Source organism: Moryella indoligenes (genome assembly GCF_030812885.1).
In the GTDB taxonomy this organism is placed as follows: Bacteria; Bacillota; Clostridia; order Lachnospirales; family Lachnospiraceae; genus Moryella; species Moryella indoligenes.
The window spans coordinates 1-227,425 of record NZ_JAUSTO010000002.1 but is presented as its reverse complement, the minus strand read 5'-3'; the positions used below and the strand labels follow the sequence as shown (position 1 = coordinate 227,425).

Genomic DNA, 227,425 nt, shown 5'->3' with positions numbered 1-227,425 from the left:
ATAGAATACCGCCGCCGACAGGCTGAGGCTCCAGATCGCCCCGTTTCGGTTCCTCTTGCGGAATATCCCATTGTCCGACAGGAACACATCCAGGCTTGCCGCGTCCCTGGCGGTGTTGTTGTCGGAGGCAAGGGGTGTGGGAAACATCAGCCGCGACGATAAAAGTTCGCTGGCGCTCATGCCATGCGCCGACGCCGCAAGCCGGAAATACGAATGGGAGAACAGCGTATCCCGCTTTTGCCAGGTCAAAGATCGTTTTGTCGAGCCCCATATTGATGAAGCCAGCAACATTTTCCCCAAGCACCCAACGGGGCCGCAGCTCGGTAATAACGCGGCACATTTCCGGCCACAGGTAGCGTTCATCCGCAAAGCCCTTCCGTTTTCCGGCGGTGGAGAAGGGCTGACAGGGAAAGCCGCCTGAGATAACGGTAACTGTTTCAAGTCCTGTTTTTTCAAAAAACGCCTCCTTCGTAAAAGTAGTAATATCCCGGAACCTGGGAACATCCGGCCATCGTGCGGAGAGGACGGAGTGCGGAAAATCCGCCCACTCACACTGGCAGACGGTTTCAAACCCGGCAGCCTCCGCCGCCAGGTCCAGACCGCCAATGCCGGAAAACAGGCTCACATGGGTCAGTTTATTCATGGCCCTTCGGTGCACGGAACGGTTCGATCTCACTTTCCAGCTCCGCAAGGACCGCCTCCATATCCGCCGTGACCGCCTTGTTTCTGGCGATCAGCCGGTTCATCACATCAAAGAAGGTTTCACCTTCCTGTTTTTCTTCTGTGTGCAAATAGTGGGAATCATTCATGTTCGTTTTCTCCTTTCCCGGTTTCACCAAGTTTTGTCGTCATAATGCTGTAAAGTTCATTGTCCTTCGGGAAGTCATCCACAAAAGGCAGAATCACATTGCCGAAGAAAATCAGCCCCTCGCCGGGGCCTGCGTTGCTGATATGTGCCGCCTGCTGGTTAGAGATATTCAGACGCTCACAGAGGATTTTTCTGTCTCCGCTGGCCTGGTTCAGAAGGTACACAAAATCGCTGTTTTCAAAGATATTCTCAATCTCCGGGGAGGAAAGCAGATCCTTGATGTTCTGCGTGATCCCCGTGGGGATACCGCCCCATTTGCGAAAGCGTTTCCAAATCTCCACGCTCCAGGAACCAACCTCGCCGCGCAGCAGAAGGTGGAACTCGTCCACGAAGTACCAGGTGGATTTGCCCTGATCCCGGTTTTGGGAAACACGGTTCCACACCTGATCCTGGATCACCAACATACCCAGGCTTTTGAGCTGCTTTCCCAGCTCCTTGATATCGAAGCAGACAATGCGGTTGTTGATATCCACGTTGGTACGGTGGTTAAAAACATTCAGACTGCCATGCACATACAGTTCCAGCGCTGCCGCGATCCGCTGCGCCTCCGGCTCCGGCTGCCGCTTGATCTCGTCATACAAATCTTCCAGCAGTGGCATATTCTCCGGGCGAGGGTCTGCGATATAGGGGCGGTACACGATCCGCACAGCACGGTCAATGACCGTCTTTTCCACCGGCTCCAGACCGTTCCGTCCACCTGCCGCCAGTTCACAGAACGACAAGATAAAGTCAGATTTCAACGCCAGCGGGTTATCATCCTCGCTGTAATTGAGGTTGATATCCATAGGGTTCACATACTGCGTGCTGGTAGGCGAGATTTTGATGACCTGTCCTTCCAGACGGTTCACCAGCGGAAAATATTCTGCCTCCGGGTCGCAGATCAAGATATCGTCCTTTGTGTTCAGGAACACACCCACGATGGAACGCTTTGCGGAAAAACTCTTGCCGCTGCCGGGCGTACCTAAGATCATGCCGTTGGGCGTTTTCAGCTTTTTGCGGTCGGCAAGGATCATGTTGCCGGAAGTGGCATTGAGCCCGTAGTAGAGGGCTTCACCGCCGTGGAAAATCTCCTGCGTGGTGAAGGGAACGAACACCGCCACCGCCGAAGTGGTAAGCCCGCGCTGTATCTTAATGCGGTTGACACCCAGGGGCAGAGCCGACACGAAGCCGTCCTCCTGCTGAAAGTCCAGCCGCACCAGGGAACAGTTATATTTCTGCGCCACGCTTGCCGCACGGAGAAGGTCATTCTCCAGCTTTTGCTTGCTGTCTGCAAAATTTACCACCAGGAAGGTCATCAGGAACATTCGCTCATTTCTGCTTTGCAGGTCACGGAGGATGTTCTTTGCCTCGCCTGCGTAGGTGGCAAGGTCAGTTGGGATGATATCCATATCGAAACCTTCCCGCACCGCCTTTTTCTGCGCGTCGATCTTCATACTGTCAATGTCAGTGATCTTCCGCTTGACCGTTTTGATTGCCTCGTTCTGATCCATGCTGCGGATATGGAGGCTGACAAGCAGCCCGCTGTCCGTATCCAGCAGCTCAGTGAGCATACGGTCATCCATTTCCGGTGCGCTGATCTGCAGAAAGGACACGGCACAGAATTTATCCGCCATCGTGAACTTCCTTGCTTCACCGAAGCGGAAAGAAGAAGGTGCGATAAAATCCTGGACCGACAGGCCGGAAGGGGCAAGCCAGCTCCATTCAAAGGCAAACCGTTCCCCGTCCGGGTGCAGGATGCCGTGGAGCATTTCCAGCCACTCCTTGCCGCCAAGCTCTTTTGCCAGAGCACCCATGACCTTGAAATGGTTGAGGGCATCCATGACGATTCGGGAAAATCGTGCCCGTGCGGTTTTGCTGTCCCGTGCCTCGATGGTGAGGGTCAGGTACTTTGTTTTGATAAGACCGTTGTTGCCCCGTTCAAGCTGCTTGCGGAGCATTTGTGTGTAAAGCTCACGGATATGATCGAAGTGATCTCCCTGCGCCGCGATCTCGATACGCTTCACAAAATCCTCCCGGTTCATGCGGCGGCTCACAAGGGAGAGCTGCATCCCGATAGAAGCATCATGGGCGTTATACATATCGCAGAGGGCTTCAAAGATCGCCGTCTGATCGTCAGGCTTTGCAAGCTGATAATTCACATCCTCGAACTCGATACACTTCGACCAGGTGTGGTCGTCCAATTTGCACAGGCCGTCCGGGTACATCTGGCGGAACAGTAAAGTGTCCTGTGCGGAATGAACCTTGCCGTCGCCTCTGGCAGTTTCCAGGATACGGCTGATCTCACGCTTTTCTGCGGCGGTGAGCTTTACCGCTGGTTTTGCCGCCTGCCGTGCCTGCGGCTCTGGCTTTCGCTTTCTGAACAATGGCTTTCACCTCCTTTTCCGCCTGGGTCTGCCGCTCCAGGGCTGCGTAGAAATTGTTTGTCTGATAAGGCCGCTCCTTCGTCCGCAGGAACATACAGCGGATGACCTGTCCGGCCACCACCTCCAGGGGTTGGCCGTGTCGCTCATACATGGCGAGCAGAAAGAACGGGAGCATGACGATAATCATGCAGAACGCGGCAGCGCTGTTGCTGGCCGTGCGTCTGAGTAAAAAGAAAAGCGGTACTCCGATGAGTGCCGCCGCTCCGAAACATATAAGCTGCCGTTTGGTAAGCCCAAACAGCACTTTGGATTTTACTTTTGTCAAATCCTTTGGAATGGTAACATACGCCAATTTATCAAGCCTCCTTAATGCGCTCCGAACAGGCTCTTAGAGAGGCTGCCGGTCTTGAACAGGGCGAAGCACAGCAGGACCGTGTAGCCCATGCAGGCCCATATCGCGCCTGAGATATTTCCGTCCGTGGCGATACTCTGTACCAAAACAGAGTAGATTCCCACGCACACCATGATTAGAAATGCCTGGAACGCCAATGCAAACAGGGATTTCAAGTAGTTCTGCCCCGTATGGCTCCAATCCCGGTTCGTCATAGTGGCAAGTGGGATTGGCCCAACGGAAGTCGTCAAATACACCTCGATCATGCGGCCGTAGATGACAAGCATGATACAGATGGAAAGGGCGTTCATGGTAAGCCCCACAAAAAGGGACTGAAACCACAGCCCGAACAGTTCTCCCGTGCCCAGGGCGTCAAGCTGCGCCTCCATATCTGTGATGACGCTGCTGATATCAATGGAGGTATTCCCGATGATGACGCCTGCGCTACTGTTTACAACGCTTTGCCCCACATCGAAGATACCCATGACGATGTTCCATGTGTTCGTCACAATGAGAACGGCACAGAAGGTTTTGAAAATCCACTTGAAGAACATCCAGGTATCTACATCATGCAGATTGTTTTTCTCTGTCACAAGCTGGATCAGCTCATAACACATTACGAATGTCAGGATAACCCCGGCGATTGGAACGATCACCGTTTCAGAGAGGTTTCGGATCATAGAAAAGACGCCGCTGTTCCATGCCAGCGGCGTCTGTCCCACTTCACCGGCGATCTCGCCTACTTTGGTATTGACCGTATCGAACATGCCCGACAGGCTTCCCGTGATCCCCTCGATGAGCAGCCCTCGGAGCCATTCATCGAGTTTGTCGAGTATGCCGCCCATAAGCGATCACCGCCGGACGATCAACCGAACAGGCCGGAGAGCAGAGGTACAAGGGTGATGCCGATGAGGGCGACACCGCCGCCGGCCATCAACTGTTTCATACCCTGGCTTTTTGCTGATGTGTGATAAAGAAGTAGTAGAAGTGTAAAAAATTTTGCCGTTCCTATCCGGCGTTTGCGCATTGCGCCGGATAGGTCGGGCGGTCATTCGGGCAGGTCTACCTTGCCAACGAAAGAGTAATAAATATCAATGTCCTGTCTGCGTGTGCCGTTCTCGTCATAGCTGCACTCATGCACAACGATTTTCTCCACAAACTCACGCAAAAGGGTAGGGGTAAGTTCTTCAAAGCTGGTGTACTTGCGGACAACATTCATAAACTTTTCTGCGTTTACCGTGGCTTCCTGCGCTTTGGAAAGCTCTGCCCGGATAGCGGCGGCTCTCTCTTTCAGTTCTTTCTGCTCGGCTTCATAGTCTGCCGACAGCTCCGTGAAACGCTCGTCTGAAATGCGCCCGGTCACGCTGTCCTCATACAGCCGCTTGAAGATAGCGGATAACTCGCTGATACGCTTCTCGGCGGCTTCCAGCTCCTTTTTCCTTGCGGCGTTCCTGCGCTTGCCCCCGTCCTCGTTCTGCTCGATCAGCAGCTTCATAAACCGGGCTTCGTGCTTCGCTGCATAGCTGGTGACTTTCCGCAGATTGTCGGTCACTCCGGCGGTCAACAGGTCGGTGCGGATAAAGTGCGCCGTACAGTCACGGGTACGCTTCTTGTAGCTCCCGCAGATATAACAATCCTGCTTGCGGGTGGCGTTCTGGTAACGCTGCTGGTAAAGGACGCTGCCGCAGTCGGCACAAAAGAGTATGCCGGAGAATAAGCCCACTTCATCATAGCGGTTCGGGCGTTTGCGCTGCTTGCGTAACTCCTGCACACGCTCCCACATCTGGGTGTCAATGATAGGCTCATGGTGGTTCTCGAAAATCGCCTGTTTCTCAATGGGGTTCTCTACGCTGTGCTTGGTCTTGTAGGACGGCTTCTCCGTCTTGAAGTTTACCAGACAGCCCGTGTACTCCCTGTTTTCAAGGATATGTACCACGGTATTGGTCGCCCACTTGCACTCATAGCCGGGGTGGTAGCGGCGGGTGCTTCCCGTCCGACGGTATTCCAGCGTTCCCGGCGTGGGGATCTCCTGCTCTGTGAGCATACGGGCTATCTTGGTCGGCCCGTTCCCGGCAAGGCACAAGCTGTAAATCTGCCGCACAACAGGGGCGGCTTCCCCGTCAATGATAAAATTTTCGTCCTCGTCCATAAAGTAGCCGTATACGGGTTTGCTCGTGACGGGCTTCCCGCTCATACCCTTAGACCGTTTTACTGCTTTGATTTTCTTGCTCGTATCTCTCACCAGCCATTCGTTAAAAATGTTCCGCAGAGGGGCAAAATCATTGTCGCCCTGTGCGCTGTCCACTCCGTCATTGATAGCGATAAAGCGGACGCCTTTCTGTGGGAAAATCATTTCCGTATACATTCCCACTTGCAGATAGTTTCGCCCTAACCGTGACATATCCTTGACGATAACGGTGCCGACTTTTCCGGCTTCAATGTCCGCAAGCATGGCTTGAAAACCGGGTCTTTGGAACTGTGTCCCGCTTATTCCGTCATCTGTAAAATGGATGATGTTGGTTAAATTATTCTTACTTGCATATTCTTCAAGGATTTTCTTTTGATTAACGATTGAGTTACTTTCTCCTTCAAGTTCATCATCTCGACTTAATCTCTCATAGAGTGCTGTTATCTTTTCAAAATTCCTCACTTTTTCCTCCTTCCTCTTAATTTCTTAAATAAAAAAGAATTAAGAAGTACATATTTCACTAAAACAGTGATTAAGTGTTCTCCTTAATTCTATTACTCCCGCCGCAAGTTTGTATTTTTTGTACTGCTTGACTGCAAAATGCTCCGGGTCTTTTTCTTCCAGACGTTCAAACATGAGGTCAACCGGGTTCTGGAAGTCCTCGTCGTCCTCGCGGGCTTCCGACGCATTTATCATTTCAAGCAGCGTCGTGAAGTTCTTCTCGTCCTCCGGGGCTTCATACCAGATATAGCCGATTAGCGCGGTGTAGTAGAGCTTTTCCGCTTTCACCCAGAAATCCTCGCCGGATTTTTCCCCGTCGCCTTTGGTGTTGGCGATAATGGTATTGACTAACTTCAAAATGTCCTTTTCGCTCCGCAGATAGGCAAAGGGATTGTATTTCATGGATTTTTTGAAGTTAATCGTATTTAGCACTTTGATACGGTATTTGTACCGCTGTAACATTTTCCCGGTTTCCAAAATCAGTGTTCCTTTCGGGTCAGTGACGATATACGACGTTGGAAAATCCTTTGACGTACATTGCATGAGCGACGGTTTCACAAAGAACCGGGTCTTGCCGCTGCCGGAACCGCCGATTACAAGGATATTTTTGTTTCTTGCGTATTTCGGCTGCTTCGGGCGGCTGTTCATGGTAAGCCGTTCCGTCTGCGTTAGGGGGATATTGTTCTCAAATACCGGGTCGGTGTACGGCTTTATGTCGTCAGCCCCGCCCCAACGCGCCGAACCGTATTCTGTCCCGCGGCGGTATTTCTTCGCGTTCTTGCCTTTGGTGTAGATAATCAGCCGGACAATGACCGCCCCCGCAATGCCTAAAGCTAAGTCTGCCGGGTGGAAGCTCGGCGCGATACTGGAAAAGGCGGCGGTAAAACCGTCCCCAAGATGTAGCAGCTTTGCGCTCGCGTCCGCGCCGGGGGAGAGCCGGACAGCCGCGCCCACTTTATCAAAGAGCCAGACAAAGAGCAGATACGGGAGATTTAAGATAAGCAGCTTCTTGATTTCCGGCTTCATAGCGATACCTCCCTGTCTTTGTTCTTGACCTTTGCCCGTTCCGCGTTCTTGCCCTGTGCAGCTTCTTTGAGGGTAGAGAGCAGCTTTCGGATTGAGGGCTTTTTCTCCTGTGTCAGCTTTTTTGCGGAAAATTCCTTAAAGGCGGCGGTCAGCACGTCCGCGTCCCGCCCCTTGAAGAAAACCAGATAGCGGGGCGGGCTTTCCGTCGCGTCCTTTTTCAGCGCAAAGTCGATACCGTACTTTTTCGCCGTACTCTCAAAGGCTTTGATATTGCCCTCGGTAATCTCAATGTTGGAAACGCCCGCGTTCTGCTTCATAAGCTGCTTTAAGCTCTGCTTGCCCTGTGGCGGTTTTGCAAGCTGCTTTTTGCCCTTTGACAGTATGGCTTTCATTGCCTTTTGGAGCGTCTGCGCGGTCAGCTTCCCGGTCTTGATGTAAAGGGCTATGGTCTTTTCGTTTACTTCGTCCTGCAATTTGTCGCGTCCTCCTTTCGCGTTTCTTTATGGGGCGGCGGTCAGATACGCACCCGCAGCCCGTTCAAGTCCTCGGCTCTGATACCCACAAGATACCAGTTGTCGCCGTACTCAATCCGGGTCGGCTTCCACTTGCCCCGCACGAATACGTCAAAGCACTCGCCGCAATGCAAGCCCCCGTAGTAGCTGTTTAAGTCAAAGCGGATGTCGTAACGGTCGGTGCGCTCGTCAAATACCAATGCTCCTGTCATTTTCTGTGCCATAATAAAATCCTCCTTTTGTGGTTGTGGGTGGTTACAGGCTTTCGCCCTCGTTGCATGAATAATAGTCCGGGTCGCCGTACTGCGGCTTTTTCGGTGACAGTGCGCCGCTTGCCATGTCATGGGCGACAAGGGAAGTGTAATAATTGCCGATAGTGGACGGGGCGTTGAAAAGGGCTGCTTTCAGATATTGCTTGATGTTGCGGATTTTCGTTGTGTTCTCCCGCATACAGTCAAGCACAAAGCGGATATGCTCGCCGTCCAGTTTCATAAACTTAGATTTCACAAGCTCTGCCGGGTAGTCGTCCCCCGCAATCCGTACCCGCTTTCTGGCGGTGCATACGGTTTCAAGCATGAGGTCTACAATCTCGTCAAGCCTGTCACTGTCAAACTTCATGTCCTGTTTGAGAATGTCGTAGTCGATATTGTCCTTGATGATTTCCCGGTATATATCAACTGCGCTCTGTGCTGTCGCTTCCGTTCCTTTCCGTTCCGGCGGCGTAGCCGCTTCTCTGCAAGGAGAGGGGTTAGGGGAAAGGATAGGAATGGAATGGGTACTTTGTTCATCAGTAATTATTTTTTCTTTTTTTGGTAAGTCAGTTCTTTGTATATCTTTATTTAATTGCGTTGGATTTTCCAACGTAGGTTTTTCCAATGTTGGTTTTTCCTGTGTTGGATTATCCAATGTTGGATTTTCCAATGTTGGTAAATCCGGCGTAGGCGGCTGCGGCTGCTCGAATATCACATAGTCCGCGCCCCGCAAGCGTCCTTTCTCGTCGCGCTCCCTTGAACGGACGATATACCCGGCGCGTTCAAGCTCCTTAATGGCTTCGCGGATAGCGTCTATCTTCTCCCGGTTGATAAGGGATAAGCCTTTCAAGGTGTAGTCCCAATCTTCGGGGAGTGACAGCATTTGCGACAACAGCCCCTTTGCCTTTAGGGAAAGCTCCTTGTTGCGTAGGTGGTGGTTGCTCATTACGGTGTAGCCCTTGTTCCGTTCCACTCTGAAAACTGCCATAGTTCATAGCTCCTTTGCTTTGGATTTGTTACGCAGTAGAAGCGCGGTTTCGGGGAATAAGGTATAAATCCCTTGCCGCGCCAGATACACACCCGCAAAACCGCTTGTAGCAAGGCTTTTTCTGCCCCTACTGCGTAACAAAGGGCATGAAAAAAGCGGCGTTCCTGTTCTCCCATGTAGAGAGTAAGAAACGCCGCTTCTGCGTCGTATTCAGTTTTTAGTACAATACCCTGCTTGTCCGTCGCTCGAAAAACCTTGATTTTCCAGTGTTTTCAAAAGTATCGTTATCTAACGTCAGCTTTTGATAGACCAGGCTTTATGGAAATGATGAATGGAGTAAATACTGGAAATATCGGTTGTATCATCGTAAAGGATATGAGTAGACTCGGCAGAGATTATCTCAAAGTCGGTCAATGTATGGAGATATTAAGACAAAAGGGCGTAAGACTGATTGCTATCAATGACAATGTAGACAGCTTTTACAGAGAAGATGATTTTACCCCTTTTAGAAATATTATGAATGAATGGTATGCAAGAGATACTTCAAGAAAAATACAATCTACATTTAGATCAAAAGGAGAAAGCGGAAAGCATACGGCAAGCACTCCACCTTATGGCTACATCAAAGATGAAAAAGACAAAGATAAGTGGATTGTAGATGAAAAGGCAGCCGAGATAGTAAGACGAATATTTAATCTTACAATGGACGGAGCAGGACCATACAAAATAGCAAAGATACTGGAAGCAGATAAGATAGATATACCCGCTTATCATCAGCAAAAAATGGGATATGGATTACATCAAAGCAAAAACTTTGAATATCCTTATCGTTGGTGTAGTTCCACAATTGCCAGTATCTTAAAGAAAAAAGAATACTTAGGGCATACAGTTAACTTTAAAACAAGAAAACATTTCAAGGATAAGAAAAGTAAATATGTATCCGAAGATAAATGGCTCATCTTTGAAAATACTCACGAAGCAATCATAGACCAAGAAACCTTTGATAATGTGCAAAGGATAAGAGGAAATGTAAAAAGGTATCCTGATGGTTGGGGCGAATATCACCCACTAACAGGATTGATGTATTGTGCAGATTGCGGGAGCAAGATGTATGTTCATAGGACAAATAACTATAAGAATATTCCTTATTATGTTTGTAGTAATTATAAGAAAGTACCTTGCGGGACACTTTGTCCATCAGCTCATAGGATAAAAGCAGAAGTAGTCTTAAATCTTATCCAAGAAACATTAAAAGATATAAAAAATTATCTTGATGAAGATAATGAAGCATTTATTCATTCCATTCAAAATGAAATGGAAGAAAAGGAAAAGGCACATATAGAAAAGAAAAAGATAAGATTAACAGAAAGCCAAAACAGGCTTCAAGAGCTGGAACGATTGATGTGCAGAATTTATGAAGATATGATTTTAAATAAGATACCGAATAATCGCTATGAAATTTTAAATAACCAATATGAAACTGAGCAACTCGCGTTAAGTAAAGAGATTAAAGACTTAGAGCTTGTAATATCAAGATATGAAAAGGAAACAGATAAGGCAAGAAAATTCATATCCCTTATTAGTCGTTATGAAAACTTTGATAATCTCACAAACACAATGATAAATGAGTTTGTAAAGAAGATAATCATTCATGAAAGAGATAGGAAAGGCAGTCAAACATCAAAGCAAAAGATAGAAATATATTTTAACTTCATAGGAAATTATGAAGTGCCAAAAGAAGAGTTAAGCGAAGAAGAACGATCAAAACTTGAGGAAGAAGAACGAAAAATTAATGAGAGAAGAGACAGACTTCATCAAAATTATCTAAAGCGTAAAGCAAATGGAAAACAACAGGAGTATGAGGAAAGGTATAAGGAAAGGAGAGAACAGAAAAAACAGGAGAAGTTAAAGGTTTTGAAAAGGGCAGGTATACTGATGAAGGATTATAAAAACAAGGAATCATTTAAAGAGAGCGTGTAAAAATTACACGCTCTAAATTTATGTTTTATAATATTGGGATAAATTTCTTTAGTTAAGCATACTTCTATATTTACTTGGTGTGATACCATAAGTTGATTTGAATATTTTAGCAAAATGTCCTGTGTGTGTATAGCCAACTTTTTCTGCTATCGTAGATATTTTATACTCAGGATTTTTCAGCAATAATAATGCCTTATTAAGCCTTAGTTCTTTTAAGTACTCGTAGGGAGGAACACCGTAGTATTTGCGAAAAGCTAATTGAAATCGTGCAGGACTCATTAAAGCAATTTTAGAGAGTTCAAGTCCGTCAATATGAACCGATAAATCTTTTTTCATAGCTGATACAGCCCTTTTCAGATTTTGCTTATCTTTTTTAGTTAAGACAACGGATATATTTTTTTCCTTTTCTTCTAACTCTGTAATTATGATAGATAATAGTTCCATAACTTTGCTTTCCAAATATAAAGGCAAAATCTTTCCTTCAGCTTGGGATTCTCTTATCTGTTGAAATATAAAATTCAACTGCGGAGAATTTTGAGTTTTTAACAAATAAGAATTAAGAATCTTTGCTTTTTCATATTCAAAATCATCATATTTTAATTTTAAGAAAGTATCAAAGTATTCTTTGGTTATGATTATTTTCGTAAACTTTACAGGCTTATTTGCCTCACAATAGGTATAAGTTTTCTTTTCTGTATTTAAGTAACAATATATACCTTTTTCTACATTATTTAACTTTCTGCCACCGACTTTAAATGAACTGCTTTCTGTTTCAAATTGGCTAATCTCTAAATACTTTTCAGATACTTCGGTTATTTTCTCCATTGTTTCATTTGGAGTAAAGTTAGCAATTAAAATTAGAATTAAACGGCTGTCAAATTTTAGTATGCGAAAAGTACCTTTGCCAAAATGGGGATCTATTTTAAAGATTTGTTTGTTTTCAGTTGATAAAGTTGGAACAGGAATAAAAGGAGCGTCATGTACTAAGTTTGTTAAATAATCAATAACTGTTCTATCCATCAATTCTACTCACCTCTTTTAATATCACAAATTTATTTTATTATATCACAAATTTATAAAAATGTAAATAGAAATACTGATAAAAAGCTTATAAATAAAGGGATTACAAGGAATATCAAAATTCATAGTTAGATTTTGAGTTATAAAAAATTAGCTTTATAATGAATGTAGTTAGTTAGATACGGCTAACAATTATGAAAGGAGATGGAATAACTAATGGAAAAAAAGAAGACAGGAATATCTTATGTGTTTCAATTAGCAAAAGATGAGAGAAAAAAGCTACATTTAGGAATGTTTTTATCTGTCATTTCTGCGACTTTATCATTAGTTCCTTATTTTGTAGTTTACAAGATATTACTAATGATATTTCAGAAAAATATTTTGTATACAGAAATTTTAATGTGGGCAGGTATAGGAATTATAAGTGCTGTTTTGCAAGCAATACTAATGTCCTTTGCGGGCATTTTATCTCATACAGCAGCTTTTAACACAATACACAGAATTAAGCTGAAAGTTGTAAATCATATTTCAAAATTTAATTTGGGATTCTTCCAAGAGCATGCCCCCGGAGAAATTAAAACATTGTTGTTTGATGATGTAGATAGAGTTGAAAATTTTTTGGCTCATAGCACTTTGGAATTAGCTCAGGCAGCAGTTGTTCCGGTTATTATGTTCATTTTCATGTTGAAATTAAATTGGATGATGGCACTTGTTATGCTTATTCCTATGATTTTGGGATTAGGAATTCCTATGATGCTAATGAAAAATTATCCGGATATGTCAACGGAGCTATCCGAAGATATTGCTGATTTAAATGCTTCGGCAAACGAATTTATAAAGGCTATGCCTGTAATAAAAATGTATCATTTAACAGCAGAAAAATTTGAACAATATAGAAGCTCATTGAATGCGTATATTACTTGTTGGAAAAAGATGTGTATGAGCTCTTGCTATCCTTTATCAATAACTTTAGTGGTTTTGGATTCAGCAATCTTATTTACATTGCCGTTCGGAGGATATTTCTTTTTGAGAAATTCTTTATCAGCAACATCCTATTTGCTATTTATTATGCTTACAATGTGCTTTTTTGTTTCGTTCTTAAATATGGTAACAATCTTTATGCAATCTATGGAGCTTGGAAGCGGATTGGATAACATAAAAAAAATAATGGATATGGATGAATTGAAAGACGGAACAAAAATCATAAACAAGAATGAGTGTATGAAAATAGATTTTAAAGACGTTACTTTCAGTTATGACGATGAAGAAACAAAAAATAAAGCATTACAACATATAAATTTATCCTTAAAACCGAATACAATAAATGCTTTTGTGGGACCTTCCGGTGCAGGCAAGACAACTGCTGCACAATTGATTGGGAGGTACTGGGATGTAACAAGTGGAGCAATTAAAATTAACGACATACCGATCAATGAATTAAAAATAGATAATTTGATGGACATTACATCATTTGTTTTTCAAGATGTATTTCTTTTGGAGGACACTCTCTATGAGAATATTCGTATGGGAACAGATGCAGATGAAAATAAGATTATTGAGGCTGCAAAAGCAGCACAAATTCATGACTTTATTATGAGTTTACCGAATGGATATCAGACAAGAATCGGGGATCAAGGGGTGAAATTGTCAGGTGGACAGCAACAAAGAATCTCAATCGCTAGGGCAATACTCAAAGATTCTCCAATTATTATTTTTGATGAAGCAACTTCCTATTCAGATATAGAAAATGAGTACCAGATACAGTTAGCACTTCAAAACTTGTTGAAAAATAAAACAATCATTATGATTGCTCATCGTTTGCATACTATTAAGAATGCAGATCAAATTGTTGTATTTGATGAAGGGGAAGTCGTAGAGGTTGGAACACATAAAACTCTTTTAGAAAGAAAAGGGGTCTATGAAAGTATGTGGAACACATACATAAAAGATTACTTTGGAGAGGGGGTAAGTGCAAATGCTTAAGATTATTAGAACACTTCTGAAAGATAAAAAAGAAAAATTGTATTTACCGATTTTTCTAATGGTTATTGATTCGATAGGAAGCATTGTTTTGTATTTAATGCTCTATTTTACCGTTGTTAATATATTGCAAAATACATTAACTAAAACCTTAATCATAGAATATACGGTAATATGTTTCATCAGTATGATTGCAAGGATACTGATTTATAGGCATGCATACTATTTGAGCTTTTCAAGAGGAGCTGAAATGTGTGGAGATATGCGTTTGGATTTAGCAAATCATTATAGGAGTTTGAGCCTTGGTCATTTCCAAAAAAATAGTAGTGGTTATCTATTATCAACTCTTACAAAGGATTTGAGTAGTTTTGAACTGATCATAACGCACACTTTACCATCGGTTATTAAAACGGCAGTTACAGCAATATTGATTTTATTAGGCACATTTTTTATCGATTGGAAGCTCGCATTATTAGAGTGTTTAGTATTGCTTATCGCATATCCTATGTTGATATGGGGCAACAAATTGATAGAAAAATACGGGGCAAGAAAAAGAAATTTAAATTCTAAGATGATTTCTATTATTTTAGAGTACATTCAAGGTATGAAAGCGTTTAAGTCAGCTAATATGACAAGTGAACATTTTGAAAGAATGATAAATACACTTGAAAATGTTAGAAAGACAAGCGTAAACGCAGAAAAGAAAATGGCGTTACCTACAAGTATGTACTTTATCACAGTTAACTTTTTGCTTCCGATAGTTCTTCTTATAGGAGGATATTTGCTTATAAATGGTAGTGTTAGAACTGAACAGTTTGTGGCTTTTATGCTTATGAGTTTAGCATTATCTGCACTTCTTATTGCCTTTCAACATTCCTATGGACTATTGAAAGATTTGAAATTAGCTGCAAGTAATCTTGAGAAAGCTTATGAAACGAAGCCATTGCCTTATTCTGAAAATGAAGTTGAATTAGAAAATTTTGATATTCAATTTAAGAATGTAAATTTTTCTTATGATAGAAATAAAACGATTCTGAACAATATTTCTTTTGAAGCAAAAGAAGGAACTTCTACAGCTTTAATTGGTCCTTCCGGTGGAGGAAAAACTACAATCGCTAATTTGATTGCAAGATTTTGGGATGTAAATAGTGGAGAAATTATAATTGGTGGAAAAAATATAAAATCCATAAAACCTGATGTGTTGCTTAAATATGTTAGTCAGGTTTTTCAAGATAATGTACTGTTAACCGATACTGTTTATAACAATATCAGGGTTGGAAAACCTAATGCAACAAAGGAAGAAGTTTATCAAGCTGCAAAATTAGCTTGTTGCCATGAATTTATTTTGAAAATGAAGGATGGATATGAAACGGAAATAAAAGATGGAGGAAGTACATTATCCGGCGGTGAACGACAAAGGATTGCTATTGCAAGAGCGATTCTGAAGGATGCACCAATTCTTTTGTTGGATGAATCTACAGCTTCTCTTGATCCTGATAATGAAGCTAAAATCAATAATGCTTTGGAGCATTTAATGCAAGGAAAGACAGTTTTTGTTATTGCCCACAGATTGAATACCATTAAAAACGCTAATCAAATTATTTTGATAAATAACGGAAGAATTGAAGAACAAGGAAATCATAATGAACTCTATGGAAAAAAAGGACATTACTATGAAATGGTAAATACACAGGAAAGAGCGAAAAAGTGGATGATAAAGGAGAATAGTTATGGAGAGGCTTAGTACTTTGAGAGAAAAGACAAAAGGTAAAGTTGTTGAAATTATTGGTGATACACATTTTCAAAGCAGAATAATATCTATCGGAATAACTGTCGGAAGCGATGTTGAAGTTATCCAGAATTATAAAAAGCAACCTATTCTCATTTATTGCAGAGATACGATGATAGCTGTCAATAAGATAGAGGCAGAGAAAATAATGATGGAGGTACTTTGAGATATGAAGAAAATAACGATTGCTTTGCTGGGGCAGCCTAATTCTGGAAAATCGACTTTGTTTAATGGGTTGACAGGCTCAAATCAACATGTTGGAAATTGGCCGGGTAAAACCGTTGAGAAAAAAGAAGGCGAATTTTCGTATAAAGATACCAATTATACGATTGTGGATTTACCAGGAACCTACGGATTATCAGCAAATTCAGAGGAAGAAGTTATAACAAGAGAATATATAGAAACCGGGAACGCAGACCTAATTGCTATTATGGCAGATGCTTCACAATTAAATCGAAGTCTATTTATGCTCTCTGACTACATTGGAATAAATATTCCGGTTGTCTTAATCATGAACATGATGGATGTTGCTACAAGTCAAGGGAAAAATATAAATATAAAGGGGTTACAAAAATCCTTGAATATACCTGTCATTCCTATCGTTGCGGCAGATAAAAAGGAATACAAAGAGTTTTATGCTTTTCTGGAGCATTCAGATAGAGGAAAAATTTTATCTGACGAAAATTTAGAAAGGGCATATGAAAATATTGTTGGAGATAACTATAAGCTATTAAAAAAACATATCCCTGATAAAGGTATAGGTGTATTTTCAAAGTCGTGGATTATCGGAAAATTATTAGATCAGGATGCAAAAGTAATTGCGTTAGTAAAAGATAATGTTGAAAAAGTCGAATTTGAAGAAATAGAGAACGTATTAAAAAGCATAAAAAATGGCAATTTAATAACCGGTAATTGTAAATTTGAATGGATAGATAAACTTATCAATGCAAATGTTATTCAGAAAAAGAGAGTATTTAAGAGAAGCAAATTTGATCGTATAGCCACAAGTAAAGCTTTCGGAAAACCTATGGCTATCGGAGTTATCATTTTAGGATTAGTTGCTTCTATGCTCATCGGATTTCCGCTAATGGGGTTATTTGGGTTTGTTATACCTAAAATATCAACATTGTTGGCAAAGGGGCTTGTCGCCATTGGAGTATCAAATTGGCTGATTTCACTTTTGTGTGGAGCCGTAATGACTGCAATTACTTTTGCATTGCAAATGGCAAGTTATGTATTGGGAATTAGCTTAGTATTTGGATTCTTGGAAGATGTAGGATATATGGCAAGAGTTTCCTATGTCTTTGACAACACTATGTCGAAATTAGGATTGCAAGGAAAAGCAATTATGCCGTTCTTGTTAAGTTTCGGCTGTAATATAGGTGGAATCACAGGAACGAGAGTAATTGATTCATGGGGACAGAGGGTTATGACGATTGCATTATCTTGGGTAGTCCCTTGCGGGTCAACATGGGGAGTAGTCGGGCTTGTTACAGGAACATTCTTCGGAAAACAGGCAGTATTTGTGATATTAAGCCTATTTGCAGTTGCTTTTCTACATTTACTAATCACATATAGGATTTTCAGAAAATCGCTTTATGAGGGAAGTGAACATTTTGGAATGATTATGGAACTTCCACCATATCACAAGCCACATTGGAAAAATTTACTTTCTTCTGTAATGAATAGGATGGGAAATGTACTGAAAAGGGCATTGAGTATCATTATCCTTATTTCTGTTATATTTTGGATTCTTGCCTATACGCCTGATGGAAATATAGCTAACAGCCTTATTTATAAAGCAGGAACATTTATAGAGCCTGTAACAAAATTGTTTGGGTTACCATGGCAATTATTTATGGCTTTTGTTGCTTCTGCAATGGGAAAAGAATCGGCATTAGGAGTAATGGCATCATTATTTACTTCTTCAGGAATATGGCATGCAGTTGAGGTTAAAGGGACAGTAGATACCGCTATTCTAAGCAATAATATGTTGACAATGATTTCAAAGCCGGAAGCCTTAGCATTTACTTTTGCCTTTTTCTTCAATATGCCTTGTTTGATGGCTCTTGCAGCTACCGCACAAGAAACACATTCAAAAAAATGGACGATAAAAATAGCACTGTATTATATATTATCGGCTCTAATTATATCTTGTGTTGCATATCATATTGGACTACTGATTTTTTAAGGTGTGATAAGTATGCTTATACAACTATTAGAAGTATTGAAAAAGAAAAAGACTTGCACTTTGCAAGAATTTGCTGAACTGACAGGTGAGGATTTAGATAGTGTAAAAATGAAAATTGAATATCTCGAAAATAATGGATATTTGGTAAAAACTAAAAGGTCTGCAACAAGTAAATGCCAAAGTCAATGTTCGGGATGCTCGAATTGTGTTGTTAATCAAGATGATATTTGGATTGTAAAAGAGTAGTTTGGTTAAGTACAGAATCAAAGAATGGAGGTTAAAATGTAGCTAAGCAATGGAGGGATAAATAATGAAAACACTAAATTTTGTTATTCACATAAGATATATTTATCATTTTTTATGCTTGGAATTGCTTACACGTAGCAATAACACTTTACCAGAAACAACAAAATAGAAAATCATATAAAATATTAGTTTTTAAGCCGAGAGGACTTTTTACGTCAAAGTGTAGAAGTCCTCCTTTTTTATTCTCAAAAAGCAAAACAGAGAACTTAAAAAGGAGGATAACACAATGTCTAATAAGGAATATTACCTTTATGTCAAAGGGGAAGCTATACCCATAAGTGAAGAAGTCTACAAAGCCTATTGGAAGATAACAGAGCATGAAAAATATCTTCAGAAAAAGGATTGTAAGTATGGAGTTATTCCATTTTCATCATTAGATCATGATGGACACTTTGTAGATAACATCATAGATGAAAAAATAGACTTAGAAAAAATTGTAGAAGTCAAAATGCAAATTGAAGAACTGCATAAGGCATTAGCTACACTGACAAAAGAAGAAAGAGAGTTAATGGAAGCCATCTTTTACAGAGAAGAAAGTTTAAGGTCGATTGGCAAAAAAGAAAAAGTAAGCTATCAAGCAATCGGAAAAAGGAGGGATAAGATTTTAGAAAAGCTAAGAAAACTTTTAGAAGATAAATTCTAAAAAATGCTGAAAGGTTAAGTATCAAAGAAAGGTGCTTAGCCTTTCTTCATTTGGAACACAACAATATTGAAATGGAGGAATGAAAAATGAAAGAGTTAGAAAATGTAATGATCCAGTTGGAAAAAGAAACTAAGAAAAAAGAACAGGCGGAAAACAAAATTAAGCAACTAAGACAAAAGAAATCACAGCTAAAAAGAAAGGCGGACACGAAACGAAAAGTAGAAAAAGGAGGCGTGTTTGAGAAATTTGAAAAACAGATAACCGGAGCAGAAGAAAGTACCGACAATGATTTAATCTATGCCTTTTTAGATTATGTACTTTCCGATAATCGATATAGAGAAAAGCTAAAAGAACTTACAGAAATTCATTTAAAAGAAAAAGAAATCTCTTTAGAAGAAAATCCAAATCTTAAAGAGGAAAATGCAAATGATGATTTTGAAGAACTGGCAGAGGAAGAACAAGAAAAACAGAAAATGTATTAGAAACTGAGATGGAGTAAAGTGAGAAACATTTTAACACTTTGCTTTTTTGTGGATTTGAAAAATCTACAAAAAACAAAGTTCACAGGGGTCTAAGGGGGAGTAGCCCCCTTGAACAAATAAAAATGCTTTAGCGTTTTTGTTTCCTTAGCGGAGCTATAAGCTTTCCGCAGGAACGCAAAGCACCGTAGTCAAACGGTGTATCTTTGCGCCCTTTGAAAAAGGGAGCGAAGATACGACCTGAACATTAGGATAGTAAAATCCCAAAATTGAAAACAGATAAAGGAAGAAAAGACAATGGAAATCAAAAGTTTGCATACCCATGTAGATATTGTGGCAAGGTCAAAAGGGCATAGCGTGATTGCAAAAGCTGCATACAATGCAAGAGATAAATTACAAGATGAATACTATGGAAAAACACATGATTATTCTAAAAAAGAAGACCTTGTATTCTCAAAAATATTTCTGCCGGAACATATCCCGAAAGAGTTTTCAAACAGAGAATACCTATGGAATGAAGTTGAGAAAATCGAAAAAAGTAAAAATTCACAACTTGCAAGAAATCTGCTCTTTACACTTCCAAGAGAATTAAATGAACAGGACAGAATAAAATTAATCAGCGAATTTATAGAAGAAAACTTTACTTCTAAAGGTATGATAGCAGACTGTAATATTCATAATCCTATGGCAAGCGATAATGAAGAACAACCACACGCCCATATCTTACTTACCCTTAGAGAAATAGACGAAAAAGGGAATTGGAAACCGAAATGCAGAAAAGAATATATCCTTGATGAAAACGGAGAAAAGATAAAACTGAAAAGTGGAAACTATAAATCAAGAAAAGTAAATTTGAACGATTGGAATGAACCTGACAAAGCAAAAGAGTGGAGAGAAAACTTTTCAAAGAAAGCAAACGAATACTTGGCAAGAAACAACATAAATAAAAGGATAGATCCACGCACCTTTAAAGAACAAGGCAGAGAAGAACTCCCGCAAATTCATTTAGGCACAAGCAGTTATCAGATGGAGAAAAAAGGCATACAGACAGAGAGAGGAAACCAAAACAGAAAAATCATCGCCTTGAATTTAGAATTTAGAAAATTAAAAGAGGAGCTATCCAAACTTACGTCTTGGATAGGCTCGTTACTTGGAAGTCTGCAAGTAAAATATGATGAATACAAACAGGAGAAAAAAGAAGAATATGAGAACAAGGCGGAACTCTTTAATCTCTATGAGTACATCAGTATTTATTATGACTTACAGGGAGAAAAAGCAAGAAAGTTAAATCCCTATGCAAGCAACAAAAAGATAGGTGCAGACCTAAGACGATTTTCCAAAGCAAGAATATATCTGAAAGACAACAATCTTAAAACCATAGCCGACCTACAAGAAAAGATAAGCACATTACAATCCCAAAATAAGAAGATTAGTCAAGACATTAAGGCGAAAACCACAAGAATAGAAAACTTAAATAAATGCTTTGCCTATGCGGACATCATCAAGGATAACAAAAAAGTCTTTGAGGAATGGAACAGTAAATCCCTATTCAAAGACAGCTTTTACAATTCCCATAAAGATGAGATAGATAAATATAAAAGAGCAAGGGCAATTCTTGAAAAGATAACAGGCTCATCGGCGATTAAGTCTAAAGACTGGAAAAAAGAAATCCAAAGCCTTGAAGATGAAATATCGAAACTCAACAGACAATCACAATCAATCAAAGAAGAGTACGAAAGTATCAACCATATCAAGTATGCAGTCAAGACAGTCAATGACGATTATGGCATAGACCTAAGTATTGAGATTGACAAGGCGATTAAGAGAGGAGAGAAAGAAAGTATCATAGAAAAGATAAAAGAGTATAAGCAAGATAGTGATAACTTTAATAAAAAAAGACAAATGACTAAAGACTATTACAAAAACCAAGAAAGATAAGACCTGGTAAAAATATCTTATCCAAGCTATAATATGACCAAGAAAATAAAGGCAGATCTAGGAGGTAATAGAGATGAATAAAAGGCAAGAGCTAATAAATGAACTTATAAAAGCAGATCAAGATGGAACATACAAAACATATAAAAGCACAGAAGAAATAAAAGCAATGAACAATGAAGAAGTGCAGATATTATATTCCAACATGAAAAACTATCTATCAGACAAAAGAACACACATAAACTACTAAAGGTGGAAAGGTATTGTAAGCTATTTAAAAGTATAAAAGGTACAAAGACCTAAGTAAGCTATAAAAACATCAAAATAAAGCATTCCACCACCAAGAACAATAAAATAAAAACAAGCAAAGGGAAGTATAGAAAAATTAAAGCCTATACTTCCCTTTTTTTTAACTCAAACAAAGGAGATAAAACATGATAAACGAAGAAATAAGCAAAGAAGCGGGTCAAGCAGCACAAACCATAATATCATACACAATAAAAGCAGCAAAAGAATCAATCAACTTAGACAAAGAAATAAGAAAAAAGATGAATGATACTTTAGAAAAAGCAAATGGAAACCTAAAAAGCCTTATGGGCGATGAAATGAAAATAAAAGACCTCTACAAGAAAGGACAACTAGAAAATATAAGCATAGATCAAAGCGACCTCAAAGACTTAAAAAAAGAACTAAACAAACTTGGAGTAAGTTTCTCAGTAATGAAAAACAAAGAAAACCAAAACTATGAAATATTTTTCCAAGCCAAAGACATAAAAGTAATGGAATATGCCTTTAAGCAAGTCATAGCCAAGGAAAATAAAAAAGAAAAGGAAAGTATCCTAAAGCAAATAAAGAAATACAAAGACCTATCCAAGAACAAGGATAAGACAAAAGAGAAAGTCAAAAGAAAAGTAAAAGAAAAAGTAAAACCAAGTAAAAAAGATATGACCAGAGAAATCTAAGGGAGTAACGAAAAGTTACATCCTTAAATAACCACAATAACAAGACTTCCGAAAAGCAGGAGTCCAGAATTCCGAAAATCGGAAATCAAGAATTTCGATTATCGAAAATCAAGAAAGGAGCAGATATGGCAACAAACAAAAGATATTATTGGATAAAATTAAAAGAAGAATTTTTCACAGACAAGAGGATAAAAAGATTAAGGAGAATATCGGGAGGAGATACCTACACGATAATATACCTAAAACTTCTACTACTAAGCCTAAAAGATGAGGGCAAACTCTATTATGACGGAGTAGAAAGTGATTTTATAAAAGAGTTAGCACTAACCATAGATGAAACAGACGATGATGTAATGGTTACAGTTAATTATTTAATCAATCAAGGCTTATTAGAAGTTGTAACAGAAAATGATGAATATTATTTAACTGAAATACCAAACCTAATCGGATCAGAAACAGCCTGGGCAGAGAAAAAAAGAAGATACAGACAAAATAAACAGAGGACATTGTCCTTAATGAGTCCAACCCATGTCCGACAAGAGATAGAGATAGAGAAAGATATAGAGATAGATAAAGATAAAGAGAGAGAGGGAGAGATAGATAAAAAGTCCACCCCCATCTTTTATGGAGAATTCAAAAATGTAAGGCTAAGCAAAGAAGAATATAAAAATCTAAAAGAAAAATTAAACTCACACACAGAAATAATGATAAACAAACTATCAAGATACATGGAAAGCAGTGGTAAGACCTATCAAAACCACTATGTGACAATCTTAAAATGGTATGAAGAAGATAAAGAAAAACTAAGACATCAAGGAGGAAATAAAAAAAATGAACTATGATGTAGGAGAATCTTTATAGATAAAAAGAGGTGGAAAGGCACTATTAAAGACTTTAAGTCTAAAAAGGTATAAAAGTATGCCAGAGATAATAAAAATATAAATATGACACTTTAAAGGCGATTAGAAAATTAAAAATCTAATCGTCTTTTTTATCGAAACAAACAGGAGGAAAAATATATGCACGAAAATAAAAATGAACAGAATACGGGAACAAAAACCATAAAGAAAATTGGTAAAGCAACCTATGAGGTTGTTGTTCACTTTAATGAAAATGCAACGGAAACAATGCAAGACAAATTAAAACGCATAATGATTAGAGAAATGGAGAGAGAAAAACATCAAAAAGTCGATAAAAATGATTAGAAAGTCCTTGACAAGTTGTTACAGGCAAGACCGCAAAAAGCATACTTATCTCATGCGGCGCGAGGTTAGCCCCATTCGACATTAAGGAGCTGCGGGAGCTTATGGAAACCGACGAAATGGAGCTTGACACCATAGGCGACAGAAAGACAGCCCTTTTCGTGATTATCAGCGACACCGACGACACCTTTAACTTTGTCGTGAGTATTCTCTACACACAGTTATTCAACCTTTTATGCGACAAAGCAGATGATGAATATGGCGGGCGGCTTCCCGTCCATGTTAGGTGCTTACTTGATGAATTTGCGAATATCGGGCAGATACCAAAGTTTGAAAAGCTCATTGCAACGATACGGAGCCGGGAAATCTCCGCGTCAATCATCTTGCAGAGCCAGTCACAGCTAAAGGCAATCTACAAGGACAACGCCGATACCATAGTCGGCAACTGCGACACCACGCTTTTCTTGGGCGGCAAGGAGAAAACCACCCTCAAAGAAATATCGGAGATTTTAGGCAAGGAAACGATAGACAGCTTCAACACTTCCGAAACCAGAGGGCGGGAGCTTTCGCATGGGCTGAACTATCAGAAATTGGGAAAGCAGCTTATGACGGAAGATGAAATCGCAGTCATGGACGGAGGGAAATGTATCTTGCAGCTACGCGGGGTGCGCCCGTTCTTTTCGGACAAATTCGACATAACGAAACACCCGAAATACAAGTACCTATCCGACGCAGACCCGAAGAACGCCTTTGACATGGAAAAGCACCTTAAACGCCGCCCCGCCATTGTCAAGCCCGACGAGGTTTTTGACTATTACGAGATTGACGCAGCAGACTTACAGGAGGACGCAGACCATGAGGAAACGTAGCGCAGAGGAAAAACAAAAGCAGCTTGAACGGTTTTTAATGAATGTTGCGGAAGCCGCCGACGCTGCATTATGGGAGTATTGGCGGGAAAAGGAAGCGGAACACCGCCGTTTTGCAACGGAGTATGTCACGCGCCGGGGGCTTATCCCGCAACAGTGACAGCATGGCAGACCGCCGGGGGACAGGGGAAGCTACACTTCCCCTACGCTGCCTTGCGGCAGCTACCCCTTTGTGAACTTGCGGGAAGCGAACACCTTGCTACGCAAGCTATTCACTTCCCGCAAGTCTGAAAAAAACGTCCGGCAGCACAGCGGGACACAGAAAGGAGCGATTGAAGCAATCACATCTATCCATACCGGCTACATGATACGCGCCCCCACTTTCCGGCGCAGTACACAGCGGCAGGAGCCGCACCCCTTACAACTGAATACCGCCGCGCCGCAGGACTTACGCAGCGCGGGGACAGCCGCCTTTACCAGAGGGCGGTTTTTTTATGCGGCGGCGACCATACGCTGACCGCCTTTTGTCCGCTTGCCGGACAGCCGCAGACGCGGCAGAAAGGATATATTTATGGCATTTTTCAATAGCGCAGTAGACGTTTTGCAGACCCTTGTTGTAGCACTTGGAGCCGGGCTTGGTATCTGGGGCGTGATTAACCTCATGGAAGGCTACGGCAACGACAATCCGGGCGCGAATGCTCATGTGCGGTAAAGTAATAAAAAGATTTAGGTAGCCGCCTTAACTATTCCTAAATAAGATAATATGCACAGTATTTTCTCGTAAATAGAAAATAAATTATTGCATTTTACCAATTATTATGTTAAAATGACAATGTAACAAAGAGCTATGTATTTTTAAGGAAAGGGAGGAACTTATGAATTTAAGAAAATCTATTTTAGCACTTTCAGTAGTAGCTGGAATTGTAGCTGCTCCAATGACTGTATTTGCCGCTCATACTCATAGTTGGGGTTCTCCCCAGTACTATGGATATGAAGATGAAATGCCTGGTATATATGATGACTGGGATAAATGTGCGACACGTCATGTATATAATTACAAACAATGTTTAATTTGTGGAGAAGTAAGCATTTATGAAGTTGAGACGATTGAAATGTCTCACAAATGGGTGAATGGTGCATGTGTATATTGCAACAAAGGTTACGCGAAAGAGATAAATTAACATAGTATCATTACCGGCAAGTTTATAATCAAAAAATAGAAAGCATTGAGAATATTTCAAAATTTCTTGAAAGTACTCTCAGTGCTTTCTTTGATAATATGAAAGGAGAAATAAATGCAAAAAAAACAACTTTCTGTATTAGTACTAATTATTTTATGCTTTTTATTAGGATGTAACAGAGAAACACCAAAAGATGAATCTCAACAAAATTATGAAGATGAATCTAATATTTCTAAAACAAATGGAGAAGAACTTGTAAATATAAACAGTGAATTGTTAGGTTCGACTCCTTTTGATATCCAAATCGATAAAACAGCATTGCAGACTAGAAAAGAAACAGAAACAGAAGTTACAATAAAGACAAATTTAACAGACTGGGGTTATACTGTTTCTTCTGAAAAAGGGAAAATATCTGATATAAATAAAAATTCATTCATATATATAGCACCTAAAGATGAGAGGGATGATACTATAAAAATACAATTATCGGACTATGAAAATGGCATATCATATGAATATACAATTCCACTTATTTTTGCGGGAAACAATGAACATTCTTTAGATAAATTCAAGGAAAATCTTTCAAGATTACCTAATAGTTAGTAAAGAGTCGATAGACTAAAGTACCACCATCCTCTTTTATTTCAACTGAATATCCATCCCGCCGCACCGCAGCGGCACATGAAGCAGTAAATCCGAAAAAGATTTGCTGCTTTTTTTGCGTCCATTTTTGGCAAATTTCCAAAAGTTCCGTATTAGACAGTGAAACCAAAAAAGGCTGCCATTTTTTTCAGACAGCGGGCAAAACGCAGCTTCCGAAACGCCTTATTGTCGGGAAAGACCGAGCCGCCGGAAAAGTTCTTGCCGGAAAGTCCGTCCATTCTGCTCTTTTGTGGTTTGTAGGGAGTAAGGGAAAAACGCCAGCCCGCAGCCTTTTATAAAAAAAGCTGGTTATAGATTTTCTGAAAAAGTGGCAGTAGCAAGTGAACGGCAGGCCGGCAGTTTCTTAGAGCAAGATTCTACCGAGGTGCCAAAATTCGCTTATCGCTCATTTTGCCCCTGCGGGAATCTTGTTGGGGAGTGCCTTCCCCAAACCCTGCTTATGCGGCTTGCGCCGCTGAAAAACCCCTCAAAATATTTTTCGGATTTTTCAAAAACAGTTCCGCTTCACACCCTGTTTTTCTCCTATTAGTGAGAGGACACCACGCACAGAAAGGAGGTCAACCACCTATGAAACGATACAACACGCCGCACCGCAGCCGGGTAGTCAAAACACGCATGACCGAGGAAGAATACGCCGAGTTTGCCCAGCGGCTTTCTGCTTACCACATGAGCCAAGCCGAGTTTATCCGGCAAGCCATAACCGGGGCAGCCATACGCCCCATCATAACCGTTTCCCCCATCAATGACGAGCTGCTTGCCGCTGTCGGGAAGCTGACCGCCGAATACGGGAGGATCGGCGGCAACTTAAACCAGATAGCCCGGACGCTGAACGAGTGGCACAGTCCCTATCCGCAGCTTGCCGGGGAGGTACGGGCGGCGGTTTCCGACCTTGCTGCCCTAAAGTTTGAAGTCTTGCAGAAAGTGGGTGACGCTGTTGGCAACATTCAAACATATCAGCTCTAAAAACGCCGACTATGGCGCAGCGGAAGCCTATCTCACATTTGAGCATGACGAGTTTACCATGAAAGCCACCCTTGATGAAAACGGGCGGCTGATACCGAGGGAGGATTACCGCATTTCTTCCCTCAACTGCGGGGGCGAGGATTTCGCTGTTGCCTGTATGCGAGCCAATCTCCGCTATGAGAAAAACCAAAAACGGGAAGATGTGAAAAGCCACCACTATATCATCAGCTTTGACCCACGGGACGGGACAGACAACGGCTTGACCGTAGACCGGGCGCAGGAGCTGGGCGAGCAGTTCTGCAAGGAGCATTTCCCCGGACACCAAGCCCTAATCTGCACCCACCCGGACGGGCATAACCACAGCGGGAATATCCATGTGCATATCGTCATCAACTCCCTGCGGATTTACGAAGTCCCGCTTCTGCCCTACATGGACAGACCAGCCGACACGCTGGAGGGCTGCAAGCACCGCTGCACCAACGCCGCTATGGAATATTTCAAGAGCGAAGTCATGGAAATGTGCCACCGGGAGGGGCTTTACCAAATCGACCTCTTGAACGGCAGCAAGGAACGGATAACCGAACGGGAATACTGGGCGGCAAAGAAAGGGCAGCTTGCCCTTGACAAAGAGAACGCCGCCAGAGAAGCCGCCGGACAGCCGACCAAGCCCACCAAGTTTGAAACGGACAAGGCGAAGCTGCGCCAGACGATACGGCAGGCACTTTCCCAAGCTGGCAGCTTTGACGAGTTTTCTTCCCTTTTGCTGCGGGAGGGTGTGACCGTCAAGGAGAGCCGGGGGCGGCTTTCCTACCTCACGCCGGACAGGACAAAGCCTATCACAGCCCGAAAGCTGGGGGACGATTTTGACAAGGCTGCTGTCCTTGCCCTGCTCACGCAGAACGCCCACAGAGCTGCCGAACAGACCAAAGCCATACCCGAATACCCTGCCGCAGTTAAAAAGCCGTTACAAGGGGAAAAAGCTGCAAAAACCACCCCGGCAGACAACACCTTGCAGCGCATGGTTGACCGGGAAGCCAAGCGAGCCGAGGGCAAGGGCGTGGGCTATGACCGCTGGGCGGCAAAGCACAACCTAAAGCAAATGGCAGCTACCGTTACCGCCTATCAGCAGTACGGCTTTTCCTCCCCGGAGGAACTGGACGAAGCCTGTTCTGCCGCCTATGCCGCCATGCAGGAAAGCCTTGCGTGGTTGAAGCAGGTGGAAAAGACGCTGAACGGGAAAAAGGAGCTGCAACGGCAGGTGCTTGCCTATTCCAAGACCCGCCCTGTCCGGGACGGGCTGAAACAGCAGAAAAACGCCAAAGCAAAAGCAGCCTACCGTCAGAAGCATGAAAGTGACTTTATCATAGCAGACGCAGCCGCCCGCTATTTCAGGGAGAACGGCATTTCCAAGCTGCCGAGCTATAAATCCCTGCAAGCAGAGATTGAAAGCCTTATCAAAGAGAAAAACAGCGGCTACAACGATTACCGGGCAAAACGGGAGGAGTACCGCCGCTTGCAGACTGTCAAGGGCAATATCGACCAGATTTTACGCCGGAGCGAGCCGCAGCGCAGAAAGGAGCAGAGCCATGAACGGTAATATCCCCCGCATGGACTACCGCCAGTACCGGGCAGCCCGCCGCCTTGTGCATGAGTGCTGCAACTATGACAGCGGGAACTGCCTGCTGTTGGAGGACGGCGAGCCTTGCGTGTGTGTACAGAGTATCAGCTATTCGCTGCTCTGCCGCTGGTTTACCGCCGCTGTCCTGCCCCTTGATGAAGCACTGGAAGCCGCCCTCTTGCGCCGGGGAAGCCGGAAACGCTGCGCTGTCTGCGGGGCGTTCTTCTTCCCAAAATCCAACCGGGGGAAATACTGCCCGGACTGCGCCGGACGCATGAAGCGGATAAACGCCGCCAAACGGAAGCGGAAACAAAGGGAGAAATGTCACGCTTTAGGGCATTTCAAACCCGCATAAATCAAGGCTTTTTTGGAGGGTGTCAAAGGGTGCGTGATACATTTATCCTTTTCCCTTAAAAACGCCCCCTAAAAGCGTAACAGAACCCACAGACAGACACCACAAGGAGGTGAACCCTATCGCTGATTATATGACCGCAGGAACGGAGCTGCCCGCTTACCTGCCTTACCCCCGTTTCCTGCTGGAAACAGACCTATCCCACACCGCAAGAGAGTTATATGCGCTGCTGTTAGACCGTTCCACCCTTTCGCAGAAGAACGGCTGGCAGGACAGCGAGGGACGGACATACATTGTCTACCCCATAGCAGAGATAGCGGAAATGCTGGATAAAGGCTGCACCACCATAAAGGGCGCACTGAACGAACTGGACGCTGCCGGGCTGCTGGAACGCAGACGGACGGGCTTTTCTGCCGCCAACCGTCTGTATGTGAAAGTGCCGCCTATCCCAGTGGTACAGTTTTCCGACCAACTGACGGACGGAAAACCGCCCCTCATAAGGGCGGGAAACCGACCAACTGACAGCCGGAAAACTGACCTTATGACGGTCGGAAAACCGTCCCCTAACCAAACTAATATAAACAACCTAATAGAGAGCCAAACAAAAGGAGCGAGTGAGGGGCAGCCCCCCGCCGCTTATGGCAGATATAAAAATGTATTTCTTTCTGACACAGAACTTTTGGAGCTGGAACAGGACTTCCCCGGCAAGTGGGAGTATTACCTTGACCGCCTTTCCTGCCACATCGCTTCCACCGGGAAGCAGTACCAGAGCCATGCAGCCACCATTTACAAGTGGGCGCAGGAGGACGCTGCCAAAGAGAAGCCAAAGAAAGGCATACCGGACTATTCATTCAAGGAGGGAGAAAGCCTATGACCGATACAATCCACAACACCATACTGCCTATGACCGACACCACAGCCGAGCCGGAGGATTACACCGGGGAGGACGGGCTTTTATACTGCGGCAAATGCCGGAAACCCAAAGAAGCCTATTTCCCGGAGGGCAAGACCTTTTTCGGGCGTGACCGCCACCCGTCAGAGTGCGACTGCCAGCGGGCAGCCCGTAAGGAACGGGAAGCCGCCGAGAAGCGGCGCAGCCACCTTGAAACGGTGGAACGGCTGAAACGGCAGGGCTTTACAGACAAGACCATGCAGGACTGGACATTTGCCAACGATAACGGCAGCTGCCCGCAGATGAAGAACGCCGCCGGATATGTGGCACGCTGGGAACAGATAAAGGACGGGAACTACGGGCTGCTCTTGTGGGGCAGGGTAGGCACTGGGAAAAGCTATTTTGCCGGGTGTATTGCAAACGCCCTCATGGAGCAGGAAGTCCCGGTGTGCATGACAAACTTTGCAGCAATATTAAACGACCTTGCCGCCAGCTTTGCGGGCAGGAACGAATATATTTCCCGCCTTTGCAGCTTCCCCCTGCTCATCATTGACGATTTTGGAATGGAGCGTGGCACAGAATACGGTCTGGAACAGGTCTACAATGTGATTGACAGCCGCTACCGGAGCAGGAAGCCGCTGATTGTGACGACCAACCTCACGCTGGAGGAATTGCAGCACCCGGAGGACACCGCCCACGCCCGGATTTATGACCGCCTGCTTGAAATGTGTTCCCCTCTCTGCTTTACCGGGGAGAATTTGAGGAAAGCCGCCGCACAGGGAAAAATGGAACAGCTGAAACGGCTGCTTGCCGGAAAGGAGATTTGCCTATGACCGACACCCAGAGAAACAAACGCCCTGCCCGCCGCCCGGACTGCGTGACCGAAACGAGGATAGGCAACACAATCCTTGTGGTGTCTGGCTTTTTCAAGGAGGGGGCGACCGACACCGCCGCTGACAAGATGATGAAAGTGCTGGAAGCAGAAGCCGCCGCCGGATATTTGACCTGTGATAAGCCTGATTGAAAAACCGTCATTTTTACCGACCGTAAAGAAGCAGATTTGACGCTTTTGCCGCTATACAGACAGCCGCCCCATGTGGTACAATCAAGGTACGGAATAGTGGGGCTGGCTGTCGGAAACGGAGGAATTTATGTTAAGACAGACCACCCAGCAACTCATTACCGCCCTTTACCCAAGACTGTCCCATGAGGACGAGCTGCAAGGCGAGAGCAATTCCATTTCCAACCAAAAGAGGATTTTGGAAACCTATGCCAAACAGAATGGATTTTCTAATCTGCGCTGGTACACCGACGACGGTTATTCCGGTGCGAACTTTCAAAGACCCGGATTTCAAGCCATGCTTGCAGACATTGAAGCAGGGAAAGTCGGGACAGTTATCGTCAAGGATATGTCGAGGTTAGGGCGAAACTACTTACAGGTGGGAATGTACACAGAAATGATTTTCCCACAGAAAGGTGTCCGCTTCATCGCTATCAATGACGGAGTGGACAGCGCACAGGGGGAAAATGATTTTGCCCCGCTGCGGAACATTTTTAACGAATGGCTGGTGAGAGATACGAGCAAGAAAATCAAGGCAGTAAAACGCTCTAAGGGCATGAGCGGAAAGCCCATCACAAGCAAGCCCGTCTATGGCTACCTCATGGACGAGGACGAAAACTTTATCATTGACGAGGAAGCCGCCCCGGTGGTACGGCAGATTTACAGCCTTTGCCTTGCCGGGAACGGTCCGACCAAGATAGCCCGTATGCTGACCGAGCAGCAAATCCCCACGCCGGGGACGCTGGAATACCGCAGGACGGGCAGCACCCGCCGCTACCACCCCGGCTATGAGTGCAAGTGGGCGACCAATACCGTGGTTCATCTGCTGGAAAACCGGGAATATACGGGCTGTCTGGTAAACTTTAAGACCGAGAAGCCGTCCTACAAGCTGAAACACAGCATAGAAAATCCCCCGGAAAAGCAGGCGGTTTTTGAGAACCACCATGAGCCTATCATTGACCGGGAAACGTGGGAACGGGTGCAGGAGTTACGCAAGCAGCGCAAACGCCCCAACCGTTATGACGAAGTGGGCTTGTTCTCCGGCATACTCTTTTGTGCCGACTGCGGCAGCGTCATGTACCAGCAGCGATACCAGACGGACAAGCGCAAGCAGGACTGTTATATCTGCGGAAGCTACAAGAAACGCACCGCCGACTGCACAGCGCACTTTATCCGCACTGACCTCTTGACCGCTGGCGTACTCTCCAATCTGCGGAAAGTTACCAGCTATGCGGCAAAGCATGAAGCCCGGTTTATGAAGCTTTTAATCGAGCAGAATGAGGACGGGGACAGACGCAGGAACGCCGCCAAGAAAAAGGAGCTGGAAGCCGCCGAGAAACGCATAGCCGAGTTATCTGCTATCTTCAAGCGGCTGTATGAGGACAGCGTAACCGGGCGCATATCGGACGAGCGTTTCACAGAGCTGTCGGCAGACTATGAAGCCGAGCAGAAAGAACTGAAAGAACGTGCCGCCAGACTGCGGGAAGAACTTTCCAAAGCGCAGGAAGCCACCGCAAACGCTGAAAAGTTTATGAATGTGGTACGCAGGCACACTACCATTGAAGAACTTACCCCTACTCTGCTGCGGGAGTTTGTGGAGAAAATCGTTGTCCATGAAAGCGTTGCCCTTGACGGGAAACGCCGGGGCAAGTTACGCAGACAGGAAATCGAAATCTATTATTCTTTTGTCGGCAAGGTAGAACTGCCCGACACCTAACCGCCCGACCTATCCGACATACCTCATGTGCCGGATAGGAACGGCAAAATTTTTTACACTTCTATTACTTCTTTATCACACATAAGCAAAAAGCCAGGGCATGAAGCAGCTTATGGCGGGCGGCGGCGTTGCCCTTATCGGCATGACCCTTGTACCGCTGCTTTCCGGCTTGTTCGGTTAAGAAGCGCGGGTAAAGGCTTATGCAGAGCATACTTGACGCGATTAACGAATGGATAAAGGAAATCCTCATAGGAGCCATAAACGGTAATCTGTCAACTATGTTCGGGGACGTAAACGAGAAAGTCGGCACTATCGCCGCAGAGGTAGGGCAGACCCCGCAAGGGTGGAACGCAAATATATTCTCCATGATACAGACGCTTAGTGAGAATGTAATCGTACCCATTGCGGGGCTTGTCATTACCTACGTCCTATGCTATGAGCTTATCAGCATGGTAACGGAAAAGAACAATATGCACGACGTTGACACTTCCATGTTCTTCAAGTGGGTGTTCAAGGCGTTTGTGGCAGTCTACCTTGTGACGCACACCTTTGACATCACTATGGCGGTGTTCGATATGGCGCAGCACGTTGTTTCCGGCGCGGCGGGGGTAATCGGCGGCAGCACAGAGATTGATGTTGCCGCCGCCCTTGCTTCCATGCAAAGCGGGCTTGACGCTATGGAAATCCCCGAACTGCTCTTACTTGTCATGGAAACAAGCCTTGTGAGCTTGTGCATGAAAATCATGTCCGTACTGATAACCGTTATCCTCTACGGCAGAATGATAGAAATTTACCTTTACTGTTCGGTATCGCCTATCCCGTTCGCAACAATGACTAATCGGGAATGGGGACAGATAGGGAACAACTACCTAAAATCCCTGTTCGCGCTTGGCTTTCAAGGCTTCCTCATAATGATATGCGTCGGCATTTACGCGGTTTTGGTGAACAACATGATAATAGCGGACAACCTGCACAGCGCGATTTTTTCCCTTGCAGCCTATACCGTTATCCTCTGTTTCTCCCTGTTCAAATCCGGCGCACTGGCGAAGTCGATTTTCTCCGCGCATTAGCGGCGTGTCAAGGGTAGGGTGGAGATTTTCAGAGCAAAGCGGCGAAAATACTACCCGACCTTGACGCGGGAAAACCCCATAGAATAGGGACGGGCAAAGGGCAGAAATTGACCTTTGCCTTGATTACCCCTATGGGAACTTACAGCAGCAAAAAACCCAGAGAAAGGAGGTTTCCACTTGGCGTATGTACCCGTACCCAAAGACTTATCCAAAGTCAAGACAAAAGTAGCTTTCAACCTTACCAAACGGCAGATTGTATGTTTTGCGGTAGCTCTCCTGTTAGGGCTTCCGCTTTTCTTTCTGCTCAAAGACAGCACAGGCACAAGCCTTGCGTCTATGGCTATGATTGCCGTCATGCTGCCCTGTTTCCTGTTCGCCATGTATGAAAAGCATGGACAGCCCCTTGAAGTGGTGGTGAAGAACATCATACGGACGAAATTCATAGCCCCCAAAGAACGACCATACAGGACAGACAACTTTTATTCCGTCTTAGAACGGCAGAGAAAACTTGAAAAGGAGGTATCAGCGATTGCAAAAGGAAACACGAAGAAACAGCGCGGCGGGAAGCGCAAAGCCTAACCCGCCCCGCAAGCTCACCCGCGCCGAGAAAAAGCAGATTGCGGAAATCATCAGACAGGCAAAGGGCGACGGGAAAGCCCACACCGCACAGCAGACAATCCCCTATATCCAGATGTACCCGGACGGTATCTGCAAGGTTACGGGACGGAAATACTCAAAGACCGTCGCCTTTGAAGATATTAACTATCAGCTTGCACAGGCAGACGACAAGACCGCCATTTTTGAGAACTGGTGCGACTTCCTCAACTACTTTGACGCTTCCGTTTCGGTGCAGCTCTCTTTCATCAATCAGGGGACGCAGCGGGGCGAAGCGGAAAAGGCGGTCAATATCCCGGCACAGGAGGACGCTTTCAACTCTATCCGCACAGAATACCGGAATATGCTGAAAAACCAGCTTGCAAAGGGAAACAACGGGCTTGTCAAAGCAAAATATATCACCTTTGCCATTGAAGCCGACAGTCTGGGCGCGGCGAAATCCCGCCTTGCCCGTATCGAAACGGACGTACTCAACAACTTTAAGCTCTTGGGCGTGTCTGCCCGCCCCATGACAGGCTATGAACGCCTTAAAATGCTGCATGGCATTTTCCACCCGGAGGGCGGGCAGTTTGCCTTTGATTTTTCATGGCTTGCCCCGTCCGGGCTTTCCACAAAGGACTTTATCGCCCCATCCTCTTTCCGTTTTGGCGAGGGGCGTTATTTCCGCATGGGGCGCAAAATCGGCGCGGTTTCATTCCTTGAAATCCTTGCGCCGGAATTAAACGACCGTATCTTATCGGATATTCTGGACTTGGAAACGGGCGTTATCGTCAATCTGCATATCCACAGTATCGACCAGACCGAAGCCATAAAGACAATCAAGCGGAAAATCACCGACCTTGACAAAATGAAAATCGAGGAACAGAAAAAAGCGGTACGCAGCGGCTACGACATGGATATAATCCCGTCCGACCTTGCCACGTTCGGCAGCGAAGCGAAGAACCTCTTACAGGACTTGCAGAGCCGGAATGAAAGAATGTTCCTCTTGACGTTCCTTGTGGTGAACATGGCGGACACGAAGCGGAAACTGGAAAATGACGTATTCGCGGCGGCGGGCATTGCACAGAAGAACAACTGCGCCTTGACCCGCCTTGACTACCAACAGGAAGCGGGGCTTATGTCCTCTGTACCGCTTGGGGAGAACCTTATCCCCATTCAAAGAGGGCTTACCACGTCAAGCACCGCTATCTTTATCCCCTTTATCACACAGGAGCTTTTCCAGACGGGCGCGGCTTTGTACTACGGCTTAAACGCCCTGTCTAACAACATGATACTCTGCGACCGCAAGCAGCTAAAGAACCCCAACGGCTTAATCTTGGGTACGCCGGGAAGCGGGAAATCCTTTGCCGCCAAACGGGAAATGACAAACGCTTTCCTCATTACCGACGACGACATAATTATCTGCGACCCGGAAGCAGAGTATTTTTCCCTTGTGCAGCGGCTTGACGGGCAAGTGATACGGTTATCGCCTACGGGCAAGGGCATTGACGGGAAGCCCCAGTATGTGAACCCTATGGATATTAACCTCAACTATTCCGAGGACGACAGCCCCCTTGCGCTGAAATCCGACTTTATCCTCTCCCTCTGCGAGCTTGTAATCGGCGGCAAGGAGGGCTTGCAGCCCGTCGATAAGACCGTCATTGACCGCGCCGTTAGGAACGTGTACCGCCCTTTCCTTGCAGACCCCGACCCGGAGAAAATGCCTATCTTGGGCGACCTCTACGACGAGCTTTTGAAGCAGCCGGAGCCGGAAGCGGCGCGTATCGCGGCGGCATTGGAGCTTTACGTTTCCGGCAGCTTGAACGTCTTTAACCACCGTACCAACGTGGAACTTTCTAACCGCCTTGTCTGCTTTGACATCAAGCAGCTTGGGAAGCAGCTCAAAAAGTTAGGTATGCTCATTGTGCAGGACCAGGTATGGAACCGCGTCACCGTCAACCGGGCAGAAAGGAAATCCACCCGGTATTTTATGGACGAATTTCATCTTCTCTTGAAAGAGGAACAGACCGCCGCCTATTCCGTTGAAATCTGGAAGCGTTTCAGAAAATGGGGCGGCATACCCACAGCCATTACGCAGAACGTCAAGGATTTGCTTGCTTCCCGCGAAGTGGAGAATATCTTTGAAAACTCTGATTTTGTCCTCATGCTCAATCAGGCGGCGGGCGACCGGGCTATCCTTGCAAAGCAGCTCAACATCTCCCCGCAGCAGATGAAGTATGTCACCCACACCGAAGCGGGCGAGGGGCTTATCTTCTACGGGAACGTGGTGCTGCCCTTTGTAGACCGCTTCCCGAAAGACACCGAGCTTTACCGGGTAATGACGACGAAGCCGGAGGAAGTGGGCGAAGCATGACAAAATTAAGGACAGACACCATTATCAACCGGGACGCGCTCTATGCCTTGCGGGAGCTTCCAGAGGAAAGCGTACACTGTTGCGTCACAAGCCCGCCCTACTATGCGCTTAGGGATTACGGGCTTGATATGCAGATTGGGCGGGAGGACACGCCGGAGCAGTACATTGACAGGCTGACCGAGGTTTTCCGCGAACTGCGCCGGGTACTGCGTTCTGACGGTACGCTCTGGCTGAATATCGCGGACACCTACTGCGGCACAGGAAATAAAGGCTACCATGCAGACCCGAAGAACCCGAAAGGGAGAAACGGACAGCAGATTGCAAGAAACAACCGCGTTTCCGGCTGCAAACAAAAGGACTTAATCGGTATTCCCTGGCTTTTAGCTTTTGCCCTACGCGCTGACGGGTGGTATTTAAGGAGCGACATTATCTGGCAGAAAGAAAACCCCATGCCGGAGAGCGTGAAAGACCGCCCTACCCGCTGCTATGAACATATCTTTCTGCTTACGAAGTCAAAGAAGTATTTTTATGACGCAGCCGCCATAGCCGAGCCGTTAGCCCCCACAACGGCGGCGCGGTACCGCACCGGGCGCAGCGCGGGACAGAAATATGCGGACGAAGTACCCGGACAGGGGAACGTACAGGGGCTTAACCGGGCGCGAAGCGGCAGCTACTACGACGAAGCCCTCATGCCGACCATGCGGAACAGGCGGGACGTGTGGCTTATCAATATCGTTCCCTACAAGGGCGGGCATTTCGCCGCGTTCCCGCCAAAACTTGCCGAAACCTGTATCAAGGCGGGCTGTCCGAAAGGCGGCGTTGTGCTTGACCCCTTTTTCGGCAGCGGCACGACGGGGGCAGCCGCAAAGCAGCTTGACAGGCATTATATAGGCATTGAGATAAACGCCGAGTATTGCGCCCTTGCAAGGGCGCGGATTGGAGGGACAGACACATAAAACAATATAAGGCGCGTGAAAAAGTCACGCAGAAAATGACCCGCGAGGGGGCTGTCGAGGTAAACGCCGCTACCGGGAAAAAGAAACGTATCAGCAAGCGGATAAGGGACGCGGACTTTGCAAAGACCGAAGCCCCACCGCAGCCGGAACAGGCAGCGCAGCCCCTACCGGGCGGCGCAACTTCCCCGCCCTTAACCGACACGCCGCCGCTTCCCCATGCGCCGGGGGCAGAACGGGAACAGGACACCGCAGCAGCCGAGCGCGTCTTGGAACGTATCGACGGGGCGCGTACCAGAAAGGCGAGCAAAAAGGCGGCGAGGAAAGCACAGGCAGAAGCCACAGCAAAAGAAAAATCTTCCCGCTTGCAGTTTACCGACGAGGAACGGGCAACGCCGGAGCTTGAAAGGTATATCCGAAAATCGGACAAAGCAGCCGACCGTCTGGACGCGGCAAAGGCGGCTATCCCCAAAGAAAAGAAACTTGTACGGGAGCGCACCTTTGATGAAGCCACCGGGAAAGGCAAGACCCGCCTACATTTTGAGGAACAGGAAAAGCCCATAGGAAAGAATAAGCCCCACAATAACCCGCTATCCCGCCCCGCACAGGAAGCGGGTATTTTCGTCCACAACAAGATACATTCCGTTGAAAAGGACAATTCCGGCGTTGAGGGGGCGCACAAATCCGAAGAACTGGCAGAGCGCGGCGCAAAGTACGGGGCGCGGAAAGTCAAGGAGGGCTACCACAGCCACAAGCTCAAACCCTACCGGGCGGCGGCAAAGGCAGAGAAAGCGGCGTTCAAGGCGAATGTGGATTTCCAGTACCATAAAGCCCTGCATGACAATCCGCAGATTGCGGGCAATCCCCTTTCCCGCTTCATGCAGAAGCAGCAAATCAAGCGGCAGTATGCAAAGTCGGCAAGGAAAGGCGGCGCAAAAACGGCGCAGAAAGCCGCAGAGAACACCCGCAAGGCGGCAAAAAAGACCGCCGAGGAAACAAAAAAGGCAATCGCTTTTGTAGGGCGGCACCCGGCGGGCGTATGTATCGCCGTTGCCGCGCTGCTCTTATTCATCATGGTATCGGCGGGGCTTTCCTCTTGCGGTTCCATGTTCTCCGGCTTGATGAACGGCATACTTGGGACTTCCTACACGTCGGAGGACAGCGACCTTGTGGCGACGGAGAACAATTACGCCGCAAAGGAAAACGAGCTTCAGCAGCAGATTGACAATATCGAAAGCACCCACCCCGGCTATGACGAATACCGCTATGACCTTGACAGTATCGGGCATAACCCCCATGAGTTAGCGTCCTACCTCACCGCCCTTTTGCAGACCTACACCCCGCAGAGCGCACAGGCAGAGCTAAATCGCGTCTTTGCCATGCAGTACACTTTGACGCTGACAGAAGAAACGGAAATCCGCTACCGCACAGAAACAAGCACAGACCCGGAAACAGGGGAAACGACCACCGAGGAAGTACCCTACGAGTACCATATCCTCAACGTGAAGCTGACGAACAAGCCCATTTCCGAGATTGCGGAGGAACTTCTAACGCCACAGCAGCTTGAAATGTACCGCGTCTATCTGGAAACAAGCGGAAACAAACCGCTGATTTTCGGCGGCGGCTCCCCCGATATGGGCGCGTCCGAGGATTTAAGCGGCGTACAGCTTGTAAACGGCACACGCCCCGGCAACACCGCCGTTGTAGACCTTGCGAAGCGGCAAGTCGGCAACGTGGGCGGGCGACCCTTTTGGAGCTGGTACGGATTTAACAGCCGCGTGGAATGGTGCGCCTGTTTCGTTTCATGGTGCTACAATCAAGCCGGAAAGAGCGAGCCGCGCTTTGCCGGGTGCCAGTCACAGGGCGTACCCTGGTTCCAGTCACGCGGGCAATGGGGCGCGAGGGGCTATGAGAATATCGCCCCCGGCGACGCTATCTTTTTCGACTGGGACGGGGACGGGAGCGCAGACCATGTGGGGCTTGTTATCGGAACGGACGGGGAGCGCGTCTATACCGTCGAGGGCAATTCCGGCGACGCCTGCAAGATAAAGAGCTACCCCGTCAATTACTCCTGTATCAAGGGCTACGGCTTAATGAATTGGAACTGACAACAAAAAAATGAAAATCTGAAAGGAGAAATTTATTGATGGCTATGAACAAAATTGAACGTATCGACAAAGAGATTGCAAAGACCCGCGAGAAAATCACCGAGTACCAGAACAGATTAAGGGGGCTTGAAGCGCAGAAAACCGAAGCGGAAAACCTGCAAATCGTACAGCTTGTGCGCTCCATGCGCCTTTCCCCGCATGAGCTTTCCGCTATGCTTTCCGGGGGCGGTATTCCGGGTATGGAAGCCGCGCCGGGCTACCCCGCAGAACCCGCAGACCATGACACCGAAGAAATGGAGGACACCGAGAATGAATAAGAAAATCCTTAGAACCTTGACCGCACTTTGCGCCGCCCTTGTACTTATGGGCGGCTTTTCCGTCACCGCTTTTGCACAGACCCCGGAGGGAGAGGACGACACCAACGACAGCGGCGTTGTCTACGAGGAACCCCAAAAGGAAGAACCCCTTACCCCGGACGGGAACGCGACCCTTGTAGACGATTTCGGCGGCAACAAGCAGCTTATCACCGTAACGACCAAAAACGGCAATTACTTTTATATCCTCATTGACCGGGACGACGAGGGCGAGGACACCGTACATTTCCTTAATCAAGTGGACGAAGCCGACCTCTTAGCACTTATGGAGGACGGAAGCACCGAAGCAGCCCCGCCCGCCGTTTGCAGTTGCACCGATAAATGCGAAGCCGGAAAGGTAAATGTGAGCTGCCCTGTCTGCAAGGACAACATGACCGCTTGCAGCGGCAAGGAAGCGGAGCCGGAAACCGAGAAACCAACAGAGCAGCCCAAAGAGAAAGGCAATACAGGCGGGCTTGTGCTTTTCCTTGTCGTGGCACTTCTTGGCGGCGGGGGCGCGTTCTATTATTTTAAGTTTATGAAGCCAAAGCAGAACGTCAAGGGCGACACCGACCTTGAAGATTTCGATTTTGACGATTACGACGAGGACGAGGGGGACGGGCTTTCTGATGAAGAACAGGAGGACGAGGAAGCATGACGCTTTTCACCGAAAACCCTTTAGAAAAAATGATGGTACAAAGACCCACCGGGCGGCGTGACAGTGCGCCGCCCGTTCCAAAATCCCCGGCGTGTATGCGTTGCCCTTATAAGGCGCAATCCCCCTGTATCGGCTATTGTCTGAAACAGGCACAGGAGAAGAAGCACACCGCGCCGGAACGCTGAAAGGAGGATTTTTTCATGGCATTTAGACTTGTGATTGCAGAAAAGCCGAGCATGGCGCAGACTATCGCCGCCGCGCTTGGCATTAAGGGGAAACAGGACGGGTATATCGAGGGCGGCGGCTACCTCATTTCATGGTGCGTCGGGCATTTGGTACAGCTTGCGGAAGCTGCCGCCTACGGGGAGCAATATAAAAAATGGAGTTTTGACAGCTTACCCATTCTGCCGGAGGAATGGCAGTACGCCGTTGACCCGGACAAGGGGAAGCAATTCAAAACCATTAAAGAGCTTATGCACCGCGCCGACGTTTCCGAAGTGGTAAATGCGTGTGACGCGGGGCGCGAGGGTGAATTGATTTTCCGCTTTGTCTACGAAGTGGCGGGCTGCAAGAAGCCCATGCGCCGCTTGTGGATTTCTTCAATGGAGGACGGGGCGATTAAGGCGGGCTTTGCTTCCCTCAAAGACGGGCGGGACTATGGCGCGCTCTTTGCGTCCGCCCTCTGCCGCGCAAAGGCTGACTGGCTTATCGGCATTAACGCCACCCGGCTTTTCTCCTGCCTGTATGGAAAGACCTTGAACGTGGGGCGCGTCCAGACCCCGACCTTAAAAATGCTCACCGACCGGGACGCGGCTATCTCCCATTTCCAGAAAGAAAAATATTATCATGTTCGCCTTGATTTATCCGGCGCGGACGCGGCAAGCGAAAGGATTTCGGACAAGGCAGAAGCCGACGCGCTGAAAGGGGCTTGCGAAGCGGGAAAGGCGGTATGCGTTTCCCTTACCAGAGAGAAGAAAACCGCAGCCCCGCCAAAGCTCTTTGACCTTACCTCTTTGCAGCGGGAAACGAACCGCATTTTCGGTTACACCGCAAAGCAGACCCTTGACCTTGCACAATCCCTTTATGAAAAGCGGCTCCTTACTTATCCGAGGACGGACAGCAGCTTTCTTACTGACGACATGGGCGGCACCGCAGCGGACATTATCGCGCTGCTTTGCGAAAAGCTCCCCTTTATGGCGGGCGCGGACTTCACGCCGGAGATTGCAAAGGTATTAGACAGCAAGAAAGTATCAGACCACCACGCAATCATTCCCACTATGGAGCTTGCAAAGGCTGACCCGGACGCGCTGCCGGAAAGCGAGAAGAATATCCTTACCCTTGCGGGGGCGCGTCTGCTTTTTGCCACCGCCGAGCCGCATATTTATGAAGCGGTTACGGCGGTTTTCTCATGCGCCGGGACAGACTTCACCGCAAGGGGAAAGACCGTACTTGCGGAGGGTTGGAAAGAGCTTGAACGCAGATACCGGGCGACGCTGAAAGATAAGCCCGAAGCAGAGGACGGGGAAAATGAGGGCGTGACGCTGCCGGAGCTTTCCGAGGGACAGAACTTTCCTAACCCCGCCGCAAAAGTAACGGAGCATACCACAACGCCGCCGAAGCCCCACAGCGAAGCGTCGCTTCTCTCTGCTATGGAGCGAGCCGGGAACGGGGACACCGACCCGGACGCGGAACGCCGGGGGCTTGGCACTCCCGCCACCCGCGCCGCCGTCATTGAAAAACTGGTAAAGGGCGGCTTTGCAGAGCGCAAGGGGAAGCAGCTTATCCCCACGCAGAACGGAGCCGCCCTTATATCAGTCTTGCCGGATATGCTCACTTCCCCGCAGCTTACCGCAGAATGGGAAAACAATCTGACGCAGATAGCAAAGGGAGCCGCAGACCCCGGCGAATTTCTGTCCGGCATTGAAGCTATGGCGCGGGAGCTTGTGCAGACACACGCCGCAGCACTGGACGGGAAAAAGGATTTGTTCCGGGAGGAAAAGCCCTCTGTCGGCAAATGCCCCCGTTGCGGTTCCCCCGTCCATGAGGGGAAGAAAAACTATTATTGCAGCAACAAAGAATGTGCCTTTGTCATGTGGAAGAATGACCGCTTTTTCGAGGAACGCAAGACCGCTTTTTCCGCGAAGATTGCCGCCGCGCTCCTTAAATCCGGCAAAGTGAATGTGAAGAAGCTCTATTCCCCGAAAACAGGCAAGACCTATGACGGAACTATCGTTCTGGCTGACACTGGCGGGAAATACGTCAACTACCGTATCGAAGTACAGAAGAACTAAAAACTTGAATAGCAAGCATAGGAAGCGGGTACCCACTTCCGTAAATCCCCGTTGCGACGCTGACGCGCCGGACGGGGATTTTGCTTGTTGGGAAGTTTCCCAAACCCTCTTTTGCGGAGGGCTTCACCCTCTAAAAATTTTTGAGAAATCTTTGGCAGAAATGCGGGCGTACCCGTAGTAGACCATGCAGCCCAAAAATGCAGCTTGTGACGCTGCCCCAAAGAAAGGAGGTTTTTCACTATGGCAAGTTTACGGGACACCGTAAAGGACTATCAAGACGAGCTTAGGGACGGTATCGCATGGGTGGCGTTCTGGAAACAGGGGCGTTCATGGAACGCGGAATATTTTCATCTTGATATGGACGACACCCTCTACCCGGAGGACAGGAGCCGGTTAGAGGAAATCAAAAGCACCGACCCCGCCGCCGTTATCCTAAACGGCTATTACTGCGGGCATTTAGGCGAGGACATGAGCCTTGACGAGCTGACCGCCGGAGTGCGCTACCACTACGAAAACAGCATGAACGACATTGACGGTTTTATCGGGGCGCATGACGACAGGCTTCCCCCGGAGGTTATCGAGGAAGCGAGGGCAGCCGCCCATGAAGCGGGGCTTCCCTTTTCCGAAAAGCCCTACCGGGACGGAGAGGATTTTAACCCCTATGTATTTGACGGGAGCATGAGCATTGAGGATTTTGAGCTTATGCACCGCATGATTGAAAAAGAAAGGAGCGAACAAATGGCAGAACCGATTTTAAGCGGCTATCTTTCCAATCTTGGGAAGTACACCGAGGGCAGACCCGCGGGCGAATGGGTGACGTTCCCCACGACTGCCGAACATCTGAAAGAAGTCTTTGACCGTATCGGGATTGACTTCAAGCATTACGAGGAATGGCATTTCACAGAATTTCAATCCCCTATCCCCGGCTTGGCGGAACATTTAAGCGAGTATTCCCACCCCGACGAGCTGAACTATTTAGGGAAGCTCTTGGAAATGCAGTTTGACGACGACCGGGAGAAATTCATTGCAGCCATTGAATACGGCGACCATGCCGACAGCTTACAGGACATCATCAACCTTGCACAAAACCTTGACTGCTACTGGATTTATCCGTCCGTCCACAATGAAGAAGAATACGGGCGTTATCTGGTTGATGAACTGGAAGAACCCGAACTGCCCGAAGAAGCGAAAAAGTATTTCATGTATGAGGAATACGGGCGCGACGCTTCCATTAACGACGACGGTATGTTTACCGAAAAGGGCTATATCTACAACAACCGCAACACCTTTACAGAATGGTACGACGGGCGCGACGTTCCACAGGAATACCGGGTAACGCCGCAGCCCCCGCAGCGGTCACGCCCCGACCCGGAAAAAGCAGATTTTGACGCAGCCGCGCCGGGGCAGAGAACCGCGCAGACCGCAGAGCAGCCACAGGAGCCGCGCCCGGTTATCCCTATCGTGCTGACGAGCGAGAAGCCCGCCGAGAAATTAAAAGAGATTACCGACCGTCTGGAACAGGGTATTGCGGAACTCTTTGACAGCGAGCGTTACAAGGAATATCTGAAAGTCATGTCAAAATTCCATAATTACAGCTTCCGAAACACCGTCCTTATCGCCATGCAGAAGCCGGACGCTTCCCTTGTGGCGGGCTTTTCCGCTTGGAAGAATAACTTTGAGCGAAACGTGATGAAAGGGCAAAAGGGAATTAAAATCATTGCCCCGTCGCCCTATAAAATCAAACAGGAAATGCAGAAAATCGACCCGCACACACAGAAGCCCATAATCGGCAAGGATGGAAAGCCCGTCACCGAGGAAAAGGAAGTCACCATACCCGCCTACAAGGTGGTATCCGTCTTTGACGTTTCCCAGACCGAGGGAAAGGAGCTGCCGGATATTGCCGTTGACGAGCTGACGGGCGACGTTGACCGCTACAAGGATTTTTTCGCAGCCCTTGAAAAGACTTCCCCCGTTCCTATCGCCTTTGAGAATATCGAGGGCGGCTCTCATGGCTACTACCACTTGGAGGACAAGCGCATTGCTATCAACGAGGGCATGAGCGAATTACAGACCTTAAAGACCGCCATTCACGAAATCGCCCATGCGAAGCTGCACGACATTGACCTCAACGCGCCAAAGGACGAGCAGCAGCCCCACGTTGACCGCCGCACCCGCGAAGTCGAAGCGGAAAGCGTCGCCTATACTGTCTGCCAACATTACGGGCTTGACACGTCGGACTACTCTTTCGGCTATGTCGCCGGGTGGAGCAGCGGGCGGGAGCTGTCCGAGCTGAAAAGCTCCCTTGAAACGATACGCAGCGCAGCCGCCGAGATTATCAATTCCATAGACGAAAATCTTGCGGAGCTGCAAAAGGCACAGGACAAGGAGCAGACCGCCGGACAGGAGCAGCCCACCAGAGAGGAAAAGGCAGCCCCGAAAGAACAGCCGCAGCCGGAAGCCCCGGCAAAGGCAGATACAGCCGGGAAAGAGAAGCCGGAAGCAGCCGCACCGGGAAAATCCGGCGCACAGGAAAAGGCGGGCGCAGCCCCGAAAGAAGCCTTTACCCCGGAAACGATTTACAAGATGCGCCGGAACCCTTACGGCGACAGCCCGGAAAACAGCCACCTCTTGCAAGCCTATGTGACACAGGAGAACGGGCGGGCGAAAATGGGCGACGTGCTTTATACGGGAACGCCGGAGAAATGCCGCGAGCTTATGGGGCAGCTCAAAAGCGGCGGGCTGACCGAGGGCGACGTAAAGCAGCTTTACGCAAAGGCACAGGAAACGGCGCAGACCGCCGGACAGGACAAAGACACCTTTTCCATTTACCAGATAAAAGGCGGGGACGAAACAAGGGATTTCCGCTTTGAGCCATACGACCGCCTGCAGGCGGCGGGAAATGTGGTTGACAGGGCGAACTATGAGCTTGTCTATTCCGCGCCCCTTGCGCCGGAAACTTCCCTTGAAGATATTTACACCCGTTTCAATATCGACCACCCCAAAGATTTTAAGGGACACAGCCTTTCCGTTTCGGACGTGGTAGTGCTTCATCAGGACGGACAGGACGCGGCGCATTTCGTTGACAGTGTAGGTTTCCGGGAAGTGCCGGAGTTTTTACAGGAGCAGAAGCAGCTTACCCCGGACGACTTGGAAACGGGCGAAACTGTCAAAACACCGAGAGGGACTTTCCATGTAACCGCTATGAGCCGGGAGCAGATAGAAGCCGCCGGATATGGCTTTCACCACCAGTCGGACGACGGAAAGTATCTGATTATGGGGAATGGGACGCGGGCGTTTGCCGTTGCCGCAGAACAGGCGCAGCGGGACAATCCCTTGAAAACCGCCGAGCAGACCATAGAGCAGAACGGAAACATGATTGACGGTATCATCAACAACACCCCCACCGTTGACGAACTGGAAGCAAAGGTAAAGGCGGGCGAGCAGATTTCCCTTGTTGACCTGGCTAACGCTGTCAAAGCCGACAAGGAGCGCGGCAAGGGAGCGAAGCCGGAAAAAAAGCCCTCTATCCGGGCGCAGCTTAGAGCCGACAAGGAAAAGGCGCAGAAGAAAAACGCAAAGCAGAAGTCACAGGACTTGGAAAGGAGCTGACCCATGCCGGAACAGAGTAAATTTGAAAACGTGGATTTGTTCGCTTCCCTTGAAGCGATTATGAAGCAGAACACAGGCTTTTACCAGAGCGACTTAGACATTGACAAAGAGATTATCGCAAAGGCGGCGGCAAGCCCCAACAGGGAGGACAAGACCCTTTTGTGGTTCTGCCGCCCGTCCGGGACGCACTGTTTCCGGGAGCGCGACGTTTTCCTCAAAGACACCGCGCCCCACAACACATGGCGTTTCTACATGGAGCAGACAAGCGACCGCGTCCTTGCCTATGCAATCGAGCTGACGGGAAAGGAGCGCGGGAAAATTAAGGGCAATCTGTACGAACTGGACTACGCTAAACATTATGAGCGCGTCAAGGAAAAGGAACTGCCCGCCGATACGGTGAAGCTGATTTATGAGCGAGGGGAAAGGGAGATACCCGCCGGACGGTTCTTCAACGGCAACCCAGACCCGCAGCTTGGGAAGTTTGAACGCTTTGAAGCCCTACCCGACGACCCGGACGCGCTGCAATCACTCTTACAGGAAGAACGGCGCAGCCGGGAGCAGCTTCCACCGGGGGACTTCAAGGCGCATATCACAGCCTTGCGGGACGGGCTGATTGAAACGGAAGCGCGGCGCATTGTGCGGGAAATGAAGCGGCACTATGAGCCGAATAGCCCGAACAAGACCCATTTCATGGCAGAGCTTTCCCCGGCGTTCATGCGGCTTGCAGCCACAAAGGACACTGACCGCCTTTTCTCCATGCTGCCCTATAAGACTCTTTCCTTTTCCAAAATCGAGGGCAGACATGGGACGTATGCGCTGATTGACAAGGGGGAGAACCGGGACAGGGAGATAAGGAAGCCCCGCCCCTCTATCCGGGCGCAGCTTAAAGCAGACAAGGCAAAGACCGCCCCGAAAAAGGCGGCGGCAAAAACAAAAAATCACGATATGGAGGTATGAGCATGATTAGACTGACTGTTGAAGAAACAAACCTTTTGAGCATTTACAACGAGGGCGGCAAGCGGGCTTTGATTGAGAATGTCAACGCCGCGCTGCCCTACATGGACGCGGATATGCGGGAGCTTGCAAAGCGCACCCTTTCCAAAGTGGACGCTTTGACCGAAGCGGAATTTGCAGAGCTTCCCATTTACGCCGCTGATGAAGTATGAACGGGGTTAAGCGGCTGACGCCGCCCCAGAGCCGGAAAGTCAACGCCCTTGTGCGCCGGACGTGCTGCAACTATGATAACGGGAACTGTATCTTACTGGACGACGGAGACGAATGCGTATGTCCGCAGCTCATTTCCTATTCGCTTCTCTGCAAGTGGTTCCGGGTTGCGGTGCTTCCCGCCGACAGGCTGCTCTATGCGGAGCTTTACCAGACAGGGGATAAGAAGAAATGTACCGAGTGCGGCGCGTTCTTTGCGTCAACCTCTAACAGTGTCAAATACTGCCCCGTCTGCCGGAAGCGTATCACCCGCAGACAAGCCGCCGAGCGCATGAGGAAAAGACGCACCCCTGTTACGCAGTAGGCGCGGAAAATCCCTTGATTTACAGGGCTTTCCGGGCGTGAAAATCGGATAGGCGATACTTTATACCTTTATCCCCGAAAATGGCGTTCTACTGCGTAACATTCACGAAAACAGCACCCATAAAAAGACAGGGCGCGGAAGTCATATACCGGCTTCCGCGTCCTGTTCTTTTTTTGCCTATCTGACATTTCCCTTTTCCATTTCTTCAAGTGGGAACTGCGGGAGGGCTTCTATCAGCTTCTTTGTGATAGACTGGCGCATATCTTCGTTGATTTCCTGTTTCGTGCTTCCGTCCGGCTGTCTGACCGCTACCGTCGATAGCCTGTCGATTTCGTCCTTGTAGCACTCCACGACTTTCTCCACCGCCCATTTTTCCCCGGCAACGGCGGCGCGTATGGTTTCATATTCCGGCATTTTCTGGTTTTCCATGCTTCAACGCTCCTGTCTGTATTTGATAGCCTTATCATAGCACAGCGGCGGGGATTTTGCTATCCTTATCCGCGCTCTGTTCCCTTTTCACGTTCCGGCTGCCTGTCTGCCTGTAAAATGCTGTCAATGTTCTGCTTGATAATATCATATTCCCGGACTTTCTTTTTCAGCTTCCCATAGTCGGCGTAAAGGGCTTCTTTCTGCGCTTGGAGGGCTTCATACTCCGATTGCAGCGCGGCAAGGTTCGGGAGCTTTGCAATGCCCGCCGCTTTCAACGACCTTGCGGCGGCTTCATGTAGGATAATCGCCTGTTCCTGTCCGGCGCGGTACTTCTCCCTGTTCCTTGCCTTGCGGTATGCGTCATAGACGGGCTTTGTCTTTTGGTAGGTGGAAACATTCTTGATAAGCACCGCCATGTCCGCAAGCCGCTTTTCCGCGTTCTTCAATGCGTCTGCCGCCTGTCCGCTTTCCGCTGACATTTCCTCAATCCGGCTGACTAAATCCGCGTACTGTTCAATCTTGTGTTCCGTCAAGAAATTCATGGTTTTAGCTGCCTGTTTCAGATTGTGGATTTTCGCCCACTGTTCATAGCCCTTACTCTGCGCCGCCTTGATACTGTTCTCAATGTCGATAAGCAGCGAAACGTCGCGCTGCTCTCTGGGGGCTTTCGCCGCCTTTGCCCGTCTGCCCGCTATCCGTTCCCTTATGGCTTCCTCTGTATAGTCTGCGCCGAGGGTTTTTAGGCGGGTGAAGCGTTCCTGTCCGGGGGCGCGGCATGAAACATATTTCCCCGGCTTTATCTCATAGCCCGCCGCCTGTAACCGCGTTAGCAATTCCTCAAAACTGGAAACTTGGGGGATAAGCGCGTCAACGGCAATCTTTAGCTTGCCTTTCCAACTTGTACCCGTCTTTTCTGCCTGGTACTCCGCATAGCTCTTTCCCTTGCTGCCCTTGCCGGGGACGACGACGGACAAGCCATTTTCCCGGCACAGCTTGTCGCTCATGTTCCGTATGCCGTAATAGCTCCTTTTGTTGGAATTGTATTTGTGATGGTCTACAAAATTCACCGCGCAAAAAATGACGTGGTTATGGATATGCCCCTTGTCAATGTGCGTCGTCACAACATATTCATGCTGCCCCTTTGTCACCGCGTCGGCAAGCTGCTTCCCGATTTCGTGGGCTTTCTCATAGTCCACTTCCCCCGGCGCAAAGGACTGTATCAAGTGAAAGGCTAAATTGCTGCCCTTATCCAGTGCTTGCGAGAGGGTATAGCCGAACTCAATGTCTGCCGTTTCATAGGAGCAGCCGAAAGAGGATATGAGCATTTTCCCGTCCGTCTTGTCCGGGTTTTCGATATAGTCAAGGGCTTTGCTTAGGGTGCTTTTAACAGGCTTAATCTTTGTAACCGCCATATCTCCGCAAGCACCCCCTTTATTTCCTCTATGTCCTCTTGGTATGCGTTCCCCGCCGCGTTCACGCGGCGGGCTATCTGGTTGACGTTGACACCGATTTTCTGTATCTCTGCGGTCATTGCCTTTATATCGGCGTGGTCTATCTGAATGATATACCCGTCAATGGCAATCTTCCGCAGATACGCCGCCATGTTCCGGGTGGGTACGAGCTTCATTTTTTCCAGTATTAAATCCCGTTCCGCTTCCGTCACTCTGAATTTGATTTGCACCGTCCTTTTCCGTCCGTCCATTGCTTCGCTCCTTTCCTTTCCGTTCCGAGGGTTTGGGACACTTCCCAACAAGCCATTTTCAACCGACGCGCCGCAGCGCGGGAGGGCGAAAATACGGAAGTGGGTACCCGCTTCCTATGCTTGCTACGAATGTTTTTATCCCTTATGCCCTTATCCCTTACTACGGAGAAAAAGCTATTTTGCCAAACTTCCGCAAAAGAAAAACGCTGCAATTCAAAAAAGATTGCAACGCTTTCTAAATCCTGTTCAGTTTTAAGCCGGACATTCCTATTCGCCCTCTTTTTCGACTTCGGAAATCTCTTTTGCCGTTGCGGTCACAATCCGTATGCCTGTATCGCTCATACCGTCAAGAAGCGCGTCGAGCTGCCGCCGCTGCGTGTTCTTCTCCGGCGGCGTTTCCAAAAGGAACTGGTCTACGGATATATTGTAGCGGAGCATAAGCTCAAAGAAAATCTGTAAACTTGGGTGCTGCCCCTTGTTCTCAATGTTCGCAAGGTAACGCGGCGAGATAAACATTTCGTCGCTTACTTTCTTGCGGCTCTCCTTGCGCCCTGTCCGCGCCGCCTTTATCGCTGCCCCAAAAGCCTTGAAGTCGTATTTCGGTACTGGTCTTTTTGCCATAATTATTCATCCTATTACATTTTACTGTTCACCTTTCCTCTTGGATATGTCTACACTGTTCTATCAGTTGACTAAAATAATTCATATGTATATGTTGACAACTAGCCGCTTTTTTTGTATAGTATTATTAAAAGGGGGGAAATGTTTATGTTACATAGCATGCGTATTCGATAAGCATTGAAATTAAAAAAGATTTTTCCCATTTTCAATATGGGCTTTTTTGTCATGCTTATTTTGCGTATGCTATACAACAAAACTAACGATGTATAGACATAGTATAAAAACTATGCCTTAATTTTGTTGTAGTGTTATATGTATAAATGCAGGTCAATGCTCATGTTGAGAATTGACCTGTATTTTTTTGCGCAAAAGGAGAAATATTATGCTTGAAAAATATTGGATAAAATGTCCAATTTGTAACGGAAAGACGAGGGTTCAAGTATTTTATAATACGGTATTAAGAAATTTTCCTCTTTTCTGCCCTAAATGTAAATTAACACATATCGTTGATGTTGAAAAATTAGAAATCATAATCAAAAACTCTGAAAAACAAACTTTTTAATTTTGAAAAGGAAGGATATTAAATGAAACACTTACCTAAAAGTACACCTACGGAAATATTGAATGACCCATACGGATTTACTTACAAAGAAATGTCGGAAGTAATTGGAGAGGATAAAGCAAGAGCCTTATATGCGAAATTGTATAAACAGCCATTTCACAAAAAAAATCTATCAATATCAACAAAAAAAGTCTATAAAAGTAGCGATACTGAAAAGTATGTTTATGAATTGAAAGACAACAGGTATATCGAAACGGTTTTTATTAAACGGCGAGATGGTGGGACTGTTTGCGTAAGTACGCAAGTTGGTTGTTCTGTTGGCTGTATTTTTTGTGAGTCCGGACGCAATGGTTTCGTTCGTAATCTAACACCGTCTGAAATTGTGCAGCAGGTCATATTGATACGTCAAAAAGTAAATCGTATCGTTTTTATGGGAATGGGAGAACCTTTATTCAATTACGACAACTTGATTGCAGCAATCCATATTCTTCGAGATAGAAATGGACTTAACTTTCCAACCGACGGCATTACCATATCAACAGTTGGTCCAGTTAATCAATTAAAAAAATTGCGCGAAGAACATCTAAAAATTCAGTTGACAATATCTTTACATGCAGCAACACAGGCTGTGAGAAACTGTATCATTCCTCATATGCACATGTACGCTATTGAAGATGTTGTTAAGCAAGCATTGTCCTATTCACAAAGGCATAATCGAAAAGTGGTATTTGCGTATTTGCTTTTACCAGGTATAAATGACCGTTCCTCAGATATAAGGCAACTTGCAAAATGGTTTAAGGGCAAAAATGTTATGATTAACGTGCTGCAATACAACCCGACGAGTAATTCAAAAATTAGAGCACCACAAAAACAAGAAATGGTTGCGTTCAAACATCAATTAGAGCAAACAGGACTTGAAGTTACCATGAGAGTTTCTCATGGTAGAGAGATTAAAGCAGCTTGTGGACAGTTAGCTAATACATATAATAAAGCCAAAAAACAACAAAAATAATTTAATTAAAAGAGCCAGACGCACAGACGCAGAGCCGATAATATGCAGTTTGAAATACTGCTGTTATCGGCTCTTTTTTGATTTAATTTGTGCCCCCAATAACCATATTGGAGCAAAATCAGAACTGTTGCTTGTCGTTCTTTGATTTCCGCAGCAGCTTTGAAAAATCAAAGCCGCCGTTTCTTTTTATCTTCTCAAGAAATGACGCGGTATCACTGTTAAAAGCGGCGGCTAAAGGAGGTAGCCGCCATGAAGCACATACCATATCGACAAAATCCGACGGTCATTGACACATCAAAAAAAGCCCGACCACCACCGGGGGAAATTACGCTTGTATATATGAACTGTCTAATCATCTAAATACTACTCACAATACCAATGCGCCTGTCCGGGCTTTTCGGACAGGCGCATTTTGCTGCTCAAAAAATTTTTTGAAGAAATTTCAAAAAATCTTCGGCGTTTTTGAAAACCGCCGTATTGCCCCGCGAAAAGGGGGAAGCACCACCAACTTTCCAACGAGAAAGGAGGTGAGAATGTGGAACCTAACAGCAGGGAGTTTTACAAACAGTGTGCTTTTCAGAAGTTTTGTAATACGGTACTTCACAATGAAGCGTGCGACACTCATAGAGAGCTTCGCAGACACAGGGCAAAGGAAGTGACCTTTTCCGACATGACCTTAGACGAAGCGCGACAGCTTCATACGTTTGATGAATATTTCAAACGGGAAACTGTTGAAACCGTCTTTGAGAAAGCCGGGAAGAAAATCACGCCAAAGCTGCTTCTTGAAGCAATCCGTACTTTGCCGGAAGAAAAGCGCAAAGCCATACTGCTGTATTACTTCGAGGGAATGAACGATACCGAGATTGCGGAACTGTTCAATACGTCGAGAAGCACGATACAGTACAGGCGGACAAGCTCTTTTGAGAGATTAAGAAAATATCTGGAGGAAAATGCTGATGAATGGGACGAATGGTAACGAACCCGGCTACCCGGAAAATGCCCTTGTTCCCTATCCTGTCATTGTGGTAGCGACAAAGGGCGACCCGGACGCTATGAAGATTGTCTTGCAGCATTTCAGCGGCTACATAGCCCGCCTCTCCATGCGGAAGCTGTACGACGAGCGCGGGAATGTCTATTTCGGCGTAGACCACGACATTCGGGAACGGCTGCAAGCAAAACTGATGATGGCTGTCCTCACCTTTAAGGCAGAGGAATAAACCGCAGCGGCGGCGGGACGCTTTCTCTCTCCCCCTTTTCCGTTCCGCTGCTGACGCGGCAGCAAAGCCATTCTGAACCTTGACAAAGAAAGCGGCGCAAGATAACGGCGGCGCAGCATAGGGCAAATCGGATACGTTCCTTTTGCGCCGAGCCATACGGCGGGTGCGCCATGACGCTATCCGGGTGAGGTTATCCCCGCCCGGACAGCCGAGCGACCAACACCGCGCCGGAAAGCAAGTGTAGCGGCTTGCGGGCGACGACACGCAGAATATACAATGATACTTCCTTACAGCCACAGTCCGAGCGTTAAGAGCGTCGCAGGCAATGGGTAGGGCTGCATGAGAACCATGCCGGGGTGAAATTCCCATGAGGTTATGCTAATAACCGTCCGATTAAAGCCTTTGTTTTATTGAATAGTGGACTTGCTGCTATTCATAGACTGTATTATATGTTTGCGAAAGAAAGGGGGATTTTCTTTGACGCAAAACCAAACGCCCGTTACCACAACGGAGCATAAAATAGGAAAAGTTACTTACCTTGTATGTTCGTCCGCAAGTGAACGCGCAACGGACACACTGGATAAAAAGATAAAAAAACTCATTCGCAAAGACATGGAACTGAACCCCGCAAACGCCCGGAAATAGGGCGTTTCTTCACATTTTATACATGACACAGGCAGCGGTATGTGGTATAATATAGACAGTACAAATGCCATGCTTGTCTGTCGTCGGAAAGGAGGACAAAATGTTACAGACAGACAAGATTACCGCTTTATATTGCAGATTGAGCCAGGAAGATATGCAGGCCGGGGAAAGCGAGAGCATACAGAACCAAAAGATGATTTTACAAAAGTATGCTGACGAACACCACTTTTTCAACACGCGCTTTTTCGTAGACGACGGATTTTCCGGCGTGAGCTTTGAGCGTGAGGGGCTTCAAGCCATGCTGCACGAAGTTGAAGCCGGGAACGTGGCGACCGTCATAACAAAAGACCTCTCCCGTCTGGGACGTAATTATCTGAAAACCGGGGAGCTGATAGAGATTGTTTTTCCCGAATATGAAGTGCGCTACATTGCCATTAACGACGGTGTAGACACAGCAAGGGAAGATAACGAGTTTACCCCTCTGCGGAACTGGTTCAACGAGTTTTACGCCCGCGACACTTCAAAGAAAATCCGGGCTGTCAAACAGGCAAAGGCGCAGAAAGGCGAGCGCGTCAACGGGCAAGTGCCTTATGGGTACATAGCTGACCCCAACGACCGCAATCATCTATTGCCCGACCCGGAAACGGCGCACATTGTAAAACAGATTTTCGCTATGTATGTGCGCGGCGACCGTATCTGCGAAATCCAGAACTGGCTACGGGAACATGAGGTATTGACTGTTGCAGAATTGCAGTACAGGCGCACAGGAAGCCACAGGCACCCCCGCCCACACCCGAATTGTATTTACAACTGGCCGGATAAGACGCTCTATGACATTCTGGCGCGTAAAGAGTATTTGGGGCATACCATTACAGGCAAGAGCTATAAGGTATCTTACAAATCGAAAAAGACGAAGAAGAACCCGGAGGAAAAGCGTTACTTCTTCCCCAACACACACGAACCCTTGATTGATGAAGAAACCTTTGAGCTTGCACAGAAACGGATTGCCACCAAACACCGCCCTACAAAGGTTGATGAAATTGACATTTTTTCGGGGCTTCTCTTTTGCGGGGACTGCGGCTATAAAATGTATCTGCAACAGGGAGCCGGGACACTGGAACGCAAACACGCCTACACTTGCGGCAAGTATCGAAACAGGATAAGGACTGGCGAGCTTTGCACTACCCATTATATCCGAAAGAGCGTCCTTAAAGAACTTGTCCTTGCCGATTTACAAAGGGTATTGTCCTATGTGAAAGAGCATGAACAGGAGTTTATCGAAACCGCCAACGAGTGCAGCGCAAAGGCAGTACAAAAGACGCTGACGCAGCAACGGAAAGAGCTTGACAAGGCGCAGAGCCGGATTAGCGAGCTGAATATCTTGTTCCGCAAGCTCTATGAGGACAACGCTTTAGGGAAACTTTCAGATGAACAATTTGCTTTTCTGACTTCCGGCTATGACGAAGAAAAAAAGACGCTGACCCGGAGGATTGCGGAACTGTCACAGGAAATTGACAACGCCACCGAGCGCAGCGCGGACGTGAAAAGGTTTGTCGCACTGGTACGCAAATACACCGCCATTACCGAACTGACCTACGAAAACGTCCATGAATTTATTGACCGCATTCTTATTCACGAACTGGATAAGGAAACGAACACCCGCAAAATCGAAATCTTTTATAGCTTTGTCGGCAGAGTTGATACAGGCGACAAGCCTACTGAAAGTATCTCCTATTTCAGACAGATTGGAGCCGACGTAAAGAGTTATGCTATCTAACATACATCAAAAAGAGGTAAGATAACACCCTCTGCAAAAAAGGTTACGTTATCTTACCTCAACAAAGTTCGCCCCAGAATAACCGTCATCTGTGTACCATTGCAGATTGGAAAAGCCGTTCTGCTTCGCATAGGTTTCAAGAATACGCTTCTGGTTTGAAATAGAATTGCTCTCACCTTGCAGCTCGTCCTCGTGGGATAATCTCGGATAAAGGGCGGTAATAAGGTTTCGGGTGGTCTGTCTTAACATAGTGTCCTCCATTTCCGACAGCCAGCCCCACTATTCCGTATGACTATCATACCACACGCCGGGGCTGGCTGTACAGTCCTTTCTGCTTCTTTACGTCCCGTCAAATTGCCGATTTTTGTGTAGCAGCTTCCGCTTCCAGCACTTTCAGCATTTTATCGGCGGCGGTGGCGGTGGTGTCCTGCTTGAAATAGCCGGAAACGACAAGGACAGAATTACCTATGCGGATTTCCGTCACGCAATCCGGGCGGCGGGTGCTGCGGTCATTCTTTGGGGTGTTGGTCATAGGCGGCTCTCCTTTCTGTTCATCAGCTTTTTCAGTTGTCCCATTTTCTCCTGCGCCGTGGCTTTTCGGAAGTTGCTCCCGGTAAAGCGGACAGGAGAACACATTTCAATCAGACGGTCATAAATGCGGGCGTGGGCGGTGTCCTCCGGGTGCTGCAAGTCCTCCAGCGTGAGATTAGTCGTGACGATCAGCGGCCTGCCGCTGCGGTAACGGCTGTCAATCACGTTGTAGACCTGCTCTAAGCCGTATTCCGTTCCCCGTTCCATTCCAAAATCGTCAAGGATAAGCAGCGGGAAGCTGCAAAGTCGGGAGATATATTCATTCCTGCCCTCAAAGCTGGTGCATTGGAAGCGAAATCCGACAACGTGCCGTCTTTATTTAGGCGGTACGTTTTTGTCGGTAAAGAGGTTAGATTATAAGCCACTGTGACCTTATAGGTATCGTCATCTTCATCCCATACAGTGACGGAGTTTACGAAAAGGTCAATGAGCATACGGCAAAACTCTTCATCTTCAATACTGCCGCCCCGAAACTGTTCTAACCAATAAATAACCTGGGCTTTGTCCAGTTCAACAATATCCTCAGATTCTTTCTTAGCCTGTGCTTGCAGGTCTTTCTTTTCTTTCTCTAATTCACCCATACGCTTTACAAGCATATCTGGGGCTGATCCCGACTCAATAGCTTTCAGAAGGTTGTTGAGGGATACGTCTACCTGGTGGATACGGTCACGAATAGTTGGAAGGGCTGAATCCAGTTCAATCTCATTTTGATTCTTTTCACAGGCAATAGAAGCAATCTGTTCTATATATTCATCTGTAAGGAGCGATAGTGCGTCTTGGGCAACCAGTCTTTCTATGAACTCCTTACGGATATTCTTTTTATTGCAATCAACATTGCCGTTCTTCTTTCCGTAACACTGATAGTAATAGTAATTTCCCGCATTGCAATTTCCGTTCATTTTACTACCACAATGTCCGCAGAAGATTTTACCACTAAGTAAGTAGACCACTTTTGCTTTGTTCCGGGCAGGTGCATTTTTAATCTTACCGACTCTAAGTTGCACCCTATCCCAGAGTTCTTTGTCGATAATAGCAGGTATGGCGTTCTCTGCTCGGTAGTCATGGAAGGTGTAGACTCCGATGTATCTCTCATTACGAAATATTTTGGTGAAAGAACTCTTTCCGAAAGCTGTACCCTTTGAGGTCTTGTACCCACGGGCATTAAATTGACGGCAGATTTCAGCAACCGTTTCTCCGCCCGCATATTTCTCAAAGGCTTCTTTCACAAGGGGAGCCGTTTTAGGGTCTATCACCAGTTTTTTATCTTCAATCTTGTATCCCAGAGGGACTGCCCCTCCTATAGAGTTATGCTTATAGGCTGACTCTCTCATACCACGGTTAATTTTCTGGGAGAGTTCGGCACTGTAGAACTCAGCCATACCTTCAAGCACTGATTCCAGAATGATACCTTCTGGGTCATTGCTGATATTTTCTGTGGCTGAAATAAGCTGTACCCCGTTACGCTTCAAGCGATATTTGTAGGTGGCTGAGTCATACCGGGAACGGGCGAAGCGGTCAAGTTTGTATACGATTACAGCGTCAAACAAGCCCTTCTCAGAGTATTTTATCATCTTGAGGAACTGGACTCTCTTCTCAATGTCTTTACTGGCAGACGTGGCTCTGTCAGCATATATCTCTACAATTCTAATATTATGCCGCTTGCAGAAATCACGGCAAACACGGGTCTGCCCTTCAATAGATTGCTCAGTCTGATTATGGCTTGAGAATCTAACGTATAGGCAGGCTGTTTTTATATCCTCATACATGGTTCTTCCTCCATTCTATAAAATCAATTACCCGGCACTTTCGTTGCCCCCTTTTCGCTTCTCGCACATACAGGTGGTAATAATATTGAATCTGCCTTGCGTGGAAGCGGAACGAAATGCGTCAAGCAGTAATTGCTCTTCTTCGGTTAGGGAAATCTCTACTTTCGGATAAGGTGAATCGGATAAACAGAATAGATAGTCAGTAGAAACGTGAAAATATTTAGCCAGTCTTAGTACAGCTTCGGCACTGGGCGCATATGTTCCCTTTTTCCATTTGCTAAAACTGCCATTAGATATACCTGTAGCAGCTTCAAGGGCTTTTACTGTTAATCCCGACTGTTTTTGTAACTCCAAAATGCGTTCTAAGGTATCCATAAGAACCCTCCTAAAAATAAATTTGGGAAAACTCTAAAATACCTGTTGACAATTTGGGAAATCTCTACTATATTGAATATGTCAACAAAAGTTGTTTACAGGGTATAAGAAATAGCCCCTCCGGGCTGTAAATTTTACCCCGCAGAGTTTTCAATGGTATATGGGTGTGGTAGCTTCATTATAACCTTTGGAGATTCTGTTGTCAACTTTAGTTTACAAGATTCTAATATGAAAGGAGGAAGCGAAAACGTGGAGGAACGTGAAAACATTCGTGAGCGGCTTAAAAAGCACAAGCTGTCTTACGTCTGGTTGATTGGTCAGCTTGCCTTGCGGGGTATTGTGACTGATAAGACAGAGATGAGTTCAGTAATTTCGGGAACCAGAAACGGTACTAAAGCGGACGCAATCATTGAATTGTCCATAGATATTCTGGACAAGTATGAAAATGGTTCCGTCCTCGTTGATGGGGCTTAATGCTTCGCACATTAGAAGGAAGCGCACTTTGTTCTGTCCTTGCTGACAGGGTAAAGGAATACTTCAAAGATGAGGAAAACCGCAAGAAGTTTGAAATCTGGTATCAAGAAAAATACGGTAAGCCGTACAAGTGGAGGAAAACACAATGAAAGTAAAAAGAATGATTAAGTCTGACGTTGATACTTTTAAGGTTGGAGATATTATCGAGGTCAAACTCACGGACGGTGTGAAGGCGCAGGCTATGGCTATGCAGCAGGAAGAGGACGGCATGATTTTCTGCCTGGTTGATTGCCTGCCTGGTGAGTGCCCAATGAACAGCACCCGTACCAACGAAGGAGGTTACGAAGAGAGTGACCTGCATAAGAAGCTGAATGGTGAGATTCTGAATCTCTTCCCGGCAGAACTCAAGGCTATGATGGCTCCGTTTGACAACGGTGATCTGCTCCGTCTGCCGACTGAGAAAGAGATTTTCGGAGAGAACTACTATGGTGAGTACGAAAGCCCGTATGTGAAGCAGTGGGAGCCTATGAAGAAGCGCAGAAACCGTATGGCGTTCGATGGCAGCAAGTATGAGAACTTACAGTGGTACTGGCTGATGAACAAGGTCAGAGAATCCGCTACTTACTTCTCCTTTGTCAACGGCAGCGGTTATGCGGACAACGACGGCGCTTCGTACTCTTTTGGCGTTCGCCCCGCTTTCAAAATCAAGAATCGTTAATCTGCACCTCCTTGTGAGGTGCAATGGGAGCAGAAGCCTATGAAGCAAGTGAACAAAACAATGGGAAACCACTTTGAAGAGGAACTGTGTGAACTTCTGGCAGAGCAAGGTTTCTGGGCGCACAATCTGGCACAAAACCAGGTAGGACAACCCGCAGACGTGCTTGCGGTTCGGGATAACATAGCAGTCTTGATTGACTGCAAGGTATGTTCTAACAACCGCTTTCCGTTATCCCGGATTGAGCCGAACCAGGAAGCGGCTATGACCATGTGGGAAGCCCAGGGCAATGAGCATTGTTACTTTGCTATGAAGCTGAATGACGGACAGATTTATATGATTCACTTCGATGAGTTATGTCTGCGGCAGCTTTACGGACAGGGTAGCATTACAGAGTCAGAGTTTCCAGAGTACAAGACCTTTCAAGAGTGGTTGGAGGAAATGGATGTTTATAGAAATCGGGAGCCGATTGAAAATCCTTGACCCCTCACCCGAACTGATTAAGTGGTGCAAAGAGAATCTGGAAATGACAAACCCAGAGTATCAGCAAAAAGCACGAATGCACCTGTGGCTTGGGAATACCCCACGAACGCTTTATCTCTATGAGGTGAACGGTAATAGCTTGATTCTCCCATTCGGGTGTCTGAGAGCAATTCTGCCGCTTCTGGAAGGAGATGTGAAGAAGCTGTTCAAAGAGCCGAAGAAGGTTGACTACGGCGGTAAGGTTCCGCTGTATGACTACCAGGAAGAAGCAGTTGCGGCAATGCTGATAAACCACTACGGCATTCTACAATCCCCTGCCGGGTCTGGTAAGACTCAGATGGGAATTGCCCTGGCGTGTGCGTTAGGGGTAAAAACCCTCTGGCTGACACATACCAAAGACCTGCTGACGCAGAGCAAGAGCCGTGCAGAACAGTACGTTGATTCGAAACTACTGGGAACGATAACCGAAGGAAAGGTCAATATCGGCGAGGCTATGACCTTCGCCACAATCCAGACCATGTGCAAATTGGACTTAGACCAATATAGAGATGAGTGGGACTGCGTGATTGTGGATGAGTGTCACAGAGTAAGCGGTACACCTACAGCGGTAACCCAGTTCTCAAAGGTGCTGAATACGCTGTGTGCCAGACATAAGTTCGGGCTGTCAGCAACCGTCCATCGTTCGGACGGCATGATAAAAGCAACCTACGCAATGTTAGGTCAAGTAGTATGGACTGTTCCAGATGAAGCAGTGAAGTCCAGGGTTATGACAGTAAGTGTTCTGCCGAAAGGTACGGACGTGAAACTGAGTCCTGCTTATCTGAACAGTGACGGCACAATTAACTACTGCAAAATGATTACCTACCTCACAGAATGTGAGAGCCGAAACAAGATTATTCTTGATGACTTAATTGAGAACCGTGAGCATTTCAATCTGATTCTATCAGAAAGAGTTGACCATCTCAAATACCTATATGAGCAGTTACCTTTGAAGTTAAGGGCGCAGGCAGCGGTGATAGATGGAAAGATGACCAGTAAGAAGCGGAAAGCTGAACGGGAACAGGCTATTGAGGATATGAGGATTGGCAAGAAACGGTATCTGTTTGCAACATATTCCCTGGCAAAAGAAGGTCTGGACATTCCCAGACTGGACAGATTGTACTTAACAACCCCCCAGAAAGACTACGCAGTAATAGTTCAGAGTGTAGGACGTATTGCCCGAACCTTTGACGGTAAGGAGCAGCCAATAGCTTATGACTATGTGGACTGCATACGGTCATTGCAAAAATCTTTCAAACAACGATGTACCAGTTACAGGAAGTGCGGGTGCGAATTTATAGGAGATTGACATGAAGAATAAAGTTCTGAAAACAGTCGGATATATCGTAGGCATAACGTGGCTGTTCACTGCCTGCGCTCTGGATGATGAAGTCTACGGGATGACAATGCTCTTCATCAATGTTCTGTGTATGGCATACCTGGCACTGTTCTCCTGGGCAAATAACTGGTGGTATGACTTGGAGGACTACGAAGATGAAGATGACGAAGAATGTGAAGAACCACTTCACTACGGCTCAAATTCTTCTGGCAGGCGTAGAAGAGAGTATGGGAGTCGAACCCGGCAAGTGGGGCGTAATTCCTCCCGAACACTCCAAAGCGTCAATAATTCGCCGTTGCGTACAGGCAAGGCAAGAACTCTTGCAGGTACAAAAGGCTCTGGAAGAAGGGCGGTATAACGATGGTTGAGGGAACCTACATATTCGACTGTGAGGTATTTGCCCATGACTGGCTGTTTGTGTTCAAAGAAGTAGCCACGGGAGAGTACACGGTTATCTGGAATGACAATGATGAAGTTCTGGCTTTCATGGAGCGTAACCCGTATCTGGGTGGCTTCAATAACAAGCACTACGATAACCACATACTCAAGGCAGTTATGTGTGGGTTCACCCCGGAACAGGTGAAGGAGATAAATGACCTCATCATTGTTCACGAATTAAACGGGTGGGACATTCCCGCTCTGAGAGAGTACCGGGTCTATTTTGACAGTTTCGACCTCAAGGATGATTGCCAGGACGGGGTATCCCTTAAAGGGATTGAAGCCCACCTGGGTATCCCGATTGAGGAAACAGAGGTTGATTTCAATGTTGACCATGTTCTCTCTGAATCAGAAAAGGCACAGACTACTTACTACTGTAAGTACGATGTGGACGCAACAGAGATTCTTTTCAAGTTGCGGCAAGGTTATCTGGATAACAAAGTGGCTGTAGGCAGGAAGCGTGGTTTGACAGACAGGCAGGCTATGTATATGACCAATGCCAAACTGACAAGCGTGTACCTGCAAGCCCAGAAACCAGAGAAGCCATGGACAGACGAAAGAGATTATCAGTATCCAGATAAGCTGCTTCGGCAGTATATTCCGCAGGAAGTATTTGACTTCTTTGACAAGCTGCATGACCCGAACATTCCGAACTACCTTCTGTTTGGTGGCTACGATGAACAGGGTGTAAAGCACAAGGGAGCCGCCCTGGATTTTTCCATTGGTGAGTGCAAATGTACGATAGCCTACGGAGGTATCCACGGTGCAATTCCTACTTATGTGGAAGAAGCTACTGAGGGTAGGTCAATCCGAAACAAGGACGTGGCAAGTTATTACCCGCACTTGATGACCATTCCTCTCTCAAAGGGACAGAAATACGGCTTCTGTAGTCGCAATATCCCGTCCCCGCAGGTGTATGTAGATACCTTGGAAGAGAGAGTACAGGCGAAGAAAGCCGGGGATAAGGTCACAGCAAACGCTCTGAAACTGGTACTGAACACCACCTACGGAACCATGCTTAACGGTAAAGATGGCGTGGCTTTCAATGACCTGTATGACCCTCTGATGGGACGTTCAGTTTGTATCACAGGACAGCTTCTCCTACTGGAACTGTCAATGCACTTGGTCAGTGAGTGTCCGACTTTGAAAATCATTCAGCTTAACACGGATGGTATCATGGTAAGTTTCGACAACTCCGATGAAGCAAAATGGCAGGAAATTACCCAGGAATGGCAGGACAGAACCGGGTTTGAACTGGAAGAGGATTTCATTCAGAAAATTGTGCAGAGAGATGTAAACAACTACGTTGAGGTTCCTGTGGGTGACGGTAAGCCGAAGGTCAAGGGTGGCGCACTGGTGAGAGGTATTCTGACCAATGCAAACATTGACTTTACCAAAATGGGACTCCCTGCCTGGGAGAACATGAGTGGTGGCGCATGGAATATCAACAACAACGCTGTGATAGTGGCAAAAGCCATACAGGATTACTTTGTAAAGGGTGTAGACCCAGAAGAAACGATAATGGCAAGTAAGAATATCCTGGACTTTCAGATTATCGCAAAGGTTGGAGGTAAGTATTCCGGGTGCTATCAGATGGTAGGTGATGAACAGGTTCCTGTCCAAAAGGTCAACCGGGTCTATGCAACGGCAGACAGACGGTATGGAACTATCTACAAGACCCACGCTGTAACAGGCAAGGCTGCAAAAGTTCCCAGTCTGCCAGTTCACTGCATGGTAGACAACAATAATGAGTTGTCTATTGATGTGGTAGACCGTAACTGGTATCTGAAACTGGCACAGAAGAATATCCGTGAGTTCCTGGGTGTGAAACCGCCTCGGAGGAATACAAGGAGAATCAATTCCTTGAAAAAGAAATCTTTAGCATTATTCGATTAAGGAGGACATTAGCAATGGCTAATATTTATGAAGCAATGAACGTGCGCCAGAAGTTGGCGAAAGCAAGACTGTACTTTCTGAACCAGAAGGTACAGAAGTCGGGTAAGAATATGCACCTTGAGTTCAAGTATTTTGAGTTAGAGGATATTGTTCCCCCGGCAATCCGTATCTTCGCCCGTGTCGGTCTGACCACCAATATTGAGTTCACCGATGACAAGGCTGTTATGAGCGTGTTCAACGCTGACAACATTGAGGAAGCCCCGATGACCTTCACCGTTCCCTATCGTGAGGTCAAGCCCATTATCAGTAACCAGGGCAAGGAAGTCACCAACCCTATGCAAGCTCTTGGCTCTTCCATTACCTACCTGCGCCGTTACCTCTGGATGGCAGTTCTGGATATTACTGAACCCGATGACATTGACGCAAACCTTGGTTCTGATGACCAGGTAGAGGAAGAAGAGATTCCTGCTCCGAACCCGGAAACGGCTAAGAAGGAGAAGAAAAAGAAGTCTGCTGCACCTGCTACTCCGAAGGAGCGTGAGGAAGCTAAGAAGGAAATGACGGGTACTGATGGACAGGCTGATGAGTTGCAGATTAAGGCACTCAAAGAAGCCTGCAAGACTCTGATGGACAAGGATTCCGACCAGGAAGAGTTTGTTCAGCAGATTGCCATGAAAACCAATGGCTTCACCCATGTCACCCGTGCAGCGTGTGAGCAGCTTATTCAGAACCTTGGTGAGATGATTGCCGCCTACGGTGAGTAAGGAGGGCTGAGTCATGGCTGACAATGTAAACCATCCCGCTCATTACGAAACCGGGAAGTTTGAGTGCATTGACGTTATGGTGGAAACCCAGGGAGTAGAAGCCACGCAGAACTTTTGCGTGTGCAACGCTCTCAAGTACGTGTATAGGCACAAGAAGAAAAACGGTATGGAAGATTTGCAGAAAGCAATCTGGTATCTGAACAAAGCCGTTGAGTTGGAGGAAGCAAAGAATGACAAAACGACAAATCATTAAGTGGTTGGAGTCGCAGAGCGAAAAGGCATTAGCCGAAGTAGAAACCCAGAGTGAAAAGGCTCTCAACACTTACTATGCAGAGAGAAATGGGAGAATCGGTCTGGAAGATACGGCAACCAGTATTGCTGCTCTTATGCAGCAGGCTTACAGTCTGACTGAATCCTTCAAAGAGAAGGTGAAAGCGGAATATCCGGGGGTTGATACCCTCTGTGGTTACTACGGTTCTATCTCTTATAAACTGGCAAATATGAGTTCTCAAGCTGAAATCCGTTCCTGTTTGCTTAAAGAGTTTGAGGACGGAAGAACGGAAATCAGAAAGGGTATCAAAGCCCGAAAGAATGAAATGATTAAGGGTATTACCGATAACTACAGGAATGTGATTGCCAATGTAAGCAATATGAAGAATGCAAAACTGGCAATGGAATATCTCAAGAGCCTTGGGTTTGACTTGAGTGACCTGGTAAAAGCCGATGAAAACCCTGTGACCACGGCGTTGTCCGTGAAAGTGGATACACGATTTCTGTTCATAGGAGGTAAGAAAAATGAAGTGGAATGATGATAAGACCATTACTATCACCCCGCCGAAGCGTCCTAAGAAAATTACGGGTACACGCTTTGCGGCGATTATGGGGCTGAACAAGTGGACAACCCCGTTCAATGCCTGGTGTGCAATCACCAGAACCTACGAAGAGCCGTTTGAGGACACAATCTATACCGTTGCAGGTAAGACGATTGAGCCGAAGCAGGCTGAGTTTATGAAGAAGTCTTATTTCATGACCAACCTCATCACACCTACGGATGTGTACGGGGCTGACTACTTCCAGAAAACCTGGGGTGACTTCTTCAAAGAGAGTCCTATCTTCGGTGGTATGTGGGACTATCTTCTGGTTGACAAGGACGGCAAGCCTACTACGGTTCTTGAGATGAAAACCACGAAGAGGTCTGAGGATTGGGTTGAGGATATTCCGGAGTACTACGCTTTGCAGGCTGCGCTCTATGCGTACCTTCTGGGTGTAGATGACGTGATTATGGTGTGTAGCTTCCTGGGTGACAAGGACTATGAGAACCCGGACGCATATCAGTGTAGCACTGAAAACACCATCGTTCGTCCTTTCAAGCTGTCTGAGCGTTATCCCGAACTGAAAAAGACCGTCAAGAAGGTTGAGAAGTGGTGGAAAACTCATGTTGAGAGCGGTGTTTCTCCGAAGTTCGATGAGAAAGCGGACGCAGACATTCTGAAAGTCCTGCGTGATAACAACCTGTCCCCGGACACTGACATTGCTGCTCTGGTTGCCGAAGCAGAGCAGTTGAAGAAACACATTGATGAGGTCAAGGGTACTGTAGCTGACGATGAGAAGAGGTATAAGACGATTACCGATATACTCAAGAAGGAAGCTATCAGCCAGTTCAAGGAGGGCGATAAGACCGTTACTATCAGCGGTGCTTCCTTCGACTGGGTTACCTCTAAGACCATGAAAGACCCTGGCTACGATATGGTGAAAATGCAGGAGGACGGCATTGATATTGAGAAGTATCATGGCACACCCGAACCGCAGTACCGCTTTACTCCGAAAGCCAGAAAGGAGTCCGCATGATAAGATACCTCAGTCTTTTTAGCGGAATTGGAGCGTTTGAGAAAGCACTGGATAATCTGGGTATTCCCTATGAACTGCTTGCAATGAATGGTATCTCCAAAACACAGATTTACAAGATGGCAGGAAACTCCATCGTGGTTACAGTTCTGGAACACCTGTTCAAGCAGATTTATACACCTGGTACTCAGAGTATTGATTCTCTCAAGAAGAAATCTCTGGATATATTAAACACCTTATAAGGAGGATACTTAAAATGGCAAAGATTGGACTGAGTGAGGGGTTCACGCTTATTCCGAAGGGAACCCACGTTTTTAAGATTGTTGAGGTCAAGTACAAAGAGGACTTCGGCAAGATGGAGATTGTTATGCAGCTTGTTTCGGGTCAGAAGCACACAGAACGCTTCTCTCTGCTGAATGCAGACGGTGAGCCGAACCAGGGAGGTCTGAACGCTTTCAGTTACTTCGCAAAGACTGCATTGAATGACTACACTCTGACGGAAATTGACCATGAGGAACTTGTCGGTCACTATATCCGCTGTGAGGTAGACCACGAAGAGGTTGAGTCTAACAAGACTCCGGGTAAAATGCTCAAGTTCGTTCGTCTGGGCGATAAGGAGCCTGCGGATGGTTTTGACGAAGCGGAAGCCCCTGCATCGAAGAAGGAAAGCAAGCCTGCGGCTACTGCCCCGGCTGCTGCACCTGCTGAAAAGGCAAGCGGTAAGAAGTTCGACCTGGATAGGATTCTGGGTTAATCAAATGACCTGCGGAGAGGGAGAAGTGTAGCTTTGAACTCTCCAATGGTTTATATTTAATAAAGTTAAACGAAAGGATTGAAGAATATGAGTGAACGAGATAAGCGTGTCAAGGCTTTTGAGAAGCTGATGAGCGGTGGAATGTCCAGTACGGATGTTTTCTTTCTGAAAAATCAGTTGATGGCTGCGGGGTTCTTTACGGCTCCTGCTTCTACGAAGTACCACGGGAACTATGAGGGCGGGCTGTTTGACCATAGCTTTACAGTAACCTCTTCTCTGCTTTCTCTGACAAAGCGAATGGGGCTGAACTGGAAGCGCAAGGCAAGCCCCTACATTGTGGGTATGCTCCATGACCTCTGTAAGTGTGATTCGTACATTCACAACCCGGATGGAACATACAGCTACAACCCCAACATTCTTTTGCCAGGACACGGTGACAAGTCCGTGATTCTGGCACAGAAGATTGTTGATCTCACAGATGAGGAAATGGCTTGTATCCGTTGGCACATGGGAGCCTTTGATGACAAAGAGAATTGGGATAAGTACGGAAAGTCCATTGAGAAATACCCGAACGTCCTGTGGACTCATACCGCTGACATGATGGCGGCACGAATTTTCAAAATTTAAGGAGGAAGAAAACGGCGTGGACTTGGAAGTACAGAAACTTTTAGAAAAGGCAGATGGCAATTTTGCAATCTTTGATTCTGTAGCAAAAGCACATTCCGTTCTTTCCCGTTATGACAGCATAGCTTGCTCTATATCGGGGGGGGGAAGGATAGTGATATAATGCTTGATTTGATTTCAAAGATTGATAAAGACCGAAAGGTTAGATATATCTGGTTCGACACTGGGTTAGAGTACCAGGCAACCAAAGACCATCTGAAATACCTTGAAGAGAAATATCATATTGAAATCGAAAGAATCAAAGCAATCAAGCCTATCCCTCTTTCGTGTAGTGAATACGGGCAACCTTTCTTATCAAAGTTTGTATCAGATATGATTTCCCGGCTACAACGCCATGGCTTCACATGGGAGGATAAACCCGTAGAGCAGCTATTGGCTGAATACCCAAAAGCACAGGGAGCAATAAATTGGTGGTGTAATGGCAGAAACAAACCGGGTTTCAAAACCTCAATGTTCAACATTAACTATCATAAGTATCTGAAAGAATTTATGATTGAGAATCCCCCGTGGTTCAAAATTTCAAGTAAGTGCTGCACTTATGCTAAGAAAGAAGTTTCTGCTCAATTTATAAAGGACAACTACATAGACCTTATGATTATTGGAGTCAGAAAAGCTGAAAAAGGTATAAGGTCTGCAAGCTACAAAACCTGCTTTACAGCAAGAGAAGATGAATGCGACCAGTACAGACCGTTATTTTGGTATAGCGATAAAGACGAAGTTTACTATGATGAACTTTTCGGCATTCAGCACAGCGATTGCTATACAAAGTACGGTATGACCCGAACGGGGTGTGTAGGTTGTCCGTTCAATCGAAAATTACTGGATGAATTGAGCATAATCGAAGAGCATGAACCTAAAATGCTCAAAGCCGTTTCTCATGTATTCAAAGACAGTTACGAATATACCAGAATGTTCAGAGAATACGTTCAGAAACGGAAGAACGAAGAGAAAGAGAGGACAAAATAATGGGATTTACTGAGATTCTGACGATTATTTTCATCGTCTTAAAGTTACTGGGAGTTATCACCTGGGCATGGTGGGTATGCCTGCTCCCGGAGATTCTGGCAGGTGTTCTCTACGTTGTTATCGTAGTGGCACAGTTGGTGGTAATTCATAAGACCCACAAGAGTATCAAGAAACATTTCGATGAGTTCTAAGGAGGATTCCAGTCATGGTAACAGTATTGATTGCAATTCTGGCTTTCATCATTGGAGTCATTGGTGGTGCAGTACTGCTTGCGGCGATAGCAATTCTTGCAGCACATGACTCAATGAGCGATACCCCTAAAAGTAAGGAAGAATAGAAAGAGGTAGATTGATATGACAGGCAAGGAATACCAGGCATTAGCCATTAGAACTTGCAGCATTCCATACGATTGTAAGGCTGACCGTCTGTATCATGCAGTGTTCGGTCTGAACAGCGAAGCAGGAGAAGTTGCAGGTATCTTACAGAAGAAGTACCAGGGGCATGAAGTGAACCTTGAACACATGGAAAAGGAACTGGGAGATTGTCTCTGGATGATTGCGGAAGCGTGTGACGCACTGGGTACGGACATTGATACGGTCATGCAGATGAACATTGACAAACTGAAAGTCCGTTACCCAGAGGGCTTTACGGTGGAGAACTCTCTTCATCGTAAGGTAGGCGATATTTAATGAACTTCCACAATATCACACACGATGATATGAACAACGGTGACGGGTTACGGGTAGTTCTCTGGGTTGCAGGGTGCGAACACCACTGTAAGAACTGTCAGAACCCTATCACCTGGGATTTCACAGACGGGGTTGAGTTTGACAAAGCAGCTTTCCACGAAATCTGCACGGAATTGAGCAAGCCTTATATCAGCGGTCTTACCCTCTCTGGGGGTGACCCGCTGCACCCCGTCAATCGTTGTCAGATTTTATGGCTTGTAAAAAAGATCAAACAGTTCTTCCCGCACAAAACTATCTGGCTCTATACAGGGTACACCTGGGAAGAGGTAACGGCTGAGAACTTTTACGGCAGAGAGATTCTGAATTACATTGACGTTCTGGTAGATGGACGTTTTGAAGAAGCATTAAAGGACGTGGGTTATCACTGGGCAGGTTCTACCAACCAGAGAGTTATCAATGTTTCGAAGTCCTTAAAGGAAGGGAGGGTTATACTCCATGAAAGTAATTAAGAAGGACGGTACGATTGAGCAGTTTGACGGTCAGAAGATCGTCAATGCAGTCAGTAAGTCTGCCGCCCGTGCAATGATTGAATTGGACGATACACAGTACCATGAAATTGTATCTAAGGTTATGGCTATTGTTACTGAGCGTTTCCCGGAACAGGTTCACGTTGCGGATATGCACAACATTGTGGAGCAGGTTCTTGATGAGGTCAACCCGAAGATTGCAAAATCTTACAGGGATTACCGAAACTTCAAGAAAGATTTCGTTCACATTATGGATGAGGTCTATCAGAAATCTCAGTCCATTCGTTTTCTGGGTGATAAGGAAAATGCAAACACGGACTCCACCTTAGTTGCTACGAAGAGATGTCTGATTTTCAACGAACTGAATAAGCGACTGTACCGCAAGTTCTTTATGACCAATGATGAGTTGCAGGCTTGCAAGGACGGATACATTTATATCCATGACCAGTCAGCCCGCCTTGATACTATGAACTGCTGCCTGTGTGACATTTCCTCTATTATGAGCGGCGGCTTTGAGATGGGCAATGTCTGGTACAATGAGCCGAAAACCCTTGATACCGCTTTTGACGTTCTGGGAGATATTATCCTGGCTACAGCGTCACAGCAGTACGGTGGCTTCACAGTCCCAGAGGTGGACAAGATTCTGGCTCCATATGCAGAGAAGTCCTACAAGAAGTACTGTGCTGAATACATGGAAATCCGCAATCAACAGACCTTCTCCCAGGACGTAAAGGACTGGGCTATGAGCAAAGTGCAGCGCGATTTTGAACAGGGCTTCCAGGGTATTGAGATGAAGCTAAACACTGTGGGTTCTTCCCGTGGCGATTATCCGTTCATCACTATGACCTTCGGATTGGCTACCGATGTGTTCGGCAAAATGGCAAGTAAGACTTTCTTCAAGGTTCACATGGAGGGTGAGGGCAAGCCGGGATTCAAAAAACCTGTACTGTTCCCGAAACTGGTTTTCCTCTATGACGAAAATCTTCACGGTAAGGGCGGTTTCAGTGAGGATGTGTTTGAAGCAGGTATTGATTGCAGTAGCAAGACCATGTATCCCGACTGGCTATCCCTCACAGGTGACGGCTATGTGGCTGAGATGTACAAAAAGTACGGTAGAGTAATAAGCCCTATGGGTTGCCGTGCATTCCTCTCCCCGTGGTTTGAGCGTGGCGGCATGAAGCCTGCGGACGCAGATGACAAGCCTGTATTTGTGGGACGCTTCAATGTCGGTGCAGTTTCTCTGCACCTACCTATGATTCTGGCAAAAGCCAGAGCCGAAAGTCGTGACTTCTATGAAGTCCTGGACTACTACCTGGAAATGATTAGAGGGGTTCACAAGCGTACCTATGAATATCTAGGTGAGATGAAAGCCAGTACCAATCCTATCATGTACTGTGAGGGCGGTGTATACGGTGGACACCTCAAACCGTCTGACAAAATCAAGCCCTTGCTGAAACCCATGACGGCTTCCTTCGGTATCACAGCACTGAATGAGTTGCAGCGGCTCTACAACGGCAAGTCCATTGCAGAGGACGGAGAGTTTGCCCTGGAAGTTATGCAGCATATCAACCGGAAGGTTACGGAGTTCAAGAATGAGGACGGTTGGCTGTATGCAATCTACGGAACCCCGGCTGAAAGCTTGTGTGGTTTGCAGATTGAGCAGTTCCGTAAGAAGTACGGCATTATAGAAAATGTGTCTGATCGCCCGTATGTGAGTAATTCCTTCCATTGTCATGTAACAGAGGACTTAACCCCTATTGAAAAGCAAAATCTTGAAGGACGTTTCTGGAATATGTTCAACGGTGGCAAGATTCAGTACGTTCGCTATCCTATTTCCTACAATCGGAAAGCAGTCAAGACCCTGGTTCGAAGAGCAATGCAACTTGGTTTCTACGAGGGTGTGAATCTCTCCCTTGCTTACTGTGATGACTGCGGACATCAGGAACTTGAGATGGATGTTTGCCCGGTCTGCGGTAGCAAGAACCTCACGAAGATTGACCGCATGAACGGCTATCTGTCCTACAGCAGAGTTCACGGTGATACCCGTCTGAACGCTGCGAAGATGGCTGAGATTGCAGAAAGGAAGTCGATGTAATGGGAGATTTGAATGATATCGGACTGGAAAATCTCAGATTCGCAATCGTGAAACAGGCTGTAGATGATTATATCAGCTTATTAGCAGGGTTTATTACCCCGACAAAAAAAAACTGCAATATCACAGAACTGGAACGGTTCTTTTATTCTGACTGGTTCAGTGTTTTATGCAAGTTAGAACCAGATTACATTATAGAGAATCTGAAAAGAAAGGCGAAGAAGATGATTCTGAAATATACCGTATCAAAGCAGAAAGGCAGCAGCCGTTATTATGTGCATGAAGTAGGCAGTAAAGAGCCTATCCCCGGCACACTGGGAACTAAGAAGCAGGCTTTGCATAGAGCAGCGAAGATGAATAACCTGGACTATAAGAACTACATGAGAGTCCGCAGAAGGGATGGTGTAAGTTGTGATAAAGATTGACGAAGTCGAAACCTACGGATGGCAGGCGGCTATCCGTGGTATGAGAAACCCGAAGAACTCCTGGGAAAAGTCAGACAGCTATCCTGCTGTAGATTGTGGGAAGTACGCAGTAGGTGACAATGACTTAAAGCTGATGGAAACCCTGGGTGCTGCGGGAACTGATCACGGTAAGTACCTGCGTATGATTACCGTGACCGCAGACATTACCGCTCCCCTGTATTGGTGGAAGGAATACGATACCTACAAGGTAGGCACTGTAGCAAACTCCTGTTCCACCATGCACAAAATCCAGGCAAAGGAGTTCGTTCTGAGCGATTTCAGCACGGAACACCTCTCCGTTACGAACCTCATTGTGTTCTGCACGATTATTGACGCTATGAATAATGCCCGACTGGATTTCTTGCAGAGAAAGGACAAGAAGGACTGGTGGCAGATGATTCAAATGTTACCAACCTGTTACAACCAGAAGAGAACCGTACAGCTTAACTATGCTGTTCTCAAGAATATGTACCATTCCCGCCAGAATCACAAACTGGATGAGTGGCGTGAGTTCTGCAAGTGGGTGGAAACCCTGCCGTACAGTCAGTTAATCACAGGATAAGGAGAGTGTGGGAATGAAGGATTATTCCAAAATACCAGAGGAATTAAAGAAAATGAATCAGTGGGTGTGTGCCTGGGATAACTCCAAAATTCCCATGAAAGCCTTTGAGAAGAAAGCCGCTTCCTCTACTGCCCCAGATACATGGAGTTCCTTTGAGCAGGCAGAGTGGGCAGTAGAGAACGGCTACTATGATAACCTTGGATTTGTGTTCGCAGACAATGGACTGGTTGGTATTGATATTGACGCAGGCTTTGAGGATGGTCTTATGACCCCTCTTTGCGCCGATATTATGACCGCCTGCAAGTCCTACACAGAGAAGTCCAGAAGTGGACGTGGCGTACATATCCTGCTGCGGGGTACACTTCCATTCCACGGCAAGAACAACCTTGCGGGGGTTGAGATTTATAAAGCCCGCAGGTTCTTTATAATGACCGGGAAGCAGCTTATCTTTCCGACCATCATTGAGAACCAGGAAGCCATTGATTATGTGGTAGAGAAGTACTTCAAAGAGACAGAAAAGACCGGGAACAACTCAGGTATGGTACAGCGTATCTATTCTCCTAAATTTCCGAAACCTGCAAACGGAAAGATATTCGTAAGACCGGACTACCCGGAAATCCCGGACGGCGGCAGAAACATATCTCTTACCAGTCTGGCAGGAGCGTTGCACAACACAGGATACACGCCGATACAGATTTATCAGGAATTACAGAGAGTCAACGTAGAAGTGTGTAAGCCACCGTTACCGGATAGAGAACTACAGATCATTGCAGAAAGTATCAGCAGGTACAGGAGGTGATTTAAGAATGGCTTATACCATATCGCAGGAAAAGTCAACAGGTATGTGGTACTGCCACGCAGAAGGTTTTCCCTACATTCCCTGTATGGGTAGTTTCTGTGAGAAAAAGTCTGACGCAAGAGAATATGCGAAGATGTACAACGGACTTCCGCACAGAGTTGAAAAAATCGAGCAAAGGAAAAAGAAAAAAAAAGGAGGAAAGGCACAATGGATAATATACTGAGTATCCAGTGGAGTTCTGGACACATGGCAATCTATATGCTCGCTTTCTTCCCTTGTACTGCCGGGAAACTCAATAAGCTGAAAAAGTATATTGCGATGGACGTAGAACACGCAGAAGCCCTGTTCAAGCAAATGCAGGCATTCTTCCGGAAGCGTATTTCCGAATGTGAAGAAGTTTTTCAGCGTGAGGGTAAAGCCTACTGGGATTACCAGGACAGAGCCGCTGACTATGAACATCAACTTGCCGATGGCAAGACCCCGGCGGGACTCCCACTGACGAAAGAGCAGAAGAAAGACTGGAAGAAGTATGCAAAAGATTGTGCTGCTTCTGCCAGGGCTTGCAAGCGTACTGCATTGCAGGCAAAGAAGCAGAAAGAGTGGTTTGAAGCCCACCTGGAAGGAGGTACAGGAGAGTGAGTGATGAGTTATTTCAGTTGTCCAATGGCAGGTACATTACCTCTGAGGACATAAGCAGAAAGCTGTATTACATTAAAGACCACCACCCGGAAACCGCCTACCAGGATGATTCCACGGGGTACTCCTGGGATGAAGCGGGCATGGCTGACCTCTTCTCTGAGTGCTATCAGAATGACACCCGCTACTGCCCAGAAGCAAAGTCCTGGTACACATATGAAACTGGCAAGTGGCACAAGGATGTGGGTGCGCTTCTGGTTTCTGCAAAGATTAAGGAGTTTGTGCGACTCATGGCTTTGTACTGCGGAGAAATCACCGATGAGGAAAAGCGCAAGCAGTACATGGCTTTTGTTGGAAAGATGGGTGACCGCCGTTTCCGTGACCGTCTTATGAAGGACGCTGCGGACAGCATGAAGATTGCGGCAGCACAGTTTGACACTCACCCTTATCTGATTAACTGTCTGAACGGTACTTATGACCTGGAACACATGAAGTTCCGTGAGCATAGATGGGATGATTTCTTGACCATGCAGACCAATTTTGAATACACCTTGCAGGAAGTTACCTGCCCACGATGGGAACAGTTCATCAAGGAAGTTACCCAGAACGAAGCGGACAAGGCAGACTACTTGCAGAGGGCTTTGGGTTATTCAATCTTAGGTACAAGCAAGGAAGAATGTATGTTCATCCTCCACGGTAAGACCACCCGCAACGGTAAAAGTACCATGCTTGACGCTATTCAGCACTTGCTTGGTGACTACTCAACCGTGGCTCCTGTGGAACTTATCTGCCGTGGTGACCGCCAGAAGAACGCAGAAGCAGCGAACCCGGTACTGGCAAAGCTGAAAGGTAAGCGCATGGTCACCATGAGTGAGTCAGATACCGCAGGCAAACTGGACGAAGCCACGATTAAACAGTACACAGGTGGTGAGGACATTACCGCCCGTGAACTTTACCAGTCTGCAATTACCTTCAAGCCGCAGTTTACCATGTGGTTGTCCTGTAATGACCTGCCGTCCGTAAAGGACAAGAGCCTGTTTGCATCTGACCGTGTGCGAGTGATTGAGTTCAACCGCCACTTCAACGATGACGAACAGGACAAGGGACTCAAGGACTACTTTGAAACCCCAGAAGCAATGCGGGGTATATTCACATGGTTGGTAGCAGGCTACTTCAAGTATATCCGCTTCGGGCTGAAAATGTCCCAGGGTATGCAGAAGGTCATTAAGCAGTATGAAAAGGACAATGACCTGGTACAGCAATTCCTGGAAGAGAAGTGTGAGCGGAATGCAGAAGGTAAGACCCGTGCGAAGTCCCTCTATGATAACTACAAAATGTGGTGCAAGGGCAATGGGTATTATGTGTGCAGCATGAAGAAATTCAATGCAGAACTGACAGCACACCCGGAATGGTATGCAGATAAGGCAGTTACCCAGGGCGTTTTGTTCTATTATGGAGTAGCTTTAAGGCAAAATTAGTAGGGTTGGTAGGGTAAAATAAGATTTTACTATAAGTTTTCTTAGTACGCGCGTATCTATAAAAACTTACTGTAAAAATTGAATTTGCCCTACCAACCTCATGTCCGACAGAAAGGAGACAAACATGGAGTCTTATGTAGAAAGATGGAAGCGTGAGCAGAAGGAGGTGCAGAAGGACAATGGCAGAAGAAAAGAAGATGGGCAGACCGAAGGGAAGCCGGGACAGAAAGCCCAGAAGAACAGAAGGGTATCAAGAAAGCAGTCCTAAGAATCTGGTGAAAGCCAGGGAGAACAGTCCTATTATGCAGGCTCAGAAGATAGAAATGCCAGAAGGGTACAATGCGAAAGTGACTGCCTTTATGATGGAGATCATGCCGAAGGAACCTCTGGACTTGCAGGATGTGCCAGAAATGGAAAGACGGTTCTTGAATTATGTGCAGAAGTGTTCTGAGTGGGATATGAAGGTAGGCAACCAGGCTGCGTATATGGCTATTGGTATCACGAAGGAACAGGCATGGGAGTGGGAGAATGTCACGAAGGGGAACCCCGCCCGCGCTGACTTTATCAAAAAAGTTCGCCAGTTTTGCGGCGTTTTTCGCGAAGGTCTTATGCAGGACGGCAAGGTAAACCCCGTCACTGGTATCTTCTGGCAGAAGAACTATGACGGCATGAAAGATCAGACAGAAATGGTACTTACCCCGAACAATCCTCTTGGAGAGCAGAAGGACATGAAAGCCCTTGAGCAGAAATATCTTGAAAGTGCCTATGACGGCTCAGAAGTCGCAGAAGGGACTTTTACAGAAATCACAGAAAGCCCAGAAGGGGCAGAAGGGCAGAAAGACTAATTTCAAAAGTCGCAGAAGAGCGGCAACCCCTGCCCGCCTGCTGCCTACCCTGCGGCAGACCCACCCGCCCAGGCTGCGGGGGTTTACCATGCGTTCAAGGCGTGGGACAGGGACAGACCACCCGCCGCCCGGGGTGCTGCCGTGGACGCTCTGCGCCCTTTTGACGGCTTTTTATCCTGTTATAGTATAAGTGTATAGCCCCGCATGGCTTGCGCCCGTCCTGGGCGGCTCTGTGGGGCTGTGAGGGCATATAAATAGACATAAAAGAACCCCGGCAGGCTGTGAACCTGTCCGGGATTTCGTGCGTTATAACCAACGCAAGTTAGGGCGGCTGTGGTGCTTCCAATAGTTTATAAGCCGCTGTACCTCGGCGGGGCTGTACATGGGTATATTGTACAGCGTCAAGCCTGCCGGGGTCATATAATACCCCTGTCCGTAACGGGGCAGGCACTCACAACCGGGAACGCCTAAAATATTGCGGCTGTCCTGCCTGCTACGGGTTCTAAGTCCTATCCGGCTATCAAAGTTTACTTTTATCGGGGTAGGGATGACAGCGGATAATGGGCATTGTGTGGCGGCTATAACGTGGACGTTTGCGGCTCTGCCTATTTGCGCAAGGCGTTGTATAAGCGGCTGCACCTGGCGGCGGGCTGTGGTCATTAAGTCCGCAAGCTCATCTATAACAACGTATACCGCCCCACCCGGGTATTGTTTAAGGTGTTGCCGTTGCATTTCTTTATAGCGGCGTTCTGTGGTATCTATGGCAAGCTGTAAAGCCTGTACCATGCCCCCCGGTTCACTTGCATAATTAAGCGTATGCGGCAACGGTCTAAAGTCTACAAGTTCAACCCGTTTAGGGTCTATAAATATAAATTGCACGGCGGCGGGGCTGTCCTTTAATGCCGTTGTTATTATGCCGTTTATGATCACGCTTTTTCCGCTACCCGTTGCCCCCGCTACAAGTAAATGCGGTTGTTGTAGCATATCGGCATACAGGTTATAATAGTGCCCCTGTGGTGTTTCCCAGGTCTTTCTAAACAATGTTTTACGCCTCCTTATATAAGAATACCCCGCACGGCGGCGGGGCTGTTTTATAAGTGCTTTTCATCGGGTAACCATTCGCGAATAAATACGGCTGTATAATAGCCGCGTGCCTGCACTGAAAAACGGTTTTTACAAATATGCCTGATCATTCCCAGTTTATCGAATACCGATTTAGGCGGGTACAGCCCTTCATAATTGGTATCAATAATTAAAACCGGGGCGTTGAGCCCTGTACAATCAATATTGCAAAGCTCACTTTTTTTGACGGTAAAGCCGTCTTTTTCAAGACGTAAAAACAAGCGATCTAATTTAGTCATAGCTTTATAACCTTCTTTCTGTTAAAAATTTGGGGCTTCGGGGTCTGATTCTCTCCACCCTATAGGCTTGTAGCCTATACCGTGCAAGAATGCACTATAAAGCATATTAAGCACTTCGACCCGCTGCCTTGCGTTTCCTTTAATTCTGCTAAAATCAACGCAAGTTTTGAAGCGTTCCCGCTCTTCCGGGGTTAGACGTTGCCACGTCCACCCGTTGACAATAACCGTATTAAAATAATTATATACAGTGTTTTCGTTGTCCGTCATTTTGCAATTATCGTATTTCATCCCAGCTTGCACCCTCCTTTGTGCATTTTGCTATTTATCGGTTCTTTTTCTGTGGTGCAGGTTTGAAAGCCTACACTTTCCAGACCCCCGGCAAAGTGCCGGGACGCTTGCGCCTTAACTGGCTATTTATACACGGCGCAACGTGTTTATTAGTTCTCTTCTTCCTCTTCTTCCTCTTCTTCAAACGCTCCATCTTCTTCCAGGTCATCAAGTACAGCGGCTACAGCCTGCCCTAACAGATAACATCTAATTGTTACGTCCATAGCTTCCGCGCCTTCTCTTAATACGTCCGTTCCGTCCTGTCCGAACTCTTCCAGGGCTTCCGCTAATAAATCCCAATTGTGCGCTAATGCTTCCTCAGCTTTCCAGGCGTTATAATAGTAAGACCCGGAAGCGTTGCCCGTGACGCTGTCGCACGTCCAAAGATCATCGTTTAATTCTTCTTCTAATCCGTCCCGGTTACCTGCCCATTCTGTCAAGTCAATTTCTTCTTCTACATAGTCCTTAACGTCTGCGATCACATGCTCTAAATAATCATACATAATATTAACCTCCAATTTGTTGGTGCTGCCCTGGCGGGCGGCTGTGATTTCAAACTTGTTTATCAAGTTTTATCTTGATGCAAGTATATCAAGATATATCTTTATTGTCAAGATATTTCTTGAAAAGCTTTTAAACTTTTTCACCACGTCCCGCCGTTCTGCCTGTGGTGCAGGCTGTCCAGATCATCCCAGGGACAGACCCCCGGCGGGGGATACAGACCCCAGGCAGCCTGGGTGGGTGAGCCTGGAAAATCCCGCAAAAATAAAAAAGAATCAAGATATAACTTGACAAGATAAAACTTTAATGCTATCCTTATCTTGAACAGGAGGAAAACGTATGACTTCAAAAGAACTGATTAAGACTCTGATGGTAGAGCATGATATAACGAATGCTGAGATGGCAAAGACCCTTGGAATTACGCAGGCGGCTCTCTGGGATAGACTGAATCCAAAGAAGAGCGATAACACTACAGTCGCAAAACTGGGTAATATGTTGAGCGTTATGGGATATAAAATCGTGGTTGTTCCCGATGAAACGCCTACCCCCGAAGGTGGATATGAGGTTGGTCAGACAGACATGGTAGGGTAAAATCGAGTTTTTCACTAAGTTTTTATAGTAAAGACTCTACTAAGAAAACTTATACAGATTTTCTGATTTACCCTACCACGCTAAGAGAAAGGATGGTGAAACCATGTTCTATATTTTGTTCTGCTGTCTGTGGTTCCTGTGGTGGTGCATTAAATCCTTTTTCTGGCTTTGTGCATGGGTCACCTGGAACATTGTAATCAGACCTGTGGTATGGTGCTTGAGCCTGCCTTTTAAGTTAATATATAACTGCAAGTAAGTTGCGGTTTTTGTCCAATGGGACTGTCTTAATTGACGGTTCCATTTTTTGTTTACGGAGGTATGTATGGATTATAGTAAGATGAAAAGTAGCATTGACCGGGCTATCCTAAAGAGTCCGCTTGATGTTGCAGCCTATGATGATAAGTTCGCGCTGTGCCGTGATTATGAGGGGACAGAGTTCCGACTGGCTCACGAATGGAACCAGGCTTTGCAGGAGGAAATCAGAGCAGGACTGAAACTGGCAGTAGATACCAGAGATTTCAAGACGGCAGAGGAATTTGACAATCTGCTGTTTCGTTCCTTGCTGTTTTGTGCGCCCCACTATTTTGACGCATACTTACAGGCGGTAGAGTACGGTAAGCCGCTTGACAAGAAGTTCTATCTTCCTCGCCGTCATTACCTTAGACGGTATGTGGAAGGATACCAGGAAGTTCTTGAGGGAAAACTGGACTTCTTGTCCATCTCCATGCCGAAACGATGTGGCAAGTCTCAGCTTGGTATTAACTTTACGAATATGCTTTCTGGAAAGTTCCCAGACCGCTCTACGCTGATGGAGGGTACAGGTGATGATCTTGTTCAGTCTTTCTATAAAGGTTGTCTTGAGTACATTCAGCAGCCGAACGATTATCATTTTTATGATATTTTCCCGGAGAGCAAACTGGTACAGACCAATGCCGATACGAAAGTCATCAACCTTCTGCATAAGTCCCGATTCCCTACGGTCATGTGCCGTTCTATTGACGCACGGCAGGTAGGTCTTTCGGAAGCAACTAACCTTCTCTACCTGGATGACTGCGTTGAAGGACGTGAAGAAGCGAAAAATAGACAGCGGCTTGATGATAAGTGGGAGGTCATTTCTGGTGATATTATAGGACGTGCCATTGAGGGTACGCCTATCGTTATCTGCGGTACACGATATTCACTGTATGACCCTATCGGTCATTTGCAGGAGGAAATGCAGAAGCAGGGTAAGCGGTGCAAGATTATTGAAACCCCGGCTCTTGACCCTGTAACGGATGAGAGTAACTTTGAATACATTCGTGAGGGTAGGAAGGTTTTCACCACGCAGTATTTCCGTGACCAGAGAGAAATGCTTTCGGCAGAGCAGTTTGAGTCTGAGTTTCAGCAGCAGCCGTTTGAAGCGAAGGGCATTCTTTTCCCGGAAGCGTCCTTGAACCGATACTTTGAACTCCCTGTAGACCGTGAGCCAGACAGTATTATTGCCGTCTGCGATACTGCGGACAAGGGTGCTGACTATTGTTCTATGCCGATTGCTGCGGTGTACGGAGATGAGGTCTACATAGTGGATGTAGTGTTCGATGACTCCCCGCCAGAGGTTACGAAGCCAGAGTGTGCAAAGGCTCTGATGGACAATCTTGTGGTGGCAGGAACCTTTGAGTCGAATAATGCAGGTACATATTTTGCCAGGGATGTACAGCAGATTTTGATCGACCGAAAGTATGTCTGTAATATTCGAACGAAGAGGACTATTAGTAATAAGCAGACCCGTATTGAGTTTGCTTCTGATAATATAATCAAGCACTTTTACTTCAAAGACCCGTCACTCTATGCACGGAACAGTCAGTATGCCATGTTTATGAAGCAGGTTACAACCTACACCCGGTCTGGTAAAGTGCCGCACGATGACGCACCAGACTCTCTTTCTCTGCTTGAGAATGAACTGCGTGGACTGGTAGGAGCGAAGGTTGAGGTGTTCAAAAGACCGTGTTAATTTATGTGAAACTCTCCAAACCTATTATCAAGAAACCTCTTGAAATAACAATTGGAGAGTACTATAATTACAATAGAAATATTAGGATTGGAGGTGGCTTGCGTGTCTTTCGGTTTATACGGTAGACGCATGATAAAGTCTGATGAAACCGAAGTGACCGTTGAGAACGTGGTTGCGATTCTCAATAAGGCACTTCCTTATCACTGGGAGAATCGCAGTGAAATTCAATATCTGTGGTACTACTACAGAGGATTACAGCCGATTCTCAACCGTGAGAAACAGGTTCGTCCAGAGATTTGTAATAAAATCGTAGAGAACCGGGCGAATGAGATTGTGTCCTTCAAGTCTGGCTACTTGATGGGCGAACCTCTACAGTATGTTTCCCGTGGTAACGGTGATAACTTATCTGACGCAATCAATCAGCTTAACGAATTTGTGTTTGCCGAAGAGAAGCCTGCAAAAGATAAGGAACTTGCTGACTGGTTCCATATCTGCGGTACGTCTTTCAGAATGGTTCTTCCAGATGAGGACGTAGGTGAGGATGATGACTCCCCGTTTGAAATTTATACGCTTGACCCACGAAACGCCTTTGTGGTGTACAACAACGGTCTTGGAAACAAGCCGCTTCTGGGTGTCAAGTATGTGGTGGATGACAACGGCATAGTTCACTATAGTTGCTACTCTGACCATGAGTATTTTGAGATTGTAGAATCTCATATCATCAAGGCAGAGCCGCACATTCTGGGTGATATTCCAATTATTGAATATCCTCTGAACATTGCCCGTATCGGTGCGTTTGAGTTGGTTATTCCTCTTCTGGACGCTATTAACCTTACGGACAGTAACCGCCAGGATGGTGTTGAACAGTTCATCCAGGCACTCATGCTTTTCCATAACGTAGATATTTCGTCTGACGATTATGAGAAGCTGAGAGAGGACGGGGCTATTAAGTTCCGGGATATTGACCCTCAGTTGAAAGCCGAAGTATCTTATCTGACCAGTACTCTGAACCAGGGCGAAACGCAAACTCTGATTGACCATATGTACCAGACGGTATTAACTATCTGTGGTATGCCGAACCGCAACGGCGGTACGTCTACCAGTGATACCGGGTCTGCGGTTATTATGAGAGATGGTTGGTCTGCTGCGGAAGCGAGAGCAAAGGACAGCGAATTGATGTTCAAGAAGAGTGAGAGGATTTTCCTTAAACTGATTCTGAATATCTGCAAAACTCTGAAAGGTATGGACTTGAAGGTTTGCAATATTGAAATTCGCTTTACCCGAAGAAATTACGAAAACATTCTGCAAAAAGCGCAGGTGCTTGACCTTATGTTGAAGAACAGTAAGATTCATCCACGGCTTGCTTTTGAGCATTGCGGATTGTTTGTTGATTCTGACCTGGCATACACATTAAGTGCGGAATATGCAGAGGAACAGGAGAAGAAAGCACAGGAGTTGCTTGAAAAGCAGAATACGGAAAAGGAGGATGAAACCGATGACTCCAATACTGACAAAGGAAATGGTGCAGCAGGTGGAAACGCTGCTCAAGCACGGCAGCAGAGTGGAAGTGCTGATTGAGCAGGGCAAGGTTACGATTGTTGAAATCAAACGCAAGATGAGAATGAAAGAGTAACACCAGGGCAGAGGTTCTGGTGAGTCCAATGGGACTGTGAGTGACGAACTCATAGTCCCTTTTTATTTTGCCTATGAATAATACATTTTTAGCTTATATTGCTGCGTTTGATGAACTTAACATTCTGACTTCCACCAGTTATTACTCCGCTTCCGGGAAGGATATGACCTCAAAGGTTGCTCAGATTGCGGATGACATTTTATCACTCCTCATTCGGGCTTATCAGCAGGGCATTACAGCCACGGCAGATATGCTTGCCTACGATTTGACCGTAGACGTGGATTCCATGGAGGAAGCTATTTATGAGGTGATAGACGGTAAAACCTTTGAGGATAGAATCGCTGACCATGTGATAGCCGGGGATTTGTCGGGCTTACAGACGTTAGTCGAATCCGAATATCACCGGGTATTCAATGCAGCGGAAGAGGATGGAGCCTATGAGTTTCAGTCTACAAGAGGACTGGGAGTCTCAAAGAAATGGGTAACTGTCCGGGATGAAGCCGTTCGGGATACTCACAAATACCTGGAAGGTGTAAGTGTGGCTCTGGACGAAGAGTTTTATACCTTTGATGGTGACCATGCTTCCAGACCTGGTGAGTTCACTAAGGCAGAGAATAATGTGAACTGCCGCTGTGTATTGAAACTTGAAACTGATACTTCGCAGGATTGACCTGCTTGTATGGTGAGGGAACACCTTAAAACGCACACTCAGACAAGAGGATAAAACAGAAGAACACGGTGAGGGAACACCTTAAAACGCAAGGAGGACTTTATAATGAGTTATTTAAGTGATTTGCTTGGGGATTCCTACAAGGAAGGTATGACTGAGGAAGAGATTTCTACTGCTTTACAGGCTGCGGGTGCAGGTCAGAATAATGACGCTGAAATCAATCGTCTGAAAGCACAGCTTTCTAAAGCCAATTCCGAAGCTGCTGATTACAAAAAGCAGTTAAGAGGTAAGCAGACTGCTGATGAAGCCGCTGCCGCTGAACAGAAAGCAACCATGGACAAGCTGACCCAGGAGAATACCGATTTGAAGCGTTCTATCGCTCTGGCAGACAAAAAGACCAAACTGGTAGCTATGGGCTACGATGAGAAACTTGCTGACAGTACTGCTATCGCAATGGTTGACGGCGATATGGACACGGTTATGAAGAACCAGGTTACGTTCAATGAGTCCCGTGAAAAGGCAATTCGTGCTGAACAGATGAAGAAAACTCCCAGACCTGCTGCGGGTTCTGATGGGACGGGCGGCATGGATTACGCTAAGAAAATCGAAGAAGCGCAGGCAAGCGGCGATTTGACCGCAGTTGCCTACTATACACGTCTGAAAGCGCAGGATGAAGCGAATCAGATGAAAGAGTAAAAATCGGAGGTAAAAGACAATGGCAGATACGTTTGCAACCAGTTTAGGCGTTCTGAACTATTCCGGAATGCTGTTTAACAAGGGTAACGTGCGTACCCCGCTTTCTTCCATTATCGGTAGTAAGGCGAAAACCACGAATCATGTAGAGTTCGTTACTGGACAGGAGTACACCTCTAATGGTAGCGGATCTCAGCCTGCAATCAGTGAGAGTGCTTCTCTGACTGCCCCGGACGCTGATGTTGTGACCCGTTCTCAGAAAACGAACGTCACTCAGATTTTCCAGGAGTCTGTTGGTATTTCTTACGGTAAGCAGAGTAACATGGGTACACTGAGCGGTATCAATGTCGCAGAGCAGCAGGCAAACCCGATGAGCGAACTGGACTTCCAGGTTGCCGCTAAGATTCAGAAGGTCAACCGTGATATTGAGTACACCTTTATCAACGGTGAGTACAACAAGGCTACTTCTGACTCTGCGGTAAACAAGACCCGTGGTCTGGTGAATGCTATCACCTCTAACACCATGGCAATGGCTAAGAAGCCCCTGGGTCTGTGGGACATTGCCGACATGGTGAAGAAGATTTACGGTGCGAATGCTCCGACTGACGGTCTGGTGCTGTGGTGTGACGCTGTGACTCTGTTCCAGGTCAACGCTGACGCTGTTCAGAATGGTCTGACTGTGGTTCCTGCTGCCCGCGAGATTAACGGTATTGCTCTTTCCAGTGTGGTAACCCCTATCGGTGTTGTTTACCTGTATCTGGGTGAGTGCCTGTCTGCGGGTACGGCAATGCTTCTGAACCTTGATGTTCTGGCTCCTGTTTATCAGCCTGTTCCGGGTAAGGGTAACTTCTTCCTGGAGCCGCTTGCTAAGACGGGTGCGGGTGAGAAGTATCAGCTTTTCGGTCAGATTGGTCTTGACCATGGTCCCGAATGGTATCACGGCAAGTTCACTGGTATTTCTACTACCTTTGAGAAGCCGACCTACAGCCGTTCTGTTTATGTGGCGAATGCCGCTGACATTGGCAAGACTACGGGCTAATGGAAATTAGAAGGAGGTGGACAACATGACCGATGAAGAGAAGCTGACCATGCTGAAAAGCATGACAGAGGAAACGGATAACGATGTGTTGTCCACTTACCTCACTTTAGCGAAAGGGGTAGTGCTTTCCCGTGCCTACCCTTATACGGAAGAAGATACGGTTCCTGTAAAATATGACACGGTTCATGTTGAGATTACCGCTTATATGCTGAATAAGCGTGGGGCAGAGGGTGAAACAGCACACAGCGAAAACGGCGTTTCCCGTTCTTATGAAGATGGTGACATTCCCCCTACCCTGCTGCGGCGAATCCTTCCTATGGCGGGGGTGATTCTATGAAGCTGATGAAGCGTAATCTCAAGCCCGTGCATTACTGCCTGTATAAAGGCAGGGAGCCGCTTCTGGATGATGACGGGAATGAAACTGGTGAATACCAGGTGGGTTATGAAAGCCCTGTTGAACTGCAATGCAGTGTTTCACCTGCGACTGGATATGCCCAGGTGAATATGTTCGGTAACTTAGAGTCCTATGACAAGGTACTCATTACCGATGATATAAATTGTCCCATTGACGAAAACACCCTGCTCTTTGTGGATAAAGAGCCAGAGTTCGGAAATGACGGCAATCCTCTCTGTGACTATAGGGTACGGCGTGTTGCAAAGTCCCTTACCAGTATCTCTTACGCTATTAGCAAGGTGACCGTATCGTGAACAAGCGTGTTATCAAAGTTACGTTATCCGAAAAGAGCATTGACAATGCCATTAAAGAACTCAAGAACTACAAGACGTGGTTGAAAGAGTGTACTGAAAAATTCATACAAGCCCTCGGCGAAGACGGAGTCCAGGTAGCTACGGCAAAGTTCCAGACAGCCGTCTATGACGGTACGAATGATGTGAGCGTGTCTGTAGAGAGCCGGGATAACAACAACAAAATAGCCGTGGTAGCTGTAGGAAGTTCAGTCCTCTTTATTGAGTTTGGCACAGGTATCAAGTACCCAGACAATCACCCGGAAGCAGGCAAGAACGGTTTCACCCGTGGTGGTTATGGTTATAAACTGGGACGGCTTGAAAAGGGATGGCGATACACTGGTGACCCTGGTTCTAACGGTGAAGTTATTACCACGGGAAAACACGCAGGTGAAGTTCACACCTACGGTAACCCTGCAAACATGAGTATGTACGAAACAGTCAGAGAGTTGGAAGAGAAGTTTGAAGAGATAGCAAGGAGGTGTTACACATGATTGACTGCGAAAACGAAGTCTATACAAGGCTTGCAAAAATCTTGAGAGAGAAATTTCCTAAGATTGATATTGCCAGTGAATATGTGAAATCACCTTCTTCTTTTCCTCATGTGAGTATTACCCAGAGTGACTGCTATATCCCTACGGAGTGGCAGGACAGCAGCACGAAAGAGAACACGGTTATTGCCATGTTTGAAATCAATGTCTACTCCAATAAGGCAGATGGTAAGAAAACAGAATGCAAGAAGATTATCAAAGAAATCAATGACGCATTGTACTTCATGAATTTTAGGCGCACGGCTATGACCCCGGTGCCGAACATGGAGGACGCAACAATCTATCGGATTACAGCCCGCTTCCGTGTGGCTACCGATGGAAAACACTTTTACAGGAGGTAAGTGAAATGGCTACAAGTACTTATATGACTTTCCTCATGCACAAGAAGGAAACGGCATGGGAGAAGCTGCTTAACATTACTGAGTTCCCCGACCTGGGCGGTGACCCGGAACTGCTTGAAACCACCACTCTGTCTGACAAAATGCAGACCTATGTGAATGGTGTCCAGAGTAATGACGGCATGACCTTTAATGCCAACTATGATCACACTGAGTACAAGGCTCTGAAAGCCCTTGAGGGTAAGAACGAGGAATACGCAGTATGGTTTGGTGGCACTGAGACTGCAAGTTCCCCGACTCCTACGGGTTCTGAGGGCAAGTTCAAGTTTGCAGGCGAACTGTCCGTCTACGTTACTGGCGGCGGCGTTAATGAGGTTCGTGGTATGGCGATTACGATTGCCCCGTCCACTCCTATCACTGAGAACGAAGAGTAAGATTACATTTAATTTTGAGAATTAAAGGAGAGTTAAGCAATGGCTAAACAGATTGTTTTTACCTATGAAGATAAGGAATACACGCTTGAGTTTACCAGGCGTACTGTCAAGCAGATGGAGGATGAGGGCTTTGTCGCACAGGACATTGACCGTAAGCCTATGACTCTGCTTCCTGCTCTTTTTGCAGGTGCATTTAAGGCGCATCATCGTTTCGTGAAGCAGGATGTGATTGACAAGATTTATGAGGGTATGCCTCATAAGGATGAACTGATTGGTAAGTTGGCAGAGATGTACAATGACCCGATAGTGACCCTAATGGAGGAACCCGATGAGAAAGCGGTAAAAAACGTGAGTTGGGAAGCGAACTGGTAACGGGTTCGGACTCCCATGCTGCAACGGGCGGCGGCAACCGCCGCTTGCCCGTTGTTTATCGTTACGGGGAAACTTTTGAAGAACTCTGCGGTTATTACATGAGTCTGGGAATGGGTTATCACGATTACTGGGATGGTGATTGTGAGATGGCACAGTACTACAGGGATATGGATGAAAAGGTCAAAGAACGGCAGAATGAAGCCCTTTGGCTACAAGGTCTGTATTTCTATGAAGCGTTGGTTGACGCTTCCCCAGTACTGAACGCTATGAGCAAAAAGCACAAGCCGATTCCTTATAGGCAGGCTCCGATTCCTCTTACAGAAGCACGTCATAGACAGCAGCAAGAGGAAGAGAATTACAAAAAGATGAATGCAGGTAAGGAAGCCATGAAGCAGATAATGGCAGGGGTTAATTCAAAATTCAAACGGAAGGAGGAATAAATCATGGCAGTTGAGATTGAAGGTCTTGAGTTTCAAATTGAAGCGAAGTCCGAAAATGCCGCTAAAGGTGTGGACGCTCTGATTAACAGCTTCAATAAGCTGAAAGCAGCAACCAAAGGCGGTGCAGGTCTGAACAATATCAGCAAGAAATTGGACGCAATCAGCAATGCAAAGCTGAGTATGTCCGGGATTGAGAAGATTGAAGATTTGACGAAAAGCCTTAACTCTCTGAGCAATGTCAAGATTTCCTCCACAATCTCTAAGAGAATAACTGAAATCGGTGCTTCTCTGGATAGTCTGGACTGGTCTGGTGTGGAAAAGGTTGAAGCACTCAGCACTGCTCTACAGAATATGCAGGGCATTCAGATTCCGAATATGAGAAATATTACTGGTAACCAGACGGCAACGCCTACTGGGACTGCGGCTCCTGCTGACTCTGCGGGTGCTACAAGCGCAGGTGCGGCAGCTACGGCGGCAACCTCTGGTATTACTCAGTATACTTCCCAGATAACCGCTGCCGCTACGCAGACCAGGGGATTCCTTGGTGTTCTGCAAGGTGTAGGTGGCGTGTTCTCAAGAGCATTCTCTGCTGTAGGCGGTGTTGCTCTGAAAGCATTTCAAGCCACCTTGAAGGGGGTAAGCACTGCGGCAAAATCAGCAGTGAATGCCTGCAAGAAACTGGGAAGCACTATCGGTTCCAAACTGAGTAGTAAGGTGAAACAAACAACCTCGGGTATGGGTCATTTGTTCTCTTCCTTAAAGCGTATTGCAATGTACCGTGCAATTCGATTCTTCTTTGCACAGCTTACGGCTGCAATGAAGGAAGGTATTCAGAATTTGTATATGTACAGTTCCCTCATGGGCGGTACGTTCAAAGGAAGCATGGACAGTCTGGCAACCAGTTTCCAATACCTCAAAAATAGCATGGGTGCTATGGTGGCTCCGCTTATCAACATGATTGCTCCTGCGGTAGACGCTCTGATTGATAAGTTTGCAGCACTGCTGAATATCGTCAATCAGTTTTTCGCCCGACTGTCTGGTGCAACCACCTTCACGAAAGCGAAGAAAGCGGCAGCTTCCTACGGTGATTCTATCTCTGGAGCGGGTAAGTCTGCGAAGAAAGCAGCGAAGGATATTAAAGACGCTACGGTTGGCATTGATGAACTGAACATTATCAGTAAGAACGATTCCAATAGCGGAAGCGGCTCTGGTGGTAAGAACTATGGTGATATGTTTGAAACCGTGCCGATTGACAGTAGCATTTCCGAATTTACCGACAAGTTGAAAGCAGCACTGGACGCAGGTGATTGGGAGAGCCTTGGTACTTTACTGGGCGAAAAGTTCAATGAGATTGTGGATAGCATTGACTGGTCTGGTATCGGTCACAAGATTGGATACGGACTGAATGGTGCAATACAGACAGCATACTGGTTCTTAAAGACAGCGGACTTCAAGAACCTGGGTAACCATATAGCAGAACTGCTGAATGGTGCAATGGAGGAAATTGACTTCACATACCTGGGCAGACTTCTGGTTCGTGGTGTCACGGTAGACCTTGATTTTATGATTGGCTTGCTTGGCGGTTTGAATTGGAGCCTTGTGGGGAAGAGCATTGGCGATTTCTTGAAGGGTGCATTCAATGAAGCCCAGGAGTGGATTGCAAGCTATAACTGGAACAAAATGGGCAAAGACCTGTGGAAGAATCTAAAGGATTGTATCAAGGGAATTGACTTTGCAGGTGTGGCACAGAGCTTCTTTAAGTTACTTGGTTCTGCTCTGGGGGCGGCAGTTAGTGTTATCGCAGGTTTCGTGCAGGGTATCTGGGAGGACATTACTGGGTATTTCCAGAAGTACCTTACCAACGATGACGGCACGAAGAAGTGCGGTCTGGACTGGGTAGCAGGTCTGCTTGAGGGTATTTGGGATGGCATTAAGAACATCGGTAAATGGATTAAGGAGAACGTATTTGACCCGTTCATTGACGGATTCAAAGAGTGCTTCGGTATTCACTCTCCTTCTACAGTAATGAAGGAGATGGGCGGTTATGTTGTCGAAGGTTTCTTACAGGGACTTAATAAGTTCAGCGAAATTGCAGGTAAGGTTAAGGAATGGGCAGGCAAGGTCATTGAGTGGTTCACGAAGGGTGAGGACGGCAAGGGTATTGTTGAGCATTTCAAGGAAACAGGCGGCAATATCGTAAGCGGCTTCAAAGACAAAGTTGGCGGTACTTATACCACGGTTAAGTCTAACGTGACCACTTGGGCAGGCAAAGTGAAAGACTGGTTCAGCAACAACTCTTTTGGTGGAGTGAACAGCGACACTTTCAGTACTTTTGCGAACAACACGATTGAAGGTTTCCGAACCAAAGTCGGTAGTGCCTACACCAATACCAAAACGAACGTGACTACCTGGGCAAGTAAGGTCAAGGAATGGTTCACCAATAGTTCCTTCGGTGGCGTAAACTCCACGAACTTCCAGACGTTTGCCGGGAATGTCATTGAGGGCTTCCGTACAAAGGTAGGCTCCACCTACACCACTACGAAGTCCAACATGATTACCTGGGCTACGAATGTGAAGGAGTGGTTTACGAACAGCGGCTTCGGCGGTGTGAACTCTACAAACTTCCAGACCTTTGCGAATAATGTGGTGACTGGGTTTAAGGATAAGATTGGTTCTGCGTATGTGAATACAAAGAGCAATATAACCACCTGGGCAACCAATGTGAAGAACTGGTTCTCTGGTATCGCTTCCGCTTCTGCATTCTCTGGATTTGCAACCAGTGTAGTTGATGGATTCAAGAACAGAATCGGCGGGTACTATACTACGGCACAGGGTAACATGAGTACCTTCGGTAGCAGCGTGAAGAGTTGGTTCACAGCACATTGCTCCTACAACGGTTTCTACAATGTAGCTTCTGACGTAGTGAGTGGTTTTAAGAACGGTATCGGTGAATTGTACCATACTTGCAAAAGCACAATCTCTTCCTGGGGTAGTTCAATCATTTCTTGGTTCAAGGATAAGTTGGACGTAAACTCCCCGTCTAAGGTCTTTTATGAGATTGGTGGTTTTGCCGTTGCAGGTTTCAACAATGCGATTGCCCAGGTTGGTAAGAGTACGAAATCTGTAGTCGGCACATGGGCTGATTCCTTCACGAATTTCAGTCCGACAATGGCACTGGCAGTTGATACTTCTGCTTTGAAATATTATGACTCTGCCGCATTCTCCCGGTCTATTTCTTCTAACGTACAGAGCAGCACGGAGGTTTCCGCAATGGGCTTCCGTGAAGCCATGGAGGATTTCTACCATGAGTACGTTGAACCGACCATGGTTCAGATGGCTGATGATATGCGTAGGCAGGCTGATAAGGAAGAGAAAACCGTGGTGCAGGTTGGTAACCGTGTGGTGACTGACGCTGTGACCACTCAGAAGAAAGCCAATGGTTATAGTTTTACAGGATAAGGAGGTAATGTGTAATGGCTTATCTGGCAATCAACGGTTATGCGTTACCTCCCTGCAAGAGAGGTGTCACCCCTACGGTGACCACTCTTGTAGACTCCGGGCGTAACGCAAACGGTACGGTGGTGGGTCAGCGTATCGGACGTGATCAGTATAAGATTGACAATCTGGAATGGTCATGGCTCACTGCCCAACAGTGGTCAAAGATATTGAGTATCCTTAATAACTTCTTTGTAAATGTAACTTTTATCGACCCTGTAAGTAATGCACCTAAGACCATCAAAATGTACTGCGGTAACCGAACGGCTGAACCCTACTGGGTAGATGAGGACGGTCACCCGACACACTACAGGAATTGCAAGGTGAATCTGATTGACGTAGGAGAGTGATTTTATGCAAAAGGTATCCAAAGAGTATAAGGCAAGCATGAAAGACTCCCTCCGTAAGAGAGCATACATAATGATTTCTTTCGGAGTTGTCAACCAGGAAGCGCAGGTGAAAGCCAGAGTAGACAACGGAGAGTTTGCCTACTTCTCCAACTCGGGCAACCTGTTCAATGAGGGAACTGACGATGTGGTGTACGCCACTCTGGAAGAGAACTTTACCAGGGTTGACGGTTCCATGTATTTTCTCCCGCGGAACAAGCCGGGGGCAATGTTCTACAACACAGGGTTGGTAGGAAAGAACCTAGTATCAGACGGACTGTATGAAGTGACCATAAACCTTCATGCGGCTCCGACTGATTTCAGAGGTATCACGATTAACTTCGGTGAGAACTATCCTACTGATTTCGATTTTGTCACGAATACCGGGCAAAAGGTTGAGTTCCGGGATAATGACAAAGCTGTTTTTACTACGGAGGAAGTGCTTGAGAATGTAACCACACTGACTCTGGTAATTCATAAAATGAAGAACCTCCGAAGCAGGCTGCGTATTTACTCCTTCCGTTTCGGTTACGGACTGGTGTACTACAACGATTCTGTTATGAGTTCTTCGCTTGAGAGTTATGTCAGTCCGATTGGTGCTGACATTCCTCAGATTGATTTCTCAGTAACGCTGAAAAACTATGACAAGTATTTCAACGTGGACAACCCGAAGTCGGCTATCAACTTCCTGGAAACGGGACAGGAGATGGACATTTACTATGGGTATCAGCTTCCGAACTCTGATGAAATCGAATGGGTCAGAGGAAATCACCTGCTCTGTTCAGAGTGGGAGTCTGATGACTATACGGCAACAATCCGTTGCCAGGACGTGTTCCGCAACATGGACACGGAGTATTACAAAGGACTGTATGCCCCGAACGGCAAAAGCTACTATGACCTGGCGATTGAGGTTCTGAAAGCTGCCGGGGAGAAAGACTACTATGTTGACCCACGGCTCAAAAAGCTGTACACGAAGAATCCTATCCCCCGTGTTTCCTGCAAGGAAGCATTACAGATTATAGCCAATGCCTGCCGCTGTGTTCTGTCACAGTCCAGAGTCGGTACGATTCAGATTAAATCCTCTTTCGTCCCGGAAGCTGTGGCAAGCAGCAATGGTGAAACCGATTACTCCCACGTTGCGAAGATTTTGACGGATGACACCAAAGATGAGTACGCAACACTGGCAAGTAACTACACCACGGCAGATGGGACAATGTTCTTCCTGCCACGGGCGGCAAGTAAGAGGACGCTGAACACAGGCTTTATTTCAGAACAGCAGTCTGACGCTGACGGTAAGTTCACCACAAACCCTGTGGTGACCATCGTGCAGGAAGCCGCCTGTATGTACTACGGTGTGAAGTTCGTGTTCGGTAATGCCCTTCCTTCGGGAATGGTCATTCGTACCTACAACAATAACGAACTGGTTACGGAGTATGAAGTGGAGGAAGAAATTACAAAGACCCTGGTTATCCTTCGGGACTTTGACGATTTCGACACCATGAAGATTGAGTTCACGGGAACGGCAGAGCCGTACAACCGTATTGTGCTTAACAACTTCGCTTTCGGTGATGTGACTGACTTCACCATGGAGCGGCAGGACATGACTTCTTCTTCTCCGAAAGCTATTAAGCAGGAGTTGGTCAAAGAGGTCATCGTACCTTGCTACAGTTATCAGCCGGGTAATGCCGAAGAGAGTCTTGTCAGTGAAGATATTACCGTGAAGTCTGGTGATGTGGAAACCTTCTATGTGGGCGAACCGTCCTACAACTTCCGGGCAACACTGGACGAAAGTGCCAGTGGTGTGAGTATCACTGCATGGGGCAACTACTATGTAACGGTCAAGTTCTCTAAGACAGGAACCTTTCGTCTGGAAATCCTGGGCTATCGGTACAAAATCGTGGAGAGATATGCCGTGAAGTCACTGAACAGTAGAGGTAAGTCTGTAAAATGGGCGAACCCGCTTATCAGTGATATGGCGATTGCTACGGAACTGGCTGAATGGATTGGTAACTATTATACCGCAGGTATTGAGTATGAGTACGATACCAGAGGTAACCCAGAGATTGACGCAAACGATATTGTGTACCAGGAGAATGAGTTCCATGACGGAATGAAGGTAAATATCTATCGGTACACAATTAACTTTGACCAGGCGTTCAGCGGCAAGGTGACCGCAAGACGTGTATCCCGTTAGGAGGTGACGGAAGATGGAATGGCAAACACCTAAAACAGATTGGCACGGAAGTACAAATTCAGAGGGTGTTTATACAGGTGACAGATTCAATGCTTTGGATTTCAACCGTATCAAGAACAATCTGATGTTCCTCCGGGACATGGCAATCAAGCTGTACAAGGAGTTCTCCCTTGTAAGCCTGGGTGATGACAGAGTACCAGGTGATTACTTCTACGCTGATGAAATCAATCAGCTTGAAGAAAATTTGGAAACCCTCAACACCAACACTCTCAGAATGTCCTACGGGTCTGCACCCGTTTATAACGATAACGGTACTACGATGGATTTCAATGAACTGAATCGTTTGGAGGGTGCAACTTTAGACCTGTATGACAGACTCACGAATGAGAGTGAAGGAAGGAGGATGTTTGTATGGAATTTCGGAATGAGGGGAGGGGACTTGTAAATGGCATGGGAACTTTTACCTGTTGATTATACGGACGCTGTGTGGGCGGGTTTGAAGCGATATAACCAGGTTAGCAACGAAGATGGTTCAGTATCCTTCCAGGACATTACGGCTTATACCGGGAAAGAGAAATCTTTCTTCGGTGCGAAAAACGCTAACCGTATGAACGAAGCCCTCAACACCATTATGAGCATGGTGGAAAATGGCACAGACTTGTATACCGCTTTCCAGAATTATTTCGCAGAGCAGAAAACTTTGTTTGAAAAGGAAGCTGATTCCAAAGCAACGGAGTTTGACAACTACACGGATAATTTGGAACAGGAATACAAGGCAAGCATGGCGGCTTTTGAGAGTCAGCAGCAGCAAATTTATAATGCCTGGTTCCAGGCTATGAGAGACCAGCTGAGTAAGGACGCTGCGGGCAACCTGCAACATCAGTGTACCGAACTGGATGAGCGTTTGACTCTGCTTGAGCAGATGACAATGCAGAATGACTTCTCTGCTCCGCTTGCTACAGATGATGAAGCAATCACCTTGATTGTGGATGACCTGGACTATGCGATTCTGGCAGATTGGAAATACAAGGAGGAATAGAAGATGGCAACTATTAGTGTTCAGACAAAAAAGTTTGCAGATCTGGAAGCGATTCTGTCCGCTACGGGTACTGAGCAGATGTTGATTCACGATGGTAACGGCGTGAAGGTCATTACCGTGGAGAATCTTCATAAGGGTTTGCAGACTGACATTGATTCAGTCAGAAATGTACTGGCTGATGGTGCAGCGGCACATAACTGTATTTATCGTGGTAAGTACCTGGGTACTTCTGTTACAGCAGAGCAGTATGCCGCTATTTCAAGTGGTAAGTTCACAGACCTGTATATTGGTGACTACTGGGTTATCGGGGGCGTGATTTATCGTATTGCAGCATTTGATTACTACTATAACTGTGGTGATACTGCTTTTAAGAAGCACCATGTAGTCGTTGTTCCCGATACTTCTCTTTATAAAGCACAGATGAATACCAGTAATGTTACTACAGGTGGTTACACGGGTTCTGCCATGTATAAGTCGAATCTGGCGCAGGCTAAGACTACTATCAAGGCAGCGTTTGGTTCCGCTCATGTTCTTACAAAGAGAGAACTTCTGACCAATGCTGTAAACGGCAACACACCTTCGGGTTGGGCATGGTTCGACTCTGATGTTGAGTTGATGAACGAAGTGCAGGCTTATGGTTCTGTAGCGTGGGGCGCACATGATGGTAACGGTTACAACGTGGCTTCGGGTGACGGTCAGTTCCCGCTCTTCATGTTTGACCGTACTAAGCTGCATAACCTAGAGGACTACTGGCTGAGAGATGTAGCTTCCGCTACTGCCTTCTCCTTTGTCAGCGGCAACGGTAATGCGAACGCCAACGGCGCTTCTCCCTCTTTTGGCGTTCGCCCCGCTTTCTGTATCGGTTAATCTAAAATCTGCACCCCCTTGTGGGGTGCAGTAGAAAGGAACTAATGAAATGTCAGTATTGAAAAGCAAACGGAAACCCTCTCAGTTTGAGGTGTTCCATCATCTCAACAAAGTTAGGAAAGAGGTTACTGATTTGCTGCTCCGTGACGTCGGCTACAGCAAACGAAAGGCAGCACAACGCCTTGAAAAGAAATTCAGCGGGCGAAGCTACGAAGAACTTACTGACGTTGAGAAAAAGATTTATGACCATTTCCGCAAGCAGCAGGAAGCCTTTGATACCTGGTTCATTGAGGATGAGCGGAAAGCTGTAGTTGATTGTCTGAGGTCTATCGGTGAACACGTCTACACTGCGAACAGCATTTACCCCACCTACTATGAAGAGTTGGTAGAGCGGCGTGTTCATCAAGACCTGGCAATCGGTCAGTGCTACCGACTGGTACAGGAACTACAGTATGCAATAGAAACTCTCCCAGTGGATGTCAATTCTTTCTTGAGGTTCGGTGAGGATATTCAAAGAGAGATAGACCTTATCAAAGGTTGGCGTAAATCTGATAACAAGTTCAAAGGGGCAATCTCTGCAAAGATAAGGAGTTTCTGAAAGAGCTGCTTACAGAGATTGTGGAAATCGCACATGACCTGGGTATTACCGTGAACCTTCGGAAAACCAGAATATGCAAACTGTCTGAAATGTGGAGGTTTCTACAGATTCAGTATTCGCTTACTGATACCGGGCGGGTGATTCACAAGATTCATCCGAAGCGGCTTACAGGTATGAGAAGAAAGGCTAAGAAACTGGTACTCATTCTCTCAGAGAAGGATTTCGATGACTGGTTTAGGTCATGGTTCAATGGTCATTGCCACTACATGAGCAAGATACAGAGGTCAAATATGTTAGACCTTTGCAAGAAATTAAAGGAGGAACACTACTATGGTAAAACTGATTTTAGCTGACGGCACGGAACTCAAGGGCTTCAAGCAGAATGGTAACAACTATGTCAGCAAGACTGAGGTTGATGTGTCCGTATTTGAGGACAATCTGCCCACTCTTACGATTGTGGATGGTGACACTCAGATGATCATGCACAACGCTGAACTGATTCAGCAGGTTCAGTATGCTGACGGTTGGTATCTCTGCTTCCGTGAAAAGACTGAGCAGGAAATGCGCTATGCAGAACTCACGGGCAAACTTGAGTACATGGCAATGATGACTGGCGTGGATATGGAGGTGTAAATCATGGCACATAGCAAGAATTATGAGAAGGTAAAGAAGTTCTACAAGATGGGCATTTGGTCTGAAAAGATGGTGTGGAACGCAGTAGGCAAGTGGATTACCCCAGAAGAGTACAAGGAAATTACTAGGGAGGATTACAGCAAGGAGGGCTAAGATTATGAAAGAATGGATTTGTACAGCAATCGGAGTTGCGGGTAGCTTCATGGCTTCCTTGTTTGGCGGTTGGGACGCTGCTCTGGCAACCCTGGTTATCTTCATGGCGATTGACTATGTTACAGGTCTGATTGTCGCAGGTGTGTTTCATAACAGTGGTAAGACTGAGAATGGTGCGCTTGAAAGCCGTGCAGGTTGGAAGGGGCTGTGCCGTAAGGGTGTTTCTCTTCTGGTGGTTCTGGTTGCCTGCCGCCTGGATTTGATTACTGGAACTAATTTTATTCGTGACGCTGTGGTTATTGCAGTCGTGGCAAACGAAACTATCTCTATCGTGGAGAACGCAGGACTTATGGGTATCAACATTCCCCCGGCTATTACCGCCGCAATCGAAGTACTCAAGAAGAAGTCCGATACCTACAACGGCACAAACTAAGGCGGGAGAGAGGGTTCGCCCTTTCTCCTATAAAGGAGTGATGACCTATGGCTACCCAGGAGTTTATTGACAGTATTACCGGGTACATTAAGAAATATGCTGCTGCTTACAATGTATGCGTGTTCAGCCCAATTATTGCCCAGGCAATTCTTGAAAGTAACAAAGGTACGTCTGAACTGGCAGTCAATGCTCATAACTACTTTGGCTTGAAGTATCGTAAAGGACGCTGCAAGACCTGCGTGGGCATTTATCACAAAGTAGGCAGTGAGCAGAACTCGGATGGAAGTTACACCAGTTCCGCTATGGAATGGTGCAAGTTTGAGAGCATGGAAGATGGTGTCATCGGGTATTTCGATTTCACCAACATTTCTACCTATTCTAACTTGAAGGGTGTGACTGACCCCAGACAGTACCTTGAGAATATCAAAGCTGACGGGTATGCAACTTCTCTGAAATATGTAGACAACCTTATGACTGTCATTGAGAGGTATGACCTTACCCGATATGACAAGGAGGAAATGAAAATGAGTAATAGTTCTCAGGTGTCCTACACCAAAATTTCACCTAACAAAAACAGCCCCCGCAATCATGCGATTGACCGTATTACCCCGCACTGTGTAGTCGGTCAGCTTTCTGCTGAGAGTATCTGCGGTTGCTTCACCAGTCCTTCCTGGCAGGCAAGCTGCAACTATGGTATTGGTTATGACGGCAGAATCTCTCTGTGTGTAGAAGAGAAAGACCGTTCCTGGTGTTCTTCCAGTTCTGTGAATGACCATCGTGCTGTGACCATCGAATGTGCGTCTGACAAGACCCATCCTTACGCTATGACGGACGCTGTGTACGCTTCCCTCATTAACCTCTGCGTGGATATATGCAAGCGTAATGGCAAGAAGAAGCTGCTCTGGTTCGGTGACAAGAACAAGACTCTGGCGTACAGTCCGAAGTCTGATGAGATGGTTCTGACTGTACATAGATGGTTTGCAAACAAGTCTTGCCCTGGTGATTGGCTCTATTCCCGTATGGGTGATCTGGCAGCAAAGGTTACTACCCGTCTTGGCGGCAATACTGCCGAAGAGAAGCCCGCAAGTACCACCACGCTTTACCGTGTCCGCAAGACCTGGGCTGATAGTACTTCCCAGATGGGTGCATTCTCTTCTCTGGCGAATGCGAAAGCCTGTGCAGACAAGAACCCCGACTACAAGGTGTTTGATGGTTCGGGTAATGCTGTGTACCCTGCGGAGAGCAAGCCTGCATTCTCTTCTTATAGAGTGAAGGTTACGGCTTCGGTTCTGAATATCCGTAAGGGTGCAGGTACGAACTACGCACTGGCGGGTGCTATTCGTGACGGTGGAGTTTACACAATCGTGCAGGAAAGCACAGGACAGGGCGCAACAAAGTGGGGTAAGCTGAAATCTGGCGCAGGGTGGATTTCCCTGGGCTACACCACAAAGGTATCATAATCCCAGAATCGCTTCCAGGAATGGGACTTCAATCTACAGTGAAACGTGTGAATTAACAGTTTTCCTGTGATTATTGGATTTGCACTCATACCTGGCGGCAAGGTCACCCAATATCAATGCAAAGTTTGTCATGCACACGGGGATTTCACGCTCCATAAGGGCATTTGCGATACAGCCCGCAAAATAGCTCTTGCCTGTGCCAACGCCGCCCCATAGCAGATAGCCAATGTTGCGCTCTTTCATGGTTTCCCAGTTCTCCACATAGAAATGGGCGTGTTCCATTTGCGGGCACTTGCCGTTGTCGTTCTCAAACGTCCAGCCCTGCATAGCCGGGTCTGTAAAGCCCCGCCGCTTCAACCGCTCGACAGTTTCAAGGTGACTGCGCTGTTTCTCTGCGGCTTCCCGTTCCTCACGCTCTGCCCGCTGGCAGTCACATTCTGCCGGGTGGCGGTCACGCCCCAGCCATGCGGCGGTTTCTTTGGGGAAATAGCCCTCTTTGGGCTTGTGGCACTTCCCGCAGTATAAAAGCCCGTCCTCGCCGGTGTAGTCCTCCGGCTCCGGCGTGGTGTCGGTCATATTCAAAATCATTTCATCAAATCCATTCGTCATAAGCTCTCGCCCTCCTTACAGGTATAATCGGGTATGCCCTTTTTCGGGGCTTTCTTGGCTGCGTCCTCCTGCGCCCACTTGAAAATCGTGGCTGCATGGCTCTTGTATTTCCTCCCGCTGGAAGCGATATGGCAGGATAGGCGGTCAATGTAATACTCCCACTTGCCGGGAAGCTCTGTTTTCAGCCCGTCAAGCTCCGTATCGGAAAGAATGACATTGTGGTATCTGCCATAGGCGGCGGGGGCGGGGTGTCCCGTTTCTAACTCTCTCTCTTTTTCTATTTCTATATCTATCTCTTTCTCTATCTCTATCTCTGGTGGACAAATGTCCGCTCGATATGGTGGACATTTGTCCGCCCCTGTCTGCGGCAGGGCTTTTTGTTCCTGCAAAGCCAGCCGCGCCCTGCGCTTGCGCTCCCCCTCGGTAGAGGACTGGCCGATTAAAAGCTCAATGTTGCTCATGTAGAGTGCGCCGCTTGGCAAAGGCTCCACAAGCCCCAGCTTCATAAAGATTTTCAAAGCTCTCTCTACGGTACCTACCTGCTGGCGGGTAATGGTCGCAATCATCTGGGCGGTGTAGGGGATATTCTCGTCAAGCTGCAATTTCCCGCCGTTTTTCAGCGATTTCAAGTACAGCTTCAAGAGAATGTTGGAATAGATAACGCCGTCCTGCATACTTTCCAGCAGAACGATTGCATCATCGTCAAAATAGCTCTCTTTCAGCTTGAGGTAGTAATATTTGCGGTTATCTGCCATAGGCTGCGTCCTCCTTTTTCCAGCGTTTGGAATAATAGCGAGGGCATAGTATGATAACCGCCCGGAAGCTCTGTTTGCAGTCACGGGTGCAGCCCCGGCATAGGTCGTTGTAAGTGATACGGTTGCGGTGGTTGAGGAAGAAAGACCATTCCAGCCGCCGCTTCTTGCTCATTCTCGGCAATGGTAAGCTCCTTTCTGCCGTTCCTATCGGTGTAGCGGGATAGGGGGCATTTTCTGTATGTTCTCGGTATCATTTTCGGGCTTTTTCTGCCCTGTAAGCCCCGTTTGGAAGTCGGGGAGTATTGCGGTAAGGGTTCATATCATACCTGTATTTTTGTAGGGTTTCGGTATCATTTCGGGGCGGTCTTTAACGCTCCTGTTCACGCTTTTTCTGCTGGCTCGGTGCGCCCCTTAAAATCTGGTCGATATTGCGTCTGACTGTCTGAAGCTCCTGCGCCCGCTGGCGTTTCTCCCGGTAGTCGTTATATCCGGCGTTCTTCTGGACGGTAAGCTGCTCAATCTCCCTTTGCAGGGCTTTGCTGGCTGGCAGCTTGGTTATTCCATGCTCCCGGAAATAACGGGCGGCTGTGTCCGCTATGATAAAATCGCTTTCGTGCTGTTCCCGGTAGGCTCTCCGGGCTTTCTCCGATTTCTGCGCTTTCAGACCGTCACGGGCGGGCTTCGTGCCGATATAGCCCAAAAGGTTGCGCTGCAATTCCTTTTTCTCCCGGATAGCGGCTTCCAGCCCTTTCAGTCCGGCAAGGCTCTCCTGCGTGGCGGTGTTGGCTGCGGAAATGGCAGCGTCCAGCTCGTCCGGGGAAGAAAAGCCATACTGCTGGTAGAGCATGAGGGTAGCCGACATCTGTTTGAGGTTGTGCATGGTCGCCCACTTCTCATAGCCCCGTCCTTTCCCCTCGGCTCGCTTGGCGGCTATGTCTACCATGCGCTGTACAGCGTCATTGTTCGGGGCGTTTTTCGCTTCTTTTTTCGTCCGTAAGCGGTCTTTGATACTGCCGGGGTATTCCGCTATGGCTGCGGGTTTTTCGGCGGCTCTGGCGGCGTTCTGCTCCAAAACGGAGAGGACAGCAGCCCGGTCAAAATCGTCCCCCAGCTTCCGGGCGGTAATTGGCTTCGTCCTGTCCGGCGTGAGGTAACTTAGCCGCCCCCGGCTCTCCTTGACGGTCACACCATGCCGGAGAAGCAGGGCGGCAAACTCATCAAAGCCGGAAGCAGCGGCAAGGGCTTCCCGGATAGTCCGGCGCAGCTTCGCCTTATCCGTTTCAAACTTGGTCTGCCGGGGCGCGATACCGTCCGCAGCAATAGGGGCGTTGGCTCTGTCAAGGGCAGCCTGTCCTTTCTTCTGCGCCCAATACTCACGCTCGGTAATGCGTTCTTTGCTGCCGTTCAAAAGGTCTATCTGGTAAAGCCCCTCGCTGTGGCACATCTCCATGACTTCGGCTTTCAGATAGTTCATAGCTGCGTCCGTACAGCGGTGCTTGCAGCCTGCTTTCCTGTCCGCTGGCCTGTCCATGTGGGGCAGCATGGGAACCTCCGCAATCCGCAGACTGTTAATGACGATATGCACATGGATATTTTCGGTGTGGCTGTGTCCGTCCGGGTGGGTGCAGACAAGGGCCTGGTGTCCGGGGAAATGCTCGGCGCAGAACTTCTCGCCCAGCTCCTGCGCCCGATCAACGGTCAAGCCGTTGTCCGGGCCGTCCCGTGGGTCAAAGCTGATGATGTAGTGGTGGCTCTTTACGTCCTCCCGTTTCTGGTTCTTGCCGTAGCGGAGATTGGAGCGCATACAGGCAACGGCAAAATCCTCCCCGCCACAATTCAGAGAGGATATGCGGTAGTCTACCCTCGGTATGAGCCGCCCGTCTGCGTCAAGGGTGGGCTTCATGGTAAACTCGTCATGCTCGAATGTGAGGTATTTTTCAGCGTCCCCGTAGTTGGCATTTTTAGAGCTGATATGTTTGAGTATCGCCAACGGCTTCACCTACTTTCTGCAAGACTTCAAACTTCAAGGCGGCAAGGTCGGCGGCGGCTCCCCGCACTTCCTTTTCCAGCCCCCGGTAGGGGCTTCCGTATTCGTTCAGGCTCCGGGCAATCTGGTTTAAGTTGCCGCCGATTTTCCCGTACTCTGCCGTGAGCTTGGAGAGGGCGGCAAGCAGCCCGTCATTGACCGGGGAAACGGTGACAATGGGGCGTATGGTCGCTTTCCGTATGGCTTGCCGGATAAACTCGGACTGGCTGATTTCATAAGCCGCCAGCCGCCCGGTGAAGTCGGCGTATTCTTCATCGGTCATGCGGGTCTTTACCACATGACGGCGGTGGGGCGTATTGTATTTCTTTCGCATGGTCTGTGACCTCCTTTCTCGCCCGACAGGGCGCATAGCAGGGTTTGGGGAAGGCACTCCCCAACAAGATTCCCGCAGGGGCAAAAATAAGCGGAGAGCGAATTTTGGCACCTCGGTAGAATCTTGCTCTGAAAAACTCCGGCGTTCCCCGGCTCCCGTCCTTTCCGCTAACAAAACGTTTCAAAAGGGCTTTGCTACCCGCTATTCCGGCTTATCTTGAAAATTTTCCTTTCACTACCTACAACACCACGCAAAGCAAAATGGACGGAGATTTTTAGAATTTCCCCTCTATTCCCTACAACACCACGCAAGCCGGAATAGGCGGACAATGGCAGTATTTTTTTCTTTGATACCCTCTACGGATAAGTAAGGGATTTTGCCAACTGCGGCGGCTATTTTCCCTTTTGTTTTTTCATACTGGGGATTTTCAAAAATGCCAAACAGGAACGAAAAAAAGCAGCAAATCTGTTGAATAGATTTACTGCTTTCTGGTTGCCGGCGAAGCGGCGGTTATTCAGTTGTAGGCGGTAGGGCTATCTCCCAAAGCGGAACTTGAAAATAGCTGTGAGAAGCGTCTGGGTGATGTAGTCCTCTGTATCTTGGTCTACCCGTCCATTCACACGGGCGGCACATTGTATGCGGCGGCGGTAATACTGCAATACAGTTCCCACCGCTTCCGGCTCCCCGCTGGCGGCTTGGACGATTGTTTCATAGGGGAGAAGCCTATTATTTCTCATATGCCATTCCCTCCATTTCCGCTTGGAGCTGCCGTAGGGCTTTTCGGATATGGTAGCCCGCTGTGCTGCGGCTGCGCCCGTACTGTCTGCCAATTTCGTGCTGTGGAATACGCTTGAAAAAGGACAGGTAAATCATTTCCCGCTCCCGTTCGTCCAGCCGTGACAGGGCTTCCGCAAGTAAACCGCTGCTGAAAATGACCGTATCGCCGCAAAGGGTAAGTATGTATTCCTCGTCCGGCTCCGGGGCTTGGAAATATTCATCTGTCGTGCCTAAAGGGTAGTGCTTTTCGTCTGTGAGGTATTCAAGGGATATTTCTCTTTTGTGCTTCCTGCTCCGTGTCCTCGCTGCGTTGATCGTTGCATTTCGGATAACGACTTTGCAAAAGGCATGGAAAGTGTACTCGATATGTTCCCGATATTCTTCTGTACAGGTCATGGAAAATCCCCCTTTCCTCCCAAAAGGGCTGTGGCTGGTTAGTAGTTGCTTTTTATGATAGTAAGGGGCGGCAGCACTTTAGGCTGTCGCTCCTTGACTGCCTAACTGCAAAACCGGGCGGGGCTGTCAACGGCGGGCGAAGCCCGTTCATCTTGACCGTTGACTGGCTCGGCCGGGTTTGCTATTTATCCGGCAAACTTGAATTTATTTTAAGCTATCACGTTTTACCTTTTTAAGCCTTACTATCATTACCATAGGAATTTCTTTATTGTTTTTGAAACATTCTTCATAAAATCCATCAATGACAAATCCAGCTCTGAAACAAAGGTTAAAAATATCTTGTATGGAACGATGATAATAAATCTGCTCCTCCGGCTGCCCTTCGATCGCTATATCATAGTAACTGTGCGGTGTCATATATTTTTCAGTCAATGTGATAAAACAAGGGTGCTGCGTTGCAAAGACAAAAATCCCGTTTTCCTCCAATAGTTCATAAACAGCCATAAAAAGCGGTTCAATATCCGTAATATCCATAATTGCCATATTAGAAACTGCTTTCGTAAAGGCTCGATTTCTTTTTAATCCTAATAAGCTTTCTCTATTGGTCGCATCCGCTACGCAAAACTCAATTTGTTTTGCATATTGTGATCGCCGTCTTTTAGCCAATTCTATCATTTTTTTGCTGTAATCAAAAGCGACGACCGAAGCGCCTCTCTGTGCAAGATACGAAGAATAATTTCCATTGCCGCACGCAATATCCAAAATGTAATCCGAAGGATCAGGAGAGAGAAGTTCCGTTACTTTGGGACGTACTACCTCTCTGTGAAATTCATTGGATTCGTCACCCATTGCATCATCCCAAAATTGTGCGTTTTTCTCCCAGATCTTTTTGCTTTCCTCTGTTCCCATGTTCTCTCCCACTCCCAAAATTTGCCTTTTTGCTTCCATTAAATCTTCCTTACTATATTCCATTGTTACCCTCCATAACTTCTGATTGTTGCCGTCTTGACTATTATGTATCTTTTCTTTCCAAAATGGTATAGGCTTTTATTTTTATAATGCTGCAAAACTTTTCTTCTGTAAGGTATTCAAAGGATATTTCCCTTTGCCGCCGCTATTGGAAAGCCAAAAGCAGCGGCTTTTTTACGCGATATGACCGAAAAGACTAGAAAGCAGGATATGTCATCATTTGTCATTTCTTCTCAATGTAATAACTGCATGGCATATCAAGCCAAATACAAGAGAAAAACAGCCACCGCCAAATAGTGATGCTCCCCACCCTGCACCCGACATTGTCATAAAACCGCCAACAAAGAAAATACCAATGCCAAGAAATATCCCGACACCATAAAAAAGTCCAATTGCCATATCATACTTATTAAATTGTCGTTTCTCTTTTTTTCACATGTTTCCATTTTTGTTATTACCTCCTTCGCAAAATCGTCCATGTGGACTCCAAAAAGAAAACAAATTTTTTTCAACGTATTTAAATCGGGTTCATTAACATCTCTCTCCCAATTCGATAGCGCCTGCCGGGTAACATTCAATTTCCCAGCCAGTTCTTCCTGTGTCATTCCCGATTGTGTTCGCAGATGACGTATTTGCTTTCCTGTTGTAATATCCGTCTGTTTCTGGTTCAAAATGGTTCCTCCTCTCTGATGCTGATTTTATCAATGATATTTCGCAATAGCCAGCAATGAACGTTTGCATTGCGCAAGATGTTACATTATCTTCTGAAACATATGCCGGATCTTGTCTAAACGGCTGTTCGGGCGGCGTGGCTGAAACACAGGCTCGCCGGAAGTTTCCTGATACCCTTTTAATTCTGTAATGCAGACACTTCTTCCATTTGTATAAAAATTCAAATCATTTCTATATTCACCAATACAACGGGCAGGGATTTCCCCCTTAAAAATAACTTCATCTTTTTCAAGTCTGGTTGATTCAATGATTGCGCAATACTTTGGTGCGTCATTATAAGCCCGTGAAAGATATTCCTGCGGTGCAAAAAGGGTAAAGGAAAGGTATGGTTCCAACAGTTGTGTTCCTGCTTTTTTCAATGCCTGCCCCAACACGACAGGCGCAAGAAAACGAAAATCAGCGGGGGTGCTGACCGGGCTGTAATAAACTCCATAATCAAAACAAATTTGGCAGTCTGTCACTCCCCAGCCATATAAGCCCTGCTCCATTCCATAACGCACACCCTCCATGACGGCATTTTGAAAACTTTGGTTTAAATAGCCGAGAGATACCTCGCTTTTATATTGTGTTCCGCTTCCAACAGGAAGCGGTGTTACAGTCAAACCAATAGATGCCCAAAACGGATTCGGCGGCACTTCAATATGAATCGTGTAGCTCGCTTTTTTTTGCGGTCTTTCCAGATAAATAACCGAAGGCTCTTTCATAGCCACGCCCACATGATATTTTTCTTCTAATAGCGAACAAATAACTTCTAACTGTACTTTTCCCAAAAAAGATAATATAATCTCATGTGTAACAGTATCAATGTCAAAATGCAAAAGAGGGTCTGTATCAGCAATCTCTGTGAGGGCATTTAACAGGGCTTCCCTTTGCTCCGGCTTTTGCGGCTCTACCGTTGTCCGAAGTAATGGCATGGGATTATCAATCCGTGTTTTGTGAGGCAGGAGTTTTTCATTTCCCAGAATGTCGTTCAGTTTCAAAGTATCATCAGCTAAAATAACAATTTCTCCCGGACAGGCATGGTCAACCGGGACGATTTCACCATTTGACGGAATACACATTTCTGTAATCTTTATTTTTTCCTTTTTTGACAGCAGCAGGGTATCCCGTAAATGGAGCGTCCCATGATACAGGCGTAAATAAGAAAGCCGTTTTTTCCGCTCTGTATACTCAACCTTAAAAACATATCCACATAATTCAGACTGAATATCGTCTGTTTCTGTAATGAAAGTTTCTGTAATCGCTTCAATCAGTTTTTCTGTTCCTAAATTGTCTTTTGCACTCCCATGATAAACAGGAAACAAAGAGCAGCATCTGGTTCTTTTGCACTTTTCATATTGTAATTCCTGTATATCCAAAGAATCCTCTGCAACATATCGTTCTAATAGTTCATCGCTTCCGGAAATAATCATATCCCATTTGTCCAAATCAGAAATATCGGTCATGGTTATCTTTGGCGACAGGGAAACCTCCTGCATGACAATCATATCACTGGTAAGTTTATCTTTAATGCTTTGGTAAACACGCCGCAGGTCGATCCCATTTTGGTCTATCTTATTTATAAAGATAATTGTCGGAATGTCCATTTTCTGAAGCGCATGGAATAATATACGGGTTTGTGCCTGTACGCCGTCTTTTGCCGAAATGACTAAAACAGCTCCGTCAAGGACAGATAAAGAGCGGTATGCTTCGGTTAAAAAATCCATATGACCGGGAGTGTCCACGATATTGATTTTATAATCATTCCAGCAAAAAGAAGTAACCGCTGTCTGAATGGTAATTCCGCGCTGCCGTTCCAAAATCATAGTGTCTGTTCTTGTAGTTCCTTTATCCACGTTTCCTTGTTCCGCAATCGCTCCACTGGTGTACAGCAGGCTTTCCGTCAATGTTGTTTTTCCTGCGTCTACATGGGCGAGAATTCCAATATTGATTATTTTCATGTGATTGTCCTCCTTTTACAGCCCCAAAAGGGCATAAAAATCCCCAGCAGTAAAATACTTTTACCACTGGGGATTATAATTTGCGGACATACACATATACAGCATACACCTGTTTGTGATTGCTGTTTTTCGGATATGTCAAAATTGATAAGGCAAAAGTATTCTTAAATTGGGTACAAAAAACCAAGCCCCCACAAAAGGGACTATCATAATCCTTTGTTCCCACTATTTGATTATAGTTTTATTTAAGAATACCTTGCCGCATATTTTTTACTCCTTTTTTGGAATGATGCTATTATATCACATTAGTTTTAGGAAAGAAAGTACCTAAAAGAAATTTTTCTTCCCCTTATATGTAACAATCATACCGACTTTCTGGCGTTCAGAATGGTTTCTGCTGTCTGCTGTGGTGTTTGGTTGGAATTGTCCAGCCAAAAGCCGATCCGTGGTGTTGTCTGCATAAATGTATCGTATAAGGTTTCAACCGTAAAGCCGGAATAGCCTGTTTTCTCCCTGTATCGTTCCCTTCCTTTTATTGTTTCCACATCTGGACAAAGAACGACAACCTCAACAGGGTATTTATGCGGCACAAAAAATATGTACATGTAACTAATTCAACACATTTATAATTTGAATAGGGACATTATAGCATTTACTAAATACAAATTCAATGTATACGGAAATAAAGATATAAGGAGTGGGAAGGATTCCGCCGTAGTCGGCATTGTAGGAAAATCCAAAAGTTTAGATTTTCCCACAATGCTTATCTTTTGGTCTTTGGTTCGGAATAGTGTAGTGCTGGCGGTCTATCTCTTGTTTTCGGTTGCTTGCTTCCTTACCGTACATGAGCATTGGAAGCAGGGTTGTCCTGGCCGTAACCTTCCAGAAGGTTGATAACGCCCCAGATACCAAGACCTGCGCCCAGAGCCACCACGAGAGTCTGCAAAACACCAACTGCGCTGTTGAAAAATTCCATAAAATAATCCTCCTAAAAAATGTTTTTGATTTTGGGTTAAGTTGTTGCGTCAATTTCGTACACATCGAAGGTGTCCGTGGGTTTTACCACGGCACGCTGCTTCTTCATGTACCGTTCCATGTCAAAGACATTTTTAGGGTCGGCGTCGGCCGTGTATCTGTAATTCGGGTGTCGGATGAGGTCGTACTTGTCCGAAAGGAACGGGCGCACGCCTCGCAGCATGAAGATACACTTGCCGCCGTCCATCACTGCCAATTCGTCCTGGGTCATCAACTCCTTTCCTAATTTCTGATAACTGAGGCCGTGGGAAACCTGGCTGCCCCGGTTTTCAGACTGGTTATAGAGATCAATGGTCTCTTTTCCCAGCAGCTCCGAAATTTCCTTGAGCGTGGATTTCTCCTTGCCTCCCAAAAACAAGGTGCTGTCACAGTTTCCGACGATGGTATCTGCCGCGTCCTTGTAGATGGTCTTTAACTGACTCTGCGACTGCAAAATAATAGAAGCCGATATCTCACGGCTTCGGATGGTAGCAATTAGCTTATCGAAGTTCGGTATCTGGCCGATGTTGGCAAACTCGTCCAAGATCAGACGGACATGGACGGGCAGCCGCCCACCGTAGAAGTCATCCGCCTTGTCGCAGAGCAGATTGAAAAGCTGACTATACATGAGGGCAGCCACGAAATTGAAAGTGCTGTCCGTATCCGAAAGGATTACAAACAGCGCCGTCTTTTGGTCGCCCAGGGTATCCAGTTCCAGTTCGTCATATTCCATCAGGTCCCGCAGCTCCTTGATGTCGAAGGGAGCAAGCCGGGCACCGCAGGAAATCAAGATACTTTTGAGTGTCTTGCCCGCCGCCATTTTGAATTTGCGGTACTGCTTGACGGCGAAGTGGTCCGGCTCCCGTTCCTCCAGTTGAGAAAAGAGTAGGTCCACCGGGCTTTGATAAGTCTCGTCATCTTCTCTGGCTTCACTGGCATTGATAAGGTTCAGAAGTGTGATGAAGTTCTTTTCTTCCTCCGTGGCCTCGTACCAGATGTAGCCGATCAGTGCGGAATAATAGAGGCGTTCCGCTTTGACCCAGAAATCTTCGGAAGATTTTTCGCCTTCGCCCTTCGTGTTCATAATCAGGGCGTTCACCAGCTTTAAGATATCCTTCTCTGACCGAATGTAGGCCAACGGGTTGTATTTCATGGATTTTCGGAAGTTTATCAGGTTGAGGCACTTGATACGGTATTTCTTCCGTTCCAGGAAAGTGCCGATCTCCGGCAGCAAGGTCCCTTTTGGAAAGATTTGTCAAGGACATAAACAAAATTTCTTTGACAAATTTATATCTTCTCTGTTTCTCTCTTGATTAGCTTTAGTATTTTATCCTTGTATGTTTCCCCTGTACCTTGCTTAAAATGTAGGTTTACAGTATATTTTGTCTTTCCAATATCCATGATCAACTGTTTATGTGGTGGTACTTGTATTTTTCTTTTTTCTTCTTCCATGTATCCTCCTTTCCATTTTTAGGCAAATAAAAAACAGTAAACCTTTTTTGATTTACTGCCTTCGTGTTAGCTTTTATTGACTTGTTAGTTTAGCAAGCTAAAAATATCCTACCTGCAATACTCTTTTATCTTATCTGCATATTCAGTCGAAAGATTCTTTGAATAAATTTTTTCATTTTTTGAATTTCTGACTTCTTTCCAAAGAATAGAGGCTACTTTTAATTTGTTCGAATATTTGCAACTATTTTTGTCTGCACAGAAATCCTTTAAAAATTGGTTCCATTGACAAACTGAATTATCATACTTCGCATAATTTGATTTTCCATAATAAACTTTTAGCATATCTTGAATTGTAAAACTCAAATCATTTTCTCTTTTTACTTTTCTCCAAGCAGTAGCCATATCAGCAGTAAATTTAAATGGCGAAACATCTGTTAAAATTGAGAAATACTCTCTGAAATGTGTGTTAAAGGAGAACCCGCATTCAAGTAATGGTAATAGTTTCTACTTGTTTCTTTTCATTTTTTATTGATGACTTTTTAATCAAACCAACCTTAATATCATATTCCTGTTCGTCAAGTCATGTCGTTCCTCTCTTCCACATATCTCCATGTGAAATTTCAGGATCGCTATGAAATTCGTCGACAACTACGCTATTTAGGAACTTTCACCCCAGTATTGGAACTTGCCCGTTATACAAAAAATTTTGATACTAATAATTTAGTTAATATCAAAATTTTAAATACCATTATATTTTAAAAAAACAATTAATACTAAACTTATAAAAATAGCACTAATAAAAGCTATCCAAAAAATAAATTTATCTACTTTAAACTTAGATTTAAATTTTTTTAAAGCTAAATTATATATTCCCACGCCCAATACACCACCTAATGTATTATTAATTATATCAGTTATATCAAATACTCCAATTGACAATGCGTACTGTAAAAACTCTATAGCTAAACTAAAGAAAAATACAAAAAGAATACTTTTTAAATTGTTTTTACGAAATAAAATAGATCTAATCATAATTCCCAAAGGTAAAAAAATGAGTATATTTGATACCATCTCATCAAAAATAACTTTAATATTAACTGTATTGTCATAATAAAATGGTAGTAAATTTATTTGTCGCTCAATCAATAAATTATTGATTGAAAATGTCATTTTAAATACTACAATAAAGATTAACCAAATTATATAGTATACAGTTAGCACTTTCATCCCAACTGAAATATATTGATTTTTCAATTTCATAATTAATTCCCCTTCAATCTATTAAAGTCACTTAAATTCCTTATTATACATTAACTTATATCTATTACAGTTTTCAATTAAATCATCGTGACTCCCATCACCTACTATTTTTCCATTATCCATCACAATAATTCTATCAGAATTCATCGCACATCTTATCCTATGGGTGATATATATAATAATCTTATCATTCAAATTATTTAAAATATTATCAAATATGATTTTTTCAGAAATTATGTCTAATGACGAGCTTGGCTCATCAAATAACAATAGACTTGATTTTCTATACATAGTTCGTGCTATTGCAATTTTTTGCCATTGTCCGCCTGAAAGTTCTTCACGATACCAATAGTATTTATTAAACTCATCAAACGATGTAATTTTGTCAAACTCAGGTCTACTTTCTATCAATATTCTATCTCCTAAAACCAATTTGCTTTTTCATCTCTAAATAATGGTGTTTCACTCTCTTTGTAAGGATTGTAGTTGTTACAATTACAACCAAACTCTTTCAATGCTTTTATCTTATTATCGGCTGTCCAAACAATCAAAGAGATACCGTCAAATTCTTCAACTTTCCCCTCATTCATTTTATTTTTGAAGTGCCATTCTACAATAGTTTGATTATCCTTATGAAAAAATTGCTTTATATCCCACGCAAGAACTTTTCCTCTTGTATTCCACTCATTAAACCAGTGCTTTACTGTTTGCCGATTTTCATACTTAGGACACCAACTCTCAATATAAATCACATCATCTGAAAAAATATCATCTATTCCTAAGTTTTTTTGTGTAAGCCACATATCAAACCATAAACGAATGATTTTCTCTCTTTCATCCATGAATTTAAACACCTCCAAAATCAAATACTTATTTAATATTATACCATTTTTTCACTCAATTTTATAGGTCTAACTCGTTCCTCTTTACCTGTGTTAGTCCTCTGTTTTCTTGTAGTAATTTCTCTATACAGCTTCTAACACTTTCAGCTTGTTTAACTTCCTCTCGTATTTCTAATATTTGATTGTATAGGCTCTTTTTCTCTTTCTTCAAAGTGCTAGCCTCTGATTTCCACTTGGATATATTTAAGGTCTTACTTTCACCTAAATGCTCTTTCAGATATTTCTTGGCACTCTCAAATAGAATAATCTCTGCAGTATGCTCATTATAAAAATCTTCCTGTTTGCTTTTCTTTAATTTGGTATAGGCTTTGTAGATATCTTTATGTTTCAAATATTTCTCGGCTTGGTCGATAAGCTGTGTTTTATCATCAATTCTTTTTTCAGTGTCTTTGATAGCTTTTGTGGTCTTGTAATTCTTATCTCTTAAAGTAACTATGCTTTCTTTCAGTTCAGATATGGAAGTGATGTTTTTATCTTTAAGAAGCTGATAACTCTCAATATATTTCTCTAAGTCTGCATTATTGCTATCTGCGTTTTGATTGATAAGATTTTCAAAAATGGATAGTAGATTTTCTTTTGGTGGGATGGTGGATTTTATGTTTTCTGTTTCTGCTGTTTCTTCTTTTCCAATTCCTCTTATCCAATTTAACAAGGCTTTTATTCTTCTTGAAATTTCTCTTAAAATCGCATTTTGATGTTTGATTTCTCGGTTAATATTTCCTCTGTCTGTAGCTATGCCTTTCTTCTCCATTTGTGTTGCTGATACTCCTAAATGAGTGGTCGGTATTTGCTCTATTCCTTGTCTTTGATAGGAACGATGGTCTACTTTTTCCTGTATGCTGTTTTCTTCAAGATATTTATTTGTAATGTCTGCCCATGCTTTTCGCCACTCTTCCGCTTTTTCTTGCTCATTCCAATCGGTTGTATTGATTTTTCTTGTTTTGTAATTGCCGTTTTTGAGTTTTATCTTTTCTCCGTTTTTATCAAGGATATATTCTTTTTTTGATTTTGCTCCCCATGTTTTATCTTCGTTTAACGGTCGCATGGTAAGTAAGATATGTGCGTGTGGGTTTCCGTCATTTTTATCGTGCAAAGCAACATCGGCACACATACCGACTTTCACAAAATTTTCTTTTACATATTTCCTTACAAGCTCTATCTGTTTTTCTCTACTCAGTTCTTTGGGTAAGGCAATTTCGATTTCTCTTGCAAGCTGTGAGTTTTTACTTTTTTCTATTTTCTCAACACTGTTCCACAAGACAGAACGACTTACAAATTCCTGTGGTGCATTTCGTGGCAATAAAATTTCGGTATGGGCTATTCCGCCTTTCCTTGTAAAGTCGTGGACTATGCCATCATATTCATTTTTTATCTTTTCGCCACTGCGATAGGAAGCTGCCGCAACTGCACTTTTCCCTTTGCCTCTTGAAATAATCTTTATACTGAGATGATATATCGCCATAGCTAAAAACCCCCTTTCGTTTTTCTGATACTTTTATGTGGCGATGGATAAGACTTCCTAAAAAAATCGGATAGTTTTTTATCCGATTTCTTTTTGGAAGTACACACGGGGTAGGAAATTTATTTCCGTAGGGGAGTGTAGCTCCCCTGTATCAGCGTTAGCTGATATGCCCTCTGCTAAGAGCCTTCGGAGAACGCACACACCCTTTAGGGTGTATAAGTGCGCCCTTGTAAACAAGGGACTATTCTTCGATGTCCGTTTCTTCATCTTCTTTTCCTGTATTTTCTACTTCCATCTGTTCTCTTTGCTCTATGATTTTTAAGATTTTTTGATTGACTGCTTCTTTGATATTTGGGAATGTGATTAACTGATAAAATTCATCTTTGGTGAAATCCTTGCTTTCTGTAAAGATACTTTCAAAGACTGCTCCTTTTTCATATATTCTTTTATCTCTCTTTTTTCTTTCTTCTTGTTTCTGTTGACTGATGAGCTTTTTTCTTTTGTTTTGTAACTGCTTAATTTCTTCTTCTGCCATTAAGATTTTTTCATCTATGTTTTTCATTTTCTGTGTTCCTTTCTTTTTAATTTTGAGCAATAAAAAAACAGTAAACCATTTTTTTGATTTACTGTTTCTGAGTTAGTCTTTTTCTAAACTTTGAGTGTTTATTTCATTTATAATTGTATGATTTTATTGGCTATATCCTCTACAAATCGCTTATCGTGTTCTACAAATATGAGTGTAGGCTTTGCTTCTTTTATAATTTCCTCAATCTGTATTCTTGATATTACATCTATATAATTCAGTGGTTCGTCCCAAACAAATATATGAGCTGGCTTTGATAAACTTACAGCAATTAAAACTTTCTTTTTTTGTCCATCGCTATAGTTCTTCATATCCATTTCAAATAATTCTCTTACAAAATCTAATTTCCTAAGAATTGTTTTGCACAATGTTTCATCAACACCTTGCTTATGAATATACTCATTTAGGCTACCTGTTAAATTAGATGTATCTTGAGGAATATACGATATTTTTAAATTACTTGCCGATTTTATTTCACCAATATACTCATGATGTAACTCTAATAAAATTTTAATCAAGGTTGATTTTCCACTACCATTTTGACCATATATAGCCACTATATCGCCTTGTTTTATCTCGAAACTTACATTGCTTAATATCTGTCTCTCTCCATAGCATGATGATAAATTGCTAACCGATATTAGAGGATTTTTATGATGATGTAATGGATGCAATAATAAACTTTCCTTTGTTTCAATATCTTTTAGTAAACTCTGTTTTTCTTCTATTGCCTTGTTTTGTCTATTCTCCAAATTCTTAGATTTTTTCATCATCTTGGCTGATTGATGACCTATATGTCCTTTGTCTGGTTTTACACCTGATACTTTCACACCATTTTTAGTATTTTCAATTTTATCAGACCAAATTTGACTTTGTCTTGCAGCCTCTTTTAATCGTTTAATATCTTTTCTTAATCTCTCATTTTGACTAATTTCAAATTGGTCTTTCATCACTTTGTTTTCATACCATGATGTAAAATTTCCCGATTGGACATCAATAGAATTCCTGTTAATAGAAATAACATGATTGATACAACCATCTAAAAAATCTCTATCATGAGATATAAGCAAAAATCCTTTTTTACTTTTCAGATATTCACTTACAATTTTTCTTCCGTCCATATCTAAATGGTTTGTTGGTTCATCAATAAGTAAAAAGCCATCTTCTCTTGTAAACAAAATAGCTAAAAGGATTTTTGTTTGTTCTCCTTTAGAAAGCGTTTCAAACTCTCTGTAAACAAGGTTCTCATCTACATTTAGCAAATTAAGTTCTCTAAATAATTTCCATTCTTCCTCATCTGATATTAGTTCTTTATATAACTCAATTCCTAATTTTGAAGTATCAATTATATCTGGTGGAAATTTAATAAATTCAACATCCTTGCTTATTTTACCTTGATAAGTTTCTTGATTTAAAAGTAACTTAAATAGAGTTGATTTACCAATTCCATTTCTTCCTATCAATCCTATTTTCCAGTTTGTATCAAAGGAAAACGATACATTTTCAAATATAGGTTTTACATATCCATAATATGAGAAAGTGAGGTTTTCAATTTTAATTGCCGACATAAAAACACCCCCCTCACAATCCTATTTTGTTTAATATTATACCATTTTTAAGCCATTTTTTCTATATCAGCTTTCTGTGGTACTTGACAGTTGCCTATAAAGTTAAAGTAAACATCAACTTGTTGTTTTCTGTCTTTTCCTTTTCTTCCCCCTGTTGCTTCATGGACTACTACTTTTTCTATATATTCATTTATCATCGGTACTGTAAGTTCCTCAATGTCTGTATACTTCTCTATCATCTTTAGGAATTTATCGGTATCAACTTTTCTCTGATGGTAGCTTTCTATTTCTTGCTCAAAATACTGTATTTGTTTTTCTAAGTCTTGTTGCTCCGTATCATATATATTAAATAATCTATCAAAGTGTTTTACAGGAATTTTCCCAAGTGCGTGGTCTTCATACAGCTTTGTAATAAGTGTTGTCAATTCTCCATTTCTTGAGGACAGTTTTTCTAATTTCTCTTTATCCTCTTGATACTTTTCTTCTCTTTTTTCGTCGGATAACTTGTTCATCACTTTTAGAAATTCTTGCTTTTCTTCTTTTGCAAAATCTGTTATTTCCTTTATTGATTTTAAGAGAATTTCATTCACTGTTTTTACTTTAATGTAGTGCATACTGCAACTGCCTTTTCTGTGTCTGTAATGTTGACATACAAAAGAGTAATCACTATCATATTTCTTTTCTTTATGTTCTGCCGGCTCTCTGTAACTTAATTTTCCTCCACAATCTGCACAGATTAAAAGTCCTGTAAGTGGATTTGATGTTGTACCGTACTTCGGACTTCTTCTTACTGTCTTTCTTAGCCTTTGAGCATTATTCCATGTTTCTTCGTCAATGATAGCTTCATGGGTGTTTTTGAAGATAATGAGTTCCTCTTCTTTTGCCTTTCTGCGTTTCTTAGTTTTGTAATCAAGGCATATTGTTTTACCAAGTACAGTGTGTCCCATATATTCTCTTTTTTCTAAGATATAGCCTACTGTGGTCGGTGTCCAAAAATACGGGTCTTCTATTCCTCTTTTCTTGGAGCTATGGTTATTTTCAGGGTAATGTATTTCTGCATAGGCTGATGGGATAAGGACTTTATCTTTGGTTAGTATATCTGCTATCTGTGTTACTCCATATCCCTCTATTACAAGATGGTAAATGCGTTTTACGACCTTTGCACTCTCTTTATCGACAAGTAGCTCCTGTTTGTTCTTAGGGTTTCTAAAATAGCCGTATGGCACACTTGGGGATACTCTTTTACCCTCTTCCATTCTTGCTCTGAAGATAGATTGTATTTTTCTTGATGTATCTCTTGCGTACCATTCGTTCATAATGTTTAGAAATGGGGTAAAGTCGCTTTCTGCTTGTTTCTCACTGTCTATTCCGTTATTGATAGCAATAAACCTTACTCCCTTTTCTTTGAACAGTATTTCGGTGTAAAAGCCTACTTTGAGGTAATCTCTGCCAAACCTACTCATATCTTTTACTATCACAGTAGATACTTTGTTTTCTTCTACTGCTTTTATCATCTTTTGAAATCCCTCTCTATCAAAGGTTGTTCCGCTTACTCCATCGTCTGTATAGTGATAAATATTTACAAAGCCGTTTCTTTTGGCATAGCTTTCAAGTAGCTGCTTTTGATTGGTGATGGAATTGCTCTCTCCTTGCATTTCATCATCACGACTTAAACGCTCATAAAGGGCTGTTTGTCCTGTTCTTTTCATATTTGACATGAGAATTACCTCCTTTCCAAGTTTTTATTATTTTCTCTGTCCTTATAAGGTTAATCCTTTCGGATCGGTGCAGACATAGGACGAATGGGCTTGCAGCAGTGACGGCTTACAGAAGAACCGCGTCTTGCCGCTGCCGGAGCCGCCGATCACCAGAATGTTTTTGTTTCTGGCATACTTCGGCTGTTTTGGACGGCTCGCCATTGTGATCCGCTCCGTCTGTGTCATGGGGATGTTCTGGAAAAAGTCCTTGTCCATGTAGGGAGCGATATCTGCCGCCGTACCCCAGCGGGCAGAACCATACTCGATTCCGTGACGGTACTTCTTAGCGTTCTTGCCTTTCAGGTAGACCGCCATGCGAAGGACCACCGCACCGGTTATGCCGATCAGCAGGTCCGTTGGCTGGAAACTGAGCCACGGGGAGGAAAGTGCTGCCGTGAAACCGTCCCCGATGGAAAGCAGCTTGCCGGAGAGGTCAGAACCGGGCGCAAGCCGGAAAGCCTGTGCCAGCTTATCGAAGGGATACACGAACAGAAGATACGGAAGGTTCAGCAAAAACAGTTTTTTCATGTTCATCTCTGCACGCTCCGATCTTTGACCTTTACTTTCTCCCGGTCAATGGTGCGGTGTTCCGCTTTCTCTGCCGCCCGTTCCTTCGCCTGGGTCAGCCGTTCCCGGATGGAGGGCTTTTCCTCACGGCTCATTTTGCGGCTGGCAAACTCCTGAAATGCCGCTGTGATGGCATCCGCGTCCCGGCTTTTGAAAAAGACCAGGTAACGGGGCTGCTCTGCGGCGGTGTCTTTCTTCAAGGCAAAATCCACATGGTATTTCTTCGCCACACGGGAGAAAGCCTTGATATTCTTGTCACTGATCTCGATATTGGCAAGACCGGCGTTTTGGCTGGTAAGCTGTTTAAGGCTCTGCCTGCCGCGGTAGATTTTTGGCTTCTGGCTTTTCTGAATTTCCTCCAGGAACTTTTTGACGGCCTTTTCAAAGACCTGCTCACTTAGCTTGGCTCCGTCAACAATGAGCGTCACGGCGCCCTGCGTTACTTCCTCCTGCATTTAGCCTCGCCCCCTTTGCCCGTCCCCGTACATATCGTGCTGCACCAGGGAAGAATAGTAGCTGTTGATGGTGGTCGGGGCGTTATACAGCGCCGCCAGAAGGTATTTCTTGATATTGCGGACATAGGTGGTGTTGTCCTTCATGCAGTCCATAACATACTGAACATGGGAACTGTCCAGCTTCATAAACCGGGACTTTACCACCTCCGCCGGATAATCATCTCCGGCAATGCGGATGACTTTGCGGGCAGAACATACGGTGTCCACGATCAGGTCAACGATCTCGTCAAGCTGCTCACGGTCGATATGGCTGTCCTGCACCAGATAGCTGTACTCGATGTTGTCCAAGATCACTTCACGATAACATTCTCTGGCTTCCATCCGATCCGTTCCCATCCTTGCCCCTGCGGGGGTAGGGGGATTTGATTGGATAGGATTTGATAGTTCCGTACTTGATAAATCAGTCTTTGTTTGATTAGTATTTAATTGTGCGGGGTTTTCCGTACACGGTTCCGCCGTATCCGGGATACCCATATCCGGGTTTTCCGTATATGGCTTTGCCGTACCCGGTAAAGGCGTACCTGGGCTTGACGGCGGCTCGCACTGAGGCATTTCGTAAATGACATACTCGGTATCCGTGATCTTGCCTTTTTCATCCCGAAGCTGGGTGCGCCGGATATACCCGTGGGCTTCCAGCTCCTTCAACGCCGCACCGATGCTGTCCACACCTTCCCGGCAGATCGCCGCAAGACCTCTGGTGGTGTAATTCCACTCGTCAGGGAGCGACAACATCATGGACAGCAGCCCCTTGGATTTCAGGGTCAGCGTCCGATCTTTCAAGTGATGGTTCGACATGACCGTATAATCACGGGTCTTTTCAATACGAAAAACAGCCATCTTCGCACCTCCTTCCTGTGAAAATAAAAAGTGTTGATTTTGAGCGGTTTACCCGTCTGTATGCCTCCGTTTTCTCCCGCATGGGAAAACATCCACGCCCTGTTCAGAACGCAAGCCACGGAGGAGGAAACAGAAGATTTTCCGCTGATTTTGATACATTTTGGGGGCGGCTCCCTCTCACGGCCTTTATGGTCATAGTGGAGATCGCCGGAAAGCACCTTCGCATGGTTACGGATTTTGATGTGTCCCTTTTCCTGATTTTCCAAAGCCTTGCTGTATCCGGCGTCAGTCAGGAACAGGCGCATTTTCTCACCCTTCCAGCCAACAGGCGAGTCATGGGTAAGAACATCAAAGACGATCATGTGTCTGGTCGCCGGGTCGAAACGCTCCAAAGCCATAATGTCATGGCCGGATAATTTCTGCGCCCCGGATCGTTGTCTGGCTTCTGCCAGCATTTCCCCGATGGTGTGGGCTTTCTCCGGCAGATGGTATTCGGCCTGCACCTTGCGGATCAAATCCATACACTCCTGATCCGACAGTGGGCGGAGCTTGTCCAGAAGGCCTTCCGCCGTTTCTTTCGTTGCCGGGTTCGGCGCATAGCACCATGTCATGTAAATCTCATTCAGGGCAGCGTTCTGATTGGTACTTTCAATCTGAAACACCATCCTCATTTCTGCTTCTGTCAGTTTCATTGCCAGCCTCCTTCAAAAATGAGTATAAAAAAACGCCATAGGTTTTTTGAGCCTACGGCGTTTCTTGCGATATTCACAATTCCAAACTTTCCAGCCACTCGTCAAAAGATTTCTTGGAGACGCGGATCGCATTGCCTATGCGGACGATCCTGAACTCCTCCTGCTTGACGAGCCGATATGCGGTTGTGCGGCCAATGTTGAGCATGGCCGCAATCTGTTCCACGGTGTATGTGCGCGGTTCCGGCAGTGACTTTTTCTCTTTCTTGTCCATAGTAACCTCCATGTATTTGCCTTGTCATTTTGACTAAGGGAGTGGAGAATGGCAGTAGTAATCGGCTTTGGCTGGGTGTCCTCTTGCTAAGAATTTGCTAATAGGACCACCCAACGGACACATAAAACTGCGTCAGAATAGGTGTTTTGCACCATAAAGTTCGTTTACTACAAGTCATTCTGCGTAAGGGATTATATTGGAAGTTACATCCGAACCGTGTATCACATGGTAAGCCATACTCCTAAGCGTGGGGTCGGAGGTTCAAATCCTCTTATGGACGCCAGCTAACAACGCCGAAAGCCTTTGTTTTCAAGGGTTTTCGGCTTTTCTTATATGAAAAGGTACGAAAAAGCTCTTTCACTGCATGAGATAAAATTCTACTCCAAAATTTGATTTTTGATAACCCCTCCAAAATCGAACGGTTGTTATAAGACAAAATTGCCAGCTAATTTTTAGCAGAAAACGGGCTGTTCTTGCTAATGAAAATGTCCTTCCAGCTAATCAGCCCCAAAATCGTGCCAAAAATCCAGCTAATCAAAAAAGGCGGCTGTTTTGAGTATCATGCAGTTATAGCAGATAAAATTGAATATCGTTATGTACATAGAGCGTCTATTTGCCCCGCATCGGGGATGGATAGGCGCTCTTTTTTTATGCCCACAACCATGGGCAAATACAAGAGATTGAAGGTGTTTTAATTGAGCAAGCCTGTTTATGCCGCAGACAAGCCGAGCGATTGCCATTACTGCTACTACTGGACGAATGGTAGAAAGGGTTGCCGTCTGGGTAGAAATAATTGCTACTACTTAATCTCTTTGCCACCGAAACCCAAATCGGAATGTGATGGCTGTCCTTATGGGCGAGATCACCCGTGCATTGGTTGGTGTACGAAGAAGGTTATGCGTGAAGTGGGGCTTCGTTGATATGGATGCGTATGAACAGGAAAGCCGCTTCTGCTATTTTGCCCGATGTCCTTACGAAAAGACGGATACGACTTTCCGCAGCATTCCGCTGACAACAGAAAGTTTTCCGCAGAAAGAAGGTGGTGAAGCCGTGTGAGTTTTGATTATTTTTACGGTCAGCAATCCGATCTGTTCACATTCTATCGAGTTCCGAAAGTGTTGTTCACGAACGAGAGGTTCTGGAATATTTCTGCCGATGCCAAGATGCTGTATGGGATTTTGCTTGACCGCATGAGCCTGTCCGCCAAGAATGGTTGGATAGATAAAAATGGTCGAGTGTATATCATTTTTACAATCGACGAAGCGAAGATGGCTCTGAACTGTGCTGAACAAAAGGCTATCAAGCTGCTCAGTGAACTTGAGAAGAAAGCAGGATTGATTGAACGCAAGCGCCAGGGTCTGGGAAAACCCAACCTGATCTATGTGAAGAACTTTATCTCTGCTGTGGATTCACAACTCTTGAATTGTGAAAATCACAATTCTGGAACAATGGAAATCACAACTCAAGAACTCCCAAAATCACAATGTAATAATACTGATAAAAATAATACTGAATTTAGTGATACTGATTCTATCTTTCCTTCCGGAAATGGTGGAATGATGGACGAGAATGACCGCTATCAAGAATACTTTGATTATTTCTCGGATCAGCTCAGTATAGATTTGTTGAAGAAGGATTACCCTTACGATTCTGAAATGCTTGATAACATTCTGGAGTTGATCGTTGAAACGGTTTGCACAAAGCGACCGATGATTCGCATTGGTGCAGAGGAGCGTCCGGCAGAAATTGTTCGTAGTCGGTTTATGAAACTGAATGTCGAACACATTCGATATGTTATGGACTGCTTCAAAGAGAACACTACAAAGATAAGAAATATCCGTCAGTATATGCTGACTACGGTATACAATGCGCCGACGACAATAGACACCTACTACGATGCCCTTGTTCGGCACGATATGTCACACGGATATTTGGAAGGAGGATTTAAGAAATTGAAAATGAAGAGAGAGGAAGGAGAGTGACGAAAAATGTCGAAAAAAGCAACCATCATTGCGGTGGTCAATCAGAAAGGAGGAACCGGAAAGACCACCACCACCGAGAATCTGGGCGTTGGCTTGGCTCTTGAAGGAAAAAAGGTACTTCTGGTAGACACCGATCCCCAGGCTTCCCTAACGGTCAGTCTTGGTAATCCATACCCGGATGACCTGTCTCCGACACTTTCCGATTTGATGGGAAAGATTATGATGGAGAAACCCATCGCTCCCGGTGAAGGGATTCTTCATCATCCGGAGGGCGTTGATTTGATGCCAGCAAACATTGAACTGTCTGGTCTGGAGGTCTCTTTGGTAAATGCCATGAGCCGAGAAACCATTCTTCGTCAGTACCTGGATACGGTCAAACAGAACTATGATTACATTCTTCTGGACTGTATGCCGCCGTCTTTGGGTATGCTGACCGTCAATGCGTTGGCAGCTGCCGACAATGTGCTGATACCGGTTCAGGCGGCGTATCTTCCTGCAAAGGGTTTGGAACAGCTGCTTGAAACCGTCAACAAAGTGAAACGGCAGATCAACCCAAAACTGAGGATTGAAGGGATTCTTCTGACGATGGTAGACAACCGAACCAACTATTCCAAAGACATCAGCAATCTGATTCGGGAGAGCTACGGTGGAAAGCTGAAAGTCTACAAGACAGATATTCCCCGTTCTGTCCGTGCAGAGGAAATCAGTGCCGAAGGACACAGTATCTTTCAGCATGATCCGAAAGGAAAAGTGGCGGATGCCTACCGAGTTTTGACGAAGGAGGTGTTAAACAATGCAGAGAAAAGGCGCAAACATCAGCTTGAAGGGGTACGATGATATTTTCTCGACCGAGCAATCCAGAGTCGAATCTCAGCAGGAGCGAGTGCAGGAAATCCCGCTTTCTGAGTTACACCCCTTTGAGGGACATCCGTTCCGAGTGGTAGACGATGAGGAAATGATGAAAACGGCGGAGAGTGTCCGGGATTTTGGTGTTCTCACTCCTGCGATTGTCCGTCCTGACCCCGACGGTGGTTATGAAATCGTTTCTGGTCACAGGCGGCACCGGGCATCGGAGCTTGCGGGTAAGGAAACCATGCCTGCGATTGTTCGTGACCTGGACGATGATGCAGCCATTATTCTGATGGTCGATGCAAATTTGCAGAGAGAAACCATTCTTCTGAGCGAAAGAGCATTTGCCTATAAGATGAAGTTGGATGCGATGAAACATCAGGGCGAACGGACAGATTTAACTTCTGCCCAACTTGGGCAGAAGTCGTGGGCGATGAATCAGGTTGCTGAGCAAAGTGGCGATAGCCGTGTGCAGGTTCAAAGGTATATCCGTCTGAGCGAACTTATCCCTGAACTGTTGGATATGGTGGATACGGGTCAGATCAAATTCAATCCTGCGGTGGAGCTTTCCTATCTGGCAAGTGAAGAACAGCAGGATTTTCTTTCCGCAATGGATTATGCACAAGCAGCTCCTTCCCTTTCGCAAGCACAGCGAATTAAAAAACTCGCACAGGAGGGCGAGTGTACGCTGGATGCAATGTGCGAGATTATGAATGAAATCAAGAAGGGAGAGCTGGACAGAGTAACCTTCAAAACGGATTCGTTGCGAAAATACTTCCCGAAGTCCTATACCAACAAGCAGATGGAGGATAAAATCATTCAGCTTTTGGAGCAATGGCAGAAAAAAAGAGAAAAATCTATGGAAGCGGAAAGCAATTCATTACTGCCGTTACCAAAAACGGAAACTACTTCTATATCATCATTGACCGTGATGATAAGGGCGAGGAAACCGTGCATTTTCTGAATCAGGTGGATGAAGCCGATCTGCTCAAGCTGATGGACGAGGAGGAAGTTGCAGAGTTCACCAAGCCGGTTGAGGAAACAAAGCCGGAAGTAGTTGAAACAGTTCCTGAAATTACAGAACCGGCACCGGAGGAAAAGCCGAAATCCACGAATATGTTCCCGGCGATTCTTACTCTGATTGTGCTTGCCTGTGGCGGTGGATTCTTCGTATTTAAGAAAGTCAAGGAAAAGAAGAAGGAACAGGAAGCGGCAAAGCCTGATCCAGATGCTGATTATGTGGACGATGACGAGGACTATGGGTACGATCCGGAGTTTGAGGACGATGATGCAGATAGCTCCGTTGACGAAGATGATAATGAACCTGTGTAAACAGGATAGGCTTGATGCCTGGGGCAACCTTCGGGTTGCCTTTACATAGTATCTGCTTTCAAAAATTAAAATATTTTGTGTTTTTGAAAGCAACCTCTTGAATATTCTGTGTGGTAGGTGTGCATACTATTATTTCAGCCATAGTGACTGGAAAATTTATCTGCCTCATCCTATTGAAATCTCTGTCATTTTAGAGTAAAATGATGCAGATAATTCTGAAATGAGGTAGATAACATGAGAGCTTTTGATTATATAAAAGAGCCAGAAAAGTTGCTTACTCCTGAAATTGTGCAGATGATTGGAAAAATTCATGAGCACAAAGGTAAGCAAGAGCTATTTTTGGAAGCTAATATTGATGAATTGAAAACCCTTCTTGAAGTCGCTTTGACTCAAAGTACAGGTGCTTCTAACCGTATTGAGGGTATTTATACAACAGATAAGAGATTGGAAGAATTGGTCAGCCAAAAGGCAGAACCAAGAAACCGATCTGAGCAGGAAATCTCAGGTTACCGAGAGGTGCTTTCTACAATCCACGAAAGCTATGAGTATATTGTGCCCAGACCTAATATTATCTTGCAGCTTCATCGTGATTTGTATTCCTACGCCGGTTACGGTGGAGAATATAAAAATGCTGATAATGTAATTGCAGAAACAGATGCAGAAGGTCACCAGAAAGCAAGGTTTATTCCGGTTCCTGCCTTTCAGACTGCGGAAGCTATGGATGAATTGTGCAGACAGTTTTTAGAAGCATGGAATACTGATAAAATTGATAGATTACTTTTGATACCTATGTTTATTCTGGATTTCCTCTGTATCCACCCTTTCAATGACGGAAATGGACGCATGAGCCGTTTACTGTCGCTTCTTTTGTATTATAAGGCAGGATATATTGTAGGAAAATATGTCAGCATGGAAATGTTGATTGAAAAAACAAAGGAAACTTACTATGAAGCATTGCAGGCAAGTTCGACAGGATGGCATGAAAATGAGAACAGCTATGAGCCTTTCCTCAAATATTACCTTGGTATTACGCTGAAGGCATATAATGAATTTGAAAGCCGTGTAGGACATTTAAAGAATCGCACTCTTTCTAAGCCCGAAAGAATTAAAGCGATGATTGATCAGAAAGTTGGTAAAATCACAAAGAAAGAAATTATGGATGCTCACCCTGATATAAGCAAAACCACGGTGGAACGCACTCTGGCAGATTTAGTTAAGAGTGAGTACATTGCGAAGGTCGGTTCAGGTCCGGCTACAGGATATGTAAAAATCTAAGTCATAAATTATTTATCTACATCATTTCATATACAGATGAGGTAGATATTTTTACAATGACGGAGATTATAAAACAGAAAATTGTGTCAGGTTGCAAAAATCCTTTCTGAACTTTTTACATAGCAGTCATGCACTACGGTGTGTGGCTGCTTATTTTTTGCGAAAGGAGCAGATGCAAATGAAATTAGTTTTGGCTGAAAAGCCCTCGGATGGCTACTTCCTAGGGGGGTGCGGACAAAAAGCTGGACTCTTAGGGCTCCGAAAGGAGCAGGAAATGTATTCAAAAGAACAACGAGAAAAAGCCTTGGCATTGTATGATAAGTGCCATTCCATCACAAAAGTCATTCAAATATTGGGGTATCCAGAGAGTCGCCAGGGCTTATATTTATGGTTAAGGGAGAGGAATGCTACCCCTAAGAAGAAAGCTGAACGAAGAAGAGTCAACAACTCACCAGATCACCCTCTCCATCCATCACTTGAAACAAAGCTCGATATCCTTCGCCGCTGCTTTATTGAAGGGGAAAATGTACAATTGGTCTCAGAAGAAACAGGATATAGTCGTGCTTCCATTTATACTTGGCGACGAAAACACCAATCTGGAGAACCCGTAAGACTAATGAATTCTAAAGATGATCCAAGAGGTATATTGAGCAAAGGCGTACCTTCTTCAACGAGTGATATTGATGCACTCAAGCAGCAAATGTTCGAAATGCAGCTTGAGATAGACATATTGAAGGAGACGATCAAAGTCTTAAAAAAAGACCCAGGCGTCAGCAAAGTTCCCTTGAAGAACAAGGAGAAGGCAGCAATCGCTGACGCCTTGAAAGACCGATATACGCTGCCAATACTCTTAGGAAAGCTGGAAATGGCCAAAAGCAGCTATTACTATCAGGAGAACCGTCTTAATTCTATCGATAAATATCAGGGATTACGGGATCAGATCAGCACGATCTATTATGATAACAGAGCTTGCTATGGCTACAGGCGTATTTATGCTGTACTTAAAAAGAATGGAATCACGGTTTCTGAAAAGATCGTGCGTCAGCGGATGCGGGAGATAGGACTGTTCCCTAGAATAAAACAGCATCAAAAATACAGTTCCTATAAAGGAGAAATATCTCCTGAAGTACCAAATCTTATACAGCGGAATTTTCATGCAGAATATCCGAATCAAAAGTGGCTGACAGATATCACTGAATTCGCAATCCCTGCCGGGAAAGTATATCTTTCTCCTGTTGTTGATTGTTTTGACGGTATGCTTCCTGCCTGGACCATAGGTACAGCGCCGAATGCAGCTTTGGTCAACGAAATGTTGGATCAAGCGATTACTACTTTATCCAAGGAAGAGCATCCTCTGATCCACAGTGATCGAGGCTGCCATTATCGCTGGCCGGGGTGGATCCGTCGCATGAACAGAGCTGGTCTTGAACGCTCCATGTCAAAGAAAGGATGTTCACCTGATAACTCAGCCTGTGAGGGACTGTTTGGCAGACTAAAGAACGAAATGTTTTATAACCGGAAATGGGAAGGGGTCACCCTGCCGGAATTCATGGACATTTTACATAATTACCTCGTTTGGTATAATGAAAAGCGAATCAAAGGAACACTTGGTAACATGAGTCCTTTGGAGTACAGGCGTAGTCTTGGAATTGCTGTTTAGGCAGTCCAAGAAAATGTCCGCACCCCCCTCTCGCTCCCGTTTTTATTTATCAGACATTATACTTATTAACATTAATCCCAGTAAATGGTTGCGCCTCTGTGAGCAGAAGTGCAGTTATTCTTGTACAACTTTAACCAACCCGTGGCAAGCTTCTCCATCGGTTTCCAATCTTTTCTGCGTTGTTCAAATTCTTCCTCGCTTACATTTACCATCAGTTTTCTGGCACGGATATCAATATGGATCATATCTCCATCCTGAATCAGCGCCAAATTTCCACCCTCATAAGCTTCCGGGCTTACATGTCCGATAGCCAAACCACCGGTAGCACCTGAAAATCTTCCGTCTGATACAAGAGCCAGTTTTTCTCCCATCCCCTTGCCTAAGACAGCTGCCATAAATGTTTCCATATGAGGCATGCCAGGGCTTCCTTTGGGTCCCTCATAGCGGATAATAACTACATCCCCGGCTTTTATTTCATCTTTCAGAATCGCATGCCATGCATCATCCTGTGAGTCATAACATTTAGCAGGACCATCAAAAATCCACGCGGATTCTGCCACTGCGCTGAACTTTACAATAGCACTGTCTGTGCCGATATTTCCATGCAGGACAGCCAGACCGCCTTGTTCACTAATCGGCTCCGCAACCGAATGGATTACATCTGTATCCATATTTTCAGCCAGTTCTGCTTTCTGCCTAATGGTCCCAAACATACCATCTGCATCTGCATCAATCTTTCCAGCCTTTACCATTTCTTTTACAACAGCGCCAAGCCCACCTGCACGGTCAAATTCTTCCATGGTATATACTGGATGATTTGGATAAATGGTACTGATCAGCGGTACTTCACGACTGATGGCATCGAATGTTTCAGGAGTAATATCAAATCCCATCTGTCTTGCCAGTGCCGGAATGTGCAACAAGCTGTTGGTGGAACCACCGGTTGCCATCATATAGCGGACTACGTTTTCCAGACTCTTCTGAGTCACAAAATCACTTGGACGTTTCTCTTCCTTCACCGCTTCCACTACTTTTCTAGCTGCTTCTCTTGCCATTTGATGCCATTTCTCACTCTGACTTCTTACAGATGCATTTCCATGTGGAGAAAATCCCAAGATTTCCGCCATGGCACACATGGTATTGGCAGTTCCCATAAAAGGACACGCTCCCGGAGTTGGACATGCATGACGGACAATGGCTTTGTATTCTTCTCTGCTCATGTCGCCTTCCATATAAGCTGCATAAGCCTGCTTTGTGTGAGTTAATGTCAGCATACGGTTCTCATAATAGCCTGCTGCCATATAACCGCCGGTAAGCATTGTCGTTGGAATGTTCACCCTGAACGCTCCCATCAGCATACCAGGCACTACCTTATCGCAGGTAGCCATAATGACCATTCCTTCTAACATATTCAGTTCTGCAACCATCTCTACTTCACTGGAAACAAGATCTCTTGCAGGAAGAGTATACCTGTCTCCCGGTGTATTAGAGCAGATACCGTCACAGATACCTGTAACCGGAAGTTCGAGAGCAAGTCCCCCAGCTTTATAAATCTCATCCTTCATTTCTTGGATGACCGTCTTATCAAAAGGAAAATGTCCTGGATTCATTTCATTCCATGAATTTACCAGGCCGATCACTGGTCTCTTTGCATCTTCTTCTGAAATTCCCATTGCATAGAGCAATGCATTTCGATGATCTAAAGATTCTTCATTCCACTCTCTTATCATACCTTTTCCTTTGCTTTATCAGTGCATTAACAGATTCGGAAGTGTCATAGAAAATGCAGGGACGTAGGTAACTAACAGCAAAACAACTACCATAACTACATAGTATGGAATCAGGGCTTTTGTAGCTTTTTCAATCGGTATATCACCTACTGCACAGCCTGCAAACAGGGTAGTTCCTACCGGCGGTGTCAAAGAGCCAACTGCCAGGTTCATCATAATAACGATACCAAAATGGATTGGATCCATTCCCAGTGCTTTTACCACAGGCAGAAGAATCGGAGTCACAATCAAGATCAGTGGAGCAACGTCCATGAAGCAACCTAAAACTAACAGCAGGATGTTGATCAGGATCAGAACTACGTACTTGTTATCAGAAACGGTTAATAACATCTGTGTGATTTTTGCTGGAACCTGCATTAGGCTCATCAGATAGCAGAATGCGTTTGCTGCTGCAATAATGCTTAAAATCATAGCCAGCGTTCCCAACGATTTTTTTGCAATTCTCCAGATATCTTTTACTTTAATACTCTTATAAATAAATAAGGTAACAAATAAAGCGTATACACATGCAATCGCAGCACTCTCTGTAGTTGTAAATAAACCGGTACAAACACCTAAAAGAATAATGACAATAGTCATAACTCCCAGAAAACCATCGCTGACGATTTTTAAAGATTCACGGACCGTATACTTAGGCCCTCTTGGATAACCTCTTTTTCTGGTAATACGTGCTACCAAGATACACATTGCAGCACATAACATAAGTCCAGGTCCAATACCTGCCAGGAACAGTTTTCCAGTAGAAAGCCCTCCTGCAGCCATACCATAAATGATCATATTGTGGCTTGGAGGAATAATCAGAGCCTGTGTAGCAGTTGCTACTGTAGTTGCAACAGAGAAGTCTTTGTCATAACCACTTTTTGTCATCATACCGATCTCGATTGGTCCTAAGGAAGATACATCCGCTGTAGGTGAACCGGAAATTCCACCAAAAAAGGTTGACGCAATTACGTTTACATAAGCAAGACCGCCACGGAATCGACCTACCATAACGTTAGCCACTTCTACCAATCGGTCCGAAATACCGCCTTCTGCCATAATGTCACCGGCAAAAATAAAGAACGGAATTGCTAAAAATGAGAATGACTGTACACCGTCACCCAAACGTAGGAATACCGAAGATACATATTTCGGTCCCAGGTAAAGGGCGGTCAGAACACATGCACCCAGCATACTGAATGTTACAGATACACGCAAAACCATAAAAATCATAAATGTTGCAAAGAGTATGATCATGGCTATTGTATTTGTATCCATAGTGTTAATCCCTCTTTTCTATCATCACTTTACCATTGTTAATTTTCAAGCTCGCTTTTTGATTCCAGGAAATTGTCTGTGGATTTCGTATGGAACATACCAAATAACTTTGCAATAACCATGACCAGGCACAGAATTCCACTGATAACTGTGACCAGATACAGATATCTTCTTGGAAGACCTGTGATCGTAAATTTAGAATTTGTCTTTTCCATCAGAAAAAATCCATAACGGATCATGCAAAGAGATACTACTAATAGCACTACATTGCTGAAATAAAGGAGAAATACCTTTACCTTCCTTGGGAAATATTTCGCAAACACTTCAATACGAATATGTAGATCATCCTTTATGCCCACTGGAAGCAGTAAGAACATCATGGTGTCGAGAAGGATCAGCATGACCTCCTCGCACCACTTGATATTACCTCCAATAGCACGGCTGATTACCTGCGCTGTTACTGTACATACCATAAATATCAGAACCAGTCGGCAGAGCGCTTCTACAACGGTATATACAAGCCCGATCGCATTTTCAATTTTTTCTTTCATCGCCTATACTCTCTTTAAAATTATCAAACTAGCTTATTTTTTTTCTAATGTTGTATTAATCGCATCTAACAGTGTTGCATATTTTGTAGAGTATTCTTCATAAATAGGAGCCATAGCATCTCTAAAGGAATCTAAGGTTGCATCATCTGGTTCTACAATAGTTGCACCTTTGTCTTTTAATGTCTGAAGAGACGCATCAATAGAAGCATCCCAGATTTCCCTGTCATATGCAGTTGCATCTGCCATTGCTTCGTCTACAATTGCCTTGTCTTCATCGCTTAAGGACTCCCACAGATCCAGGTTCATACAGATCACATCCATGGTAGTTGTATGGTTATCCAGCAGAATATAAGGAGCAACTTCATATAAACTGTCAGAAAGAATGATGTTAGGATTGTTCTCACCGCCCTTACATACACCGGTCTGCAGTGCGCTGTATACTTCGTTTGCAGCTACGTTTACAGGGTTAGCACCTAAGTTGCTGACCATGGAGTTCATTAACTGATTGTTCTGTACACGGATTGGTAATCCCTTAAAATCATCAATTGTCTTTACTTCTGTTGTAGTATAGAAGCAGCGGCTTCCACAGTCTGTGAAACCGATTCCCTGAATACTATAATCATTCAGACCATTCTTAATAGTAGTACCAACATCGCCCTCCAGAACTTTCCACATTTCTGTGTTGTTCTTAAACAGGAATGGAAGTAAGAATATCTGTGTATCTTCATACAGTCCACTTAATGTACCAATAGATAACTTAGCTACATCAACAGTGCCTGCCTGAAGCTGCTCCATATAAGAAACCTCATCGCCCAGAATAGAAGACTCATAAACATCTACCGCAATACGTCCGTTACTCTTCTCGTAAACCTCATCTGCAAACTTGATCAGAGCCTTTGTTGTAGGATAATCTTTTGCTGCGTCAGTAGCCAGCTTCCAAGTCATCTCAGAACCGGTCTTCTTTTCATCAGCTGCAGCTGCTTCTGTTGCTCCTTCCTTTGTTCCCTCTGCTGCCTCTGTTTCTTTTGCACTTTCAGGTGCCTTTGTTTCTGCCGGTTTTGATGAGCCACCACAAGCTGTAATTCCCATAACCATAGATGCTACCAGAGCAGCTGCTAACATTTTTTTCATCTTGCCATCCTCCTAAAATTATTTATTTAATTCTTTTAATATAGTTTCTTTTAATTCATCTACCATATTCTGATATTCAGCATCAGTCAATTCTTTCTTTCCTTGTGTATCATCAAATGGATTACCCCAGTCTTGACCATTTTTATATTTAGGAACAACATGCACATGTACATGAGGTACCAGATCCCCAAATGTTGCGTAATTGATTTTATCCGGATGGTACAATTCAAAGATTGCTTTTGCTGTAGCTGCCAGTTCTTCAAAATATCCATCTCTCTGTTCTTTGGTCATCTGAAAGTATTCTGTCTTATGCTCATTCAGCTTTACAACGCATCTTCCCGGATATTTTTGATTTTTGTTTAAGTAGATTGTAGAATAATTCAACTTACAGACTTCAATCATCAAACTCTTTCTCTTCTCTCCGTCCTCACAATAGAAACATTCGCCCATAACCTGACTCCTTTTTATTTATATTGTCAACATTATCAATATTTGTTCACATACATAAGTATACATATCTTTCGATAGGTTGTCAATATTAATGTCGACTATTTTTGATTTTCCGTTCATTTTGCTTGGTTGTTTTTGCTTTATTATCTATTTTCCCAGTCATATTCCCAGTATTTTTCACAGATACTGCCCTTGTTTTTTCATCTTTTATAGGTGTTTTGTTCATTCACCTCCTTAATATATGCATTTTTATATGTTCGCAACATTTTTGATAATTGTTGATTATTTTGTTGACTTTGTCTTTTAAAGCATGTATACTAACAAATGTAAAAATTCTTCTGATATCTCAACAAATGAACAAACTAAACAAACACATTTTTAAGGAGGATGTATCATGGCAATCACAAATGGTTTTGAAATGGTTTTTAACAGACGTCTTATTTTCGGTGAAAATAAGATAGCAGAGATTCCAGGGATCTTAAACTGGTACAATAAAAAGAAAGTTCTTTTTGTAACCTTCAGCACTGAGTTTGACGCCTTCAAGAAAATCTCTTCTCTCTTGGCAGACGCCGGCATGACCGTTGTTCCTTACGAAGTAAAAACGGAGCCAACTCTTCAGATTATTGACCACGGACGCGACATTTACATTGCAGAAGGATGTGACTGTACAATTGCTTTAGGCGGCGGAAGCGTTGTTGACGCGGCAAAGGTAATCGGTATGCTGGCCGTTAACGGCGGTGACACCGAAGATTATCAGATGCGTGGAAAAGCTGTAACTGTTGAGCCGCCTCTGTTTATTGCTATCCCAACCACCTCTGGAACTGGTGCTGAAGCTACTAAAACCAGTGTTGTTATCAACAATAACAATCACTTGAAGAAAAGCCTGTATCATAACACCATGATTGCTGATGTTGTTGTTCTGGATCCAAGACTGACTTTAGCTCTTCCTGCACGCATTACTGCTGCTACAGGAATGGATGCTTTAAGCCATGCCATTGAATCTTATGTTTCTTTAAACGCAACACCAATTACCGAAATGTATGGCTTCAAAGCTATTGAACTGGTAAATAAATATCTAGAAGAAGCTTACCTCAATCCTGATAATCTGGAAGCAAGAGCCGGAATGATGCTTGCCAGCTACTTTGGCGGAGTTGCCATCACTGCCGGTATTGGCATTGCTCACATCATGGCCCAGCCTTTAGGCGGCGAATACGGCATTCCTCACGGCGATGCATGCTCTATCTTCCTTCCAGCTTCCATTATCTTGAACCAGGAATACGCTGAAAAGAAATATGTAGAAATTTCCAAGGCATTCGGCGTATACAAAGAAAAGGCTTCTGACAATGAAAACGTACAAGCTCTGTTAAATAAGATCACCACTTTACAGAAATCCATTGATGCCCCATGTTGCTTAAAGGGATATATAAAAGAAGAACCAAGCATGGATTATCTGATCGACGTAATCAAGAGAACTACCGGACATATTACCTGCAATCCACGTCCTCTGAACGAGGAACTGATGAAAGCAGCTTATGAGCTGGCTATGAAAGACTGATAGAACAAGTTTTTAAACATGAATTGCAGGAAAGAACTGAACATGTTAAAATATTAAATGTATACTTTATTTACAAATGCTAGTCAACAAATTAACAAACAATTCAGTCAGATAAAATATGAGCAAAGAAAAATTTCGTTATTCCATGATTTATGATGACATCAAAAACGATATTCTCAATGATGTCTACAAGGTAGGAAGCCTGCTACCTACAGAGCAAGTCTTCTCCTTAAAGTATGATGTCAACCGCAGTACTCTTCGTAAGGCGATGCAGATGCTAGCAGACGAAGGGTTGATTGAAAAATGCCCAGGAAAAGGCACTATTGTCTTAAGCAGTGTCCCTATTGCACCAGAACCTCAAAAAGTTATCACCAACAAAAACATCGGTTTTTTTCTCCCAAAAGAAAATATTATAACCGAACCGTTTTACTCTTCCCTGTTCAATATACTAGAACGTGATTTTCAAAAAAACGGCTGTTCCCTAATCTACACCACACTGGATGCTTCCGATAATATTGCCGATAAGGTCACAGCACTCGGTCTTTCCGGAATCGTTTTTGTAAGTAATGTAGTTCAAAAACATATTGAATATGCTGTCAACCAGAAAATCCCCTGCGTTTTAGTCAACAGCTACTCCGACAAGCTTCCATCTGTTTTATCAGATAACCGCAAAGGCGCTTATCTTGCAGGAAGATACCTTATTGAACATGGACATAAAACTGTAGCCTTACTGTCTGGTGTACGAAGCTATTTGAGCAATCAAGAGCGTACCGCCGGATTTCTCCAAGCATTTCAGGAAGAAGGGCTCTCTATTCCTCCTGAATTAATCTTAGAGACAGGCTCCTGGCTTTATGATGCAGCCGAAATGGTATGTTTTAACTTTTTTAGCACTTATAAAGGTAAAATGCCTACTGCCCTGTTTGCATTTAATGACCGTTTGGCAACCGGTGCTATCAATGCTATCTGCAAAGCTGGTCTTACAGTACCTGACGATGTAAGCGTGATTGGTTATGATAATCTGGGCTACTATAATATTATCAGCCCACGGATTACTACGGTAGAAACACATATCGAAGCCATCTCTGAATCTACGGCAATGCATATGATATGGCAGGTAAACAACGGCAGTTGTCTGCCTGTAAAAGTCCTCACCTCAGTTGAAGTGATCCCTGGCGAAACAGTCCGTTCTTTACTTTGCTAAATTTTACATCTGCAATTCATTTTTATATATTTTATCAAAAACAAACTCGCCCAGAATAATTTTCGATTCTTCTTTCGGATTATTCTGGGCATTTTTGATCAGGATTTCTTATGATCAGAAAAGGAGACAAGATGAAACTGACTGAACAAACGATTACACACATTATCATCGGAAGTGGAGCAGCAGGATTTCAGGCTGCATTACGCCTATATCAAAATGGCGAACGCAATCTGGCAATAATAACAGAAAATATTAAATCAGGCACTTCCAGAAATACAGGTTCAGACAAACAGACTTATTATAAACTTACATTATCAGGAAGCGACGCTGACAGTGTGAGAAATATGGCTGAAGACCTATTTGCAGGACAATGCGTAGACGGAGACCAGGCATTGTGTGAAGCAGCCCTTTCTCCACGGTGTTTTTTTGCGCTTACAGAGTTAGGTGTTCCTTTTCCATGCACAGAACACGGTGAATTTATGGGCTATAAAACAGATCATGACAGAGGAAGAAGAGCCACCAGTGCTGGCCCTTATACTTCTAAGCTTATGACTGAAGCCCTTGAAAAATCTGTAAAAGAGAAACATATTTTAATTTTAGATCAGTTACAGGCTATCCAGCTACTTACATATATGAACCATATAAAAGGAATCCTCTGCCTGGATAAAAAAGAGCAAAGTGAACCTACTTATAAAATCATCTGGTGTCAAAATGTGATTCTCGCAACAGGCGGGCCGGCCGGCATGTATCATGACAGTGTATATCCTGTTTCACAGACTGGTTCCACAGGTATGGCATTTGAAGCTGGTGCTTCTGGAAAAAATCTCACAGAATGGCAATTTGGAATGGCTTCATTAAACCCAAGATGGAATGTAAGCGGAACATATATGCAGGTACTTCCAAACTTTATTTCTACTGACCAAGATGGAAATGATGAAAAAGAATTTCTGCTTGATTACTTTACGAAACTTCCAGATCTGCTTTCTATGGTTTTTTTAAAAGGTTATCAGTGGCCATTTGACGTAAATAAGATTTTTGGCGGTTCTTCGGTAATTGATCTATTAGTTTATCAGGAAACCGTATTAAAAAAGCGCAGAGTATTTTTAGATTACAGAGTTAATCCCGGAAAACTTGAAAAAGACAGCAACCTTCCCTATACATCTATGATTCCGGAAGCTAACGAATATTTAAGCCGGGCCGGAGCATGTTTTGGAACACCCATTGAACGTTTAAAACACATGAACGAACCTGCCATTCATTTCTATCAGGATCACCATATAGATCTATTTAAAGAACGCTTAGAGATTGCCGTATGCACCCAGCATAACAACGGCGGTCTGTCAACTAACCACCTGTGGGAAACCAATATATCTGGTCTTTATGCCATTGGAGAAGTATGTGCAAGTCATGGAGTTACCAGACCTGGCGGAACGGCTCTAAACGCAGGTCAAGTAGGTGCCGTCCGGGCTGCCGAAGGAATTTTTCTTAAAAGAAGGGTCCACACAAAACGAAATGATTCATCCACAGAGAGCGATATTAAAGAAAAGCTGCACATTCAGGCTCTGGATCGGATCAGGCTTTCTGAACTGGCTGAAGGAAACCACACACTATCAGAACTGTGGATAAACGCTGCTAAAAGAATGAGTGCGGCTGCAGGCATGATCCGTAATCAGGCACAAATGGAAGCAGCTTTAAAAGAAGCAGAAGATGATATCAGCCACTTTGTACAAAAAGCAAAGTCTCCTTCTGTTTCACAGCTTTCGCTATTTTATAAACTGTATGATATGCTTCTTTCTCAAAAAATGTATCTATTTGCCATGTTAGACTATGCAAAAGCAGGCGGAGGAAGCCGGGGGTCTGCATTATATACAGATTCTTTAGGGGAACTCCCAGGTTTTCCAGATTGCAAACCTTTTGACGAATTATATCGCTGCAAACTGGATTTGAAAATGCATAGCCAGGAAATCCAGGAAGTGACTTTAAAAAAAGGGATACCGTCTGCTTCAAGACGGCCGGTACGCCCATTACCTGAAGTTGACTATTTCTTTGAAAATCAATGGAAAATATACCGAGAACGAATAGGTATGATTGATTAAAAGCAAAAATACTAAGCTAAGAGGGATAAGACCAGCTTCAAACCGGCTCATCCCTCCAGCCGCTTAAAAATACGATGACAAAATCTACATGTGAGAACACAGATCCTTTATCTGCTTTCTTTCATCTCTCTTTTCTTTCTCCACCGGCTCCCCAGGATACTCAACCACATAAAACTCGTATCCATTGATCACCCTGGTAGTGCCATACACATCTTTACGTTTAAAACCTTTCCCATAATTAGCATGCACATGACCATGAAGAAAGTATTTTGGATGATATTTATCCATCAGTTTCAGAAAAGCCTTAAATCCCCGGTGTGGGAGATCTTCCATATCATTTAGCTTATAAGCCGGCGCATGGGTTACAAGTATGTCAAATCCCTTATGCCACCACAATTTCCACCGCAGTTTCCGGATACGTGCCCTCATTCTCCATTCTGTATACTGGTTTGATGCCCCTGGTATATATTCCATGGAACCTCCCAGCCCCAGAATACGCACACCCTTGTATACATAAATATTATCTTCAATACAGATACAGCCTTCCGGCGGTTTTTGCTCATATTTTCCATCATGATTCCCCTTTACATACAAAAGAGGGGCATGGCACAATGTAGCAAAAAATGTAAGATATTCCGGAGGCAGATCACCGCAGGAAATGATCAGATCAATATCCTTCATCCGTTCCGGATCATAATACTCATATAAAAGCTTTGATTCCTGATCTGCAAATATCATTATATTCATTTATCATTCTCCGTCTCTGCCTGTCCGGCCGTCTTGATTCCCTGAAGCTGCATCAGTTCCTGTGCACGCTCATTCATCTCTTCAATCTTAGGAATATAGCCAACCACATTCTGGGCAAGCCAGTTCATGGTAATGATCTCCTCAGCCTTTAAGCTTTTTCCCTGGGTGCATTTAGCACTTCCATCCTGTGCATAGATCAGACCATCAAATGGATGGAAGCTTCCTGCTCGGATGGAGTTTTTCAAAAATTCGATCAGTCTTCTGGTGCCATTTGGGATATTTTCAGAACATATTACATCGATCACATCTGCTGACATTCCCCACCAGTAGTTGACCGCCTTTTTCCCTTTCATAGACTCAATCTCTTCTGTGCTCTTAAAAGCGAGACGGATGATCTGTTCATAAAACTTTCCCCAGTGCCATACCGGCATAGCAAGGTTTTTAATAGTCCCGTCTTCTTTTTTCAGATAAAGACCATACTCTCTTTCATGGGGTAAGTCCTGGCACTGATACTAAAAAACAGAGAGGGGTATATAATGAATATGGATAGCAATGGTATGAAAAAGGGCACTAAAATATCTCGGGATTTATTGCCGGTTACACTTGCAGAAAAAAATGCCGGGACTCTGGGATATTTTAATGTTTGGATCGGTATTGGAATTATTATTGCAACGTTTGCTGTCGGAGGAGAAGCTGCATACTATTGCAACCTGAAACAGATTGCAGTCGCAGCAGTGATAGGAACCTTTTTCTTGGGATGCTTTTTTTGCATTTCAAGTGATATAGGTGTGGAACATGGAATATCGTTCCCCATTTATGTTGCAGCAATCCTTGGAAAACGAGGGACGATCCTTCCCAATGTGCTACGCAGCATTTATGGCCCTATTTGGTTTGGAGTTCAATCCTATTTTGGAGCAATGACCATTAACCAGATTGTCGTAATATTTACAGGCTATGATAATTGGAAGCTTTGGTTTATCATTTTTGTTATTGTACAGGTGGTCAATACGGCGTGCGGGTTCGGTGCCATGGAGAAGGTGGCAAATATTGCGGCTCCAACAATCATTCTAATCGGAATTTATCTTGTGTTCCGTCTTTTGCATATGGCAGAATTAAATGGTATTGACGCTTGGAATAGTGTGTACGCTGATACAGGATCAAAAATAGCTTGCGGAAATGCGAATGCACTTCTCTATATTATGATGCTGGGATTAAATTATTGGGCTGACAATGCTTGCGAAGTAGAAACATGGTCGAGATATGTCAAGACAGATAAAGGAGAAAAGAGTCTGTTTAAACGCAATAAAAGGGCGATTCCCGGATATTTAATTGCACTGCCGCTTGCGTCTGGTTTTATGATTTTCTTGGGAGCACTCTCTACATTCGTTACTGGAAATTATAATCCGATAGAGGCCGTAAGCGCGATTACGGAGAATCCTATTGTCCTGACATTCTTGCTGGTTATGATTGTAATGGCTCAATATCATAACACTTCAAGACAAAAAGCGGAGTCTTCCGGATGGAAAACTCCGCTTACGATGGTCAACGAATGCAGTGTGCAACCTGATGCCCAGTGGAGTGTGCATTACTGCACTTTTAAGTCAAAGATGCCGTATTGGATGAGAGTTTGTGTGTGCGGCTTCATCGGAGCTGTGATACAGCCTTGGATTTTGATCGATCACATTGGCGTTTTTTTAACAGTAACAGGTTCGCTTTGGTCGACAATGTACGGAATGACTATTGTTGATTTCTTCTTCATCAGAAAGCATAAAATCAATGTTCCGGATCTTTACAAGGAAAACGGCGGACAATATGCTTATGCGAAGGGATTCAATCCGGCAGGAATGATCTCGTTTGTAATCGGTCTGGCAGCATGCATCTTGCTTCCATCCATCGCATTCTTTGCAGGATCTGTTGTTTCCGGGATCAGTTACTACGCATTAATGCATGTTTGGATCCTGAAAAAATACCCGCAAAAAGAACTTGGAATAGAACAAGACCGATATTCCGGAATTTCCGGCGGACGCGAGTGGATTTACGATGATGAAACAAACTCGGTGAAAAGTTCGATCTAATCCCTCTTTTTGAGTTTTTGTGTTACAATCACCTCAGAGTAATTACACTGACAGGGCAGTCAACGCTGCCATATCACACATATGTTTGACCGGAGGAGAATCGTCCGATGAAGCTTGCGGAGGCGTTACAGGAGAGAGCGGATCTCAATCGAAAGATCAGTCAGCTTGAAGAGCGAATCAGCAACAATGTAACGGTGCAGGAGGGAGAAAAAACGGCGGAAGATCCGAATGAACTGATCAAAGAGCTGGACGAAGCAATTCAGCGGTTGAATTTTTTGATCGCGGCGATCAATCTGACCAATTGCAAAACGATCGTAGACGGTAAGACGCTGACAGAGTGGATGGCTGACCGGGATTGTCTGAAGCGAAAGGCCGCTGCATATCAGGAAATTGTCCGGGATGCGTCCAATTTAAGCGGACGTGCGCTTCATACGGAGATTAAGGTGATTTGTGCGGTTAATGTGCGTGACATTCAAAAAAAGGTCGACCGGATATCAAAAGAGCTTCGCCTGACAGACAATAAGATTCAAAGCGCCAACTGGTCTGTGGAATTGGCAGTCTGACTTGGTTTTGCAGGTAGTTCTGTGAGGAGTATGCGATCTCGGAAGCAGAGAATGGAGCTTCAAACCGAATAATCGTAAATGGCAGGCAAGAGGGCACAGCCGGGTTCGAATCCCGTTTACACAGATTGCCGGATCGCTCACAATTGCAATGTCATCCAATATTGTTATAACCGGAGCATGTGTCACAGAACGAGGGAGGGCTTGGGGATTTAGAAAAACTGCATATCCATGCAGATCCAGACCGGGATATCTGAAACATTACTTGAAATACGCAGCCTCATGAAGTATACTCATGAGGCTGTTTTTAATTTTTATGAATTTTGGACAGAAAAGGGAAAAAGCATGGAGCAGTTCAAAAAAAAATTACTTTTCATTGTGCCATCGGTCGCGGGAATTGTGCTGTTTATGATTCCAGTCAACTATCAGGATAAGTGGACGGTGATTGTAAAGATTATTGCTGATCGCATTGCAGCTGCAATCGGGGACGCCCTTCCGTTACTGTGCACCGGCATTCTGACGGTTTCTGCAGTCATGTCGGTGGTTTCTCTCATAAAGCCCAAGTGGATGGCAAGACACAAAATGCTGGATGAGATTTTCAGGGTATCCCTGTTCTGGACGGCGATCCGCGTGATTGGCTGTATATTTTGCTGGATCACCATTCTGGGTGTCGAAGCGGGATTTTTTGGCCTGATCTCCTCCGGAGATCAGGGCGGCTTCATTCTCTACGATCTTCTTTGCACATTGGTCATCATTTTTGTCATAGCCGGTCTTTTACTCCCGCTTTTGCTGGATTTCGGACTTCTGGAGTATGTCGGAGCGCTGATGACAAAATTGATGCGTCCGCTGTTCATGGTGCCGGGGCGCGCGGCGGTGGATTGTATCACGTCTTGGATTGGAGACGGAACGCTGGGTGTGATGCTGACTTGCAATCAGTACGAGGGAGGATACTATTCTGCGCGGGAGGCCTCTGTAATTGCGACGACTTTTTCTGCGGTATCGATCACCTTCAGTCTCGTGGTGCTGAACCAGGTGGACTTAGTGGAGATGTTTGGAATCTACTATCTGACGATTGTTTTGATCGGTGTTGTGTGTGCCTTCATTTCGCCCAGGATCCCCCCGCTTAGCCGCAAGAAAGACAGCTATTTGAAGGAGGGAGCAAGAATGCCGGAGACCATTCCGGAGGGATACCGCTCCGCCGGGGAGTACGGGATGAAGCTTGCCATGGATCGCGTCTCGCAGCACCGGGGAGTCGGGGAATTCCTTTCAAAAGGCGCCCTAAATTCTGCTAAGATGTGGTTTGGCGTACTGCCGACTGTCATGTGCATCGGAACCGTTGCGCTGATCATTGCGAACCATACTCCGGTGTTCGAATGGATGGGGATTCCCTTCCGTCCGTTGCTTGCGCTCCTTGGGGTACCGAAGGCGGATACTGCTGCTGCTGCCTCTACCATGATCGTGGGCTTTGTCGACATGTTTACCCCATCGATTTTGATTGCAGGAGCCGGAGCCAGTGAAATGACCCGGTTCATTGTTGCGGTTGTCTCTGTGACACAGGTGCTGTATCTGTCGGAGGTGGGAGGGCTGATTCTCGCCTCCAGGCTTCCCGTAAGTCTTTTGGATATGTTTGTGATTTTTTTGGAGAGGACTGTGATTTCTCTTCTCATTGTTTGCCCACTGGCGCAGCTGCTGTTTTAAAAGAAAATTTTGATCCGGTATCGTAAGCGGAGTTTTCCATCCGGAAGACTCCGCTTTTTGTCTTGAAGTGTTATGATAGAGAAGGCGGGCAGTGCTTAGGCAGAGACAAAAAGCAGTGCTGTCACAGAAACAGTGTGTAGGGCTGTGACAGGGACCGCAAGCAGTGTTATGGTAGAAACAACGAGCAGTGCTTAGACAGAGACAGAAAGCAGCGCTGTGACAGAAACGGTAAGTGTTGTAATCAAGGAGTAAACATGATGAATCCCAGGTTAGAAGAAAAACTCAGAGAATTCAGGCGGCAGTATCCCGTGGATGAAGCAGTCAAATACCGGGTGACAGAGCCGACGACGGACTTTATCGGGGAAGACATACTGGAAATTGCTTTGGCGGCCCTGCTGGAAGGGGAAAATGTTCTGCTCTGCGGCAGCAAGGCGACGGGAAAGAATATTCTGGCAGAAAATCTTGCGTGGCTCATGGAGCGGCCGGTCTATTCCATGTCGTTTCACGTCGGCGTGGACAGCAGTATGCTGATTGGGACGGACACCTTTGAAAACAATCGTGTAATCCTGCGGAAGGGGCCGATCTATCGCTGCGCGGAATATGGCGGCTTTGGAATTCTGGACGAGATCAACATGGCAAAAAGCGATGCAATGGCAGTGCTTCACGCGGCGCTGGACTACAGGCGGCTGATTGATGTTCCCGGGTACCAGCGGATTGCACTGCATCCTGCGACGCGTTTTATCGGGACCATGAATTACGGGTATGCAGGCACGAGGGAGTTGAATGAGGCGCTGGTGTCCCGTTTCGTCGTGATTCAGATGCCGGTGCTGTCCCGGGAGGAATTAAATCGGCTGTTTGACCAAAAGCTTCCGGGTGTAAGAAAATCCATACTGGATCAGCTGTCAGCACTTTTTTTGGATCTCCATGAAAAGGCGGAGAGCGGAGAGGTGTCTTCCCGCGCTGTGGATCTGAGAGGAATGATCGCGGCGCTTCGCATGGTACGAATCGGCATACCGCCGTTCCACGCACTGAAGGCAGGCATATCGGATAAGTGCTTTGATCCATTTGAGCGTCAGCTGGTGGAGGATGTCATCCGCACGCGATTTTCGGAGAGCCTGAACGCATCTGAGATGTTCGAGAGCTGAGGAGAGACCCATGCAATCGGAACGATCATCTCCTTCGGAGGAGAAAAAAAGACTTCGATTTTTAGGACTGCTTGGCACGGTGTCAGGTCAATCGGGGCGGAAGCGCCTTCCTGAGTGTGTGGATTTGGCGAGCAAAGCGTGGAGAGAAGCGGGGGATCAGCCCTGCCTGTACAGCGCGGCGCTGCTTGGCTGCGCAGAGATCGTTTATTCGGAACGAAGGAAAGCGGAGCGTGAAGCCGGGGAGCAGCAACCGGAATTAAACGGACTGAGACAGCTGGACGCATGGCTCGGACGGGAAATTTTCAGGAGAGAAAAGGAGAAAGAGGTTCTTCTCCCCTTGTTTTTTGTCTGTCTTGACAGCGCCTTGTATCGGGCGCTCTGTGAGCAACGTCCCGGGATTGCTGAGCTTAGGCGGTCTGCCTTTCATACACTTCTGACCGGGGATATGCAAAGGCTTACGCACACGGTATGGGGAGAGTTGGAAAAGAATTGGCTGGAAGCGCAGCTGGGCAATCGGAGGGAAGCTAGGGGGCAGTGGCAGAGGCTGATGCAAAAAATTGAGGGAGCCACGGCGTGCCGGAGTGCAGAAGCCCTCGTCAGTCAGGCAGTCACACTGTACACGATGCTGAGCGAACGCGGATTCCGAAAAAAATTCCGCGTGGCCGGAAAGGAGACCGGCGAGGAGGGAGGCTCCGATCACGGGGAAAAGGAAGAGACTTTGTTTCAGATCACCGGGTCGTCTGACGGGGAGCAAAAAGAACACGAAACCAGGGGAGCAGGAGAGGATCTGATACTGGATGATGCATCCATGGCGCGGGTAGAGGCTTCGATTGAACATCAATTCGGAACAAGCTTTTTGACACAAAAAGCGTTGGATGCATTGACCGGGGAGCTGTGTGTCGGCGTCCATTCCGGCTGCAAGCTGCATTTTACGGACGGATTGTCAAAGGATGTACTGCAAAGGAGTTCCTCCATGGAAGGCTTTTATAACCGAATACGGGAAGAAAACCAATCCCTTTTGGAGGAGCACCGGGCGCAGGTGTACCAGAGCATTCGATCCATTTCGGATGCATTTTGTAATGCTGTCCGTGTTCGGGAGGAAAAGGATACGTACCATGCCAGTTTTGGAAGGCTGGTTCCGTCCAAGCTCTGGAATCTTGGCAGAACGAACAATCCCAATTTGTTTTTGAGAGAAATTCAGAATGAAAAAAAAGACTTTGTGGTGGACATTCTGCTTGACGGAAGCGGGTCTCTCCAGCCGAGGCAGGGGATGGTTGCGCTGCAGGGCTATATTTTGAGCGAGGCCTTGGATGAGGTACAGATTCCGCATCGCGTGATGAGTTTTTGTACACTGGGAGATTTTACGGTTTTGCGCCGTTTTCGGGATTATGAGGGCGGTCACCCTGATAATTTAAGAATCTTTGAGTATTACGGAAGCTGCAACAACCGGGACGGACTGGCGGTGAAGGCCTGCGCAGCAGGACTTTTGGACAGACCGGAGGAAAAGCGGATTCTGCTGATGCTGAGCGACGGGATTCCCAACGATCAGATTGTAAGCCGGAAACGGGCAAAGCTGTTTCCGTCCTACACCGGCGAGTATGCTGTTTGGGACAGTGCAAAGCAGCTTCGTGGGCTGCGGAGGAAGGGGATCACAGTGATTGGGCTTTTTGTGGGGGAGGAGGAAGAGCTGGAGGATGAGAAAATTATTTTTGGGAATTCCTTCGCCTATTTGAATGGAATCGAAAACTTTTCCCGTATCGCCGGAAGCTTTTTGAAGCGGGAGCTGTCGGAATAAACGAGCAAAGCCGTGGGCGCAGCGGGAGAACAGGGGGGTAGGATGATCACTGCAAAGGGAAAATCCGTGTCGGGCGGGATTGCGATCGGTCCGGTCAGATGGCATTGGGGAGAAGAAAGAATCGCGGCGGCAGAATGGGCAGAAGACAGGGAGAGGGAGCTGATTCGTCTGGAAAAAGCGAGGAACGCTGCGGTTTTGCGTCAGCAGGGACTGTATGAGCGGAGTCTGAAGGAGCTGGGAAAGGGCACAGCGGAGGTGTTTGCTGCTCATATTATGATGCTGGAGGATATCGATTTGCTGACAGCAGTGAGAAGGGAGATCAAAGAGCAGCGGCATACAGCAGAGTATGCCGTACAGGAGGCGTTTGAAGCACAGGCAAAGCGTTTGTCCGGACTGGACGATGATTACATGGGGGAGCGGGCGAGAGATGTTATCGAGATGCAGAAGGAGCTGATGACTGCACTCCGCGGGGATTCTCCGGGATATCTTTGGAATGAAGCGGGGGGAGAGGATCCGGAGAAGCCGGCGATTCTTCTGGCAGAGGATTTCATGCCTTCTGATGTGATTCGGCTGGATAGGAGCAGCCTGCTTGGTATGGTTACCAGAGAAGGAACGCAAAACAGTCATACGGCGATTCTCGCACGGACGATGGGAGTGCCGATGTTGGTGCAGTGCGGGGAAATCGGAGAAACCTGGGATGGGCACTGTGCAGTTTTGGATGCAGATGCGGGCATCGTGTATCTGGATCCGGATCGCGCGGTATGAGAGCAGAGAGAAAAAGCAGGAAGCGGGAAGAAGTAAACTGCAGGATCTGAAGGGAAAGGCAAGCGAGACGCGGGACGGAAGGCGAATTCGGATGGCTGCCAACATCTCATCGCCGGAGGATTTGAATGCGGCAAGGGAAGCGGATGCAGAGGGAATCGGTCTGTTTCGCTCGGAGTATTTGTATCTGGACGGAGATCGGTTTCCCACAGAGGAGGAGCAGTTTCAGGTTTATCGGAAGGCGGTCCAGGCGTTTGCACCAAAGCGGGTGGTGATCAGAAGCTGCGACATCGGGACGGACAAGAGGACGGCATATATGCAGCTCCTGACAGAAGAGAATCCGGCGCTCGGGTGCCGTGCCATCCGGTTTTGTCTTTGCCATCCGGATATGTTCCGCACACAGCTTCGCGCCCTACTTCGGGCGTCGGCATTTGGGAATCTGGGCATTCTCCTCCCGATGATCAGCTCTGAGTCGGAGCTTTCGGAAAGCCGCGCCATGTTAACGCAGTGCCGGGAGGCGCTTTTGCGGGAAGGGATGCCGGTGGGCAGTTACACACTTGGAATTATGATTGAAACGCCGGCAGCAGTGCTGATTGCGGATGAGCTGGCGGGGAATTGCGACTTTTTTTCCATCGGAACCAATGACCTTTTGCAGTATACCCTTGCGATGGATCGGACTGCTCCTGCAATGAACCGCTATCTTGATACCCATGGAGATCCGGGTTACACGGTCTTGCTTCGTCAAATCCGCATGGCGGTAAAAGCCGGACACCGCCACGGAATCCCGGTGGGAATCTGCGGGGAGCTGGGGGCAGTGCCGGAGCTTACGGAAACCTTGCTTTGCTGCGAGATTGATGAATTGTCGGTTAATCCCGGGGCAATTTTGCCGCTCCGAAAGAAAATTCGAGAATTGGATCTCGGAAACTAGGATGGCTCCGGATTGCTGAGTGCCGCCTGAGGAGACAGAAAGCAGCCGCCATGCGTTGCCATGGGGACTGCTTTTTTGTGGGCAGGAGTCCATGGGGCTGCTTTCTCAGAGCTTGGCTTTAATTCAACAGCTCTATGTCAGAGATGAGTGGAACCTTTCTTTTTTCTCCCTTTATGGCGCCGCACAGAGCGACAATCCAGAAAACCAGGGAGATCATCGAAAAAACAAGACCGACTACGGGAACGAAGAAGCCTGCCATGCCCGCCAGATGGATCATCAGGGACTGATTGATATGAAAGCGAAAGTAGTCATCTTTCAGATCTCCCTTGATCAATGCGATGGCAAAGCCGATCCAGGTAAGGTAGCCGATGATGGAAAGCTTTTTTGATTCTTCTGGGTATGTTGAGAGTTGTTCCATGTTTTTTCCTCCTTTTTGCAGCATTGATCTGCCTCTTAGAAAGACGAATCGGGAGAAGCAAAGGTTCACAGAGCAGAGGAATAGAATAACCTTGTTCAGAAATTGAGATAATTTGACCGATTTTTGAATTTATTTCCGGAGAAATATTGGCTAAACCAACAATAAGATCGTGAGAAATGAAAGAAACAGGAACAAAAATGGAGGAGGATTCCTATGAAAAAGAAAATACTCATGGGAATATTGGCGGCGATGACAGCAGTATCCCTTGGCGTCTGTGGAGGCGCTTCCAAGGAAGAAAAGGGGGAAGGCGGACAGGCTGGCAGCTTCTGTATCGGGAGATACGGCTGACAAGACGGCATCAGGCGATCAGTCACTGATCATATACAGTTCGCTCACGGAGCCAATGATCGACAGTATGTTGAGCAAATTTGAAGAGGACACCGGAAGCAAGGCGGACTGCCTTGCTATGGGAACCGGAGACGCACTGAAGAGAATTGAGACGGAAGCCGGCGCACCGCAGGCGGATCTGCTTTGGTCGGGAACCATCGGAACCGTCTGCGCGGATTCAGAATGGGGCGTTTTTTACACTGCTGGGACCATCCGGTTGCGGAAAGACCACGCTGCTCCGAATGATTGCCGGGTTCAATTCAAAAGATAGACGAAAAGACAAATATAGACTAAAATACGAAAAAGGACTGTTCATATTCCGGAAAGTAGCATATGATAGGGGTGTGATTAGGGACGCCTAATTCATAGGTCAGGGTGCGCCCGGAAACAGAGCGGGGGTATTTCTGTTCCCATTGTATCCAAGCGATGAATCATGAAGGAGGAAGGATAGATGTCACTCATTAAAAAAGAAGTTGGAGAGTTTTTGGTCAAGGCATATCAGAACAGAGAGTTCAAGGATATCACAAAGGATGATCTGAAGGGAAACTGGAGCGTGCTGTTCTTTTACCCGGCGGACTTCACCTTTGTTTGCCCGACGGAGCTGGAAGACTTGCAGGATCACTATCAGACGTTCAAGGAGATCGGCTGTGAAATTTACTCCGTGTCCTGTGACACACATTTCGTACATAAGGCGTGGCATGATCATTCCGATCGGATTGAAAAAATTCAGTTCCCGATGCTGGCAGATCCCCGCCACGTGCTGGCAAAGGATTTTGATGTCCTGATCGAAGACGAGGGTGTGGCGGAGCGCGCCACCTTTATCATTGACCCGGATTGCAGGATTGTGGCATATGAAATTACCTCCGGAAATGTGGGGAGAAATGCCGATGAGCTGCTTCGCAAGGTTCAGGCGTGCCAGTTCGTCCGGGAGCATGGTGATCAGGTTTGCCCTGCGAGATGGCATCCGGGTGTAAGCACCATTAAGCCGGATATTGATTTGGTGGGTGCGCTGTAAAAGGCGAAGCTTCAAAATCAAAAGGATTGGCGCTGATAAAAGACTGCAGTCAGAATTGGCTGCAGTTTTTTCTGCAGAAAACCGAATGTCGGAGTGCCGGTGGGAAATGGAGGAATCAGGTAGAGGAACAGGGATATCGGACATCGATCAAAATGACATATGAGGAATATCAGACCATGTGTTGGGCGCTGAAGCGAAGAAAGGCGATTATAATCAGCGGAATTGTCTCGATGCTGCTTCTGGCGGCAGGTGGGATTTCATTACAGAGCGGGGATGCGGAAGAGGGAATCATTTGCTTCTCCATGGCATTGGCCTATCCGTGCTTGGTTTTTGGCTTTTACCGCTATTCCATGAACAAAAGCTATCGCTCACAGAAAATAGCAGCAGATAGCAGGCGGGTGGACTATGTGTTCTATCGGGATCGCATGGTAGTGCACACTGCTGCCAGCAGATCGGAAATCCGCTATGACCAGTTATACCGGGTGAAGGAAACGAAGACGAATTTTTATCTCATGGTTGGAGTCAACCAGAGCATGGCAGTGAAAAAGGAGCGTTGCTCGGACGAGTTGCTGGCTTTACTTAAGAGTCTTAAGGAAGAAAGAAAGGCGGGCATTCCGACCTCGGAACACTCGCCTTCTCGATGAAGCTTGATATTATGTTATGCTCGGATATGCCATTTTGTCCGGCATCAGAGCTTCAATGGTCCGGATGTGCCATTCTGTCCGGCATCAGAGCTTCAACAAGCCGAACGCGGAAAGGATGGAGCTGACAAAGATGATGAGCAGCGCAACGGGGGCGATGTAGCGAATGCAAACGCGATACAGCCCCTCGTTTCTAAACCGGGAGGAAATGCGGATTTCCTTCACGAGAGCATCGATTCCGGCCGCCTTGACAATCAGGAGACAGGTGGCAAGGGCAGCGATAGGCATCATGACAGCATTGGTGAGAAAATCAAAGAAATCCAGAAACTGCATGCCGATGATCGTGACGGAGCTCAAAACATTGTAGCCGAGGGAGGAGAGAGAGCCGAGCACGAGGATGATGCTGCACATCAGGAAGCACGCGGTGCCGCGCTTGCATTTTAACTCGTCAACAAAGGAAGAGACCCCTGCCTCCATCAGCGAGATGGAACTGGTCAGCGCGGCAAACAAAACCAGAAGAAAGAACAGTGCGCCAAGGGGTCTTCCTGCTCCCATGCTGTCGAACACCTTCGGGAGCGTGATGAAAATCAAAGAAGGTCCTGCCTTCAGCTGCTCGGGGTCTCCGCCTGAGAATGCGAATACGGCAGGGATCACCATCAGAGCGGCCAACAGCGCGATGCCGGTATCAAAGATCTGAACTTGATAGGTGGATTTTTCAATATCAACATCCTGCTTCATGTAGGAGCCGTATGTGAACAGAATTCCCATGGCGATCGAGAGAGAGTAGAACATCTGTTCCATCGCGGCGACCACGGCCATCCAGGTGAAGTGCGAGAAATCAGGGATAAAGATGTATTTTACCCCTGCCATGGCGCCGGGGCGGGTCATGGAGTAGACCGCGATGACCAGCGCCAGCACCACGAGGATTGGCATCATAACCTTGGTTCCCCGTTCAATGCCGCTCTCCACTCCCATGATGATGAGAAGGGCGGTCATGCCCGCAAAGAGCAGGAAACACACCTCGCTGCCGGAGGGACTGGTGATGAAATTTGAAAAATACCCGTTCTCTGCCACAGCTGCGGTGCCCTCTGCCACATAGGCGATCAGGTAACGCAGCACCCATCCGCCGATGACGCAGTAGTAGGCGACGATAATCATCGGAACAACGGCATTGAGGAGACCGCCGAGGCGAAATCCGCGGGAGTTGCTGAATTGACGGTAGGCACCGCTGGCACTTTGTCTTGTCATTCGTCCCAGCGTTGTCTCGGAAATCATCATCGTGTAGCCGAAGGTCACAGCCAGAATGACATAGGCCAGAATAAAAATCCCTCCACCGTACTTTGCGGCCAGATAGGGGAAACGCCAGATATTACCGAGTCCCACAGCGGAACCGGCAGTAGCGAGGACGTATCCCAGTTTACCGGAAAAATTGGCTCGACTGCTGTTTTGTTTGTTCATGCGGTTTACTCCTTTCCAACACTAAAACATAAAAGTATATTAGCTAAAGATTATAGCAGAGTTTTCCAAAGATGAAAGCAAAATCGAGCTGGAGAAGTGACAAAAATCCACTGTTTCCGCTCGATTTTGCTTGGTACTATTCAACATGAAACCGCATGAGATTGTAAAAAAAGAGAGAGTATGAAAAAAAGTCTGTAAATGGCATATGATCCTATGCGGGGTCTCCTGTGATACACTAATCCACAGGAGGCCTTTACTATGGCAAGAAAAGAAAAGCAACCAATCCACAAGGTAGTGATGACCGACGGGAAACGTCAGATCATCCAGCGACTGCTCCAAGAGTATGACATCGAATCCGCGGAGGACATCCAGGATGCCCTCAAGGATCTGCTCGGCGGAACTATTAAGGAGATGATGGAAGCCGAAATGGATCACCATCTTGGCTACGAGAAGTCCGAGCGCTCCGACTCTGATGATGCCCGAAACGGTTACAAGGAAAAGACCATCAACTCCAGTTACGGATCCATGAGAATCGAAGTCCCCCAGGACCGCAGGTCTACGTTTGATCCAAAGGTCGTCAAGAAGCGTCAGAAGGATATCTCAGACATTGATCAGACTTTGCTCAATATACCTCTTGGATCATCTTTAGAATTCATTAGTCTTACGGGTCCTCCAGATTGGTATTTTCGTCGCCAAGTATAAATGGAAGCACGACTATATCCTGTTTCTTCTGAGACTAATTGTACATTTTCCCCTTCAATAAAGCAGCGGCGAAGGATATCGAGCTTTGTTTCAAGTGATGGATGGAGAGGGTGATCCGGTGAGTTGTTGACTCTTCTTCGTTCAGCTTTCTTCTTAGGGGCAGCATTCCTCTCCCTTAACCATAAATATAAGCCCTGGCGACTCTCTGGGTACCCCAATATTTGAATGACTTTTGTGATGGAATGGCACTTATCATACAATGCCAAGGCTTTTTCTCGTTGTTCTTTTGAATACATTTCCTGCTCCTTTCGGAGCCCTAAAGTCCAGCTTTTTGTCCGCACCCCCTTATCATACTATTATCTCAAGCTAAGAACTTGTGTGGTTCGATTTAAATGATGCCGTGTTAAGCGATGAGGAGAATATGAATGGATGAATCAAAAATATCAGTGGCTAAAGAATTTCTGTTTCTATTTCAGCCCTTGTCCCTGGAAGACCGGGGCGAACTGGAAGAAAGACTTGTCGCAGAGGATATCTGTCAGACAATTGCTGTCTGGGGGAATACACTGATGGAACCGCCTGAAAGATTCCAGATCTGCAGGGACTGGGGGATAGGTATTAAATATCAGGAGATGGATTTTTTGGACACACTCGATGCCGGTGTCTATATTTGCAGGAAAGAGTTAAGCCGGAAAGATCTTACTATAGAAATGCGGACATACCTGATCGGAAGATTATTTCTATATCGCCAAGAAATAGCAGCGAGAGATTTTGTAAACAGAAATCCCAATACAATAATCTGCCGAAGACAGGGAAATCGTCCAAAGGGAATGTATGAAACAGCCGGAGAAATATCCAGGGAGTTGAATCTTGCTACGGGAACGATTTTAAAATATGGAAGATATGCTTCGGCAATTGAATCGATAAAACGGTTAGAACCATCCGTTGCAAAAGCGATACTCTCTCACCGTATTCGCATATCACATGAAGATCTTCAGGAACTGAACAGCAACGAAGAGAGAATTAGTATTTATGGAAGAAGAAAAACAAAAACATGCCGGTATGCAGGAGAAAAAAACCATCCGGGAAGTGAATCCTTCTATACATGAAATGCCAAAGTATGACCCGGATGCTGATATTCTGAACCTTATATACACCATTCCTTCCTGGATTTCATCGATAGACAGAGTAGAAAAAAATACAGATTTCAAAAGAACGACCTATCAGTCAAATCAGAAGCTGGCAAGTCAGATCGCATCTCTTCGAGGCACACTGGAGAGAGTTGAATTCAGATTGAAAGGAGTGATGTGATGTCTGAATATACACAGATGGAGTTATCCTCAGAATTTGAAGAAACCGCAGATGCGGGATATAATGAGAACAAGGTTTCTATAGATCTGCGGATCTTTGTTCCGGATGTTCATTTCGAATTGATTCCAATTAAGAATCTGCTGTCGAACCAGGAATACCAGCGGAACCTCTCTATCCAGCATGCAAAAAGAGTGGCTGAAAATTTTGACATCTATCAAATAAACCCGGTAAAGGTAAGCCGGCGGGACGGTGTAAATTATATTTTTAATGGTCAGCACACTGTGGAAATCGTGGCACTTATTTCAGGCTCCAGAGAAACGCCAGTCTGGTGCATGATCTATGACGATTTGGAGTATGAGCACGAAGCAGATATTTTTGCGAACCAGATGAAATATGTAAAAGCTCTTCTGCCGTATGAAATATTCATGGCAAATATCGAAGCAGGAAATGATGAGGAATTAAACATCAAGGCTTTAGTTGAAGATTTGGGAATGACAATTACGCCTTCAGCTGCTCCGAATGGAATCTGTGCAGTAACTACGCTGGAAAAAATCTATGACCGATACGGATTCAATGCTCTTCACAGAGTCCTGCGCTTGGTGATAGGAACATGGGAAGGAGCTCCCAATTCAACAAGCGCCAACATGCTGAACGGTGTGGCGAAGCTGATCGACGCATACGGAGATTCTCTGAAAGACGATGTTTTTAAGGAGAAGCTCAGTAGAGTTTCAGTAAAAGAGATCTCCAGGGATGCGAAAGAACGAAGAGCCGGAGCCCTGGGATATGCGGAAGTCCTTCTTATGCAATATAACATGCGGAGAACCAATAAGCTTCTTCAGTGGGAACGACTATACAAAACAATAAACAATAAACAGAAAACGCAAAACTAAAGATATGGTCTGCGTCAGAAAGAGACCATGAAAGTCATCGACAAGGCCCTCGCCGCAGCGGGGCCAAACACTTACTAGCTGCAGCTCATACACGGCTATAGCAGGGGGCCGAGCCTGCAGATGATGATTTCCGACTGGTATAAGTATAAACCGAAGGTGAAGCGGATCATTTATCAGAACGCCGAGCATGGTTACTCTGTCATCAAGTGCAAGGCGAAGAACTGGTAGGATCTCGTGACAGTGATCGGGTGAAGGACTTCGGGCCGGAGTACGCGCAAAAGATCGTCCGGCAGTTTGGCAGAGATAAGCTGGAGGTCATTGAAGAGATGCTGGATGAACTATGTCTGCTTGCGCAGCGGTATTCTCTAAATGGAGGCTTGGGAGAATCAGTCAAAGTGAACGAAAATGCCGATTTGGTATCAGATCAGATGCCGAAGATCCAGAACCGTTCGCAGGTAGAGAGGTGGGAGACTACATGACGCACATTCAGACCATACAGGGAGATATTACAAAAGTAATAGATGTGGAAGCAATCGTAAACGCGGCGAATACCAGTCTCCTTGGCGGAGGCGGTGTAGACGGGGCAATCCATCGGGCAGCCGGTCCAAAACTCCTTGAGGAATGCCGGACGCTTCACGGCTGCCGGACCGGTGAGGCGAAGATCACAGGCGCATATGAGCTTCCCTGCAAATATGTGATACATACTGTCGGACCGATCTGGAAAGGCGGATCCGGGAATGAGCCGCAGCTTCTGGCCGATGCCTATCGCAATTCCCTGCAGGTTGCACTGGACAACGGAATCCGGACAGTCGCATTCCCTTCGATTTCGACAGGTGCGTATCGCTATCCTCTGGAGGACGCAGCAAAAATTGCAGTGCAGACCGTTATAGATTTCTGCGAAGCCCATCCATACGCCTTTGATTTCGTGCGTTTTGTCCTGTTTGATCTGCGGACACGGCAGGCCTATGACGATGCAATCTGTATTTTGAGTATGGGAGAATAAAGAAATGAGCGTAAACCGATGTGGCTGGGAACTTAGTTCTGATAAGATGATCGCCTATCATGACCACCGCTGGTGCAATCCGGAACACGATGATCAGGAGCTTTTTGCCATGCTCATTCTGGAAGGCGCACAGGCAGGCCTTTCATGGGCTACGATCATCAACCGGGAAGATAACTACAGGAAGGCTTTCGATGGTTTTGACCCGAAGATCGTTGCTTTCTATGACGATGAAAAGATCAAAGCGCTGATGCAGGATGGAGGGATCATCCGTAACCGCAGAAAAATCCTGGCTGCTGTTTCCAACGCGAAAGCGTTCCTGAAGATCCAGGAAGAATTTGGGAGCTTTGACACATATATCTGGGGATTTACTGAAGGCAAGGTAATTGACCATCATCTGAAGACTGTGGAGGAGACGCCGGCGACTTCGGAGCTCTCCGAGAAAATCAGCAAGAGCCTGAAAAAGAGAGGCTTCAGTTTTGTGGGGCCGACGATCATCTACTCCTATTTGCAGGGAATTGGAATTTATAATGATCATATAGAAAGCTGTGATTTCAGGTAAGGCAGTGATCCGATAGCGCAAAAAGGATAGAGGCGGGTGAAAAGATCAATTTAAAAATGATGGAAAGATTTAGAGTTATGGGAAAAATTGTGGATTCAAGTGAAGAGGAAGCATAAAAATGTTTTGGAATACTGTGGCCGGAGCATATGACATATTTGTCAATGTCATTAATGGAAAAACGCATAGAGCGCTGAAAGCAATCGTAGGTGATCTGATCGAGCCGGAAGACCGCGTGTTGGAGTGTGCCTGTGGAACAGGGATGTTGAGCGCCGTAATCGCAGAAAAGTGCGTATCGCTCACAGCGACTGATTTTGCGCCGAAGATGTTAAAATATGCCGAAAAGAATTGTGCTGCTTTCAGAAATGTAGTCTTTCAGCAGGAAGATATTCTCTCGCTGGATTTCCCGGATAATTCTTTTGACAAGGTGGTCGCAGGGAATGTGATTCACTTATTGGACGATCCTTTGAAGGCTCTCGGTGAGCTGAATCGAGTGTGCAAGTCTGATGGAAAGCTGATTATTCCTACCTACATGAAGCGGGATCAGAAGAGCGACATCAGCAGTTTTGTCAGGATTGCAGGAAAAGCAGGCGCTGATTTTAAACACCAGTTTACTCTGGATAGCTATCGAAAGTTCTTCCTGGACGCCGGGTATGCGGATGTAAAGGTGCGGCTTGCTGAGGGACGTATCCCCTGTGCAGTGGCTTCAATGACGAAGAAATGCGGATAAGTAATATGTGCCCGTCTTTTACGAAGCGGCCTGAAGTAAGAACAGATTCCGATGAATGAGTGCGGTGACGGTATGAGACCATCGCCGCACTCATTCATCATCCTGCTTATTGTAGTATTGTTCCGCCAAACTAAAATAAATTTACTGTCAGCGCAGATCCTTGAGATGCTCCATGTTATGGCGAACACTGTCGCAGCATTGAGCGAACTCGGCCCTTTCTTCCGGAGTCATGGGGATTTCTACTACTTCTTCGACACCATTGGCTCCAATGACAGCGGGAACGCCCACAAAGAGCTTATCTTGGCCATACTCTCCCTGCAGCTCAGTGCTGACAGGCAGAATCTGTTTTTCATTCGTGAAAACGATGTGAACAAGCCGCGCCAGTGTAGAGCTAATGCCATACTCCGTGCAGAATTTTCCGGAAAAGGTGACCCAGCCCGCACCAATGACCTCTTTTTTCATGGCCTCGTGGTCAAAGCGGAAGCGTTCGTCTTCCCCGGCCCACTCCGTTAACGACTGTCCTCCAAAGGTGACAGCAGACCACGGCACCATCTGTGCTGCGCCATGTTCGCCCATCATATATGCACAGATGGACTTGTGGTCTATTCCGGTCTGTCTGGCCAGCGCCGAGCGAAGGCGGGAGCTGTCGAGCCCGGTACCTGTGCCGAATACCCGTCCCCGGGGAAGGCCGGAGAGCTGTGCGATCTCCTGCGTCACGATATCACAGGGGTTCGTAATGTTTATGATGATGCCGTCGAAGCCGGAATCCATAATCTTTTTTACATAGCCATCTACAGCCGGGATTGTAAAATCCATCTCGGTCAGGCGGTCGTGAGTACCGCGCAGGAGATTGATGTCACCGACACTGTTGACCAGCACATCACAGTCTCCGGCATCAGAGAAGTCACCCACCCGTACCGCAATGCGGTGCGGCAGATAGGCCACCGAGTCAAACAGATCCTGGCATTCGCTGACGGCCTTGTCGTGGTTCTTGTCTATCAGGATAATCTCGTCGGCAATGCCCTGCACCGCCAGACTATAGGCGCAGTGCGCTCCTACATGTCCCACACCGATAATGCCAACAACTCGTTTTTTGTTCATCATATTTTTTGTCCTTTCTATTCTTATATATACTTCTCAGATTGTTACGTTTGTAAACAGAACATTGTTGTTGGGACAGATCATATTTGACACCAAGCGTTGCTGCGCCAAGTATACCACAAATGAGGATAGTCACATCCATCCACATAATATAATCAAAAGTAAAAAATGAAAGAAGCAGCTGTGTAAGCTAATTGGTGCTGCAAGTGCATCTATGTTATCGACATTTAAACCTATTCCAAGTATTATTATTGGAGCGGTGTTTTATAATGAAACCATATATACGCGCACTCTTTTAAGTTCAACCAAGAAATCATAACGGAGATGGATAAATATGAAAACAAAGCGATCATGGCGTGCGAGATTTAATTATTGGTTTGACGAGCATATTTCGCGGGGCGCAACACAGCAGTTTTTGCTTCTGTTCGGTTTTATTCTGTCCGTCATGATAATTATTGGGGCATTAGCTGCTTTTTTTCATGCGACACGCTTGATACGGAGTATGTGGCAGCACTGGAGAGACTGAGTCAGCTGGAACGCCTGCATCTGATGAGCCGCTGGACGATCAATCCCGGCTATCTGTCCGGCCTTACCGGCTTGAAGGAGCTCTACTTTGATGAGCCCTGGGTGGATGGAGAACTGTTTCCTGTACTGGCTTCTCTGCCGGAGCTGGAGAAGGTGACGCTTTCTGTAGAATATTTGTATCAGGACATAGGGAGATTGTTGGAATTGTCCTCTCTCAGGGAACTGCACCTGATCCCGGATTCCTTCTCCACGGACACGCTTTACGTCAGGATGGGGGCACTTCTGGTGAATACGAATCTGAAGATACTGAGCCTGAACGGCTTTAAAATTCACGATATGGACGTAGAGAATCAGGGAAAAGAGCCTTATTTTGGAACGAGAGCCAATGAGTTCCTGAGCCATTTCTCCGGTCTGGAGGAACTGGAGCCCAGAAGCAATCATCTTCAGGATCTGGAGTTCGTCAGATCCATGCCAGAGCTGCGGATACTGGATATCTCCGACAATTATGTGACGGATGTACAGTCCCTGCTCAGCTGCCCAAGACTGGAAAAGCTCATTTGCAAAGATAATCAGATTCGAAATCTGGAGATATTGCCGGAGACGGTGGAGGTTGTGCAGTAGCGGTTGTGAGAAATAAGAGTCAGAGCGCATATCGTCTCTGTGAAAAGAGATGATATGCGCTCCGGTTTTCAAGCGGATCCGTTATGCAATCATACTTACAATAAAGGCTGCGACAATACCAGCCAGAGACATCACGATATTTTGACTGACACATAGAGTTTTCATGGTAGTCCTTGCATCATATCCCATAAACTCACTGAATACCCAGAAGAAACTGTTATTGACGTGAGAGCCGAGAGAGGCGCCGGCGCTTATGGAAAGAAATGCTTCCAGCGGAGTCAGAAGACCAGCTTCGCATAGTGGTACGGACAGACCTGCAGCCAGAAGACCTGCGACGCTGGCAGAGCCCTGAGCGAATTTAGAAAAGCCGGCGATCAGGAAGGGAACGAGGAGAACTGGAATATGGGTACTGACCAGAAGGTTGGCAATGGTCTCACCGACACCGGTCGCACCTACTATTTTGGCCAAGGCCCCTCCGGCAGCAGTGATGAAGACAATGGGACCAGCGATTTTCAGTGCGTCTGACATAGGAGCATATCTCTCGTTCTCAGGTAAGTAACTGGCCAGACATACGACAGAAGTCACGATACCCAGCGCCAGGGCGATGTTCTTATTACCCAGAAAAGAGAGGGGAGACAAGAGGATACTGTCTTCAGAAAGAAACTGAGAACAGACGCTGTTCATCAAGATGAGCAGAATTGGAACGATGATAGGAGCAATCGCGGCGGAAAGAGAAGGCATTTCGTCTTCCCTGAGATTGAAATTGATCACCTTGTCCTTTTCACTCTCCAGCTGCGTGAACCAGCTGTCAGGCTTACGGCAGAGATAGAATTCGCCAAAGGCCCAGACGCAGATTGTGATAAAGAGTGCACAGGGAAGTCCCCACAGAATAGAAGTTCCGATATCCAGACCGAGCACTGCGATGATGGCGAGGGGAGCGGGGGTCGGAGCGACAAAAGCATTGGTAGACAGCAGGGAGCAAGCAGTTACTGTGCCGAGTGCACAGGCGTTTTTGCCACTTTTTTTTGCGACCGATTTGATTAGTGGGCTGAGCAGAACCATAGCCACGTCACAAAACACGGGGATCGCGACCAGAAAGCCAGTGATGGCAAGAGCTAAAGTGGCGTTTTTATTGCCGGTGATTTTCAGCATACTTGTAGCAATCCTCTGACAGGCGTTGGACTTTTCGAGATAAATGCCAAGAATCGTGCCAAATATCACCAGAAGACCGATACTTTTGCAGGTTCCTGCAAATCCGTCTATAGTCGTACTGATTGCGGTGCTGGTGCCAAGCTGACAGGCAATTCCGATACCGAGGCTGGCGAGCAGCATACATATGAAGGGGCCAAGCTTGGTCTTCATCATGAGAAGCATCATAAGAGCCAGACCGATCAGAAAAATGATCAGATTCATCATAGTCGTTACCTTCCTTTCCATGGGACAGTGCTGAAACGAGGATTATTCGTATAACCAGGTGCAGCCGGTGGCAACGCTGCCAACGACTTTTCGGTAGGTTTTCAGAAAACCGGTTGCCGGATGATTCTCAGGGCGCTTGATATGCTTTAAACGTTCCGCGAGTTCTTCGTCACTGAGTTCCAGGTGGATGGTATGGTGCGGAATGTCAATTTCTATCATATCTCCATTTTGCACAGCTGCGATGGGGCCACCCTCCCAGGCCTCCGGGCTGACATGACCGATGCACGGGCCCCTGGTAGCGCCGGAATACCGGCCATCTGTCACCATGGCGACACTGGTATGGAGTCCCATGCCGACCAGCATGGCAGCGGGGATGGACATCTCACGCATGCCGGGGCCGCCTTTCGGCCCTTCATAGCGAATAATCAGAACACAGCCGGGCTGAATCTCTTTATTGGCCATGGCATGGCGCAGATCATCCTCCGAATCGAAGCATACGGCAGGGCCTCTGTGGTGAAACATTTCTGGAACCACACCGCTTTTCTTTACCAGACAGCCGCGAGGGGCCAGATTTCCGTAGAGTACGGCATAGCATCCATCCGGATAGAGAGGATCATCACAGCTATGGATGATTTCGGAATTGACAGGGCGACAAAAGGCATCCAGATATTCTCCAATAGTGCCGCCCATGGCAAGTTTGCATGACTCGTTTAGATACGGACGTATGGCCTTCAGAGTAGCGCCAACACCGCCTGCCTTGTAATAATCATACAGATTGTATTTGCTGCTGGGTTTGAATTTAGCGATGCAGGGGACATTGCGCTGAATCTCGTCGAAGCGTCCTATGTCCAGGTTCATTCTCATAACCTTGGCCAATGCACAGACATGAAGCTGTGCATTGGTCGAGCCACCGGTGGCGGCGATGTGCCGCAAACCATTTATGATACTGTCCTCTGTGACAATATCGCGGAAACACACAGCATTTTTCGTAAGAGTCACGATCCGTTCCCCTACGTCTCTTGCCTGTTTATATTTGGTATTGCTGCAGAACAGCATTGTGGTGCTGTCTATGGGGCACAGGCCTATGGCTTCAGCGAATACGCCCATGGTATTGGCAGTTCCGTACATGGAACAGGTGCCGCAGGAGTTGCAGATGTTTTCACGATACCGGGTGAAGGTTTCTTCAGAAATTTTATCGACATTTCTTGCGCCGATGGATTCCTTGAGGTCTGGAGTGACATAGGTTCCTTCCGGTGCTTCGTAGGGAATCATGCTGCCAGCCGTGAGGAACAGACAGGGCTTATTCAGTGCGGCGGCGGCCATCAGCATGCCCGGCACGATTTTATCACAGCTGCACATGAATACGATGCCGTCAAAGTTGTGGGCACGGGCCATACCTTCAATGCTGGCAGCAATCAGATCGCGCTCCGGGAGAATGGTATGCATACCATCCCCCTGGGCCATACCGTCACAGGGAGCCGGTACGTTGAATTCTCCGGGGACACCGCCTGCGGCCCAAATCCCTTCCTTTACTGATTCCACTAGCTGTTTAAAGGGTTTGTGACCGGGATTCACGTCGGTGTAAGAGTTGGCGATGCCGATGACGGGCTTTTTTAAATCTTCTGTTCGATACCCGCAGGCGTTCATCAGGCCGACCCAGTATGCTTCCTGAGGATTCGCAGCATTGCGGTTTGGTTTGTAATCAGGCATATTTTCCCTGTTCCTTTCTGATATGAGTAAGATTTCTGTCTATCTTCCCTGTTCCTTTCTGATATGAGTAAGATTTTCTGTCTATCTTCCCTTGCTTGTTTTATGCAATAGTAACAAAAAATAAACCCAAAGAAAAACAGATATTACGTGATATAAACACAAGAATAATATTGTGATATATTGATGATATGTTTCGATGGGATCAAAAGGCAGGAGACAGTATTCGCGCAGTATCTCGCATATGGATGTGTTTACAGGGGAGCAGAGCATGAAGATCAATCAACAGATGTTCCTGTTGGCGGTGGAGGAGATGAACTTTACACGGGCGGCACAGCGTGCCTGTGTGACACAGCAGTGTCTGAGCAATCATATCTCACGTCTGGAGGAAGAGTACCGGGTAAAGTTGTTCGATCGTCGTCCAAAGCTGGTCCTGACCGATGCCGGACGTCGGCTATATGAGTCTCTGCTGCAGATTCAGCGCATTGAAGAAGCGGTGAAGCTGCAGTTATCCAGTGATTATCAGTTCATGACGGGAGCGCTGCGCTTCGGTGCGCACACAAGTCGTTCCCAGGTATTGCTGCCGCCAGTGATACGTGATTTTCGGGAAATGTTTCCGAACGTACATGTTTGTATCTCCTCGGGGCAGAGTAGCCAATTCAGGAGGGATGTAATGGAGGGGCATTTGGATCTTGCATTGACTGTGAATGCAAAACCGATCCGGCATATGGCACAGGAGAGCATAGGAGAAGAGCGAATCTATCTGATTGCTGCTGAGGAACTGTTGCAGAAACGAATTGGTTCATGGGATGTTAGTCGGAAATCCATCACAGTGGAAGAGTTGGCAATGCTTCCTATGACCTGTAACCCAAATGTCAGCACGCTGCAGGATGTGGTGGAAAATTTTCTGATGAAGAAGGGGATTGTACAGAATATTGTTTGCCATGTGGGAGACTACCAGACACAAATGGAATTATGCCGTCTCCGACAGACTGCTTTTTTCTGCCCGGAAGGTTTTCTGCTGGGGAAAGACCTCTTTCAGAACCGGAGAGATGTTTCTGAACAAGTCAGAATCTTATCAGTGGAGGATCTGGTTGAGACGGTGAGGCTGGATCTGATATCTAATTCACTGCACTATCATCCGGTCTATTTTACGGAATTCAGTCGTATCTTTCACAGGACATACATGAACTATATGGCAGCTGTTCGAAAAAAAGTTGCTGCATTTTTTTGAATCACGAACAGTGAGTATTACAGAAGACAGTTGCTTTGATAAAAATTATCCCGGGGACCATAGTTTTCGCATGAAATATTTCGTATGATAGAGGCGTCAAAGCGCTTCAAACCGGGAAGGGCAGGATGATATGTGGGAGGAAGCTGCTGCAAAAGCAGAAGTGAGTGTTGAGGAAAATCATTGGATCAGAACAGGTATGGTATGCCGAGTGGCGGGAGGTGTTTATGAAAAGACAGTTTAGCTTGTTATCGGGGAGAGCGGCGGGACTTCGTCTGCTCGCAGCTGTGACTCTGACAGCGTTGCTGCTGTCCGCCTGTGGGGGGAAGGGGGCAGAAGGGAGTAAGAGCACTGCGATGCAGAGCGCGGAGACTGCCGCGGAAGGTTCGGCGGAGACGAAGCTGAAGGAGAAATCAGAGGGAAAGCAGAAGGCAGCGACAGCACTCCCGGAGACACAGACGGCGGCGGAGCAGACGCATTTTCTTCATCCCATCATTACCATCAAGCGGGATTTTACAAGCAGTGATGGAAATACTGGTGCGGAGTGCCGGGCAGAGCTCTGTGAGGTATCTCTGCCGACAGAATACTATCCCGGCATCGGCATCAATGAGGCAGAGCAGTACAGCGCGCTCTCCCACGCACTGTCTGACTACTACGAACGGGAGGAGGAGCGCTATGCAGAGTGGTATTCTGATCTTATTTCACGCATGTATGAATATGAAGCGGAGGGATTTACCGCGTCCTATTCACATGAACAGAGTGCAGTGATCTCCCGGGCGGATGATAAGGTGCTCAGCGTCCGCTGCCATGTGTTCAGTTACGAAGGCGGTGTTCATGGCATGTACAGTATGTACGGGGAGAATTTTGATGTTCAGACGGGGAAAATGCTCTCTCTTCCGGATGTGATCTGCGATGCGGACAGAGCCGGGGAGCTGATCTATCATTTTTTGAGAGCGGAATATCCGGAGCTGAATATCACTCCGGAGACCTATGGCCCGGACTATTTTCGTGAGCAGCTGAGAGAAGGCTATGAGAACGTCGGCTGGGCTATGGATTACAGTGGTGTGACGATCTTCTACCCGCCCTATGAGCTTGGCAGCTACGCAGACGGTTTGCAGGTTGTGACGCTCTCCTCTGCGGCGCACCCGGAGATATTCAATCCGGAATATATCTACGCTGGACAGGATTTTATCACACCTCTGAATCAGGAGAGGAAGACCTATGTAGATCTGGACGGCGACGGGGAGCTGGAGGGAATTCAGCTGTACGGTTCTTATGACGCGGCAGGAGACTGGGAGTCATTCTCGGCTTATACGATCAATGTGGATGGCAGGGGGTATCCGTACAGTTTTGATACGCCCATCTACGGAGGACAGGGCTATATCCTGTACCGTGGTGGAAAGTACTATCTCTATTATTATGGATCTGGAGATAATGACTGCAGTGGTCTCTTTATTTATGAGCTGAGCGCTGACAAAGCGCCTGTGCTGCTGCTGGAGAACTGGAATCTGAATGAGGACGGCGCCCTCCGTTTTGATGAGAATCAGGGCTTTGACTGGATCGAGGAGAGGTACAGCTTTACAGATCCGCAGTGTACTGTTCTGAGCTCCAGCTCTGAGGTGCTGAGTACGGTAGATGTAGACAGCCTGTACCAGATTAATGAGAAGGGACTGCCGGAGGCGCTCTCATCGCAGGGCTTCATTCCGGAGGGGCGCCGCTGGGATATGAGGCTCAAGAGAGAACTTGAGGTGAGTGTTCTGGATGATGAGGGAAATATCTCCGGGCGCACAAGCGTACCTGCGGGCACAAGATGCCGGATATGCCGCGTCGGGCTGGAGGACAGGACGGCAGATCTCATCTTCTACGGGGAGAAGACGCTGACAGGAAGGGTGCAGGTAGAGCTGGACAGTGATTGGATGCACAGCATCGACGGAGTCGATATCCATGAAATCTTTGACGGGCTGATATTCGTGGGCTGAGTTGGATTAATGCTGTGAGAGAAGAGAGAAGGGACTGCGAGAGAACGGATTTCCGTTGTCCCGCAGTCCCTTCCCGTATAGAAAAGCAAGGTTTGATATGCAGCTTAATTTGTATAGTTGTCGAAATAACCCTGAATGTAGACGATCGGCGTGCCCTTGTCTCCGGAGCCGGAGGTCAGGTCGCAGAGACTGCCCAGCAGATCTGTCAGCTGACGGGGGGTCGTGCCCTGCGCTGCCATCTGGCCGACGAGATGATCGGACTTTTCGTGAATGGCGTTCCGGATAGCATCCCTCAGCGCGTCTCCGCTCAGATCCTTAAAATCATTGTCCGCGAGATACTTCAGCTTCAGCTCGTTCGGCGTTCCCTCGAGTCCGCTGGTATAGCCGGGGGAGATCACCGGATCTGCCAGCTCCCAGATCTTGCCGACCGGATCCTTGAAGGCGCCGTCGCCATAGACCATGACCTCGATGGTTTTCCCGGTGCGTTTTCTGACCTCTTCCTGAATGGCGAGCACCAGCTTGCTGCATTCGCGCGGGAACAGCTTGATCTGTTCCTCTGTTGATTTGTTGGAGCCAAGCAGACCGTAGGTCTCATTGTAGCCGGAGCCATTGATCGGCTGATTCATGATATCGTCAAGGCTGCGGACGCACTTTGCGCCGTGCCTGTTGAGGAGTGCCTTTGTGCGCTTCCGGGTGTGGATATCGCAGTTGATGACATAGGGCGTATGCTCCAGTATGGTCAGGGGGCTGTTTGAGAAGATGATCTCGCACTCCTTGCCAAGGCCCTCTATAAGCTCCTTGTAGTAGGAGACATAGTCCATGCCGGTAAATCTATGCTTCTGGAAGCCGAAGTGCTGACGATACTCCGCTTCTGTCAGCGTATCCTTCCAGGGATCAAGACCGGAGGCATCCACCTGATCGAGAGAGACCAGATGATTTCCCACCTCATCGGCCGGGTAGGAGAGCTGAAGGATGATCTTCCTTACATCTGCGCTCGCGATGGCTCTCAGGATGATGGCAAAACGGTTGCGGCTCAGGATCGGAAAGACAACGCCGACTTCTTTTCCGGCAAAATCTTTATTGATATCCTCTGCCACCTGTCCAATGGTTACATAGTTACCCTGCGTGCGGGCCACAACGCTCTCTGTGATCGCGACGACATCCTTCTGTCCGATTTCTACATGCTCCTGACTGTAGAAGCGCTCCAGTATATCCGGAATGATTTGAACTAAATTGTCCCCGGCCTTGAAGATTGGTGCGCGCAAGCCTCTGACGACAGTTCCGACGATTCTTTCCATAAATAGATCTCCTTTGTGATTGGTGGACTGCTATCTAGCATAATAGCCGAAATCATGATATAAGTGAAATAAAAGTATATAACATCAGACATAAGCTGGAGTAATATCAAAATGAATTTGAATCATTATCAGGTTTTTGTGACGGTTGCGGAAAAAGGAAATTTTTCAAAAGCGGGGCAGGAGCTGTTTTTGAGTCAGCCTGCCGTATCACAGATGATGAGTCAACTTGAGCAGGAGCTCGGCTGCAGGCTGTTTGTGCGACAGTCCAGGGGAGTAGTTCTGACGGTGGAGGGGCAGGAATTTTATCATCAGGTCAAAACAGGCGTGCAGGCTCTGGAGCAGGCAAATCAGCGCATGCAGGAAATGAAGCTGCTGGAATGGGGCGTTCTGCGCCTGGGAGTTTCAGATACGATCTCACGCTATGTTCTGCCGAAGCGCCTGAAAAAATTTTCCAATCGGTATCCGCGTCTTCGCATCAGTATCCGGAACGGAACCTCCAGTGAGCTGGAACATATGCTGCTCAGTGGAGAGGTGGATCTTGTCTTTGGATTCATGCCTCAACATTTGGAGGAAGTGGAGTTCTGCACATTAATGACGCTTCATGAGGTCTTTGTGACGTCGAGGGAATATGCCCGGGAGCTTCCGGAGCTTCTGACTGCGCAGAATATTCATCAGATCAAGATCATGATGCTGGATCGGAAGAGTCAGACCAGAAAGCAGATCGATGCGCATTTGCTGCTGCAGAATATCAGCCTGAACCCGGAGGTGGAGCTGGCCAATTATGAACTGCTGGCAGAATTTGCAAAGGAGGGGCTGGGAGTCGCCATACTCGCCCGGGAGCTGATTGAGGATCTCCATGTGCTCCGCTCCAATATTGATCTGCCGACGCGGGACGTGGGCTTCTACTATCAGAGGAAAATACCCCTGTCCCATGCGGCAAAGGCATTTGTGGAAACCATGATACAGTAAGTGCGAGTTGTATCGTTTCTGTAAATATGCTAAATTAATAATATTCCATAAATAACGCTATATAATTTGGATTTGTTTTGTTTATTATTTCAAGAGAGTGTTAATTCCGTAAGACCATTCCCAATAAGGCAGAACAGATTGACGAACTGCCTCAGTACGGAAAATATCGCAAACCGAATACTTTGAAACAAAGGGTAGAGCGGAATGTCACAAAATGATTCATCAACAATGACTGCAAATATGATAAGCAGAAAGCCGTATACACCGAGAGGTGTAAGTACGGTTTGGGAGGGAGTGGAAACAAGTCCTTTTTATGTGGAGGATGCGTGGAAGCTTACCTCATGTACTTCTCATTAGACGCAAGGATCTGTTTGCCCTGCAAATCTTCCCGCTTCACCTGATAGAACAGGTATGCCTGGCAGCAGTATATGATGTCGTTCAGAATTGTTTCCGGGGCAACGGTGCGCTGCCGGTTTTTCAGGAACCTTAAAAGAGAGGTGGCTGAGAAGCGAAAACGGGCGCACTGTCACCAATCAGCGATCCCATAGAGCGGTCTTCTCCGAAAAGAAGGGTTGCATATTTTGTGGAGCAAGGGTAAAATAAAAGATAAAGCAATATGTTAATAACACGAAATAAGTCCGGGAATGGCAGGGAAATTTTATGAAAAATGCACAAAAAATCGCTGCAGCAGCTGCATCACTTTTTTTGGTGGGGCATCTGTTTTTGTCTGATGTAACCGTATTTGCGAATCGGGGCTCCCAAATGGAACGTGCCGCCGCTACGAAAAGTAATGCCGGGCGCGGCGAAGCAGAGTCCTTTGAGGCAGAGGGTTTCGTTTGGGACGATATCCCGTTGGCGACGGAAAGCAACGGTGATCCGACAGGTCAAAAAGCGACGGACAGCAATGTTATGCTGAGTCAGGCGAGGGAAGGCAGACAACCTGAGAGCAATGTGCAATACCAGGGAGCGCTCAGCGATCATGCAAACTATACCTTCAGCTTTGAACTTGACAGAGATGAGTTCAGCGACGTCCAAAACCAGCACGCTGCATATTATAACTACGGTGTGATGCATCCCGAGGCGCCGTTCTTTGACCGGGCTGCATGGGCGCTCAAAAGTTTTTCTGTCGAATATGAATTGCATATAAAAGATAGCGGAGAATCCCTGCTGGGCGGTATCTTCTATGATGAGGATCAGTACGAATGGAAGACCCATATGTCTTTCCGGGACATTCCGATTGATTACCCGAAGGTCATCGTGGAATATTACAACGGGGATGAGGGAAACTACGTCCCGAATGCACTGCTGCATTACGATTTGTATCTGGATGCCTCGGCGGAACAGAAGTGCATGATTCTTCGGCTTCCCAGCATTCAGCCGACATGGGAATGCGACGACCCGGGGAAAATGCTGCGCATGGAAAACCCGCACATTTGGTCCGGAACGCTGTATTTAAACGGCAAGGAAGGAGACGATCAAAAGGACGGAAGGACGGAAAAAAATGCCGTAAAATCCGTTAAAAGAATTAAGGAGCTTCTCGGGGGGAGCAGCAGCGCAGACGGAGGGAGCGGTGCGGAGACCGCGCTCTTCGGAGGGGGAAACCGGTCCCCCATTCTTGCAGATCCCGTTTCCGTGGTTGTCACAGGGACAACAGACATAGAGGGAGATGCCTTGAGCTTCCCGGAAATCAGAGCAAAGTTTTTGCGCGGCAAAACCTTTAACCAATATCTGTTTCGTGTCCCCCAGGGAAAAGAAGCCACCCTCTCTCAGGTTATAATAGACGGCAATTCGGAGAACAACACGGGAATCGAAACATCACTGATGGAAGTGTGCCAGGACGGGGTCTTAAATATCAGGGAGGGAACCGTTCTCCGAAACAATCAAATAAAAGCGTTGCCTGACGATGCCACGAACGGCGGCGGCATTTATGCATACCATGCCACCGTAAATATGACAGGCGGCATAGTGGAAGAAAATCAGGCGACACGCGGCGGCGGCATTCAAATTAGCGGTTCTGTGATGAACTTTTCCGGCGGCGTTGTTCGAAAGAACCGATCCGAACGGGTCAGAGATGACAGCGTGACACCGGAACAATATTATGCCGCAGGCGGTGGAATCTTAGTCTGCAACGGCGGGACGCTGAATCTGTCCGGAAACGCGGAAGTCAGAGACAATTATTCGGGAGAAGTGGGCGGAGGCATAAGCCTTGGAATGAGAGTGTGGGGGCCTACGAACACCCTGAACATGGATGGGGGGACAATCGACGGAAATGTGGCAGGGTCCTCCGGCGGCGGGCTGTTTGTGCAGGCAAAATATTTCTCTGGAGGTCCGTCCCGGGCCTACGTTTTTGGCGGAAGGATCACAAATAACAGAATGGATGGCAGCGGCGTCACAGATAGTGATTTCGGAGGCGGCGGGATCTATGTAAACGGTGCAAATGATAAATACGGCATACAGGGAGCCAACGGGGAGTTGTATCTTAAGAATGCTGTCATCACAGACAACACGGCCAGCTGGCACGGCGGCGGCTATGCAGCGTGCCCCATTTCACACACCATTTTTTATTTGACAAACGGCGTTGCCCTGTATGGAAATCACGCGTATTCTGCAGAAGACTTTTTTCTGCTTTGTGCACATGTCTACGGAACACACGGAGGGAAGCCGGAATATGAGCTTTCGGAGCGCATGCTGGGAGGGGTTCCGTACCAATGGAAGGAGAGGAATGGTTCTCTGTTCCCGAAAGAACGATATCAGGGGCAGCTGACGCAGGATCGCGACACCATCGGCCTACATACAGAGGAGAGGGGGAATCTCCTGACCCGGAAGCTTGCCAAGGTGTGGATCACCGGAAATACTTCCGCGACGAGAGGCGGAGGCATCGGGACGAACGGCACGGTCATCATCGGTGAGGACGAGGCCAACACCAAAATTTCCGTGGTGAAGAAATGGGAGGCGAGTGCCGATGGCGAAGATGCCCATCCGGATTCCGTCACCGTGGAGCTGATCGGAACGGCGGCAGGGGTGTCCGATGTGATTGAGCAGAGAACATTAAGCGCAGAAAATGATTGGAAGACCACATTTGAAAAGCTGCCGAAATACCAGGGCGATGCGGAAATCACATACACAGTGCGGGAAGCAGAGGTGAAGGGATATACCGGAACTGTGAGGGGAAGCGAAGCGGACGGATTTGTGATCACCAATAAAAAGGACACGCCGCCGGTGCCGCCGACACCGTTGACGCCGCCGAAAACGGAGGTGAAGGTAACAAAAGAGTGGATTCTTCCGGGCGGCGAGCAGCCATCGGGCAGCGTGGAAATCATGCTCTGCAGAGACGGGGCAGAGACCGGCGAAAGACGGATCCTGAATGGAGACAACCATTGGAGCGCAGTCTTTTCGGATCTGCCGGTGGTGGAGCAGATTGATTCAAAACACCCGTATGAATATAGCGTAAGGGAAGTGGGAGAAACAGGGAACCGCATCACCTTGAACGGAACCGAGTATGGAGTGATTTACGCCGGAACGATGGAGGAGGGATTTACGGTCACCAACAAACGGGAGCCAAAATCACCGCCGCCGACACCGTTGACGCCGCCGAAAACGGAGGTGAGGGTAAAAAAAGAGTGGATTCTTCCGGGCAGTGAGCAGCCCCCTGGAAGCGTGGAAATGGTGCTCTGCAGAGACGGGGTAGAGACCGGCGAAAGACGGATCCTGAATGGGGACAACCATTGGAGCGCAGTCTTTTCGGATCTGCCGGTGGTAGAGCAGATTGATTCAAAACACCCGTATGAATATAGCGTAAAGGAAGCGGGGGAAACAGGGAACCGCATCACTTTAAACGGAACCGAGTATGGGGTGATTTACGCCGGAACGATGGAGGAGGGATTTACGGTCACCAACAAACGGGAGCCGAAATCTCCGCCGCCGGAGGAACCGAAGAAGCCGAGAAATCCGGGGGGCGGGAATCCGCCGCCGGATCGCCCGGGGAAACCCAAATCCCCGCCGCCGGATCAACCGGGAAAACCCAAATCCCCGCCGCCTGTTTTGACGCCGTCCACCCCGGTCAAGATGGAGAAGCCGGGGCAGAGCATGCCGAAAACAGGGCAAGGGAAAGCAATTTTCTGCGCCGCCTGGATGTTGATTCTGTTTGCGGCACTCTTCTTTCTTCGAGAGGTTCAGAATGAACGCTTGAGACGGCGCCGTCACAGAAAAATCCACAGATAATTCTCTCAGGCAGCACCCGTACCACATCATTCTTCCAACTGACAACAGGTTTACTCCATCGCCTATTACGGGCAGCATTGACTTTTCAGGAGCTCGGGCTATAATGAGCTTGAGTGTAACGCCGCGCGGAGAAGCTCCGGCGGGCTGTGTGAGGGGGAGCGCCCTGACATGGTATACAGAAATAACGCGATGGGAGCCTGTGTGCAGGTTGAGAGGGTGCGGAGCAAGCATCGACCGCCAGAAACAGGTGCTTTATACCTTGGCGGATCGCGTTTCACAGAGTTTACAAAAGCGTATCCGGAAGGATGCGCTTTTTATTATGGGCACGCACCGGACCGCAGAGAGTGCTTTGCCAGGATTATAGAAAGGAAGAAATATGAAAACGAATCAGCAGCTCACAAGACTCAGCTTTATGGGAATGATGATCGCTATCGGCGTAGTGATTTCGCCCGTGCTTCGCGTCGAGGGAATGTGCCCGATGGCACATCTCATCAATATCACCTGCGCTGTGTTTCTGGGCCCCTACTATGCCTTTTTCTGCGCGCTGGTCATCGGGATACTGCGCATGATGTTCATGAGCATTCCGCCGCTCGCACTGACCGGAGCAGTGTTTGGAGCCTTTCTCTCCGGTATGCTGTATCGTCTGTCGAGAGGAAAGCTGCTCTGGGCTTTTCTCGGAGAGGTCATCGGAACCGGAATCATAGGCGCGATTATTTCCTATCCTGTCATGACCCATATCTGGGGAAGAAACGGTCTGAGCTGGTTTTTTTATGTGCCTTCCTTTGTGGCAGCGACGCTGATCGGAGGGAGTCTCGCATTCTTCATGCTGAAGCAGATGCAGAAGTCCGGGCTGCTCTCCAGATTTCAGGCGGCGCTTGGCTCGCGCGTTTACACCGGGGGCAGTCAGCTGCTGAATGACTCCATCGGAATTGCAGTGCTGGGGTTTGTGGCTTATCTGGTCACAGTCGTTCTGGTGAACAGCTTTGTGCCGGAGCCGGGAGCGGCGGTGAATGCAATCAAGTATCTGGTGCTTGCGGCATTTATTCTGGGTGGCGTGCTGTACTGGGCGCTGAACCGCAGGAGGGGCTGAGATGATCGGAACCGGGGAGCTTCGGCTCAGGGACGCGGGAAATGCAGGTATTCTGCGGGAGGTGATGGCGGCAGCGACACGGCTCAGGGAGCAGAGACCGCTGATCCACTGCATCACGAGCCCTATCGCGATCAATGACTGTGCAAATGTGCTGCTGGCAGTCGGTGCACGCCCCATCATGGCGGAGCATCCGGATGAGGTGGCAGAGATCACCGGGATGTCAGAGGCTCTGGCGGTAAGCCTTGCAAATATTACAGATGCACGCATGGAGTCCATGATGCGCGCCGGGGGCAGCGCAAGGACATTGGGACGCCCGGTTGTGCTGGATGCAGTCGGAGTGACCTGCAGCTCTCTGCGACTTACGCTTGCACGGCGCTTTATGGAGCTGTGCAGACCGGCAGTGGTCAAGGGAAACAGTTCAGAGATCCGCGCGCTCTCCGGAGCACGGTTTGGCAACTGTGGAGTAGATACAGCGGAGAGCGACCGGCTTCGACCGGATCAACCGGAGCGGATCCGGGAGATGGGAGAAATTGTCAGGACGCTGGCACGTCGCAGCGGAGCGGCAGTGCTTGTCACCGGAGAGGTGGATCTGCTCGGGGATGGCGAGCAGTTCTTTGCTATAGAAAATGGTGTTCCGGAGCTGGGTCTTGTCACAGGGACGGGCTGCATTCTGAATTGTCTGACTGCTGCATATCTTGCTGTGGCAGAGCCGCTCACTGCGGCGCTCACTGCGACGCTGCTCATGGGAATTGCCGGAGAACATGCCGACAGCAGTCACGGACTCGGGAGCTACCATATCGGGCTGCTTGATGCCCTTTCGCGGATGAAGCCGGAGGAGCTTTTGAGGGAGTCCAGGCTCAGAAGAATGTGAGGGCATGTTTCGTCTTCACTTATAAAAGTTGCATTGAGAAAAAAATCAGTCGGGATATAATCAGGAGAACAGCTATGATTTCAGCAGATGAGCGCTTTATGCGTCAGGCAATTGCACTTTCCGCCTCCGCTGCTGCCAGGGGCAATGAGCCCTTTGGCGCAGTGCTGGTGAAGGACGGAGAGCTGATCTTCACAAATGAGAATCAGATTTACACTGCGGGGGACCCCACCTATCACGCGGAGGCGGGATTGCTGCGCAGGCTCTGTGCGGAGCGGGGGATCACAGATCTCAGCGGGTACACGCTTTACTCGAACTGTGAGCCTTGCTTTATGTGTTCGGGAGCGATGGTCTGGATGAAGCTCGGAAGGCTGGTCTATGGCGCGAGCGACCGGGATCTCTGCGCACTCCTGGGTGTGGAGGGAAGCGAGCCGAGCCGCATTGTCTTCCGGGAGTCCGGAGTTTCCACTGAGATCACGGCGGGGGTATTGAGAGAGGAGAGTCTCGCAGTGCTGCGGGAATATTTTAAGGAACATGGAAAAGGATGAATGGAGGGGAAAGACGGAGCGGGAGGCTGTCATTATCCACACCAGTATGGTTGGAATTGCGGCGAATATTCTGCTGGCACTGTTCAAGGGGCTGGTGGGACTCGCCTCAAATTCCATTGCGATGGTTCTGGATGCAGTCAATAATCTGAGTGATGTGCTCTCCAGCATCGTCACCATAGTGGGAGCCAGACTTGCGGGCAGGGCTCCGGACAAAAAGCATCCGCTGGGACATGGAAGAATCGAGTATCTGAGCGCCATGATAATAGCGGCAATTGTTCTGTATGCCGGGATCACAGCGCTTGTGGAGTCAGTGAAGAGCCTGATACAGCCAAGGCAGCCTGCATATACGCCACTCTCGCTCGGCGTCATGACTGCTGCAATCGCAGTGAAGCTTCTGCTCGGGCGCTATGTGAAGCGGCAGGGAAAGCTCGCACATTCCGGCGCTCTCGTTGCCTCCGGCTCCGATGCGTCCTTTGACGCGGTTCTTTCCGCCTCGGTGCTGGGCTCCGCGCTACTTTATCTCGGCAGAGGCATTCAGCTGGATGCGCTTGTCGGTATCGCTATTTCTGTATTTATCATTCGCGCGGGCTATGAGATGATCTCCGAATCTGTGGATGATATCCTCGGTGTGCGTGTCAGCGCCGGACTCTCCAGAAGAATCAAGGAGCTGGTTGGAGAGGATCCGGAGGTACTCGGGGTTTACGATCTTCTGCTCAATAACTACGGGCCGGAGCGTTATTTAGGATCTCTGCATGTCGAGGTGCGGGATAGTATGACAGCCTGTGAGATCGACACGATGGCACGCAGGATACAGCAGAGAGTTTTCGAGGCACAGGGCGTGATACTGACAACAGTCGGTATCTACGCACAGAATACCGGGAGTGACGAAGCTGCGCGACTTCGCACGGAGATCAGCCGGCGGGTGATGTCGCATGAGGGTGTGCTTCAGCTTCACGGCTTCTACGCAGAGCTGTATGAGAAAATCATAAAATTTGATCTGATCATTGACTTTGATCTGAAGGACGGAAGAACAAGAGAGGAGCTTTATCAGGAAATCTACGAAGAATTGCAGAAGGCCTATCCGGATTATCACATTACAATGACGCTGGACAGTGATGTCAGCGACTGAAGAGGCCGGACATCATACATCCACCCGCTGCGCCGTTTTTCAGGAGCAGCGGGATTTTTGTCTCATCGATTCCGCCTATGCCGTAGACAGGAATCGGTACAGCGCTGCTGATACGGCGAAGAAAGTCCGTACCGCGTCCGGGAAGATCCGGCTTGCAGCTGGTTTCGAAGATATTTCCGGCAAAGCAGTAGCCTGCGCCGAGCATATATGCGAGCCGGGCCTCTGCTTCGGAATGTACAGAGGTTCCGACAGTGTGGAAGTGCTTTAAGAGGGCTGGACCAGCTGTCGCAAGCTCCTTCAGAAGCGGCAGCGGGAGATGCAGGCCGAGGCCAAGCTCTGCGGCGATCTGCGGGAAGGAGTGGAGAATCAGAGCTGTTCCGGTACACAGAGGCAGGATTTTTTCTGCCAGTGCGCGGTATTCCGATGAGGGGAGGTCCTTCTCCCGGAGAACAAGCGCACGGGGCCTGAGCAAAAGCACCTCCCGCACCCGCGTGAGGAAAGCAAGCTCCGGATCTTCTGCGCCATCGAAGCTGTGTCGATTGGTGACTGCGATGATATGGCTGTAATCTGCGGCAGGCTGTCTCTCCATTGTTTACTCCTGTACGCGGTTCATATAGTGATCCCACTCGAAGATGGCCTTTTCATAGCTGAGGATCAGGTGATAGGAATCTGTGATCAGCGTGTCGTACTGCTCCGCCTGTGGGAGCTCTATCGCAAGCGCGCAGCGTCTCTTTCCGTTCAATTCCGAAAGCTCCTCGATGGCATAGAGATAGGCTCCCTCACAGTGCGAAGGGAGGGACACGAGCGCCTCCTCTGAAAGCGGCTGGTCGGGGGTCTCGCTCAACAGCTTTCCGTCCGGATCTCTGTAGCGATAGCCATCCCGTACCGCGGAGAGCAGACGGGCGTCTGTGAAGCGCAGCTGTACCGTCCCTGCATAGCTCTCCGTGTAATTTGTATTTTGAGTGTTTCCGGGCAGGACGATCAGTGCCTCCAGCTCCATGGAGATGGGATCTCCGCTCAGGGAGAGCTGAAAGAGCTGAGAGTCGCGGAAGGAAAACTGATCTGTTTCGTTGACGGATTTGAATTTCACGAGAGATACCTCCTCTGAGTGTCTTTGGGTGTGTGAATTGTCAGGGCGTGTTCCGGAGCTCATAGCTCACGATGAGATCCACAACCAGCTCGTAGGAGCGTGTGCCCTCGCTGAGTCCCTCTGCCTTCAGGTAGCGGTCGTTCAGCGTCTGTGCTGTTTCTGAGATTCTGCCCTCATAGGTTTTCCAGAAGGCAGAGTTGTAGCGAAGATCCTGCTCCGCCCGGATATCCAGCGTCGAGGCAGCGCGCCTCCAGAGCGCAGCGTTTCGTCTTGCGAGCTCATTTCCGCAGTAGATCCAGCCCAGCATGGCTGCGCTGTAGCGGAGATCGGGTTCCGGAGCCCTCCGGCAGGCGAGATAGCCGATAAAATTTGCTTCCTTTTCGGACATGATGCCCTTCAGGTGTGAGAGCTCGTGTGCAATCGTGAAGGGAATATTATAGGGGGGCATGTCCCGGTTATAGTTCGCCTCGATGGTAAAGATGCTGTAAATACCGGTGAGATCCATGCGGCTTAAAGCAGAGGAGCACAGGACTGCCTTCGGACGGGGATACCAGCCGGAGAGGCAGGGATAGTCCTGGCCGAGTGCCTGCATTGCACTGCACATTCGCGCGGGGAGTGCTTCTTCTGTCTGCATCATGCCATCTGCATTTCGTGGGACAAGCCCGGCATATTGATTTATCTCTGCGACGAGTTCGCGGCAGACCCCATAGAGCTCCTCGTCTGAGTAGTCGCCGCGCTCCAGCTGATATGCGGAGGCGAAGCCGGTCCGTGAGAAATAGATATCCTCATTCAGCTCGAATAGGAGAAAGAGTGCCGGGAGCAGATAGAGCAGAGCTCTGAGGAGCCTGCGTCGCCACAGCAGAAGAAGGGCAAGCGGCAGAGAGGCCAGCAGCAGGAGCTCTGCGAGAGAGCAGGGGAGCAGAGCGGAGAGACGTCCCAGAGTATTTACGAGTATGGGGTTACAGTATTCCGCGTAGCGATCTGCAAATCCAGGCAGTGTGCGTGCGGCGACACGGAGACTCAGCGCTGCGAGGAGCATAAGGAGCGCGGGAAGCGGAACAAGCCGGTGGAGCAGCGTGCTGCTGTTCTCTCTGCCTGGTCGCATGATGATATTGTACATCAGCGCGCAGAAAAGAGCTCGTCCGAGAGCTTTCGGAGCTCTGCGGCTGCCGCTTTCGGATTTCCGGACGCAAAGATACCGGATACCACGGCAATGCCGGCCGCGCCGCTTCCTGCGAGCTGGCGGACATTATCCGCGTGAATGCCTCCGATTGCAACGACAGGAATATGCACCGCGTCGGTGATCGCGCGGAACTGCTCTACAGACATGGCGAGGGCGTCGGTTTTGGTGGAAGAGCCGAACACCGCACCGGTGCCGATGTAATCCGCCCCGGAGGTCTCTGCGGCCCGTGCCTGCGCAACTGTCTTTGCGGTGATGCCAAGAATTCTGTCGGGGCCTATCATGGCACGGATGTCCCGCCCCATGATATCTGACTGTCCGACGTGTACGCCGTCCGCACCGGCGCGGATTGCGAGCTCTACGCGGTCATTCACGATGCAGGGGACTCCTTTTTTTGTGCAGAGTTCCTGCAGAGTCCGTATTTCGTCGAGAAAGATAGCGTCATCCAGCTCCTTTTCGCGTATTTGCAGCATGGTCGCACCGCTGTCCAGTACTGATGCGACGACCTCGCGCAGGGAGTGCGCTGTCGGGAGCCATCTGCGGTCGGTCACGGCATAGAGCCGCAGTGCCTGCCTCATTTCATTTTTTGTAAGTCTCATAATGATTCTCCTGTTCGCAAAAGCTCATCCAGTGTTTTTCCGTAGGAGGGGAGAAATTCCTCTGTGAAGTCCCTGACCTCGGGAAGCTCTGCCGCAAGCTGCTGTACCGCAGCAGAGATGCTGGTCTTTGCGGTTTGGAATTCTGTATTTCCGGCGCGCTCCTCCTCAATACATTTGATGAGCGCAGAGAGCTTGTCCGCAGCTTTTACGAGCCGCCGCAGGTAGTGTGCCTCGCTGTTCTCGGCGCACGTCTCGTGGAACAGCGCGCGGTAGCAGGGCTGCAGATCCTCCGGAAGTTTTGAGATGAGCCGCTCCTCTGCGACCTGTTCCACCTGCTTATAGGCGTGGTGCAGCTCATCATTATAGTACTTTACCGGGGTGGGCATGTCTCCGGTGATGATCTCGGAGGCGTCGTGAAACAGGCCGATCACAGCTGCGCGGTCGGCATTCAGATGGCGGTCGTAGCGGGTGTTTCCGATCACACAGAGCGCGTGGGCGATCATGGCAACCTCCGCTGCGTGCTCGCTCAGGTTTTCGGGGCGGGAGGAGCGCATCAGGGCCCAGCGCTCAATGTATTTCATACGCGAAATCGCTGCAAAAAAATGAGAACTCATCTAATATTCTCCAGTCATTTTTCCCTTATCATAGTCGAAAAATGCAGAGAAAGCAAACAGGGAGGCAGTGCCTTCAATTTCAACTTTTTCTTGACTTCGCCGCAGGGCGTGCTATATTAAAAACAAACAAATGAACAAGTGAACATATGATATCAAGGGCCATAAGCCACGCTCCGAGGCGTGCTTGCACGCCGGAGGGGAAGTGGCTTCATGGCCCGCCCCACATGTAGCACGAAGAGACGCGGAAGCGTCGCGGGAGTGCGGAATGTGGTAGGAGCGAGAGAGCACGAAGTGCGGAGCGCTCCGGATATCATAGGATATAACTTATGGTATAAGCCACGCTCCGAGACGTGCTTGCACGCCGGAGGAGCAGTGGCTTCATGGCCCGCCCCACATGTAGCACGAGGAGACGCGGATATTTTTGCTATGAATAAATTATGGAAGGAGAGAAAAAATGGCGGTAAATGATGTGGAGCGCTGCGAGGTGTATGAGCTGCATGAGGACAAGGTGCGCGACGTTCTGGAAAAAATGCCGGACGAGGATACACTCTGTGATCTCGCGGAGCTCTTTAAGGTCTTTGGAGATTCAACCAGAATCCGAATACTATACGCGCTTTTTGAAGCGGATATCTGCGTCTGTGATCTGGCGGAGACGCTTCATATGACACAGTCTGCAATCTCACATCAGCTGCGAATCCTGAAGCAGGCGAAGCTCGTCGGTGCGCGGCGGGAGGGGAAGCTTGTGATTTATTTTCTTGCGGATGATCACGTCCGGACGATGATCGATCAGGGCCGGGAGCATATCGAGGAATGAGGACAGCGGAGAATCAGAAGCTTATCAATACAGAACTAAGAGTGAGGAGACAGAGCCATGAAGAAGAGGTTTAAGTGTGAGATTGACTGCGCAAACTGTGCCGCAAAGGTGGAGGAGGCTATACGGAAGGTCGACGGCGTCATTGATGCGAGAGTCAGCTTTCTCACGCAGAAGCTGACACTTGAGGCAGAGGATGAAAGCTTTGACGCAGTGCTTGCGGAGGCAATACGGGTCGGAAAGCATATTGAGGCAGAGTTCGAGGTGGAAGTCTGAGTATGAACAAAAAACAGAAGAGACTCCTGCAGAGAGTCCTGATTTCGGCTGCAGTCTTTCTTCTTTTCATGATTGTTGAGAAGAGGGAGATGCTGCCGGCAGTCTCGCGTACTGTCTGGACAGCGCTGTATCTGATCCCCTATCTTTTTGCGGGATATGATGTGCTGCGGAGAGCCCTCAGAAATATCTGTAACGGTCAGATCTTTGATGAAAATTTCCTCATGAGCATTGCGACAGCTGCGGCCTTTGGGATCGGAGAGTATTCAGAGGCCTGCGCGGTCATGATCTTTTATCAGATCGGCGAGCTCTTTCAGAGCTATGCCGTCGGGAAGTCCCGCGCTTCCATTACAGAAATGATGAGCATTGCCCCGGATTATGTGAATCTCGAGGAGGATGGAGTGTTGCGTGAGGCAGAGCCGGATGAAGTGGAGCCGGGAAGCGTTATCGTGGTACGTCCCGGAGAGCGCATTCCGCTGGATGGCGAGGTGCTGAGCGGGGAGTCTCTTCTCGATACTGCGGCGCTGACCGGAGAATCCGTACCGCGCAGTGTGGGACCCGGTGATGCGGTGATCAGCGGCTGCACAAATGGCGCAGGCGTGCTGCGTGTGCGCACGACAAAGTGCTATGAGGACTCGACGGTTGCAAGGATACTGGAGCTCGTGGAGACTGCCGGGGAGCGAAAGGCGCATCTGGAGAGCTTTATCACCCGCTTTGCCCGCTGGTACACGCCGGTGGTGACGCTCGGAGCTGTGCTGCTCGCGCTGTTTCCCCCGCTGCTTCTACAGGCCAGCTTTGCGGAGTGGATACACCGCGCCTGTATCTTTCTCATCGTGTCCTGCCCCTGCGCGCTGGTTATCTCTGTTCCGCTCGGTTTTTTCGGGGGCATAGGTGCGGCATCGAGGCTTGGCGTTCTGGTGAAGGGGGCCAATTTTCTGGAGGCCGCGGCGGAGCTGGACACACTGGTCTTTGATAAGACGGGAACCCTGACAGAGGGGACGTTTCGGCTGAGCGGCATCTATCCTGCGGCCGCCAGCGGGTATACTGAGGCAGAGCTTCTGCGGCTCGCAGCGATCGTAGAAAGCCGCTCTACACATCCCATCGCGCAGTCAATCTGCGCAGCGTATCGGGATGTACAGTCACGGCTTGCTGCTGTGCAGGAGACAGAATCGCTGGAGGCTGCTGCGGGCGCAGCCTTGCCGGCACCGGAGGAGCTGCAGGAGATCGCCGGAATGGGGATCTCGGCGCGCTGTGACGGAAGAGAGCTGCTCCTTGGCAGCGCGCAGCTCATGGAGAAGCGTGGGATTCGCTTTCAGCGCCGCACAGAGATCGGAACAGCCGTGTACCTTGCCTGCGACGGACAGTTCATCGGCAGCATCGTGATTGCTGACGCAGTGAAGCCCGGCGCAGAGGAGGCGATCTCCGCGCTGCGGAAGCTGGGTGTGAGGCGCTGTGTCATGCTGAGCGGCGACAGAAGAGAGAGCGCGGAGGCAGCTGCGGCAAAGCTCGGCATGGATGAGGTATACAGCGAGCTGCTGCCGGAGGACAAGGTGCAGCGGGTGGAGGCGCTGCTCAGAGGTGGCATGGCATCCGAAGGGGCGACAGAGCAGGAAATTGCTGTCAGCGGACAGAAGCCCGGGCAGAGAAGAGGTACGGCAGAAAAGGAGAGGCAGTCGCACGGCAGGCTCGGCTTTGTCGGAGACGGCATTAATGATGCGCCCGTGCTCATGCGGGCAGATGTTGGCATTGCAATGGGAAGTCTCGGCTCAGATGCGGCAATTGAGGCCGCAGATATCGTAATCATGGACGATGATATCGGGAAGCTCGCGGGGATCATCCGGATCTCGCGTCGCACGCTTCGCATCGTCCGCCAGAATGTGTTTTTTGCGCTCCTTGTAAAGGCGGCAGTGCTGTTCTTTGGCGCGCTGGGAATGGCCAATATGTGGGAGGCGGTATTCGGCGATGTGGGAGTCACAGTGCTCGCGGTGCTGAATTCCATGCGGGCGCTTAAGGTGGAGCGCTGATGAGAGATTGATTGATACCGGAGTGATATTTCTAAGCAGAGAGAGGCGCAGCCTGCGGAAAGCAGGACGGCCTGAGACAGGAGGAGACAGAACGACGGACTATGGCTTTGACAGAGTGACAGAGCGGAGAGGTACCGCCTGTGTGAAGTACGATGCCGGAATGAAGATCATGAAGCGGGATGACCTTCTGCCGCTCTGGGTGGCGGATATGGATTTTCGCGCGCCGGAGGAGGTGCTGGATGCGATCAGAGCGCGAACCACACACGGCATCTTTGGTTATACCGAACCGGATGCAGCGTATGAGCGGGCCGTCGCCTCATGGTTTTTAAGGCGGCATGGATGGGAGATACATCCCGGGGAACTCACAGTGACTCCGGGAGTGGTCTTTGCGATTGCACAGGCGATTCTTGCATACACCGCGCCGGGCGATCCGGTGCTCATTCAGAAGCCCGTCTATCATCCCTTTGAAGCTTCGATTCTTCAGAATGGACGCCGCGTCGTAAACAACGCGCTTTTGCTGCGTGACGGGCGCTATGAGCTGGATCTCGAGGACTTTGAACAAAAGCTTCGGGAGGAGCAGATCAGGCTCTTTATTCTCTGCAGTCCGCATAACCCGGTGGGACGCGTGTGGACGGAGGAGGAGCTTCTCAGCATGGCGGAGCTCTGCCGGAAATATGGCGTCACGGTTGTCTCGGATGAGATTCACTGTGACTTTATCTGGCCGGGGCATCATTTTATCTCGTGGGCAAGAACGGCTGCGCACTGTGCCACGAACTATATCATCTGTACCTCGCCGAGCAAGAGCTTTAACCTTGCGGGTATGCAGACCGCAAATATCATCATCCCGGATGAGACACTGCGGGAGCGCTTCCGGAAGCAGCTGGCCTCTACTGGCTTTGAGGGGATGAATCCGCTCGGGATGGTTGCCTGTGAAGCTGCATACGAGAAGGGAGAGCCTTGGTTTGATGCTCTGCTTGCTTATCTGAAGGGAAATATTGATTTTGTAAAGCAGTATCTTGCAGACAATGTACCGGATATCCGGGTGACAGAGCCGGAGGGCTGTTATCTGCTGTGGATTGATTTCTCCGGTTTGGGGCTTCCTTATCCGGAGCTTAAGAAGCTCATCATTGAGGAGGCAAAGCTCTGGCTGAATCCGGGAAAGATGTTCGGAAGGGAGTCTGAGCAGTTTATGCGTCTCAATACGGCCTGCCCGCGGAGTGTACTCCGAAAGGCGATGGAGCAGCTGGCAGCAGCTGTGGAATCAGCGTCTTAAGCTCCTCCGGGGAAGCTGCGACCGCCGCTGCCTCCCGCCACTCCTCCGGCGAACCGTAGCCATAGGCGCAGGCGATGAAGGGGAGATCGAAGGCCCGGGCCGCCTCAAAGTCCAGAAAGCGGTCTCCGACCATCACGGCAGCTCCCGGATGCTCCCTGAGCAGCTTTTTCATGATCTCCGGCTTCGGGGCCCAGCCCTCGGCCTCGCCCCAGTAGTAGCCGTCGAACCATCGGTCCAGCTTCATCACTCTCCTGTGCGCGTCGAGGTAGCTGCTCTTGCAGTTGCTGAGCAGATAGATGCCAAAGCCTGCGCGCTTCAGCGTGTCAAGCAGTGTGGGCACAGCAGGATAGAGGCGTGCCGTACCGTTTTCAATGAGCCTAGCCATTTCCTCCTGGATGCGTGCGCTGCAGGCGCCCTGCTCTGCTTCGGAGAGCTGCGGCGCAAAGCGCCGCCACATATCTCCCGCGGGGTAGCCGAGCCATTTGCTGATCTCCGCATCCTCAAACTGCCGCGCCGGCATCAGGCCCTGTGCTGTCAGAAATTCATAGTTCTTCCGGAAGGCAGGCCCGTAGATGCGCATGGTCTCATGCAGCGTGCCATCGTAGTCGAAGATCACATTTTTCAGGCTTCTGCCGGCATTACCCGCGTTATATGTATTTCCTTCCGTCATTACGCCTCAATCTCCCGGATCAGATTGATCATCTCGATCGCGCCGACTGCGCACTCATAGCCCTTGTTGCCGGCCTTGGAGCCCGCCCGTTCGATCGCCTGCTCGATATTCTCTGTGGTCAGGACGCCGAACATGACCGGGATGTCGCTGCACAGCGAGACATTTGCCAGACCCTTGGATACCTCGCTACACACGTAGTCGTAGTGTGTGGTGGAGCCGCGGATCACTGCGCCGAGGGCAATCACTGCGTCATATTTTCCGCTCTTTGCCATCTTCTGGGCAATCAGAGGGATCTCGAACGCCCCGGGAACCCAGGCAACATCAATATGATCTGCAGAGACGCCGTGCCGAAGCAGGCCGTCCTCCGCGCCGCCGAGCAGGCGGGAGGTGATAAATTCATTGAAGCGGGCGGCGACGATGCCGATGCGGATATCCCCCGCGATCATCTGTCCCTCAAATTTATGCATGATAGTATCCTCCTTTGGATGATTGTTTATACTGTGGGCTCTTCCGGGGAACTGTTTATTCTCCGTAGTTTAAGTAGTGTCCCATGCGCTTTGCCTTGGTCTTCAGATAGTAGAGGTCGTAGGGCGTGGCGTTCATCTGGATCGGGACGCGCGAGGCGATCTCAAGTCCGAAGCCGCTGAGCTGGTAGACCTTATCGGGGTTGTTTGTCAAAAGGCGCAGGGATCTGACGCCGAGATCACGCAGAATCTGCGCGCCGATGTAGTATTCACGCTGATCCTCTCCGAAGCCGAGGGCGAGATTTGCCTCCACGGTGTCCATGCCCTTTTCCTGGAGCTCGTAGGCCTTCAGCTTGTTGATGAGACCTATGCCGCGCCCCTCCTGCCGCATGTAGAGCAGAATGCCGCGGCCCTCTTTCTCGATCTGAGTCATCGCTGAGGCAAACTGCTGGCCGCAGTCGCAGCGGAGCGAGCCGAAGGTATCTCCGGTCAGGCATTCGGAGTGCACGCGGCACAGGATGTCCCGGCCGTCGCCAATATCGCCCTTCACCAGAGCCACGTGGTGCTCGCCGTTCAGACGGTTTACATAGCCGTAGGCGCGGAATTCGCCGTATCGGGTGGGCATTTTTACAACAGCCTCGCAATCCACCAGAATGTCGTGGGATTTTCTGTACTCCTGAAGCGCCCGTATGCTGATGATGCAGAGCTGAAAGCGCTCTGCGAGCTCCAGAAGCTCCGTGGTGCGCATCATGGTGCCATCCTCACGCATAATCTCGCAGCAGAGTCCGCACTCCTTCAGTCCCGCAAGGCGGCACAGATCTACGGTTGCCTCCGTGTGACCGTTTCGCTCCAGCACGCCATTTTTCTTTGCGAGCAGCGGGAACATGTGTCCCGGTCTCCGGAAGTCCTCCGGCCGGGCGTTCTCGTCGACACACTTCATAGCGGTGACGGAGCGCTCCGCGGCGGAGATGCCGGTGCTGGTGCTTGCGTGGTCTATGGATACGGTGAAGGCGGTCTCGTGATTGTCCGTATTTTCCATAACCATCTGTGGAATCTGAAGCTGCTTCACATATTTTTTTGCCATCGGCATGCAGATCAGTCCCTTGCCGTGCGTCGCCATGAAATTGATATTCTCCGTCGTGGCAAATTCTGCGGCACAGATGAAATCCCCCTCGTTTTCGCGGTCGGGATCATCGATGCAGAGTATGATCTTCCCGGCGCGAAGCTCCGAGAGTGCCTCGTCAATTGTATTAAATCCAGCCATAACAGTTCCTCCTGTATTGTTTGATTCTTTCATTCAAATCATTTTCAGAAGCCGCAGCGGAGCAGCATATCGCGGGTGATGTTGGATGTCCCGCCGCTTTCTTTTCCACCCTCCGCCTGTGGGAGCACTTCGGGAGAGCGGGGGTGTTCAAAGCGAAGCAGCTGCGACACATACTTTCCGATAATATCCGTCTCAAGGTTCACCCGGTCGCCGACGCGGCGCTCGGAGAGCGTCGTCACAGCCGCCGTGTGCGGGATCACAGATACGGAGAAGCGCTCCGTGCCTGTACAGGCCACAGTGAGGCTGATGCCGTCGATGGTGATGGAGCCCTTCTCTACAATGCCGCGAAGCAGAGCGGGCTCCGCGCGCAGCTCGTACCAGACGGCATTGTCATCCCGGCGTATGTTTGTGATGGTTCCGAGCCCGTCCACATGGCCGGAGACGATGTGACCGCCGAAGCGTCCGTCCGCGGGCATGGCTCGCTCCAGATTCACCCTGCTGTTCGGACGAAGTGTGCCGAGGGAGGAGCGGTTCAGGGTCTCATGCATGACATCCGCGCTGAAGCCGGAGGAGCTGAAGTCTGTGACTGTGAGACAGACGCCGTTGACCGCGATGCTGTCTCCGATTTTTAAGCCCTCCAGCACGCGTCCTGCGCCTATGGTGAGCACGGCGGAGTGGGCGCCCCGCTGTATGGATTTCAGCGCTCCGGTTTCCTCAATGAGTCCTGTGAACATCAGCGTATCACCTCCCCTTCGATGAGATAGTCCTCTCCCAGCTGTTTCAGCTGTGTATGCTTCAGCTGTATCGCCTGATCCGGCGCGGCGAAGCCGGTTCCGCCGACCGGCGTCTTTGCGCGGCTCCCGCCAAAGAGCTTAGGGGCGATATAGGCCTGTACTCTCTGAACCACGCCGTCCCGGAGCGCGCTCCAGGCGAGCTCTGCGCCGCCCTCCAGCAGCACGCTGTCTATCTGCATTGCGCCGAGTGCGCGCATGAGAGCGGGAAGATCCACGCGGCCGTCTTTGCCAGGGCAGAGGAGAATGCGGCAGCCCAGCGCCTCATAGCGCTGCGCTCTGTCGCTGTCCTCACAGCAGGTTGCGAGCAGGGTCGGAATCTCCGATGCGCTCTGTATGATCCTTGAATCAAGCGGCGTCCGCAGGGTGGAGTCGCAGATGATGCGGAGCGGGTTTCTGCCTCCCTCCATGCGGCAGGTCAGAAGCGGATCGTCCTGCTCCACGGTATTTACCCCGACCATAATTGCGGCGCAGCGGTTTCGCAGCCTGTGCACCTCGGCCCTTGCAGCCTCCCCGCTTACCCAGCGGGAGGCTCCTGTGTAGCAGGCAATCTTTCCGTCGAGCGTCATCGCATATTTTAAGTACACGAGAGGCAGTCCGCTGGTGATGTAGTGAAAAAAGATATCATTCAGCGCCCTGCATTCTGCCTTCAGTACCTGTTCCGTGACCTGAATGCCGCCTGCACGAAGCAGAGCGATACCCTGTCCTGCGACCTTTGGGTTCGGATCACCGGAGCCGACATAGACGTGGGAAATGCCGGCTTCGATGAGAGCATCTGTGCAGGGAGGCTGTTTTCCGTGATGGCAGCAGGGCTCCAGCGTGACATAGAGCTCGGCGCCGCGCGCGCTTTCTCCGCGCTGCGCACAGTCCTTCAGCGCTGCGCGCTCCGCGTGCAGGTCGCCGTAGTGATCGTGCCAGCCCTCGCCGATGATGCGCCCTTCCCGCACAAGAACGGCACCGACCAGCGGATTCGGGGAGACCCGTCCCTCGCCGCGATGGGCGAGCTCGACAGCGCGCCGCATAAATGTGAGATTCATGAAATTCTCCTTCCTGGTATTCTTCCATCCGTTCGCCGGGAGTGGTGTTCATACATACAGGGAGGCATTGAGAGAAAGAAGGAGCAGAAGAAAAATAAAAAGCCCCGGAAGACAGCTTCCAGGGCAATAAAAACAAGCGCACGCCAAGCTACGCAGCTTGGCCTCATCTTCTCTCATCCAGACTGTACTGTCGGCTCCGGAATCACACCGGATCATGCCTTTCGGCTCGCGGGCTTTACCGCCGGTAGGGAATCTAACCCTGCCCTGAAGATTACACCCATATCATACGGCGGGGTTCAGAGACTGTCAAGGGAATTGTGACTATAGACCTTATTCCTTTTCTTCATACGCCTTTTAGCCACAGGTGGTGAGGGGGAGATACTCAGACACCCAAGGCCAGAGCAGCAAACAGGGCAGCACCCTTCCACAGCACATCTTCATTCGCTTTATAGTGAGAGCTGTGAAGCGGCCAGACCTCTGGATCGTTTTCGGCCTGAGTGCCCAGCCAGCCAAAGGCGCCGGGTGTTTTTTCCAAATAGAAGGAGAAGTCCTCTGCCGTCATGGCAGGCTGAGGTACGCGGATGCTCCTGTCCTGGCCAAAAAGTTTTCCCCAGGTTGTCAGCAGATATTCTACTTGCTCCGGATCATTCCTCAATGCGCTATATCCCCGCTGATAATCGAGGTCTCCCTCGCAGCCGTAAGCGGAGCATATTCCCTTCAAGAGCTGTTCAAGTCTTTTTTCAGCCAGCTCACGCATTTCAGCAGAGTATGTTCTGCACGTGCCCTCCAGCAAGCATTCTTCCGGAACGATATTGTAGCGGGAGCCTGCCTTCATGACGCCTATGGTGATTACGCCTGGATCAAGAGGGTCACTGTTTCTGCTGATGATAGTTTGAACGGCAGATACAAAATGCGCTCCGGCTATAAGAGCATCTTTCCCCAGATGGGGCATGGCTCCGTGGGCACTTTCGCCCTTGATACGGACGATGAAGTGATCTGAGGCGGCCATCTGAGGCCCGGGCTTGGCACCGAGCACCCCTGCAGAAAGATTAGGCCATACATGCAGTCCAAATACCCGATCTATTCCCTCAAGGGCGCCGGCTGCAATCATTTTGCGAGAGCCGCCAACCGGAGCGTTTTCTTCAGCGGGCTGAAATATCAGGCGAACTTGTCCTTTGAGCTGATTTTTATGCATGGCCAGCAGCCGGGCGGCGCCCAAAAGACAGGTGATATGATTGTCGTGGCCGCAGGCATGCATAACTCCAGGATTTTGGGACGAAAAAGGCAAATTTGTCTCTTCCTGGATGGATAGAGCGTCCATATCGGCTCGCAGCGCAGTGTGGGGGCCAGGAACCGCGCCGACCAGATCAGCCAATATGCCATAACCCCCAATCTGATCTCGTATGGTCCAACTGCCGATCTCCATCAATTCTCGTTTTATGAGCTCTGCGGTGTCCTTTTCCTTGTTGGATTCTTCCGGGTGTTGATGAAGCTCTCTGCGTATGTCAACAAGATGAAGTTGAATAGAACGGGCGTTGTCTATCAGATTCATGGCTTCTCCCTTTGGTTTTATAAATACAGGATTTTTGATTACAAACAGACTTCCTGCAAACCAGGAAGTCTGTTTGTCAATGCGAGACTAATCACTTGACTGGCGGAGGCATAATCCTGCCAAAGGCAATACGGCTGGAAATCACAGCACCGATCAGGCAGGCGAGGGCAATGCCGAAGCCTGTCAGAGAGGCCATCATTACGCTGTGAGTGGTGGGCATAATGATGAACATATTCAGCAGAGCGAAGTAAATAACGCTGGTAACAGTATAGGATAAGGAATAACTGGCCAAAGCCGGGCTTTTCAGATCGGGGTCGCAAATCCGAAGAAGAAGCACACCGGTGATAAATACACCGGTTGCCATGCCCAGGGTTCCGATCATTTGCTCAAACCAGTACCCTTTTAACAAATGGCGACTGAGAAGAACAAGCCATGCCGCAGTTACCAGGTAGCCAATAAAGACCATGGTAATAATAGGAATAAGATAGGCAGCAACGGCCTTAATCGGCAGGCTAGCCACAGCGCCGATGACGGCAAACTCTGTGAATGCACCGGAAATGTGGCTCTTCACAGCCCCATCGACCAGATAATCCATCTTGAGCTTACAGAGAATACCCCAAAGGATAAACATGCAGATCATGCCGTAGGCCCAAACAGAGATGCTTTTCAAAACGGGTATGCTGGCGGTTTTAGCTCCTTTTACGCAAAGATAGGCAGCGCCGCAGGCGATGAATATTAAAGCGGTGTGGAAGGCCAGGGTATCAATGGAAGAGGACATGGTAGTTTCACGTCCGAGAGAGCCCTGCTCCTTCATATTTTTATGGAAACCAACCTTAAAAGCCTCCGGGATGTCTGCAGGCTTGTCCAGCATGGCAGTCTGACCATGACGAGCAGCCCAGTTAATCAGGATTATACCGATGATAATGCCGCCAACGATACCAAAGGTTGCCGTCGTGGTTGCGACACCCTGGCTGGTTTCCCAGTAGGGGAGATTCATCTCTTTTAATGTGTTGCCCAGCGTGCCGGCTGTACCATGTCCGCCGACAAAGCCGATGGGAAGCTCAATGCCAAACTGATCATAGAAATCAAAGCTGCCTTGGAAGAGAATATGAGCCAGATATCCTATGCCGAACTGCATCATGGATACTCCGAGTCCTATAAACATGAGGGGAACAACATTCTTCATAAATCCGGCATCCGTTGATCCTCCAGTTTTGCCAAATCGCAGTCCCAGGGGAACAGAGGCGACGACCGGAACAATGAGGATGCCAGGAATCATGGAATAGTATTTGAACCAGTCATCGGGAACAGGAAGAATGTTAATAACCTGTGGACCTAAAATCAGAAGAAGAAATCCACCGATAACAGACGCCGGAATGAATGTTTTCTGAAAAATGCGGATCTTTGCCCTGATAAGCGTGCCGATTATCAGGAAAAGCCCTAATAAGCCAAGACTTTTCAGCAAATCAGTTAACATTGCAGATGTCATATTCTTGCCTCCTTTAGACTTGATTTCTCATACAAAACCTTTACAGATAAATAATATCATATAATTATAAAAAATACATAATTTAAGAAATAAATTGTTAATATTGCTTAAAGCAGTTGGTACAGCGGGCAGGGAAGTCCCATAAAGCTGAGTCCTGCACCGTCTGTTCCGCCTCGAATTGGGGGTGTGGTGGGTTCTACTCCGCAGGCGCGGAAGGCCTGCTTCGCCTTGTCGATCAGATCCATGTGCTCACAGAGGACTGTCTGCATATTGAATCCGCTGTCTTCCCGTGTCAGGGTAAAGGAGCCGTCTCCATATTTCTGATTCAGATAAGCGCATACCCGCTTCATGAAGGTCTTTCGCGCAAGAAAACGCGCGTGGTCATGTTCCCGGATGTTATAAATCATCCGGCAGGTTTCAACATTTCCGGACAGAGAGCGCAGGTGGTAAAAGCCTTCGTAGCCTTCGGTAGAGGACGGAGTTTCCGACGGCGGTATCATAGACTGAAATTCATGGACGAGAAGTAATGCATTTTTCATTTTACCCTTGGTACTTCCTGTGTGTACACTGATTCCTTGGATCAGCACACTCATTCAGGGCCGCATATCTTCAGTAGTGCCAGTCCGGTCATCATGACACCGGCGCCTATGCCCCAGGCATAGACGCCTCGCTCAAAGGGGCAGGAATCCGGAAGCAGAAAACGATAGGCACAGTAGCTGTAGCAGATGAGGATAGACCGCTGTGCGCAGGAATACAGCACTCTGTCCGAGGCGGATATCCTTTCCGTCGTAATGAGGAATAATCTGTGGTCTTACGTTTTTGCCGGGTACGCCGGGATAGGTATCCAGATGTCCCAGAAAACCAATCGCTGTGCAATGTGTGCAGGCAGAACTGGGAGGAAGCTTGGTGTACACGATACCGTGATGGTTTACCTGAGCATCCTGAAGCCCTATCTGTTTCAGTTCATATACCAGCAGATGCGCCAGATCAAATTGCCGCATCGTTGAGGGGATGGTATTGCTGGAGATCGCGTTTCTGCCGTGCGCTACCTGACAAGTATCGCATCATTTTACAGGTCTCGCATAATTTGTCCTTTTGGGTTACAATGGAGCTTACAAGAAGTGGATGGAGTGTAGGGTGAAAGAGAAGAGACCGAAGATCCGGAAGTGTGAAAATGCCCGTGGCAGAGACAAAAATTGTATAAAACAATGGATGAAAAACCTGGGAGAATAGAGATGAACTTTCTTGAACTTGCGAAGGATCGTTATTCCTGTCGGCAGCTCTCGGACAGAGCTGTGGAGCGGGAGAAAATAAATATGATACTGGGGGCGGCACAGGCAGCGCCGACCGCACATAATGCCCAGCCCTATAAAATCTGGGTACTTCAGAGCGAGGAGGCGAGGGCAAAGCTTGCGGAGGTGAATTCCTATATGTTTGGCGCCTCCTTGTTTTTTGTGGTTGGGGGAGAGAAGAGCCGGGCCTGGGTCAGAAGCTCTGACGGAGAGAATTTTTCCATGGTCGATGCCTCGATTGTCGCGACGCATATGATGCTTGAGATTCATGCGCTGGGGCTTCGCAGCACCTGGGTCGGGAAGTTTGATACACCCAGAATGAAGGAGCTGTTTCCGGAGATGCAGGACTATGATCTTGTCGCAATTTTCCCGGTCGGTTATCCGGCGGAGGACGCCCATCCGGCGCATCTGCACAGAGAGCGGAGGGAGCTCAGCGAGATTGCGGCATTTTTGTGAATGAGGGAATAAAAATGGAAAGTACTTTTGTTATGGTGCAGATGGAGTGCACAGAAAGCCCGGAGGAGAATCTTCGGAAGGCTGCGCGCTTTACTGAAGAAGCGGTACGGAAGTATCAGCCGCAGCTATTGCTTTTTCCTGAGAGCTTTATGATTGAATTCGGGAAGGGAGCAGATGCTGCAGCTCGCAATGCAACAGCGCAGCCACTGAATGGCGCCTTTGTGCGGGGGATGCGTGCGCTGGCTACGCAACACGGCGTGTGGCTGGTCTTCGGAATGCGGGAGCGGGTAGAGGATTCCGCAGATTCACGGAGCTATAATACAGTGATTATGTTAAATGATCGCGGAGAGATCGTTCGAAGCTATCATAAGACTCATCTTTACGATGCCTTTGGCTACAAGGAATCAGATGAATTTAAGGCAGGTGATGCCTTCTTTGAGCCGGTGGATACACCTTTTGGAAGAATAGGTCTGTTTGTGTGCTATGAGGTTCGTTTCCCGGAGGTGGCACGCGACCAGAGAGCAAAGGGAGCGGAGATCATCCTGATGCCGACTGCATGGGTGAAGGGAGATCTGAAGAGTCTGCACTTCAAGACTCTTGTCACTGCACGTGCAATTGAGAATACCTGCTTCCTGCTCGCCTGCGATCAGTACAGCAGGATACGCATGGGAGAGAGCATCGCTGTGGATCCCATGGGAGTCACGCTCGCGAGCGCCGGAGAAGGGGAGCGCCTCATCCCGGTCTATATTGACACAGAGCGCATTGCAGAGGTGAGAAAGAAGCTTCCTTCCTATGAAGACAGAAGACCGGAGCTGTACACAGGATGAAGATAGCGTAATAAAAGTTTTCATATGTACAGGATGGGGGATGTCGGCTCCATAATCATGATATTGAGGGTATTGGTGAGATACAGTCACCAATACCCTCAGCTGGTTCTGTGATATCTTGGCTTTACTAAACCAGCTTTTCTCCGCGGCGCAGTTTGCACCGCATTTCGTTTATGTAACTGTCAAGCTCCTGAAGCCTGTCGAGCACGCAGTGTTCCTCCTCGCTTGATTCGATGATACGGCTGATTCCGCCGTTGCTGATGACGATGCGCTTATCCGCCATGAGAGCGAGCAGGGGATCATGCGTCGCCATGAGGACAATCTTGTCGCGCGCCATGAGCAGCTTTACCGCTTCCTGCCGGTCTATTCCGGCGTTTTCGATCTCATCAATCAGAACGATGGGGCTTTTGGAGAGATTTGCGGTGTCGCTGATCATCAGTGCCCGCGACTGTCCGCCGGAGAGCGCAGTGATATAGCTGTCCAGCTGAAAGCTCTCGCCGGAGAGACGGTTGGCATCCTCGATGATGCGTTCCCGCTTTTCGTCCGGATTCACGAGCCGGGATTTTGCGTGCAGATCGATGTATTCTCCGACAGTGAGATCCATCACAAAATTCATGTTCTGGGAGAGCTGAGCCACCAGCTTCTCCCCTCCCGAGAAGCGCTTTTCTGTGGAGAGCTCCTCGCCGTTCACAAGTATGCGGCGTCCAGTCGGTGTGTCTCCGTGCGCCATCCACTCGATGTCTGCAAGCAGCCGGCTCTTTCCGGAGCCGGTCGGGCCGACAATGGAGATGACATCAGAGGGGTGCAGCTCAAGCGATGAGAAGTGCTCCGGAGCTCCGCTTTTGTCATGACCGGGGAGTATGGTGATGCCCTGAAAGTACTTTTCCTCCCCCAGAAAGTCGAGCATTTGCCGGAGGTATTCGTCGAAGTTTTTTTCTATCTCACTGAGGCTGACGCCGAGCTCTGCTTTTTCTGTGTCGTCAAGCTGAGTCAGATACTCGTGAAGTGTGAGTGCTCCTGCGTGCTCGACAGAGAGTCCGTTTGCAAGAAAGAAGTTGTCAGTGAAGGGATAGCGCTTCCGCAGTTCTGCGATAGTCATAGAAGTCCTCCTGTCGTGTTTACTGAATTTTTCTTACATTTCCCAGCTGATAGTCCTGACCGATTCTGGTCTCACCAAGGCAGTAGGAGCAGAGTGCAGTCGGCATGGGGTAGCGGAGCTTCATCTCCTGCTTCTCTGTGAGTGACATGGCCCGCTCACGGATGATGGAGGAGAGCTCAAATGCGCCCTGTCCGCTCAGCCCGTTCAGGTTCAGAATGATGGCGCGCGGATTCACGGTCTGCACTCTGGAGGCGAAGATCTCCCGTTCTGCCTGAGAGACGATATCGCCCTTGGTGATGACCACAATATCTGCGGAGCGGAGCATGGGGCCGATCTTCAGCGGTGTGTTGATGCCGGAGAGATTGTCGATTACGCAGATGGAGAGCACATCTTTTATGTAGGGGCTGCATCGGTTGCAGAGTCCGGCAGATTCCGTGATGAGTATACTGAGTCCGAGTGAGTGTCCCCAGTGAAGTATTTCGTCAATATTGGAGACGAAAAAGTGGTCCGGGCAGAGTCCGCCGGAGAGCCCTTTCTTTACGGGGATGCCGTATTTTTCATAGATTTTATCGTCGTCGGTGTAGAGGCAGTCGAACTTTACTACACCGATTTTTCTGTTTTCTGTCTTAAGCTGTGCGATCGTCTTCAGGATGACAGAGGTCTTGCCGGAGCTTGGCGGGCCCGAAAAGGTAATCAGTTTCATACATTTATCCTTTCTGGTTCAGAGCAAAATATTTCTCTATTACGGGCAGTTCCCTTGAAATTTCATGCAGCATATCCCAGCCGGCAAAGAGGAGCTGCTGCTCCGGCGCGAGCTGCGGACCGGCAGAGGGAGAAGTCACGGGAAATTTTCCGTTGAAGGAGAGGATATGATTCACTTCATTGGAGAGCAGATAGTCAATGACGGAGGCGATGGCAGCCTCGCTCTCTCTGCGGACGGTCATCAGGATGGGACTGGCGACAGCTCCCTCCTCCGGCCACACCAGCTCCTGATTGTCATTTGCAATCATAGAGGCAAAGAAGTAGGGAGCGATAGAGACTGAGGGAGCCTGATTCTGCATGCCCTTTACCATCTGGGCGGGATGCAGACTCTTTGCAAAGCATTCCTTCAGGGCGGCAAGACCCTGCACCCCGAAGCGGCTGTAGATGGTCAGCACCAGGGCGTTGTGCATATCCAGATCGGAGACCGGGATCGCGACAGACCGGCGGAAATCTCCGGAGAGGAGCTCTTCCCAGGAACGCGGAACTTGCCGTCCGTTGAGGGCCCGTTTGTTGACGATAAATACGGCCGGCACCACTGCGATGATGCGATACAGACCCTTCGGGTCACGCAGCCCCGGAAGCTTTGTCTGCATTTCCCTGTTGAAGGGAAGCTCCGGTGCAGTGTAATGCGTGGCGAACACACTGTGCAGCTCAGAGTTAATGATGAGCTCATAGCCTGCGGAGCTGATGAGATCCGGGTATGCCGCTTCTTTTCCGGAGAGAAGGCGCTCTGTCACAAAATCCAGTCCCAGATTTGCGGAGCGAAAGTCGAAATCGATGTCATGCACATGGTGTACTTTATTGTAGGCATTCAGGTGGTCAGTCAGGGGGAGCTTCACAGGGCAGGGAAGAGAACCGGCAGCGAGATAGCGGCGTGTAGCGGAAGCATCAACCGCGTTGTCTGCTTCCTCTTCTGACCCGGCAACGGCGCGGTAGTTCTCATACTCTGAGAGAAATATCTCCTCGTCGATTCCTTTTGTGGCGAGGGCTTGGCGGAGTGAGATCATTTTCCCCATGGTCTGAAATGCGATATCCTGCCGCAGCGGCGAGAAGCCGTGGGAGATCAGAAATTCCCGCAGTGCGGGGTGTTCCATGCAGAGTGCATATACGTTTTTTTCAGTGTTCATTGAGCGGTCCTTTCCTTACAGTGCGCGCATAGTATGGCAGCAGACTGACAACAAGAATAGCAGAGAAGCAGCAGAAAGTATGTGACTTCGGCAACATAAGAGACATTTCGCTTCAGAAGGCTTCCGTGTTATAATAAAATAAAACCAGCTTTGTACAGTCAGGACAGGAGCAGAGAATGAGACATTATGAGTTTGTGCAGGCAGTGGAGGCCAATCCGGTCATCGCAGCGATCAAGGATGATGAGGGACTCGAGCAATGTCTTCATTCCGATATCGGCATCGTATTTATTCTTTACGGCGATATCGGCAGTATCGTAGGCATTGTGAAGCGTCTGAAGGACGCGGGAAAGGTCGCCATGGTGCATATGGATCTGATCAGCGGACTGCAGGCAAAGGATGTTTCCGTAGACTATATTCGGAATTATACGGAGGCGGATGGTATCATTACGACAAAATTCAATCTGATTCAGCATGCGCGGGATATCGGCCTGAACACGATACTCCGCATGTTTATGCTGGACAGCACCTCTATGGACAGCTTTGAGAAGAATGGCCGCAGCGAATCGGTGCAGCCGGATATCGTAGAGGTGCTTCCGGGGACTCTGCTGCCGGAGGTGATTCAGAGGTTGAATCGCTTATGTCGGGTGCCCGTTATGGTCAGCGGGCTCATTACAGCAAAGTCGGAGGTCTATAACGCGCTGAAGAACGGGGCGGTGTCCATTTCGACGACCAATCAGGCACTGTGGTTTATTTAAGCACAGCCCGGGCATCAAGGTCTTTGCAGAGCGGACATCTGGTTTCTGCAGAAAGAAAGTTAAGCAAGCTTAATAAAGCCGTAAATAGAAGCCGGCCTGCTTCCGTCGTATAATAAAAAGCATCGGAGGTAGGAAAATGCGGAAACAGAGATGGATGAAAACAGCGGCGCTTTTTCTGGCTGTAGCGGCAATGGCTCTGATGCCGGGACTCAGCTCCCGTGCGGGAACTGTGATTCATGCAAAGAGGGAAACGAAAAGTGCTGTAAGCGATTTAAGGACAAGCTCTGACAGCTTTTATTTTGCTGTGAGCGGGATGTATACTTACAGTCAGCTGCAATCGGATATTGCGCTTCTCACACAGCGCTATTCCGGTGTGAGCGCAGATTCTATCGGGAACACAGCGGACGGCAGACAACTGTACCGCATTGTAATAGGAAATCCGGCGGCGGAGAAAAAAATCCTCGTGGTCGCGGCGATGCACGCGCGGGAATACATCACGACGCCGCTCGTCATGCGTCAGCTGAAGGATCTCCTCGACCGAAGAGACAGCGGTGATGCCAGTCTGGAGAGCGTCTGCGTGCAGTTCGTACCGATGCTTGATCCGGATGGCGTTGCGATCTCGCAATATGCGCTGGACGGTCTTCAGACGAATGCGATGAAGCGGAAGGTCAATGCGATCATACAAAGCTGGGCGGAATGGGGACTGCTGGAGGATACAAACAAATATAACTGGTATCTGAATAAGTGGAAGAACAATGCGAATGGAGTCGATCTGAACAGGAACTTCCCGACGCCGGGCTGGGCACCTCTGAAGGATCTGCGAGACAAGCCGGCGAGCGATCTCTACAAGGGTCCCTCCGGAGGCTCAGAGCTTGAGACGCAGGCTATTATGAGGCTTGTACAAAGTCAGAAGTTCAGCGAGGTGGTGAATTACCACTCGCAGGGTCAGATCATCTACTGGGCACACAGCAAGGCCGGTGCCGAGGTAAGAGAGAGAGAGCACAATATGGGCCGGATTGCTTCTAGACTCACAGGTTATGGCCTGGTGACACCGGGAAGCGGCGCATCCGAGGAGGGCTGCAGCTTCAAGGACTGGCTGGATGCAGAGATGAATGTGCCAAACATCACCCTGGAGGTGGGACTTGGAACGGCGCCTGTGCCAGAGACCCAGCTGGAGACCATATGGACGCAGAATCGGAAGCTGCTTCCGGAGCTCATCGCAGAGCTTCTGGGAAGGAGCACGCTGCTGGAAGAAATTAAAAATGAAGAGCGCGCGGCCAAGGAGCAGATAGAGGCCGGGCAGAGCGGCAGCGTGCAGCTGAACAGCGCGCCGGCAGGAAAGGACAGCAGCGTCCAGCTGGTCGCGCCCCGCGCAGAATAAGCTAAGTATTAAAGGAGCAGCATAGCAGAATGGGAAAGCTTCAGGAAATGATACTGAACGACGGAATTGGAAGAAAGATCACAGCAGTCACGGAGATCGTGCTGGGAAATGTACTCTTTGGCCTTGTTGTAAAGCTCTTCTTGCTTCCGGCGAGTCTGGTTACCAGTGGTGCGACAGGCATTTCCATTGTGCTCTATGAGATCAGTGGGATTCCGGTATCCTACTCTCTTCTGGTTCTGAATGTGCTCATGCTGTTTGTGGGACTTCTGCTGCTCGGCAGGGCCTTTGCTCTCTCGACGCTGCTCAGTACCTTTATCAGTCCGCTGGCGCTGGGGTTCTGGGAGCGGGCGCTTGGGGATTATGTGATGAGCGATAACCTGATGCTCTGCGCTATTTTTGCGGGACTTGGCATCGGCATTTCTCTCGGAATCGTGCTGCGCGCGGGTTCCTCGACCGGAGGCATGGACATTCCGCCGCTTGTGCTGAATAAGTACTGTCATGTACCGATTTCCATCAGCTTCTATATCTTTGATTTTCTGATTCTTTTCATGCAGGCAGTGGTCTATCCCCCGGAGCGCATACTCTACGGACTGGTGGTCGTGATTATCTCAACGATGGCCATGGATCAGATGCTTTTCCTTGGCACGACGCGCACGGAGGTGAAGATCATCAGCGAGCGCTCCGATGAGATCCGCATGGCGATTCTCACAGAGCTGGAGCGCGGCGTGACGCTCCTGAACGGGCAGACCGGTTACATGAATAAGGATACACAGATTGTGCTGAGCGTGGTATACAACCGGGAGCTGCCGCGGTTAGAGCGCCGTATTCATGAGATAGATCCTGAGAGCTTCATGATCATCAGCCGCATCAGTCAGGTGCACGGGCGGGGCTTTACACCGGGAAAAAAGTGAGTTGAAAAGGAGAATGCAAATGAAGAAGGTCACGGTTTTTTATCTGGAGAGCTGCCCCTACTGCAAGAATGCGAGGCGGGCAGTGGAGGAGCTGAAGGCGGAGAATCCAAGGTATGCGGAGCCGGAGCTGGAATGGATCAACGAGGAGAAGCAGCCGGAGCTTGCGGAGCAGTACGAGTATTTCAGCGTGCCTTCCATGTTTATCGGGAAGGAGAAGCTCTACGAGGCACATCTTGGTGAGCGCTATGAGGAGTGCAGAGAGCATGTCAGACAGACCCTCGAAGCAGCCCTGAAGTAGAGGCTGTTGAAACAGATGCTGTGTGGAGAATATGGCGGAAGAACCGCAGGGAGAGCAGAATGATCTGGAATCGAAAAGAAGTAAAGAGAAACGCGAGGTCTGCATTTAAGCGAAATTATATACTCTGTGTGCTCGCAGCGCTGCTGCTGGCGATCTTTGTAGAACAGGGCAGAGAGGGGAGAAGCAGCCATACTGAGAAGCAGCAAACTGCCGCTGTGCAGAGTGAGGCCGGAATTAATTCCTCCGGATACAGTGCGGACGAAGAGAATATGGGTGATGATTCTTGGCTGTGGAAAAAGCTTCCGGGCTACAGCGTTGCAAAGAAGCTTCCCTGGATGGGACAATCAGTCCTTGATGTGGTTCCGACCTTTCGCTCGGCGATTGTAGCGCTGTCGCTGTGGATGCTGCTCATACTTCTGCTGGTGAATATTTTTATCTCTACAGCCTTCGAGGTCGGGATACGGAGGTTTTTCCTGGATAATACCGAGTCGAAGGCAGAGCCGGGAGCTATCTTTTCCGGTTTCACCGGGGGGAACTACGGAAAGATTGTTCTGACTCTGGTGATACGCAATATCAAGATCGTCCTCTGGACGCTCTGCCTCATTATTCCCGGCATCATCAAGAGCATTGAGTATACGATGATTCCCTACATCCTCGCGGAGGAGCCGGAGCTGAGCCGCAAGGAGGTCTTTGAGCGGAGCTATCAGCTTATGGACGGAAACAAGTGGGGAACCTTTGTCCTGAGTCTGTCCTTTATCGGCTGGCAGCTGCTCGGCGCTCTGACCGGGGGACTTCTGGACGTCCTCTGGACCAATCCTTACAGGGCGGCTGCAGAGGCAGAGCTCTACCGTCAGCTGCGCGATGATCTGAGGCGACGGGAAGAGCAGCAGAAGCAGCAGAATACCTGGTCGGGGACAGAACAGGAGCCGTGGTACGGAGCGGCTCGTTTTGAGGGTGATGAAAATAATTTAAGATAAGGACCGGGTAGGGTATGTTCAGCTCGCTGATTGTCTGGATGGACTTTGTCGGAACCGTTGCCTTTGCGATATCCGGGGCAATGGTTGCGGCGAGAAAGAATATGGATATTTTTGGTGTCAATATGCTTGCAGTGCTCACCGCAACTGGTGGAGGAATGATACGGGATATCATTATCGGAAGGACACCGCCGGTCATGTTTCTGAATCCGAGCTATGTCCTTATTGCAGTACTCACCGCTAATATTCTTTTTCTGGTTCTGTACAGCAGAAAGTCACTGCCGCTCTCACAGAGAGTCGGAGAGCAGCTGCTCTTCTGGTTCGACACACTGGGGCTTGCGGCCTTTACGGTCGACGGCGTGTTCGCCGGAGTGCAGGCACAGCACGGAGATAAGCTCTTTCTGATTGCCTTTCTCGGGGTCATGACCGGTGTCGGGGGCGGTGCCTTGAGGGATATCTTTGCAGATGAGATGCCGCAGATCTTTGTGAAGCATGTCTATGCAGTTGCCTCAGTCGCAGGGGCAGTTGTGACGGGGCTGTTCTGGCGTATTACGGCGGAGGAAAATATCGCTGTAGCAGCAGGGGCACTGACGGTAATTGCGCTTCGCTATGAAGCAGTCAGACATCATTGGAATCTTCCGCGTCTGCGCTGAGAATCAGCACAGACGAAAGTTTTCGTATTACCACGGTGGCGGGCATCCAGACAGTTTCTTTTATAAATAACATAGCGGCAGGTCAGCATGAAACTTGATTTATTTCATGCTGGCCTGCTTGATTATTTTGGCCTTATGCACCAGCGTGAGGAGAGCACAGTGTACTCTTTGGCACGACACTATGCAAGGTACAACAACTGTGGTAAATTATAGAAAAACAAATGTTTTCGGGGGAGGTACAAGTATGTCAAAGGATCTTACGAAGCTGAAGACACCGCATACCTATGCGATTATCTTCGCTGTTATTGTGGTGTGCTGGCTGCTGACGTTTATAATTCCGGCGGGGCGCTTCAGCACACACAAGATTGAGTATACCGACAACAACGGGGTGGTGAAGAGCAGAACAGTGCTGATGGAGGATACCTTCCGCTACAGCTACGCGCTGAATACGGAGCAGGTCAAGGAAGATATCGGGACTCTGCTGCAGCAGCCTGAGAAGCTTGCGGAGCTGGAGCTCGATGCAGAGGCACTTCAGGAATTTGCTGCAGGAGATGCTTCCGGCTGGACCCAGGGAGATCTGGATGAGCTGGGACTCACGGATGATGTGCTCTACGGCGAATTTGGAATGGAGATCTATGACACCTCCAAAAAGCTGCATAAGACGGCAGTGCTCTGGGGAACCGATGATTTTGGCGGTTTTGGCTTACTGAATTATGTGTTTGAGGGGCTGGTCACGGGAGATAAATACGGCACGGCAGTCGGTATTGTGGCTCTGATTCTTGTAGTTGGAGGCGCCTTTGGCATCATCATGCAGACCGGTGCGATTGATGCGGGCATCTATGCCTTTATCAACAGCTCAAGGGGGCTGGAGCGTGCTGCATTGCCCATCCTCTTCTTCCTCTTTTCGCTCGGCGGAGCGACTTTTGGCATGGCAGAGGAGTGTATTCCCTTTGCCATGGTCATGGTTCCCTTTGTGATCGCACTGGGCTATGATTCCATCGTCGCGGTGACGGTGACCTATGTGGCCTCTCAGATTGGAAATGCGGTTTCCTGGATGAGCCCCTTTTCTGTCGCAATTGCGCAGGGCATCGCAGGTATTCCGGTGCTCTCCGGTGCGAGCTTCCGTCTTCCGCTGTGGTTTATTGTGACAGGGCTCTCTGCGGCGTACATGATGTATTATGCAGAGAAGATACGCAAAAACCCGGAGAAGTCCGTGGTCTATAAGAGTGACTCCTATTTCCGCGGCAGAGCGGTTAATGCGACAGAGGAGATCCGCGAGTTTAAGCTGGGACATAAGCTGATTCTGCTTGAGATGCTGGCTGTTCTGATTTGGATTGTCTGGGGTGTGACGCAGAAGGGATATTATATTCCGGAAATCGCCTCTCAGTTCTTTGTAATGGGCTTTGTTGCAGGAGTGACGGCAATTCTCTTTAAGCTGAATGATATGACTGTAAATTCCATGGCCTCTGCGTTCCAGAGCGGTGCGGCCGATCTCGCCGGGACTGCAATAGTCGTTGGTATGGCAAAGGGCATACTGCTGGTGCTGGGTGGTTCGGATGCAACGGTCCCGTCTACACTGAATACAATTCTTCACAGCATTGGCGTAGCGGTTCATGGTGTGCCGGTTTATATCGGTGCAGAGATCATGTATCTGTTCCAGAGCTGCTTCAATCTTGCGGTGACCTCAAATTCCGGTCAGGCGGCACTGACCATGCCGATCATGGCGCCGCTCTCGGATATCATCGGTGTCAACCGCCAGATAGCAGTTCTGGCGTATCAGATGGGTGCCGGTTTTGTTGATGCCTTTACACCGGTTTCTGCTTCTCTTATCGGTGTGCTCGGTGTGGCACGCATGGACTGGGGCACCTGGGCGAAGTTTCAGATCAAGATGCAGGGCTTTTTCTTCCTGATGGGTAGTGTGGCCCTGGCAATTGCCTGCATGATCGGTCTGAGCTGAGAAGGCTGTTCACCAGTGCAGGCGATGCAGTGAGCCCTGACGCTCCAGCTGCATAAAATCATTTTGGCGCAGAGCTTCATAGAGAAGTATGGCGACAGAGTTGGAAAGATTCAGAGAGCGGATATCCTCATACATGGGGATGCGTATGCAGGAGCGCGGTTTTTCCACCAGTATTTCCTCGGGGATGCCCGCAGATTCCTTGCCGAACATGATGTAATCGTTTGGCCCAAGAGCTGCGTCACTGTATATCTTCTGCCCCTTGGTGGTTGCAAACCAGAGCTTTGGCATATTGAGAACCTCGCGTTCGTTAAGCTCTGCTTCACTGAAGTTATCACAGAACTGCAGCCCGGGATGCTGTGAGAGAAAGTCTGGATAGCTGTCATATTCCGACAGTGTGAGCTTGGGCCAGTAGTCCATGCCGGCACGTTTTAAGTACTTGTCGCTCAGCTCAAAACCATAGGGACGGATGAGATGCAGAGCACTGTGGCTTGCAACACAGCTTCTTCCGATTGCGCCGGTATTAAAGGGAATTTCCGGCTCGTGCAGTACGATATTTAACATGCGGCTGTTCATGTCCTTTCCGTGTCGTTGATCCGAGTAATAAATAGTCTCAATCATAATGGCGGGGTATGTTTTTGCATACCCCGCCATTATAGCGCAAGTTTATCTCTATGCGCATCGCCTTATTTTACTTATTATATGTATAGAAGCCTTCACCTGCATTGATTCCGGTCTTGCCTGCCTCAATCTTTTCCTTCAGCAGTGCTGCGATTTTACCCGCAGTGCTGTCGGGATTCCCAGCATCCGGATTCAGCATGACTACGTTGTAGGCAGTGGTCAGACCGACGATGTCCAGAATGCGGAAGGGACCCGCCGGAGCGCCGGTCGCAAGTGTCCAGGTACGGTCTATGGTCTCAGGATCTGCAATCTCTTTCGCCCAGAGTGTCTGTGCCGCATTCAGGAAGGGAACCAGCATGGAATTCAGAATATAACCGGGCTGCTCCTTCTTAAGCTTCAGTGGAACCATGTGGATGCTCTCGGCGAAAGCCACAACTGCGTCATAGCACTCAGCAGAGGTTCCGGCATGCCCCATGATCTCCGCGGTGTTGTTTTTCCATATCTCATTTGCAAAATGAAGTGCCAGATATTTCTCGGGTCTGCCCGTGGCTGCGGCAAAGCTGCTCGGCAGCATGGTGGAGGAATTGGTTGCCAGTATGGTTTTGGCCGGCAAGTATTTTGCGAGTTCTGTGTAAAATGCGGTCTTTTCTTCAGGATTTTCTGCGATGGCCTCAATGACCAGATCTGCGTTTTCTGCTGCCTCCTCGTAACTGGTGGTAAGCTTCAGTCTGGAATAGCCTTTCTCGACCTGCTGCTTTAATGCATTGATTTCCGATTCGGACAGCTGTTTTTTATCTGAGAAGCCACGGCAGTAAGCTGCCGGATTTGTCTTCATTGTCTCGAGTGTCTCGAGGTAAATCCGCTTCAGACGTTCCAGCTTCGGGCGGGTGCGCCCGATTGAACCCTCACTTCTCAGCCAGATTGTGACATCAAAGCCGCTGAATGCGGTCTGAAACGCGATTTGACTTCCCAGAACGCCGCCCCCGGCGACAACAACTTTTTTAAATTCTGTCATGTGTGCTCCTTTCAGGGAACCATAAATGCTGAGAAATTAAGCTTATATTCATCGGCAGTTATGGAGATCTTAAACTATACAAAAAATGGAAACAATTAACTTTGATATCACTATACCGTATTTCCGGCATAAGTCAACAGAAAATCCTATTAAAATAGTAGGAATTAAAAATAAAACAAAAATGTCTCTTCAATAGACTGTAAAAAACAGGAAAAGCAGGGTCAGCTTTGCAAAAAGTTTTTGTCGAGAATATGTATCTCCCGTCCAGTCCAGTCGATCAGTCCTTCCTCCCGCATTCTGCTGAGCTCTCTGGACAGGGCGCTGCGGTCGGCGTAGAGATATTCCGCAAGTTCAGTTCGGGAGAAGGGGAGATGTATGCTTCCGCTTTCACTGCCGGGAAAGGATGCAAAGTATATTTTCAGCTTGTCGCGCAGCTTTTTCTGTCCCATAATACGTATCTTCTGATTCAGAAAGAGGGAGCGTCGCGCAAAGTCCTGCATCAGATTCAGGGCAATCTGCATGCAGTGCGGAGATACGGAAGCAGCAGGCTCCATCAGCGCCTCGAAGTCAAGAAACAGCAGCTCGCAGTCGCTGATTGCCCTTAACTGCATGGGGCTGCCCTTTACTCCGGCGCAGACCAGTGCTGCCCCGAATATCTCTCCGGCGCTGATGTGCCGCATGTTCACACAGTTACCGCTTTCATCATAGAAGGAGATCTCCACTGTACCGGAAATGATAATTCCTGCACGATGGCTGTGATCTCCGATATTCAGAATGGCCTCATTTTTCGGATAGGCATGTCGTTTGGCCTGCAGTGTATGAAGAACCTCTGTGTAAGCACTCTCAGGAATGCCTGTGAAGAGTCTGCACTGCTGTAAGCTGTGGTGAATCGCGTTTATTTGCAGCATGGCGCCCTCCTGTGAACCGTTATGGTTAAAAAAGACTAATAAAAAGTGTATATCGAGTATGGAAGGACTGTCAAGCGTTGCACTTGGTATAAAAATATGAGAAAGTATTTCTGAAAGCTGTGCTATACTGTTTTATCAACTTGCATAGGATCGCCGCATGAAGTTCGCAAAAGCTGTAGATACAGTGCTTACAGGAAAGACAGGAGGATATGATTTTGCGCGATGAGATATTGCAGACAAGCTACGGCCTGCTGATCCCTTTTCTGGGAACAGGACTTGGCTCAGCCTGTGTGTTTTTCATGAGAAATGAGCTTCGTCAGGATGTGCAGAAGATACTGACGGGCTTTGCTGCGGGTGTTATGGTGGCAGCCTCTGTCTGGAGTCTTCTCATTCCGGCGATTGAACAGGGAGCGGAGCGGGGGAAGCTTGCTGTGCTGCCGGCAGTGCTTGGATTTTGGCTGGGAATACTCTTTCTTCTGCTCATGGATCATCTTGTACCTCACCTGCATCAGTTCAGTGATGAGGCGGAGGGACCGCGGAGCAGACTGAGAAGGACGACCATGATGGTGCTTGCGGTGACACTGCACAATATACCGGAGGGCATGGCGATCGGTGTGGTTTACGCCGGTTATCTGGCAGGAAATGCGAATATTTCTGCGACAGCGGCGCTTGCGCTGGCCCTTGGTATTGCGATTCAGAACTTCCCGGAGGGCGCCATTATCTCCATGCCGCTGCATGCGCAGGGGGAGAGTCGCATGAAAGCTTTCGTGAACGGTGTGCTCTCCGGTGCGGTAGAGCCGGTGGGAGCGCTTCTCACAATTCTCGCGACAGCTCTTGTGCTTCCGGCCCTGCCTTATCTGCTGAGTTTTGCGGCGGGCGCTATGCTCTATGTGGTTGTGGAGGAGCTGATTCCAGAAATGTCAGTGGGAGTTCACTCCGATTTTGGCACGCTGGCTTTTGGTCTTGGCTTTAGTCTGATGATGTATCTTGATGTAGTGCTTGGTTAGAAATTGCCGCGGAGATACGGCGAGAAGCGTTGTGCTGGCTATGAAAAACAGAAATGGGTGAGACATCAAAATATTCTGTAAAGAGAAGCATCGAAAAGACTCCGCCCGGCAATCACTGACTGCCGGGCGGAGTCTTAGAGTTTCAAACAGTATTAGCGCACAGGCATGCATTCATAGCTGTGTACTTTTCGCCTGAGAGTATGCAGGCTTCAGACAGAGTGCCTGTCTGCGAGAGCTGTACTTAGCCCTCGATTTGAATGTAACGCTTCTCCGGAACCTCTGGCTGCGCGGACTTCTTCGGTACACTGAGTTTCAGAATACCATCCTCAAACTTTGCGGAGATGTCCTCCTCACGGAGATTTTCGCCGACATAGAAGCTGCGGCTCATTGAACCGGCGTAACGTTCTCTTCGAATGTAGCGGCCATTTTCTGTCTTTTCTTCCTTATCAAGTCCCTTTTCCGTGCTGATGGTCAGGTAACCGTTGTTCAGCTCCGCATGAATTTCATCCTTCTTGAAGCCGGGGAGATCGATCGCAAGTTCATAGCTGTTGTCGGATTCCTTGATATCAGTCTTCATAATGTTTTTGGCATTCTTTCCGTAGAGGGGATTTCTTCTGCCGAAGAAAGCGCTGTCAAAATCGTTCATCCAATCATCAAAGAGATTCTCACCAAATACACTGGGCATATACATCATAATGCTTCCTCCTTTTATACTGTGGCAGGTTTTTAAAACCCTGCTGTTCTTTTTGTTCTATAGAGACTATAACATATGTTATTAGCACTGTCAACATGCGAGTGCTAAAAATTTAAAAAATCCTTTCATTTGACATTTTCAGAGAGAATTTCTACTATGTAGGCGAAGAAAATGATGCAGAGAGGTAAGTATATGGAACTGTACGGAACCTTTGGACCGTCTTGCTGCGAGACGGAACTCCTAAGTCGCATGCTGGATGCAGGAATGACAGGAATACGTCTGAATCTGTCTCATGGTAATCTTTTGGAGCATCCGGAATGGCTTTATAACTGGCGAGAGGCCCAGTTGCGCTCCGGGCGCCATGCTGAGCTGATGATTGATCTGAAGGGAGCGGAGCTCAGAATCGTAGAGCTGAAAGGGAAGAGCTTACTCTGCGGAGGAGAGCTTGTAAATCTTTATGCCGGAGCTGTCCCTGATACCGGAGGCCCCGTCCGGATCTCGCCTGATTTGGAAGCGCAGCCGGAAAGTCAGCAAAAAAACCAGCCGGAAGGCAAGGACAGTTATCTGAAGAAGTTATTTCTTCATGGGGATGAGTCTTTGACAGAAAATGTCGGGACAGCGGGGTCAGCAGAAACTGTGTTTTCCTCTCAAGCTGTCTGCCATATGGGGATTCCGCAGCCGCTTTACAGGGCACTCCGGAGCGGACAGCATCTGTTTATCAATGATGCGGAGCTTGAACTCGAGGTGCTCCCACCGCGCAGGAGCAATTTTTATCCATCGGTCGGAATGGAGCGGCCGAAGGAGGGAAAGGCTGCAGCTGAAAGAGATCACGATTTGTCTTTCGTCAGTATGCCGCTGTCCTGCCGGGTGCTTCGCGGTGGCACGGCGGCTCCCGGAAAGAGCATTGCCCTGAGAGGAGTGGAGATTCCGCTGCCCGTTCTTACCCCTGAGGATATCGAAAACCTCGCACATGCGCGGGAGGCAGGTGTCACGGCGGTGATGCAGCCCTTTGTGGAGTGTGGAGAAGATGTGGAGCTGCTTCGGAGAGAGCTGTCTGCCCGCGGTCTTTCGAAGCTTCGCATCTTTGCAAAGATAGAAAACCAGGCGGGGATAGAGCATCTGGATGAAATCATGGCTGCTGCAGATCATATTGTCATCGCCCGCGGGGATTTGGGGAGCAATATCGGATTTCTGAGGCTTCCGAAAGCGCAGGAGGAGATTGCACGGCGCTGCCGAGCCGTAAAGAAGCCCTTTATGGTCGTGACGCAGCTGCTTCATTCTATGACAGAGCACAGTGTACCGACGAGGGCGGAGCTCTCGGATATTTATCTCGCAGTGCGTCAGGGGGCATCTTCGCTGATGCTGACGGGCGAGACGGCGATCGGGAGCTATCCGCTGGAGGCGATGCGCTGGCTGCGGGATATTGCTGAGGCCTCAGCAATTCAGGATTGAACCTGTGGATTATTTGAAGACTTTCAGATGCCGGGGCGGAGGGCTAGAGACAGACCTCCGTCTTAAATTGTAGAAAACAGTGCTTGCAAGAAGAATGGTAAGGTCTTATGATAGTCGGGTCATTTTGCTGTGAATTGTGTGATATAGAAAGGCGAGCCTGATGAGATTAATGCGTCAGTTTGGAATTATTGCAGCCATTACCTGTATCGGAGAGCTGATGAAATATTTGATACCCCTCGCGATACCCGGGAGTATTTACGGACTGGTTCTGATGATGGGATGTCTTATGACAGGGATCATAAAGCTGGATCAGGTGAAGGAGACAGCAGAATTTCTGATTGAAATTATGCCGCTGATGTTTATACCGGCGGGAGTCGGTCTCATGACCTCATGGGAAGAGCTGAGTCAGATATTGCTGCCGGTCTGTGTGATCACCCTGATTTCCACAGTACTGGTCATGGGGATCACCGGGAGAGTGATGGAACGGATGCTTCGGCGGAGAAAAGATTATGAATGAGCTGATTCAGAATTCAACGACCATAGGAATTGTTATAAGTCTTTTGGGCTATGAGCTGGGAGTGGCTTTGAAAAACCGATTTCATAAGGCCTTCCTGAATCCACTTCTCATTTCCATTGTGCTGGTTATATGCTTTATGCTGGGCTTTCACATCAGCTATGAGAGCTATAATCAGAGTGCGCGCTACCTGAGCTATCTGCTCACCCCGGCGACTGTCAGCCTTGCGATCCCGCTCTATCAGCAGTTGGCGCTGCTTAGGCAGAATCTGTTTGCAATTCTGATCGCTGTGTTTTCAGGTATGCTCACAAGCCTCTGCTCCGTTCTTCTGCTCTGCGCAGTCTTTGGGCTGAATCACACGCAGTATATCACTTTGCTGCCGAAGTCCATCACGACTGCGATCGGCATTGGCGTCTCAGAGGAGCTCGGCGGCTTCTCAACGATCACGGTCGCAGTGATTATTGTCACAGGGATACTGGGAAATGTTCTTGCGGAGCCGATCTGTCGCCTCTTTGCGATCCACAGTCCTCTCGCAAAAGGGCTGGCGCTCGGCACCTCTGCGCACGCGATAGGAACTGCAAAGGCGATGGAGCTCGGAGAGATTGAGGGGGGCGATGAGCAGCCTGGCAATTGTGGTCTGCGGCCTCATGACGGTGATTGTGGCGTCAATTTTTGCAACAATATACTGAGGGCTTCAGGACCCGGGGGTGTCTCTGTGCCGAGGGGATCTGCAAAGCGGATGATGGGGGCTTCTCAACGGGCGATCAGTGGAGCCCTGCGGCATAGTCGTACAGGGAGCCACTCTCATAGACGGAGATCAGTGCGCGGGCATAGTCCTGCGCCTTTTCTTTATCATAAGGCAGATTGCATTTGATCAATCGTTCCTTCAGCTCCGCTTTTTCCGCCTTGTCCAGATATTCGTAGAAGGAATCCAGTTTCAGAGTGGCTAGCGGATCCTCTGTCACAGGCATAAAGATGCGGTCGCAGCTCTCGAGAAGCTCAGAGGCCCGGCGGCCGAAGGAGCCGAAGTCCAGGATGATGGTTGCGTATCCGCTCTCCTCGGCGATGCGGCGGATGAGTCGTGACATATCCTCTGAGGAAATCTGAGAGACATCCTCTATGCAGCGCACAGGCGGGATATAGTCAAGTGAGCCGAAGGAATGTACCTTGCTTTTTAAGCGGCTCCAGGAGTAGGAGCCTTGCAGGTAGCAATAGATGACATCGGACAAATCCTCTTCCGCGTTGCGGGAAATGTTCATAAATACACCGGCATATTCCTCCAGAGAGATGAGCAATGTTCTTCCGCGGGAGGCACGCACCATACCGAGCGTGATAGCGAGGGTTGTCTTTCCGCAGCGGTTGACGGGCGAGTAGACTCCGATGATTTCACACTGTGAGGAGCGGACGCGCGTCACGGTATGGCTGTCGTCGTCTGCGTAAATTTTCATGAGCTCCCGGGACATCCGGTCCGCAGGGAGATATTTAAACACTGCAGCTGCTCCAAAGGGACGATGTTCCTTTCCCGCGACAAAACCGTCTTCGCTGAGCAGAATGACCTTTGCATTTCCGGTGAGTCCGTGTGCGTCGTGAGCAAGTGACTCTGAGATCAGGAGGATCTCTATCTGTACACTCTGACAGAACCTTCGGAAGCTCTCCAGCTCGGAGAAGGCCGTTGCCCGAAAGCCAATGCTGGACTGCTCATTAAAGTAGGAAACCAGCCGTTTTCCATATTCTGCATCCTGATCAACGACGGCCATGACTCTGCGCATAGTGATATCCTCCTGAATGGGTATAATGAGGGAAAAAAATAGTATTACGCTGCTGTGAGTGGAATATTGGCAACCTGACAGCAGATGAAACTGAGAAGAAAGCAGGGGGCCATGGGAATGCCGGAGTGCCGCCGCCGGAGCAGAAGGAACAGTGCCGGGATCGCTGCGAGCAGCAGACTGCAAAAAAGAAAAGAAAGAAAGCTGTCCGGCTCGCTCCATGCGGCAATCACAGCGAGCAGCTTGACATCTCCCGCGCCGACCAAGTGGAGACGGAACAGCGGGTAGCAGAGAAGGCAGATAAACCAAAGGCGAAGCAGAAAGCTCTGTCCCAGGAAAAAACCTCCCGGAAGAATGGCGATCAAAATGAGGAGATTCGGGATTCTGCGACTTTTGAGATCGCTGAAGGTGGCAATGGTGAGGACGGGGAGCAGTGGCAGTACCGGCATAGAAGTGTGCAGAGCGGAAGGAAGCGTATTCATTCACTTCTCCTTTTTGTGTGATTTTTACAGTCTTTCCTTTAAAAGAGAGGGTAAAACAGGTATAATCGACTTGACAGCAACAAAAATCCGATGGAGGGGATTATGGATAAGAACAATCCGGGACTTGGATTTATAACGCAGGACGACTGCTACCTGTTTGGTCAGGGAACGCATTATGAGATATATAAAAAGCTTGGGGCGCATCCCTGCGAATATCAGGGAAAGCGCGGCTATTATTTTGCGGTCTGGGCGCCACATGCGGCTGCTGTGAGTGTGGTTGGAGATTTTAACCGCTGGGATCCGGAGAACAGCTGCTGTACGAGAGTTGGTCAGGGAGGAATATGGGAGTGCTTTATCCCTGGGCTCAGTGCAGGTGAGCTGTATAAGTTTGTGATTCGAACACAGGGGGGCGACATTCTGTATAAGGCGGATCCCTACGCCCGCTGTGCGGAATTCCGTCCGGGAACCGCTTCACGTATGGCGGAGGAGCCCTGGGAGTTTTCATGGGGAGATCGCAGCTGGATGAAAAAACGGGCGGAGCAGGATCCCCGGCACAGTGCGCTCAGTATTTATGAGTGTCATCTGGGCTCATGGAAGAAGAATCAGGGAGGAGCGCGGGACGGCTTCAAGTCCTACCGGGAGCTTGCAGAGGAGCTTGCAGCCTATGTGAAGGACATGGGGTATACACATGTTGAGCTGATGGGCATTGCGGAGCATCCCTTTGACGGGAGCTGGGGCTATCAGGTAACCGGTTATTATGCGCCGACGGCCCGCTATGGCGATGCTCAGGATTTTCAGTATTTCGTGAACTACCTGCACCGGGCCGGAATCGGAGTCATTCTGGACTGGGTACCGGCACATTTTCCGCGGGATGCTTTTGGTCTTGCGGATTTTGACGGTCAGAGCTGCTATGAATATGCAGACCCCAGAAAGGGAGAGCATCCGGACTGGGGTACCAAGGTCTTTGATTATGGGAAGAATGAGGTAAAGAATTTTCTCATCGCAAATGCGCTCTACTGGCTGAACGAGTATCATGTGGACGGTCTGCGGGTTGATGCAGTCGCCTCAATGCTGTATCTTGACTATGGCAGACGGGAGGGGGAGTGGTGCAGCAATCAGTACGGCGGCAATGAAAATCTGGAGGCGATAGAGTTCTTCAAGCATCTGAATTCAGTCATAGCCGGGCGGCACGACGGAAGCATGATTATTGCAGAGGAGAGTACTGCCTGGCCCATGGTGACGCACAGTCCGGAGAAAAACGGCCTGGGCTTTACCTTCAAGTGGAATATGGGCTGGATGCACGATTTCCTTGAGTATATGAAGCTGGATCCTTATTTCCGAAAGGGAAATCACAATAAGATGACCTTTGGTCTCACCTATTTTACAAGTGAGAACTATATTTTAGTGCTTTCTCACGACGAGGTGGTGCATCTCAAGTGCTCGATGATCAATAAGATGCCGGGCATTTACGAGGATAAATTTGCAAATCTGAGGTGCGCGTATGCCTACATGTTCGGACATCCTGGTAAAAAGCTTCTCTTTATGGGACAGGATTTTGCTCAGTGGCATGAGTGGGATGAAAGTGTTTCCCTCAGCTGGGAATTGCTGAATGAGGAGCCGCACCGGGCACTTCAGAATTTTGTCAGAGGATTGCTTCACATCTACCGCACGCATCCCTGCCTCTATCAGCAGGATGACAACTGGGACGGCTTTGAGTGGATCAATGCAAACGATGCGGAGCGCTCTGTCTTTTCCTTTGTGCGCTACGATAAGGACAGGAAGAAGTCTCTGCTCTTTGTGATTAACTTTACGCCTATGGAGCGGCCGGACTACAAGGTCGGCGTTCCGCATGCGGGCAGCTATCGCCTGATTTTTGATGAGAAAGACGGGGCTTACAAGCTGCAAAAGAAGAAAGCAGAGAGCTTCAGAGCATACAAGGGAGAATGTGACAATCGTCCGTATCATATTTTTCACCCGCTGGAGCCCTACGGTATCCGCATATATGAGTTTGGCCCGGCAAGAAAGACGGCGAAAACGAAGACCGCTGTCGGCGGGCAGCCTCAGCTCCTTGCGACCAGCTCCGCGAAGGCACATTCTTCGCTGTGATCACCTGAAATCAATTCGCTCCTGTCTTCATTTTTGTGGAAGAGGCGGTGGAAGAGTCCACCGCTTTTTTCATTCTCTCCGGAGTTGTCCGATTCAGAGGGGAACGTCACCTCCCGGATTTCTGCGATCAGTGCTTCGTTGTCTTCGGGTATCAATGCTTCCGGCAGAGGAAGCTCCACAGCAGCTTCATCGGTATGCGTCAGTACGGTGGGATCAGAAATATTTTCCTGAGAAACAAGAATCTGCTCAAGTCGATCCAGTGCGCTCGGATGATCGAGACTCTCCTTGTAGAGGCGATAGGCAAGTACGACACTGGAGTAGTCATCCTGATCCGTGCACGCAAGCACGGTTTTCAGAAACTCAGAGAGCTCTGATGAAAAGCTGCTTCCTCTGGCCGGAATAAAGAGAAAGCAGGGAGACCGGCTGACAGGAGAGAGATAGACCGATTCCAGCGAGAGGAGAATGCCGGAGGGATCGAGAAGATAGGGGGCCATGCCTGCGATGATGTGCTTCAGGGTGAGAATGAGGCGGCGGATGTCGGCGGCAAGCAGCTTCTGGGTTTCTGACAGCTCTGCGAGAGAGCACATCCCGCTGATATCATAGCGGAGCTCGAGCTCTCCGTTGTTGTCACATATGGAGAGCCTCAGAAGACCATCGATCGGATTTTCCTCCAGCATGCGCAGTTCAAACTGTTCCCGGAGCTGAATGTCAGCCGGTATGGTCAGATAGCGGCGGTCGGTTTCATTTAAGATCTGTGGCATGATCAGAGCGTCCTTTCTGTGTTTGTACGGAATTGCTGTAGTCCCGGATTGCGGTTGCAGCGCGCATGACATCCTCAGAACTTGCATTGCGCCGTTCTGCGGAGAGTTTCATCTCACTGTTTTGCAGCAGCGCACGGGAATACAGGGGGCTGCGCTCCACACACAGGGCGGAATCCTTCAGCATTTGAATGGAGGAGAGGCGGTGTCGCAGCTCGGCGCTGAGAGCAGCCTCGTCGGCGCCATGCGGATCGTACAGCGGCTCGGCGTGCGCGGCTCGCACGCTGGTTTCTGTAAGAAGAAATGCGGCGAGACAGGTGTTTCGCTGCTTCCATGAAAAACGTATCATTGCGGAGATTGCGAGGAAGATCAGGGCAAAAACATAAGAGGCTTCGACCGTGAGGCTTCCGCGGAGCTTTCGCGCTGTCTGTCCGGGCGAGCGCTCGGGAAGCCGGAAGAGTCTCGGTTTTTGTTTTGCTTTTTGCAGTATGAGGACGGCCTGGAATATATAAAGGACAATCAAGGAACAGATTACAGCGAGATAAAGTTTTCTCTCTGTGGGAGCGCTCAGCGTAAAAATGTGGTACAGAACAGGTGCGATGGTGAAGGGAAGAAAGGGAATTCTTCTGCCGCGCTGCACTCCTCCCCGCATACTGGCAGCAGTGATGAAAAAAAGCGCGCAGACTGCGGCGAGCAGAAAGGAGGCGGCCAGTATGGAGAGCAGGCGCACAGCGCCGCAGCAGGGGCCCAGAAGCAGAAAAAACAGGGAATCCCCGAGGCCGAGAGCCTCTCTGCTCAGCTTTGAGACGAGAAGAAGCACGAGGCCCGGAATCACAGACAACAGCAGCTCCCGGTACGGGGGAAGCGTGCCCGAGAGGAGCAGTCGGAGCTCATACAGGCAGACCGCAATTCCCATCAAAAGAAAAAGTCTCCGCTCTATTTCCATACGTCGGATGTCCTGAAGCACGCATAGCGTGAGAAAGCCAAACAGTATCATACGTCCGAAGAAGGTAAAAATCAGCATAGGGCCTCCTTGATCTCTGAAATAAAATGATCGGAGCTGTCTGCTTTGTGAGTCAGGGACAGCAGTAACTGCATGGCCCGAGGTGCTCCACCGATGATTTTGGAACCAGCTGCGCATAGGCGCGAATCGCACTGCAATCTGTATTTGCATGATAGGCGGATCCGCTCGGCATGATATAAACAGTGCCGGCGCTCACACCCTTAGCGCAGCGCGGGCAGGCGTGATAGCGGGAACCGCCGGAATTTCGCTCAGAAGCGATTGCATGATATGGCACAGCGCGCAGCTCATTGGACAGATAGTGACAGCCGGCAGAGCTGTGGTAGCGAGTGCTGCTTTTTCCGATATAGACGAGCGTACCCTCCGTATTGTTACTGTCGGAGGATTGCCCTGCGGGATTCCGGCCGATCCATGCGCGGCGGGAGGCGGTGACAGTCTGTGGAATGCTGGAGAGCCCAAAGACAGAAAAGGGCAGGTGATAATCGTAGTCCAGTACAATGGTGATGGTTTCCCCGTCTGAGAGACAGCTGCTGCGATGAGAGCGGATATTTTCTATAAAAGCATCCTCTATTTCCGTTGATGCGCGGAGCGCGGCCAGCGCTGCCGCAGAGCGATGGAGCGCAGAAGAACGACCGGAGCGGGCGCCTGCGGTGTGCTGTTCTCGTGCGCGGATGTCAGCTGAGTCAGAGTCGGCACTGTCTGTCGCACCTGCGGTCTGATCGGAGGCATCGGAGCTATTCTCCGCCTGCAGCAGATAGCAGGCCTCAGCCGTGTCCTGACAGACAGCCTCGCAGAGCTGCTGCATTGCCCTTGCGCTGTCCATCATCCGCATGGGAAGTATCAGCAGATACATCATAAAGAGAAAGAGCGGAAGCACCAGGGCAGCCTCAAGAGTGAGACTCGCGCGAAGCGGACGATCCCCCGGCGCTGCTCTCCCGGACAGAGGAAGGAAGGGATGCAGCCGGTTATGTACCTGGAGAGCCATATTCCGATTGTTTTTTGGGGGATAGACAGGGATTTGAAAGATATGTAGTTTCATCCCGTTACCTTCTTCCTTGGGGGGAGCAGTGCCGGGGACCCGTCCGCGATCCTGCGGGGACAGAGCGAGGGTACGGCATTTAATAGGCCTTGACCATTTTTACACAGATTGGGAAGGATGCGCCGAGAGAGGCGCCATCCGGAGAAACTCCGAGTTTCGTAAACAGGTGATCAGATTCGCATTGAAGCTCTGCGTGCATCCCGTAGATGCACTGACTCATGCGAAAACCAGGGTCAGAGAGAGACAGATTTGCCTGAATCATGTCCATGATGCGGTAATCTCTCTCCTCTGCGCTTTTGGTGAAGAGCAGCAGCTTCAGACAGTCCTCATAGCGCAGACCGCCGGTCGCCTCTTGGAGTTTTTCTGTCGGGAGCTGGAGACTGGCGGCAAAGCGCAGGAGGTCGCTGAGATCGCTCATCCAGCTCTCCCGGGTCTTGAACAGCGCAGCCTTCCTGCCCTCGAGCAGAAGACGGAGGTCCAGAAAGCTCTCCAGCAGGGCCCACGCAGTGATGATGAGGCACTCAACGAGCACAGAGAGTCCCGGAATCTGTGCGGCGGCTGTGATGGTTGCAGCAGTGAGACGCGCCTGCTCACGCAGCGAATTGTCCGACATGATACAGATAAAGTTCAGAGCTTCCCGGACTGCAAGCAGCTGGGTGAGTGCCGCGCTGAAATTCTCCCGCTCTGAGGAGGAGCCTGTGAGTGTGTATTCCAGCTGGCAGAGTATACCCTCCTCTCTCTGATCTGTGAAGCATGGAAGAAACTGTCCTGCGTATTCATCAACCGCAAGTGCGGTCAGAAGCGAGGGACCGGCGTCAGTCCTTGCAGTGACAGCTGTTCTCGAAGGAAAGTCGGAGCAGTCAAAGTGTTCAGCAGGAATCTCGCGGTCCGGCGGCAGCACAATGTTTAAGTACCCTCCGGCGGCGAGATCCAGTATCGCCTCGAGCAGAGATTCTGTCTCCTCGTTGTCTATGCCATGTGCTGCGCCGAGTGTGGGCAGGCGGATTGCGCACCAGCTCTCTGCGACCTCTGCCCAGAGCGCCGCCTCATCAATGCCATCACCCTCCTCATCATCTTCTGCGTCCTCTATGTACTCCTCTGTCTCTTCTGCGTAGCTGCGGACATCCTGAATGGCGCGGAGCAGGTATTCGTTGTCGTCGTCCAGGGAGTCGATCTCCAGTCGGCGGCTGCCGTCCTGATCGGCATATTCGTGGCAGGAGCTAAGCTGTTCCCTGATAATAGTCTGATTCTCCGGCTTAAGTCCCTCCAGCGCATCCCGGTGGCGCGCCTCGGTTTCTGCGAGATTTCTGCTGTAGCTATCGGCCTTTTTGTCGTAGCTCTGTATAAGCGAGGGCAGTGCCCGGATTGTCCCGGCAAGCTCAGAAGCGCTGCGCTGGAAGGCGGAATGATTGCCGTCCCGGAGTTCTGCTTCCGCTTCCCGGTGCAGCCTCTCCTGTGTGTCCAGATTCTTCTTGATTTTCATAATAGCCTTTTCCATGGCGATGGCCTCTCTGCTGCGGAGACCGTAGTCCTTCAGCACGGAGTCCATGGTCTGTGCCTCAGAGATCTGTTCCCACAGCTCCTCGGCCGAGGCGGGGGCAGTGTTCAGGTTGATCCAGCCGAACTTCAGATAGTCCAGTATCTCCTGCTCGAACCACCTCCCGCCCGCGTCCGTGAGAAAGGTCTTCTTGGTAATACTGATCTCCGGTGAACGGAGTGCGTACCATCCACAGTGTTCCAGATAGGGTCTTATAAAATTTTCCATCTCCCGTGTGCAGCTCTGATCATTCTCATAGGCATAGCCTATGATGCGGTAGCTGTCCCAGAGCTCTCTGTGATACTGCGAAAAGAGAGAGTTTATGGAGGCATCTGCCATATTGCGCACATAGAAGCGTGCCCCTGCAGTGCGTGCGCTCTCAGTGAGCGCGCAGATCATGGCACTACAGCAGGTAATAACAAGTGCGAGGAAGACTGTGACGGATCCGCGGTATTTCATTTCTTGTAAACTTCTCCTGCCTGAGATTTGATCTGACCAAAAATCGTGTTGAGCAGATTTGTGATAGAAGATTTGAAGATAAGTACCAGACTGATGAGTACAACCAGAATCAGAACCAGCTCAATGGTGGAGATACCGCTTTCATCCGCAAAGAAATCGTCGGGGAATGCGCTCTCATGTTTCAGCATTGTATTTGCAGTATTCACAGTTTCACCTCCTTTCTGATTTGTGCTGGCGCCAAGGCGGGTAATGCAGCAAGGCGCCGCTTTATCCCTGAACCGGACGGTATGCTCTCTCGGGACTTCTCTGTTTTCTCAAAAAGAGAGCATTGCCGGGACAACGATCATGGCCATAACGATGATCAGCATGATGAAGAGCGGAGCCAGAAGCTTGGTTCCTGCTTCCTCTCCCATGCGCCGGGCCAGATTTTTACGATCCTCCCATGCAAGATTTACTTCGGCGCTGAGGATCTGGCGGATATTTGCGACGCCTGTTCTGCGATTCTGCTCCAGTATTCCGGCGAGCTTCATATACTGACGAAGTCCGCAGCGCCTTCCGAATTCGTGATAGACCTTGCCCTCACTGCAGCCGGTTTTCAGCTTTGCGAGTGCCAGAGCCATCTCCTCGTAGGCGTGATGGCGGAGGGGCTTTGACTGAGCGGAGAGATCCCGCTCATAATCCGCCACGATGCTTGCCCAGGCGAGGCGTATCGTCATGCCTGCGCCGATAAATATCATGAGCTTTGAGACAATCTCAGGGTAGTCAAGGAGCATCTGGCGCTGGCGCATTTTTGCCTCAAGTCCGACGCGTTCTCTGTCCCGCAGTAGGAGCAGCAGCGCTGTGACTGCTCCCAGAATCAGAAATATCCAGCTGTTTGAAGGAGTCTGCTGCCGATAGGAGAGGGGCTGTCCCTCGTAGCTCTGCGGCAGTGTGAGATTCTCATCTGCGCTCTGCTCGATATCAAGTGTATGGAGAAAGCGAAGAAAGGCTCTCTGCCGGAGCTCTGCCTGACTCAGCTCGGGCGGAAGCACGGTGAGCGGGAGCTCATAGCTGCGGCTTCTTCTGCCCTCCACATCGCTTAGGCAGGCTGTGAGGGAGAGATCCCTGGCCTCTGTCAGCTCCTCATTGTATACGGTACCAAAGCTGCTCAGGAGCTCAGGATCAGACGAGATCCAATTCACCCGTATGCCATACTGCTCGACGTAGGAGGGAAGGGAGAGATCAGAGCGGATCTCTGCAAGGGAGGTATTGTTCCCCGGTATTGTCACAGCGAGCGTATCCATACAGGCGGTAAAGATATTTTCGAGCTCGCTGTCCAGATAGCTGCGTGCGGCAACAGGAATGTCAAGGGTCATCGCTTCTTTGGAGAGTCCCTCCACTGTGACTGTATAGCGCTGCTCCATATCGCCGTAGCCTCCGCGTGGGAGATAGCGTCCGTGCTTCAGAGCCCCGTGCTCCGGTGTCAGAAAAGCAGAGCTCAAGTAGAGCAGAAGGCCCGCAAGCAGGCAGAGAAGCTGAGACCGGTAGCGCCCCAACAGGGAGAGGAGAGACTTTTTTCTGTTCGGAGCATCCGGAGCTCTGGGACTGTGCACAGTGCGGCAGCTGGTCGCTGTGGTACCGGGAGCATTAGCCGCATTCTCTTTTTGGTGGAGAGGGGAATTTCTGTCGGCTGCTTTTTTATAAAGTTTTGCGCTGGGGGAACGCGTCCCCGAAAAGTGGAATGTATTCATAATTCTATATTCAGGATGCTCCATGCGAGATGAATTGAGAAGAGATAGGCAGCGAGACAGACAGTCATAACACAGCGGCCCAGAACAGAGGTGTACATGATGGAAAAGAAACCAGGTGAGCTCAGATTAATATAGAGGACGATGAGAAGCGGGACAGCGTTCATGATGCTCTGCTCAAAGCGCCTGGATGCAGTCATGGTCCTCAGCTCCTCTTTCACCTGAATGCGGTCACCTATGGTCTCTGCGCTGTGGTTCATGATGGCCACCAGTTCCCCGCCGCTTCGCTTTGCGATGCGCAGGACACGTGCAAAGTTCCGAATGTCGTCGATGCCGGAGCGCTCTGCGAATTCGTCCATGGCTCGCTCAACCGGCATATTCATGGATACCAGATGTGAGAGCTGGTCGAATTCCCTCACAATGAGCTCTGATCGATCGTACAGGAGAGAGAGCTCGTCCACGCTCTCCTTCAGAGCGTTTTCTATGGAGTAGCCTGCACTGAGAGAGGCGGAGAGAATAGAGAGCCCCTCGCGGAACTGCAGGAGCAGTCTTCTCTTTCTGGCAGGAATCAGCTCCCGTTTTTTATAGAGGGGGTAGAGCGCTGCGAGCGGAAGAAACAGAAGGAAAAAGAGGACACTTCGGTAGAAAACAAAGGCGAAGAGCGCATTGACTGCGACAGCCCGGAGCAGCAGAGTGCCGTATTCGCTACAGCTGAGGTGATACTCGTCATAATTCAAGGCCTGCTGCGTGGAGCTTGGTGCAGTTTTGAAGCTCGCCGACACGGACGAGGCTGCCCTCGACGCGCCCGGATTTTTTGCGGCTGTCTTCCTTTTCCCTGAAGCTGTAAAGCGTGTGAAGCTGAATCTCTCCATTGATGCACTCTCCTACTTCGGTGATGGACAGAACGTGACGGCTGCGATCCCGCAGCCTTCCGAGATGGATCATGATATCCAGTGCACCGGCAATCTGATTTCGTATCGCCGTGAGCGGCAGGTCTGCGCCGCAGAGTACCATGGTCTCAAGCCTTGAGAGCATATCCCGCGGGGAGTTGGCATGCCCGGTGGAGAGAGAGCCATCATGTCCGGTATTCATGGCCTGAAGCATGTCCAGTGCCTCCGGTCCGCGGACCTCCCCGACAACGATGCGATCCGGATTCATGCGGAGACTGGCGCGGATCAGATCTGCGATCGTGACCGCGCCCTCCCCCTCGGCATTCGGGCTGCGCGTTTCCAGCCGCACCAGATTTTTGATCTGTTTTAACTGAAGCTCGGCGGAGTCCTCGATCGTGATCACACGCTCATCATCGGGAATAAAGGAGGAGAGCGCATTCAGAAACGTGGTTTTCCCGGAGTTGGTGCCGCCGCTGATGAAGATGTTGTAGCCGGAGGCAATGAGCTTCTTTAAGAAGGCTGCGGCCTCCGGCGTCACAGAGCCGTAACCGATGAGCTTCTCCATAGTGATGGTATCCGGAAATTTCCGGATGGTTACGACCGGACCGCTGAGAGAGATGGGCGGCAGAACAACGTGTACACGGCTGCCGTCCTCCAAGCGGGCGTCCGCGATCGGCGTCGCTACATTGACGACCCGGTTTACGCGGCTCACGATTTGCTGGAGCATATCCTCGAGCTGCTCGTTGCTCTTAAAGCACTTGTCCCAGCGCTGTATGCGCCCGCCGGTCTCGACAAAGATTTCGTCTCGGCCGTTGACCATGATCTCGGTGATATCCCGCCGGTCCACGAGCTCCTGAAGAATATCCAGTTTACGAAACGCGTTAAAGAGAGAGGAGCGAAGAGAGATTTTGTCCCCGACGGAGAGGAAATGTTCCTGCTCCGCGGTCTGTATTCCTTCATCAATCATGGCGTACAGAGCTTCATCGCTGACATGTCTAAGATCGCTGAGCTCGATTGCCAGCTGCTCATGCAGCATATCGTAGAGATGGTTCAGATCCTTCATGTTACCTTCCTCTTGCTCTTTTTTGAGACTTTTGCATCTGCTGTCTCGCGTTACACAGGAAAGGACGGGGCAGAGAGCAAAAAGGTTCACCTGAAAATAAAAATATTGATTCCGAGACTCCAGGGGAGCAGATATCTGTTATACTGAAGGCAGTCAGTCTGAGAGCACGGAGGAAAAGTCATGAGAGATGAAAGCTGTATTTTCTGTAAGATTGCAAATGGAGAGATCCCCTCTGCAGTGGTGTATGAGGATGCACTCTTTCGAGTGATTCTGGATCTCGGTCCGGCATCAAAGGGGCATGCGCTGATTTTGCCGAAGGGGCACTACAGAGATCTTACGGAGCTTCCGGAGGAGCTCTGCGGGAAGGGCTTTGCGCTGGCAGGGCGGATAGGCGCTGCGATGAAGCAGGGTCTTGGTGCGGCAGGCTTTAACGTGGTGCAGAACAATGGAGAGGCAGCGGGACAGACGGTGTTTCACTTCCATATTCATGTGATTCCGCGTTACGAGAACGGCCCCGAGATGGTGAGCTGGATTCCGGGCAGCGCAGATCCCATGGAACAGAGACAGATCGCAGATACACTGGCGGCATTGCTGAAGTAAGGAATAAGGCGAGAGACAGAGCACGGAGATATTCAGATGGCATACAATTTAGTTGATGGGAAGCGGCACGCACCAGTGACACTCGCACTGCTGCTTCTTAATATTGTCTGTTTTTTCTGGGTGGAGCTGCATGGCTCCAGTGAAAATACGGAGGATATGATACGCTGGGGTGCGCTCTACGGGCCCCTTGTGTTTCAGAATCAGGAGTACTGGCGTTTCCTGACGGCAGCCTTTCTGCATTTCGGAATCGGGCATCTCGCGAATAATATGCTGATTTTTTTCCTGTTGGGAGACAATCTGGAGCGTGCGCTGGGGCATGTGAAGTATCTTGTCTTCTACCTGCTCTGCGCGGTCGGTTCCAATATATTTTCTCTGTTTATGGGACTTGAAGACATGGAATATACAGTTGGTGCGGGAGCAAGCGGAGCGATCTACGGCGTGATCGGAGGCCTTTTGTGGGCGTTGATCCGAAACCGCGGCAGACTGGAGGATCTCTCTACCGGGCAGATCGCCTTTTTTGTTCTCCTGTCGCTGTACTATGGATTTTCAGATTCCGGTGTGGACAATTCAGCGCATATCGGAGGGCTGCTGATCGGCTTTCTCCTCTCCATACTGATGTACCGGGTTAGAAAGAAAAGAAATAACAGAAATGAGGATTGGGACGCGGCTGATGTTGATGGAGAGCGGTGGTAAAGGCGGGGATGAGAGCTGCGCTTCAGCCAGTCATGCGCCGCATAATGGAGCCTCCGTTTTCGCGGAGCCAGAGACGCCGCGCCCGGTAATCGGGGAGCACGCGCTGTACCTCCGCCCAGAAGCGGGGCGAGTGATTCATCTCGATCCGGTGGCAGAGCTCATGCACGATCACATAGTCACGTATCTCCGCCGGAGCAAGCATCAGAAGACAATTAAAGTTCAGATTACCGCGGCCGCTGCAGCTTCCCCAGCGGCTTTTCTGATTCCGTATCGTGATGCGGCCGTAGCTGACGCCGACGAGCGGAGAGAACGCCGCGCAGCGGGCGGGAAAATATTGCATGGCCTGATCGGCGAGTACGGAGAGCTCCGTCCGGGTGAGTCGTGGCTGCTTGGGAAGCGCGTCACGCTGCCGCTTTTGCTCCAGCACCCTTTTGAGATGCGTCTCAAGCCACTGCTGCTTTTCTGAGAGAAAACGCCGGAGCTCTGCTTCGGACATACGAAGCGGAGCCCGGACAAGAATCTCTCCGTCCGGGCAGATCTCAAGCGCTATGGTTTTCCGCCGGCTGTGCAGCACGGTGACCGGCAGCTGTGCTGTGCGGCAGGAGGCGGAGACAGCTGACGCCTCAGCCGCCCCCTTACGCATCTTTATCGCTGGCGGTCGCGCAGCTTTCAAGAATGAGAGACAGGATGCGGTCGACGCCATTTCCCGCGTCGCTCTGCTCCATGGCATGGATATAGCGTGCGCGCGCCTCGTAGGTGCTGTGTACGGCGGAGAGCAGAGTTTCGGGCGTGAGCTCTTCCTCCATGAGTACAGAGGAATAGCCTTGCTTCTCAAAGGAGCGGGCGTTCAGAATCTGGTCGCCGCGGCTGGCTCTTGCGGAGAGCGGAATCAGAACATTCGGCTTCCGGAGTGACAGGATCTCACAGATGGAGTTTGCGCCTGCACGGCTCACCATGAGATCTGCGAGTGCGAAGTAGTCCTTCAGCTCCTCGGAGACATACTCAAACTGGAGATAGCCCGGCAGTGAGCGGAGGCGCTCGTCGAGATTGCCCCTGCCGCAGAGATGCAGCACGCTGAACTCCTTTAAGAGCTCCGGGAGCGCTGCGCGCACCGCCTCATTTACGACGCGGGAGCCGAGACTTCCCCCGATGACAAGAAGCACGGGCTTCTCTTCCGTGAAGGAGGTCAGAGAGAGAGCACGCTCACGGCTTCCGGAGAGGAGCTCCGCGCGTATGGGAGAGCCGGTCACAACGGCCCTGTCTGCGGGCAGGTATTGAAGCGTCTCCGGAAAATTACAGCAGATCTTTGTTGCGGAGCTGTAGGAGAGGCGGTTTGCGAGTCCGGGCGTCATATCGGATTCATGGATGATGACGGGAATGTGCCGCCGGTTTGCCGCCTTTACGACAGGGACGGAGACATATCCGCCTTTTGAGAAGACAATATCCGGCTGAAATTCACGGATAATATGGGAGGCCTCCGAGAAGCCCTTCAGAACGCGGAAGGGATCTGTGAAGTTTTTCAGATCAAAGTAGCGGCGAAGCTTTCCTGAGGCAATGCCGCGGTAGCTCACGCCCTCGCGCTCTATGAGCCGTTTTTCTATGCCCTCATAGGAGCCGATATACAGGATCTCAAAGCCCGCTTCACGCAGCTTTGGGAGCAGAGCGATATTCGGGGTGACGTGACCAGCTGTACCGCCTCCGGTCAGAATAATTTTTTTCATGGACGAACCTCCCGGGACAAGGTAAAATATAATATTATTGTAACTTTCAGAAAGGGAAAATGCAATGATCGGGATTATCGGGGCAATGGAGGAAGAGGTCGCGGGACTGAAGGCGCGTATGCGCGATGTGAAGAGGAGCGAGCGGGCAGGCATGAGCTTCTATCAGGGGCAGATCGAGGGGAAGGACTGCGTTGTGGTATGCTCAGGGATAGGAAAGGTAAATGCCGCCGCCTGCGCACAGATCCTTTCGGACTGCTATGCAGTGGACTGCATCATGAATACAGGTATTGCGGGAGGCGTGCAGAAGGATATCAATATTGGAGATATTGTCCTCTCGGTGGATGCGGTGCAGCATGATTTTGACTGCACAGGCTTTGGTTATCCGATGGGAAAGATTCCGCGCATGGAGACCAGCGTGTTTCGGGCGGATGAAAAGCTCCTCGCCCTTGCAGAGTCCTGCTGCAGAGAGGTCAATCCGGATATTGCTGTTTATCGGGGAAGAGTGGCAAGCGGAGATTGCTTCGTCTCCTCGACAGAGACAAAACAGCGGATCTCTGAGACATTTTCCGCCTCCTGTTGTGAGATGGAGGGGGCCGCGATCGCACAGGTTGCATGGCTGAACCGTGTGCCGTGGCTTATTATCCGTGCGATTTCAGATAAGGCGGATGGGACTGCAGCAGATCAGTACGACAGTTTTCAGGATGCTGCGATCCGGCATTTCCTGAAACTTACGCTGAAAATGCTGAGAGAGCTCTGAAAACTGCGTATATAGGATGAAAGTTTGCGGACAGCAGTTTGCGTCTTTCACTTCGTGTATTATAATGATTACAGGGTCATAAGCCTATCCCCACGGCAGGCTTGCCTGCCAGTGGGGATAAGGCTTCATGACCCGCCCCACATGTAGCACGAAGTGACGCAAAGGCGTCACGGGAGTGCGGAATGTGGCAGCGTTGCGGGAGCGCAGAGCGCGAAGCGACGCGTAATCATAGAAGGAGCTTAAAGGGAGTAACGCCCCCCGGCAGGCTTGCCTGCCAGTGGGGATAAGGCTTCATGACCCGCCCCACATGTAGCACGAAGTGACGCAAAGGCGTCACGGGAGTGCGGAATGTGG

General features: G+C 48.0%; 243 protein-coding genes, 16 pseudogenes and 1 riboswitch (1 of these 260 cut by a window edge). Of the genes and pseudogenes, 158 read left to right on the top strand and 101 right to left on the bottom strand.

The genetic code is table 11. The annotated features are described in order from the left end of the window. The 12 genes and pseudogenes from J2S20_RS02620 to J2S20_RS02565 form a co-directional block, all read right to left on the bottom strand. Positions 1-643 carry the 5' portion of a DNA cytosine methyltransferase gene (locus J2S20_RS02620; RefSeq protein ID WP_307252916.1) on the bottom strand. The gene continues 380 nt to the left of window position 1, outside the view, so the window shows 643 of its 1,023 coding nt (coding positions 1-643); it begins with the start codon at positions 641-643; its stop codon lies off the left edge, out of view. After that, a complete protein-coding gene (locus tag J2S20_RS02615) occupies positions 636-809 on the bottom strand; it encodes a hypothetical protein (RefSeq protein ID WP_307252914.1) in 174 nt (57 codons plus the stop codon). The genes J2S20_RS02620 and J2S20_RS02615 overlap by 8 nt, the downstream gene beginning before the upstream one ends. Continuing rightward, entirely contained in the window at positions 802-3,231 is a 2,430-nt protein-coding gene (locus J2S20_RS02610; RefSeq protein WP_416388985.1) for a VirB4-like conjugal transfer ATPase, CD1110 family, read from the bottom strand. Before J2S20_RS02610 ends, J2S20_RS02615 begins: the two co-directional genes overlap by 8 nt. Beyond that, entirely contained in the window at positions 3,149-3,583 is a 435-nt protein-coding gene (locus tag J2S20_RS02605; RefSeq protein ID WP_307252910.1) for a PrgI family protein, read from the bottom strand. The genes J2S20_RS02610 and J2S20_RS02605 overlap by 83 nt, the downstream gene beginning before the upstream one ends. Positions 3,584-3,597: 14 nt before the next feature. After that, positions 3,598-4,467 carry a VirB6/TrbL-like conjugal transfer protein, CD1112 family gene (locus tag J2S20_RS02600; RefSeq protein ID WP_307252908.1) on the bottom strand — a complete coding sequence of 290 codons (870 nt, stop codon included), beginning with the start codon at positions 4,465-4,467 and terminating at the stop codon, positions 3,598-3,600. Positions 4,468-4,487: 20 nt separating this feature from the next. Continuing rightward, a complete protein-coding gene (locus J2S20_RS12305; protein WP_307252905.1) occupies positions 4,488-4,649 on the bottom strand; it encodes a Maff2 family mobile element protein in 162 nt (53 codons plus the stop codon). Positions 4,650-4,670: 21 nt separating this feature from the next. Next, positions 4,671-6,272, bottom strand: a complete 1,602-nt coding sequence (locus tag J2S20_RS02590) for a recombinase family protein (RefSeq protein ID WP_307252902.1) — start codon at positions 6,270-6,272, stop codon at positions 4,671-4,673. Positions 6,273-6,368: 96 nt separating this feature from the next. Next, positions 6,369-7,337: pseudogene (locus J2S20_RS02585) on the bottom strand (type IV secretory system conjugative DNA transfer family protein); the annotation flags it as partial. Next, the gene (locus J2S20_RS02580) at positions 7,334-7,810 is read right to left on the bottom strand and encodes a PcfB family protein (protein WP_002569165.1); all 477 of its coding nucleotides are present in this window, start codon (positions 7,808-7,810) and stop codon (positions 7,334-7,336) included. The gene J2S20_RS02580 and the pseudogene J2S20_RS02585, both read right to left, overlap by 4 nt. 41 nt (positions 7,811-7,851) lie before the next feature. After that, the gene (locus J2S20_RS02575) at positions 7,852-8,073 is read right to left on the bottom strand and encodes a DUF5348 domain-containing protein (protein ID WP_002569164.1); all 222 of its coding nucleotides are present in this window, start codon (positions 8,071-8,073) and stop codon (positions 7,852-7,854) included. 31 nt (positions 8,074-8,104) lie between these two features. Next, a complete protein-coding gene (locus J2S20_RS02570) occupies positions 8,105-9,088 on the bottom strand; it encodes a DUF6017 domain-containing protein (RefSeq protein ID WP_008978068.1) in 984 nt (327 codons plus the stop codon). Next, the gene (locus J2S20_RS02565) at positions 9,046-9,264 is read right to left on the bottom strand and encodes a hypothetical protein (protein ID WP_159751711.1); all 219 of its coding nucleotides are present in this window, start codon (positions 9,262-9,264) and stop codon (positions 9,046-9,048) included. The genes J2S20_RS02570 and J2S20_RS02565 overlap by 43 nt, the downstream gene beginning before the upstream one ends. A 124-nt stretch (positions 9,265-9,388) precedes the next feature. On the opposite strand from J2S20_RS02565, the pseudogene J2S20_RS02560 reads away from it, so the two are divergent. Continuing rightward, a pseudogene (locus tag J2S20_RS02560) lies at positions 9,389-11,068 on the top strand (DUF4368 domain-containing protein); the annotation flags it as partial. Between the two features lie 48 nt (positions 11,069-11,116). Here J2S20_RS02560 and J2S20_RS02555 read toward each other — a convergent pair. Beyond that, positions 11,117-12,088: a helix-turn-helix transcriptional regulator gene (locus J2S20_RS02555; protein ID WP_307252871.1), complete on the bottom strand. Its 972-nt coding sequence runs from the start codon at positions 12,086-12,088 to the stop codon at positions 11,117-11,119. 216 nt (positions 12,089-12,304) lie between these two features. On the opposite strand from J2S20_RS02555, the gene J2S20_RS02550 reads away from it, so the two are divergent. The 16 genes and pseudogenes from J2S20_RS02550 to J2S20_RS02475 all read left to right on the top strand — a co-directional run bounded on the left by J2S20_RS02550 (position 12,305) and on the right by J2S20_RS02475 (position 26,225). Next, positions 12,305-14,071 (top strand): ABC transporter ATP-binding protein, encoded by a 1,767-nt coding sequence (locus J2S20_RS02550; RefSeq protein WP_307252868.1) that lies wholly within the window; start codon positions 12,305-12,307, stop codon positions 14,069-14,071. Then, the gene (locus tag J2S20_RS02545; protein WP_002416392.1) at positions 14,064-15,812 is read left to right on the top strand and encodes an ABC transporter ATP-binding protein; all 1,749 of its coding nucleotides are present in this window, start codon (positions 14,064-14,066) and stop codon (positions 15,810-15,812) included. The genes J2S20_RS02550 and J2S20_RS02545 overlap by 8 nt, the downstream gene beginning before the upstream one ends. Continuing rightward, positions 15,799-16,023, top strand: coding sequence for a FeoA family protein (locus J2S20_RS02540; protein WP_094230341.1), 225 nt, complete (start codon positions 15,799-15,801; stop codon positions 16,021-16,023). The genes J2S20_RS02545 and J2S20_RS02540 overlap by 14 nt, the downstream gene beginning before the upstream one ends. A 3-nt stretch (positions 16,024-16,026) precedes the next feature. Further along, a complete protein-coding gene (feoB, locus tag J2S20_RS02535) occupies positions 16,027-18,048 on the top strand; it encodes a ferrous iron transport protein B (protein WP_307252853.1) in 2,022 nt (673 codons plus the stop codon). A gap of 532 nt (positions 18,049-18,580) precedes the next feature. Further along, complete coding sequence (locus tag J2S20_RS02530) at positions 18,581-18,997, top strand: sigma factor-like helix-turn-helix DNA-binding protein (protein ID WP_307252850.1); 417 nt, start codon at positions 18,581-18,583, stop codon at positions 18,995-18,997. An 86-nt stretch (positions 18,998-19,083) separates the two neighbouring features. Next, positions 19,084-19,479, top strand: coding sequence for a hypothetical protein (locus tag J2S20_RS02525; protein ID WP_273497938.1), 396 nt, complete (start codon positions 19,084-19,086; stop codon positions 19,477-19,479). A 294-nt stretch (positions 19,480-19,773) separates the two neighbouring features. Next, positions 19,774-21,414 carry a MobQ family relaxase gene (gene mobQ / locus J2S20_RS02520; RefSeq protein WP_307252847.1) on the top strand — a complete coding sequence of 547 codons (1,641 nt, stop codon included), beginning with the start codon at positions 19,774-19,776 and terminating at the stop codon, positions 21,412-21,414. Between the two features lie 73 nt (positions 21,415-21,487). Beyond that, on the top strand, positions 21,488-21,661 hold the full coding sequence (locus J2S20_RS02515) for a hypothetical protein (protein ID WP_307252845.1): 174 nt from the start codon (positions 21,488-21,490) through the stop codon (positions 21,659-21,661). A 184-nt stretch (positions 21,662-21,845) separates the two neighbouring features. Further along, complete coding sequence (locus J2S20_RS02510; protein ID WP_307252842.1) at positions 21,846-22,373, top strand: PcfB family protein; 528 nt, start codon at positions 21,846-21,848, stop codon at positions 22,371-22,373. Between the two features lie 125 nt (positions 22,374-22,498). Beyond that, the gene (locus tag J2S20_RS02505) at positions 22,499-23,215 is read left to right on the top strand and encodes a phage replisome organizer N-terminal domain-containing protein (RefSeq protein WP_307252841.1); all 717 of its coding nucleotides are present in this window, start codon (positions 22,499-22,501) and stop codon (positions 23,213-23,215) included. 177 nt (positions 23,216-23,392) lie between these two features. Next, a complete protein-coding gene (locus J2S20_RS02500) occupies positions 23,393-23,578 on the top strand; it encodes a transposon-encoded TnpW family protein (protein ID WP_002416380.1) in 186 nt (61 codons plus the stop codon). A 20-nt stretch (positions 23,579-23,598) separates the two neighbouring features. After that, a pseudogene (locus J2S20_RS02495) lies at positions 23,599-24,444 on the top strand (VirD4-like conjugal transfer protein, CD1115 family); the annotation flags it as partial. Next, entirely contained in the window at positions 24,431-24,601 is a 171-nt protein-coding gene (locus J2S20_RS02490) for a hypothetical protein (protein ID WP_002569167.1), read from the top strand. The pseudogene J2S20_RS02495 and the gene J2S20_RS02490, both read left to right, overlap by 14 nt. A gap of 411 nt (positions 24,602-25,012) precedes the next feature. Continuing rightward, positions 25,013-25,153: a Maff2 family mobile element protein gene (locus J2S20_RS02485; RefSeq protein ID WP_002586628.1), complete on the top strand. Its 141-nt coding sequence runs from the start codon at positions 25,013-25,015 to the stop codon at positions 25,151-25,153. 163 nt (positions 25,154-25,316) lie between these two features. Beyond that, the gene (locus tag J2S20_RS02480) at positions 25,317-25,622 is read left to right on the top strand and encodes a hypothetical protein (RefSeq protein ID WP_002569240.1); all 306 of its coding nucleotides are present in this window, start codon (positions 25,317-25,319) and stop codon (positions 25,620-25,622) included. Between the two features lie 114 nt (positions 25,623-25,736). Continuing rightward, positions 25,737-26,225: a hypothetical protein gene (locus J2S20_RS02475; protein WP_002569239.1), complete on the top strand. Its 489-nt coding sequence runs from the start codon at positions 25,737-25,739 to the stop codon at positions 26,223-26,225. 152 nt (positions 26,226-26,377) lie between these two features. Here J2S20_RS02475 and J2S20_RS02470 read toward each other — a convergent pair whose 3' ends face one another. Further along, a complete protein-coding gene (locus J2S20_RS02470) occupies positions 26,378-26,503 on the bottom strand; it encodes a hypothetical protein (RefSeq protein ID WP_007037420.1) in 126 nt (41 codons plus the stop codon). A gap of 349 nt (positions 26,504-26,852) precedes the next feature. Between J2S20_RS02470 and J2S20_RS02465 the strand changes: the two genes are divergently transcribed. From J2S20_RS02465 to J2S20_RS02365, 21 genes and pseudogenes are all read left to right on the top strand, one after another. After that, on the top strand, positions 26,853-27,248 hold the full coding sequence (locus J2S20_RS02465; RefSeq protein ID WP_002594236.1) for a plasmid mobilization protein: 396 nt from the start codon (positions 26,853-26,855) through the stop codon (positions 27,246-27,248). Then, positions 27,220-28,845, top strand: a complete 1,626-nt coding sequence (locus J2S20_RS02460; RefSeq protein ID WP_142410547.1) for a relaxase/mobilization nuclease domain-containing protein — start codon at positions 27,220-27,222, stop codon at positions 28,843-28,845. Before J2S20_RS02465 ends, J2S20_RS02460 begins: the two co-directional genes overlap by 29 nt. Next, entirely contained in the window at positions 28,835-29,221 is a 387-nt protein-coding gene (locus J2S20_RS02455) for a cysteine-rich VLP domain-containing protein (protein ID WP_002594234.1), read from the top strand. Before J2S20_RS02460 ends, J2S20_RS02455 begins: the two co-directional genes overlap by 11 nt. Before the next feature lie 130 nt (positions 29,222-29,351). Further along, complete coding sequence (locus J2S20_RS02450) at positions 29,352-30,092, top strand: replication initiator protein A (RefSeq protein WP_002594233.1); 741 nt, start codon at positions 29,352-29,354, stop codon at positions 30,090-30,092. Then, a complete protein-coding gene (locus J2S20_RS02445) occupies positions 30,089-30,943 on the top strand; it encodes an ATP-binding protein (RefSeq protein WP_002594232.1) in 855 nt (284 codons plus the stop codon). Before J2S20_RS02450 ends, J2S20_RS02445 begins: the two co-directional genes overlap by 4 nt. Further along, positions 30,940-31,134 (top strand): transposon-encoded TnpW family protein, encoded by a 195-nt coding sequence (locus J2S20_RS02440; protein ID WP_002594231.1) that lies wholly within the window; start codon positions 30,940-30,942, stop codon positions 31,132-31,134. The genes J2S20_RS02445 and J2S20_RS02440 overlap by 4 nt, the downstream gene beginning before the upstream one ends. A gap of 127 nt (positions 31,135-31,261) precedes the next feature. After that, positions 31,262-32,887, top strand: coding sequence for a recombinase family protein (locus J2S20_RS02435; RefSeq protein ID WP_002594230.1), 1,626 nt, complete (start codon positions 31,262-31,264; stop codon positions 32,885-32,887). Positions 32,888-32,972: 85 nt separating this feature from the next. Further along, a pseudogene (locus J2S20_RS02430) lies at positions 32,973-33,068 on the top strand (Maff2 family mobile element protein); the annotation flags it as partial. 19 nt (positions 33,069-33,087) lie between these two features. Next, entirely contained in the window at positions 33,088-33,957 is an 870-nt protein-coding gene (locus tag J2S20_RS02425; RefSeq protein ID WP_016289915.1) for a VirB6/TrbL-like conjugal transfer protein, CD1112 family, read from the top strand. 177 nt (positions 33,958-34,134) lie between these two features. Further along, a complete protein-coding gene (locus J2S20_RS02420) occupies positions 34,135-34,536 on the top strand; it encodes a PrgI family protein (protein WP_067539664.1) in 402 nt (133 codons plus the stop codon). Beyond that, the gene (locus J2S20_RS02415; protein WP_067539662.1) at positions 34,487-36,925 is read left to right on the top strand and encodes a VirB4-like conjugal transfer ATPase, CD1110 family; all 2,439 of its coding nucleotides are present in this window, start codon (positions 34,487-34,489) and stop codon (positions 36,923-36,925) included. Before J2S20_RS02420 ends, J2S20_RS02415 begins: the two co-directional genes overlap by 50 nt. Further along, on the top strand, positions 36,922-37,881 hold the full coding sequence (locus tag J2S20_RS02410; RefSeq protein WP_307252776.1) for a DNA-methyltransferase: 960 nt from the start codon (positions 36,922-36,924) through the stop codon (positions 37,879-37,881). Before J2S20_RS02415 ends, J2S20_RS02410 begins: the two co-directional genes overlap by 4 nt. A 35-nt stretch (positions 37,882-37,916) precedes the next feature. Beyond that, positions 37,917-39,986, top strand: coding sequence for a C40 family peptidase (locus tag J2S20_RS02405; protein ID WP_002569174.1), 2,070 nt, complete (start codon positions 37,917-37,919; stop codon positions 39,984-39,986). A gap of 38 nt (positions 39,987-40,024) precedes the next feature. Then, positions 40,025-40,303, top strand: a complete 279-nt coding sequence (locus J2S20_RS02400) for a DUF4315 family protein (RefSeq protein ID WP_002569175.1) — start codon at positions 40,025-40,027, stop codon at positions 40,301-40,303. After that, the gene (locus tag J2S20_RS02395) at positions 40,296-40,997 is read left to right on the top strand and encodes a DUF4366 domain-containing protein (RefSeq protein WP_002585094.1); all 702 of its coding nucleotides are present in this window, start codon (positions 40,296-40,298) and stop codon (positions 40,995-40,997) included. The genes J2S20_RS02400 and J2S20_RS02395 overlap by 8 nt, the downstream gene beginning before the upstream one ends. After that, positions 40,994-41,182 carry a hypothetical protein gene (locus J2S20_RS02390; RefSeq protein WP_002569177.1) on the top strand — a complete coding sequence of 63 codons (189 nt, stop codon included), beginning with the start codon at positions 40,994-40,996 and terminating at the stop codon, positions 41,180-41,182. The genes J2S20_RS02395 and J2S20_RS02390 overlap by 4 nt, the downstream gene beginning before the upstream one ends. Positions 41,183-41,197: 15 nt before the next feature. Further along, on the top strand, positions 41,198-43,288 hold the full coding sequence (locus J2S20_RS02385; RefSeq protein ID WP_008978034.1) for a DNA topoisomerase 3: 2,091 nt from the start codon (positions 41,198-41,200) through the stop codon (positions 43,286-43,288). 240 nt (positions 43,289-43,528) lie between these two features. Further along, positions 43,529-46,897, top strand: coding sequence for an antirestriction protein ArdA (locus J2S20_RS02380; RefSeq protein WP_008978033.1), 3,369 nt, complete (start codon positions 43,529-43,531; stop codon positions 46,895-46,897). A gap of 3 nt (positions 46,898-46,900) precedes the next feature. Further along, positions 46,901-47,854, top strand: a complete 954-nt coding sequence (locus J2S20_RS02375; protein WP_008978032.1) for a hypothetical protein — start codon at positions 46,901-46,903, stop codon at positions 47,852-47,854. Next, on the top strand, positions 47,851-48,063 hold the full coding sequence (locus tag J2S20_RS02370; protein ID WP_004607965.1) for a transposon-transfer assisting family protein: 213 nt from the start codon (positions 47,851-47,853) through the stop codon (positions 48,061-48,063). Before J2S20_RS02375 ends, J2S20_RS02370 begins: the two co-directional genes overlap by 4 nt. Beyond that, positions 48,060-48,425 (top strand): cysteine-rich VLP domain-containing protein, encoded by a 366-nt coding sequence (locus J2S20_RS02365; protein ID WP_067539660.1) that lies wholly within the window; start codon positions 48,060-48,062, stop codon positions 48,423-48,425. Before J2S20_RS02370 ends, J2S20_RS02365 begins: the two co-directional genes overlap by 4 nt. Before the next feature lie 177 nt (positions 48,426-48,602). On the opposite strand, the gene J2S20_RS02360 is transcribed toward J2S20_RS02365, so the two are convergent. The 4 genes from J2S20_RS02360 to J2S20_RS02345 all read right to left on the bottom strand — a co-directional run bounded on the left by J2S20_RS02360 (position 48,603) and on the right by J2S20_RS02345 (position 51,177). Continuing rightward, a complete protein-coding gene (locus J2S20_RS02360; protein ID WP_002585088.1) occupies positions 48,603-48,854 on the bottom strand; it encodes a helix-turn-helix domain-containing protein in 252 nt (83 codons plus the stop codon). Positions 48,855-48,919: 65 nt separating this feature from the next. Next, positions 48,920-50,266 carry a relaxase/mobilization nuclease domain-containing protein gene (locus J2S20_RS02355; RefSeq protein WP_008978031.1) on the bottom strand — a complete coding sequence of 449 codons (1,347 nt, stop codon included), beginning with the start codon at positions 50,264-50,266 and terminating at the stop codon, positions 48,920-48,922. Continuing rightward, positions 50,227-50,556 (bottom strand): plasmid mobilization protein, encoded by a 330-nt coding sequence (locus tag J2S20_RS02350; protein WP_008978030.1) that lies wholly within the window; start codon positions 50,554-50,556, stop codon positions 50,227-50,229. Before J2S20_RS02350 ends, J2S20_RS02355 begins: the two co-directional genes overlap by 40 nt. 267 nt (positions 50,557-50,823) lie before the next feature. Then, a complete protein-coding gene (locus J2S20_RS02345) occupies positions 50,824-51,177 on the bottom strand; it encodes a helix-turn-helix transcriptional regulator (protein WP_008978029.1) in 354 nt (117 codons plus the stop codon). A 382-nt stretch (positions 51,178-51,559) separates the two neighbouring features. Between J2S20_RS02345 and J2S20_RS02340 the strand changes: the two genes are divergently transcribed. From J2S20_RS02340 to J2S20_RS02315, 6 genes are all read left to right on the top strand, one after another. Then, positions 51,560-51,739 (top strand): cysteine-rich KTR domain-containing protein, encoded by a 180-nt coding sequence (locus J2S20_RS02340; protein WP_002588768.1) that lies wholly within the window; start codon positions 51,560-51,562, stop codon positions 51,737-51,739. Between the two features lie 22 nt (positions 51,740-51,761). Further along, positions 51,762-52,751 (top strand): 23S rRNA (adenine(2503)-C(2))-methyltransferase RlmN, encoded by a 990-nt coding sequence (rlmN, locus tag J2S20_RS02335; protein WP_008978028.1) that lies wholly within the window; start codon positions 51,762-51,764, stop codon positions 52,749-52,751. A 535-nt stretch (positions 52,752-53,286) separates the two neighbouring features. After that, positions 53,287-53,727 carry an RNA polymerase sigma factor gene (locus tag J2S20_RS02330; RefSeq protein WP_008978027.1) on the top strand — a complete coding sequence of 147 codons (441 nt, stop codon included), beginning with the start codon at positions 53,287-53,289 and terminating at the stop codon, positions 53,725-53,727. Next, entirely contained in the window at positions 53,708-53,968 is a 261-nt protein-coding gene (locus tag J2S20_RS02325; RefSeq protein ID WP_019727567.1) for a helix-turn-helix domain-containing protein, read from the top strand. Before J2S20_RS02330 ends, J2S20_RS02325 begins: the two co-directional genes overlap by 20 nt. A 417-nt stretch (positions 53,969-54,385) precedes the next feature. Then, positions 54,386-54,613 carry a transposon-encoded TnpW family protein gene (locus J2S20_RS02320; RefSeq protein WP_004607973.1) on the top strand — a complete coding sequence of 76 codons (228 nt, stop codon included), beginning with the start codon at positions 54,386-54,388 and terminating at the stop codon, positions 54,611-54,613. Between the two features lie 100 nt (positions 54,614-54,713). Continuing rightward, the gene (locus tag J2S20_RS02315) at positions 54,714-56,390 is read left to right on the top strand and encodes a recombinase family protein (RefSeq protein ID WP_019727566.1); all 1,677 of its coding nucleotides are present in this window, start codon (positions 54,714-54,716) and stop codon (positions 56,388-56,390) included. Between the two features lie 63 nt (positions 56,391-56,453). Here J2S20_RS02315 and J2S20_RS02310 read toward each other — a convergent pair. The 5 genes and pseudogenes from J2S20_RS02310 to J2S20_RS02290 all read right to left on the bottom strand — a co-directional run. Beyond that, positions 56,454-56,639 (bottom strand): annotated as a pseudogene (locus J2S20_RS02310) (recombinase family protein); the annotation flags it as partial. Between the two features lie 100 nt (positions 56,640-56,739). Beyond that, positions 56,740-56,922 carry a transposon-encoded TnpW family protein gene (locus J2S20_RS02305; protein ID WP_002605634.1) on the bottom strand — a complete coding sequence of 61 codons (183 nt, stop codon included), beginning with the start codon at positions 56,920-56,922 and terminating at the stop codon, positions 56,740-56,742. Beyond that, positions 56,919-57,260 (bottom strand): annotated as a pseudogene (locus tag J2S20_RS02300) (ATP-binding protein); the annotation flags it as partial. The pseudogene J2S20_RS02300 and the gene J2S20_RS02305, both read right to left, overlap by 4 nt. Next, positions 57,161-58,747: a recombinase family protein gene (locus tag J2S20_RS02295; protein ID WP_307252671.1), complete on the bottom strand. Its 1,587-nt coding sequence runs from the start codon at positions 58,745-58,747 to the stop codon at positions 57,161-57,163. The pseudogene J2S20_RS02300 and the gene J2S20_RS02295, both read right to left, overlap by 100 nt. A 27-nt stretch (positions 58,748-58,774) precedes the next feature. After that, positions 58,775-59,122: a helix-turn-helix domain-containing protein gene (locus J2S20_RS02290; RefSeq protein WP_307252669.1), complete on the bottom strand. Its 348-nt coding sequence runs from the start codon at positions 59,120-59,122 to the stop codon at positions 58,775-58,777. Between the two features lie 249 nt (positions 59,123-59,371). On the opposite strand from J2S20_RS02290, the gene J2S20_RS02285 reads away from it, so the two are divergent. The 27 genes from J2S20_RS02285 to J2S20_RS02155 all read left to right on the top strand — a co-directional run bounded on the left by J2S20_RS02285 (position 59,372) and on the right by J2S20_RS02155 (position 77,611). Continuing rightward, complete coding sequence (locus J2S20_RS02285) at positions 59,372-59,596, top strand: hypothetical protein (RefSeq protein WP_227162021.1); 225 nt, start codon at positions 59,372-59,374, stop codon at positions 59,594-59,596. 145 nt (positions 59,597-59,741) lie between these two features. Next, the gene (locus J2S20_RS02280; protein WP_307252666.1) at positions 59,742-60,314 is read left to right on the top strand and encodes a DUF6273 domain-containing protein; all 573 of its coding nucleotides are present in this window, start codon (positions 59,742-59,744) and stop codon (positions 60,312-60,314) included. A 39-nt stretch (positions 60,315-60,353) separates the two neighbouring features. Next, entirely contained in the window at positions 60,354-60,794 is a 441-nt protein-coding gene (locus J2S20_RS02275; protein WP_015552394.1) for a PDDEXK family nuclease, read from the top strand. Beyond that, a complete protein-coding gene (locus tag J2S20_RS02270; RefSeq protein ID WP_307252661.1) occupies positions 60,757-62,142 on the top strand; it encodes a DEAD/DEAH box helicase in 1,386 nt (461 codons plus the stop codon). Before J2S20_RS02275 ends, J2S20_RS02270 begins: the two co-directional genes overlap by 38 nt. Before the next feature lies 1 nt (position 62,143). Further along, entirely contained in the window at positions 62,144-62,530 is a 387-nt protein-coding gene (locus J2S20_RS02265; protein ID WP_307252659.1) for a hypothetical protein, read from the top strand. 2 nt (positions 62,531-62,532) lie between these two features. Further along, complete coding sequence (locus J2S20_RS02260) at positions 62,533-64,506, top strand: DNA polymerase elongation subunit (family B) (protein ID WP_307252657.1); 1,974 nt, start codon at positions 62,533-62,535, stop codon at positions 64,504-64,506. A gap of 14 nt (positions 64,507-64,520) precedes the next feature. Next, positions 64,521-65,270: an ERF family protein gene (locus tag J2S20_RS02255; protein ID WP_307252656.1), complete on the top strand. Its 750-nt coding sequence runs from the start codon at positions 64,521-64,523 to the stop codon at positions 65,268-65,270. 13 nt (positions 65,271-65,283) lie between these two features. After that, positions 65,284-65,523, top strand: a complete 240-nt coding sequence (locus J2S20_RS02250; RefSeq protein WP_307252654.1) for a DUF3310 domain-containing protein — start codon at positions 65,284-65,286, stop codon at positions 65,521-65,523. Next, positions 65,501-66,079: a hypothetical protein gene (locus J2S20_RS02245; RefSeq protein WP_307252650.1), complete on the top strand. Its 579-nt coding sequence runs from the start codon at positions 65,501-65,503 to the stop codon at positions 66,077-66,079. Before J2S20_RS02250 ends, J2S20_RS02245 begins: the two co-directional genes overlap by 23 nt. Further along, entirely contained in the window at positions 66,066-67,118 is a 1,053-nt protein-coding gene (locus tag J2S20_RS02240) for a YqaJ viral recombinase family protein (protein WP_307252648.1), read from the top strand. Before J2S20_RS02245 ends, J2S20_RS02240 begins: the two co-directional genes overlap by 14 nt. Continuing rightward, the gene (locus tag J2S20_RS02235; RefSeq protein ID WP_307252645.1) at positions 67,115-67,357 is read left to right on the top strand and encodes a hypothetical protein; all 243 of its coding nucleotides are present in this window, start codon (positions 67,115-67,117) and stop codon (positions 67,355-67,357) included. Before J2S20_RS02240 ends, J2S20_RS02235 begins: the two co-directional genes overlap by 4 nt. Before the next feature lie 14 nt (positions 67,358-67,371). Continuing rightward, the gene (locus J2S20_RS02230) at positions 67,372-67,869 is read left to right on the top strand and encodes a hypothetical protein (protein WP_307252644.1); all 498 of its coding nucleotides are present in this window, start codon (positions 67,372-67,374) and stop codon (positions 67,867-67,869) included. Between the two features lie 87 nt (positions 67,870-67,956). After that, complete coding sequence (locus J2S20_RS02225; protein ID WP_307252641.1) at positions 67,957-68,496, top strand: hypothetical protein; 540 nt, start codon at positions 67,957-67,959, stop codon at positions 68,494-68,496. A gap of 159 nt (positions 68,497-68,655) precedes the next feature. Beyond that, a complete protein-coding gene (locus tag J2S20_RS02220; RefSeq protein ID WP_307252639.1) occupies positions 68,656-69,519 on the top strand; it encodes an adenine nucleotide alpha hydrolase family protein in 864 nt (287 codons plus the stop codon). Beyond that, complete coding sequence (locus J2S20_RS02215; RefSeq protein WP_307252638.1) at positions 69,519-69,710, top strand: transmembrane Fragile-X-F protein; 192 nt, start codon at positions 69,519-69,521, stop codon at positions 69,708-69,710. Before J2S20_RS02220 ends, J2S20_RS02215 begins: the two co-directional genes overlap by 1 nt. Before the next feature lie 14 nt (positions 69,711-69,724). Continuing rightward, positions 69,725-69,856, top strand: coding sequence for a hypothetical protein (locus J2S20_RS02210; protein ID WP_307252635.1), 132 nt, complete (start codon positions 69,725-69,727; stop codon positions 69,854-69,856). A gap of 16 nt (positions 69,857-69,872) precedes the next feature. After that, positions 69,873-70,208, top strand: coding sequence for a nucleoside triphosphate pyrophosphohydrolase family protein (locus J2S20_RS02205; RefSeq protein WP_307252633.1), 336 nt, complete (start codon positions 69,873-69,875; stop codon positions 70,206-70,208). After that, complete coding sequence (gene nrdG, locus J2S20_RS02200; protein WP_307252631.1) at positions 70,208-70,717, top strand: anaerobic ribonucleoside-triphosphate reductase activating protein; 510 nt, start codon at positions 70,208-70,210, stop codon at positions 70,715-70,717. Before J2S20_RS02205 ends, nrdG begins: the two co-directional genes overlap by 1 nt. Next, positions 70,704-72,830, top strand: a complete 2,127-nt coding sequence (nrdD, locus tag J2S20_RS02195; protein WP_307252628.1) for an anaerobic ribonucleoside-triphosphate reductase — start codon at positions 70,704-70,706, stop codon at positions 72,828-72,830. Before nrdG ends, nrdD begins: the two co-directional genes overlap by 14 nt. Next, positions 72,830-73,252, top strand: a complete 423-nt coding sequence (locus J2S20_RS02190; protein ID WP_307252625.1) for a hypothetical protein — start codon at positions 72,830-72,832, stop codon at positions 73,250-73,252. The genes nrdD and J2S20_RS02190 overlap by 1 nt, the downstream gene beginning before the upstream one ends. Next, complete coding sequence (locus tag J2S20_RS02185; RefSeq protein ID WP_307252623.1) at positions 73,239-73,853, top strand: hypothetical protein; 615 nt, start codon at positions 73,239-73,241, stop codon at positions 73,851-73,853. Before J2S20_RS02190 ends, J2S20_RS02185 begins: the two co-directional genes overlap by 14 nt. Before the next feature lie 13 nt (positions 73,854-73,866). Beyond that, positions 73,867-74,652: a primase C-terminal domain-containing protein gene (locus tag J2S20_RS02180; protein WP_307252621.1), complete on the top strand. Its 786-nt coding sequence runs from the start codon at positions 73,867-73,869 to the stop codon at positions 74,650-74,652. Positions 74,653-74,659: 7 nt separating this feature from the next. After that, on the top strand, positions 74,660-74,875 hold the full coding sequence (locus J2S20_RS02175; RefSeq protein WP_307252620.1) for a hypothetical protein: 216 nt from the start codon (positions 74,660-74,662) through the stop codon (positions 74,873-74,875). Further along, positions 74,860-75,291 (top strand): hypothetical protein, encoded by a 432-nt coding sequence (locus J2S20_RS02170; RefSeq protein WP_307252617.1) that lies wholly within the window; start codon positions 74,860-74,862, stop codon positions 75,289-75,291. Before J2S20_RS02175 ends, J2S20_RS02170 begins: the two co-directional genes overlap by 16 nt. Then, a complete protein-coding gene (locus tag J2S20_RS02165) occupies positions 75,288-76,766 on the top strand; it encodes a DNA primase family protein (RefSeq protein ID WP_307252615.1) in 1,479 nt (492 codons plus the stop codon). Before J2S20_RS02170 ends, J2S20_RS02165 begins: the two co-directional genes overlap by 4 nt. A gap of 124 nt (positions 76,767-76,890) precedes the next feature. Further along, positions 76,891-77,034 (top strand): hypothetical protein, encoded by a 144-nt coding sequence (locus J2S20_RS02160; protein ID WP_307252613.1) that lies wholly within the window; start codon positions 76,891-76,893, stop codon positions 77,032-77,034. 34 nt (positions 77,035-77,068) lie between these two features. After that, complete coding sequence (locus J2S20_RS02155) at positions 77,069-77,611, top strand: hypothetical protein (RefSeq protein WP_307252610.1); 543 nt, start codon at positions 77,069-77,071, stop codon at positions 77,609-77,611. A 306-nt stretch (positions 77,612-77,917) separates the two neighbouring features. Here the strand turns inward: J2S20_RS02155 and J2S20_RS02150 are convergent, their stop codons facing one another. The 4 genes from J2S20_RS02150 to J2S20_RS02135 all read right to left on the bottom strand — a co-directional run bounded on the left by J2S20_RS02150 (position 77,918) and on the right by J2S20_RS02135 (position 79,802). Beyond that, positions 77,918-78,652, bottom strand: coding sequence for an FtsK/SpoIIIE domain-containing protein (locus tag J2S20_RS02150; RefSeq protein WP_307252608.1), 735 nt, complete (start codon positions 78,650-78,652; stop codon positions 77,918-77,920). Positions 78,653-78,702: 50 nt separating this feature from the next. Beyond that, positions 78,703-78,972 carry a hypothetical protein gene (locus J2S20_RS02145; RefSeq protein WP_307252606.1) on the bottom strand — a complete coding sequence of 90 codons (270 nt, stop codon included), beginning with the start codon at positions 78,970-78,972 and terminating at the stop codon, positions 78,703-78,705. Positions 78,973-78,993: 21 nt separating this feature from the next. Beyond that, on the bottom strand, positions 78,994-79,260 hold the full coding sequence (locus J2S20_RS02140; RefSeq protein ID WP_307252605.1) for a hypothetical protein: 267 nt from the start codon (positions 79,258-79,260) through the stop codon (positions 78,994-78,996). A 149-nt stretch (positions 79,261-79,409) separates the two neighbouring features. Then, positions 79,410-79,802, bottom strand: a complete 393-nt coding sequence (locus J2S20_RS02135; protein ID WP_307252603.1) for a hypothetical protein — start codon at positions 79,800-79,802, stop codon at positions 79,410-79,412. Between the two features lie 43 nt (positions 79,803-79,845). Here J2S20_RS02135 and J2S20_RS02130 point away from each other — a divergent pair, with 43 nt between their 5' ends. The 27 genes and pseudogenes from J2S20_RS02130 to J2S20_RS02000 all read left to right on the top strand — a co-directional run bounded on the left by J2S20_RS02130 (position 79,846) and on the right by J2S20_RS02000 (position 100,553). Next, positions 79,846-80,091, top strand: a complete 246-nt coding sequence (locus tag J2S20_RS02130) for a hypothetical protein (protein WP_307252601.1) — start codon at positions 79,846-79,848, stop codon at positions 80,089-80,091. A 48-nt stretch (positions 80,092-80,139) separates the two neighbouring features. Then, the gene (locus J2S20_RS02125) at positions 80,140-80,391 is read left to right on the top strand and encodes a hypothetical protein (RefSeq protein WP_307252599.1); all 252 of its coding nucleotides are present in this window, start codon (positions 80,140-80,142) and stop codon (positions 80,389-80,391) included. Between the two features lie 322 nt (positions 80,392-80,713). Then, positions 80,714-82,381 (top strand): hypothetical protein, encoded by a 1,668-nt coding sequence (locus J2S20_RS02120; RefSeq protein WP_307252596.1) that lies wholly within the window; start codon positions 80,714-80,716, stop codon positions 82,379-82,381. Positions 82,382-82,510: 129 nt separating this feature from the next. Beyond that, entirely contained in the window at positions 82,511-83,959 is a 1,449-nt protein-coding gene (locus J2S20_RS02115) for a phage portal protein (RefSeq protein WP_307252593.1), read from the top strand. Between the two features lie 128 nt (positions 83,960-84,087). Further along, complete coding sequence (locus tag J2S20_RS02110) at positions 84,088-84,684, top strand: phage minor head protein (RefSeq protein WP_307252591.1); 597 nt, start codon at positions 84,088-84,090, stop codon at positions 84,682-84,684. A 105-nt stretch (positions 84,685-84,789) separates the two neighbouring features. Next, the gene (locus J2S20_RS02105; protein ID WP_307252589.1) at positions 84,790-85,380 is read left to right on the top strand and encodes a hypothetical protein; all 591 of its coding nucleotides are present in this window, start codon (positions 84,790-84,792) and stop codon (positions 85,378-85,380) included. A gap of 19 nt (positions 85,381-85,399) precedes the next feature. After that, positions 85,400-86,416, top strand: a complete 1,017-nt coding sequence (locus J2S20_RS02100; RefSeq protein WP_307252586.1) for an SU10 major capsid protein — start codon at positions 85,400-85,402, stop codon at positions 86,414-86,416. A gap of 25 nt (positions 86,417-86,441) precedes the next feature. After that, positions 86,442-86,753, top strand: a complete 312-nt coding sequence (locus J2S20_RS02095; protein ID WP_307252584.1) for a phage head-tail connector protein — start codon at positions 86,442-86,444, stop codon at positions 86,751-86,753. Next, a complete protein-coding gene (locus J2S20_RS02090) occupies positions 86,750-87,124 on the top strand; it encodes a hypothetical protein (protein WP_307252582.1) in 375 nt (124 codons plus the stop codon). Before J2S20_RS02095 ends, J2S20_RS02090 begins: the two co-directional genes overlap by 4 nt. After that, positions 87,121-87,654, top strand: coding sequence for a hypothetical protein (locus tag J2S20_RS02085; protein ID WP_307252579.1), 534 nt, complete (start codon positions 87,121-87,123; stop codon positions 87,652-87,654). The genes J2S20_RS02090 and J2S20_RS02085 overlap by 4 nt, the downstream gene beginning before the upstream one ends. Continuing rightward, positions 87,651-88,052 (top strand): hypothetical protein, encoded by a 402-nt coding sequence (locus J2S20_RS02080; RefSeq protein WP_307252575.1) that lies wholly within the window; start codon positions 87,651-87,653, stop codon positions 88,050-88,052. Before J2S20_RS02085 ends, J2S20_RS02080 begins: the two co-directional genes overlap by 4 nt. A gap of 5 nt (positions 88,053-88,057) precedes the next feature. Further along, complete coding sequence (locus tag J2S20_RS02075; RefSeq protein ID WP_307252572.1) at positions 88,058-88,483, top strand: phage tail tube protein; 426 nt, start codon at positions 88,058-88,060, stop codon at positions 88,481-88,483. A gap of 39 nt (positions 88,484-88,522) precedes the next feature. After that, a complete protein-coding gene (locus J2S20_RS02070) occupies positions 88,523-88,855 on the top strand; it encodes a DUF5055 domain-containing protein (protein ID WP_307252570.1) in 333 nt (110 codons plus the stop codon). Then, positions 88,837-89,295 (top strand): hypothetical protein, encoded by a 459-nt coding sequence (locus tag J2S20_RS02065; protein WP_307252568.1) that lies wholly within the window; start codon positions 88,837-88,839, stop codon positions 89,293-89,295. The genes J2S20_RS02070 and J2S20_RS02065 overlap by 19 nt, the downstream gene beginning before the upstream one ends. Positions 89,296-89,298: 3 nt before the next feature. Further along, entirely contained in the window at positions 89,299-92,754 is a 3,456-nt protein-coding gene (locus J2S20_RS02060; RefSeq protein WP_307252565.1) for a hypothetical protein, read from the top strand. A 77-nt stretch (positions 92,755-92,831) separates the two neighbouring features. Beyond that, positions 92,832-93,140, top strand: coding sequence for a hypothetical protein (locus tag J2S20_RS02055; RefSeq protein WP_416388982.1), 309 nt, complete (start codon positions 92,832-92,834; stop codon positions 93,138-93,140). A gap of 70 nt (positions 93,141-93,210) precedes the next feature. Beyond that, positions 93,211-95,370, top strand: coding sequence for a hypothetical protein (locus J2S20_RS02050; RefSeq protein WP_307252560.1), 2,160 nt, complete (start codon positions 93,211-93,213; stop codon positions 95,368-95,370). Positions 95,371-95,383: 13 nt separating this feature from the next. Next, positions 95,384-95,815, top strand: a complete 432-nt coding sequence (locus tag J2S20_RS02045; RefSeq protein ID WP_307252558.1) for a hypothetical protein — start codon at positions 95,384-95,386, stop codon at positions 95,813-95,815. After that, positions 95,816-96,409, top strand: coding sequence for a hypothetical protein (locus J2S20_RS02040; protein WP_307252554.1), 594 nt, complete (start codon positions 95,816-95,818; stop codon positions 96,407-96,409). 3 nt (positions 96,410-96,412) lie between these two features. Continuing rightward, complete coding sequence (locus J2S20_RS02035) at positions 96,413-97,276, top strand: DUF6273 domain-containing protein (protein WP_307252552.1); 864 nt, start codon at positions 96,413-96,415, stop codon at positions 97,274-97,276. 49 nt (positions 97,277-97,325) lie between these two features. After that, positions 97,326-97,874 (top strand): hypothetical protein, encoded by a 549-nt coding sequence (locus tag J2S20_RS02030; protein WP_307252550.1) that lies wholly within the window; start codon positions 97,326-97,328, stop codon positions 97,872-97,874. A gap of 89 nt (positions 97,875-97,963) precedes the next feature. Beyond that, entirely contained in the window at positions 97,964-98,227 is a 264-nt protein-coding gene (locus J2S20_RS02025; protein ID WP_307252547.1) for a hypothetical protein, read from the top strand. Beyond that, positions 98,205-98,507 (top strand): hypothetical protein, encoded by a 303-nt coding sequence (locus J2S20_RS02020; protein ID WP_307252544.1) that lies wholly within the window; start codon positions 98,205-98,207, stop codon positions 98,505-98,507. Before J2S20_RS02025 ends, J2S20_RS02020 begins: the two co-directional genes overlap by 23 nt. A gap of 3 nt (positions 98,508-98,510) precedes the next feature. Next, a complete protein-coding gene (locus tag J2S20_RS02015; RefSeq protein WP_307252541.1) occupies positions 98,511-98,660 on the top strand; it encodes an XkdX family protein in 150 nt (49 codons plus the stop codon). 4 nt (positions 98,661-98,664) lie between these two features. Further along, on the top strand, positions 98,665-99,093 hold the full coding sequence (locus J2S20_RS02010) for a phage holin family protein (RefSeq protein WP_307252539.1): 429 nt from the start codon (positions 98,665-98,667) through the stop codon (positions 99,091-99,093). Between the two features lie 47 nt (positions 99,094-99,140). Beyond that, positions 99,141-99,578 (top strand): annotated as a pseudogene (locus J2S20_RS12300) (glucosaminidase domain-containing protein); the annotation flags it as partial. Positions 99,579-99,617: 39 nt separating this feature from the next. Further along, entirely contained in the window at positions 99,618-100,553 is a 936-nt protein-coding gene (locus J2S20_RS02000) for an N-acetylmuramoyl-L-alanine amidase (RefSeq protein WP_465223529.1), read from the top strand. Positions 100,554-100,637: 84 nt separating this feature from the next. On the opposite strand, the pseudogene J2S20_RS01995 reads toward J2S20_RS02000, so the two are convergent. From J2S20_RS01995 to J2S20_RS01865, 26 genes and pseudogenes are all read right to left on the bottom strand, one after another. Next, a pseudogene (locus tag J2S20_RS01995) lies at positions 100,638-101,162 on the bottom strand (P-loop NTPase family protein); the annotation flags it as partial. After that, positions 101,159-101,917, bottom strand: a complete 759-nt coding sequence (locus tag J2S20_RS01990) for a phage replisome organizer N-terminal domain-containing protein (RefSeq protein WP_002605636.1) — start codon at positions 101,915-101,917, stop codon at positions 101,159-101,161. The gene J2S20_RS01990 and the pseudogene J2S20_RS01995, both read right to left, overlap by 4 nt. Beyond that, positions 101,907-102,098, bottom strand: coding sequence for a hypothetical protein (locus J2S20_RS01985; RefSeq protein WP_006058351.1), 192 nt, complete (start codon positions 102,096-102,098; stop codon positions 101,907-101,909). Before J2S20_RS01985 ends, J2S20_RS01990 begins: the two co-directional genes overlap by 11 nt. Positions 102,099-102,284: 186 nt before the next feature. Next, positions 102,285-103,907 (bottom strand): relaxase/mobilization nuclease domain-containing protein, encoded by a 1,623-nt coding sequence (locus J2S20_RS01980; protein WP_002602093.1) that lies wholly within the window; start codon positions 103,905-103,907, stop codon positions 102,285-102,287. After that, positions 103,879-104,277, bottom strand: a complete 399-nt coding sequence (locus tag J2S20_RS01975) for a plasmid mobilization protein (RefSeq protein WP_002602094.1) — start codon at positions 104,275-104,277, stop codon at positions 103,879-103,881. Before J2S20_RS01975 ends, J2S20_RS01980 begins: the two co-directional genes overlap by 29 nt. A gap of 533 nt (positions 104,278-104,810) precedes the next feature. Then, positions 104,811-105,014 (bottom strand): helix-turn-helix domain-containing protein, encoded by a 204-nt coding sequence (locus J2S20_RS01970; RefSeq protein ID WP_002602095.1) that lies wholly within the window; start codon positions 105,012-105,014, stop codon positions 104,811-104,813. After that, on the bottom strand, positions 105,004-105,450 hold the full coding sequence (locus J2S20_RS01965) for an RNA polymerase sigma factor (RefSeq protein WP_002602096.1): 447 nt from the start codon (positions 105,448-105,450) through the stop codon (positions 105,004-105,006). Before J2S20_RS01965 ends, J2S20_RS01970 begins: the two co-directional genes overlap by 11 nt. 204 nt (positions 105,451-105,654) lie before the next feature. Then, a complete protein-coding gene (locus tag J2S20_RS01960) occupies positions 105,655-106,422 on the bottom strand; it encodes a class I SAM-dependent methyltransferase (protein WP_002602097.1) in 768 nt (255 codons plus the stop codon). 213 nt (positions 106,423-106,635) lie between these two features. Further along, positions 106,636-107,090 (bottom strand): annotated as a pseudogene (locus tag J2S20_RS12205) (helix-turn-helix domain-containing protein). Between the two features lie 81 nt (positions 107,091-107,171). Next, positions 107,172-109,091 (bottom strand): tetracycline resistance ribosomal protection protein Tet(32), encoded by a 1,920-nt coding sequence (tet(32), locus tag J2S20_RS01950; protein ID WP_307252461.1) that lies wholly within the window; start codon positions 109,089-109,091, stop codon positions 107,172-107,174. An 835-nt stretch (positions 109,092-109,926) separates the two neighbouring features. Then, complete coding sequence (locus J2S20_RS01940; RefSeq protein WP_016300369.1) at positions 109,927-110,067, bottom strand: Maff2 family mobile element protein; 141 nt, start codon at positions 110,065-110,067, stop codon at positions 109,927-109,929. 36 nt (positions 110,068-110,103) lie between these two features. After that, a pseudogene (locus J2S20_RS01935) lies at positions 110,104-111,351 on the bottom strand (VirD4-like conjugal transfer protein, CD1115 family); the annotation flags it as partial. Positions 111,352-111,392: 41 nt separating this feature from the next. After that, positions 111,393-111,557 carry a transposon-encoded TnpW family protein gene (locus tag J2S20_RS01930; RefSeq protein WP_019118571.1) on the bottom strand — a complete coding sequence of 55 codons (165 nt, stop codon included), beginning with the start codon at positions 111,555-111,557 and terminating at the stop codon, positions 111,393-111,395. Positions 111,558-111,665: 108 nt separating this feature from the next. Then, positions 111,666-112,113 (bottom strand): annotated as a pseudogene (locus tag J2S20_RS01925) (hypothetical protein); the annotation flags it as partial. Positions 112,114-112,295: 182 nt separating this feature from the next. Then, on the bottom strand, positions 112,296-112,817 hold the full coding sequence (locus J2S20_RS01920) for a VanZ family protein (RefSeq protein ID WP_004812176.1): 522 nt from the start codon (positions 112,815-112,817) through the stop codon (positions 112,296-112,298). Between the two features lie 27 nt (positions 112,818-112,844). Continuing rightward, positions 112,845-113,228, bottom strand: coding sequence for an ATP-binding cassette domain-containing protein (locus J2S20_RS01915; RefSeq protein ID WP_307252452.1), 384 nt, complete (start codon positions 113,226-113,228; stop codon positions 112,845-112,847). Positions 113,229-113,239: 11 nt separating this feature from the next. Next, positions 113,240-113,659 carry a nuclear transport factor 2 family protein gene (locus J2S20_RS01910; protein ID WP_307252451.1) on the bottom strand — a complete coding sequence of 140 codons (420 nt, stop codon included), beginning with the start codon at positions 113,657-113,659 and terminating at the stop codon, positions 113,240-113,242. A 61-nt stretch (positions 113,660-113,720) separates the two neighbouring features. Beyond that, on the bottom strand, positions 113,721-115,181 hold the full coding sequence (gene mobQ / locus J2S20_RS01905) for a MobQ family relaxase (protein ID WP_019118574.1): 1,461 nt from the start codon (positions 115,179-115,181) through the stop codon (positions 113,721-113,723). A gap of 241 nt (positions 115,182-115,422) precedes the next feature. Further along, on the bottom strand, positions 115,423-115,743 hold the full coding sequence (locus J2S20_RS01900; RefSeq protein ID WP_019118575.1) for a DUF3847 domain-containing protein: 321 nt from the start codon (positions 115,741-115,743) through the stop codon (positions 115,423-115,425). Between the two features lie 110 nt (positions 115,744-115,853). Next, positions 115,854-117,332 (bottom strand): Lsa family ABC-F type ribosomal protection protein, encoded by a 1,479-nt coding sequence (locus J2S20_RS01895; protein ID WP_019118576.1) that lies wholly within the window; start codon positions 117,330-117,332, stop codon positions 115,854-115,856. A gap of 47 nt (positions 117,333-117,379) precedes the next feature. Beyond that, entirely contained in the window at positions 117,380-119,050 is a 1,671-nt protein-coding gene (locus J2S20_RS01890; RefSeq protein WP_094225736.1) for a recombinase family protein, read from the bottom strand. Between the two features lie 45 nt (positions 119,051-119,095). After that, a pseudogene (locus J2S20_RS01885) lies at positions 119,096-119,623 on the bottom strand (type IV secretory system conjugative DNA transfer family protein); the annotation flags it as partial. Continuing rightward, positions 119,620-120,111 carry a PcfB family protein gene (locus tag J2S20_RS01880; RefSeq protein ID WP_307252443.1) on the bottom strand — a complete coding sequence of 164 codons (492 nt, stop codon included), beginning with the start codon at positions 120,109-120,111 and terminating at the stop codon, positions 119,620-119,622. The pseudogene J2S20_RS01885 and the gene J2S20_RS01880, both read right to left, overlap by 4 nt. After that, positions 120,112-121,008 (bottom strand): DUF6017 domain-containing protein, encoded by an 897-nt coding sequence (locus J2S20_RS01875; protein ID WP_307252441.1) that lies wholly within the window; start codon positions 121,006-121,008, stop codon positions 120,112-120,114. Next, positions 120,948-121,700 carry a DUF5720 family protein gene (locus J2S20_RS12295; protein WP_465223528.1) on the bottom strand — a complete coding sequence of 251 codons (753 nt, stop codon included), beginning with the start codon at positions 121,698-121,700 and terminating at the stop codon, positions 120,948-120,950. Before J2S20_RS12295 ends, J2S20_RS01875 begins: the two co-directional genes overlap by 61 nt. A 73-nt stretch (positions 121,701-121,773) precedes the next feature. After that, the gene (locus J2S20_RS01865) at positions 121,774-121,971 is read right to left on the bottom strand and encodes a helix-turn-helix domain-containing protein (protein WP_307252439.1); all 198 of its coding nucleotides are present in this window, start codon (positions 121,969-121,971) and stop codon (positions 121,774-121,776) included. Between the two features lie 852 nt (positions 121,972-122,823). Between J2S20_RS01865 and J2S20_RS01860 the strand changes: the two genes are divergently transcribed. From J2S20_RS01860 to J2S20_RS01830, 7 genes and pseudogenes are all read left to right on the top strand, one after another. Beyond that, the gene (locus J2S20_RS01860) at positions 122,824-123,027 is read left to right on the top strand and encodes a hypothetical protein (RefSeq protein WP_307252437.1); all 204 of its coding nucleotides are present in this window, start codon (positions 122,824-122,826) and stop codon (positions 123,025-123,027) included. Further along, on the top strand, positions 123,024-123,953 hold the full coding sequence (locus J2S20_RS01855) for a DUF6017 domain-containing protein (protein ID WP_307252435.1): 930 nt from the start codon (positions 123,024-123,026) through the stop codon (positions 123,951-123,953). The genes J2S20_RS01860 and J2S20_RS01855 overlap by 4 nt, the downstream gene beginning before the upstream one ends. A gap of 6 nt (positions 123,954-123,959) precedes the next feature. Continuing rightward, positions 123,960-124,790 carry a ParA family protein gene (locus tag J2S20_RS01850; RefSeq protein ID WP_307252433.1) on the top strand — a complete coding sequence of 277 codons (831 nt, stop codon included), beginning with the start codon at positions 123,960-123,962 and terminating at the stop codon, positions 124,788-124,790. Next, positions 124,747-125,667, top strand: a pseudogene (locus J2S20_RS01845) (ParB/RepB/Spo0J family partition protein); the annotation flags it as partial. The gene J2S20_RS01850 and the pseudogene J2S20_RS01845, both read left to right, overlap by 44 nt. Then, a complete protein-coding gene (locus J2S20_RS01840; protein WP_307252431.1) occupies positions 125,637-126,134 on the top strand; it encodes a DUF4366 domain-containing protein in 498 nt (165 codons plus the stop codon). The pseudogene J2S20_RS01845 and the gene J2S20_RS01840, both read left to right, overlap by 31 nt. 234 nt (positions 126,135-126,368) lie before the next feature. Beyond that, the gene (locus J2S20_RS01835; RefSeq protein WP_307252429.1) at positions 126,369-127,409 is read left to right on the top strand and encodes a Fic family protein; all 1,041 of its coding nucleotides are present in this window, start codon (positions 126,369-126,371) and stop codon (positions 127,407-127,409) included. A gap of 178 nt (positions 127,410-127,587) precedes the next feature. Continuing rightward, the gene (locus J2S20_RS01830) at positions 127,588-129,069 is read left to right on the top strand and encodes an IS3 family transposase (RefSeq protein ID WP_307252427.1); all 1,482 of its coding nucleotides are present in this window, start codon (positions 127,588-127,590) and stop codon (positions 129,067-129,069) included. A 71-nt stretch (positions 129,070-129,140) separates the two neighbouring features. Here J2S20_RS01830 and ilvD (J2S20_RS01825) read toward each other — a convergent pair whose 3' ends face one another. From ilvD (J2S20_RS01825) to J2S20_RS01800, 6 genes are all read right to left on the bottom strand, one after another. Next, complete coding sequence (gene ilvD / locus J2S20_RS01825) at positions 129,141-130,799, bottom strand: dihydroxy-acid dehydratase (protein WP_307252425.1); 1,659 nt, start codon at positions 130,797-130,799, stop codon at positions 129,141-129,143. Between the two features lie 18 nt (positions 130,800-130,817). Further along, positions 130,818-132,116, bottom strand: coding sequence for a TRAP transporter large permease (locus tag J2S20_RS01820; RefSeq protein ID WP_307252423.1), 1,299 nt, complete (start codon positions 132,114-132,116; stop codon positions 130,818-130,820). 38 nt (positions 132,117-132,154) lie between these two features. Further along, positions 132,155-132,667, bottom strand: a complete 513-nt coding sequence (locus J2S20_RS01815) for a TRAP transporter small permease (protein WP_307252421.1) — start codon at positions 132,665-132,667, stop codon at positions 132,155-132,157. A 33-nt stretch (positions 132,668-132,700) separates the two neighbouring features. Further along, positions 132,701-133,798, bottom strand: a complete 1,098-nt coding sequence (locus tag J2S20_RS01810) for a TRAP transporter substrate-binding protein (protein ID WP_307252419.1) — start codon at positions 133,796-133,798, stop codon at positions 132,701-132,703. Between the two features lie 18 nt (positions 133,799-133,816). Beyond that, complete coding sequence (locus J2S20_RS01805) at positions 133,817-134,248, bottom strand: HIT family protein (protein ID WP_307252416.1); 432 nt, start codon at positions 134,246-134,248, stop codon at positions 133,817-133,819. Between the two features lie 88 nt (positions 134,249-134,336). After that, positions 134,337-134,474 carry a hypothetical protein gene (locus J2S20_RS01800; protein ID WP_307252414.1) on the bottom strand — a complete coding sequence of 46 codons (138 nt, stop codon included), beginning with the start codon at positions 134,472-134,474 and terminating at the stop codon, positions 134,337-134,339. A 168-nt stretch (positions 134,475-134,642) separates the two neighbouring features. Between J2S20_RS01800 and J2S20_RS01795 the strand changes: the two genes are divergently transcribed. The 3 genes from J2S20_RS01795 to J2S20_RS01785 all read left to right on the top strand — a co-directional run bounded on the left by J2S20_RS01795 (position 134,643) and on the right by J2S20_RS01785 (position 139,100). Then, positions 134,643-135,803, top strand: a complete 1,161-nt coding sequence (locus J2S20_RS01795) for an iron-containing alcohol dehydrogenase (protein WP_307252412.1) — start codon at positions 134,643-134,645, stop codon at positions 135,801-135,803. A 118-nt stretch (positions 135,804-135,921) separates the two neighbouring features. Next, a complete protein-coding gene (locus J2S20_RS01790) occupies positions 135,922-137,004 on the top strand; it encodes a GntR family transcriptional regulator (protein WP_307252410.1) in 1,083 nt (360 codons plus the stop codon). Positions 137,005-137,135: 131 nt separating this feature from the next. After that, entirely contained in the window at positions 137,136-139,100 is a 1,965-nt protein-coding gene (locus J2S20_RS01785) for an FAD-binding protein (protein WP_307252408.1), read from the top strand. Positions 139,101-139,184: 84 nt separating this feature from the next. Here J2S20_RS01785 and J2S20_RS01780 read toward each other — a convergent pair whose 3' ends face one another. Both J2S20_RS01780 and J2S20_RS01775 read right to left on the bottom strand, forming a co-directional pair. Then, on the bottom strand, positions 139,185-139,847 hold the full coding sequence (locus tag J2S20_RS01780; RefSeq protein ID WP_307252406.1) for a metallophosphoesterase family protein: 663 nt from the start codon (positions 139,845-139,847) through the stop codon (positions 139,185-139,187). Further along, positions 139,844-140,278 (bottom strand): hypothetical protein, encoded by a 435-nt coding sequence (locus J2S20_RS01775; RefSeq protein WP_307252404.1) that lies wholly within the window; start codon positions 140,276-140,278, stop codon positions 139,844-139,846. The genes J2S20_RS01780 and J2S20_RS01775 overlap by 4 nt, the downstream gene beginning before the upstream one ends. A 105-nt stretch (positions 140,279-140,383) precedes the next feature. On the opposite strand from J2S20_RS01775, the gene J2S20_RS01770 reads away from it, so the two are divergent. From J2S20_RS01770 to J2S20_RS01740, 7 genes are all read left to right on the top strand, one after another. Then, positions 140,384-141,922 (top strand): cytosine permease, encoded by a 1,539-nt coding sequence (locus tag J2S20_RS01770; RefSeq protein ID WP_307252402.1) that lies wholly within the window; start codon positions 140,384-140,386, stop codon positions 141,920-141,922. Positions 141,923-142,029: 107 nt separating this feature from the next. Next, positions 142,030-142,485: a DIP1984 family protein gene (locus tag J2S20_RS01765; protein ID WP_307252400.1), complete on the top strand. Its 456-nt coding sequence runs from the start codon at positions 142,030-142,032 to the stop codon at positions 142,483-142,485. A 342-nt stretch (positions 142,486-142,827) separates the two neighbouring features. Next, positions 142,828-144,180, top strand: a complete 1,353-nt coding sequence (locus J2S20_RS01760; protein WP_106613133.1) for a YjiH family protein — start codon at positions 142,828-142,830, stop codon at positions 144,178-144,180. Between the two features lie 254 nt (positions 144,181-144,434). After that, positions 144,435-145,325 (top strand): AAA family ATPase, encoded by an 891-nt coding sequence (locus tag J2S20_RS01755; protein ID WP_106613108.1) that lies wholly within the window; start codon positions 144,435-144,437, stop codon positions 145,323-145,325. Between the two features lie 124 nt (positions 145,326-145,449). Beyond that, on the top strand, positions 145,450-147,120 hold the full coding sequence (locus J2S20_RS01750) for a cobaltochelatase CobT-related protein (protein ID WP_307252396.1): 1,671 nt from the start codon (positions 145,450-145,452) through the stop codon (positions 147,118-147,120). Between the two features lie 42 nt (positions 147,121-147,162). Next, entirely contained in the window at positions 147,163-147,885 is a 723-nt protein-coding gene (locus J2S20_RS01745; protein WP_307252394.1) for a phosphoenolpyruvate-utilizing N-terminal domain-containing protein, read from the top strand. Next, positions 147,845-148,810, top strand: coding sequence for a putative PEP-binding protein (locus J2S20_RS01740; RefSeq protein WP_242934008.1), 966 nt, complete (start codon positions 147,845-147,847; stop codon positions 148,808-148,810). Before J2S20_RS01745 ends, J2S20_RS01740 begins: the two co-directional genes overlap by 41 nt. 118 nt (positions 148,811-148,928) lie before the next feature. On the opposite strand, the gene J2S20_RS01735 is transcribed toward J2S20_RS01740, so the two are convergent. Beyond that, a complete protein-coding gene (locus J2S20_RS01735) occupies positions 148,929-149,228 on the bottom strand; it encodes a hypothetical protein (protein WP_307252392.1) in 300 nt (99 codons plus the stop codon). Between the two features lie 213 nt (positions 149,229-149,441). Between J2S20_RS01735 and J2S20_RS01730 the strand changes: the two genes are divergently transcribed. The 4 genes and pseudogenes from J2S20_RS01730 to J2S20_RS01715 all read left to right on the top strand — a co-directional run bounded on the left by J2S20_RS01730 (position 149,442) and on the right by J2S20_RS01715 (position 151,274). Beyond that, complete coding sequence (locus J2S20_RS01730) at positions 149,442-149,576, top strand: hypothetical protein (protein WP_307252390.1); 135 nt, start codon at positions 149,442-149,444, stop codon at positions 149,574-149,576. Between the two features lie 206 nt (positions 149,577-149,782). Beyond that, positions 149,783-149,878, top strand: a pseudogene (locus J2S20_RS12200) (ATP-binding cassette domain-containing protein); the annotation flags it as partial. Between the two features lie 188 nt (positions 149,879-150,066). Beyond that, positions 150,067-150,630 carry an alkyl hydroperoxide reductase subunit C gene (gene ahpC, locus J2S20_RS01720; protein ID WP_106613111.1) on the top strand — a complete coding sequence of 188 codons (564 nt, stop codon included), beginning with the start codon at positions 150,067-150,069 and terminating at the stop codon, positions 150,628-150,630. Between the two features lie 152 nt (positions 150,631-150,782). Beyond that, entirely contained in the window at positions 150,783-151,274 is a 492-nt protein-coding gene (locus tag J2S20_RS01715; protein ID WP_307252387.1) for a YcxB family protein, read from the top strand. An 84-nt stretch (positions 151,275-151,358) separates the two neighbouring features. On the opposite strand, the gene J2S20_RS01710 is transcribed toward J2S20_RS01715, so the two are convergent. Beyond that, entirely contained in the window at positions 151,359-152,729 is a 1,371-nt protein-coding gene (locus J2S20_RS01710) for a sodium-dependent transporter (RefSeq protein WP_307252385.1), read from the bottom strand. A 258-nt stretch (positions 152,730-152,987) separates the two neighbouring features. Between J2S20_RS01710 and J2S20_RS01705 the strand changes: the two are divergent. Then, positions 152,988-153,359, top strand: a pseudogene (locus tag J2S20_RS01705) (transposase); the annotation flags it as partial. Here the strand turns inward: J2S20_RS01705 and J2S20_RS12195 are convergent. Next, positions 153,341-153,727: a helix-turn-helix domain-containing protein gene (locus J2S20_RS12195; protein ID WP_307252383.1), complete on the bottom strand. Its 387-nt coding sequence runs from the start codon at positions 153,725-153,727 to the stop codon at positions 153,341-153,343. The pseudogene J2S20_RS01705 and the gene J2S20_RS12195 sit on opposite strands and share 19 nt — an antisense overlap. 129 nt (positions 153,728-153,856) lie before the next feature. Here J2S20_RS12195 and J2S20_RS01695 point away from each other — a divergent pair, with 129 nt between their 5' ends. The 7 genes from J2S20_RS01695 to J2S20_RS01665 all read left to right on the top strand — a co-directional run bounded on the left by J2S20_RS01695 (position 153,857) and on the right by J2S20_RS01665 (position 157,918). Next, positions 153,857-154,537, top strand: a complete 681-nt coding sequence (locus J2S20_RS01695; protein ID WP_307252381.1) for a hypothetical protein — start codon at positions 153,857-153,859, stop codon at positions 154,535-154,537. Further along, positions 154,461-154,739, top strand: a complete 279-nt coding sequence (locus J2S20_RS01690; protein ID WP_307252380.1) for a hypothetical protein — start codon at positions 154,461-154,463, stop codon at positions 154,737-154,739. Before J2S20_RS01695 ends, J2S20_RS01690 begins: the two co-directional genes overlap by 77 nt. Next, positions 154,739-155,629, top strand: coding sequence for a DUF6551 family protein (locus J2S20_RS01685; RefSeq protein ID WP_330692719.1), 891 nt, complete (start codon positions 154,739-154,741; stop codon positions 155,627-155,629). Before J2S20_RS01690 ends, J2S20_RS01685 begins: the two co-directional genes overlap by 1 nt. Positions 155,630-155,877: 248 nt before the next feature. Further along, entirely contained in the window at positions 155,878-156,108 is a 231-nt protein-coding gene (locus J2S20_RS01680; RefSeq protein WP_307252378.1) for a hypothetical protein, read from the top strand. Further along, positions 156,105-156,632: an O-acetyl-ADP-ribose deacetylase gene (locus J2S20_RS01675; RefSeq protein ID WP_307253036.1), complete on the top strand. Its 528-nt coding sequence runs from the start codon at positions 156,105-156,107 to the stop codon at positions 156,630-156,632. The genes J2S20_RS01680 and J2S20_RS01675 overlap by 4 nt, the downstream gene beginning before the upstream one ends. A gap of 4 nt (positions 156,633-156,636) precedes the next feature. Next, entirely contained in the window at positions 156,637-157,191 is a 555-nt protein-coding gene (locus tag J2S20_RS01670; RefSeq protein WP_307252376.1) for a DNA-3-methyladenine glycosylase I, read from the top strand. Between the two features lie 118 nt (positions 157,192-157,309). Continuing rightward, positions 157,310-157,918: a class I SAM-dependent methyltransferase gene (locus J2S20_RS01665; protein WP_307252374.1), complete on the top strand. Its 609-nt coding sequence runs from the start codon at positions 157,310-157,312 to the stop codon at positions 157,916-157,918. 147 nt (positions 157,919-158,065) lie between these two features. Here the strand turns inward: J2S20_RS01665 and J2S20_RS01660 are convergent, their stop codons facing one another. After that, positions 158,066-159,022: an L-lactate dehydrogenase gene (locus tag J2S20_RS01660; RefSeq protein ID WP_307252372.1), complete on the bottom strand. Its 957-nt coding sequence runs from the start codon at positions 159,020-159,022 to the stop codon at positions 158,066-158,068. 501 nt (positions 159,023-159,523) lie between these two features. On the opposite strand from J2S20_RS01660, the gene J2S20_RS01655 reads away from it, so the two are divergent. After that, a complete protein-coding gene (locus J2S20_RS01655; protein WP_307252370.1) occupies positions 159,524-160,165 on the top strand; it encodes a leucine-rich repeat domain-containing protein in 642 nt (213 codons plus the stop codon). An 81-nt stretch (positions 160,166-160,246) separates the two neighbouring features. Here J2S20_RS01655 and J2S20_RS01650 read toward each other — a convergent pair whose 3' ends face one another. Together J2S20_RS01650 and ilvD (J2S20_RS01645) are read right to left on the bottom strand one after the other, a co-directional pair. Further along, the gene (locus J2S20_RS01650) at positions 160,247-161,581 is read right to left on the bottom strand and encodes a GntP family permease (RefSeq protein WP_307252368.1); all 1,335 of its coding nucleotides are present in this window, start codon (positions 161,579-161,581) and stop codon (positions 160,247-160,249) included. 42 nt (positions 161,582-161,623) lie between these two features. After that, a complete protein-coding gene (ilvD, locus tag J2S20_RS01645; protein ID WP_307253033.1) occupies positions 161,624-163,228 on the bottom strand; it encodes a dihydroxy-acid dehydratase in 1,605 nt (534 codons plus the stop codon). A 331-nt stretch (positions 163,229-163,559) separates the two neighbouring features. On the opposite strand from ilvD (J2S20_RS01645), the gene J2S20_RS01640 reads away from it, so the two are divergent. Further along, positions 163,560-164,522 (top strand): LysR family transcriptional regulator, encoded by a 963-nt coding sequence (locus J2S20_RS01640; RefSeq protein ID WP_307252366.1) that lies wholly within the window; start codon positions 163,560-163,562, stop codon positions 164,520-164,522. Between the two features lie 224 nt (positions 164,523-164,746). Further along, the gene (locus tag J2S20_RS01635; RefSeq protein WP_307252364.1) at positions 164,747-166,498 is read left to right on the top strand and encodes an RsiV family protein; all 1,752 of its coding nucleotides are present in this window, start codon (positions 164,747-164,749) and stop codon (positions 166,496-166,498) included. A 104-nt stretch (positions 166,499-166,602) separates the two neighbouring features. Here the strand turns inward: J2S20_RS01635 and J2S20_RS01630 are convergent, their stop codons facing one another. Continuing rightward, complete coding sequence (locus J2S20_RS01630; protein WP_307252361.1) at positions 166,603-167,796, bottom strand: coenzyme F420-0:L-glutamate ligase; 1,194 nt, start codon at positions 167,794-167,796, stop codon at positions 166,603-166,605. A gap of 111 nt (positions 167,797-167,907) precedes the next feature. On the opposite strand from J2S20_RS01630, the gene J2S20_RS01625 reads away from it, so the two are divergent. The 6 genes from J2S20_RS01625 (at position 167,908) to J2S20_RS01595 (ending at position 176,621) form a co-directional block, all read left to right on the top strand. Beyond that, on the top strand, positions 167,908-168,765 hold the full coding sequence (locus J2S20_RS01625; protein WP_106613128.1) for a LysR family transcriptional regulator: 858 nt from the start codon (positions 167,908-167,910) through the stop codon (positions 168,763-168,765). 723 nt (positions 168,766-169,488) lie between these two features. Next, positions 169,489-172,986, top strand: a complete 3,498-nt coding sequence (locus J2S20_RS01615) for a Cna B-type domain-containing protein (protein WP_307252359.1) — start codon at positions 169,489-169,491, stop codon at positions 172,984-172,986. Between the two features lie 376 nt (positions 172,987-173,362). Further along, positions 173,363-174,076 carry an energy coupling factor transporter S component ThiW gene (gene thiW / locus J2S20_RS01610; protein WP_330692717.1) on the top strand — a complete coding sequence of 238 codons (714 nt, stop codon included), beginning with the start codon at positions 173,363-173,365 and terminating at the stop codon, positions 174,074-174,076. A 1-nt stretch (position 174,077) separates the two neighbouring features. Continuing rightward, positions 174,078-174,947, top strand: coding sequence for a hydroxyethylthiazole kinase (thiM, locus tag J2S20_RS01605; protein WP_307252358.1), 870 nt, complete (start codon positions 174,078-174,080; stop codon positions 174,945-174,947). Positions 174,948-175,021: 74 nt separating this feature from the next. Beyond that, on the top strand, positions 175,022-175,492 hold the full coding sequence (locus J2S20_RS01600) for a nucleoside deaminase (RefSeq protein WP_307252356.1): 471 nt from the start codon (positions 175,022-175,024) through the stop codon (positions 175,490-175,492). After that, on the top strand, positions 175,479-176,621 hold the full coding sequence (locus J2S20_RS01595) for a cation diffusion facilitator family transporter (RefSeq protein WP_307252354.1): 1,143 nt from the start codon (positions 175,479-175,481) through the stop codon (positions 176,619-176,621). Before J2S20_RS01600 ends, J2S20_RS01595 begins: the two co-directional genes overlap by 14 nt. Here J2S20_RS01595 and J2S20_RS01590 read toward each other — a convergent pair. Genes J2S20_RS01590 through yfbR form a run of 5 tightly spaced genes read right to left on the bottom strand, consistent with a single transcriptional unit; the run spans position 176,611 to position 180,104 of the window. Further along, on the bottom strand, positions 176,611-177,210 hold the full coding sequence (locus J2S20_RS01590; RefSeq protein ID WP_307252351.1) for a thiamine phosphate synthase: 600 nt from the start codon (positions 177,208-177,210) through the stop codon (positions 176,611-176,613). The genes J2S20_RS01595 and J2S20_RS01590 overlap by 11 nt on opposite strands. A 3-nt stretch (positions 177,211-177,213) precedes the next feature. Next, a complete protein-coding gene (locus J2S20_RS01585) occupies positions 177,214-177,711 on the bottom strand; it encodes a hypothetical protein (RefSeq protein WP_307252348.1) in 498 nt (165 codons plus the stop codon). Positions 177,712-177,751: 40 nt separating this feature from the next. Then, positions 177,752-178,831: a DUF3810 domain-containing protein gene (locus J2S20_RS01580; protein WP_307252346.1), complete on the bottom strand. Its 1,080-nt coding sequence runs from the start codon at positions 178,829-178,831 to the stop codon at positions 177,752-177,754. Next, positions 178,831-179,490 (bottom strand): thiamine phosphate synthase, encoded by a 660-nt coding sequence (thiE, locus tag J2S20_RS01575; protein WP_307252344.1) that lies wholly within the window; start codon positions 179,488-179,490, stop codon positions 178,831-178,833. The genes J2S20_RS01580 and thiE overlap by 1 nt, the downstream gene beginning before the upstream one ends. Beyond that, positions 179,487-180,104 carry a 5'-deoxynucleotidase gene (gene yfbR / locus J2S20_RS01570; protein ID WP_307252342.1) on the bottom strand — a complete coding sequence of 206 codons (618 nt, stop codon included), beginning with the start codon at positions 180,102-180,104 and terminating at the stop codon, positions 179,487-179,489. The genes thiE and yfbR overlap by 4 nt, the downstream gene beginning before the upstream one ends. A gap of 454 nt (positions 180,105-180,558) precedes the next feature. Between yfbR and J2S20_RS01565 the strand changes: the two genes are divergently transcribed. From J2S20_RS01565 to J2S20_RS01550, 4 genes are read left to right on the top strand one after another with little or no spacing between them, the layout of a single operon-like run. Then, positions 180,559-180,918 carry an ArsR/SmtB family transcription factor gene (locus J2S20_RS01565; RefSeq protein WP_106612986.1) on the top strand — a complete coding sequence of 120 codons (360 nt, stop codon included), beginning with the start codon at positions 180,559-180,561 and terminating at the stop codon, positions 180,916-180,918. 57 nt (positions 180,919-180,975) lie between these two features. Then, the gene (locus tag J2S20_RS01560; RefSeq protein WP_106612985.1) at positions 180,976-181,191 is read left to right on the top strand and encodes a cation transporter; all 216 of its coding nucleotides are present in this window, start codon (positions 180,976-180,978) and stop codon (positions 181,189-181,191) included. Between the two features lie 2 nt (positions 181,192-181,193). Next, on the top strand, positions 181,194-183,212 hold the full coding sequence (locus J2S20_RS01555; RefSeq protein ID WP_307252336.1) for a heavy metal translocating P-type ATPase: 2,019 nt from the start codon (positions 181,194-181,196) through the stop codon (positions 183,210-183,212). 7 nt (positions 183,213-183,219) lie between these two features. Further along, a complete protein-coding gene (locus J2S20_RS01550; RefSeq protein ID WP_307252333.1) occupies positions 183,220-184,485 on the top strand; it encodes a MalY/PatB family protein in 1,266 nt (421 codons plus the stop codon). Here J2S20_RS01550 and J2S20_RS01545 read toward each other — a convergent pair. The 9 genes from J2S20_RS01545 to J2S20_RS01505 all read right to left on the bottom strand — a co-directional run bounded on the left by J2S20_RS01545 (position 184,409) and on the right by J2S20_RS01505 (position 192,512). Next, positions 184,409-185,155, bottom strand: coding sequence for an HAD family hydrolase (locus J2S20_RS01545; RefSeq protein WP_307252329.1), 747 nt, complete (start codon positions 185,153-185,155; stop codon positions 184,409-184,411). The genes J2S20_RS01550 and J2S20_RS01545 overlap by 77 nt on opposite strands. Continuing rightward, entirely contained in the window at positions 185,155-185,622 is a 468-nt protein-coding gene (gene ribH, locus J2S20_RS01540) for a 6,7-dimethyl-8-ribityllumazine synthase (RefSeq protein ID WP_307252326.1), read from the bottom strand. The genes J2S20_RS01545 and ribH overlap by 1 nt, the downstream gene beginning before the upstream one ends. Before the next feature lie 55 nt (positions 185,623-185,677). After that, positions 185,678-186,883, bottom strand: coding sequence for a bifunctional 3,4-dihydroxy-2-butanone-4-phosphate synthase/GTP cyclohydrolase II (locus tag J2S20_RS01535; protein ID WP_106612980.1), 1,206 nt, complete (start codon positions 186,881-186,883; stop codon positions 185,678-185,680). A 44-nt stretch (positions 186,884-186,927) separates the two neighbouring features. Beyond that, a complete protein-coding gene (locus J2S20_RS01530) occupies positions 186,928-187,617 on the bottom strand; it encodes a riboflavin synthase (RefSeq protein WP_307252321.1) in 690 nt (229 codons plus the stop codon). After that, positions 187,617-188,711 (bottom strand): bifunctional diaminohydroxyphosphoribosylaminopyrimidine deaminase/5-amino-6-(5-phosphoribosylamino)uracil reductase RibD, encoded by a 1,095-nt coding sequence (gene ribD / locus J2S20_RS01525; protein ID WP_307252320.1) that lies wholly within the window; start codon positions 188,709-188,711, stop codon positions 187,617-187,619. Before ribD ends, J2S20_RS01530 begins: the two co-directional genes overlap by 1 nt. A 161-nt stretch (positions 188,712-188,872) precedes the next feature. Further along, a riboswitch (FMN riboswitch) is annotated at positions 188,873-188,987 on the bottom strand. Positions 188,988-189,093: 106 nt separating this feature from the next. Next, positions 189,094-190,263, bottom strand: coding sequence for a M20 metallopeptidase family protein (locus J2S20_RS01520; protein WP_106612977.1), 1,170 nt, complete (start codon positions 190,261-190,263; stop codon positions 189,094-189,096). 91 nt (positions 190,264-190,354) lie between these two features. Beyond that, positions 190,355-191,752 carry a sodium/glutamate symporter gene (locus J2S20_RS01515; RefSeq protein WP_307252315.1) on the bottom strand — a complete coding sequence of 466 codons (1,398 nt, stop codon included), beginning with the start codon at positions 191,750-191,752 and terminating at the stop codon, positions 190,355-190,357. A gap of 107 nt (positions 191,753-191,859) precedes the next feature. Continuing rightward, entirely contained in the window at positions 191,860-192,345 is a 486-nt protein-coding gene (locus J2S20_RS01510; RefSeq protein ID WP_330692716.1) for a peptidase dimerization domain-containing protein, read from the bottom strand. After that, positions 192,342-192,512, bottom strand: a complete 171-nt coding sequence (locus J2S20_RS01505) for a hypothetical protein (RefSeq protein WP_307252309.1) — start codon at positions 192,510-192,512, stop codon at positions 192,342-192,344. Before J2S20_RS01505 ends, J2S20_RS01510 begins: the two co-directional genes overlap by 4 nt. Positions 192,513-192,543: 31 nt before the next feature. Between J2S20_RS01505 and J2S20_RS01500 the strand changes: the two genes are divergently transcribed. The 3 genes from J2S20_RS01500 to J2S20_RS01490 all read left to right on the top strand — a co-directional run bounded on the left by J2S20_RS01500 (position 192,544) and on the right by J2S20_RS01490 (position 194,327). Further along, positions 192,544-192,759 carry a hypothetical protein gene (locus tag J2S20_RS01500; protein WP_307252306.1) on the top strand — a complete coding sequence of 72 codons (216 nt, stop codon included), beginning with the start codon at positions 192,544-192,546 and terminating at the stop codon, positions 192,757-192,759. A gap of 228 nt (positions 192,760-192,987) precedes the next feature. Beyond that, positions 192,988-193,500 carry a nitroreductase family protein gene (locus J2S20_RS01495; protein ID WP_307252302.1) on the top strand — a complete coding sequence of 171 codons (513 nt, stop codon included), beginning with the start codon at positions 192,988-192,990 and terminating at the stop codon, positions 193,498-193,500. A gap of 14 nt (positions 193,501-193,514) precedes the next feature. Further along, complete coding sequence (locus J2S20_RS01490) at positions 193,515-194,327, top strand: carbon-nitrogen hydrolase family protein (protein WP_307252298.1); 813 nt, start codon at positions 193,515-193,517, stop codon at positions 194,325-194,327. A 127-nt stretch (positions 194,328-194,454) separates the two neighbouring features. On the opposite strand, the gene J2S20_RS01485 is transcribed toward J2S20_RS01490, so the two are convergent. From J2S20_RS01485 to J2S20_RS01475, 3 genes are read right to left on the bottom strand one after another with little or no spacing between them, the layout of a single operon-like run. After that, the gene (locus tag J2S20_RS01485) at positions 194,455-195,426 is read right to left on the bottom strand and encodes an ATP-binding cassette domain-containing protein (protein ID WP_106612972.1); all 972 of its coding nucleotides are present in this window, start codon (positions 195,424-195,426) and stop codon (positions 194,455-194,457) included. A 19-nt stretch (positions 195,427-195,445) separates the two neighbouring features. Then, entirely contained in the window at positions 195,446-196,129 is a 684-nt protein-coding gene (locus J2S20_RS01480) for a GTP-binding protein (protein ID WP_106612971.1), read from the bottom strand. Positions 196,130-196,133: 4 nt separating this feature from the next. Further along, complete coding sequence (locus J2S20_RS01475; RefSeq protein WP_106612970.1) at positions 196,134-197,315, bottom strand: ABC transporter substrate-binding protein; 1,182 nt, start codon at positions 197,313-197,315, stop codon at positions 196,134-196,136. A 176-nt stretch (positions 197,316-197,491) separates the two neighbouring features. Here J2S20_RS01475 and J2S20_RS01470 point away from each other — a divergent pair, with 176 nt between their 5' ends. The 7 genes from J2S20_RS01470 to yfcC all read left to right on the top strand — a co-directional run bounded on the left by J2S20_RS01470 (position 197,492) and on the right by yfcC (position 204,244). Next, a complete protein-coding gene (locus tag J2S20_RS01470) occupies positions 197,492-198,070 on the top strand; it encodes a glycerol-3-phosphate responsive antiterminator (RefSeq protein WP_307252288.1) in 579 nt (192 codons plus the stop codon). A gap of 136 nt (positions 198,071-198,206) precedes the next feature. Further along, entirely contained in the window at positions 198,207-199,451 is a 1,245-nt protein-coding gene (locus J2S20_RS01465) for a M14 family zinc carboxypeptidase (protein WP_106612968.1), read from the top strand. 29 nt (positions 199,452-199,480) lie between these two features. Continuing rightward, on the top strand, positions 199,481-200,362 hold the full coding sequence (locus J2S20_RS01460) for a YitT family protein (RefSeq protein WP_106612967.1): 882 nt from the start codon (positions 199,481-199,483) through the stop codon (positions 200,360-200,362). Positions 200,363-200,381: 19 nt separating this feature from the next. Continuing rightward, positions 200,382-200,660, top strand: a complete 279-nt coding sequence (locus J2S20_RS01455; protein WP_106612966.1) for a glutaredoxin family protein — start codon at positions 200,382-200,384, stop codon at positions 200,658-200,660. 59 nt (positions 200,661-200,719) lie between these two features. Then, on the top strand, positions 200,720-201,637 hold the full coding sequence (locus tag J2S20_RS01450) for a DUF975 family protein (RefSeq protein WP_211292282.1): 918 nt from the start codon (positions 200,720-200,722) through the stop codon (positions 201,635-201,637). 14 nt (positions 201,638-201,651) lie between these two features. Next, positions 201,652-202,287: a trimeric intracellular cation channel family protein gene (locus tag J2S20_RS01445; protein ID WP_106612965.1), complete on the top strand. Its 636-nt coding sequence runs from the start codon at positions 201,652-201,654 to the stop codon at positions 202,285-202,287. A gap of 244 nt (positions 202,288-202,531) precedes the next feature. Continuing rightward, a complete protein-coding gene (yfcC, locus tag J2S20_RS01440) occupies positions 202,532-204,244 on the top strand; it encodes a putative basic amino acid antiporter YfcC (RefSeq protein ID WP_307252279.1) in 1,713 nt (570 codons plus the stop codon). A 9-nt stretch (positions 204,245-204,253) separates the two neighbouring features. On the opposite strand, the gene J2S20_RS01435 is transcribed toward yfcC, so the two are convergent. From J2S20_RS01435 to J2S20_RS01425, 3 genes are all read right to left on the bottom strand, one after another. Further along, a complete protein-coding gene (locus J2S20_RS01435; protein ID WP_106612996.1) occupies positions 204,254-204,805 on the bottom strand; it encodes a tRNA (cytidine(34)-2'-O)-methyltransferase in 552 nt (183 codons plus the stop codon). A 127-nt stretch (positions 204,806-204,932) separates the two neighbouring features. Further along, on the bottom strand, positions 204,933-205,877 hold the full coding sequence (locus tag J2S20_RS01430; RefSeq protein ID WP_106612963.1) for a 3-hydroxyacyl-CoA dehydrogenase: 945 nt from the start codon (positions 205,875-205,877) through the stop codon (positions 204,933-204,935). Between the two features lie 221 nt (positions 205,878-206,098). Further along, positions 206,099-206,785, bottom strand: coding sequence for a Crp/Fnr family transcriptional regulator (locus J2S20_RS01425; RefSeq protein ID WP_106612962.1), 687 nt, complete (start codon positions 206,783-206,785; stop codon positions 206,099-206,101). 215 nt (positions 206,786-207,000) lie between these two features. On the opposite strand from J2S20_RS01425, the gene J2S20_RS01420 reads away from it, so the two are divergent. Then, a complete protein-coding gene (locus tag J2S20_RS01420; RefSeq protein WP_307252274.1) occupies positions 207,001-207,792 on the top strand; it encodes a ZIP family metal transporter in 792 nt (263 codons plus the stop codon). 241 nt (positions 207,793-208,033) lie between these two features. Here the strand turns inward: J2S20_RS01420 and J2S20_RS01415 are convergent, their stop codons facing one another. Beyond that, the gene (locus J2S20_RS01415; RefSeq protein ID WP_307253030.1) at positions 208,034-208,483 is read right to left on the bottom strand and encodes an Hsp20/alpha crystallin family protein; all 450 of its coding nucleotides are present in this window, start codon (positions 208,481-208,483) and stop codon (positions 208,034-208,036) included. 195 nt (positions 208,484-208,678) lie between these two features. On the opposite strand from J2S20_RS01415, the gene J2S20_RS01410 reads away from it, so the two are divergent. From J2S20_RS01410 to J2S20_RS01400, 3 genes and pseudogenes are all read left to right on the top strand, one after another. Next, complete coding sequence (locus J2S20_RS01410) at positions 208,679-209,938, top strand: pyruvate kinase (RefSeq protein ID WP_307252271.1); 1,260 nt, start codon at positions 208,679-208,681, stop codon at positions 209,936-209,938. A 160-nt stretch (positions 209,939-210,098) separates the two neighbouring features. Next, complete coding sequence (locus J2S20_RS01405; protein ID WP_106612959.1) at positions 210,099-210,455, top strand: CidA/LrgA family protein; 357 nt, start codon at positions 210,099-210,101, stop codon at positions 210,453-210,455. Beyond that, positions 210,448-211,141, top strand: a pseudogene (locus J2S20_RS01400) (LrgB family protein). Before J2S20_RS01405 ends, J2S20_RS01400 begins: the two are co-directional and overlap by 8 nt. Before the next feature lie 75 nt (positions 211,142-211,216). Here J2S20_RS01400 and J2S20_RS01395 read toward each other — a convergent pair. Beyond that, the gene (locus J2S20_RS01395) at positions 211,217-212,221 is read right to left on the bottom strand and encodes a P-loop NTPase family protein (RefSeq protein WP_106612957.1); all 1,005 of its coding nucleotides are present in this window, start codon (positions 212,219-212,221) and stop codon (positions 211,217-211,219) included. Positions 212,222-212,265: 44 nt separating this feature from the next. Beyond that, positions 212,266-212,700 (bottom strand): prepilin peptidase, encoded by a 435-nt coding sequence (locus tag J2S20_RS01390; RefSeq protein WP_106612956.1) that lies wholly within the window; start codon positions 212,698-212,700, stop codon positions 212,266-212,268. 102 nt (positions 212,701-212,802) lie between these two features. Between J2S20_RS01390 and glgB the strand changes: the two genes are divergently transcribed. Further along, positions 212,803-214,806 (top strand): 1,4-alpha-glucan branching protein GlgB, encoded by a 2,004-nt coding sequence (gene glgB, locus J2S20_RS01385; RefSeq protein WP_307252263.1) that lies wholly within the window; start codon positions 212,803-212,805, stop codon positions 214,804-214,806. Here glgB and J2S20_RS01380 read toward each other — a convergent pair. From J2S20_RS01380 to J2S20_RS01345, 8 genes are all read right to left on the bottom strand, one after another. Beyond that, entirely contained in the window at positions 214,761-215,567 is an 807-nt protein-coding gene (locus J2S20_RS01380; RefSeq protein WP_307252260.1) for a DUF6382 domain-containing protein, read from the bottom strand. The two genes, glgB and J2S20_RS01380, sit on opposite strands and share 46 nt — an antisense overlap. Then, positions 215,548-216,588: a prepilin peptidase gene (locus J2S20_RS01375; RefSeq protein WP_307252257.1), complete on the bottom strand. Its 1,041-nt coding sequence runs from the start codon at positions 216,586-216,588 to the stop codon at positions 215,548-215,550. The genes J2S20_RS01380 and J2S20_RS01375 overlap by 20 nt, the downstream gene beginning before the upstream one ends. Before the next feature lie 52 nt (positions 216,589-216,640). Then, positions 216,641-217,624: a hypothetical protein gene (locus J2S20_RS01370; protein ID WP_106612952.1), complete on the bottom strand. Its 984-nt coding sequence runs from the start codon at positions 217,622-217,624 to the stop codon at positions 216,641-216,643. Positions 217,625-217,703: 79 nt separating this feature from the next. Then, on the bottom strand, positions 217,704-219,620 hold the full coding sequence (locus J2S20_RS01365) for a DUF5702 domain-containing protein (RefSeq protein ID WP_106612951.1): 1,917 nt from the start codon (positions 219,618-219,620) through the stop codon (positions 217,704-217,706). Continuing rightward, positions 219,617-219,826, bottom strand: coding sequence for a Flp1 family type IVb pilin (locus tag J2S20_RS01360; protein ID WP_211292278.1), 210 nt, complete (start codon positions 219,824-219,826; stop codon positions 219,617-219,619). The genes J2S20_RS01365 and J2S20_RS01360 overlap by 4 nt, the downstream gene beginning before the upstream one ends. 108 nt (positions 219,827-219,934) lie before the next feature. Further along, complete coding sequence (locus J2S20_RS01355) at positions 219,935-221,212, bottom strand: hypothetical protein (protein WP_146137162.1); 1,278 nt, start codon at positions 221,210-221,212, stop codon at positions 219,935-219,937. A gap of 134 nt (positions 221,213-221,346) precedes the next feature. Next, entirely contained in the window at positions 221,347-222,084 is a 738-nt protein-coding gene (locus tag J2S20_RS01350) for a type II secretion system F family protein (protein ID WP_106612949.1), read from the bottom strand. Next, positions 222,074-223,300: a CpaF family protein gene (locus tag J2S20_RS01345; protein WP_106612948.1), complete on the bottom strand. Its 1,227-nt coding sequence runs from the start codon at positions 223,298-223,300 to the stop codon at positions 222,074-222,076. The genes J2S20_RS01350 and J2S20_RS01345 overlap by 11 nt, the downstream gene beginning before the upstream one ends. Positions 223,301-223,480: 180 nt before the next feature. On the opposite strand from J2S20_RS01345, the gene J2S20_RS01340 reads away from it, so the two are divergent. Further along, on the top strand, positions 223,481-223,900 hold the full coding sequence (locus tag J2S20_RS01340) for an HIT family protein (protein ID WP_106612947.1): 420 nt from the start codon (positions 223,481-223,483) through the stop codon (positions 223,898-223,900). Between the two features lie 36 nt (positions 223,901-223,936). Then, complete coding sequence (locus J2S20_RS01335) at positions 223,937-224,593, top strand: rhomboid family intramembrane serine protease (protein ID WP_307252247.1); 657 nt, start codon at positions 223,937-223,939, stop codon at positions 224,591-224,593. A gap of 22 nt (positions 224,594-224,615) precedes the next feature. Here J2S20_RS01335 and J2S20_RS01330 read toward each other — a convergent pair whose 3' ends face one another. Then, the gene (locus tag J2S20_RS01330) at positions 224,616-225,236 is read right to left on the bottom strand and encodes a M48 family metallopeptidase (RefSeq protein ID WP_307252243.1); all 621 of its coding nucleotides are present in this window, start codon (positions 225,234-225,236) and stop codon (positions 224,616-224,618) included. After that, entirely contained in the window at positions 225,229-226,314 is a 1,086-nt protein-coding gene (locus J2S20_RS01325; protein WP_307252240.1) for an undecaprenyldiphospho-muramoylpentapeptide beta-N-acetylglucosaminyltransferase, read from the bottom strand. Before J2S20_RS01325 ends, J2S20_RS01330 begins: the two co-directional genes overlap by 8 nt. A 64-nt stretch (positions 226,315-226,378) precedes the next feature. On the opposite strand from J2S20_RS01325, the gene J2S20_RS01320 reads away from it, so the two are divergent. Beyond that, positions 226,379-227,071: a 5'-methylthioadenosine/adenosylhomocysteine nucleosidase gene (locus J2S20_RS01320; RefSeq protein ID WP_106612943.1), complete on the top strand. Its 693-nt coding sequence runs from the start codon at positions 226,379-226,381 to the stop codon at positions 227,069-227,071. Positions 227,072-227,425: the final 354 nt, after the last annotated feature.

Bases quoted from the DNA above. Each gene is read 5' to 3' on its own strand.
- J2S20_RS02455 (WP_002594234.1), top strand. From the start codon at position 28,835: ATGAACGGTAATATCCCCCGCATGGACTACCGCCAGTACCGGGCAGCC.
- J2S20_RS01600 (WP_307252356.1), top strand. From the start codon at position 175,022: ATGATTTCAGCAGATGAGCGCTTTATGCGTCAGGCAATTGCACTTTCC.
- J2S20_RS02060 (WP_307252565.1), top strand. From the start codon at position 89,299: ATGGCAGTTGAGATTGAAGGTCTTGAGTTTCAAATTGAAGCGAAGTCC.
- thiW (WP_330692717.1), top strand. From the start codon at position 173,363: ATGAAAACGAATCAGCAGCTCACAAGACTCAGCTTTATGGGAATGATG.
- J2S20_RS01755 (WP_106613108.1), top strand. From the start codon at position 144,435: ATGATGAATCCCAGGTTAGAAGAAAAACTCAGAGAATTCAGGCGGCAG.
- glgB (WP_307252263.1), top strand. From the start codon at position 212,803: ATGGATAAGAACAATCCGGGACTTGGATTTATAACGCAGGACGACTGC.
- J2S20_RS02245 (WP_307252650.1), top strand. From the start codon at position 65,501: ATGACAAAACGACAAATCATTAAGTGGTTGGAGTCGCAGAGCGAAAAG.
- J2S20_RS02395 (WP_002585094.1), top strand. From the start codon at position 40,296: ATGAATAAGAAAATCCTTAGAACCTTGACCGCACTTTGCGCCGCCCTT.
- J2S20_RS01445 (WP_106612965.1), top strand. From the start codon at position 201,652: ATGTTCAGCTCGCTGATTGTCTGGATGGACTTTGTCGGAACCGTTGCC.
- J2S20_RS01395 (WP_106612957.1), bottom strand. From the start codon at position 212,221: ATGCGCAGAGTCATGGCCGTCGTTGATCAGGATGCAGAATATGGAAAA.
- J2S20_RS01745 (WP_307252394.1), top strand. From the start codon at position 147,163: ATGATCACTGCAAAGGGAAAATCCGTGTCGGGCGGGATTGCGATCGGT.
- J2S20_RS01555 (WP_307252336.1), top strand. From the start codon at position 181,194: ATGAACAAAAAACAGAAGAGACTCCTGCAGAGAGTCCTGATTTCGGCT.
- J2S20_RS01735 (WP_307252392.1), bottom strand. From the start codon at position 149,228: ATGGAACAACTCTCAACATACCCAGAAGAATCAAAAAAGCTTTCCATC.
- J2S20_RS12195 (WP_307252383.1), bottom strand. From the start codon at position 153,727: ATGTATTCAAAAGAACAACGAGAAAAAGCCTTGGCATTGTATGATAAG.
- J2S20_RS01840 (WP_307252431.1), top strand. From the start codon at position 125,637: ATGGCAGAAAAAAAGAGAAAAATCTATGGAAGCGGAAAGCAATTCATT.
- J2S20_RS02050 (WP_307252560.1), top strand. From the start codon at position 93,211: ATGATTTCTTTCGGAGTTGTCAACCAGGAAGCGCAGGTGAAAGCCAGA.
- J2S20_RS02220 (WP_307252639.1), top strand. From the start codon at position 68,656: ATGCTTGATTTGATTTCAAAGATTGATAAAGACCGAAAGGTTAGATAT.
- J2S20_RS01835 (WP_307252429.1), top strand. From the start codon at position 126,369: ATGAGAGCTTTTGATTATATAAAAGAGCCAGAAAAGTTGCTTACTCCT.
- J2S20_RS02265 (WP_307252659.1), top strand. From the start codon at position 62,144: ATGAAGAATAAAGTTCTGAAAACAGTCGGATATATCGTAGGCATAACG.
- J2S20_RS01375 (WP_307252257.1), bottom strand. From the start codon at position 216,588: ATGCTGATTTTTACCTTCTTCGGACGTATGATACTGTTTGGCTTTCTC.
- J2S20_RS02470 (WP_007037420.1), bottom strand. From the start codon at position 26,503: ATGGACGGACTTTCCGGCAAGAACTTTTCCGGCGGCTCGGTCTTTCCC.
- J2S20_RS01435 (WP_106612996.1), bottom strand. From the start codon at position 204,805: ATGTTAAATATCGTACTGCACGAGCCGGAAATTCCCTTTAATACCGGC.
- yfbR (WP_307252342.1), bottom strand. From the start codon at position 180,104: ATGAGTTCTCATTTTTTTGCAGCGATTTCGCGTATGAAATACATTGAG.
- J2S20_RS02450 (WP_002594233.1), top strand. From the start codon at position 29,352: ATGACCGCAGGAACGGAGCTGCCCGCTTACCTGCCTTACCCCCGTTTC.
- J2S20_RS02015 (WP_307252541.1), top strand. From the start codon at position 98,511: ATGGCACATAGCAAGAATTATGAGAAGGTAAAGAAGTTCTACAAGATG.
- J2S20_RS02100 (WP_307252586.1), top strand. From the start codon at position 85,400: ATGGCAGATACGTTTGCAACCAGTTTAGGCGTTCTGAACTATTCCGGA.
- J2S20_RS02435 (WP_002594230.1), top strand. From the start codon at position 31,262: ATGTTAAGACAGACCACCCAGCAACTCATTACCGCCCTTTACCCAAGA.
- J2S20_RS02225 (WP_307252641.1), top strand. From the start codon at position 67,957: ATGAGTGAACGAGATAAGCGTGTCAAGGCTTTTGAGAAGCTGATGAGC.
- J2S20_RS02550 (WP_307252868.1), top strand. From the start codon at position 12,305: ATGGAAAAAAAGAAGACAGGAATATCTTATGTGTTTCAATTAGCAAAA.
- mobQ (WP_307252847.1), top strand. From the start codon at position 19,774: ATGGAAATCAAAAGTTTGCATACCCATGTAGATATTGTGGCAAGGTCA.
- J2S20_RS02240 (WP_307252648.1), top strand. From the start codon at position 66,066: ATGAAGTGGAATGATGATAAGACCATTACTATCACCCCGCCGAAGCGT.
- ribH (WP_307252326.1), bottom strand. From the start codon at position 185,622: ATGCATAAATTTGAGGGACAGATGATCGCGGGGGATATCCGCATCGGC.
- J2S20_RS02400 (WP_002569175.1), top strand. From the start codon at position 40,025: ATGGCTATGAACAAAATTGAACGTATCGACAAAGAGATTGCAAAGACC.
- J2S20_RS01900 (WP_019118575.1), bottom strand. From the start codon at position 115,743: ATGAAAAACATAGATGAAAAAATCTTAATGGCAGAAGAAGAAATTAAG.
- J2S20_RS01450 (WP_211292282.1), top strand. From the start codon at position 200,720: ATGATCTGGAATCGAAAAGAAGTAAAGAGAAACGCGAGGTCTGCATTT.
- J2S20_RS01470 (WP_307252288.1), top strand. From the start codon at position 197,492: ATGAGACATTATGAGTTTGTGCAGGCAGTGGAGGCCAATCCGGTCATC.
- J2S20_RS02210 (WP_307252635.1), top strand. From the start codon at position 69,725: ATGGTAACAGTATTGATTGCAATTCTGGCTTTCATCATTGGAGTCATT.
- J2S20_RS01975 (WP_002602094.1), bottom strand. From the start codon at position 104,277: ATGCGAAAGAAATACAATACGCCCCACCGCCGTCATGTGGTAAAGACC.
- J2S20_RS01780 (WP_307252406.1), bottom strand. From the start codon at position 139,847: ATGAATATAATGATATTTGCAGATCAGGAATCAAAGCTTTTATATGAG.
- J2S20_RS02555 (WP_307252871.1), bottom strand. From the start codon at position 12,088: ATGGATAGAACAGTTATTGATTATTTAACAAACTTAGTACATGACGCT.
- J2S20_RS01425 (WP_106612962.1), bottom strand. From the start codon at position 206,785: ATGCTGCAAATAAACGCGATTCACCACAGCTTACAGCAGTGCAGACTC.
- J2S20_RS01730 (WP_307252390.1), top strand. From the start codon at position 149,442: ATGAAAAAGAAAATACTCATGGGAATATTGGCGGCGATGACAGCAGTA.
- J2S20_RS02365 (WP_067539660.1), top strand. From the start codon at position 48,060: ATGAACGGGGTTAAGCGGCTGACGCCGCCCCAGAGCCGGAAAGTCAAC.
- J2S20_RS02270 (WP_307252661.1), top strand. From the start codon at position 60,757: ATGTTTATAGAAATCGGGAGCCGATTGAAAATCCTTGACCCCTCACCC.
- J2S20_RS01545 (WP_307252329.1), bottom strand. From the start codon at position 185,155: ATGACGGAAGGAAATACATATAACGCGGGTAATGCCGGCAGAAGCCTG.
- J2S20_RS01430 (WP_106612963.1), bottom strand. From the start codon at position 205,877: ATGACAGAATTTAAAAAAGTTGTTGTCGCCGGGGGCGGCGTTCTGGGA.
- J2S20_RS01830 (WP_307252427.1), top strand. From the start codon at position 127,588: ATGAAATTAGTTTTGGCTGAAAAGCCCTCGGATGGCTACTTCCTAGGG.
- J2S20_RS02175 (WP_307252620.1), top strand. From the start codon at position 74,660: ATGGCTTATACCATATCGCAGGAAAAGTCAACAGGTATGTGGTACTGC.
- J2S20_RS02110 (WP_307252591.1), top strand. From the start codon at position 84,088: ATGAATAATACATTTTTAGCTTATATTGCTGCGTTTGATGAACTTAAC.
- J2S20_RS02260 (WP_307252657.1), top strand. From the start codon at position 62,533: ATGGTTGAGGGAACCTACATATTCGACTGTGAGGTATTTGCCCATGAC.
- J2S20_RS01805 (WP_307252416.1), bottom strand. From the start codon at position 134,248: ATGGGCGAATGTTTCTATTGTGAGGACGGAGAGAAGAGAAAGAGTTTG.
- J2S20_RS02315 (WP_019727566.1), top strand. From the start codon at position 54,714: ATGTTACAGACAGACAAGATTACCGCTTTATATTGCAGATTGAGCCAG.
- J2S20_RS01990 (WP_002605636.1), bottom strand. From the start codon at position 101,917: ATGGCAGATAACCGCAAATATTACTACCTCAAGCTGAAAGAGAGCTAT.
- J2S20_RS01630 (WP_307252361.1), bottom strand. From the start codon at position 167,796: ATGGAAAGAATCGTCGGAACTGTCGTCAGAGGCTTGCGCGCACCAATC.
- J2S20_RS02275 (WP_015552394.1), top strand. From the start codon at position 60,354: ATGAAGCAAGTGAACAAAACAATGGGAAACCACTTTGAAGAGGAACTG.
- J2S20_RS02155 (WP_307252610.1), top strand. From the start codon at position 77,069: ATGCAGGCTCAGAAGATAGAAATGCCAGAAGGGTACAATGCGAAAGTG.
- J2S20_RS02525 (WP_273497938.1), top strand. From the start codon at position 19,084: ATGAAAGAGTTAGAAAATGTAATGATCCAGTTGGAAAAAGAAACTAAG.
- J2S20_RS02505 (WP_307252841.1), top strand. From the start codon at position 22,499: ATGGCAACAAACAAAAGATATTATTGGATAAAATTAAAAGAAGAATTT.
- J2S20_RS01565 (WP_106612986.1), top strand. From the start codon at position 180,559: ATGGCGGTAAATGATGTGGAGCGCTGCGAGGTGTATGAGCTGCATGAG.
- J2S20_RS01930 (WP_019118571.1), bottom strand. From the start codon at position 111,557: ATGGAAGAAGAAAAAAGAAAAATACAAGTACCACCACATAAACAGTTG.
- J2S20_RS01390 (WP_106612956.1), bottom strand. From the start codon at position 212,700: ATGAATACGCTTCCTTCCGCTCTGCACACTTCTATGCCGGTACTGCCA.
- J2S20_RS01810 (WP_307252419.1), bottom strand. From the start codon at position 133,798: ATGAAAAAAATGTTAGCAGCTGCTCTGGTAGCATCTATGGTTATGGGA.
- J2S20_RS01560 (WP_106612985.1), top strand. From the start codon at position 180,976: ATGAAGAAGAGGTTTAAGTGTGAGATTGACTGCGCAAACTGTGCCGCA.
- J2S20_RS02035 (WP_307252552.1), top strand. From the start codon at position 96,413: ATGGCAACTATTAGTGTTCAGACAAAAAAGTTTGCAGATCTGGAAGCG.
- J2S20_RS02465 (WP_002594236.1), top strand. From the start codon at position 26,853: ATGAAACGATACAACACGCCGCACCGCAGCCGGGTAGTCAAAACACGC.
- J2S20_RS02230 (WP_307252644.1), top strand. From the start codon at position 67,372: ATGGCAAAGATTGGACTGAGTGAGGGGTTCACGCTTATTCCGAAGGGA.
- J2S20_RS02190 (WP_307252625.1), top strand. From the start codon at position 72,830: ATGGGAGATTTGAATGATATCGGACTGGAAAATCTCAGATTCGCAATC.
- J2S20_RS01920 (WP_004812176.1), bottom strand. From the start codon at position 112,817: ATGAAATTGAAAAATCAATATATTTCAGTTGGGATGAAAGTGCTAACT.
- J2S20_RS01790 (WP_307252410.1), top strand. From the start codon at position 135,922: ATGAGCAAAGAAAAATTTCGTTATTCCATGATTTATGATGACATCAAA.
- J2S20_RS02170 (WP_307252617.1), top strand. From the start codon at position 74,860: ATGGATAATATACTGAGTATCCAGTGGAGTTCTGGACACATGGCAATC.
- J2S20_RS01650 (WP_307252368.1), bottom strand. From the start codon at position 161,581: ATGATGAATCTGATCATTTTTCTGATCGGTCTGGCTCTTATGATGCTT.
- J2S20_RS02475 (WP_002569239.1), top strand. From the start codon at position 25,737: ATGCAAAAAAAACAACTTTCTGTATTAGTACTAATTATTTTATGCTTT.
- J2S20_RS01370 (WP_106612952.1), bottom strand. From the start codon at position 217,624: ATGAAACTACATATCTTTCAAATCCCTGTCTATCCCCCAAAAAACAAT.
- J2S20_RS02280 (WP_307252666.1), top strand. From the start codon at position 59,742: ATGAAAGTAAAAAGAATGATTAAGTCTGACGTTGATACTTTTAAGGTT.
- J2S20_RS01875 (WP_307252441.1), bottom strand. From the start codon at position 121,008: ATGGCTGTTTTTCGTATTGAAAAGACCCGTGATTATACGGTCATGTCG.
- J2S20_RS02115 (WP_307252593.1), top strand. From the start codon at position 82,511: ATGATAAAGTCTGATGAAACCGAAGTGACCGTTGAGAACGTGGTTGCG.
- J2S20_RS02380 (WP_008978033.1), top strand. From the start codon at position 43,529: ATGGCAAGTTTACGGGACACCGTAAAGGACTATCAAGACGAGCTTAGG.
- J2S20_RS01365 (WP_106612951.1), bottom strand. From the start codon at position 219,620: ATGAAATACCGCGGATCCGTCACAGTCTTCCTCGCACTTGTTATTACC.
- J2S20_RS02295 (WP_307252671.1), bottom strand. From the start codon at position 58,747: ATGTATGAGGATATAAAAACAGCCTGCCTATACGTTAGATTCTCAAGC.
- J2S20_RS02235 (WP_307252645.1), top strand. From the start codon at position 67,115: ATGATAAGATACCTCAGTCTTTTTAGCGGAATTGGAGCGTTTGAGAAA.
- J2S20_RS02120 (WP_307252596.1), top strand. From the start codon at position 80,714: ATGGATTATAGTAAGATGAAAAGTAGCATTGACCGGGCTATCCTAAAG.
- J2S20_RS02545 (WP_002416392.1), top strand. From the start codon at position 14,064: ATGCTTAAGATTATTAGAACACTTCTGAAAGATAAAAAAGAAAAATTG.
- J2S20_RS02600 (WP_307252908.1), bottom strand. From the start codon at position 4,467: ATGGGCGGCATACTCGACAAACTCGATGAATGGCTCCGAGGGCTGCTC.
- J2S20_RS02575 (WP_002569164.1), bottom strand. From the start codon at position 8,073: ATGGCACAGAAAATGACAGGAGCATTGGTATTTGACGAGCGCACCGAC.
- nrdG (WP_307252631.1), top strand. From the start codon at position 70,208: ATGAACTTCCACAATATCACACACGATGATATGAACAACGGTGACGGG.
- J2S20_RS02080 (WP_307252575.1), top strand. From the start codon at position 87,651: ATGATTGACTGCGAAAACGAAGTCTATACAAGGCTTGCAAAAATCTTG.
- J2S20_RS01335 (WP_307252247.1), top strand. From the start codon at position 223,937: ATGGCATACAATTTAGTTGATGGGAAGCGGCACGCACCAGTGACACTC.
- J2S20_RS02070 (WP_307252570.1), top strand. From the start codon at position 88,523: ATGGCTAAACAGATTGTTTTTACCTATGAAGATAAGGAATACACGCTT.
- J2S20_RS01625 (WP_106613128.1), top strand. From the start codon at position 167,908: ATGAATTTGAATCATTATCAGGTTTTTGTGACGGTTGCGGAAAAAGGA.
- J2S20_RS02045 (WP_307252558.1), top strand. From the start codon at position 95,384: ATGGAATGGCAAACACCTAAAACAGATTGGCACGGAAGTACAAATTCA.
- J2S20_RS02350 (WP_008978030.1), bottom strand. From the start codon at position 50,556: ATGGACGGACGGAAAAGGACGGTGCAAATCAAATTCAGAGTGACGGAA.
- J2S20_RS01850 (WP_307252433.1), top strand. From the start codon at position 123,960: ATGTCGAAAAAAGCAACCATCATTGCGGTGGTCAATCAGAAAGGAGGA.
- J2S20_RS02510 (WP_307252842.1), top strand. From the start codon at position 21,846: ATGATAAACGAAGAAATAAGCAAAGAAGCGGGTCAAGCAGCACAAACC.
- J2S20_RS02410 (WP_307252776.1), top strand. From the start codon at position 36,922: ATGACAAAATTAAGGACAGACACCATTATCAACCGGGACGCGCTCTAT.
- J2S20_RS02105 (WP_307252589.1), top strand. From the start codon at position 84,790: ATGAGTTATTTAAGTGATTTGCTTGGGGATTCCTACAAGGAAGGTATG.
- J2S20_RS02440 (WP_002594231.1), top strand. From the start codon at position 30,940: ATGACCGACACCCAGAGAAACAAACGCCCTGCCCGCCGCCCGGACTGC.
- J2S20_RS01640 (WP_307252366.1), top strand. From the start codon at position 163,560: ATGAAGATCAATCAACAGATGTTCCTGTTGGCGGTGGAGGAGATGAAC.
- J2S20_RS02500 (WP_002416380.1), top strand. From the start codon at position 23,393: ATGCACGAAAATAAAAATGAACAGAATACGGGAACAAAAACCATAAAG.
- J2S20_RS02490 (WP_002569167.1), top strand. From the start codon at position 24,431: ATGAGGAAACGTAGCGCAGAGGAAAAACAAAAGCAGCTTGAACGGTTT.
- J2S20_RS01635 (WP_307252364.1), top strand. From the start codon at position 164,747: ATGAAAAGACAGTTTAGCTTGTTATCGGGGAGAGCGGCGGGACTTCGT.
- J2S20_RS01785 (WP_307252408.1), top strand. From the start codon at position 137,136: ATGAAACTGACTGAACAAACGATTACACACATTATCATCGGAAGTGGA.
- J2S20_RS02370 (WP_004607965.1), top strand. From the start codon at position 47,851: ATGAGCATGATTAGACTGACTGTTGAAGAAACAAACCTTTTGAGCATT.
- J2S20_RS01410 (WP_307252271.1), top strand. From the start codon at position 208,679: ATGGAACTGTACGGAACCTTTGGACCGTCTTGCTGCGAGACGGAACTC.
- J2S20_RS01970 (WP_002602095.1), bottom strand. From the start codon at position 105,014: ATGAGAAATAATAGGCTTCTCCCCTATGAAACAATCGTCCAAGCCGCC.
- J2S20_RS01865 (WP_307252439.1), bottom strand. From the start codon at position 121,971: ATGGACAAGAAAGAGAAAAAGTCACTGCCGGAACCGCGCACATACACC.
- J2S20_RS01520 (WP_106612977.1), bottom strand. From the start codon at position 190,263: ATGAATCTGATAGACAACGCCCGTTCTATTCAACTTCATCTTGTTGAC.
- J2S20_RS02485 (WP_002586628.1), top strand. From the start codon at position 25,013: ATGGCATTTTTCAATAGCGCAGTAGACGTTTTGCAGACCCTTGTTGTA.
- J2S20_RS01760 (WP_106613133.1), top strand. From the start codon at position 142,828: ATGGAGCAGTTCAAAAAAAAATTACTTTTCATTGTGCCATCGGTCGCG.
- J2S20_RS01330 (WP_307252243.1), bottom strand. From the start codon at position 225,236: ATGCGTAAGGGGGCGGCTGAGGCGTCAGCTGTCTCCGCCTCCTGCCGC.
- J2S20_RS02160 (WP_307252613.1), top strand. From the start codon at position 76,891: ATGGAGTCTTATGTAGAAAGATGGAAGCGTGAGCAGAAGGAGGTGCAG.
- J2S20_RS01860 (WP_307252437.1), top strand. From the start codon at position 122,824: ATGGGCGAGATCACCCGTGCATTGGTTGGTGTACGAAGAAGGTTATGC.
- J2S20_RS02145 (WP_307252606.1), bottom strand. From the start codon at position 78,972: ATGACTAAATTAGATCGCTTGTTTTTACGTCTTGAAAAAGACGGCTTT.
- J2S20_RS01960 (WP_002602097.1), bottom strand. From the start codon at position 106,422: ATGGAATATAGTAAGGAAGATTTAATGGAAGCAAAAAGGCAAATTTTG.
- J2S20_RS01495 (WP_307252302.1), top strand. From the start codon at position 192,988: ATGAACTTTCTTGAACTTGCGAAGGATCGTTATTCCTGTCGGCAGCTC.
- J2S20_RS01710 (WP_307252385.1), bottom strand. From the start codon at position 152,729: ATGAACAAACAAAACAGCAGTCGAGCCAATTTTTCCGGTAAACTGGGA.
- J2S20_RS01480 (WP_106612971.1), bottom strand. From the start codon at position 196,129: ATGAAACTGATTACCTTTTCGGGCCCGCCAAGCTCCGGCAAGACCTCT.
- ribD (WP_307252320.1), bottom strand. From the start codon at position 188,711: ATGAATCTCACATTTATGCGGCGCGCTGTCGAGCTCGCCCATCGCGGC.
- J2S20_RS01500 (WP_307252306.1), top strand. From the start codon at position 192,544: ATGAGGAATAATCTGTGGTCTTACGTTTTTGCCGGGTACGCCGGGATA.
- J2S20_RS01515 (WP_307252315.1), bottom strand. From the start codon at position 191,752: ATGACATCTGCAATGTTAACTGATTTGCTGAAAAGTCTTGGCTTATTA.
- J2S20_RS01455 (WP_106612966.1), top strand. From the start codon at position 200,382: ATGAAGAAGGTCACGGTTTTTTATCTGGAGAGCTGCCCCTACTGCAAG.
- J2S20_RS01665 (WP_307252374.1), top strand. From the start codon at position 157,310: ATGTTTTGGAATACTGTGGCCGGAGCATATGACATATTTGTCAATGTC.
- J2S20_RS12295 (WP_465223528.1), bottom strand. From the start codon at position 121,700: ATGAAACTGACAGAAGCAGAAATGAGGATGGTGTTTCAGATTGAAAGT.
- J2S20_RS02010 (WP_307252539.1), top strand. From the start codon at position 98,665: ATGAAAGAATGGATTTGTACAGCAATCGGAGTTGCGGGTAGCTTCATG.
- J2S20_RS02095 (WP_307252584.1), top strand. From the start codon at position 86,442: ATGACCGATGAAGAGAAGCTGACCATGCTGAAAAGCATGACAGAGGAA.
- J2S20_RS01660 (WP_307252372.1), bottom strand. From the start codon at position 159,022: ATGATGAACAAAAAACGAGTTGTTGGCATTATCGGTGTGGGACATGTA.
- J2S20_RS01890 (WP_094225736.1), bottom strand. From the start codon at position 119,050: ATGTCAAATATGAAAAGAACAGGACAAACAGCCCTTTATGAGCGTTTA.
- J2S20_RS01775 (WP_307252404.1), bottom strand. From the start codon at position 140,278: ATGCCGGTATGGCACTGGGGAAAGTTTTATGAACAGATCATCCGTCTC.
- J2S20_RS01880 (WP_307252443.1), bottom strand. From the start codon at position 120,111: ATGCAGGAGGAAGTAACGCAGGGCGCCGTGACGCTCATTGTTGACGGA.
- J2S20_RS01740 (WP_242934008.1), top strand. From the start codon at position 147,845: ATGCGGGCATCGTGTATCTGGATCCGGATCGCGCGGTATGAGAGCAGA.
- J2S20_RS02480 (WP_002569240.1), top strand. From the start codon at position 25,317: ATGAATTTAAGAAAATCTATTTTAGCACTTTCAGTAGTAGCTGGAATT.
- J2S20_RS01325 (WP_307252240.1), bottom strand. From the start codon at position 226,314: ATGAAAAAAATTATTCTGACCGGAGGCGGTACAGCTGGTCACGTCACC.
- J2S20_RS02135 (WP_307252603.1), bottom strand. From the start codon at position 79,802: ATGTATGATTATTTAGAGCATGTGATCGCAGACGTTAAGGACTATGTA.
- J2S20_RS02125 (WP_307252599.1), top strand. From the start codon at position 80,140: ATGACTTCAAAAGAACTGATTAAGACTCTGATGGTAGAGCATGATATA.
- J2S20_RS01815 (WP_307252421.1), bottom strand. From the start codon at position 132,667: ATGAAAGAAAAAATTGAAAATGCGATCGGGCTTGTATATACCGTTGTA.
- J2S20_RS02020 (WP_307252544.1), top strand. From the start codon at position 98,205: ATGGTAAAACTGATTTTAGCTGACGGCACGGAACTCAAGGGCTTCAAG.
- J2S20_RS01595 (WP_307252354.1), top strand. From the start codon at position 175,479: ATGGAAAAGGATGAATGGAGGGGAAAGACGGAGCGGGAGGCTGTCATT.
- J2S20_RS02030 (WP_307252550.1), top strand. From the start codon at position 97,326: ATGTCAGTATTGAAAAGCAAACGGAAACCCTCTCAGTTTGAGGTGTTC.
- J2S20_RS02215 (WP_307252638.1), top strand. From the start codon at position 69,519: ATGGGATTTACTGAGATTCTGACGATTATTTTCATCGTCTTAAAGTTA.
- J2S20_RS01345 (WP_106612948.1), bottom strand. From the start codon at position 223,300: ATGAAGGATCTGAACCATCTCTACGATATGCTGCATGAGCAGCTGGCA.
- J2S20_RS01380 (WP_307252260.1), bottom strand. From the start codon at position 215,567: ATGCCACAGATCTTAAATGAAACCGACCGCCGCTATCTGACCATACCG.
- J2S20_RS02180 (WP_307252621.1), top strand. From the start codon at position 73,867: ATGAAGGATTATTCCAAAATACCAGAGGAATTAAAGAAAATGAATCAG.
- J2S20_RS02425 (WP_016289915.1), top strand. From the start codon at position 33,088: ATGCAGAGCATACTTGACGCGATTAACGAATGGATAAAGGAAATCCTC.
- J2S20_RS02305 (WP_002605634.1), bottom strand. From the start codon at position 56,922: ATGACCAACACCCCAAAGAATGACCGCAGCACCCGCCGCCCGGATTGC.
- J2S20_RS02000 (WP_465223529.1), top strand. From the start codon at position 99,618: ATGAGTAATAGTTCTCAGGTGTCCTACACCAAAATTTCACCTAACAAA.
- nrdD (WP_307252628.1), top strand. From the start codon at position 70,704: ATGAAAGTAATTAAGAAGGACGGTACGATTGAGCAGTTTGACGGTCAG.
- J2S20_RS01320 (WP_106612943.1), top strand. From the start codon at position 226,379: ATGATCGGGATTATCGGGGCAATGGAGGAAGAGGTCGCGGGACTGAAG.
- J2S20_RS01580 (WP_307252346.1), bottom strand. From the start codon at position 178,831: ATGTACAATATCATCATGCGACCAGGCAGAGAGAACAGCAGCACGCTG.
- J2S20_RS02040 (WP_307252554.1), top strand. From the start codon at position 95,816: ATGGCATGGGAACTTTTACCTGTTGATTATACGGACGCTGTGTGGGCG.
- J2S20_RS02255 (WP_307252656.1), top strand. From the start codon at position 64,521: ATGGCTAATATTTATGAAGCAATGAACGTGCGCCAGAAGTTGGCGAAA.
- J2S20_RS01490 (WP_307252298.1), top strand. From the start codon at position 193,515: ATGGAAAGTACTTTTGTTATGGTGCAGATGGAGTGCACAGAAAGCCCG.
- ilvD (WP_307253033.1), bottom strand. From the start codon at position 163,228: ATGAACGCCTGCGGGTATCGAACAGAAGATTTAAAAAAGCCCGTCATC.
- J2S20_RS02205 (WP_307252633.1), top strand. From the start codon at position 69,873: ATGACAGGCAAGGAATACCAGGCATTAGCCATTAGAACTTGCAGCATT.
- J2S20_RS02140 (WP_307252605.1), bottom strand. From the start codon at position 79,260: ATGAAATACGATAATTGCAAAATGACGGACAACGAAAACACTGTATAT.
- J2S20_RS01510 (WP_330692716.1), bottom strand. From the start codon at position 192,345: ATGAGTGTGCTGATCCAAGGAATCAGTGTACACACAGGAAGTACCAAG.
- J2S20_RS02530 (WP_307252850.1), top strand. From the start codon at position 18,581: ATGTCTAATAAGGAATATTACCTTTATGTCAAAGGGGAAGCTATACCC.
- J2S20_RS01690 (WP_307252380.1), top strand. From the start codon at position 154,461: ATGGAAGAAGAAAAACAAAAACATGCCGGTATGCAGGAGAAAAAAACC.
- J2S20_RS01695 (WP_307252381.1), top strand. From the start codon at position 153,857: ATGGATGAATCAAAAATATCAGTGGCTAAAGAATTTCTGTTTCTATTT.
- J2S20_RS01910 (WP_307252451.1), bottom strand. From the start codon at position 113,659: ATGGATGAAAGAGAGAAAATCATTCGTTTATGGTTTGATATGTGGCTT.
- J2S20_RS02340 (WP_002588768.1), top strand. From the start codon at position 51,560: ATGCTTGAAAAATATTGGATAAAATGTCCAATTTGTAACGGAAAGACG.
- J2S20_RS01485 (WP_106612972.1), bottom strand. From the start codon at position 195,426: ATGACTATCGCAGAACTGCGGAAGCGCTATCCCTTCACTGACAACTTC.
- J2S20_RS02615 (WP_307252914.1), bottom strand. From the start codon at position 809: ATGAATGATTCCCACTATTTGCACACAGAAGAAAAACAGGAAGGTGAA.
- yfcC (WP_307252279.1), top strand. From the start codon at position 202,532: ATGTCAAAGGATCTTACGAAGCTGAAGACACCGCATACCTATGCGATT.
- ilvD (WP_307252425.1), bottom strand. From the start codon at position 130,799: ATGATAAGAGAGTGGAATGAAGAATCTTTAGATCATCGAAATGCATTG.
- J2S20_RS01765 (WP_307252400.1), top strand. From the start codon at position 142,030: ATGAAGCTTGCGGAGGCGTTACAGGAGAGAGCGGATCTCAATCGAAAG.
- mobQ (WP_019118574.1), bottom strand. From the start codon at position 115,181: ATGGCGATATATCATCTCAGTATAAAGATTATTTCAAGAGGCAAAGGG.
- J2S20_RS01465 (WP_106612968.1), top strand. From the start codon at position 198,207: ATGCGGAAACAGAGATGGATGAAAACAGCGGCGCTTTTTCTGGCTGTA.
- J2S20_RS02325 (WP_019727567.1), top strand. From the start codon at position 53,708: ATGAATGGGACGAATGGTAACGAACCCGGCTACCCGGAAAATGCCCTT.
- J2S20_RS01940 (WP_016300369.1), bottom strand. From the start codon at position 110,067: ATGGAATTTTTCAACAGCGCAGTTGGTGTTTTGCAGACTCTCGTGGTG.
- thiM (WP_307252358.1), top strand. From the start codon at position 174,078: ATGATCGGAACCGGGGAGCTTCGGCTCAGGGACGCGGGAAATGCAGGT.
- J2S20_RS01340 (WP_106612947.1), top strand. From the start codon at position 223,481: ATGAGAGATGAAAGCTGTATTTTCTGTAAGATTGCAAATGGAGAGATC.
- J2S20_RS01895 (WP_019118576.1), bottom strand. From the start codon at position 117,332: ATGTCGGCAATTAAAATTGAAAACCTCACTTTCTCATATTATGGATAT.
- J2S20_RS02355 (WP_008978031.1), bottom strand. From the start codon at position 50,266: ATGGCGGTTACAAAGATTAAGCCTGTTAAAAGCACCCTAAGCAAAGCC.
- J2S20_RS02090 (WP_307252582.1), top strand. From the start codon at position 86,750: ATGAAGCTGATGAAGCGTAATCTCAAGCCCGTGCATTACTGCCTGTAT.
- J2S20_RS01965 (WP_002602096.1), bottom strand. From the start codon at position 105,450: ATGACCTGTACAGAAGAATATCGGGAACATATCGAGTACACTTTCCAT.
- ahpC (WP_106613111.1), top strand. From the start codon at position 150,067: ATGTCACTCATTAAAAAAGAAGTTGGAGAGTTTTTGGTCAAGGCATAT.
- J2S20_RS02360 (WP_002585088.1), bottom strand. From the start codon at position 48,854: ATGGAAAACCAGAAAATGCCGGAATATGAAACCATACGCGCCGCCGTT.
- J2S20_RS01685 (WP_330692719.1), top strand. From the start codon at position 154,739: ATGTCTGAATATACACAGATGGAGTTATCCTCAGAATTTGAAGAAACC.
- J2S20_RS02385 (WP_008978034.1), top strand. From the start codon at position 41,198: ATGGCATTTAGACTTGTGATTGCAGAAAAGCCGAGCATGGCGCAGACT.
- rlmN (WP_008978028.1), top strand. From the start codon at position 51,762: ATGAAACACTTACCTAAAAGTACACCTACGGAAATATTGAATGACCCA.
- J2S20_RS02345 (WP_008978029.1), bottom strand. From the start codon at position 51,177: ATGGCAAAAAGACCAGTACCGAAATACGACTTCAAGGCTTTTGGGGCA.
- feoB (WP_307252853.1), top strand. From the start codon at position 16,027: ATGAAGAAAATAACGATTGCTTTGCTGGGGCAGCCTAATTCTGGAAAA.
- J2S20_RS01795 (WP_307252412.1), top strand. From the start codon at position 134,643: ATGGCAATCACAAATGGTTTTGAAATGGTTTTTAACAGACGTCTTATT.
- J2S20_RS02565 (WP_159751711.1), bottom strand. From the start codon at position 9,264: ATGGGAGAACAGGAACGCCGCTTTTTTCATGCCCTTTGTTACGCAGTA.
- J2S20_RS01715 (WP_307252387.1), top strand. From the start codon at position 150,783: ATGACATATGAGGAATATCAGACCATGTGTTGGGCGCTGAAGCGAAGA.
- J2S20_RS01415 (WP_307253030.1), bottom strand. From the start codon at position 208,483: ATGTATATGCCCAGTGTATTTGGTGAGAATCTCTTTGATGATTGGATG.
- J2S20_RS02375 (WP_008978032.1), top strand. From the start codon at position 46,901: ATGCCGGAACAGAGTAAATTTGAAAACGTGGATTTGTTCGCTTCCCTT.
- J2S20_RS02025 (WP_307252547.1), top strand. From the start codon at position 97,964: ATGTGGAGGTTTCTACAGATTCAGTATTCGCTTACTGATACCGGGCGG.
- J2S20_RS01820 (WP_307252423.1), bottom strand. From the start codon at position 132,116: ATGGATACAAATACAATAGCCATGATCATACTCTTTGCAACATTTATG.
- J2S20_RS01405 (WP_106612959.1), top strand. From the start codon at position 210,099: ATGAGATTAATGCGTCAGTTTGGAATTATTGCAGCCATTACCTGTATC.
- J2S20_RS01675 (WP_307253036.1), top strand. From the start codon at position 156,105: ATGACGCACATTCAGACCATACAGGGAGATATTACAAAAGTAATAGAT.
- J2S20_RS02570 (WP_008978068.1), bottom strand. From the start codon at position 9,088: ATGGCAGTTTTCAGAGTGGAACGGAACAAGGGCTACACCGTAATGAGC.
- thiE (WP_307252344.1), bottom strand. From the start codon at position 179,490: ATGAGACTTACAAAAAATGAAATGAGGCAGGCACTGCGGCTCTATGCC.
- J2S20_RS01590 (WP_307252351.1), bottom strand. From the start codon at position 177,210: ATGGAGAGACAGCCTGCCGCAGATTACAGCCATATCATCGCAGTCACC.
- J2S20_RS02405 (WP_002569174.1), top strand. From the start codon at position 37,917: ATGACCCGCGAGGGGGCTGTCGAGGTAAACGCCGCTACCGGGAAAAAG.
- J2S20_RS01535 (WP_106612980.1), bottom strand. From the start codon at position 186,883: ATGGCTGGATTTAATACAATTGACGAGGCACTCTCGGAGCTTCGCGCC.
- J2S20_RS02390 (WP_002569177.1), top strand. From the start codon at position 40,994: ATGACGCTTTTCACCGAAAACCCTTTAGAAAAAATGATGGTACAAAGA.
- J2S20_RS01460 (WP_106612967.1), top strand. From the start codon at position 199,481: ATGGGAAAGCTTCAGGAAATGATACTGAACGACGGAATTGGAAGAAAG.
- J2S20_RS12305 (WP_307252905.1), bottom strand. From the start codon at position 4,649: ATGCGCAAACGCCGGATAGGAACGGCAAAATTTTTTACACTTCTACTA.
- J2S20_RS01800 (WP_307252414.1), bottom strand. From the start codon at position 134,474: ATGAACAAAACACCTATAAAAGATGAAAAAACAAGGGCAGTATCTGTG.
- J2S20_RS01530 (WP_307252321.1), bottom strand. From the start codon at position 187,617: ATGTTCACAGGACTCATTGAGGAAACCGGAGCGCTGAAATCCATACAG.
- J2S20_RS02515 (WP_307252845.1), top strand. From the start codon at position 21,488: ATGAATAAAAGGCAAGAGCTAATAAATGAACTTATAAAAGCAGATCAA.
- J2S20_RS01670 (WP_307252376.1), top strand. From the start codon at position 156,637: ATGAGCGTAAACCGATGTGGCTGGGAACTTAGTTCTGATAAGATGATC.
- J2S20_RS02075 (WP_307252572.1), top strand. From the start codon at position 88,058: ATGGCTACAAGTACTTATATGACTTTCCTCATGCACAAGAAGGAAACG.
- J2S20_RS02540 (WP_094230341.1), top strand. From the start codon at position 15,799: ATGGAGAGGCTTAGTACTTTGAGAGAAAAGACAAAAGGTAAAGTTGTT.
- J2S20_RS02445 (WP_002594232.1), top strand. From the start codon at position 30,089: ATGACCGATACAATCCACAACACCATACTGCCTATGACCGACACCACA.
- J2S20_RS01475 (WP_106612970.1), bottom strand. From the start codon at position 197,315: ATGAACACTGAAAAAAACGTATATGCACTCTGCATGGAACACCCCGCA.
- J2S20_RS02250 (WP_307252654.1), top strand. From the start codon at position 65,284: ATGGCTGACAATGTAAACCATCCCGCTCATTACGAAACCGGGAAGTTT.
- J2S20_RS01770 (WP_307252402.1), top strand. From the start codon at position 140,384: ATGAATATGGATAGCAATGGTATGAAAAAGGGCACTAAAATATCTCGG.
- J2S20_RS02290 (WP_307252669.1), bottom strand. From the start codon at position 59,122: ATGGATACCTTAGAACGCATTTTGGAGTTACAAAAACAGTCGGGATTA.